201 protein-coding genes, 9 tRNA genes, 2 rRNA genes, 2 riboswitches and 1 other annotated feature are annotated in these 215,459 nt (G+C 30.5%); of the genes, 170 read left to right on the forward strand and 42 right to left on the reverse strand.

Annotation, left to right across the window (positions count from 1 at the left end):
• The 5 genes from KPL54_RS06780 to KPL54_RS06800 form a co-directional block, all read left to right on the forward strand.
• A 23S ribosomal RNA gene (locus KPL54_RS06780) occupies nucleotides 1-87 on the forward strand; the annotation flags it as partial.
• A gap of 58 nt (nucleotides 88-145) precedes the next feature.
• Nucleotides 146-262, forward strand: a 5S ribosomal RNA gene (rrf, locus tag KPL54_RS06785).
• Between the two features lie 5 nt (nucleotides 263-267).
• Nucleotides 268-343, forward strand: a tRNA-Phe gene (locus KPL54_RS06790).
• A 6-nt stretch (nucleotides 344-349) separates the two neighbouring features.
• Nucleotides 350-424 (forward strand) — tRNA-Cys (locus tag KPL54_RS06795).
• A 331-nt stretch (nucleotides 425-755) separates the two neighbouring features.
• Nucleotides 756-1,250: a hypothetical protein gene (locus KPL54_RS06800; RefSeq protein WP_216105858.1), complete on the forward strand. Its 495-nt coding sequence runs from the start codon at nucleotides 756-758 to the stop codon at nucleotides 1,248-1,250.
• 90 nt (nucleotides 1,251-1,340) lie between these two features.
• Here KPL54_RS06800 and KPL54_RS06805 read toward each other — a convergent pair whose 3' ends face one another.
• Nucleotides 1,341-2,465 (reverse strand): M20 family peptidase, encoded by a 1,125-nt coding sequence (locus KPL54_RS06805; protein ID WP_216105859.1) that lies wholly within the window; start codon nucleotides 2,463-2,465, stop codon nucleotides 1,341-1,343.
• A gap of 380 nt (nucleotides 2,466-2,845) precedes the next feature.
• Between KPL54_RS06805 and KPL54_RS06810 the strand changes: the two genes are divergently transcribed.
• The 9 genes from KPL54_RS06810 to KPL54_RS06850 all read left to right on the forward strand — a co-directional run bounded on the left by KPL54_RS06810 (nucleotide 2,846) and on the right by KPL54_RS06850 (nucleotide 9,076).
• A complete protein-coding gene (locus KPL54_RS06810) occupies nucleotides 2,846-3,058 on the forward strand; it encodes a sigma factor G inhibitor Gin (RefSeq protein WP_216105860.1) in 213 nt (70 codons plus the stop codon).
• On the forward strand, nucleotides 3,037-4,485 hold the full coding sequence (locus KPL54_RS06815) for an aminotransferase class I/II-fold pyridoxal phosphate-dependent enzyme (RefSeq protein WP_216105861.1): 1,449 nt from the start codon (nucleotides 3,037-3,039) through the stop codon (nucleotides 4,483-4,485). Before KPL54_RS06810 ends, KPL54_RS06815 begins: the two co-directional genes overlap by 22 nt.
• A 38-nt stretch (nucleotides 4,486-4,523) precedes the next feature.
• Nucleotides 4,524-5,144, forward strand: a complete 621-nt coding sequence (tmk, locus tag KPL54_RS06820) for a dTMP kinase (RefSeq protein WP_216105862.1) — start codon at nucleotides 4,524-4,526, stop codon at nucleotides 5,142-5,144.
• Between the two features lie 15 nt (nucleotides 5,145-5,159).
• Nucleotides 5,160-5,489 (forward strand): cyclic-di-AMP receptor, encoded by a 330-nt coding sequence (locus tag KPL54_RS06825; protein WP_071610971.1) that lies wholly within the window; start codon nucleotides 5,160-5,162, stop codon nucleotides 5,487-5,489.
• A 57-nt stretch (nucleotides 5,490-5,546) separates the two neighbouring features.
• A complete protein-coding gene (locus tag KPL54_RS06830; protein WP_216105863.1) occupies nucleotides 5,547-6,491 on the forward strand; it encodes a DNA polymerase III subunit delta' in 945 nt (314 codons plus the stop codon).
• 177 nt (nucleotides 6,492-6,668) lie between these two features.
• Nucleotides 6,669-7,580: a PSP1 domain-containing protein gene (locus KPL54_RS06835; protein WP_216105864.1), complete on the forward strand. Its 912-nt coding sequence runs from the start codon at nucleotides 6,669-6,671 to the stop codon at nucleotides 7,578-7,580.
• An 11-nt stretch (nucleotides 7,581-7,591) separates the two neighbouring features.
• Nucleotides 7,592-7,795 carry a heavy-metal-associated domain-containing protein gene (locus KPL54_RS06840; RefSeq protein ID WP_216105865.1) on the forward strand — a complete coding sequence of 68 codons (204 nt, stop codon included), beginning with the start codon at nucleotides 7,592-7,594 and terminating at the stop codon, nucleotides 7,793-7,795.
• A 135-nt stretch (nucleotides 7,796-7,930) separates the two neighbouring features.
• Nucleotides 7,931-8,191, forward strand: coding sequence for a YkuS family protein (locus tag KPL54_RS06845; RefSeq protein ID WP_216105866.1), 261 nt, complete (start codon nucleotides 7,931-7,933; stop codon nucleotides 8,189-8,191).
• Between the two features lie 219 nt (nucleotides 8,192-8,410).
• Nucleotides 8,411-9,076, forward strand: coding sequence for a LysM peptidoglycan-binding domain-containing protein (locus KPL54_RS06850; protein WP_216105867.1), 666 nt, complete (start codon nucleotides 8,411-8,413; stop codon nucleotides 9,074-9,076).
• Nucleotides 9,077-9,148: 72 nt separating this feature from the next.
• On the opposite strand, the gene KPL54_RS06855 is transcribed toward KPL54_RS06850, so the two are convergent.
• The gene (locus tag KPL54_RS06855) at nucleotides 9,149-9,805 is read right to left on the reverse strand and encodes a type II toxin-antitoxin system VapC family toxin (RefSeq protein ID WP_216105868.1); all 657 of its coding nucleotides are present in this window, start codon (nucleotides 9,803-9,805) and stop codon (nucleotides 9,149-9,151) included.
• A gap of 228 nt (nucleotides 9,806-10,033) precedes the next feature.
• On the opposite strand from KPL54_RS06855, the gene KPL54_RS06860 reads away from it, so the two are divergent.
• From KPL54_RS06860 to KPL54_RS06875, 4 genes are all read left to right on the forward strand, one after another.
• A complete protein-coding gene (locus KPL54_RS06860; protein ID WP_216105869.1) occupies nucleotides 10,034-10,777 on the forward strand; it encodes a tRNA1(Val) (adenine(37)-N6)-methyltransferase in 744 nt (247 codons plus the stop codon).
• A gap of 29 nt (nucleotides 10,778-10,806) precedes the next feature.
• Nucleotides 10,807-11,649: a 16S rRNA (cytidine(1402)-2'-O)-methyltransferase gene (rsmI, locus tag KPL54_RS06865; protein WP_216105870.1), complete on the forward strand. Its 843-nt coding sequence runs from the start codon at nucleotides 10,807-10,809 to the stop codon at nucleotides 11,647-11,649.
• 115 nt (nucleotides 11,650-11,764) lie between these two features.
• Nucleotides 11,765-12,868, forward strand: coding sequence for a C40 family peptidase (locus KPL54_RS06870; protein WP_216105871.1), 1,104 nt, complete (start codon nucleotides 11,765-11,767; stop codon nucleotides 12,866-12,868).
• Between the two features lie 581 nt (nucleotides 12,869-13,449).
• Entirely contained in the window at nucleotides 13,450-13,656 is a 207-nt protein-coding gene (locus tag KPL54_RS06875; RefSeq protein ID WP_216105872.1) for a hypothetical protein, read from the forward strand.
• A gap of 140 nt (nucleotides 13,657-13,796) precedes the next feature.
• Here the strand turns inward: KPL54_RS06875 and ispF are convergent, their stop codons facing one another.
• From ispF to KPL54_RS06890, 3 genes are all read right to left on the reverse strand, one after another.
• Nucleotides 13,797-14,264 (reverse strand): 2-C-methyl-D-erythritol 2,4-cyclodiphosphate synthase, encoded by a 468-nt coding sequence (gene ispF, locus KPL54_RS06880; RefSeq protein WP_216105873.1) that lies wholly within the window; start codon nucleotides 14,262-14,264, stop codon nucleotides 13,797-13,799.
• 1,024 nt (nucleotides 14,265-15,288) lie between these two features.
• On the reverse strand, nucleotides 15,289-16,074 hold the full coding sequence (rluF, locus tag KPL54_RS06885) for a 23S rRNA pseudouridine(2604) synthase RluF (protein WP_216105874.1): 786 nt from the start codon (nucleotides 16,072-16,074) through the stop codon (nucleotides 15,289-15,291).
• A gap of 58 nt (nucleotides 16,075-16,132) precedes the next feature.
• Nucleotides 16,133-16,705, reverse strand: a complete 573-nt coding sequence (locus KPL54_RS06890; protein WP_216105875.1) for an anti-sigma-I factor RsgI family protein — start codon at nucleotides 16,703-16,705, stop codon at nucleotides 16,133-16,135.
• Nucleotides 16,706-16,865: 160 nt separating this feature from the next.
• Here KPL54_RS06890 and KPL54_RS06895 point away from each other — a divergent pair, with 160 nt between their 5' ends.
• Complete coding sequence (locus tag KPL54_RS06895) at nucleotides 16,866-18,218, forward strand: GAF domain-containing sensor histidine kinase (RefSeq protein WP_216105876.1); 1,353 nt, start codon at nucleotides 16,866-16,868, stop codon at nucleotides 18,216-18,218.
• A 98-nt stretch (nucleotides 18,219-18,316) separates the two neighbouring features.
• Here the strand turns inward: KPL54_RS06895 and cls are convergent, their stop codons facing one another.
• Nucleotides 18,317-19,771 carry a cardiolipin synthase gene (cls, locus tag KPL54_RS06900; RefSeq protein WP_216105877.1) on the reverse strand — a complete coding sequence of 485 codons (1,455 nt, stop codon included), beginning with the start codon at nucleotides 19,769-19,771 and terminating at the stop codon, nucleotides 18,317-18,319.
• Between the two features lie 313 nt (nucleotides 19,772-20,084).
• On the opposite strand from cls, the gene KPL54_RS06905 reads away from it, so the two are divergent.
• Entirely contained in the window at nucleotides 20,085-21,623 is a 1,539-nt protein-coding gene (locus tag KPL54_RS06905; RefSeq protein WP_216105878.1) for a YiiX/YebB-like N1pC/P60 family cysteine hydrolase, read from the forward strand.
• A gap of 136 nt (nucleotides 21,624-21,759) precedes the next feature.
• Nucleotides 21,760-22,497, forward strand: a complete 738-nt coding sequence (gene truA, locus KPL54_RS06910; protein WP_216105879.1) for a tRNA pseudouridine(38-40) synthase TruA — start codon at nucleotides 21,760-21,762, stop codon at nucleotides 22,495-22,497.
• A 95-nt stretch (nucleotides 22,498-22,592) separates the two neighbouring features.
• Here truA and KPL54_RS06915 read toward each other — a convergent pair whose 3' ends face one another.
• The gene (locus KPL54_RS06915; RefSeq protein WP_216105880.1) at nucleotides 22,593-22,778 is read right to left on the reverse strand and encodes a hypothetical protein; all 186 of its coding nucleotides are present in this window, start codon (nucleotides 22,776-22,778) and stop codon (nucleotides 22,593-22,595) included.
• A gap of 110 nt (nucleotides 22,779-22,888) precedes the next feature.
• Complete coding sequence (locus tag KPL54_RS06920; RefSeq protein WP_216105881.1) at nucleotides 22,889-23,749, reverse strand: putative ABC transporter permease; 861 nt, start codon at nucleotides 23,747-23,749, stop codon at nucleotides 22,889-22,891.
• A gap of 170 nt (nucleotides 23,750-23,919) precedes the next feature.
• Here KPL54_RS06920 and KPL54_RS06925 point away from each other — a divergent pair, with 170 nt between their 5' ends.
• The 11 genes from KPL54_RS06925 (at nucleotide 23,920) to KPL54_RS06975 (ending at nucleotide 35,976) form a co-directional block, all read left to right on the forward strand.
• Nucleotides 23,920-24,495, forward strand: coding sequence for a nucleoside recognition domain-containing protein (locus tag KPL54_RS06925; RefSeq protein WP_216105882.1), 576 nt, complete (start codon nucleotides 23,920-23,922; stop codon nucleotides 24,493-24,495).
• A 71-nt stretch (nucleotides 24,496-24,566) separates the two neighbouring features.
• Nucleotides 24,567-25,085, forward strand: a complete 519-nt coding sequence (locus KPL54_RS06930; RefSeq protein ID WP_216106029.1) for a spore maturation protein — start codon at nucleotides 24,567-24,569, stop codon at nucleotides 25,083-25,085.
• A 500-nt stretch (nucleotides 25,086-25,585) separates the two neighbouring features.
• Complete coding sequence (gene metG, locus KPL54_RS06935) at nucleotides 25,586-27,526, forward strand: methionine--tRNA ligase (protein WP_216105883.1); 1,941 nt, start codon at nucleotides 25,586-25,588, stop codon at nucleotides 27,524-27,526.
• A gap of 47 nt (nucleotides 27,527-27,573) precedes the next feature.
• Nucleotides 27,574-29,091, forward strand: a complete 1,518-nt coding sequence (locus tag KPL54_RS06940) for a DUF445 family protein (protein WP_216105884.1) — start codon at nucleotides 27,574-27,576, stop codon at nucleotides 29,089-29,091.
• A 207-nt stretch (nucleotides 29,092-29,298) separates the two neighbouring features.
• Nucleotides 29,299-30,066 carry a TatD family hydrolase gene (locus KPL54_RS06945; protein ID WP_216105885.1) on the forward strand — a complete coding sequence of 256 codons (768 nt, stop codon included), beginning with the start codon at nucleotides 29,299-29,301 and terminating at the stop codon, nucleotides 30,064-30,066.
• Between the two features lie 281 nt (nucleotides 30,067-30,347).
• Nucleotides 30,348-31,388, forward strand: coding sequence for a 3D domain-containing protein (locus KPL54_RS06950; protein ID WP_216105886.1), 1,041 nt, complete (start codon nucleotides 30,348-30,350; stop codon nucleotides 31,386-31,388).
• A gap of 199 nt (nucleotides 31,389-31,587) precedes the next feature.
• The gene (rnmV, locus tag KPL54_RS06955) at nucleotides 31,588-32,151 is read left to right on the forward strand and encodes a ribonuclease M5 (protein WP_152749610.1); all 564 of its coding nucleotides are present in this window, start codon (nucleotides 31,588-31,590) and stop codon (nucleotides 32,149-32,151) included.
• Nucleotides 32,132-32,968: a 16S rRNA (adenine(1518)-N(6)/adenine(1519)-N(6))-dimethyltransferase RsmA gene (gene rsmA, locus KPL54_RS06960; RefSeq protein ID WP_216105887.1), complete on the forward strand. Its 837-nt coding sequence runs from the start codon at nucleotides 32,132-32,134 to the stop codon at nucleotides 32,966-32,968. The genes rnmV and rsmA overlap by 20 nt, the downstream gene beginning before the upstream one ends.
• 77 nt (nucleotides 32,969-33,045) lie before the next feature.
• A complete protein-coding gene (locus KPL54_RS06965; protein WP_216105888.1) occupies nucleotides 33,046-34,356 on the forward strand; it encodes a DUF7922 domain-containing protein in 1,311 nt (436 codons plus the stop codon).
• A 110-nt stretch (nucleotides 34,357-34,466) separates the two neighbouring features.
• The gene (locus tag KPL54_RS06970; protein ID WP_216105889.1) at nucleotides 34,467-35,051 is read left to right on the forward strand and encodes a hypothetical protein; all 585 of its coding nucleotides are present in this window, start codon (nucleotides 34,467-34,469) and stop codon (nucleotides 35,049-35,051) included.
• 166 nt (nucleotides 35,052-35,217) lie between these two features.
• Nucleotides 35,218-35,976, forward strand: coding sequence for a prolipoprotein diacylglyceryl transferase (locus tag KPL54_RS06975; protein ID WP_216105890.1), 759 nt, complete (start codon nucleotides 35,218-35,220; stop codon nucleotides 35,974-35,976).
• A gap of 52 nt (nucleotides 35,977-36,028) precedes the next feature.
• On the opposite strand, the gene KPL54_RS06980 is transcribed toward KPL54_RS06975, so the two are convergent.
• The 3 genes from KPL54_RS06980 to KPL54_RS06990 all read right to left on the reverse strand — a co-directional run bounded on the left by KPL54_RS06980 (nucleotide 36,029) and on the right by KPL54_RS06990 (nucleotide 37,567).
• Nucleotides 36,029-36,208 carry a hypothetical protein gene (locus KPL54_RS06980; protein ID WP_071611000.1) on the reverse strand — a complete coding sequence of 60 codons (180 nt, stop codon included), beginning with the start codon at nucleotides 36,206-36,208 and terminating at the stop codon, nucleotides 36,029-36,031.
• Between the two features lie 334 nt (nucleotides 36,209-36,542).
• A complete protein-coding gene (locus KPL54_RS06985; RefSeq protein ID WP_071611001.1) occupies nucleotides 36,543-36,743 on the reverse strand; it encodes a cold-shock protein in 201 nt (66 codons plus the stop codon).
• 188 nt (nucleotides 36,744-36,931) lie between these two features.
• On the reverse strand, nucleotides 36,932-37,567 hold the full coding sequence (locus KPL54_RS06990; RefSeq protein ID WP_216105891.1) for an MBL fold metallo-hydrolase: 636 nt from the start codon (nucleotides 37,565-37,567) through the stop codon (nucleotides 36,932-36,934).
• A gap of 244 nt (nucleotides 37,568-37,811) precedes the next feature.
• Here KPL54_RS06990 and KPL54_RS06995 point away from each other — a divergent pair, with 244 nt between their 5' ends.
• On the forward strand, nucleotides 37,812-39,623 hold the full coding sequence (locus KPL54_RS06995; RefSeq protein ID WP_216105892.1) for an N-acetylmuramoyl-L-alanine amidase: 1,812 nt from the start codon (nucleotides 37,812-37,814) through the stop codon (nucleotides 39,621-39,623).
• A 93-nt stretch (nucleotides 39,624-39,716) separates the two neighbouring features.
• Here KPL54_RS06995 and KPL54_RS07000 read toward each other — a convergent pair whose 3' ends face one another.
• Nucleotides 39,717-41,615, reverse strand: a complete 1,899-nt coding sequence (locus tag KPL54_RS07000) for a glutamine synthetase (protein WP_216106030.1) — start codon at nucleotides 41,613-41,615, stop codon at nucleotides 39,717-39,719.
• Nucleotides 41,616-42,163: 548 nt separating this feature from the next.
• Nucleotides 42,164-42,382, forward strand: a binding site (T-box leader).
• Nucleotides 42,383-42,513: 131 nt separating this feature from the next.
• Here KPL54_RS07000 and ileS point away from each other — a divergent pair.
• From ileS to KPL54_RS07065, 14 genes are all read left to right on the forward strand, one after another.
• Nucleotides 42,514-45,615, forward strand: coding sequence for an isoleucine--tRNA ligase (gene ileS, locus KPL54_RS07005; RefSeq protein ID WP_216105893.1), 3,102 nt, complete (start codon nucleotides 42,514-42,516; stop codon nucleotides 45,613-45,615).
• A gap of 268 nt (nucleotides 45,616-45,883) precedes the next feature.
• Complete coding sequence (locus tag KPL54_RS07010) at nucleotides 45,884-46,882, forward strand: LacI family DNA-binding transcriptional regulator (protein WP_216105894.1); 999 nt, start codon at nucleotides 45,884-45,886, stop codon at nucleotides 46,880-46,882.
• A 73-nt stretch (nucleotides 46,883-46,955) separates the two neighbouring features.
• On the forward strand, nucleotides 46,956-51,035 hold the full coding sequence (locus KPL54_RS07015) for an AAA domain-containing protein (protein ID WP_216105895.1): 4,080 nt from the start codon (nucleotides 46,956-46,958) through the stop codon (nucleotides 51,033-51,035).
• A 119-nt stretch (nucleotides 51,036-51,154) separates the two neighbouring features.
• A complete protein-coding gene (locus KPL54_RS07020) occupies nucleotides 51,155-51,589 on the forward strand; it encodes a HipA N-terminal domain-containing protein (RefSeq protein ID WP_216105896.1) in 435 nt (144 codons plus the stop codon).
• A 137-nt stretch (nucleotides 51,590-51,726) separates the two neighbouring features.
• Complete coding sequence (locus KPL54_RS07025; RefSeq protein ID WP_216105897.1) at nucleotides 51,727-52,794, forward strand: mannose-1-phosphate guanylyltransferase; 1,068 nt, start codon at nucleotides 51,727-51,729, stop codon at nucleotides 52,792-52,794.
• Nucleotides 52,795-53,178: 384 nt separating this feature from the next.
• Nucleotides 53,179-53,628 (forward strand): helix-turn-helix transcriptional regulator, encoded by a 450-nt coding sequence (locus KPL54_RS07030; protein WP_216105898.1) that lies wholly within the window; start codon nucleotides 53,179-53,181, stop codon nucleotides 53,626-53,628.
• A gap of 65 nt (nucleotides 53,629-53,693) precedes the next feature.
• On the forward strand, nucleotides 53,694-53,903 hold the full coding sequence (locus tag KPL54_RS07035; RefSeq protein WP_216105899.1) for a hypothetical protein: 210 nt from the start codon (nucleotides 53,694-53,696) through the stop codon (nucleotides 53,901-53,903).
• Nucleotides 53,904-53,936: 33 nt separating this feature from the next.
• A complete protein-coding gene (locus tag KPL54_RS07040) occupies nucleotides 53,937-54,359 on the forward strand; it encodes an OB-fold putative lipoprotein (protein WP_216105900.1) in 423 nt (140 codons plus the stop codon).
• A 249-nt stretch (nucleotides 54,360-54,608) separates the two neighbouring features.
• On the forward strand, nucleotides 54,609-54,731 hold the full coding sequence (locus tag KPL54_RS26000) for a DUF6054 family protein (RefSeq protein ID WP_253203376.1): 123 nt from the start codon (nucleotides 54,609-54,611) through the stop codon (nucleotides 54,729-54,731).
• A 66-nt stretch (nucleotides 54,732-54,797) separates the two neighbouring features.
• Nucleotides 54,798-55,523, forward strand: coding sequence for a YfjL-like protein (locus KPL54_RS07045; protein WP_216105901.1), 726 nt, complete (start codon nucleotides 54,798-54,800; stop codon nucleotides 55,521-55,523).
• 513 nt (nucleotides 55,524-56,036) lie between these two features.
• A complete protein-coding gene (locus KPL54_RS07050; RefSeq protein ID WP_171297762.1) occupies nucleotides 56,037-56,219 on the forward strand; it encodes a hypothetical protein in 183 nt (60 codons plus the stop codon).
• Between the two features lie 282 nt (nucleotides 56,220-56,501).
• Complete coding sequence (locus tag KPL54_RS07055) at nucleotides 56,502-58,454, forward strand: serine hydrolase domain-containing protein (protein ID WP_216105902.1); 1,953 nt, start codon at nucleotides 56,502-56,504, stop codon at nucleotides 58,452-58,454.
• A gap of 74 nt (nucleotides 58,455-58,528) precedes the next feature.
• Nucleotides 58,529-59,227, forward strand: coding sequence for a response regulator transcription factor (locus KPL54_RS07060; protein WP_216105903.1), 699 nt, complete (start codon nucleotides 58,529-58,531; stop codon nucleotides 59,225-59,227).
• Entirely contained in the window at nucleotides 59,214-60,308 is a 1,095-nt protein-coding gene (locus tag KPL54_RS07065; protein WP_253203377.1) for a HAMP domain-containing sensor histidine kinase, read from the forward strand. Before KPL54_RS07060 ends, KPL54_RS07065 begins: the two co-directional genes overlap by 14 nt.
• Before the next feature lie 5 nt (nucleotides 60,309-60,313).
• Here the strand turns inward: KPL54_RS07065 and KPL54_RS07070 are convergent, their stop codons facing one another.
• Nucleotides 60,314-62,152 carry a PAS domain-containing sensor histidine kinase gene (locus tag KPL54_RS07070; RefSeq protein ID WP_216105904.1) on the reverse strand — a complete coding sequence of 613 codons (1,839 nt, stop codon included), beginning with the start codon at nucleotides 62,150-62,152 and terminating at the stop codon, nucleotides 60,314-60,316.
• 293 nt (nucleotides 62,153-62,445) lie between these two features.
• Here KPL54_RS07070 and KPL54_RS07075 point away from each other — a divergent pair, with 293 nt between their 5' ends.
• From KPL54_RS07075 to KPL54_RS07095, 5 genes are all read left to right on the forward strand, one after another.
• The gene (locus KPL54_RS07075) at nucleotides 62,446-63,459 is read left to right on the forward strand and encodes a hypothetical protein (RefSeq protein WP_216105905.1); all 1,014 of its coding nucleotides are present in this window, start codon (nucleotides 62,446-62,448) and stop codon (nucleotides 63,457-63,459) included.
• Nucleotides 63,460-63,804: 345 nt separating this feature from the next.
• Nucleotides 63,805-65,121 carry a 2-isopropylmalate synthase gene (locus KPL54_RS07080; protein WP_216106032.1) on the forward strand — a complete coding sequence of 439 codons (1,317 nt, stop codon included), beginning with the start codon at nucleotides 63,805-63,807 and terminating at the stop codon, nucleotides 65,119-65,121.
• A 52-nt stretch (nucleotides 65,122-65,173) separates the two neighbouring features.
• The gene (locus KPL54_RS07085; RefSeq protein WP_216105906.1) at nucleotides 65,174-67,108 is read left to right on the forward strand and encodes an aconitate hydratase; all 1,935 of its coding nucleotides are present in this window, start codon (nucleotides 65,174-65,176) and stop codon (nucleotides 67,106-67,108) included.
• Nucleotides 67,109-67,112: 4 nt separating this feature from the next.
• On the forward strand, nucleotides 67,113-68,126 hold the full coding sequence (locus tag KPL54_RS07090; protein ID WP_216105907.1) for an isocitrate/isopropylmalate dehydrogenase family protein: 1,014 nt from the start codon (nucleotides 67,113-67,115) through the stop codon (nucleotides 68,124-68,126).
• 213 nt (nucleotides 68,127-68,339) lie between these two features.
• Nucleotides 68,340-69,020: a pseudouridine synthase gene (locus KPL54_RS07095; protein ID WP_216105908.1), complete on the forward strand. Its 681-nt coding sequence runs from the start codon at nucleotides 68,340-68,342 to the stop codon at nucleotides 69,018-69,020.
• A 56-nt stretch (nucleotides 69,021-69,076) separates the two neighbouring features.
• Here KPL54_RS07095 and KPL54_RS07100 read toward each other — a convergent pair whose 3' ends face one another.
• Entirely contained in the window at nucleotides 69,077-69,397 is a 321-nt protein-coding gene (locus tag KPL54_RS07100) for a DUF1540 domain-containing protein (RefSeq protein ID WP_216105909.1), read from the reverse strand.
• Between the two features lie 623 nt (nucleotides 69,398-70,020).
• Between KPL54_RS07100 and KPL54_RS07105 the strand changes: the two genes are divergently transcribed.
• Complete coding sequence (locus KPL54_RS07105; RefSeq protein ID WP_224616830.1) at nucleotides 70,021-70,473, forward strand: hypothetical protein; 453 nt, start codon at nucleotides 70,021-70,023, stop codon at nucleotides 70,471-70,473.
• A gap of 42 nt (nucleotides 70,474-70,515) precedes the next feature.
• Here the strand turns inward: KPL54_RS07105 and KPL54_RS07110 are convergent, their stop codons facing one another.
• Complete coding sequence (locus KPL54_RS07110) at nucleotides 70,516-71,295, reverse strand: 3'-5' exonuclease (RefSeq protein ID WP_216105910.1); 780 nt, start codon at nucleotides 71,293-71,295, stop codon at nucleotides 70,516-70,518.
• Between the two features lie 229 nt (nucleotides 71,296-71,524).
• On the opposite strand from KPL54_RS07110, the gene KPL54_RS07115 reads away from it, so the two are divergent.
• Nucleotides 71,525-73,693, forward strand: a complete 2,169-nt coding sequence (locus KPL54_RS07115; RefSeq protein WP_216105911.1) for a DNA topoisomerase III — start codon at nucleotides 71,525-71,527, stop codon at nucleotides 73,691-73,693.
• Between the two features lie 329 nt (nucleotides 73,694-74,022).
• Here the strand turns inward: KPL54_RS07115 and KPL54_RS07120 are convergent, their stop codons facing one another.
• Both KPL54_RS07120 and KPL54_RS07125 read right to left on the reverse strand, forming a co-directional pair.
• Nucleotides 74,023-75,054 carry an epoxyqueuosine reductase gene (locus KPL54_RS07120; RefSeq protein ID WP_216105912.1) on the reverse strand — a complete coding sequence of 344 codons (1,032 nt, stop codon included), beginning with the start codon at nucleotides 75,052-75,054 and terminating at the stop codon, nucleotides 74,023-74,025.
• A 101-nt stretch (nucleotides 75,055-75,155) separates the two neighbouring features.
• The gene (locus KPL54_RS07125; protein WP_216105913.1) at nucleotides 75,156-75,593 is read right to left on the reverse strand and encodes a MarR family winged helix-turn-helix transcriptional regulator; all 438 of its coding nucleotides are present in this window, start codon (nucleotides 75,591-75,593) and stop codon (nucleotides 75,156-75,158) included.
• 616 nt (nucleotides 75,594-76,209) lie between these two features.
• Here KPL54_RS07125 and KPL54_RS07130 point away from each other — a divergent pair.
• On the forward strand, nucleotides 76,210-76,989 hold the full coding sequence (locus KPL54_RS07130; protein ID WP_216105914.1) for a DNA topoisomerase: 780 nt from the start codon (nucleotides 76,210-76,212) through the stop codon (nucleotides 76,987-76,989).
• A 79-nt stretch (nucleotides 76,990-77,068) separates the two neighbouring features.
• On the opposite strand, the gene KPL54_RS07135 is transcribed toward KPL54_RS07130, so the two are convergent.
• From KPL54_RS07135 to KPL54_RS07150, 4 genes are all read right to left on the reverse strand, one after another.
• Nucleotides 77,069-77,794 carry a LytR/AlgR family response regulator transcription factor gene (locus tag KPL54_RS07135; RefSeq protein ID WP_216105915.1) on the reverse strand — a complete coding sequence of 242 codons (726 nt, stop codon included), beginning with the start codon at nucleotides 77,792-77,794 and terminating at the stop codon, nucleotides 77,069-77,071.
• A gap of 17 nt (nucleotides 77,795-77,811) precedes the next feature.
• Entirely contained in the window at nucleotides 77,812-78,348 is a 537-nt protein-coding gene (locus tag KPL54_RS07140) for a GHKL domain-containing protein (RefSeq protein WP_216105916.1), read from the reverse strand.
• 883 nt (nucleotides 78,349-79,231) lie between these two features.
• A complete protein-coding gene (locus KPL54_RS07145) occupies nucleotides 79,232-79,408 on the reverse strand; it encodes a cyclic lactone autoinducer peptide (protein ID WP_216105917.1) in 177 nt (58 codons plus the stop codon).
• The gene (locus tag KPL54_RS07150) at nucleotides 79,389-79,982 is read right to left on the reverse strand and encodes an accessory gene regulator B family protein (RefSeq protein ID WP_216105918.1); all 594 of its coding nucleotides are present in this window, start codon (nucleotides 79,980-79,982) and stop codon (nucleotides 79,389-79,391) included. The genes KPL54_RS07145 and KPL54_RS07150 overlap by 20 nt, the downstream gene beginning before the upstream one ends.
• Nucleotides 79,983-80,350: 368 nt before the next feature.
• Here KPL54_RS07150 and KPL54_RS07155 point away from each other — a divergent pair, with 368 nt between their 5' ends.
• The 3 genes from KPL54_RS07155 to KPL54_RS07165 all read left to right on the forward strand — a co-directional run bounded on the left by KPL54_RS07155 (nucleotide 80,351) and on the right by KPL54_RS07165 (nucleotide 83,327).
• A complete protein-coding gene (locus tag KPL54_RS07155) occupies nucleotides 80,351-81,142 on the forward strand; it encodes a right-handed parallel beta-helix repeat-containing protein (RefSeq protein WP_216105919.1) in 792 nt (263 codons plus the stop codon).
• Nucleotides 81,143-81,351: 209 nt separating this feature from the next.
• Nucleotides 81,352-82,080: a CAP domain-containing protein gene (locus KPL54_RS07160; RefSeq protein WP_253203378.1), complete on the forward strand. Its 729-nt coding sequence runs from the start codon at nucleotides 81,352-81,354 to the stop codon at nucleotides 82,078-82,080.
• 404 nt (nucleotides 82,081-82,484) lie between these two features.
• A complete protein-coding gene (locus KPL54_RS07165) occupies nucleotides 82,485-83,327 on the forward strand; it encodes a CPBP family intramembrane glutamic endopeptidase (RefSeq protein ID WP_216105921.1) in 843 nt (280 codons plus the stop codon).
• Between the two features lie 95 nt (nucleotides 83,328-83,422).
• Here KPL54_RS07165 and KPL54_RS07170 read toward each other — a convergent pair whose 3' ends face one another.
• Together KPL54_RS07170 and KPL54_RS07175 are read right to left on the reverse strand one after the other, a co-directional pair.
• Complete coding sequence (locus KPL54_RS07170; protein ID WP_216105922.1) at nucleotides 83,423-83,683, reverse strand: spore coat protein; 261 nt, start codon at nucleotides 83,681-83,683, stop codon at nucleotides 83,423-83,425.
• Between the two features lie 22 nt (nucleotides 83,684-83,705).
• Nucleotides 83,706-83,912 carry a hypothetical protein gene (locus KPL54_RS07175; RefSeq protein WP_216105923.1) on the reverse strand — a complete coding sequence of 69 codons (207 nt, stop codon included), beginning with the start codon at nucleotides 83,910-83,912 and terminating at the stop codon, nucleotides 83,706-83,708.
• Between the two features lie 221 nt (nucleotides 83,913-84,133).
• On the opposite strand from KPL54_RS07175, the gene KPL54_RS07180 reads away from it, so the two are divergent.
• From KPL54_RS07180 to KPL54_RS07200, 5 genes are all read left to right on the forward strand, one after another.
• Complete coding sequence (locus KPL54_RS07180; RefSeq protein WP_216105924.1) at nucleotides 84,134-85,165, forward strand: glycosyltransferase family 4 protein; 1,032 nt, start codon at nucleotides 84,134-84,136, stop codon at nucleotides 85,163-85,165.
• Nucleotides 85,166-85,356: 191 nt separating this feature from the next.
• Entirely contained in the window at nucleotides 85,357-86,541 is a 1,185-nt protein-coding gene (locus tag KPL54_RS07185) for a glycosyltransferase family 4 protein (protein WP_216105925.1), read from the forward strand.
• A gap of 129 nt (nucleotides 86,542-86,670) precedes the next feature.
• On the forward strand, nucleotides 86,671-87,993 hold the full coding sequence (larC, locus tag KPL54_RS07190; RefSeq protein ID WP_216105926.1) for a nickel pincer cofactor biosynthesis protein LarC: 1,323 nt from the start codon (nucleotides 86,671-86,673) through the stop codon (nucleotides 87,991-87,993).
• A 60-nt stretch (nucleotides 87,994-88,053) separates the two neighbouring features.
• Nucleotides 88,054-88,800 (forward strand): nickel pincer cofactor biosynthesis protein LarB, encoded by a 747-nt coding sequence (gene larB, locus KPL54_RS07195; protein ID WP_216105927.1) that lies wholly within the window; start codon nucleotides 88,054-88,056, stop codon nucleotides 88,798-88,800.
• Between the two features lie 228 nt (nucleotides 88,801-89,028).
• Nucleotides 89,029-90,660 (forward strand): NAD-dependent malic enzyme, encoded by a 1,632-nt coding sequence (locus tag KPL54_RS07200; protein ID WP_216105928.1) that lies wholly within the window; start codon nucleotides 89,029-89,031, stop codon nucleotides 90,658-90,660.
• A 117-nt stretch (nucleotides 90,661-90,777) separates the two neighbouring features.
• Here KPL54_RS07200 and KPL54_RS07205 read toward each other — a convergent pair whose 3' ends face one another.
• Nucleotides 90,778-91,647 carry a LysR family transcriptional regulator gene (locus KPL54_RS07205; protein ID WP_216105929.1) on the reverse strand — a complete coding sequence of 290 codons (870 nt, stop codon included), beginning with the start codon at nucleotides 91,645-91,647 and terminating at the stop codon, nucleotides 90,778-90,780.
• A gap of 414 nt (nucleotides 91,648-92,061) precedes the next feature.
• A complete protein-coding gene (locus tag KPL54_RS07210) occupies nucleotides 92,062-93,192 on the reverse strand; it encodes a glycosyltransferase family 4 protein (protein ID WP_216105930.1) in 1,131 nt (376 codons plus the stop codon).
• 180 nt (nucleotides 93,193-93,372) lie between these two features.
• Between KPL54_RS07210 and KPL54_RS07215 the strand changes: the two genes are divergently transcribed.
• From KPL54_RS07215 to KPL54_RS07230, 4 genes are all read left to right on the forward strand, one after another.
• On the forward strand, nucleotides 93,373-94,383 hold the full coding sequence (locus KPL54_RS07215) for a CotS family spore coat protein (RefSeq protein WP_216105931.1): 1,011 nt from the start codon (nucleotides 93,373-93,375) through the stop codon (nucleotides 94,381-94,383).
• Between the two features lie 4 nt (nucleotides 94,384-94,387).
• On the forward strand, nucleotides 94,388-94,612 hold the full coding sequence (locus KPL54_RS07220) for a hypothetical protein (RefSeq protein ID WP_216105932.1): 225 nt from the start codon (nucleotides 94,388-94,390) through the stop codon (nucleotides 94,610-94,612).
• 89 nt (nucleotides 94,613-94,701) lie between these two features.
• Complete coding sequence (locus KPL54_RS07225; RefSeq protein ID WP_216105933.1) at nucleotides 94,702-95,466, forward strand: hypothetical protein; 765 nt, start codon at nucleotides 94,702-94,704, stop codon at nucleotides 95,464-95,466.
• Between the two features lie 32 nt (nucleotides 95,467-95,498).
• A complete protein-coding gene (locus KPL54_RS07230; protein WP_216105934.1) occupies nucleotides 95,499-96,554 on the forward strand; it encodes a CotS family spore coat protein in 1,056 nt (351 codons plus the stop codon).
• Between the two features lie 53 nt (nucleotides 96,555-96,607).
• Here the strand turns inward: KPL54_RS07230 and KPL54_RS07235 are convergent, their stop codons facing one another.
• Nucleotides 96,608-97,741: a glycosyltransferase family 4 protein gene (locus KPL54_RS07235; protein ID WP_216105935.1), complete on the reverse strand. Its 1,134-nt coding sequence runs from the start codon at nucleotides 97,739-97,741 to the stop codon at nucleotides 96,608-96,610.
• Nucleotides 97,742-97,880: 139 nt separating this feature from the next.
• Between KPL54_RS07235 and KPL54_RS07240 the strand changes: the two genes are divergently transcribed.
• The 18 genes from KPL54_RS07240 (at nucleotide 97,881) to rho (ending at nucleotide 117,924) form a co-directional block, all read left to right on the forward strand.
• The gene (locus tag KPL54_RS07240) at nucleotides 97,881-98,885 is read left to right on the forward strand and encodes a CotS family spore coat protein (RefSeq protein ID WP_216105936.1); all 1,005 of its coding nucleotides are present in this window, start codon (nucleotides 97,881-97,883) and stop codon (nucleotides 98,883-98,885) included.
• 119 nt (nucleotides 98,886-99,004) lie between these two features.
• Entirely contained in the window at nucleotides 99,005-99,919 is a 915-nt protein-coding gene (gene yabG / locus KPL54_RS07245) for a sporulation peptidase YabG (RefSeq protein WP_216105937.1), read from the forward strand.
• Between the two features lie 246 nt (nucleotides 99,920-100,165).
• Nucleotides 100,166-100,402 (forward strand): Veg family protein, encoded by a 237-nt coding sequence (locus tag KPL54_RS07250; RefSeq protein ID WP_071611048.1) that lies wholly within the window; start codon nucleotides 100,166-100,168, stop codon nucleotides 100,400-100,402.
• Between the two features lie 282 nt (nucleotides 100,403-100,684).
• The gene (locus KPL54_RS07255; protein WP_216105938.1) at nucleotides 100,685-102,247 is read left to right on the forward strand and encodes a DUF3794 and LysM peptidoglycan-binding domain-containing protein; all 1,563 of its coding nucleotides are present in this window, start codon (nucleotides 100,685-100,687) and stop codon (nucleotides 102,245-102,247) included.
• Nucleotides 102,248-102,523: 276 nt separating this feature from the next.
• The gene (gene ispE / locus KPL54_RS07260; RefSeq protein ID WP_216105939.1) at nucleotides 102,524-103,366 is read left to right on the forward strand and encodes a 4-(cytidine 5'-diphospho)-2-C-methyl-D-erythritol kinase; all 843 of its coding nucleotides are present in this window, start codon (nucleotides 102,524-102,526) and stop codon (nucleotides 103,364-103,366) included.
• A gap of 206 nt (nucleotides 103,367-103,572) precedes the next feature.
• The gene (locus tag KPL54_RS07265; protein WP_216105940.1) at nucleotides 103,573-103,764 is read left to right on the forward strand and encodes a CLC_0170 family protein; all 192 of its coding nucleotides are present in this window, start codon (nucleotides 103,573-103,575) and stop codon (nucleotides 103,762-103,764) included.
• A 47-nt stretch (nucleotides 103,765-103,811) separates the two neighbouring features.
• On the forward strand, nucleotides 103,812-105,272 hold the full coding sequence (locus KPL54_RS07270; protein ID WP_216105941.1) for a spore germination protein: 1,461 nt from the start codon (nucleotides 103,812-103,814) through the stop codon (nucleotides 105,270-105,272).
• A 37-nt stretch (nucleotides 105,273-105,309) separates the two neighbouring features.
• Nucleotides 105,310-106,425, forward strand: a complete 1,116-nt coding sequence (locus KPL54_RS26005; RefSeq protein WP_253203379.1) for a GerAB/ArcD/ProY family transporter — start codon at nucleotides 105,310-105,312, stop codon at nucleotides 106,423-106,425.
• Nucleotides 106,415-107,590, forward strand: coding sequence for a Ger(x)C family spore germination protein (locus KPL54_RS26010; protein WP_253203380.1), 1,176 nt, complete (start codon nucleotides 106,415-106,417; stop codon nucleotides 107,588-107,590). The genes KPL54_RS26005 and KPL54_RS26010 overlap by 11 nt, the downstream gene beginning before the upstream one ends.
• A 63-nt stretch (nucleotides 107,591-107,653) precedes the next feature.
• Complete coding sequence (gene spoIIR / locus KPL54_RS07280; protein ID WP_216105942.1) at nucleotides 107,654-108,283, forward strand: stage II sporulation protein R; 630 nt, start codon at nucleotides 107,654-107,656, stop codon at nucleotides 108,281-108,283.
• An 82-nt stretch (nucleotides 108,284-108,365) separates the two neighbouring features.
• Complete coding sequence (ypeB, locus tag KPL54_RS07285; protein ID WP_216105943.1) at nucleotides 108,366-109,736, forward strand: germination protein YpeB; 1,371 nt, start codon at nucleotides 108,366-108,368, stop codon at nucleotides 109,734-109,736.
• Between the two features lie 223 nt (nucleotides 109,737-109,959).
• Nucleotides 109,960-110,991 (forward strand): D-alanine--D-alanine ligase family protein, encoded by a 1,032-nt coding sequence (locus KPL54_RS07290; protein ID WP_216105944.1) that lies wholly within the window; start codon nucleotides 109,960-109,962, stop codon nucleotides 110,989-110,991.
• 24 nt (nucleotides 110,992-111,015) lie between these two features.
• Nucleotides 111,016-111,999, forward strand: coding sequence for a tRNA 4-thiouridine(8) synthase ThiI (locus KPL54_RS07295; protein WP_216105945.1), 984 nt, complete (start codon nucleotides 111,016-111,018; stop codon nucleotides 111,997-111,999).
• Between the two features lie 14 nt (nucleotides 112,000-112,013).
• Nucleotides 112,014-112,436, forward strand: coding sequence for a DUF1934 domain-containing protein (locus KPL54_RS07300; protein WP_216105946.1), 423 nt, complete (start codon nucleotides 112,014-112,016; stop codon nucleotides 112,434-112,436).
• Nucleotides 112,437-112,562: 126 nt separating this feature from the next.
• A complete protein-coding gene (locus KPL54_RS07305; protein ID WP_216105947.1) occupies nucleotides 112,563-112,850 on the forward strand; it encodes a ribose-5-phosphate isomerase in 288 nt (95 codons plus the stop codon).
• 353 nt (nucleotides 112,851-113,203) lie between these two features.
• Nucleotides 113,204-114,811, forward strand: a complete 1,608-nt coding sequence (locus KPL54_RS07310; RefSeq protein WP_216105948.1) for a CTP synthase — start codon at nucleotides 113,204-113,206, stop codon at nucleotides 114,809-114,811.
• A gap of 187 nt (nucleotides 114,812-114,998) precedes the next feature.
• A complete protein-coding gene (locus KPL54_RS07315; protein WP_216105949.1) occupies nucleotides 114,999-116,237 on the forward strand; it encodes a serpin family protein in 1,239 nt (412 codons plus the stop codon).
• A 217-nt stretch (nucleotides 116,238-116,454) separates the two neighbouring features.
• Complete coding sequence (gene rho / locus KPL54_RS07320; protein ID WP_216105950.1) at nucleotides 116,455-117,924, forward strand: transcription termination factor Rho; 1,470 nt, start codon at nucleotides 116,455-116,457, stop codon at nucleotides 117,922-117,924.
• Nucleotides 117,925-118,081: 157 nt separating this feature from the next.
• On the opposite strand, the gene rpmE is transcribed toward rho, so the two are convergent.
• Nucleotides 118,082-118,300 (reverse strand): 50S ribosomal protein L31, encoded by a 219-nt coding sequence (rpmE, locus tag KPL54_RS07325; RefSeq protein WP_151553952.1) that lies wholly within the window; start codon nucleotides 118,298-118,300, stop codon nucleotides 118,082-118,084.
• Nucleotides 118,301-118,654: 354 nt separating this feature from the next.
• On the opposite strand from rpmE, the gene KPL54_RS07330 reads away from it, so the two are divergent.
• The 9 genes from KPL54_RS07330 (at nucleotide 118,655) to upp (ending at nucleotide 125,380) form a co-directional block, all read left to right on the forward strand.
• Nucleotides 118,655-119,239 (forward strand): thymidine kinase, encoded by a 585-nt coding sequence (locus KPL54_RS07330; RefSeq protein ID WP_071611063.1) that lies wholly within the window; start codon nucleotides 118,655-118,657, stop codon nucleotides 119,237-119,239.
• Nucleotides 119,240-119,241: 2 nt separating this feature from the next.
• Nucleotides 119,242-120,147, forward strand: coding sequence for a DUF1385 domain-containing protein (locus tag KPL54_RS07335; RefSeq protein WP_216105951.1), 906 nt, complete (start codon nucleotides 119,242-119,244; stop codon nucleotides 120,145-120,147).
• A 54-nt stretch (nucleotides 120,148-120,201) separates the two neighbouring features.
• A complete protein-coding gene (gene prmC / locus KPL54_RS07340) occupies nucleotides 120,202-121,080 on the forward strand; it encodes a peptide chain release factor N(5)-glutamine methyltransferase (RefSeq protein ID WP_268038529.1) in 879 nt (292 codons plus the stop codon).
• Nucleotides 121,081-121,198: 118 nt separating this feature from the next.
• On the forward strand, nucleotides 121,199-122,275 hold the full coding sequence (gene prfA, locus KPL54_RS07345; RefSeq protein ID WP_216105953.1) for a peptide chain release factor 1: 1,077 nt from the start codon (nucleotides 121,199-121,201) through the stop codon (nucleotides 122,273-122,275).
• A 28-nt stretch (nucleotides 122,276-122,303) separates the two neighbouring features.
• Nucleotides 122,304-122,879 (forward strand): hypothetical protein, encoded by a 576-nt coding sequence (locus KPL54_RS07350; protein WP_216105954.1) that lies wholly within the window; start codon nucleotides 122,304-122,306, stop codon nucleotides 122,877-122,879.
• A gap of 27 nt (nucleotides 122,880-122,906) precedes the next feature.
• Nucleotides 122,907-123,953 carry an L-threonylcarbamoyladenylate synthase gene (locus tag KPL54_RS07355; RefSeq protein ID WP_216105955.1) on the forward strand — a complete coding sequence of 349 codons (1,047 nt, stop codon included), beginning with the start codon at nucleotides 122,907-122,909 and terminating at the stop codon, nucleotides 123,951-123,953.
• Nucleotides 123,954-124,007: 54 nt separating this feature from the next.
• The gene (locus KPL54_RS07360) at nucleotides 124,008-124,205 is read left to right on the forward strand and encodes a hypothetical protein (protein ID WP_216105956.1); all 198 of its coding nucleotides are present in this window, start codon (nucleotides 124,008-124,010) and stop codon (nucleotides 124,203-124,205) included.
• A 75-nt stretch (nucleotides 124,206-124,280) separates the two neighbouring features.
• Nucleotides 124,281-124,730 carry a ribose 5-phosphate isomerase B gene (rpiB, locus tag KPL54_RS07365; RefSeq protein WP_216105957.1) on the forward strand — a complete coding sequence of 150 codons (450 nt, stop codon included), beginning with the start codon at nucleotides 124,281-124,283 and terminating at the stop codon, nucleotides 124,728-124,730.
• 20 nt (nucleotides 124,731-124,750) lie between these two features.
• Entirely contained in the window at nucleotides 124,751-125,380 is a 630-nt protein-coding gene (gene upp / locus KPL54_RS07370) for a uracil phosphoribosyltransferase (protein WP_216105958.1), read from the forward strand.
• 370 nt (nucleotides 125,381-125,750) lie between these two features.
• Here the strand turns inward: upp and KPL54_RS07375 are convergent, their stop codons facing one another.
• Together KPL54_RS07375 and KPL54_RS07380 are read right to left on the reverse strand one after the other, a co-directional pair.
• A complete protein-coding gene (locus KPL54_RS07375; protein ID WP_216105959.1) occupies nucleotides 125,751-126,296 on the reverse strand; it encodes an NADH peroxidase in 546 nt (181 codons plus the stop codon).
• Between the two features lie 202 nt (nucleotides 126,297-126,498).
• Nucleotides 126,499-127,194: a Crp/Fnr family transcriptional regulator gene (locus KPL54_RS07380; RefSeq protein WP_216105960.1), complete on the reverse strand. Its 696-nt coding sequence runs from the start codon at nucleotides 127,192-127,194 to the stop codon at nucleotides 126,499-126,501.
• A 138-nt stretch (nucleotides 127,195-127,332) separates the two neighbouring features.
• Here KPL54_RS07380 and KPL54_RS07385 point away from each other — a divergent pair, with 138 nt between their 5' ends.
• From KPL54_RS07385 to mreB, 19 genes are all read left to right on the forward strand, one after another.
• Entirely contained in the window at nucleotides 127,333-128,073 is a 741-nt protein-coding gene (locus KPL54_RS07385) for an ATP-binding protein (protein WP_216105961.1), read from the forward strand.
• A gap of 140 nt (nucleotides 128,074-128,213) precedes the next feature.
• The gene (locus KPL54_RS07390) at nucleotides 128,214-128,702 is read left to right on the forward strand and encodes a deoxycytidylate deaminase (RefSeq protein ID WP_216105962.1); all 489 of its coding nucleotides are present in this window, start codon (nucleotides 128,214-128,216) and stop codon (nucleotides 128,700-128,702) included.
• A 99-nt stretch (nucleotides 128,703-128,801) separates the two neighbouring features.
• Nucleotides 128,802-129,830, forward strand: a complete 1,029-nt coding sequence (locus KPL54_RS07395; RefSeq protein ID WP_216105963.1) for an MraY family glycosyltransferase — start codon at nucleotides 128,802-128,804, stop codon at nucleotides 129,828-129,830.
• 69 nt (nucleotides 129,831-129,899) lie between these two features.
• Complete coding sequence (gene wecB / locus KPL54_RS07400) at nucleotides 129,900-131,030, forward strand: non-hydrolyzing UDP-N-acetylglucosamine 2-epimerase (protein ID WP_309245366.1); 1,131 nt, start codon at nucleotides 129,900-129,902, stop codon at nucleotides 131,028-131,030.
• 661 nt (nucleotides 131,031-131,691) lie between these two features.
• Entirely contained in the window at nucleotides 131,692-132,066 is a 375-nt protein-coding gene (locus tag KPL54_RS07405) for an ATP synthase subunit I (RefSeq protein ID WP_216105964.1), read from the forward strand.
• 4 nt (nucleotides 132,067-132,070) lie between these two features.
• On the forward strand, nucleotides 132,071-132,751 hold the full coding sequence (locus tag KPL54_RS07410; protein ID WP_216105965.1) for a F0F1 ATP synthase subunit A: 681 nt from the start codon (nucleotides 132,071-132,073) through the stop codon (nucleotides 132,749-132,751).
• Between the two features lie 33 nt (nucleotides 132,752-132,784).
• Nucleotides 132,785-133,027 (forward strand): ATP synthase F0 subunit C, encoded by a 243-nt coding sequence (gene atpE / locus KPL54_RS07415; protein WP_071611079.1) that lies wholly within the window; start codon nucleotides 132,785-132,787, stop codon nucleotides 133,025-133,027.
• A gap of 60 nt (nucleotides 133,028-133,087) precedes the next feature.
• Nucleotides 133,088-133,573: a F0F1 ATP synthase subunit B gene (locus tag KPL54_RS07420; protein ID WP_216105966.1), complete on the forward strand. Its 486-nt coding sequence runs from the start codon at nucleotides 133,088-133,090 to the stop codon at nucleotides 133,571-133,573.
• A gap of 1 nt (nucleotide 133,574) precedes the next feature.
• Nucleotides 133,575-134,108, forward strand: a complete 534-nt coding sequence (locus KPL54_RS07425; RefSeq protein ID WP_216105967.1) for a F0F1 ATP synthase subunit delta — start codon at nucleotides 133,575-133,577, stop codon at nucleotides 134,106-134,108.
• Nucleotides 134,109-134,124: 16 nt separating this feature from the next.
• Nucleotides 134,125-135,642 carry a F0F1 ATP synthase subunit alpha gene (gene atpA, locus KPL54_RS07430; RefSeq protein WP_216105968.1) on the forward strand — a complete coding sequence of 506 codons (1,518 nt, stop codon included), beginning with the start codon at nucleotides 134,125-134,127 and terminating at the stop codon, nucleotides 135,640-135,642.
• Nucleotides 135,643-135,836: 194 nt separating this feature from the next.
• Nucleotides 135,837-136,691 (forward strand): ATP synthase F1 subunit gamma, encoded by an 855-nt coding sequence (gene atpG / locus KPL54_RS07435; RefSeq protein WP_152749745.1) that lies wholly within the window; start codon nucleotides 135,837-135,839, stop codon nucleotides 136,689-136,691.
• 15 nt (nucleotides 136,692-136,706) lie between these two features.
• Nucleotides 136,707-138,104 (forward strand): F0F1 ATP synthase subunit beta, encoded by a 1,398-nt coding sequence (atpD, locus tag KPL54_RS07440; RefSeq protein WP_216105969.1) that lies wholly within the window; start codon nucleotides 136,707-136,709, stop codon nucleotides 138,102-138,104.
• Between the two features lie 111 nt (nucleotides 138,105-138,215).
• Nucleotides 138,216-138,614 (forward strand): F0F1 ATP synthase subunit epsilon, encoded by a 399-nt coding sequence (locus tag KPL54_RS07445; RefSeq protein ID WP_216105970.1) that lies wholly within the window; start codon nucleotides 138,216-138,218, stop codon nucleotides 138,612-138,614.
• A gap of 345 nt (nucleotides 138,615-138,959) precedes the next feature.
• Nucleotides 138,960-139,679, forward strand: a complete 720-nt coding sequence (locus KPL54_RS07450) for a YwmB family TATA-box binding protein (protein ID WP_216105971.1) — start codon at nucleotides 138,960-138,962, stop codon at nucleotides 139,677-139,679.
• A gap of 37 nt (nucleotides 139,680-139,716) precedes the next feature.
• Entirely contained in the window at nucleotides 139,717-140,982 is a 1,266-nt protein-coding gene (murA, locus tag KPL54_RS07455) for a UDP-N-acetylglucosamine 1-carboxyvinyltransferase (RefSeq protein WP_216105972.1), read from the forward strand.
• 233 nt (nucleotides 140,983-141,215) lie between these two features.
• Nucleotides 141,216-142,304, forward strand: coding sequence for a stage II sporulation protein D (spoIID, locus tag KPL54_RS07460; RefSeq protein WP_216105973.1), 1,089 nt, complete (start codon nucleotides 141,216-141,218; stop codon nucleotides 142,302-142,304).
• A gap of 135 nt (nucleotides 142,305-142,439) precedes the next feature.
• Nucleotides 142,440-143,204 carry a M23 family metallopeptidase gene (locus KPL54_RS07465; protein WP_216105974.1) on the forward strand — a complete coding sequence of 255 codons (765 nt, stop codon included), beginning with the start codon at nucleotides 142,440-142,442 and terminating at the stop codon, nucleotides 143,202-143,204.
• 123 nt (nucleotides 143,205-143,327) lie between these two features.
• A complete protein-coding gene (spoIIID, locus tag KPL54_RS07470; RefSeq protein ID WP_216105975.1) occupies nucleotides 143,328-143,582 on the forward strand; it encodes a sporulation transcriptional regulator SpoIIID in 255 nt (84 codons plus the stop codon).
• Between the two features lie 125 nt (nucleotides 143,583-143,707).
• Complete coding sequence (mreB, locus tag KPL54_RS07475) at nucleotides 143,708-144,742, forward strand: rod shape-determining protein (RefSeq protein ID WP_216105976.1); 1,035 nt, start codon at nucleotides 143,708-143,710, stop codon at nucleotides 144,740-144,742.
• 115 nt (nucleotides 144,743-144,857) lie between these two features.
• Here mreB and yyaC read toward each other — a convergent pair whose 3' ends face one another.
• Nucleotides 144,858-145,421, reverse strand: a complete 564-nt coding sequence (gene yyaC, locus KPL54_RS07480) for a spore protease YyaC (RefSeq protein WP_216105977.1) — start codon at nucleotides 145,419-145,421, stop codon at nucleotides 144,858-144,860.
• A 164-nt stretch (nucleotides 145,422-145,585) separates the two neighbouring features.
• Here yyaC and KPL54_RS07485 point away from each other — a divergent pair, with 164 nt between their 5' ends.
• The 13 genes from KPL54_RS07485 to prfB all read left to right on the forward strand — a co-directional run bounded on the left by KPL54_RS07485 (nucleotide 145,586) and on the right by prfB (nucleotide 157,433).
• Entirely contained in the window at nucleotides 145,586-146,185 is a 600-nt protein-coding gene (locus tag KPL54_RS07485) for a hypothetical protein (protein ID WP_216105978.1), read from the forward strand.
• A gap of 196 nt (nucleotides 146,186-146,381) precedes the next feature.
• A tRNA-Thr gene (locus tag KPL54_RS07490) sits at nucleotides 146,382-146,456 on the forward strand.
• A 5-nt stretch (nucleotides 146,457-146,461) separates the two neighbouring features.
• A tRNA-Tyr gene (locus tag KPL54_RS07495) sits at nucleotides 146,462-146,546 on the forward strand.
• Between the two features lie 22 nt (nucleotides 146,547-146,568).
• Nucleotides 146,569-146,644 (forward strand) — tRNA-Val (locus tag KPL54_RS07500).
• 31 nt (nucleotides 146,645-146,675) lie between these two features.
• Nucleotides 146,676-146,750, forward strand: a tRNA-Thr gene (locus tag KPL54_RS07505).
• A 5-nt stretch (nucleotides 146,751-146,755) separates the two neighbouring features.
• Nucleotides 146,756-146,840 (forward strand) — tRNA-Tyr (locus KPL54_RS07510).
• Between the two features lie 108 nt (nucleotides 146,841-146,948).
• A riboswitch (SAM riboswitch) is annotated at nucleotides 146,949-147,051 on the forward strand.
• 85 nt (nucleotides 147,052-147,136) lie between these two features.
• Nucleotides 147,137-148,312 carry a methionine adenosyltransferase gene (gene metK, locus KPL54_RS07515; protein ID WP_216105979.1) on the forward strand — a complete coding sequence of 392 codons (1,176 nt, stop codon included), beginning with the start codon at nucleotides 147,137-147,139 and terminating at the stop codon, nucleotides 148,310-148,312.
• 224 nt (nucleotides 148,313-148,536) lie between these two features.
• Nucleotides 148,537-150,762, forward strand: a complete 2,226-nt coding sequence (gene recD2 / locus KPL54_RS07520) for an SF1B family DNA helicase RecD2 (RefSeq protein ID WP_216105980.1) — start codon at nucleotides 148,537-148,539, stop codon at nucleotides 150,760-150,762.
• A gap of 46 nt (nucleotides 150,763-150,808) precedes the next feature.
• Nucleotides 150,809-151,837: a hypothetical protein gene (locus KPL54_RS07525; protein WP_216105981.1), complete on the forward strand. Its 1,029-nt coding sequence runs from the start codon at nucleotides 150,809-150,811 to the stop codon at nucleotides 151,835-151,837.
• Nucleotides 151,810-152,490 (forward strand): ComF family protein, encoded by a 681-nt coding sequence (locus KPL54_RS07530; RefSeq protein ID WP_216105982.1) that lies wholly within the window; start codon nucleotides 151,810-151,812, stop codon nucleotides 152,488-152,490. The genes KPL54_RS07525 and KPL54_RS07530 overlap by 28 nt, the downstream gene beginning before the upstream one ends.
• 495 nt (nucleotides 152,491-152,985) lie before the next feature.
• Nucleotides 152,986-153,537, forward strand: coding sequence for a ribosome hibernation-promoting factor, HPF/YfiA family (hpf, locus tag KPL54_RS07535; protein WP_216105983.1), 552 nt, complete (start codon nucleotides 152,986-152,988; stop codon nucleotides 153,535-153,537).
• A 195-nt stretch (nucleotides 153,538-153,732) separates the two neighbouring features.
• A complete protein-coding gene (gene secA, locus KPL54_RS07540; RefSeq protein ID WP_216105984.1) occupies nucleotides 153,733-156,231 on the forward strand; it encodes a preprotein translocase subunit SecA in 2,499 nt (832 codons plus the stop codon).
• A gap of 94 nt (nucleotides 156,232-156,325) precedes the next feature.
• Nucleotides 156,326-157,433 (forward strand): peptide chain release factor 2 gene (prfB, locus tag KPL54_RS07545; protein WP_216105985.1). Its coding sequence is split into 2 segments (ribosomal slippage): nucleotides 156,326-156,403 and nucleotides 156,405-157,433, totalling 1,107 coding nucleotides; the frame shifts between segments, so codons are not numbered across the junction.
• Between the two features lie 167 nt (nucleotides 157,434-157,600).
• Here the strand turns inward: prfB and dhaS are convergent.
• Nucleotides 157,601-158,170, reverse strand: a complete 570-nt coding sequence (gene dhaS, locus KPL54_RS07550) for a dihydroxyacetone kinase transcriptional activator DhaS (protein WP_216105986.1) — start codon at nucleotides 158,168-158,170, stop codon at nucleotides 157,601-157,603.
• Between the two features lie 347 nt (nucleotides 158,171-158,517).
• On the opposite strand from dhaS, the gene KPL54_RS07555 reads away from it, so the two are divergent.
• Nucleotides 158,518-159,711: a hypothetical protein gene (locus tag KPL54_RS07555; protein WP_216105987.1), complete on the forward strand. Its 1,194-nt coding sequence runs from the start codon at nucleotides 158,518-158,520 to the stop codon at nucleotides 159,709-159,711.
• A 100-nt stretch (nucleotides 159,712-159,811) separates the two neighbouring features.
• Here KPL54_RS07555 and proS read toward each other — a convergent pair whose 3' ends face one another.
• Together proS and KPL54_RS07565 are read right to left on the reverse strand one after the other, a co-directional pair.
• The gene (gene proS / locus KPL54_RS07560; RefSeq protein ID WP_216105988.1) at nucleotides 159,812-161,248 is read right to left on the reverse strand and encodes a proline--tRNA ligase; all 1,437 of its coding nucleotides are present in this window, start codon (nucleotides 161,246-161,248) and stop codon (nucleotides 159,812-159,814) included.
• A gap of 253 nt (nucleotides 161,249-161,501) precedes the next feature.
• Complete coding sequence (locus KPL54_RS07565) at nucleotides 161,502-162,845, reverse strand: M28 family metallopeptidase (protein WP_216105989.1); 1,344 nt, start codon at nucleotides 162,843-162,845, stop codon at nucleotides 161,502-161,504.
• 203 nt (nucleotides 162,846-163,048) lie between these two features.
• On the opposite strand from KPL54_RS07565, the gene KPL54_RS07570 reads away from it, so the two are divergent.
• The gene (locus KPL54_RS07570) at nucleotides 163,049-165,211 is read left to right on the forward strand and encodes a Tex family protein (RefSeq protein ID WP_216105990.1); all 2,163 of its coding nucleotides are present in this window, start codon (nucleotides 163,049-163,051) and stop codon (nucleotides 165,209-165,211) included.
• A 57-nt stretch (nucleotides 165,212-165,268) separates the two neighbouring features.
• A riboswitch (FMN riboswitch) is annotated at nucleotides 165,269-165,448 on the forward strand.
• Nucleotides 165,449-165,536: 88 nt separating this feature from the next.
• On the forward strand, nucleotides 165,537-166,166 hold the full coding sequence (locus tag KPL54_RS07575) for an ECF transporter S component (protein ID WP_216105991.1): 630 nt from the start codon (nucleotides 165,537-165,539) through the stop codon (nucleotides 166,164-166,166).
• A gap of 305 nt (nucleotides 166,167-166,471) precedes the next feature.
• On the opposite strand, the gene rimI is transcribed toward KPL54_RS07575, so the two are convergent.
• The 3 genes from rimI to tsaE are packed head-to-tail and all read right to left on the reverse strand — an operon-like array spanning nucleotide 166,472 to nucleotide 168,082.
• A complete protein-coding gene (gene rimI, locus KPL54_RS07580) occupies nucleotides 166,472-166,921 on the reverse strand; it encodes a ribosomal protein S18-alanine N-acetyltransferase (RefSeq protein ID WP_216105992.1) in 450 nt (149 codons plus the stop codon).
• Complete coding sequence (gene tsaB / locus KPL54_RS07585) at nucleotides 166,914-167,627, reverse strand: tRNA (adenosine(37)-N6)-threonylcarbamoyltransferase complex dimerization subunit type 1 TsaB (RefSeq protein ID WP_216105993.1); 714 nt, start codon at nucleotides 167,625-167,627, stop codon at nucleotides 166,914-166,916. The genes rimI and tsaB overlap by 8 nt, the downstream gene beginning before the upstream one ends.
• Nucleotides 167,624-168,082, reverse strand: a complete 459-nt coding sequence (tsaE, locus tag KPL54_RS07590) for a tRNA (adenosine(37)-N6)-threonylcarbamoyltransferase complex ATPase subunit type 1 TsaE (RefSeq protein WP_216105994.1) — start codon at nucleotides 168,080-168,082, stop codon at nucleotides 167,624-167,626. The genes tsaB and tsaE overlap by 4 nt, the downstream gene beginning before the upstream one ends.
• Before the next feature lie 208 nt (nucleotides 168,083-168,290).
• Here tsaE and KPL54_RS07595 point away from each other — a divergent pair.
• The 12 genes from KPL54_RS07595 (at nucleotide 168,291) to KPL54_RS07650 (ending at nucleotide 178,247) form a co-directional block, all read left to right on the forward strand.
• Nucleotides 168,291-168,366: transfer RNA gene (locus KPL54_RS07595), tRNA-Trp, on the forward strand.
• 45 nt (nucleotides 168,367-168,411) lie between these two features.
• Nucleotides 168,412-168,487: transfer RNA gene (locus KPL54_RS07600), tRNA-Trp, on the forward strand.
• 122 nt (nucleotides 168,488-168,609) lie between these two features.
• Complete coding sequence (locus tag KPL54_RS07605) at nucleotides 168,610-169,590, forward strand: NAD(P)/FAD-dependent oxidoreductase (RefSeq protein WP_216105995.1); 981 nt, start codon at nucleotides 168,610-168,612, stop codon at nucleotides 169,588-169,590.
• 545 nt (nucleotides 169,591-170,135) lie between these two features.
• Nucleotides 170,136-171,047 carry a cysteine synthase A gene (cysK, locus tag KPL54_RS07610; protein WP_216105996.1) on the forward strand — a complete coding sequence of 304 codons (912 nt, stop codon included), beginning with the start codon at nucleotides 170,136-170,138 and terminating at the stop codon, nucleotides 171,045-171,047.
• Nucleotides 171,048-171,197: 150 nt separating this feature from the next.
• Nucleotides 171,198-171,782 (forward strand): serine O-acetyltransferase EpsC, encoded by a 585-nt coding sequence (gene epsC, locus KPL54_RS07615; protein WP_216105997.1) that lies wholly within the window; start codon nucleotides 171,198-171,200, stop codon nucleotides 171,780-171,782.
• Between the two features lie 13 nt (nucleotides 171,783-171,795).
• Nucleotides 171,796-172,788: a tRNA epoxyqueuosine(34) reductase QueG gene (gene queG, locus KPL54_RS07620; RefSeq protein ID WP_216105998.1), complete on the forward strand. Its 993-nt coding sequence runs from the start codon at nucleotides 171,796-171,798 to the stop codon at nucleotides 172,786-172,788.
• 38 nt (nucleotides 172,789-172,826) lie between these two features.
• Nucleotides 172,827-173,534 carry a lysophospholipid acyltransferase family protein gene (locus tag KPL54_RS07625; RefSeq protein ID WP_216105999.1) on the forward strand — a complete coding sequence of 236 codons (708 nt, stop codon included), beginning with the start codon at nucleotides 172,827-172,829 and terminating at the stop codon, nucleotides 173,532-173,534.
• Nucleotides 173,535-173,557: 23 nt separating this feature from the next.
• Entirely contained in the window at nucleotides 173,558-174,193 is a 636-nt protein-coding gene (nth, locus tag KPL54_RS07630) for an endonuclease III (RefSeq protein ID WP_216106034.1), read from the forward strand.
• A gap of 352 nt (nucleotides 174,194-174,545) precedes the next feature.
• On the forward strand, nucleotides 174,546-175,136 hold the full coding sequence (locus tag KPL54_RS07635; protein WP_216106000.1) for a DUF1836 domain-containing protein: 591 nt from the start codon (nucleotides 174,546-174,548) through the stop codon (nucleotides 175,134-175,136).
• A 30-nt stretch (nucleotides 175,137-175,166) separates the two neighbouring features.
• A complete protein-coding gene (pepT, locus tag KPL54_RS07640; protein WP_216106001.1) occupies nucleotides 175,167-176,393 on the forward strand; it encodes a peptidase T in 1,227 nt (408 codons plus the stop codon).
• Nucleotides 176,394-176,583: 190 nt separating this feature from the next.
• Nucleotides 176,584-177,924 (forward strand): S1C family serine protease, encoded by a 1,341-nt coding sequence (locus KPL54_RS07645; RefSeq protein WP_216106002.1) that lies wholly within the window; start codon nucleotides 176,584-176,586, stop codon nucleotides 177,922-177,924.
• A 131-nt stretch (nucleotides 177,925-178,055) separates the two neighbouring features.
• Entirely contained in the window at nucleotides 178,056-178,247 is a 192-nt protein-coding gene (locus tag KPL54_RS07650; protein WP_071611118.1) for a hypothetical protein, read from the forward strand.
• Between the two features lie 117 nt (nucleotides 178,248-178,364).
• Here KPL54_RS07650 and KPL54_RS07655 read toward each other — a convergent pair whose 3' ends face one another.
• The gene (locus tag KPL54_RS07655; RefSeq protein WP_216106003.1) at nucleotides 178,365-180,356 is read right to left on the reverse strand and encodes a fructose-1,6-bisphosphatase; all 1,992 of its coding nucleotides are present in this window, start codon (nucleotides 180,354-180,356) and stop codon (nucleotides 178,365-178,367) included.
• 308 nt (nucleotides 180,357-180,664) lie between these two features.
• Between KPL54_RS07655 and KPL54_RS07660 the strand changes: the two genes are divergently transcribed.
• The 10 genes from KPL54_RS07660 (at nucleotide 180,665) to glgP (ending at nucleotide 192,568) form a co-directional block, all read left to right on the forward strand.
• Nucleotides 180,665-181,681 (forward strand): MarR family winged helix-turn-helix transcriptional regulator, encoded by a 1,017-nt coding sequence (locus KPL54_RS07660; protein ID WP_216106004.1) that lies wholly within the window; start codon nucleotides 180,665-180,667, stop codon nucleotides 181,679-181,681.
• Nucleotides 181,682-181,943: 262 nt separating this feature from the next.
• Nucleotides 181,944-182,513: a LemA family protein gene (locus KPL54_RS07665; RefSeq protein WP_216102742.1), complete on the forward strand. Its 570-nt coding sequence runs from the start codon at nucleotides 181,944-181,946 to the stop codon at nucleotides 182,511-182,513.
• A gap of 88 nt (nucleotides 182,514-182,601) precedes the next feature.
• Nucleotides 182,602-183,399, forward strand: coding sequence for a TPM domain-containing protein (locus KPL54_RS07670; RefSeq protein ID WP_375372980.1), 798 nt, complete (start codon nucleotides 182,602-182,604; stop codon nucleotides 183,397-183,399).
• A gap of 296 nt (nucleotides 183,400-183,695) precedes the next feature.
• Nucleotides 183,696-185,471, forward strand: a complete 1,776-nt coding sequence (locus tag KPL54_RS07675; RefSeq protein ID WP_268038511.1) for a proton-conducting transporter transmembrane domain-containing protein — start codon at nucleotides 183,696-183,698, stop codon at nucleotides 185,469-185,471.
• 12 nt (nucleotides 185,472-185,483) lie between these two features.
• Nucleotides 185,484-186,413: a respiratory chain complex I subunit 1 family protein gene (locus KPL54_RS07680; protein WP_216106005.1), complete on the forward strand. Its 930-nt coding sequence runs from the start codon at nucleotides 185,484-185,486 to the stop codon at nucleotides 186,411-186,413.
• A 12-nt stretch (nucleotides 186,414-186,425) separates the two neighbouring features.
• Nucleotides 186,426-187,037, forward strand: coding sequence for a hydrogenase (locus KPL54_RS07685; RefSeq protein ID WP_216106006.1), 612 nt, complete (start codon nucleotides 186,426-186,428; stop codon nucleotides 187,035-187,037).
• An 11-nt stretch (nucleotides 187,038-187,048) separates the two neighbouring features.
• Complete coding sequence (locus tag KPL54_RS07690) at nucleotides 187,049-188,506, forward strand: proton-conducting transporter transmembrane domain-containing protein (protein ID WP_216106007.1); 1,458 nt, start codon at nucleotides 187,049-187,051, stop codon at nucleotides 188,504-188,506.
• Between the two features lie 11 nt (nucleotides 188,507-188,517).
• Nucleotides 188,518-189,954 carry a hydrogenase large subunit gene (locus KPL54_RS07695; RefSeq protein WP_216106008.1) on the forward strand — a complete coding sequence of 479 codons (1,437 nt, stop codon included), beginning with the start codon at nucleotides 188,518-188,520 and terminating at the stop codon, nucleotides 189,952-189,954.
• Between the two features lie 11 nt (nucleotides 189,955-189,965).
• A complete protein-coding gene (nuoB, locus tag KPL54_RS07700) occupies nucleotides 189,966-190,700 on the forward strand; it encodes an NADH-quinone oxidoreductase subunit NuoB (RefSeq protein WP_216106009.1) in 735 nt (244 codons plus the stop codon).
• A gap of 248 nt (nucleotides 190,701-190,948) precedes the next feature.
• Complete coding sequence (gene glgP, locus KPL54_RS07705) at nucleotides 190,949-192,568, forward strand: alpha-glucan family phosphorylase (protein WP_290444327.1); 1,620 nt, start codon at nucleotides 190,949-190,951, stop codon at nucleotides 192,566-192,568.
• Nucleotides 192,569-192,657: 89 nt separating this feature from the next.
• On the opposite strand, the gene KPL54_RS07710 is transcribed toward glgP, so the two are convergent.
• The 3 genes from KPL54_RS07710 to KPL54_RS07715 all read right to left on the reverse strand — a co-directional run bounded on the left by KPL54_RS07710 (nucleotide 192,658) and on the right by KPL54_RS07715 (nucleotide 194,849).
• Complete coding sequence (locus KPL54_RS07710; RefSeq protein ID WP_171297668.1) at nucleotides 192,658-193,686, reverse strand: branched-chain amino acid aminotransferase; 1,029 nt, start codon at nucleotides 193,684-193,686, stop codon at nucleotides 192,658-192,660.
• 271 nt (nucleotides 193,687-193,957) lie between these two features.
• Complete coding sequence (locus KPL54_RS26470) at nucleotides 193,958-194,083, reverse strand: hypothetical protein (protein WP_268038504.1); 126 nt, start codon at nucleotides 194,081-194,083, stop codon at nucleotides 193,958-193,960.
• A 127-nt stretch (nucleotides 194,084-194,210) separates the two neighbouring features.
• Complete coding sequence (locus KPL54_RS07715; protein WP_216106010.1) at nucleotides 194,211-194,849, reverse strand: RusA family crossover junction endodeoxyribonuclease; 639 nt, start codon at nucleotides 194,847-194,849, stop codon at nucleotides 194,211-194,213.
• A 287-nt stretch (nucleotides 194,850-195,136) separates the two neighbouring features.
• On the opposite strand from KPL54_RS07715, the gene KPL54_RS07720 reads away from it, so the two are divergent.
• The 11 genes from KPL54_RS07720 (at nucleotide 195,137) to KPL54_RS07770 (ending at nucleotide 205,610) form a co-directional block, all read left to right on the forward strand.
• Entirely contained in the window at nucleotides 195,137-195,955 is an 819-nt protein-coding gene (locus KPL54_RS07720) for a sorbitol-6-phosphate dehydrogenase subunit (RefSeq protein WP_216106011.1), read from the forward strand.
• Nucleotides 195,956-195,971: 16 nt separating this feature from the next.
• A complete protein-coding gene (locus KPL54_RS07725) occupies nucleotides 195,972-197,669 on the forward strand; it encodes a BglG family transcription antiterminator (protein WP_216106012.1) in 1,698 nt (565 codons plus the stop codon).
• A 33-nt stretch (nucleotides 197,670-197,702) separates the two neighbouring features.
• On the forward strand, nucleotides 197,703-198,149 hold the full coding sequence (locus tag KPL54_RS07730; RefSeq protein WP_216106013.1) for a transcriptional regulator GutM: 447 nt from the start codon (nucleotides 197,703-197,705) through the stop codon (nucleotides 198,147-198,149).
• A 49-nt stretch (nucleotides 198,150-198,198) separates the two neighbouring features.
• Nucleotides 198,199-199,245, forward strand: coding sequence for a glycerol-3-phosphate dehydrogenase (locus KPL54_RS07735; RefSeq protein ID WP_216106014.1), 1,047 nt, complete (start codon nucleotides 198,199-198,201; stop codon nucleotides 199,243-199,245).
• 67 nt (nucleotides 199,246-199,312) lie between these two features.
• Nucleotides 199,313-199,858 (forward strand): PTS glucitol/sorbitol transporter subunit IIC, encoded by a 546-nt coding sequence (srlA, locus tag KPL54_RS07740; protein WP_216106015.1) that lies wholly within the window; start codon nucleotides 199,313-199,315, stop codon nucleotides 199,856-199,858.
• Nucleotides 199,859-199,872: 14 nt separating this feature from the next.
• Entirely contained in the window at nucleotides 199,873-200,877 is a 1,005-nt protein-coding gene (gene srlE / locus KPL54_RS07745; protein ID WP_216106016.1) for a PTS glucitol/sorbitol transporter subunit IIB, read from the forward strand.
• A 19-nt stretch (nucleotides 200,878-200,896) separates the two neighbouring features.
• Nucleotides 200,897-201,262 carry a PTS glucitol/sorbitol transporter subunit IIA gene (locus KPL54_RS07750; protein WP_216106017.1) on the forward strand — a complete coding sequence of 122 codons (366 nt, stop codon included), beginning with the start codon at nucleotides 200,897-200,899 and terminating at the stop codon, nucleotides 201,260-201,262.
• A 15-nt stretch (nucleotides 201,263-201,277) separates the two neighbouring features.
• Nucleotides 201,278-201,937, forward strand: a complete 660-nt coding sequence (locus tag KPL54_RS07755; RefSeq protein ID WP_216106018.1) for a transaldolase family protein — start codon at nucleotides 201,278-201,280, stop codon at nucleotides 201,935-201,937.
• Between the two features lie 325 nt (nucleotides 201,938-202,262).
• Nucleotides 202,263-203,615 (forward strand): glucose-6-phosphate isomerase, encoded by a 1,353-nt coding sequence (locus KPL54_RS07760; protein ID WP_216106019.1) that lies wholly within the window; start codon nucleotides 202,263-202,265, stop codon nucleotides 203,613-203,615.
• Nucleotides 203,616-203,860: 245 nt separating this feature from the next.
• Nucleotides 203,861-204,883 (forward strand): tRNA (adenosine(37)-N6)-threonylcarbamoyltransferase complex transferase subunit TsaD, encoded by a 1,023-nt coding sequence (tsaD, locus tag KPL54_RS07765; RefSeq protein WP_216106020.1) that lies wholly within the window; start codon nucleotides 203,861-203,863, stop codon nucleotides 204,881-204,883.
• A 19-nt stretch (nucleotides 204,884-204,902) separates the two neighbouring features.
• On the forward strand, nucleotides 204,903-205,610 hold the full coding sequence (locus tag KPL54_RS07770) for a YoaK family protein (protein WP_253203382.1): 708 nt from the start codon (nucleotides 204,903-204,905) through the stop codon (nucleotides 205,608-205,610).
• Between the two features lie 39 nt (nucleotides 205,611-205,649).
• Here the strand turns inward: KPL54_RS07770 and KPL54_RS07775 are convergent, their stop codons facing one another.
• The gene (locus KPL54_RS07775) at nucleotides 205,650-205,943 is read right to left on the reverse strand and encodes a hypothetical protein (RefSeq protein WP_216106021.1); all 294 of its coding nucleotides are present in this window, start codon (nucleotides 205,941-205,943) and stop codon (nucleotides 205,650-205,652) included.
• A gap of 279 nt (nucleotides 205,944-206,222) precedes the next feature.
• On the opposite strand from KPL54_RS07775, the gene KPL54_RS07780 reads away from it, so the two are divergent.
• The 5 genes from KPL54_RS07780 (at nucleotide 206,223) to KPL54_RS07800 (ending at nucleotide 211,113) form a co-directional block, all read left to right on the forward strand.
• Nucleotides 206,223-207,323, forward strand: coding sequence for a hypothetical protein (locus KPL54_RS07780; RefSeq protein WP_216106022.1), 1,101 nt, complete (start codon nucleotides 206,223-206,225; stop codon nucleotides 207,321-207,323).
• Between the two features lie 133 nt (nucleotides 207,324-207,456).
• On the forward strand, nucleotides 207,457-207,864 hold the full coding sequence (locus KPL54_RS07785) for a hypothetical protein (RefSeq protein ID WP_216106023.1): 408 nt from the start codon (nucleotides 207,457-207,459) through the stop codon (nucleotides 207,862-207,864).
• A 12-nt stretch (nucleotides 207,865-207,876) separates the two neighbouring features.
• Nucleotides 207,877-208,128, forward strand: a complete 252-nt coding sequence (locus tag KPL54_RS07790) for a cysteine-rich small domain-containing protein (RefSeq protein WP_216106024.1) — start codon at nucleotides 207,877-207,879, stop codon at nucleotides 208,126-208,128.
• Nucleotides 208,129-208,450: 322 nt separating this feature from the next.
• On the forward strand, nucleotides 208,451-209,701 hold the full coding sequence (gene kamA, locus KPL54_RS07795; protein WP_216106025.1) for a lysine 2,3-aminomutase: 1,251 nt from the start codon (nucleotides 208,451-208,453) through the stop codon (nucleotides 209,699-209,701).
• Between the two features lie 140 nt (nucleotides 209,702-209,841).
• Nucleotides 209,842-211,113, forward strand: a complete 1,272-nt coding sequence (locus tag KPL54_RS07800) for a M14 family metallopeptidase (RefSeq protein WP_216106026.1) — start codon at nucleotides 209,842-209,844, stop codon at nucleotides 211,111-211,113.
• A gap of 359 nt (nucleotides 211,114-211,472) precedes the next feature.
• Here the strand turns inward: KPL54_RS07800 and KPL54_RS07805 are convergent, their stop codons facing one another.
• Nucleotides 211,473-213,398, reverse strand: a complete 1,926-nt coding sequence (locus tag KPL54_RS07805; protein WP_216106039.1) for an ABC-F family ATP-binding cassette domain-containing protein — start codon at nucleotides 213,396-213,398, stop codon at nucleotides 211,473-211,475.
• A gap of 265 nt (nucleotides 213,399-213,663) precedes the next feature.
• Between KPL54_RS07805 and KPL54_RS07810 the strand changes: the two genes are divergently transcribed.
• The 3 genes from KPL54_RS07810 to KPL54_RS07820 form a co-directional block, all read left to right on the forward strand.
• Entirely contained in the window at nucleotides 213,664-214,299 is a 636-nt protein-coding gene (locus tag KPL54_RS07810) for a redox-sensing transcriptional repressor Rex (protein WP_216106027.1), read from the forward strand.
• A 146-nt stretch (nucleotides 214,300-214,445) separates the two neighbouring features.
• Nucleotides 214,446-215,225: a short-chain-enoyl-CoA hydratase gene (locus KPL54_RS07815; protein ID WP_216106028.1), complete on the forward strand. Its 780-nt coding sequence runs from the start codon at nucleotides 214,446-214,448 to the stop codon at nucleotides 215,223-215,225.
• Between the two features lie 64 nt (nucleotides 215,226-215,289).
• Nucleotides 215,290-215,459 (forward strand): acyl-CoA dehydrogenase family protein (locus KPL54_RS07820; RefSeq protein ID WP_216106040.1); only part of this gene is annotated, 170 nt, incomplete at its 3' end.

The raw sequence follows: 215,459 nt of genomic DNA on the forward strand, positions 1-215,459 counted from the left end.
TGGAAGACCACCAGGTTGATAGGTTAGAGGTGTAAGCATGGTAACATGTTCAGCTGACTAATACTAATAAGTCGAGGGCTTGACCAAGATATAATAATAAAATGCGAAAACACTGTGCAATTTTCAGAGAATATTTATATTCTCATCTGGTGATTATGGCCTGAAGGTAACACCCGTTCCCATACCGAACACGAAGGTTAAGCTTCAATGCGCCGATGGTACTGCAGGGGTGACCTTGTGGAAGAGTAGGTTGTCGCCAGGTTACATGGCTAAATAGCTCAGTCGGTAGAGCAGAGGACTGAAAATCCTCGTGTCCCTGGTTCGATTCCGGGTTTAGCCACCAAGTTAGGGCGCTATAGCCAAGCGGTAAGGTCAAGGTCTGCAAAACCTTTATTCCCCGGTTCAAATCCGGGTGGCGCCTCCAAAACACTTTGTATATAATACAAAGTGTTTTATTTATTTGTAACAATAAATGAAAGAGTCCTGTTTATTGTTTTAAGTATGGGTCACGTAGTTTATTAAACATAAATAATTAAAATATACATTTTAATTACTAAAAGCTAGTAATTAAGAGTAAAACTTAAAAATACCTATGTTGATGTGTATAAATTGTATAAATGCCTTAATATTGCGGTATATACAGTATAGCGAACTTAGTACAAGTAGATTATTATATGAAATGCTAGTATAATCACATATGTTGGGAAGGAAACTATATATGCTTGATTTTTTTAATAAATCTAGGGGGTCTGGGTTTGATGTATAAAGAAATGGTTCAGAGAAAGAAGTTGCCAGCGTTAATATCGCTGTTTATTACATTAATTATATTTATATGCTTATCAGACTTATTACCTAAGGTGAGCATAGGAAGCATAAATATAAAAACATTGGTAAATTTGTTTTTTAATATGATAATGATCGCTCTTTGTTATATGGAGTTTTTAAAGTGTAAGGTTAGATATAAGTATTTAATTGTAGCAGATCAGCTTATTATTCATAGAATAATAGGTCAAGAGGTCACAATACGAGAAGATATTAAGTTAAAAGATATAGAGTACATTGGTAAGTATAGTAACTATAGTTCAGACAACCATATAAGTAGTAGCAAAAAGTATATATGTTCTACATTTATTGGAAGTAAATTTTGTTGTGTATATAAAGCCGGAAACAAGTTCAAAAAGTTTTATTTTGAACCTAGTGATGGTCTTACGAAAAAAATAAGATTACTAAAAGAAAAAGCAGTATTTTAATAATAAATATAACATACATAAAAAAGAAGTATAATTTGAAATTAATTATACTTCTTTTTTATCGTGAAATATTTATAAAAAGGTTTTATATTATTTCAATTCAATAGTGATTTCCTTTAACAAATCTTGTTTTTCAATAATATCAAGCCCTGTAATGGCAAGAGCGTTAGCTGCTTTTATGATATTATTTTTACAAAAGTCTGTTTGTGTTTCTAAAGCAAAGGCAAGGGATGGGCAATTTATTAGTTTATTCTCTGTAATAGATATTGAGGGGTATATACAGGGAGTTAAATGGCTTATAGCACCTATACCTAATCCATAGGAACTATTTTTACAACAATCAATATTAATAATGCCAGATTCTTTTAGGTTGTGGGCAAGTAATCTTGATAAAGACTTATTAGTTAAAAGTTCCTGCGAAGGCAATTCAAATAGACTTATTTCTTCTGGCATACTCATTATTTGAGATAATGAATGAATAAGTTCTACAATTTTTTTCTCGAAAATTTCAGCTTCATTTATGGTAGTAGCTTTAAGATAGAACTGGGCCTCAGATTGTAAAAAAGAATTATTACTGGGGGAGACGTTGTTTATAGATATATTGTCAATAAAACAGTTAGTAGTTAATCCTTTTAGCAAGTGGGTTAATGAATTAAATATAAATAAATAAGAGTCTAAGGATGAAAATATATTATTATTATTATTATATTTGAGCTTAATTGGAATTATAGCCATAGATGTACCACTTTCTGCATTGGTTATATCACAATGAGGTGCAATTATAATATCTATATCTTCAAAACAATTTTCTTTTGTTATAGTTAATTCGGCCCCATTAGAATATTCACCAGGGCATCCTAGTACAATTACACTCCCACCACTTTTAGAAACCACTTTTGATAAACCTAGTGCTGATGCTATGGAGATACTAGCATTAACGTTATTACCAAAAACATGGCCTGATTTCTCAGTGGCTGTGTATTTGCATATATAGCATATTTTAGGATGACCAATGCCGCATTGCGCATAAAAAGCAGTAGGTATATTACAGTAGTTTTCTTTCACATTAAAACCATGAGTTTTTAACATGTTTATTATGTAAGCAGAACCTTTATATTCTTTATAATTTGTTTCTGGATTATTATAAAGGTAGTTTGACAAATTGTATATATCATCTTTTATACTATCTATATAACTTATAATTTCTTGTTTCATAGACTGTTCTCCTCCCAAAATATTATGATTATTAATATAATTAGTATAACCGAAGTTATATAAATATATTGATAATAATAAATAAAATTATTAAGGTAAATTAAAATAAGTATTAAATTAATTATGTAAAACAGACAAGTATACGGATTTATTATTCATTTTAAGGAACTTAAGGTCAGATAGCTATTTTAAATAGCTGGTTATGGCATAAAATGTAGATAAATATATTTTAAATAATTATGTGGACAAAATAAGAAACTGTACCTAGTTGAATAAAATATATTATAGAGGCCATACTTTAGGTAGTTTTAACGTCATTTAATAATGGTTTATATAATTTATAGAGAATGATTTATGGTAGAGAGGTTAAGGAGGGAATTATGCAAAAAGAAAAGTGTATTATATGTAGAAAGCCTCTAAATGGTGGTATAATAATAAATGGAAGAGGAATTTGCAACAATTGCGAAGAAAGAATTATAAAAGCAAAGGCTAATACCGATTTCTATGAATATTATAAGAACTGTATAAGAAAGACTTTAGTACGGTTTATACCAAGAGGAGTGACTAAGGATTGTCAAGATTACCACTTGTAGATGGAGTGTTAACATATATAAAAGAAAAAAATGTTCCCTTTTGTATGCCAGGCCACAAAGGAGGTCTTGGTTTTTTAAAAACTGCTAAAGGTAGAGAACTTTATGAAAATTTTATTAAAGGAGATATTACTGAAGTTGATGGATTAGATAACCTTCATCATGCAGAAGGAATAATAAAAGAATCTCAACAATTATTGAGTAGTTATTATGGTAGTATAAAATCTTATTTTTTAGTTAATGGTAGTACTAGTGGAAATTTTACTATGATTTTTTCGACATTCAATGAGGGTGATAAAATTATTGTAGAGAGAAATTGTCATAGATCAATTTTTAACGCAATAATTATGAGAAAGTTAAAACCAATATATATTAAAAATAAAATTAATTCAAAATATGATGTTCCTTTTCCTTTTGACAAGGAATCTTTTCTTTGTTTAATCCACGAAAACAAAGACGCCAAAGGAATCATCATCACATATCCAAATTATTACGGCATATGTCTTGATTTGCCATATATTATTGCTACAGCTAAAAAATACGATATTAAAGTATTGGTAGACGCTGCTCATGGTGCACATTTTGGTGCTAATAAGTTATTACCTGAAAATCCTTTGAAGATGGGAGCTAATATGGTAGTTATGAGTGCACATAAAACTCTACCTAGTTTAACGCAAACAGCTTTTTTACATGTAGGTGCGGATATAGATATAAGTAAGGTCAATTTTTATGTAAGTGCATTTTTAAGTACAAGTCCATCTTATATGTTTTTATGTTCTATGGATTATGCAAGGTTTTATATTGAGGAGTATGGTGAAAATGATTATGAAGAGTTAATTAAAATATGCAAGTTGAATAGAGTTAAAATTAATAAATTGGATAAATTCCACATACTAGGTCAGGAAGATTTAGAGGATGTATCAGGAAATTCAATTAAATATATTAATAAGTATACACTGGATTTAACTAGATATATATTAAATGTGCCTAAAGGTTATAGTGGTCATAAATTGTTAGAATATTTAAGGATAAACAAAATACAAGCTGAAATGAGTGACAGCAGGAATGTAGTTTTAATATTTTCACCTTTTACTAAGCAGCAAGATTTTGAAAAACTTTACTTAGCTCTTAAAGATTGTGATATGGAATCTCTAAAGGAGCAATATGTGCAGATAATAGATTATGATTTCCCATCACAAAGCATGTTTCCCTATGAAGTAATGTGTAGGGAGAAAACTATGGTAGAGTTAAAAAATTCAGAGGGCGAAATATGTGCAGAGGCAATAGTTCCATATCCACCAGGTATACCAATCGTAATGCCTGGGGAAAGACTAGACGAGTACAATATAGCGATGATAATATATTATTTGAAGTATAATGTAACGGTACTTGGAGTTAATGATGGTAAAGTTGCAATAGTAGTAAAATAAACTTTATTGTTATATATACATATGATGGAGGAGATCAAATGGAAAGAGGGCGTATGATAGTACTAGAAGGCCCAGATGGTTCAGGAAAAACTACACAGATAGAGTTATTAGAAAAACATTTACAAGAATCTGGATATGAAGTAGTAAGAGTCAGGGAACCTGGAGGCACAGAAATTAGTGAAAAAATAAGAGAAATAATATTAGATAATGATAATTGCAAAATGAGTTATATGTGTGAAGCATTACTTTATGCCGCGTCTCGCGCACAATTAGTAAGTGAGGTTATAAAGCCAGCATTAAGTGATGGCAAAATAGTCATATGTGATCGTTTTGTTTATTCTTCAATGGTATATCAAGGTATTGGTCGAGGCCTTGGCATGGATAGAATAAAGGGTATAAATGAGGTAGCGCTAGATGGTCTTAAGCCTGATTTAACATTTATGATTACAATTCCTTACGAGGAAGGATTAAATAGGAAAAAAAAGCAAGGAAGCTTAGATCGCTTAGAGAATAGTGGAAATGAATTCCATAAAAAAGTTTTTGAAGGTTACATGGATATTTGTATAAAATATGATAAAATAGAAGTACTAGATGGTAATAGAAGTGTAGAAGAAATACAAAAGGATATAATAAATACAATTAAAACAATAAAATTATAAAAGGGGTGGGATTATATGAAATTAGTTATTGCAATTGTACAAGATGATGATGCGAATGATTTAATTGAGGAAATAACAGATAAGGGTTTTAGAGTTACAAAACTCGCGACTACTGGAGGATTTCTAAAATCAGGAAATACAACATTGTTAATAGGTGTTGAAAAAGAAAAAGTAGATGAAGTTTTAGCTATTATCGAGGAAGTATGTAAGGAAAGAAAGCAAATAATATCATCACCATCACCTGTAGCTGGATCAACAGGAGTCTATATGCCGTTTCCTATTGAAGTAGACGTAGGTGGAGCAAATGTATTTGTAGTTGATGTAGATAAGTATATAAAGGTATAACTAATTGGAAGCAAGTATATATAAATTTATACTTGCTTCTATGCATGGAGGACTAAAATGAGTTTTATGGATATAATAGGACATAGTAATATAAAAAATCAAATAACTAAGGCGATACAATTGGATAAATTATCGCATGCTCATATTTTAGTTGGAGAAGATGGTATAGGCAAAAGTATACTCGCAAAAAATATAGGGCTTATGATTTTAGGTGAAAATGAAGATAGGCAGTATGTTGATTTGGTGGAATGGCAAATTGATAAAAACAAAAGCACAATAGGTGTTAGTTCCATAAGAACCTTGATTGAAGAGATTAATAAAAAACCTTTTGAAGGAGATAAAAAAGTTATCATTATCTATCATGCTCACAAAATGACGGTGCAAGCGCAAAATGCTTTTTTAAAAACAATTGAAGAACCGCCTATTAATGTGACTATACTCTTATTGTGTGAAAATATTGAAGTCATATTGGATACAATAAAATCAAGGTGTCAGATACATAAGCTAAAGAATTTGAATATAGATGAGATGAAAGAGTTTTTAAGTAAAAATTATTCTGATTTATCATTAGATCAAATAAAAGTGATTTTAGCTTTTAGTGATGGAATACCAGGGAAGGCTGAAAAATTTATTAAAGATAAAAATTTCAAGGATATAAGAGATATTACCTTGGAAATATTACTTAAGTTAAATAGCGCTAAAACTGAGGAATTGATTAAATATGAAAAGAAATTATCTAATCAAAAAGACAATTTTTACGAAATATTAACTGCATTTCTTTCGTATATTAGGGATACTATAATATATAAGGAAGTTGAAGAAGAAAATTTAATTATTAATATAGATAAACTATTAAATATAAAAGAGTTAGCTAGCATATTTTCATTTAACAAATTAAATGGTATTATAAATATAATCAATGATACTAGAGAGAACTTAGATAGAAACGTTAACCCGGCGTTAGCGTTTGAAGTAATGTTACTTAAAATGCAGGAGGTTTAACGAAATTTCAGAAGGAAAGTCTACCACTTATATAGGTGGGAGGATAACAATTGAGAATTGTTATCTACCTAAGAGGCATACCCAGGGGATACCTACCTTAGCAAAAATGAAACTTAAGTGGTAGTTAAATCTCATTTTGAAGTCGTTAATATGCAGCTGCGAAGGAGATGATTTAACATGGTTACAGTAATAGGAGTACGATTTAAAAAAGCTGGTAAAATATATTATTTTAGTCCAAATGATATAGATATTAAAAAGGAAGATAGAGTTATTGTAGAAACTGTAAGAGGAATAGAATTTGGCGAATGTGTTATTGGCATAAAAGAGATCAAGGAAGAGGATATAGTATCTCCTCTTAAATGCGTCATTAGAAAAGCCACAGATGCAGATGCAGAGAAAGATTTGGATAATAAAAGAAAAGAAAAGGAAGCATACGAAATATGCTTAGAGAAGATACATAAACATGAACTTGATATGAAACTTATAGATGTAGAGTATACTTTTGATAATAATAAAGTTATATTTTACTTTACGGCAGATGGACGTGTAGATTTTCGTGAACTCGTAAAGGATTTAGCTGCAGTGTTTAGAACAAGGATAGAACTTAGACAAATAGGAGTTAGGGATGAAGCAAAAATGGTTGGTGGTCTTGGACCATGTGGTAGACCTATGTGTTGTTCGACTTTTCTTGGTGAATTTGCACCAGTATCAATAAAAATGGCTAAAGAACAAAATTTATCATTAAATCCTACAAAAATTTCAGGTATTTGTGGCAGGCTTATGTGTTGTTTAAATTATGAGCAGGATACTTATGAAAAAATTAGAAAAACTTTACCTACAGTAGGGTCTGTAGTGGATACGCCTTTTGGAAGAGCAGATGTTATTGGCAATAGTGTTGTAAAAGAATCGGTCAAAATCAAGATAAAACTTAATGGCAGTGATGAAGAAATTGTCGAGGTTAAAATTGAAGATTTAACATTAGTTACTGGGAGATATGAAGATACTGTAAATGATGAAGATATTAAATTAGAACTTGCTAAAAGTGGAGAAGATTCATATATAATAAAGGAATTAATTAAAGATAACTAGGGGGAGGGAAGATGAAGTCAGTTATAAAAGTTTGTAATATGAATACTTCAGAAGATATTAGTAATATTAATTTAGCAATATCAAATAATCAAGGTGTAATTGCTTGTCAAATAAATATCGAAAGTAAACAAGTAGAAATAATATATGATGATTATTTTATAACAGCTGATAATTTAATTGAATCAATTGAAGAAGCTGGTTATGCGGTTGTATAAAAAAGCAGAGATAGAAATTTTCTCTGCTTTTTTATTATTTTTTGATCGTTAAAATATAAGTAAGGACATTTGAATATGCTTTTCAAAATTGGAGATAATAATTTAAGAAAAGAATTTCAAAGGGAGGCATAAAACATGAAGAAAATAGCAGTACAAGAGGGATTGAAACCAATTAAAGAGTATTTAAGTACTGAAGGTTATGTTGTCAAAGAATTTGATAATAGTAAAAAGAATGCAGGTCATTTCTTAGATAGATATGATGTTGTTATTGTAACAGGTGAGAATCAAGGGATAATGGGAGACCAGGAAACTATAACATCTACTCCAATTATTAATGCAAGTGGTATGACAGGGGAAGAAGTTAGGGATCAAATAGAGAAAAATAGTAGAAAATAGAATTTAAAGTTGTAATATATAAAGGCTGTTAACTAAAAAAGTTAACAGCCTAAAGTTTTGTACTATATCGTATTTATAATATATGAGCAAATTTCAAAATAGTAATATTTTAATAATTATCAATAATAATAAGAGTTATAACATGTATGAAACCTTTAAATTATGTCAATGATTATAAATATAGTTAATTAACAAATAAATAGTAAAGGGGTTTTAAATATGAGAATGAAAAAAGGAATAATTAGTATATCTACCGTTGCTGTATTAATTTTAGTAGTATTTCTTGCAGTAAGATATGTAGGAGGGCGACAACACGTTGCGAAGGTAAATGAAGCAGATGCTACTATAGTGCAAAATGATAACTCAACTTCTGTAGCCAATACCGATAAAACGACAAATGAAAATACTTTAGAAACAGATACTAATAAAATGGATGTTGCTTATATAAATGATAAAACTAATGTTGGAATTTATACTGTTAAAAAGAATGATACAGTGTTTAGTATTGCTAAAACGTATATGCCTAGTCAGGATAAAAGTAAAATCGTTGAATTTATTAGAAATAGAAATAGTATGGGTGAATCTTATAAAATTTCAGAGGGTCAGAAGATAGTAATCCCATATGAAATAAAGGCAGATTCATCAAAAGCAGACGCATCAAAATCAGATGTATCAAAATCAAAACCTAATACATCAAAAGCAGTAGTTTCAGAAGGGAATACTACTGAATATGTTGTTAAAAAGCAGGATACATTAACTTCAATTGCTAAAAATAATATGCCTTCTTATAGTGTGAAAAAAGCGATTGGAATGCTAAAGGAAACAAATAAAATTGTTGATGAGAATGCAATAAAAGATGGCACACATATTTATATTCCTAAATAACAAGAATAAAGAAAGAAGTGTATTTTGAGATAATCAAATTTACACTTCTTTTTTTATAATAGTGTCAATTTATTAAATCTTAAGTACTTTCATTTCGCTACTTTCGGCAAAAATAAAATCACCATCCAAAGTAAGGAAGAAATCTATATTGTTGTGCTCCGCAGTGGCTATGTGAAAAGCATCATTTACTGACAATAAGCTATCACACATAAATCTTTTAACTAAAAAAATACATTCTTCAGAAATATTAAGATATTTTATATTTATAATTTTTTCTAATTCTGAAATTATTTCTACAGATTTACTGTAATAGATATTAAGTAAATTTCTTTTCATAGAATTTTTAGAAATATTATCAAAATACCTTTTATATGGAATATGAATAAGTCTGTCCTTTTTCTTTTCTTTTAATATTTTTGTATCATGGCGGCTGAAGCTACTTGTAATAGATCTAATATTATCCATTGAGTTATACGGTCTAACATTATTTATTTTGCACTGAATGTCACTAATAAACAATTTATAAAGTATTTTATTCATGACCTCAGCTGTTATAATACTAGTAGTGTAAAAAACAGACCCCCCCTCTGAAAGTTGTTTTAAGCATGATAAACAATCGCTATGCTTAATATCGTCATCATAAATTAAGCTGATCAAGAAAGATGCATCTAATAACACAGAGTTTTTATTGAAAACTATATTTTTAAATGGATATAATATTAATTGCATTTTTAACCTCATTAAAATCGATTATTCTATACTGATATGTATATTCAACAATGATTACTAATAGTAGTTTAATAATTAATTACATATTTATTAAATGAAAATATACATTTAATAATCAAAAAAAATAATAAAGTGTGTATTCTCTTGATTTAGCAATAAAAAGTGAGGTATACTTCTTTTGTTGTGATGTATAAAATAAACGCAAATTTTATAGAAAGGAGATACATAATGGAGTTTTTAAGAACGGATGAAACTTTAGATGATCTTCAACTAAAAGGCATTCACGTTATTCAAAAAAAACACGCTTTTCGATTTGGAGTGGATGCAGTACTGCTTGCCAATTTTGTGAAAGTAAGAAAAAATGCTAAAGTTGTTGATTTATGCACTGGTACGGGCATAATACCTTTTATATTAGCAGGTAAAACAACTGCAAGTAATATAATTGGGGTGGAAATTCAAGAAGAGTTTGTTGATATGGCAAATAGGTCCATAGAATATAACAATTTAAAGGATAAAATTAAATTTATAAATGGAGACTTAAAAGATATAGAACTTATTAAAACTATTGATAAGGTAGACATTGTTACAGTTAATCCACCTTATAAACTTCAAAACTCGGGCTTAATAAGTTTAAATGATAAGGACGCTATAGCAAGACATGAAATTTGTTGTACATTAGAAGATGTAATTATTGCATGTAGAATTATTCTAAAGGATAATGGAAGAATGTATATGGTGCATAGACCAGATAGATTAGCTGATATCTTGTGCACTATGAGGAAGCATAGGATTGAGCCTAAACGTATAAGAATGGTGCACCCAAGCGTAAATAAGGCACCTAACATTGTCCTTATCGAGGGGCAGAGGGATGGGGGGGCATTTTTAAAATGGGACCCTCCTCTTTATGTTCATATAGAAGATGGCGGTTATACCGAGGAAATTAAAAATATGTATAATTCAGATAGAAATTAAGGTAAATACTACAGAGAAGGGTGATAAGAATGGCAGGAAAATTATATTTAGTTCCAACTCCGATAGGGAATTTAAAGGATATTACGCTTAGAGCATTAGAAGTGCTTCAAAGTGTGGATATAATAGCAGCAGAAGACACAAGGCAAAGTTTAAAACTTTTAAATCATTTTAATATAAAAAAAATACTTATAAGTTATCATAAGTTTAATGAGCAAGGGAAAAGCGAGGATATAATTAGGCAAGTAAGAGAAGGTAAAAATATAGCTATTATTAGTGATGCAGGAACGCCCGGAATATCAGATCCTGGAAGTGTTATAGTTTCAAAGTGTATAGAGCAAAACATAGAATTTGTGGTATTACCTGGAGCTACTGCAATTACTACTGCACTTGTATATTCTGGTCTTGACACTACAAAATTTATTTTTAGAGGATTCCTACCTAGGGAGAATAAAGAAAGAAAACCTATTATTGATGATTTAATAAATAGGAGTGAGACTTTAATTTTTTATGAGGCTCCTCACAGACTTTTAAGTACTTTAGAATTCCTATATGAGAATATTGGAAATAGAAAGATATCAATGTGTAGGGAGCTTACAAAACTGTATGAAGAGATAATAAGGCTAACGCTAGAACAAGCAATAGAATATTATAAACAGAATTCTCCAAGAGGAGAATATGTATTAGTAGTTGAAGGTAAGAGTAAGGAAGCTATAGATAAAGATGAAAGGGCTAAATGGGATTCGCTAACTATAGAAGAGCATATACAAAAATATATGGATGACGGAATAAATAAAAAAGATGCAATGAAGTTAGTAGCAAAGGATAGAAACCTGCCTAAATCTGAAATATATAAACATTCTTTAAAATTATGAAAATTATGATAATTATGATAAAATAATGGTATAATGTAATCGTTGATTTAAAAAAATCAATTTAAAAACCAATAAATTGTAAAAACATATAATATTACATATGAGGGGGATTAAGTTGCGTAAAAGAATAATATCATTGATAATAACAATTGGCCTTGCAGCTACAATAAGCATGCAGGTAATGGCAAATCCATTATCAGATAAACTTAGTAATCAAAAAAGTCAGTTAGAAAGTCAAAAAAACGCATACAAGAAAGCTCAAAGTAACATTCAAAGCATAGAAGTATCAATTGAAAAATTAGATTCAGATATAGAAAAGATGTATACACAAGTTGATAAAACAAAGGTTAAAGTAGGGGAAACCCAGAAACAAATAGTGAAGACAACAAAGGATATACAAGTTGCACAGGCTAATATTAAAAAAGAACAAGATTTATTTAATGAGAGAATGCGAAGCATGTATATGAATGGTGCGGGTAGCTATGTGGAAGTTTTATTAGAATCTGATGGAATAGGGGATTTTATTTCAAGAGCTGAAACTGTTAAAAAAATTGTTGAGTATGATAATAATATTGTAGCAGAGTTAACAGCTAAAAAGAGTAAGGTTGAAAACCAAAAGCGAGCACTTGAAACTCAGAAAACAAAGCTATTAGTGTTAAAAGCTGATAATGAAGCAAAACTCGCAAAGCTTAAAGATACAAAAAAAGATCAAAGCGTATTAATCTTGGAAGCTACAAAACAAGAAAAATTGTATTCTGGCAAGGTTAATGATGGACAAGCTACAGTAGATGCTACTATGAAACAAATACAACAAATGAAAGATAACCTTCCTAATTACACTGCATCTAGAGGAGGATCATCATCATTTAGTTCAAATGCTGTAGTTGCATATGCAAGTAATTTTTTAGGTACGCCGTATGTTTGGGGCGCTAGTGGTCCTAAGTTTTTTGATTGTTCTGGATTTATGCAATATGTATATGGTCATTTCGGTGTTTCACTTAGTAGAACTACTTATACACAAATAAATGAAGGTTCATATGTAGCTAGAGGAGATTTGCAACCGGGAGATTTAATTTTCTTTGGTACAGCATCAGATCCACATCATGTAGGAATGTATGTAGGTAATAACTCATATATTGAGGCACCACGTACTGGTGATGTAATCAAAATAACAGAATTGACAAGAGGAGATTATGTTACTGCGAGAAGAGTTAAGTAAAGCTTTATTTAGACAGGCTATTTAAATAGCCTGTTTTTTTGTTAGTAATAAAATTTGATAAAGATTTAAAACAAGGAATTTTATCATGTTAAATTGAATTTGGTTAAAAATTCATTGAAATAATATAGAAGGCAAATAGCAGAAAAAGATAAATATTGAATGAAAAAAGAAGAAGTGACACTACTTACTACACATAAAAAGTAACAGATTATGAACAGGCATTGGGAGACAATGTGGATAAAAATATGTCAGAATAACTTTTAATATGTATAAGCACTGAAATAAGGCTTTCGCATATAAATATAATTGTCCACAGCTTCTGTTGATTAAATGTTAAAAACTGTGGATAACTTATCCTAAATATTAAAAATATAGCTATTTGCAATATTATATTTAAAAAAAATCATATTCTATAATGAAAATCTTGTAATAAGATAGGTTATAATGTTTTATGTTTTTACATAGGAAAGATTTAGTATAAATATAAAAATAATTTGAAAACTAAATAAAAAATTAAGCATAAACGTCTGTATATTATAATATTTATTTATAGTTGATAAATATTAAGGGGGTAGATGTTTATGCTAAATAATATACCAAAATTTATTTATGACCTATGTGGGGAAAAAGTTGAGGTTATGGATTATTCAAAGGTTTTTTTTGAAAATAAGAATGAAGAGGGTTATGTACTACACGTAGAACAACATGATAGAGTTACATCTATAAATGAATTTGAATTAGAAAGGAGAGAAGATAAGTATTATTGCACGAGAAAATTGTTTAGGTAATTAAATTTTTATAACATAGATTAAATAGGACTAACACATATAGCTATGAAAGATAATAAAAATAAGGACAATTCTCATAAGAATTGTCCTTATTTTTATTTAACGACCCAGGAGATGATTTAACACAAGATTATAAATAGCTATTTTAAAAGACATATAGCATTAGATGATATTCCTGCGCATTGACCAGTGAAACCGAGGCCTTCCTCGGTAGTAGCTTTAATATTAACCTTATCTATAGGTAAATCAAGTGCGGTCGCAATATTTCTTACCATATAGGGTATATGTGGTGCCATTTTAGGTTCTTGTGCTATTATTGTAGCATCAATATTTTCAATTATATAATTTTTATTTTTTATTAGTTTACAAACATATGTAAGTAAAGAAATACTTGATATGCCTTTATATTTAGTGTCAGTGTCAGGAAAATGTTTTCCAATATCACCAAGTGCAGCAGCACCTAAGAGTGCATCCATAATTGCATGAACTAGAACATCTGCATCTGAATGACCAAGTAAACCAGTTGTGTGTGGTATAGTCACTCCCCCGAGTATTAATTTTCTATCAGTAACCAATCTATGAACATCATATCCCATTCCTATTCTCAAGCGAATTACCTCTTTTCAATTTAATTTATAAAGATTTCAAATATATACTTATGTGCCTAATATACCATTTCACGAGATGGTAATCAAGAAATTTTATTAAGGAGATATATTGAAGCGACCCAGGAGGTGATTTAACAGTTTAGACGTAGTAAATGCAAGTGATATTATAGATAATAAGTTATCAACATGTTATCAACAAAACTGTGGATAATGTGCATAACTTAATAATTAAACTTTGAATTATTTTATTTAATTCACATATATTTATATATTATTTTCCAATATATACATAATAACGACAAATAACGAATCGTTAACATCAACTCCACAAGTTATACACAGAAAGGCTGTTGATAATGTGCATAACTATTAAATAGTTCGTAACTATTGACATATAATTACACATATTAAAAGCGATTGTGGATTAGTAAAACTTAATGTGTACAATCTGTGAGTCTAACTAAAAAAAATAATAAATTTAAAATAATTATCAAAATAAAAGAAAATAATGTAAATTAAATATAACATCATAATTAAAAGAGATTATAATTAGATTGGTATAATATATAAAATATAAGATAAAATGTATTTATAAATTTTATGGTAAAACGTGGCTATAACTAAAATACAATGTGTATAATATAAATTTAAAAAGGATTATAGCTGCGAAATAAGCACTATAGGCCTGAAATATGAAAATGATTACATATAGCCTATATTACAATTGAGATCATTAAAGCAGTAGGTGGTAAGTGGTAGCGATTTGAGATAAAGTTAAGTGATTTTACATGAATTTAAGGAGAATAAACAAATAGTTATTTATAAGTTAAAAGCATAATTTTAAACTAATTTACAACTTAAATATAATAGTTATTATTAACTAAGAGTAACAAGTTATCCACAAAATCTGTGTGCACAATGTTGATAACTTTAAAATAAAGCAAAAAACACACAAATTTGTGTGTTTTTCAAGTGCTTTTTAACATTAGAAGTGGTGATTTAATACAAAAACATATGTTGGGTTTTATTTAGAAGCATTTTCAGTTTTTATGGAGTCTGAAATTAGATCATTAATACCCATTAGTTCATTTTTAGATAAATATCTCCATCTCCCGGTAGGTAAATTATTTATAGAAACATTCATAATTCTAAGCCTCTCAAGTCTCATAACGCAGTACCCTAAATACTCACACATTCTTCGTATTTGACGGTTAAGTCCCTGCGTTAAAATTATTTTAAAAACATATTTGCTTTCTTTTTTTACCAAACATTTTTTAGTAGTAGTTTTGAGTATGGGGATACCATTTGCCATATTTTTTATGAAATCTGGAGATATTGGTTTATCTACAGTGACAATATACTCCTTTTCATGACTATTACCAGAACGTAAAATTTTATTTACAATGTCACCATCGTTAGTTAAAAAGATAAGACCTTGAGAAGCTTTGTCGAGACGACCGATTGGAAAGATCCTTTTTGGATAATTTATAAAATCTATGATATTTCCATTAATTTTATGCTCTGTAGTGCATGTTATTCCAACAGGTTTATTGAAAGCTAAATAAATGTGATCTTCTTTGTTTTTTAGTGGGCTACCATTTATTTTAATTTCATCAGTGTTACACACTTGGGTGCCCATTTCAGGTATTTTGCCATTTACTGTGACTTTACCTTTATCAATTAGCTTATCTGCTTCACGCCTAGAACAAAAACCTGTTTCACTTATGAATTTATTTAATCTAGTTTTTGAATCATTAGTTTCATAGTGATTAATAATAGTTTTCTCTTTAACGCCTTTTATGATTTTCATTTTGCACCGCCCTTAGAAGTTATAATGTAAATATAAGATAAGTATCTTTAATGTCCATCTAATTAATTATAGGTTGTCCATTATCATTTATTAGAACTTTGAAATTATGAGTCTCTGCATATTTTACAAACTCAGTTAAGTTTATTGGAGCTTTGTTTTTATTGCCAGTAATAAATATAGAAATTTTAAAACCGTCATCTGCATGTGCTTTAGTTAAATATTTTTGTTTAATAGATTCATCTAAAATTAAATGTAAGGACTGGTTAAGTGATGTATCTTTGAGATTTACAAGTTGTTTTATTTTATACCCACCAGAGCTAACGCCCTCAACATTTGTAATATTATTTGAAGAATTTACATCCATTTTTAGAGAACAATTCATGTCGACGATAACGGAGTAATTATATCTATTATTCATATATAATTGCCTTATTACAAATACTATTAATAAAGAACAAATAAGTGATAAGATGTATTTCCAAAGGGCAAAGGGTTTAACTATTTCACCTACATATATTTCGCCTAGTACAGGCTCAATTACATTTTTTTTGAGAGTTACAAATTCATTATTTTTGGTAACGACATACACCTTATTTTTTTCAATATTAATTATTTTACCTGATTTTTGCATAGAGGCACCTCTTTCATAAGATAGTAAGTAGTTGTATTAAATATTTGATAATGCTTGACATAAAGAGAGAAAGTTGTTACGTTCATTGTAGTTATGTATTAAATCAAGTCATAAATATTGTAAACCCATAGCTATAACAAATAATAAATAGAGGTATATTATGATGGAAATATTATCAAACAAATTTTACTTATATATAGGAGTCATAATAATAATAAATATTATAATTATGCATATAGTAATAAAAATAATAATGTTTAAAAAATCAAAGGAATTTGACAAGAAAATCATTTCAAATATTGATATATTTAAATCTACAACAAATATTAATGATATATTTAATAAATTATTAAATAATTTATATGAAAATTCAGCTTATGATGCTGCTATAAGTATATTAAAAAATGATACTGAATATAAAATTATGGCTATTCATGGTACTTGCGTGAAACTAAACACAAGTAGCTACATTCAGGATGAGACTTTTATTAATCTAATTAATAGAGTTACAGAGTCTGGCACAATGTATTATATTCAGGATTTAAATAAAGTAGATTATGAATTGTATAGTGCCAAATTACAATTATTATTATATCACATGAGAAGCCTATTAATGATTCCAATAATTTATAAAGATGAAATATATGGAGTTGTAATAATGGTTAATTATAAGAAGGCAGCATACAATGAAAGTTATAGAGGTAATGCTTATTCAATAGTTAGTCAAGTAGCTGTAGCAATAGAAAATGCTAAGCTTTTCAAAAAGCTAAAAGATATAGACAAGACGAAAACAGATTTCTTGTCCACAGTTTCTCATGAACTTCGAACTCCATTAACATCAATAATTGGTTTTACAGAAATGGTTAAGAGAAAATTTGATGGGACTATAGTACCAGAATTAGATCTTTCAATTGAAAAAAATAAAAGTGCAGTAGTCAAAATAAAGAGAAATGTAAATATAATCTTATCAGAAGGGGAGAGATTATCGAGTCTTATAAATGATTTGTTAGATATATCAAGAATGGAAGCAGGAAAAGTTTTATTAAATATGAGAAAAATTGATATAGAAGAAATTATAACACAAGTAATAACATTAACGAATCCTATTATTAGAGATAAATCTCTTCAGGTTATACAAAGCATAAGTGAAACACTTCCTGAAATTATGGCAGATAAAGATAAATTGATGCAAGTAGTAATCAACCTTATTTCTAATGCTATAAAATTTACGGAAAAAGGATGTATAGTATGTAGCGCAAGAGTAGTTGCGCAGAATATAATAGTAAGTATTAGTGACACAGGGGTAGGTATTAGAGAGGAAGATAAAAAATATATATTTGAAAAATTCAGTCAAGTAGGTGATACACTTACAGATAAACCTACAGGTACGGGGCTTGGGTTATCTATATGTAAGCATATTATTGAAGAACATGGTGGAGAAATATGGGTCGAAAGTGAAATAGGAAAAGGAACTGATTTTTCATTTAGTATACCTATAATAAAAACTAACTGATTAATTAATATATGTAAATAAATATATATATATATATAAATAAACATATGTAAATAAACAACACCCCACAAACATTAAAAAGTTTGTGGGGTTAATTATTATAGTATTGGAGAAAGTAATCGAGAAATAGATTCCTTAAATTTAACAATAGAACTTCTGTTAGTATATTTTTTTAGAGTTAGTTCATCACAAGATTTTAAATCATCAATAAAAAAACGATCTAAGTCAGAAGTGATCTCTTTATCATAAATAAAAGCATTAATTTCGAAGTTTAAAGTGAAGCTTCGAATATCTAGATTTGCTGTACCTACAGAGCTTATAGATCCATCAATAGAGAGGAATTTACTATGAAGAAAGCCTTTGGTATAGGTATAACATTTGACACCAGAATCGAGAAGATCTCCCATATAAGATGTAGAGGCCCAATATACAAAGGGATGATCTGGTTTACTCGGTATAATTATACGGACATCTACCCCAGACAAGGATGCTATCCTTAAAGCTTCAAGTATACTGTCATCTGGAATAAAGTAAGGAGTTTCTATATAAATATTTTTTTCAGCTTTACTTATCATTTTTAAATAGCCATTTTTAATAGAATTCCAAGTGGAGTCAGGACCACTTGAAACTATCTGAAGACCTGTTTTCCCAAGGTGAGGTCTGTGGGGAAAATATTTGTCATCAAAAACAGAATTTTCTTTTGAAGCAAATCTCCAATCCATTAGGAAGTGCAATTGCAGTGCATCAAGTGCATCTCCTTGTATGAATAAATGTGTATCTCGCCAAAATCCAAATTTTTTAGAAAGTCCTAAATATTCATCTCCAATATTAAAACCACCGATATAACCATACTTACCATCAATAGTACATATCTTACGATGGTTTCTAAAATTTACACGAAGATTTATATACGGAAGAAAGGGTGGGAAAAAACATGAAACTTTTCCACCAGCTTCTATTAAAGGAGCAAAAAAGTTCTTATGCACCTTAAGGCAGCCCATACCATCATAGAGCAATTTTACCTCTACTCCTTCCTTGGCTTTTCTACATAGAATTTCTAGAATAGTTCTTCCTAAATTATCATTTTGAAATATATAATACTCCATATGAATAAATATTTTTGCGTCTTCAAGATTTTTTTTAAGCTGATCAAATTTTGATTTACCATCAGTAAATATAGTTACATTATTATTATTAGTGTAGAAGGAATTATCACTACATAGATTGAGTTTCATTACATCAGAATATTTACTTAAAAAATGATTAGTTTTAATTAGAGCATCGTTACTCAAAAACTCCTTTTGTTTATTTATAATTGAGGCGAGATTTTCCTTTTCTTCTTTCTTTAGTGAAAATAATTTCTTTTTTTTTAAATTTTGACCAAGAAATAAGTATAGAATAAATCCTATGCTAGGTAAAAAAAGTAATACCATAAGCCAAGTCCAAGTGCTTGCAGGGTTTTTTCGCTCAAGAAATACAACTGCAAAAGCGAAAAGGATATTAATAATAAATAATAAATTTAAAAAATGTAATAATAGTTCACTTGTAAACATATGAGCCTCCAGAAATTCATTTTATCTTACAATTTGTCGTACAGTGATAGTATACATATAAATGAGTAAAAAGAAACATTGAAAATTCGAAAAAGGTAAAAAAAATAGAAATATTTCAATTATATAATTTATATATTAAAGGAATAGTGAGTTCTATGGTATAATAATATTTAATTGACAAATTCAATTTATGGGCGGGGTATATACTTAATTGAAAATTAGAGATATTAACAATATATTTCATTTTTTATTTGTGCATAGAGATTTAAATAAAATGTTGCTTTAAAATGAAAATAGAATCGAGGATAATGATATGGGCTTAGTTCATGGAACAGTTGATGAGGAAATAAAAAAATCCTTAGAACTTATAAAAGAATTAGAACATGTGATGAGTGAGATTCAAAGTAAGGAAAGCCTATTTATTTCAAATATTCAAAATATGTCATTAGTAGATAAACAAAACATATTAGATAAATGGATTAGTTATGTAAGATGTTATAATGAATTAAATGATATTAGAGAAAAATATAAAAATAAGCTTTTATTTAAGAATACTTCAGATTCTTATAATAAGTATAAAAATATATTATTAATTTATGCGTCAACCATAGCAATACGTAAAAACTCTGTTTTGCTCGTAGGTATCATAGATAAAAACAAGTATTTGGAGTCAATGCTAAATGAACCTAGAGCTGAATACAACATTAATAAAAAACAATATTATTATATTACACAAGAAATTACGGAAATATCTTATATGATATCTTTGTATAGAAATAAGCATTATTTTGATTTTAAGGTTAATTACTATAAGGTTTATGAAGTTGAAAGAGATGAGAATGAAACACAATTATTAGATTACGCAAGTTATAATTATTTGAATGTTATTAAACTTGTAAGGAACCATAGAAACATTGTTAAAAACAATATGATCGATTTTTTTGGGAAAAATGTTTTTGATTTTTGGTTTCCATTTCAAAAATGGGTTGCTATAAGTATCACTGGGGTTGATTATTCTAGTAGAAAAGAAAAATATATTAGTAATGAAGATATCAATATTTTTAAAGAGGAATTGGTACCAGGGGATGTTCTTTTAAAAAGGAACAATCACCAGCTAACGAATATAGGACTTCCAGGATTTTGGACTCATACAGGTATTTATATAGGTTGTTTGGAAAAATTGGATGAGTATTTTGGCGATATGTTATTGGGAGATTGCTTGTGTGTGTCAGAGTATGTAAAAGTAATATATCCTAAAGTATATGATAGTTTGTGGAGCGAAGAGGTAAATGATAGAGAATATATTATCGAAGTTATTGCCCCAGGTGTTGTAATAAGTCCTTTAGATGCAATTGCGAAGGTAGATTACTTTTCTGCTCTGCGCCCTAGACTATCAAAAGAAGATAAACTAAAGGCATTATTTACGGCTTTTGAATCTTTAGGAAAGGCATATGATTACAATTTTGACATCATGACAGATAATGCTTTGTTTTGTAGTGAACTAATTTATAAATCATATTTAAGTTCAAGTAATAAAAAAGGAATTACATTTGATCTTCAGCCTAAAGTTGGTAGATTATTACTTTCACCTAATAGTATTATTGAAAAATTTGATTCAGAATTTAATACTGAAAATGCTGAATTCGATTTTGTAGTGTTTTATGATGGTAATGCAAGGGAAAGAAAGGCTATAAGGAGAAATGCGACTGATTTGAAAAAAACTTGGAAGCTATCTAGGTGGAAGAGGGTAAAGAGTAGGGTTGTTTTAGATGCAGAAACAAGTTATCCTATAGTAAAATTAAGTTCAGTATTGTCAAAACTTAAAATTATATTGTATGGTATGTTTTATTAATAAAGATATATGTCTATAATAATAAGAAGTGAATTAAAAGGGAATCAGAGATGGTGTAACATTAATGACTTAAGAGGGAAGTCTCCTTTTTAAATGTCATTAAATTCTAAAATAGAAAGTAGGATAAATAATAAATATGAGAAATATAAAAATTGTAATTGAATATGATGGTACTAGGTATAAAGGATGGCAGAGACTTGGAGACAGTGATAATACAATTCAGCACAAAATAGAAGCAGTTTTAAGTAAGATGGCAGAAGAAAACATTGAAATAACTGCTTCTGGAAGAACTGATGCAGGAGTACATGCATCAAACCAAGTTGCTAATTTTAGAACAGACGCTGCAATGCCTACACATAAAATGCGAAGTTATTGTTATGAATTTTTACCAGAAGATATTGTAATAAAAAGCGTTGAGGAAGTAGATCTTAATTTCCATGCGAGATATAATGCAAAGGTTAAAAAGTACATATATAATATATGCAATAATAAAGTACATGATGTATTTACCAGGAAATATGATTACCATGTACCATTACCATTAAATATTGAAAAAATGAGAAAAGCAGCAGAAATTTTAGTAGGGGAACATGATTTCCAAAGTTTTACTACACTTAAAACTAAGAAAAAATCTACTATAAGAACTATTTATACAATAAATATTATAAATGAAGATGGAAATATAGAAATTAGTGTTCAAGGAAATGGATTTATGAAGAATATGGTAAGAATAATAGTTGGGACACTTGTTGAAGTGGGACTTGGTGAGCGAGATGCAAACGAGATTAGTGATATATTAGATAAAAAAGAAAGAAAATATGCGGGACATATCGCACCAGCTAAAGGGTTGTTTTTAGAAGAAGTAGATTATTAAAAATTAATTTAACTTAATAAATATATAAAACAAAAACGACACATAAGTTAATACTTATGTGTCGTTTTTGTTTTATATTATAAAGGCAACATTAACTAAAGGATACCTTCATTTTTTAAGATGTTTTCAATTTCATCAACTTTTTTAGAAAGCGTATAAAAACTTTCTTTTAATATGTTTTTTGAAATAGGAGTATCTTTTATGCTTTTTTCTAGCGACTCTATAGTGTCGAGTGCATCATCAATGCCCTTTTGCGCAAGTTCAAGATTGTTTTCTTTCATTTTCAGGTCTCCTTAACATAGCTTATTTTAATATATACTATTAAATCCTAACATTAGTAATTGTTAATTTCAAGCTGAAAATGATTTTTGACTTTTGTAATTTGATGAAATTAACCTTTTTTATCCTTATGAATTATGTGTTTAACATCTTTTAAAATAGCATCTAAAGCTTTGAATTTAAGGTCGGGGAATGCTTTTATAAGTCGTGAATAATCAGGATATTTTTTTATAAACAAAGAATCATATTTTATTTTAACTTCTTTTACAATATTCTCAATGTTGGATTTCTTCCTACTCATTTTAGTTTCAGCAAGATCTATTAACTGATCCAATTTAATTCTTAACTCAGGTATACTTTTAGTATTACCTAAATTTAATTTAAAATCTAAAAACTTATCAGTTAATTCTGAATATGCAGTAATTAATTGGGTTAAAAGAGACTTTAGTTTGATTATAGTAATTATAGTAATTATAAAATCTAAAATGAAATATACTAAAGTAATATAAAAAAGGAATACACCGGGATTTAGTGGTATTAAATTCACTGTGTATTCAATATAGGGATGGATTACTTTAAGTATTAAAATTGAAATGAACCCCCATATTATAGAGAATTTTAAGCATATTCTTCCATGGAGATTGTATGGCTCATCGCTATAATCCCACCAAGTACTATCGAATGTAGTTTCTAAAATATAACCTGTTATATATTCAATGAGTGAGGTTAAAAATATTGAACCTAGAAGGAGAAAAATATAATTATTTTCAATAGGTTTTAGCAAAACAATTATAGATAAGATGGCAAAACCATAAATAGGACAAAATGGTCCATGTAGGAAGCCTCTATTAACAAATTCTTTTTTGCGAATTGTGGTATATACTGTTTCAAGGCACCAGCCCATGAAGGAATAAACAATAAAATAACAAAATAGTGCAAAGACATTAAAATTTAGTAAAGTTATATCAATCATAAATTAACTCCTTCTGTAATGTCGTTAAACAAGAAAATGATAACATAAAATATGTTTTTTTTATAGTGTATAAAATGAACAAAATATTAATATATGCAATTTTATAGAATTAGCTACATATATATTAATAAAACAATGATAAATCAATTTAATATGTAGGAGGAAAATACATGATAAATATCATATGGTTTTTAATTTTATCATTAGGAATAGTTATTGGAATGCTTACTGGAAAAGGAGAAATTGTGTCAAAGGCCCTTGTTTCATCTACAACTAGTTCTGTGGAACTAGTTATGGGTCTTGTTGGAATGATGTGTCTTTGGTGTGGGATAATGGAAATTGCGCAAAAAAGTGGACTAACTGATAAATTAGCAAAGGTACTTAGGCCAATTTTAAAAATGATTTTTAAGGAAACCTCCAAAAATAATAAGGTTATGTCTAGTATTACTATGAATTTAACAGCGAATATGATGGGGCTTTCTAATGCAGCCACGCCATTTGGGATAAAAGCCATGGAAGAGATGCAGAAAATGAATATAGAAAAAGACACAGCTAGTAATGACATGGCTTTATTCTTAGTTTTAAATGCCGCATGCATTCAGTTTTTACCTACTACGGTAATATCTATAAGAGCAGCATATAATTCACAAAATCCAGCAATTATTATAATACCAGCAATTATTACAACAGGTGTTGCTTCAGTCTTAGGTGTAGTTTATTGCAGGATATTACAAAAATATTTTTAGAAAGATCACCTTTTTATAGGTATATGAATCTAAATGGAGAGTGAATAAATGTGGTAATTATAGAAAATTTAATGTCATATATATTGAAAGGAATAATTCCGATTATTATTGCGTTGGTGGTAACTTATGGAGTTATTAAAGGAGTGAAGGTTTATGAGTGTTTTGTAGAAGGTGCAAAGGATGGAATAACTATTTGCCTGAAAATTTTTCCTTATCTTTTGGCTATGATTATAGCTGTTAATGTTTTTAGAGCTTCAGGGGCTTTAGATTTTTTTATTTCTTTAGTAACACCGGTTGTTAAGTTCATTGGGTTACCGCCGGAAGTTGTTCCTTTAGTTTTAATAAAACCTCTCTCAGGTAGTGGAGCTCTGGGAGTATTTACTGACATTATAAGGCAGTATGGAGCGGATAGTTACATAGGACGTGTGTCATCTATAATAATGGGGTCAACGGAAACTATTTTTTACACACTTACAGTGTATTTTGGAGCTGTAAATATAAAAAAAATTAGGCATACGTTACTAGCAGCAATACTCGCAGATATAACAGCAGTTATAATGGCTGTTAACTTAGCTAAGTTTTTCTTCTAAAGAGATTTCCAGAGCTACTTGCTTATTATAGTATAATTTTATATTTTTAGGATAAAATTATTGACATAGTGAATTATTTGCAATACAATTATTATTGAATAAATGCAATGATGAGAAGAGTAATAAGCTGAAATGTTAAAAGAGAACTGCAGCTGGTGAAAAGCAGTAGCAAGGTAGTTTATGAATATGGACTCTAAGCAGATTATCCAAATAAAAAGTATAAAAGATTATTGTGATGATAGGCTTTTCTATTTATTTATTAAGGTAATACGGTAGCAACCGTTATATTGACAGGTGATGATAGTCACCCATTGAGATCTTTATAGTGATATAGGGATGAATTAGAGTGGTAAAACGTTAAATACGTCTCTAAACAGAAGCTTTTTTTCTGTTTAGAGATTTTTTTTATTTACCGGGAAATTAATATTGTAGCTTCAAAGAGGATGAACAGCTTCGAAGTTAATTATAACTAATTTAAATATGAGAGGTAGGAGAAATTTATGAATAAAAAAACTTTTTACATTACTACACCAATTTATTATCCATCAGCAAAGTTACATATCGGTAATACATATACAACGGTAGCTGCAGATGCAATTGCTAGATTTAAAAGGCTTACAGGCTATGATGTAATGTTTTTAACAGGAACAGATGAGCATGGTCAAAAAATCCAAAGGATAGCTGAGGAAGAAGGAGTTACACCAAAACAGTATGTAGATAAAGTAGTAGCCGGAATACAAGAATTGTGGAGTATGATGGATATAAGTTACGATAAATTTATAAGAACTACTGACGAATATCATAAAAAGGCTGTTCAAAAACTATTTAAGCAATTATATGATCAAGGTGATATATATAAGGGCGCATATGAAGGCTGGTACTGTACTCCTTGCGAATCTTTCTGGACAGAAACCCAAGCAGTAGATGGAAAATGCCCCGATTGCGGAAGACCCGTAGAGAAAGCTAAGGAAGAGGCATATTTCTTTAAAATGTCTAAATATGCAGATAAACTTATAGAATACATTGAAACTCATCCGGATTTTATACAACCAGAATCAAGAAAAAATGAAATGATAAATAACTTTTTAAAACCTGGTCTTCAAGATTTATGTGTCTCAAGAACAACATTTAACTGGGGTATACCTGTAGAATTTGATCCAGGGCATGTTATATATGTATGGGTAGACGCTTTATCTAACTATATAACTGCGCTTGGCTATAATGGTGAGGATACAACTTTATATGATAAATACTGGCCTTGCGATATACATTTAATAGGTAAAGATATATTAAGATTTCATACAATTTATTGGCCAATAATGCTTATGGCACTAGGCTTACCTCTCCCAAAACAAGTATTTGGTCATGGATGGCTTCTTTTTGATGGTGGAGTAAAAATGTCGAAATCTAAAGGAAACGTAGTAGATCCTGTAATATTAGTTGATCATTTTGGAGTGGACGCTGTAAGATATTATTTGCTTCATGAAATACCATTTGGTTCTGATGGAATATTTACTAATGAAATATTTATAAAGAAAACAAATTCAGACCTAGCTAATGATTTAGGTAACTTATTATCTAGAACAGTAACAATGATAGAAAAATATTTTGATGGAGTTGTACCAAAACCAGATGAAAAAGCTGATGTGGATAATGAACTTATAGAACTTGCTCTTTCGATTCCAAGTAAGGTAGAAAGTGCTATAGATGACCTTAAAATTCCTGAAGCACTCGATCATGTTTGGACACTCATTAGGCGTACTAACAAGTATATAGATGAAACAACTCCATGGATCCTTGGAAAAGATGAAGCGCAAAAGGGAAGACTAGGCACAGTACTTTACAATTTAGTAGAATCATTAAGAATGACATCAGTATTGATATCAGCATTTTTGCCTACTACAAGCAAGAAAATAAATGCTCAAATAAATACTGATGTAATTACATGGGATAGTTTATCATCATTTGATGGAACTATAGCTGGAACAAAAGTTAATAAAGGTGACGTAATGTTTCCAAGAATAGATGTAGAAGCTAAAATAGAGGAGCTTAATGTACTTGTAGAAGAAGAAAGAAAACTAGCGAGGAAACCTACAATGCTGCCAATAAAAGAAGAAATTACTATAGAAGATTTTGATAAAATAGATATGAGAGTTGTTAAAGTATTAGAATGCGAACAAATGAAAAAAACAAAAAAACTTCTAAAGTTAAAAGTTGATTTAGGTGGGGAAGTAAGACAAGTAATTTCGGGAATAGCTCAGAATTATAAACCAGAAGACCTTATTGGAAAGTATGTTGTATTAGTAGCTAATTTAAAGCCTGTTAATTTAAGAGGCGAATTATCACAGGGAATGATAATTGCAGCTTCAACAGATGACGATAGTAAACTATTTGCAATATCTATACCTGGTGAGTTACCAACTGGAAGCACAGTAAGGTAGATTTATAATTGCTTATATATTACTGGAAATTATGAGGAGGAAATAACATGAAGTTTATTATAGGTTCCTTAATTGGAGCCATCATCGGGTATATAACTAACTGGTTAGCTATAAAGATGCTGTTTAGACCACATGAAGAAATTAGAATTTTTAATATTAAAGTACCATTTACGCCAGGGCTTATTCCAAAGGAAAAGTCTAGAATTGCAAGGAGCGTAGGTGAATCTATAGGTCAGCATCTTTTAACAAAGGAAACAATTTTGAAATCTTTATGTAGTGAAGAGATGGATCATCAATTGAATACTTGGGTGCAAGGTAAAGTTAGCACTATGAAAAATAGCAATGCTACAGTAGAAAGTGAGCTAAAGGACATATTAGGTGATGAGTATTGTAATATTACCCAAAGTACTATAAGTAACGTTTCAAAATCACTTATAAATTATATAAACGACGTGGAAGTTAGAGGTGGCATTGCTAAGTATGTATATGCACAGATAATGTCAGAACTAAAGGCAAAACCACAAGATATTTGCGAGAGTGAATTATATAATTCAATAAAAAACAAAGTATTAAATTTAGTTATAGAGTATAAGGATTCACAAGATTTCTACAAAGGTATTCAAAATATGTTAAAAGCTAAGGTAGCTGAACTAGTGGTTTTAGACAAAAAAATTGAAGATGTTATACCTGATGAGATAACAAATAGCCTAAAAGTATATGTTTATGGTAAAAGATATAATATTGCTATGGAAATAAAAAAAATGATTAAAGAAGAAAAAAATAGTAAAAAATTAAGACAAATTGTTGATGAAACAATATCGACTAAACTAAGCCCAATGATAGCAATGTTTATCAGTAAGGATAGCGTTTTTGAAAAAGTTGTAATTGGTATAGATGAATACTTAGATAATGTAGAAAATCATAATGACATTGCTCTAATTATTAATGATATAATAGACAAATTGCTTAAAAATTCAATATCTAGTGTTGTTTTTGATTTACCCAAAGAGGGAATTGATAATGTTATTGAACCATTAATTAATTTGTTTACAACAAAAATTGTAGATAAAGAACTTATTCTAAGCACTTTTGAAAAACTTGAGAGTAAGTTCAATAGCTACATATCTGTTACAGAATTGCTCGAAAAGACAGGGATAGAATACAAAAGTGTAATAGAGGGAGTTATAAAGAGTCGAATAAATAGTATTATTGAAAATGAGTCTACTAAATCAAAGATTAATGAAATAGTAGGTGTAATGATTAATAGATTGTTACATACAGAGATGAACTCAATATTTAAAGGAGAGGGAGATAAGGTTACCAAATCTGTTTCTAAAGTGGTTAAAACAGTATATAATAAATTCATAGAGAATAAGGCACCAGAAGTAATTGAAGTGTTAGATATAGCCAAAATAGTCGAAGAGAAAATCAATGAATTCGATGTAGCTTTTTCAGAGAGAATTATACTCGAAATAGCGAGTAAAGAGCTTAATGCTATAACTTGGCTTGGAGCATTACTAGGTGCAATTATGGGGTTATTATCTCCTATACTAGGTTCAATGTAGTATATTATTTATTATTAATCAAAAGTCACTTCCGCTAGGAAGTGGCTTTTACTTATTTCAATGTTAGTGATATAATATCTAACATATATTTCGAGTATATTTTAAATCTATAAGCAAATAGAAGGGATGGTGAAAACTGTTATTAAATTACACTCTAAAGTAGCTTATATTAAAGAGTTAAATTAGTAATTTAATGCAGTAGATATTATGATATTTGATTCACATGCACATTATGATGATGAAACTTTTAATGAAGATAGAGAAAAGGTAATAATGGGGTTAAATGATAAAGGGGTAATAGGAGTATTAAACTGTGGTGCATCACTTGAGGGCGCAAGAATGTCAGTACAATTATCCAATAAATATGATTTTATATATTCAGCAGTTGGGATACATCCTGAATATGCAAATATTGTTAATGATGAAGTTATTTGCGAATTAAGAGATTTAACGCATCAGCCAAAAGTTAGAGCTATTGGGGAAATAGGACTCGATTATCATACTGAAGAAAATCCGGATAGAGAAATACAAAAGAGAGCATTTAAACTTCAAATGGAACTTGCAAAAGAACTTAAATTACCGGTGGTTATACATGATAGGGATGCTCATAAAGATACTTTGGATATACTAAAAGAATTTCCAGAAGTGACAGGTGTAATTCATTGTTTCTCTGGAAGTGTTGAATTCGCGAGGGAGTGTTTGAAACTCGGTTATTATATAGGATTTACTGGAGTTATAACTTTCAAAAATGCAAAGAAAACAGCAGAGGTTGCAAGAGAGGTACCAATGAATAGAATACTCGTAGAAACAGATTGTCCATACATGGCACCGGTTCCCCTTAGAGGGAAAAGGAATGAATCTGATTATATTAAATATATAATAGAAAAAATAGCAGAAGTTAAGGAGAAAACTATCAAAGAAATTGAAGATGCAACAATTTACAATATAAAATATTTGCTAAAAATATTAAAATGAGGTAGAATAAGTAATACCTAATAAATGGAATATTTTTACACTGAAATATTTGTAATTAAAATTAAATTTAAAACATATAATTTTAATGGCAAATATTGTTTTGCCGGTTTACCCTCAGGACTGGGTTAATTAATTTATTCTGTAATTATAATTAAATATTATAATTGTATGCATAATGATGCATTATCAGTCAAAACTTAGAACAATGGGTCGGAAATTTGACATACTTGTTGCTTCAAGGTATAATACCCAAGTGCTCTTGACTAAGGGAGGGAATTTTTATGATGAAAAACGTGAAGAACAACATTAAGAACTATTTTTCGAACGGACCCAAGACAGTTTTTGTAGTAATGCTATTAGTAATGTGCGTTACGGTGACTATATTTAACATGAAAAAAGCTATATCTGTTATTGTTGATGGTAAGGCTATACAAGTTATTACTCTAAAAAGTAATGTTACACAAATACTAAAAAGTAATAATATAGCATTAGGGGCAAAGGATCAAATAACAGTTAGTTTAGACAGTAAAGTAAAAGACGGAGATAAAATATATATAAAAAAGGCTGTAAATGTTAAAGTAGAAGTTGATGGAAAAAAATACAATATTCTAACTGCTGAAAATACAGTAGCAGATATGCTTAAAGCAGAAAAAATTGTATTGAGCGGAGCAGACAAAGTTAGTCCATCAAAAAGCAAGGATTTAACATCTGGGTTACAAGTAGTAATAACAAGAGTAAACACCAAGACACTTCAAGAGACAAAAGCAGTAAACTTTGCAACCGAAATCAAAAATAGTGATGAACTAGATAAGGGTGTAAAGAAAGTTATTCAAAAGGGTAAAGCAGGGCAGAAGGTTATAACTTCATCTGTTGTCTATGAAAATGGCAAAGAGATATCAAGAAATTTAATTAGTGAAAAACTTAAATCAGAGCCTGTTAAACAAATAATTGCATTAGGGACTACTAACGTTTATACTGCATCTCGTGGAGGAAACGTTCGTTACTCGAGGAAACTAAGTGTAAGGGCAACAGCATATACTGCTGATTATAGTTGTACGGGCAAAGGTCCGGATGACCCTGCATTAGGTATAACATCCACTGGGGCACGAGCAAAAAGAAACGCTGATGGATATAGTACTATAGCTGTTGACCCTACTGTTATACCTCTAGGTTCTAAAGTTTATGTAGATGGATATGGATATGCCATTGCAGAAGACATAGGCGGAGCTATAAAGGGTAATCACATAGATTTGTATTTCGATTCCAGTGATGAGATGTGGGGTTGGGGAGCACGAAATGTTAGTATCTATATTATGGAATAGGAGCATAAGCTCCTTTTTTTTTGTCTTATAGTTTATTATTAATAAGTAAAATGGTATTATAGATACAGTATTAGAAGGAAATACTAAGAGAGTTCTTTATTATAATTATATAATAGTGGATATGGTCTTAGTTTGGAATAGCACTTGAGATGACAGTTATTATTTGGAATCTCTCGCGTTAAATAGCAAGGGGGATAATATGATTAAAGAAGTGATAGTAGTTGAAGGAAGAGATGATGTTACAGCGGTTAAAAGAGCAGTAGAGGCTGAACTCATTTCCGTAGGCGGATTTGGAATTAACGAAAAGGTGATTAACAAAATAAGAGAAGCTCAAAAGAGAAAAGGTGTAATAATTTTTACTGATCCAGACTTTGCTGGAGAAAAAATAAGAAGAATTATTACTAAAAGGGTAGCGAATGTAAAGCATGCATACATATCTCAAAAAGAAGGAACTAAGGATGGAGATATAGGCGTTGAAAATGCATCACCTGAAACAATATTAAGAGCACTTGAAGCTGCTAAATTTGAAGTGCAAGAAAAAAGAAAAGAATTTGATGTGCATGATATGATATTTTTTAAGTTAACAGCGGATAGCAAGGCAAGGGAAAGACGAGATGCTCTAGGAAATGAATTAGGTATAGGGTATGGAAATGCGTCACAATTTTTGACTAGGTTAAATAACTACGGAATTATAAAAGAAGAATTTATAGAGGCTTTAGAAAAAATAAACAAGGAGATGAATTATGGCGGATTTGACGATTAGTGAAGTTAGTAAAAAATATGAATTTAGATTTAAAAAAGGGTTAGGTCAGAATTTCTTAATAGATGATTCTGTGCTCGATGATGTTGTAGATGGTGCAGAAGTTAATGAAGATGATTTCGTTATAGAAATAGGACCAGGATTTGGTACATTAACTAGAGCTCTTTTAAGGAGAGCGAAAAGAGTTTGTGCTATAGAACTAGATGATAAACTTTTGCCGATACTAGAAGATGAGCTTAAAGAGTTCGATAATTTTGAGCTTATACATGATGATGCTTTAAAAGTAGATTTTGATGAATTAATTGGGGATGAAAAGTCCGTAAAATTAGTTGCTAATTTACCATATTATTTAACGACTCCAATAATTGTTAAATTACTTACTGGAGGTTATAATTTTAAATCTCTAACTATAATGATACAAAAGGAAGTTGCGCAGAGGATAGATTCAGAGCCTAATTGCAAAGCTTACGGAGCCTTTTCAATATTAGTTCAGTACTATTGTGATACGAAAATACTTCGGCTTGTGCCACCAACAGCATTTTTGCCTGAACCTAAGGTGGAATCTATGGTTATAAGATTAGATAGATTAAAAGAGCCTAAAGTTAAGGTTAATGATGAAGCTTTATTTTTTTCTATAGTAAGAAAATCTTTTAATATGAGAAGAAAAATTTTATGGAATTCTGTTAAGGATATAGGGATTCCTAAAGAAGAGTTACTAAAATGTTTTGAAAAAGCAAATATTGATCCTAAAAGAAGAGGAGAGACTTTATCACTTGCGGAATTCGCATTGCTTTCTGATGAAATAGGATTTATAAAATAAATTTCAATATGTTGTTCATTTTTTATTATATACTTCATATATTATAATGAATAAGTTTTATATGGAGGTAAAAGAAGGTGACACCTAAAAAAAATTATAGTAGGTATTTCATTATATTACAAGAAGATGAAAAAGGCTATTCATTAGAGTCTGATAAAATTCCTTCTGGTTATGCAAAGCTTGAAATGAAAAACAATAAATGTAAGATTTCATACTATGTACAAAACTTAAGGAAAGAAAAACAACCTTACTACATGATTTTAATATGTGGTAAAAAAGATGTAAACAAGATTATAAAAGTTGGTAAATTGAACATAGACGATCATGGTAGGGTAGACATTTTTCATGAATATGATATGGATAATATAGCGGACACAGGTATTAACGCTGAAAAAATTATTGGAGCAGCAATTGTAAAATTTCTTGATAATAATGTGATTTCAATAATGAGTGGTTTTTCAACAACTGAAAAACCAAATGAATGGAAAAGTTATAAACTAGCTGATTCTAATAAGGAAACTAAAGAAACTAGAACAGATGAAGTGAAAAATGAATTTGATGAATATGAAGAAAGTATCGAAATAATTAAGGTTAAGAGCGATGAAGCACTCAAACATCTAGAGGTTCAAGAGAAAATCGATAAAAAAGTAGAAGAAAAGAAAGTAGATGTTGTTGAAGAACCAAAAGTGGATACTAAGCAAAGGATTAAATTTAACGATGGTTTACCTTTAGAAGAGCAGAATAATATAGAAGTAGAAGAGGTAGAAGAGAAAGTAGAGATTAATCAAATAGATAATATTTGTGATTGTGAAATTTCAGAAAAACTAGAAGAAAAAAATGAAATTGATAATTTAGAAGATATTGTTGATTTAAATAGAGATAAAGATAAAATGCAATGTAAAGAAGATAAAAAACAAAAGGACTGTGGGTGTAATAATAAGGAGAATAATTCTTATAAAGGTGAATATCCTAAAGGTGACATGGGTAATTTCTTCAAGGCAGCGGTTCAAGATTTCACCCAAGTACCTGATTTTACTAAGGAAATAAAGTGGTGCAAATGGTATAAGGTACCAGTTCATAATTTAGAGAATATGTATGATTTGAGTGACTATAATAAATATACCATAGCATATTACCCTATGATTTGTTATTATCCATATATTAGGAACTACAAATCCTTTATGCTAGGATACAAATGTGATTCAAGTGGAAAAATGAAATATATAGTTTATGGTATACCTGGAAGTAAAAATAAAGCCCATCAGCCCTATGGAGGCAGAACTGGTTTTGTGACTTGGATCGCAGATAAGGGAAATGATGAAATGGGACATTGGTTAATGTTTTATGATTTCAAAAATTCTACAGTTGTTGTCCCTATAAAAAAGTAATATAGAAAGAATAAAATGTGTGACTATGATTTAGTTACACATTTTATTTTTTAATATTCTTATACTATTTATCATATAGTATATTAATATTAACATTTGGGGGGGAACCATTGAAGATTATATTTATAAACAGAAAAAAAGTTGGCATTATAGTAATAGTGCTTGGGCTTATGATTACACTACTTGGGATATCAAAACAATTTGATCAAAAGCTAAAAATGACTATTCTTGTAAAAAACAATATTAAGTTATCGGATGATTATGTGGTTATAAATGGGAAAGCAAGTTATAAATTGCCTAAGGGATGGACAACAAATGAAAAGAAATTTTCAGGGGATGAGATTCTATACCACAATGATTTTCAATCATCCGATGCTGTAATTCATGGATTTGCAGAAGTATGGAAAGGGAGAAAGGACTTAAGAGCATTTTTAGATAATAGTAAAAACATATCAGAGGTACAAAATAAAATTAAAAGTTATAAAATAGATGACACTACTATTAATGGCAAAAAAACATATGTAGTACAATACTTAATTAATGTATCGGATAATAATTGGTATAAGTCCTATGAATATTTTATTGATGATGGCGAAGAGTTTTATAGATTTTCATTTTTCATAAGAAATGTTAATTTTAAAGAAACCTACGGAGCTATTTTTGAAAGCATAGTTGAAACATTAAAAATTCGATAAGATTAATTATATTTGCTTTAAATTTTTTAGTGTATTATAATTTATCTAATAAGAATTAAGAAATAAAATTATAAGAGAAGCATATGCTTCTCTTAGTGTTTTGTTGTTACAAGTATATGGGGTGGATCGAATAAAAGCATAAGTTTAATTAGTAAGGGGGATACAAATGAAACCGATATTATTTGAGTTTTCTTTTGTGAAAATTTATGGATATGGATTAATGATAATGATAGGAATTCTTTCAGCACTTTTCTTATTATCTTGCAGAAGTAAGAAAGAACAATATAATGAGGACAATGTTTGGGATATGGCTATACTCACAATAATTTGTGGAGTAATAGGCGGAAAGGTAATGTATATAATTACAGATATTAAGGAAGTATTACAAAATCCTTCAGTATTAAAAGATGTTGGAAATGGTTTTGTTATTTATGGGGCTATTTTGGGAGGCATATTAGGGATTTATATCTATAGCAAAAAAAAGGCTTGGAATACACTTAGTGTGCTTGATTTATTAGTTCCAAGTTTACCGCTGGCACAGGGATTTGGTAGGATAGGATGTTTTCTAGCTGGATGTTGCTATGGCAAGGTCACTTCACTACCGATAGGAGTAGAGTTTAACAATTCACCATTTGCACCTGCAAATGTGTTTTTAATACCAACGCAAATTTTTTCTTCAATATTTGATTTTATGTTAGCGTTATTTTTACTTTGGTATGATAGACGTGAAAGAAAAAAAGGAAGAGTATTTTCTCTTTATCTTATTATATATAGTGTAGGAAGATTTTTAATTGAGTTTTTAAGAGGTGACCCTAGAGGAAGTGTATCTATACTTTCTACATCTCAATTTATTAGTTTGTTTGTCTTAATTATTGGAATTTTATTATTTAATTTTGAAAGAATAAAAAAAAACGTGTCTAAATAATACAAGAACTGTATTTATAAAAATAAGTACAGTTCGTTTTATTGAAATTCTATTAAAAAAGATTAAACATATCATTTTTAAATATATTAGTGAAATTGGAATTATCTAAATCGATAGTATCTCCTATTTTTGAATTTCTAGGTAACCGAGTTATGCTAACATCTATAGTAGTTCCATCTTGAAAATTTATAAAAGCATCTGTACTGTTCATATCTATTATTTTTCCAAACATTATAAAAACATCCTTTCATAAATAGTTTTACTATAGTTTTAGCAAAAGACACTATTATATTCAAGAAAGTGATAATCTTATTTTCATGTCCCTTATATACAGAGATGCCATAAATTATTAATAAGTATGTGTAGGGGCTTATTTGACAGTGTGGTTAGATTTAAATACAATAAGGTATAATCCCAAATAGAATTCAATCTGATGCATGGGATGCGATATTGCTTCATATAAGCCTTGATGCTTGTTTTTGCAACTAAATTAAAAAACACCTATCACAAGATGATAGGTGTTTTTTCTATAATTAATTTGTATTATAGATTAATTAGATCTTGAATTATAATCTAGTAACGTTTGAAGCTTGAGGGCCTCTAGCGCCAGTAGTTATTTCAAATTGGACTTGTTGTCCTTCTTCTAAAGATTTGTATCCGTCTCCTTGAATAGCTGAGAAATGTACGAATACATCCTCTTCTCCTTCTACTGATAAAAATCCAAACCCTTTTTCTGAATTAAACCATTTAACTGTACCTGTTTTCATATAACTTTCCTCCTGAATAAAAAAATTTGTAACATTTATAATATAATTATAATGATACTACACTTTAGTATATTTTTAAATAGATTTTAGAAAAAAATAAATATATTTATCATATTTATACTATTTTATATTAAATATGTATTTATTGGAACTAATTAATATAAATGTTAATATAAAGTATTTATCTACTAAACAAAATTCAATATTTTAACGGCTAAAGAGTCGGTCATTTCATCATCAATTACTAAGGTATTACTACCTGTTTTTGTGGCATTTTTCATATACATAAGAAATTTCTCGATACCATCTAAAGGGAGCGACACCTGTGATGTTTTGTAGTGCATAGGTATAACTATTTTAGGATTTATTTTCTTAGTAACTTGTGAGGCCTCTTTTCCGTCTAGTGTGTAGTTACCGCCTACAGGAACAAATAGTATATCTATAGAACCTATAGCGCGAAGATCATCATTAGAAAGGGTGTGACCTAAATCACCTAAATGACACACTGAGTAACCATCCATTGTAAAGGTGAATATTATGTTTTCACCACGTTTTGCACCCTTGTTTTTGTCATGATAAGAAGGAATACCTTTTATAGGTATATCATAAATAGTGGATATACCAATCCTATTTACAATTTTATAATTACTAGTAAGCTCTTTAGTGTAATTATGATCGAAATGCTGGTGGCTTATAGTTACAATATCGGGGCTACCTTTATAAATTTCATAACCTAAAGTAGCATCAAATGGGTCTGTTAAAATCTTATTACCTTTTGAATCTTCTAAAAGAAAACATGAATGACCTAGCCAAGTGATTTTCATGTAATTCCTCCCTTCTTTAAAAAAAATGTATTTATTTACATAAACTGAAACCATTATTTAAATGGAACGTATCTTATAGTGAATGAATATTTTATAATACTATTTATAATTAAATTATGCCACTATTTATAGAGTAATAAACTATAAAAATTTAAAGAAGCAGATTTTTAATGAATAGTTAAAATATATTGTGAATTATTGTAAGGATTTTGTTTAGCAATTATGAAGATTTAGGAGGGATTATATGAAAAAGATTTTTAAAACATTTGTAATTATGATTTTAGCCTTAATTGTGTGTATACCTATGCAAACAATAGCAAAGGCTAGTACAGTAACAAATATGGATTCTAAAAAAGATGTAGTAGTTAGTAAGCCTTGGACAGTAAGTTTTAACAAGGTACTTAGTACAACTACGGTGAACACCACAAATATTAAGGTGCTTTCCCAAGATGGTAATTACATAGATATTAAAGTTAGTTTAGGAAATAGTAATAAAAATGTAGTGGTCCAACCAGTGAAAGATTATGAATATAATAAGACATATACTTTAATAGTTACAGATCAGGTTAAGTCTTCTGATGGAAAATTTCTTCCAAGTGAAGTTAGGATGAATTTTACTACTAAAAGTGAACCTGCTAAAAGCGAACCTACAAAACCAAGTGAATTTACTGTATGTATTGATCCTGGTCAATACTATAGCGTAATTAAAGGCTCAAGTGGAATTAAGGCTAAGGATATAAATTTAAGTATAGCTTTAAAATTAGGTAATATACTAAAAGCAAGAGGATTTAATGTAGCATATACAAGAAGTAGTGATGCAGTATCTTGGACTCAGAGTGGTGAAGAGGATGCAAAAACGTTGATAGCTAAGAATGCTAATGCGGACGTGTTTTTAAGTATAAACACCAATGATTCAGATGTAAATACTGCCAATGGAATTGAAACATATTATACAACAGATGCAAGTAAGAATAAGACGCTTGCGACCTTCGTGCAAGCCGAATTAATAAAAGCAACACAGGCTAAAGATAGAGGTATACAAGTAGCAAGTAGTGGAGGAAATTTTACAATATTAAATAAGACAGGCTGTCCTTCAATAGTTACATATTTGGGTTTCTTATCCAATCCAGCTGAAGAGACATTGCTAATAAGTGCACAGTATCAAAATAATGCTGCAAAAGCTATAGCTAATGGATTAATGAATTATGCTGGCTTTGCAAATACTGATACTACTTATGACAATACTTTAAGAATATCTTCAATACCAGATATAACAGGTAGTGTAGTAGTTGGAGGTACATATTCATTGCCGGGAACTGTAACGGCAATTATGAGTAATGGTTCAAAGCAAACGGTTAGTGTAAAATGGCTTAAGGCAGTTGCTACAAGCATAGCAGGCGTTACTACCTACTATGGAACTGTGAATGGAGCAGTTACTAATGCAAAAGCTATAATTACTGTAAAAGCGGCACCTGTAGCATCTAAGTACAAAGTAGTTTTAGATCCAGGTCATGGAGGATATGATTCTGGAGCAGTAGGACCAACAGGAGTTATGGAAAAAACCGTAAATCTTGCCATTGCATTAAAAGTGGGAGCGGTATTAACGAAAAATGATGTTGAGACAATATACACTAGAAGAAGTGACACAGTAAGCTGGACAAGCAATGTAACACAGAACCTTCAAGCAATATGTGATATTTCTAATAATGCTAAACCAGATTATTTTGTAAGTATTCATGCGAATAGTGCAGATGCTGTATCAGCTAGCGGCACTGAAACTTATACTTATGTTGGGGGCGCAGCTGCAGTGAAACTTGCACAGGCAATTCAGACTAATATAGTAAATGCAACTGGATCAATAAATAGAGGGATTAGAACTGCAAATTATTATGTTATAAAAAATACGGATGCTACAGCTGTACTTGTAGAAACTGGATTTATAAGTAACCCAACACAAGAAAAACTATTAAATAACGCAGCATACCAAACTAAAGTGGCTAATGCAATTGCAAAAGGTATTCTTAATACTTTAGGAATAACTAGTATAACTTATTAATTATTTAAAGGCTTAAAGGTAAAATAACAAAAAACAACCTCAATAGTAAAATACTATTGAGGTTGTTTTTTTATGACTCATGTTGTATAAACTTTAAATATCTAATAAATTCTTTTTATAGTTAGAATAACAGAATCTAAGTTCTTCAATTTGTGCATCTAATTGTATTTGTAATCTAGAAAGTTCTTTGTAATTTTCAACTCTTGAAGCTTCGTTTATCTCAGTAAATAGGCTAGTTTTAGAATAAGTATCTTTCATAAGAGAATGTCTTAGATCATTAACTTTTTGCCAATTTGCTAAATCTAAATCTAAAGCTTTTTCAGCAGTGTGAATCATTTTACACTTTCTAATTTCTTCTGCATAATTGTTTAACAATCTATTGTTTATTTCAGTAACCCATCTAGATGTTATTGCCATTCTAAAACTATTTATTATGCTAGTAGTAAATACATCGCCAGTTTTAAGAATTTCAAGTTTAGTTGGGAATTCGTCTAGGGAACTAACATTTTCATAAACAGTTTTAGGTGCTCTACCAAAGTAATCTGCACGCTGCTCTTCAGTATAGTATTCAAATACATCTTCTTCACTTCTGTAAGCTCTATCTTTCTCTAAATAATCTGCGTCGTCTCCTGGTGCTTTAGATAATTCTTTCAAAAGATCATCTTCTGATTTATTATTTTTGATTGCGTATACTATACCATCAAGCATTCCCATGTATAAAGTAGATAAAGCGAGGTAAGTATTAGTATGTGGGCATGGAGCTCTAAGTTCAAATCTTGTAGCAAGTGGATTATCAAGATCTCTTATTAATGCGAGTAATATAGATCTATTTCTAGATGGAACATCAACACTGTGACCAAGTGATGTTACTATACATATAGGAGCCTCAAAACCAACTTTTAATCTTCTTAAAGAATCATTTGTTGAAGAAACGAATGGGTTTATTACTTCATAATTTTTAAGGACACCCATTACTGAAGCATACCCTAAGGTACTTAGGAAATGGTTGTTATCTGAATTGAATAAATTAATTCTCTTTCCACTCTTTAATTTTACAGCGATTCCAATATGAGTATGTTCACCACTTCCGGCTACATCATGAACAGGTTTTGCTAAAAAGTTAACATCTAAACCGTTAAGTCTAAAGGTTTCTTTTACTAAATTTCTAATAAATAACTCATTATCTGCACATTGAAGAGCATCAGAGTATTTCCAATCTATTTCAAGTTGTTCCATAATATGTGTAAGAGAACCAGCTTCACCTATTTGAGCTTTTACTCCACCAACTTCTTTATGTCCCATCTCAGGTTCGAACCCATATTCTTGCATTAATAGAAGGGTTTGTTCAAGAGCTGTTCTAACATTTCCTTTAGTTTTACTCCAATATTGTTCTTTTAGTACTTGAGATGTAGAAAGTTCTTCTATATCTGCCTTATCATTAGGAGTTTTTACCCAAAATTCTAACTCAGTAGCAGATGTGAGCATTAAATTATCAATATCTTTATATTCAAAATCAAAAGAACTTAAAGCAGATGGATTTTCTTTAAGTAAATCAAGAAGAGTTGTTTTGAAAGTTTCAACAGATCTCTTTAGGATTGATCTTGAATCTACTGGAATTTTATCATGTAATAATGTACATGGAATTTTCAAGGTACCTATTGGTAGTTGTGTTTCAGCGTCAATGTTTTCATAATTATAATCAATGTACCAATTACAGTCAGCATCTGCAAGCATATCTAATTTAGCATTGTTTAGAGTTGCAATACCTGGCAATACTACAGATGAACCATCAGTTTGAACAACACCATTTGAGAAACCACTGATATCATCTAAAAATATTTTCATTGGAATTCTCTCATCAGTGTCATTACCTGATAAGTCAATACCAACAAGGGAGACGAATTTCACCTCAGAGTGTGCAAGTAGGATGTCTTTAATGTCTTTTTCAGAATGTTTTTCTTTAGGGATTACATAAATTAATTTTTTCAAAATAATAGTCCTCCTTTAAATATATATTTAATTGACATTTTAATAAATAGAATTTTTAATAAAAATGTTTAAATTGTTTGTGATAATTTGAATACATATAGGTATGTAAAATTCATATTAATACATAACTAAATTATAGTAGTAAATAAAATGATTTTATTACAAAAATGAATTTGTGTCAATACAAAACATCAAGAATTTTAATTAATTACGAAATAATGATAGTATTTTGCAAGTTGATGAAAACGCAAATTCATTAAATAAACAAATTTTAAAAGCATTTATATTTTTGTATTATAATAATGTTCATTTTTAACTAATATTATATCACATATATCTAGGAAAATGTGCTAAATGAATAATCATAGCAGTTATTGCAAGCATTGTATAATAATACTTAACAGTATAGAGAGGCTTTATTTTTTAATATGGATCAAAAGCTTTAAATAAATAGTTTTTGATCCATATTAATTGTAAGAAAATTCAAAAACAAATTGACAACAAAAATTCATTATAATATAATGATAAGAAGTTATATTAATTATGACTAATTAAAAGCTTTGATTAGGAAAAGTATTTAAGCAAGTAACTTAAAGAGAGTGGGGAAAGGTGAAAACCCATAGTGAAGGTTTAAAGAAAATCACCTATGAGCTGAGAGCCGAAAGTTTAGTAAGCTTATCCGTATTTCTGCGTTAAAGAATAAAGTATAATTGTACTTGATTTTATATTTATATTATAGGTGGTTTAGCGAATTTAACTTCGCCCTATTAAATAGGGCGGAGTTTTTATATTTAAAAATGTAGTTTCAATTAATATCTAATAAAGGTAAAAACAATTAAGATAAGAAGTTCTACATGTCTAATTGGTTATTATCAAATAAAATTGAAAAAGGAGTCTTATTATGTATAAAAAAATTGATCCTTCTAAAAACTTTATGGACATAGAAAATGATGTACTTAAGTTTTGGAAAGAAAAAGATATCATTCAAAAGAATTTTGACTTAAATAAAGAGGGAAAGACCTTTACTTTCTATGATGGTCCACCAACGGCAAATGGTAAACCACATATAGGTCACGTTTTAACTAGAGTTATGAAGGATTTAATACCAAGATATAAGGTAATGAAGGGATATAATGTTCCAAGAAAAGCTGGATGGGATACTCATGGATTACCAGTAGAACTTGAAATAGAAAAGAAACTTGGAATCAATGGCAAGCCAGGCATAGAAGCATACGGAGTAGAAAAATTCGTTGAAGAATGTAAGGCTAGTGTTTTTAGTTACGTTAATATGTGGAGAGAAATGTCTGAGAGAGTAGGATACTGGGTTGATATGGATAACCCTTATGTAACTTATCATAATGATTATATTGAATCAGTTTGGTGGGCATTAAAACAAATGTGGGATAAAGATCTATTATACAAAGGTCATAAGGTAATGCCTTATTGCCCAAGATGTGGAACTTCTTTATCTTCTCATGAAGTAGCTCAAGGATATAAAGATGTAAAAGAAATGTCAGCATATGTAAAATTTAAAGTAAAAAATGAAGATAAATACATACTTGTATGGACTACGACTCCTTGGACACTTCCAAGTAATGTAGCACTTGCAGTTAATAAAAAATATGATTATGTTGAAGCTGTCCAAGAAGGTGAAACTTTAATACTCTCAAGAGATTTATTAAGTAAACTCGAGGGTGAGTATGAAGTAGTACGTGAATTTAAAGGAGAAGCTCTACTGGGACTTGAATATGAGCAAATGTTTGATTTTTATACTCCAAAAGAAAAAGCTTTCTATGTAGTTCATGGAGATTTTGTAACTCTTTCTGATGGTACAGGGATAGTTCATATTGCCCCAGCATATGGTGAAGATGATAACTTGCTTGGTAAGAAATATGACTTGCCACTTATTAACTTAGTTGACGTAGAAGGTAAGTTTGTTGACTGCGTTACTCCGTGGAAAGGTATTTTTGTTAAAGATGCAGATGCTAAGATACTAGAATACTTAAAAGAAAATAATGTTTTATACAAAGCAGAGAAATTTGAACATTCATATCCACATTGCTGGAGATGTGATACACCACTTTTATATTATCCAAGAGAAAGCTGGTTTGTAAGAATGTCTTCTATGAGAGACAAACTTATAGAAAATAACAATAAGGTCAATTGGATGCCAGACAATGTGCGAACAGGCAGAATGGGTAAATTCCTTGAAGGCGTTATAGATTGGAGTATAAGTAGAACAAGGTATTGGGGAACTCCACTTCCAATATGGGAATGCGAATGTGGACATAGAGAACTTATAGGAAGTATAGCAGAACTTAATGAAAAAGGAATAGATGTACCGGATGGAATAGAACTTCATAAACCATATATAGATAATGTACACTTAAAGTGTCCTAAATGCGGAAAAACTATGACTAGGGTAGAAGAAGTTATAGATTGTTGGTTTGATTCAGGATCAATGCCATTTGCGCAACATCACTATCCATTTGAAAACAAAGAAGTATTTGAGGCTAATTTCCCAGCTCAATTTATTTCAGAGGCAGTGGATCAAACAAGAGGATGGTTCTATACATTACTTGCAATATCTACTACTGTATTTGATACAAACCCATTTGAAAACTGTATAGTACTTGGTCATGTATTAGATAAAAATGGACTTAAAATGTCTAAACATAAGGGTAATGTGTTAAGTCCATTTACGATTCTCGAAAATCAAGGAGCAGATGCTCTTAGATGGTATTTTTATACAGCTAGTGCACCATGGTTACCATCAAGATTTTATGAGGGTGCAGTTATAGATGCACAAAGAAAGTTCATAGGAACACTTTGGAATGTATACTCATTCTACGTTTTATATGCTGATATTGATAATTTTGACCCAACTAAATATGAAAGCTTTAAACCTGTTAATATTATGGACAAATGGATGATGTCAAAATTAAATTCATTAGTAAAAGATATAGATGAGCATCTAACTAATTATAGAATAACTCAAGGAGCACTTGAACTAGAAGACTTTATTGAGGAACTTTCTAACTGGTATGTAAGACGTAATAGATCAAGATACTGGGTAGAGTCACTTACAGAGGATAAGATAGGCGCTTATATGACGCTATATAGAGTTATCACAACTTTTGCAAAAATATCTGCACCATTTATACCGTTTGTAACAGAAGAACTATATCAGAATTTAGTAGTTGCTTTTGACAAAAAGGCGCCAGAGAGTATCCATTTATGTGCTTGGCCTGAATATAGAGAAGATCAAGTAGATATGGCATTAGAAGAAGAAATGGATGTGGCTTATAGAACTGTTAAATTAGGAAGAAGTGCACGAAATGCTGCCAATATAAAAAATAGACAGCCGCTTTCTAAGATGCTTGTTAGTTCTAAATCTCTTCCGGAATATTATGGACAGATAGTTAAAGAAGAACTTAATATTAAAGAAGTAGAGCTAGGAGCTGATATTTCTAAATATGTTAAATTTGAAATTAAACCTAATTTGCCAGTACTTGGAAAACCATATGGCAGATTAATACCTGGTATAAAAAAAGCTATTGGCGCTATGAACCAAATGGAACTTGCTCAAACTATAAATAAGGGTAATGTAGTTACTATCAATGTAAATGGAACTGAAATAGAATTAGATAGTAAAAAATTACTTGTTACAATGCAAGGACTTGAAGGGTACGCTTTTGCTGGCGAAGGCGAAATGGGAGTAGTATTAATAACTCACATAACTGATGAGCTTAAAGAAGAAGGAAACGTACGTGAAATCTTAAGTAAAATTCAAAATATGAGAAAAGAAAGTGGTTTTGAAGTTGCTGATAAGATTACAACTTACGTATCTGGAAATGAAATGCTTCAAAATGTAATAGCTAAATTTGAAGATCAAATTAAAAAAGATACTTTATCTGTGGAAATTGTATATAATAAAGATAGAGAATACAAGACGGTAAAGATAAATGGTGAGGACTTACAATTAGATTTAGTTAAGTTATAATATAATTTAAAAAGTAATTTTAGAAAGTATGTGATATTCGTCACATACTTTCTTTTTAATAGCGATAAGATTTGGATATAATCTATAAAATTAGGAAATAAATAAGATAAGGTTACGATTAAGGAATATATTAACTGGCAATAATAAAAAGTATAGGTTAAGATTACTGTATTGGGACATACTTTAGTGTAAGTTAGTATTATAGCTTGAAATGAAAGGTTTTTATAAGTATAATGGTAAGATAAGAAAATAGTAGGAGTTGACGAATATGGCTGCTTCAATAAAAGATGTTGCAAGAGAGGCTGGAGTTTCTATTGCAACAGTATCAAGAGTATTAAATGACATAGATGTTGTAAATGAAGACACCAAGAAAAAGGTAAAAGACGCTATAAAAAAATTATCATATAGGCCGAACATAGTTGCAAGAAGCTTGAAAACACAAAAATCTAGTACAATAGGGATAATTATACCGGATATATCCAATCAGTTTTACCCTGAAATAGTTAGGGGTTGCGAGGATGTAGCTAATATTTATAATTATAATATTATGCTTTGTAATGCAGATTTAGACGTAGAAAAAGAAATGGAATCTTTAAGAATACTTAAAGAGAAAATGATAGATGGAGTTATATATATGAGTAATTCCATAGAAAATAATGTTATAAATTTAATAAAAGAATTAGAAATGCCAGTGGTTCTTGTAGAGACTACTGATGCCCAGGGTATATTCCCTAGTGTTGCTATTGATAATGTAATGGCAGCAGCGGATGCAGTAAAATACTTAATAAACAAAGGTAACAAAAATGTTGCATATGTAGGGACTTCTATAGAAAAAGTCAATGCATTATCTCAAAGATATACAGGCTATACAAAAGGACTTTCGGATATGGGAATAACTCTTAATAAAGATTTAGTTTATCATGGTGGAGTTAAGGCTAGAGACGGGTATACAGGAATTAATGTTATATTAGATACAGGTGTCCAGGTGGATGCTGTATTCTGTGCTAGTGATGAAATAGCTATGGGAGTAGTAAATGCATTAAGAGATAAATCTATTAATGTCCCAGAACAGATAGATGTCATGGGTTTTGATGATATTTATTCAGCTTCAACATTTTATCCAAAGCTTACCACGGTATCTCAACCAATGTATGATATGGGTTCTGTTGGTATGAGAATGCTTATAAAATCTATAAACAATTTAGTAGTTGAGGAAAAACATTTTATATTACCTTATAGAATAGTGGAGAGAGATTCTTGTAAATAAATATAAGTCTTATTAAAACTACTTAAGTTTTAGTAAGACTTTTTACATTTTTAATAAATTGGAGGTATAAGCTTTGAATATTAATGATAAAGTAGAAAAAATATTCTCATATCTACTCAGCATTAAAAATATGAATCAAAAAACTATAAGAAATATAAATGAATATGAAAAAGTATATTGGGAAAAAGAACTCCAAGATATTAGTGGATGTACTTTTAATATTGATGATAATAAAGATTATTGGTTAAGCATAGATGAGAGGGCAGAAAAATTATATAATCAGTTTCAAAAAACATATTTACAATTAGAAAAAAACAGTGAAGACCTAGAGATAATTTGGTCAAATGGATTGCTAAGTTGGGAAAAAGAGGATAAAGAAATAATTCATCCTATCTTTACTACTAAAATGGAGATAAAATTCGATTCAAAGAAAAATAGATTCACTTTAAAACCATATAATAATCAAACAAATGTGGAACTTGAATTTTTAAATGAGTATTTGGAGGTAAACCTAGATAGTTTACTGAAAATTAGAAACAAAGCAAAAGATATGGCAATGGACGTAAGAAATATTAAAATGGCTTCAAAAATATTTGAAGAGTTAGCCATGCTTTTAAATTCTTATACGAAGGACGTATATATTGATGAGCTAAGCAGTGATTCTGATATATTAACTAAAACTAATATACAATTTTATAATGCACCTTGCATAATACTTCGAAAAGTTGACACAAGACTTTGGAATATGGAATTAAATGACGTGTTATCACAAGTAAGAGCAGGATTCCATATTCCTAAAACTGTAGAGGCTCTTGTCTCGGAAGAAGAAATAAAGCAAGACGATCAAACTTTTAATGAATGGAAGGAAGTAGGGGAAGACGTATTGTTCCCACTACCTGCAAATGAAGAGCAAATGGAAATAACTAAAAAACTTTCTGAAAACTTTGGCGTAGTTATACAGGGGCCACCAGGTACTGGTAAAAGCCATTCTATTGCTAATTTAATATGTCATCTTTTGGCTCATGGCAAAAGGGTATTAGTGACAAGTCAAACAGATAGGGCACTAAGGGTTTTGTCTAATAAAATACCAGAAGAGGTTAGAGCGTTATGCATTAGCATACTAGGAAATGATACTAAGTCTCTGGAAGAATTGGATGAGTCAGTTAGAAAAATAACAGAAAGTTTATCTATGGACACTAAAGAATTGCGTAAGGAAATAAAACTTTTAAAATATAAACACAATAATTGTGTTGATACACAGAAAAGGTTATATAAAGAGCTAAAATGTATTGATGACAGAGAGAATGAAAAGATAGAATACGAGGGTCAAAAGTATACACTAATGTATATGGCTAAATGGGTTAAAGATAATGAAGTTAATCATTCGTGGATAGTCGATAAGCTTGATTTTAATAAAGAAAATCTATTAACTTCTGAAGAATTTAAAAGGTTGGTTGCATTGTCATCTGTGATTACAAAACAGCAAATAGATGAAATAGATAACATAGATAAATACATAGCGATACTTCCAAGGGAAGAAGAGTTATGTGATGATATCGAGGAACTAATTAAACTAGGGCAGCAAAAACATATTTATGAAGATGATATTAAGGACTTAAGTAGTGCAAGTTCTATAGATTATGGAAATAGAAGATTACTTAAACTGGTAGATGATGCAATAGAAAAATTTGAAGGTTTTGATAATAGCTGGTTAGGCAATGTTATGAAATGTTATTACTCTAATAGTGAGCAGCAAGGTTTGTGGCAACAATTAGCACATAAAGGCAATGAATATATAAAAGAGATAAGTAAATTAAAACAAGAATTAAATAATCATAAATTGGAGTTACCATCAGGCATTGATATAAACACATTTAAAAATGATTTTGGTATTATAGCAAAAACAATTAACGAAAAAGGTAAACTAGGAGGTCTCTTTAAAATACTTCATGGGAATCTTAAATATATATTCGAGGGCTGCAAGGTAGATTATGAGTGTATAAATACAAGCGAGCAAATAATTGTGGTTGATTTATATATAAAACTGCAGCTAGTAGAGAGAGAACTTAAAAATATTTGGAATAACACAGTAAAAGAATATGGTGGAAAACTTATCGATGATACAAATTTAAATTATGTAAGTGAAATAGTAGATGATATTAAGAAGATTTACGAAATTATTAATTGGGACAAAACCTTTAAAAATAACATAATTAATTTTTTACCTGATAAAAACTTGAATGGAAAAAATCTGCCAAGTGATTCGTATTGGTATGATAAAGAAACGTATATTCATCTCAAAAATGGATTTGAGAGTTTAAAGCACATAAATAGATATAATAAATTAAACCTAAAAATGGAACAAATAAGGACAACCTTTAATAAGGATGGTTGCTTAGGAAGATTACAAGATGCTATAAATATAAGAAGTTTAAAGGGTGTACAAGCTATTTATATAGAGATCAGAGAACTAATGCAGATAGCCCATAATGCGTTAGAGTTAAAAAAATTATGTTATAAATTGAAAATGTGTTGCCCCCTATTACTTGAAAATATTATAAATGATGAAGATAAAACCATAGAAGATTTAGAGAGTTTAAGTTTTGAAAAGGCATGGACATGGAGAAAATGGAATGACTATTTACAAAAATTAGAAGAGGTTGATATAGAAGCCCTAGAGAAAGATATTGCCCGGGAAAAAAGTAAAGAAAAGCAAATTATAAGAGAGCTTGTTTCTAAAAGAAGTTGGTTTAATCAAATAGAAAGGACTACAGAGGCACAGAAACGAAGTCTATTTACATGGATGGAAGCTATAAAAAGGATAGGGAAAGGTACGGGTACTCAGGCAGTAAAGTATAGAAAAATTGCACAAAAGGAAATGGATAATTGTAAGGATGTAATTCCTGTATGGATAATGCCAATAAATAGAGTTATGGAGAATTTGAAGCTAACAGATAATTTGTTTGACGTGGTAATCGTAGATGAGAGCAGTCAAAGTGACATATCGGCTATAACTGTTTTAATGAGAGCTAAAAAGGCGATTATTGTAGGGGATGAAAAGCAAATAAGTCCTGAAGCAATTGGAAAAGATCATGCAATTGTTGAAACACTTATAAGTACTTATTTAGAGGATATTCCACATGCAGAGTGGTTTGATTTAAAGACAAGTTTGTATAATACTGCCCTAAGAGTATTTCCGAGCAGGTTATTATTAAAGGAACATTTTAGATGCGTACCAGAGATAATTGGATTTAGTAATGAATTGTGCTACTCCAATGAAATAATACCTTTAAGGCGAATAGAAGAAAAAGAAAAAGTCGGACCATTTATAGTAACGTCTAAAGTGATAGGCGGATATAAGGACAAAACCAAGGCTTTAAATGTATTAGAGGCAGAGAGCATAGTAGCACAGATATTAGAGTGCTGTAGCAATGAAAGGTATAAAGACATGAGCATGGGAGTAATATCTCTTCTAGGAGACGTCCAAGCTGAATTAATACTAAGTATGTTAGTGGATAAACTCGGTATGGAGGAAATCTTGAAGCGAAGGCTTATATGTGGAGATGCATATTCATTCCAAGGTGATGAGAGAGATGTAATGTTCTTATCTATGGTTATTGCAAACAATGCCAAATTTGCAGCTCTAACTAAAGACTCTGATATAAGAAGGTTTAATGTAGCGGCTAGCCGTGCTAGAAATCAAATGTGGTTATTTCACTCAGTAGATTTAGAGGATCTTAATGATAAGTGTGTTAGATATGCTTTATTAAAATATTGTATAGATGAGAATGAACCAAAGAAAGAAAATAAATCTGAAAAACATTTATTATTAAATGATTTTGAAGAAAATATAGGAAGACATATAAAAGAAAATGGGTATAAGATTACGCCAAAGGTTAAAGTAGGAAAATATATTATAGATTTTGTTGTAGAAACAGACTTGTCTATACCTTCTAGCGATGATTTTTATAAAAAAATAGCGGTGAAATGTATTGGAATGACTGGCGACGAAGATTATGACTGGCAAAAACAGTATGAAATGCAGATGTGCCTCGAGAGAGTTGGATGGGAGTTTTATAAAATACGTGCTAGTGAATTTTATAGAAATCCTACATTAGTTATGGAGAAGTTGATCGAAAAATTAAAAAATTAAAAAATTAAAGTAGATAAGAAACTTAGCATTGCTTTGATTTTTATACTAATATTTGTTATATAGTTATCATCATAACAATATAATAATACTATAATTTTTTTAATAAGAGGGTGAGAGGAATGGCTTGCAAAGTGGATAGCATAATATATATGATGTGGAAAAACAAAGAAGGTCAATCATTTAAAGTAGGGGACTTAAGTAAAAAAACTGGAAAGTATTATTTTAAATATGACATTAATGGTCTGGAAAATGCTAAAGAGTATGGATTTTGTCCATTGCCGTATTTCCCTAAAGTAGATGCAAAGTATTTTAGAGAAGAATTATTTAGAACATTTTCTAAGTATATACCAGGTCATGGTAAAAAGGATAAAACATCTATTTTAAAAGAATATGGTCTTGAAAGGTATGATGACTTCGAATTGTTAAAAAAAATCGGAGACAAAATGCTAAACGACAACATTGAATTTATTTCGCCTTTTGGTGAAGAAAAAACTGTTTTGGATGGTGAATACAACATTCAGGAGGAAGAACATAGTGCTTTGGATGAAAAATAAGTAAAAGCTTTAAAAGCGTGTAAAATGAAAATATACTTTTTATTTTACATGCTTTTATTTTTTTGACATAAAAATTGTTCTCACAACATAGACATATAATTCATAAAATAAAATGAGTAATAATTTGGGGTGGTATTTTGTTATACGTACTAATCTTAGCAGGTGGAAAAGGAACAAGACTTTACCCTCTATCTCGTGCCCAAAACCCAAAGCAGTTTTTAAATATTATTGATAATAAGAGCTTTTTAAGAAGCACTGTGGATAGAATAAAATGTTTGGTTAGAAATGAAAATATCTATGTAGTTACTAATGAAGAGTACTTTGATAAAATTTGTGAGGAACTTCCAGAGATTAAAAAAGAAAATATATTTGTAGAACCAAGTAATAAAGAGACCGCTACGTGTATTGGTCTATCTGCCGCAAAACTATTAAAACTAGACAAGGAAGCAACCATGATAGTGCTACCCTCAGATCACTATATAGAAAATGAAAGGAAGTTTAAAGAAACAGTATTACAAGGAGTTGAAATTGCAAATAAAAAAAGAGGTCTAGTAACCATAGGGGTACAGCCCACAAGAGCAGAGACTGGGTACGGTTATATAGAAATGGGCGACAGGGTAAATGCAGATATGCCTACATTTAGGGTAGAGCGATTTTTAGAAAAACCTAATTCAGAAGTAGCAAAAGATTTGCTCATAAAAGGTAATTTTCTTTGGAATAGTGGTATGTTCGTATGGAGAGCAGATGTGTATTTACGTGAAATGGAAAAGTATTTACCTAAGATGTATAAAAGATTAATGACAATATATCAATCTTTAGAGACTGATGAAGAAAGTAATGTAATAAAAGAACAATATAATGATATAGATGGGATATCAGTTGATTTTGGCATAATGCAGAAAACCAGAAAGGCATTTGTTATAAAATGTGATTTTGTATGGGATGATATAGGGACGTTTGCAGCACTTTCAAGATTCCTAAGCAATTTACGTGGTAACAATGTTTTGGGTAATACATTTATGGAAGAGAGTGAAAACTGCTCAGTATTTGGTAAAGATAGATTGATAATTGGTTTTGGTATAAAGGACCTTATAATTGTTGATGCAGGAGATGTAATACTCGTAATGGACAAAAATAAGGATCAGGAGATTAAGCATTTAGTTAATGAACTTAAAGAGAGTAAAGAAACGGAGAAATATATATAAAACATTTTAATAAGATCCACTTGGGTGTTTTGACCTAGGTGGATCTTTTTAAGGTAGATATAAATGATTGTTGAGAAAAGGTAAGAGAAATAATTGAAGAGGTAAAAGTATTTAGAGGTAAATTTGAAAATATAAAATCTGCAAGAATTGAATTAGCGAGAGGTGTTTAATAATTAATAGAGAATTGACTTCACTTGATTTAGTTGTTATCTATCCTTTTATATATAGAAGATTTAAATTTAAACCTAATTGTTTAATTTAGTATATTTAAGAAGGTAGTTGATAATATGCCCTTATAGTGTATAATTACACTATAAGGGCATATTCTTACTGGACATATAAAATACAGTCAATATTAAAAACTAATTGAAAGGTGATGCATTTATGACAAGGATTGAATTTATAAAAAAAGTAGATGAGAAAGTAAAGCTTATAAGAACTGAAAAAGGATATACACAAGATAAAATGGCAGAAATACTCGGAATTTCTAAAAAAACACTAGTGCAAGCGGAAAAAGAAAGAAGTAGTTTAGGTTGGGCAGTTGCGATTGCAGTATGTGTTATTTTTAGAGATAGCGAGATATTGGAATTAACTTTTGGAGGAGATGTTGAAGACATTATTCATTCATTATCATTTCCAAATAACGATAAAAAATACATTCCAACACTTGGTGGGAGAATATGGTGGAAAAATATAGACACTAAAAATGGTTTCACAGTTCAACAAAATATGATATCAAAGCATTACAGAATTTTGGATAACAATCATAGAAGAATATGTTTTTCTTTTGAACTTGAATATATAAATAAAAGGCTTAAGGAGATTACCGACTAATATTAATAAGACTACTAAATTATTTAATTGAATTTTATAAATATAAAAGATTGAAGGAGTAAAAGATGAAAAAGCAAAGTTTATTTAAAAAAGCAATTTATACTTCGTTTGTATTAGTAGCGTTAATAGCAATAACTACTTCTTATACTTTAGTATCTAATCATATGAAATTAAAAAATGAAGAGAATAGTGGTTATAACAAAGAATATAATGATGCGCAATGGGCTAAAGCAAGAATAAAACCTGTAGTACCAGATAAAATCAAGGGTAATTAGACTAATAATAAACAATTATAGGAGGGCTATTAAATGAGTAAAGTTAATAATTTCTTTATGAAATACAAGACACTTGTTTTTACTTTAGTAATTGTAATATTAGCTGGCGTCGGTTGTACAAAGGCTGATGATAAGGATATTACACCAATTAAAATATCAGTAGCTGATTTAGCAAAAGCTTACAAAGAAAATAAGGGAAAGGCAGATAAAGATTATGAAAACAAAACTGTTGAAATAGTTGGGACATTTGAGTATGGAGCGACGGAATTTTCACAAAGCTATATTATACTTTCGTCAGAAAAAGCAGTGCCAAATGTTCGAATAGTTCTAAAAGAAAGGTCGGAAATTGTTAAAATAGTTAACTTTAAAAAAGGGGATACGGTTACTGCGCAAGGGGTTTTTACTGGGAAATTAAAATCAAAGAATGTTATTGTTACTAATTGCATATTAAAATAGCTAAAAACCTCAGAGTTCTAAGTAATATTTTAAGATAGGTATAAAGAACGCATGTCGGTATGTCAACTTACATTAAATGTCTAAGCAAAGTTTATTTAAGAGGGAGCAAAAATGGAAAACAAAAAAATCTTAATAACTATTAAGAATGAACTAATATTAGGGAGGATGTAGCATGGCAAAGTATGAATAGACCATTAGTGGATGAAAGCAACTACACTTATGGAGACACCAATATAGCAGTTAGGGTATATGAAATATTTTATGAGAAACGGCAATAGAGCAAGTTTAAACCTTACTGTAGTAGGTAAAGGTAGTGAAATTTTATTTCTGCAATCGGTGCTGGTGGAGGGAATGGATAGTAAACTATTTTAATATATTGAAGCACTTTATAATATGGTATATTTGTATTGAGGTTAAAAGGACGTATGGGGGGTATTTATGATGGATAAGGATTCAGAGTACAACAATATTATAACAATTATATTAGTTATTATATCTGCATTTGTAGTAATATTTGGTTATTCAATTTTCAATGGAATACCTTTTGGAAAATATATTGCTAAAGCAAAAATAGAAAATTATGTGAAGCAAGTGTATAACATAACGGATGTCTCAATGCCAAAATATAATATTGAAAATTCCGACTATTACGCAATAATACAAAAAAATAGTAACTTTGAGATAACATACAATCTTAGAAATAATACGATTAATGATGAGAGAGTACAAAATGCATATAGTAAACAGCTTGTAAAGGAATACGATAAACTTAAAAAGTCATACAATGTAAAAATCAGATTGCCATTTACAGTTGAAATTTATACTACAATTATAGCAAATGGGAATTATTCACGTAATTTTTTAAAAATCCCATGCTATCAAAAGATGGATTTTATGGAACTTGCAAATTACCAGAAGATTTCATCTGCTAATAGCATTAAAATACCTGCTGTAATAACCAAAGATGTATTGAATAAGTTAAGTAACGTATTTAAAATTACATCAACTCAAGTTAGGTATACAGATTTAAATGGGGTTTATGAGATTAATGTAACTGGCAAGGATAAACTTACTGTAGATGAAATGCAAAAACATACAACTAAGATGGCTAGAACAAGTGAGAGTGAGAGGGATAGAAAATTAATACATGAGTTGAATAAGTAGAATAAAAATAATTTCGATATTGGAACGAACTTTAGTAATCGTAAGAGGTGATGGGAGAAGGCATATATATGCAAACCATAATTCTAAATACGCACAGCAGGTAACAACAAAGTTTAACTTCTATATTGAGTTCCAGCTCAAATAATTTGGTGCTAAACTGAGATAACTATACAGCTTTTTCGAAGTTGAATTATTATAGACAATTTGATATAACATCTCATACATAAATATATGTATTTTATGGGATTGAAAGGGAAATATTATGGGGCATGTAAAGCCTGAAAACATCAAAGCAAAAAGAGATATATTCTACTATTTATAAAAAATTATAATGAAAGGGGAGTACTTGCTTTTAACAGAAAAAAATTAAAATCACTTGTTGAACAAGCTTAAATTAAACTTAAACATGAGGCCTCACTAATAATGTTCATATTCGAGTTTGGCGATTAATTGAACATTAAATGTCAATAAGGTATAATGAAATATGTAATATAGTGGTGAGGAGTGGAAAAAATGACAGATAAACAAAAATTAATAATTTTATTAGATGATTTTGAATTAGGATATACCGATGAAGATAATAACATTGTACTTAAGGAAGGCAATGAAAATGTAATAGGTCGAGGTGGTTACGGGGCTACATTTATATTTGAAAAAGACAATTCTTTTGATGCATTAAAGATTCATAAAGAATAAATAAGGTTATGACTAAAACATTACTTATCTAGTGTAGCTTAGTTATTATACTATTATCAATTAGAAGCTGAAAGGCTTCTTTTTTGTTTCGTATATTTTTAATAACACTACAGAATTTTAACAATAGAACAAAGATTGCTAAGGATACTACTACAATATCATTGATTAATATGGTGTTATGTTTATATATATAAACTTTAATTTTTCGTAAGAAAAAAGTTAAAACTAAAAATTTATTTTGATATAAAATCTAACTATAGAATAATTAGGGAGTTGGAATTTATGAAGATGAAAGTAGAAAGATTTATGGTGATATTATTAAGTACTATATTGATAAGCTCAGGGTTGCATAGTAATAGTTTTGGAAAGGAAATAGGTAAGAGACAGGAAGCCAATAAGAAAGATATAGAGGTGAATAATAGCAAGGATTTACAAAAATTCTCAGATGATTTTTTTGAGAAGAATATGAAGAAATATTCAGTTCCAGGAGTGGCTATATCTGTTGTTAAGGATGGCAAAGAAGTATTTAAAAAGGGGTATGGATACAGTAATATAGAAGGAAAAGTATTAGTAAATCCAGATAAAACTGTTTTCCCGGCAGCATCGATAAGCAAATTATTTACTGCAACTGCTATAATGCAACTATATGAAGATGGGAAATTAGATTTAAATAAAAATATTGATAATTATATAAATCCTTATAAGGTTATTAATAATTATAAGGAGCCGGTAACTTGTAGTAATTTATTAACTCATTCTAGCGGAGTTGATGAAGCCAGTGAACTTAACGGTAGTACGAGAGATGAAAAGTTAATAAAACCACAGGAATATTATATGGATACACATATTCCAAAGGTAGTAAGAGAGCCTAACATTGTTAGCAGGTATTGTAACGAGGGGTATAACCTTCTAGGATATATTGTAGAAAAAGTATCTGGTATTACTTATGAAAAATATGTAAAGAAAAATATATTAGAAACTTTAAAAATGGATAGTAGCGTAACTCGGTTAAAGAATAGTAATACAGCTAAGGGCTATGAACTTATAAAGGGAACTTATAATGAAATACCATTAGCTTATCAATATACATCAGGCTCTTCAGGAATTAATGTAACAGTTAAAGATATGGAAAACTTTATGATAGCCCACTTAAATAATGGACAATTTAAAGAAAACAGAATTTTAAAGGAAGAAACATCAATAAAAATGAAAGATAAGCAATTTTCTAATAGTGATTTTCTACCTGGAATGGGTTATGGGTTTATAAGGAGTAACAGAAATGGGCAGGAAATAATAAAGCATGAAGGTGCATTGCCAGGATATACGAGCACATTATTTTTAATTCCAAAGGAGAAATTAGGAATATACGTGGCAACTAACTCTTTAAATCCACTGCCTTTTAACTTTGAAGAAGAATTTTTTAATTATTTTTACCCTATTACCAATAATACATTTAATAAAATAAAAAAAAATAAAACTAAAGATTTTAGTAAATATGAAGGCATATATAGAAACTATGATGGAATATCAAAAAGTAACATTATGAAAATCGGGTTCTTATTTGATTCTTCTATGGATATGAGAATTACAGATAATAAGGACGGTACATTAACTCTTAAGGAATATACTCTTGCTAAGGAGGAAATTACCACAACTATTATTGAAAAGAAAGATGGAGTATTTGCAAGGAAAGATGGACGAGGAGATTTTGCATTTAAGATAAATGACAATGGTAAAGTAACCTATGCATTTAATGATGTAAGCCATAATTCCTTTGAAAAGATAAGCTTTTTCCAAACAAGAACTTTTAATATAACTATATTTATTATAGCCATGGTTGTATTCATTATAAATATAATTGGGACAATGGTTTTGTTTATAAAGAGGAAGTTTAAACAAATAGGTCGCAAAAGTTGTAGGAGTATTAAATTAATTAGGACAGTAAACTTAATCATTGGGGTGCTTAATATAGTTGGAATGGTGGGAGCAACTATAATAGCAATGGTTATGGTTAGTATTAATGATTTTAAATTTGCATATTTACTTTACATTTTTTTAGGAACTCTAATAGCATCAACGGTTTTAAGTATTTGCGGATTATTTATTCTAATATATAACTGGGTTAAAAAAATAGGAGGAAAATTAGAAAAAAAATATTTTACTTTCTTAACAATAGTTAATTTTATCTTTATATGGTTTATATACTACTTTAACTTTTTAGGATTTAAGATATAGTCAGGGATATTAATTATTTGAGAATATGATATAATTTTATCAAAAATAGTTATTTAATGGGAGAGGTAAAGGGTATGTTTAACATATTGATTGTGGATGATGAAGTAGAAATAATTGAACTTATGGAAGTATACCTACTAAATGATGGGTATAAAGTATTTAAAGCTACAAACGGTATAGATGCACTTAATATAATTAATAAGGAAAAGATTCATCTTGTAATTTTAGACATAATGATGCCAGAAATAGATGGATTACAGGTTTGTATAAAGATTAGAAAAGAGTATAATATTCCAATTATAATGGTTAGTGCAAAGGGACAAGACATAGATAAAATACAGGGATTATCTACAGGGGCAGATGATTATATGGTAAAACCATTTAACACAATGGAACTCCTTGCTAGAGTGAAAGCTCAAATAAGAAGGTATGTATATTTTAATGGAAATCACAAATTATTTGATAATGAAAATATTATTGAAATAAAAGGGATTAGTATAAATAAAAGGAATCATAAAGTTAATTTATTTGGTGAAGAGTTAAAATTAACTCCAACAGAATACGAGATATTGTTACTACTAGCGAGTAATGCGGGCAAAATATTTAATGCAGAGGAGATATTTAAAGAGATTTGGAAGGAAAAATATTTAGAAGGCAATAACACTGTCATGGTTCATATATGGAGATTAAGAGAGAAATTAGAGGATAATCCGAAGGAACCTAAAATTGTAGAAACAGTCTGGGGAGTTGGATATAAAATTGAAGAACAGTAGCATTAAATACAATATACTTATAAATTTTTTTATAGCTATAGTAATGTCTATAATATTAACACTAGTAGGCGTTTTTTTAGTAATTATGTGGTTACATATTTTCTGCCGAGGACTCTATATGAAATTTATTAGTGCTTATAATACAAATAGTTTAGTTATGATAGGGTTTATTATAGGGATTTTTGTAGTTTTTATAGTGCTAATGTGCTTAATATTTATTAAAAGAATGAATAAAATTACTAATTATATAGAAGAAATATCACATAATTTAAATATAATATCTAATGGTAATATGGATATAAATATACCTATTATAACAAAAAATGAACTAGGGAATTTAGCTTCAAATGTTAATAAAATGGCATGTAGTATAAAAGAACTTATGAAGAAAGAAAGAGTGTGGGAAAAGCAGAAGAATAACTTGATAACAAATTTATCTCATGATTTAAGGACTCCACTTACATCTGTTATTGGATTTTTAGAGTTAATTGAAAAGGGTAATTATAAAAATAATGATGAGTTACATCATTATTGTGAAGTTTCATTAAGTAAAGCAAAGGAATTAAAGAGTTCTGTAGAACAACTTTTTGAGTTTACAAGGATAAGTAATGGAGATATAAATTTAAATAAATCCAATATATACCTGCAACAATTGATAGAACAAGCTACCATTGGATTTATACCATCTTTTGAACAAGCTGGTATGGAATATAAAATATCTTCAAAAGATGTAGGATTAACAATAAATGGAGATGCTATTTTGCTAGTTAGAGCCTTTGAAAATATAATATCTAATGCAATTAAGTATGGTAGTGAGGGGAAATATCTAGATGTAAATATAGAAAAGGAAAATAATATGGTTGTAGTTAGATTTGTAAATTATGGCGATATAATAGAAGAAGAAAATTTTAAGAATTTGTTTCAAAGATTATATAGGGTAGAAAAACATTGTAATAAAAAAGAAGGAACTGGACTTGGGCTCGCAATTGTAAAGACAATAGTAGAATTACATAATGGCAATATAGAGGTTGCAAGCTCTAAGGAAAGAACAGAATTTAAAATAAAACTACCATTTAATTAACAGTTTCAATCGTATATGTCTGAAAACTCTATCTGTAGCCTCTCTCTATCACTTACTTTAGCTATATTTGCATCTAAAATAAACGGTTTATTCTCTGGTAAACCTGTCTCAGGAAGGTCTATTATAAATTCACTGCCATTACCATATTGGCTCTCAACCCTAATTGTTCCACCATGCATCTCAACAAGAGATTTTACAAGAGAAAGACCGATGCCACTCCCCTCTCTGTCTCTTGAAAGAGATTTATCTACCTGTACAAACCTTTCAAAAATAGACGATTTCATATCAGTGGGAATTCCAACACCTGTGTCCTTTACAGATACCGATATACCCCAATCTTTCTCTGCAATGCTCACAAATATGGTTCCTCCTAGCGGAGTGAATTTTATTGCATTGGAAAGAATATTTAATATTATTCTTTCAATTTTATCTGCATCACAAACCATTAGTTTATCTTCAATGTCAGTATCAAAAACAAGCTCCAAACCTTTATGTTCAGCGTAAGTTGTTACGGACATCGTTATGTCTTCAATAATAGCTACAATATTTTCATTTTTTAATCTAAGATTGAAATATCTTGCATCAATTTTGGTAATATCGATTAAATTGTTTACTAACCTTAACAATCTATAACTATTTTGCTTCATTATTTCATAATATTTCTTTACTTTTATTTTATTATCAACGGTAGGGTGATTCATTTCATCCAAATTTAGTAATTGCAATGCGCTAAGAAGTACATTTATTGGTGTCCTAAGTTCATGTGATATATTGCAAAAAAAATTATTCCGTAACTTGTCATATTCCACTGCATCATCTATCAGCTTATTTTGATCAGCAATTTTCAACTTAAGATTCTCAGAGTTTTTACGTTCTGAAATATTTCTTACTACACTAAGTATGCACCAATTGCCTTCATATTTAATAGCACCAGAATATATTTCAACATCTATAATACAGCCATCGTATTTTATAAATTTTTCTTCAATTAAAGGTGCTGATACTTTATTATCTAGTATATTTTTAAATCTTTTAAGTACAATTTGACGATATTCATTGGGGACAACATCAAATACGCTTTTACCTATAATATCTCTAAAATCATTAAGACTCAACAAGTTCTCTACAGCTTTATTTACAAATATTGCTTTATAATTTGAATTTATAATATATACTCCCTCATGAATGCTATTTAGAATGTATGAAAGTTGTTGTTTGGCTGACGTATGATCAGCAAACTGTATATTTGTGTTTGCAAGTAGCAAAGTTGATTTCCTTCTTTCACATTCCAAACGCCATTCGATTATGCTTTTTTCTATAAACATACTAAAAAAGTCTAATCCTACAAAAATGCAATCATAAGGAATATTTACATATTCTGAAAATTTATGAAGTCTTTCTAAACTATTATCACAAACTCCTGTATCTAGGAATTTAATTTTCACTTGTTCTTTATCAAAGCCTAAAATTTCAATGTTTTTTTTCCAATCTCTAAGCCAACCTGGTGTAACAAGATATGATTTTTCACTTATAAAATGAGCAATTATATCTCTATTAGTAAATAATTCAAAACAGTATTCAAGTCTATGTATTTTACACTTTTTACTATCAATAACCATCTTATTTAAGCTTGTACAGCATTTGCCACCAATAATAATTACTTTATTACAGGTTACTTGACAACTTTTAATTGCTTCTAACTGCTCATTCTGACCGACATTTCCATGGATACATGCTGGGGTAAATTCTAAAATTTCTATATTTTTAATATTATTATTCTTTATTATAAATTTAAGTTCTTCAGAAAAAAATTTACAAATAATTACGCCTAATTTTTCATTCATTATTTCACCCATTCTAAAATATATTTACTTTTTTTATTACGTTTCTTTATTATACCTTAAAAGCCATATAATGTATTGAAAATTGCTATATTTATTTTTGGCAAATATATAAAATATAAAATGAAAATGTTCACACCAACGCATGAAAGGAATTATGATTGATAAGTAATATTCATATTATAGTTACAAAATACACGAAAGTAACATGTTGTTGACACATTGTTGACATAACAGGTGCCTATAATAAAAGTATAGACATTAACAAAAAAATAAATTAGTGAGGAGCAAATAACATGAAAAGTGTAGCTTTAAGAACTAAAATAATAACTGGAATAATAACTGGAGGCATGCTTTTATCCTCTGTTAGTATAGCTTTTGCAACAGGAATTAAATCAACAAAGACTGATGTGAAGACACCTTCAAAAATTGAGGTTAAACAACATAAAACTGATGCACTAAAAGCTAGTGAGCAGGTTCAAAGGGATGATGCAAGACAAAAGAATTTAGATACTAAATTAGCAAAGCTCGTAACTGATAAAACTATAACTCAGGATCAATCAGACAAAATTAAAGCAGCTATAGGTTCCGAGGAAGCTGCAAACAAAGTAGAAAAAGAGAAGACTAAAACTATGACTCAGGCAGAACGCAAGGCATATATGGATAGCAACAAGACTACTCATATAAGTGCTTTAAAAGCTCTTGTTGATGCAGGTACTATAACGCAGGCTCAAGCTGACAAAGTAGGACCTGTTGGTGCAATAGGTGGGCCAGGTAAACACGGAAAAGATATGAAAGGTGGAGTTAAGCTAGAATCAATACTTAAATTAGGTGTTAGTTCAAATATTATTACGCAGAGCGAAAGTGATAAAGTTTTGGCATATGAAAAAACTAAAACCACAGATAATAAAATAAAAACTAATGTATATAAAGACTTAGTTGATAACAACATATTGACTCAGGCAAAGGTTGAGGCTCTAAAAGCTAATGAGAAGGCTCAAATGGATACTCAAAGGCAAGCGAAAATGGATACCAAATTAGCAAAGCTTGTAACTGATAAAACTATAACTCAGGATCAATCAGATAAAATTAAAGCAGCTATAGCTTCCAAGGAAGCTGCAAACACAGCAGAAATTGAAAAGACTAAAACTATGACTGTTGCAGAGCGCAAATCATACATGGATAGTAAAAAGGGTACTCATATAAGTGCTTTGAAAGCTCTTGTAAATGCAGGAACTATAACACAGGCTCAAGCTGATAAAGTAGGCCTTGGTGCCAACAATCATATGGCAGGTCTAAAGATTAAATAGTTAAATTTGAAAATTAAATTATAAGTAAAATGAGCATACGACGGGAAACCTGAGTATGCTCTTTTCTTTAATTACCATAAGAATTACTATTTCGATAAATGATGGGTATGCTCTATAATGTTGCAAAATATCTTTACAAAACTGTTCATAAGCTATATAATTAACATTAAATGAAATTTAGATACATATAACATTCATATATTCTAGAATTATATGCAGTGGCTAAAAATGCAAATAAGGAAGGACTAAGAAGGGGGAGAATAAGTGAATAAGTTTAAATTAACAAATAATAATGAGTCTAAGATTGCAACAAATGATTTTAAGTTAGTGAATGAAAAGCAGCCTATGTTGTTTAAAGATATATTCCCATACTCAGAAATTCCTAAGGTTGTTTTTGGAGGTCAGCAGATTCCAATTTCTATACCTGATGATATTTGGATTACGGATACTACATTCAGAGATGGTCAACAGTCTATGGATACTTATACTGAAAAGCAAATAGTTAAAATATTTGATTATTTACACAAACTTGATAATAATTCGGGTATAATTAGACAAACAGAGTTCTTTTTATATACGCAGAAAGATAGAAATGCTGCTAGGAAATGTTTAGAAAGAGGATATGAATTTCCAGAGGTAACATCATGGATAAGAGCTAATAAAGAAGATTTTAAGCTTGTTAAAGATATGGGACTTAAGGAAACGGGAATGCTTATGTCTTGTTCGGATTATCATATATTCAAAAAGCTTAATAAAACAAGGCAAGAGGCAATGGATTTATATGTTTCATTGGTAGAAGAAGCACTAGAAAATGGAATAATTCCAAGATGCCATCTTGAAGATATAACTAGAGCTGATTTCTTTGGGTTTGTTATACCGCTAGTACAAAGACTTATGGAACTATCTAAGAAATCGGGTATTAAGATAAAAATTAGGGCATGTGATACATTGGGACTTGGATTGCCATACTCTGGTACAGAATTACCAAGGAGTGTACCACAGATCATTAATGGATTAATAAAGTATGGTGGAGTGCCCTCGGAATATCTTGAATGGCATGGACATAATGATTTTTATAATGTAGTTTCTAATGCTACTACAGCATGGCTTCACGGATGCTCTGCAATAAATACCTCACTTTTTGGTATTGGTGAGAGAACGGGTAATTGTCCACTTGAAGCAATGATTGTAGAATATGGTCAAATAAGAGGAAATGTAAAAAATATGAATCTTAAGCTTATAAGTGAAATTGGACAATATTTTGAAGGTGAGTTTAAATATAGTATTCCACCTAGGACACCTTATGTGGGTAGTGAATTTAATGTTACAAGAGCGGGTATACATGCAGATGGAATATTAAAGGATGAAGAAATATACAATATTTTTGATACTGAAAAAATATTAGGTAGGCCAATTATTGTGGCAGTTAACGAACACTCGGGGCATGCAGGTATTGCAGCTTGGGTTAATACTTATTATAGATTAAAAGATTTAGATAAAATTGATAAAAAAGATGAAAGAATTAATGTTATAAAAGATTGGGTAGATAAGCAATATGAGACTGGAAGAAGCACTGTAATGAAAAGTGATGAATTAGAATTAATTACAAAAAAAATTATTCCACAATTAAGTACAAAAAAACATAACACTGAAGAATTTTGATATATGTTAAAGATTATAGTCTATATTTATATTTAAAAAATGGAGGGATATTATGGCATATACTGCTGCGCAAAAAATAATTAAAGCTCATTTGGTTAAGGGCGAAATGATTACAGATACTGAGATTGCAATTAAGATAGATCAAACCTTAACTCAAGATTCTACAGGTACAATGGCTTATCTTCAATTTGAAGCTATGGGAATTGATAAAGTTCAAACTAAAAAATCTGTTGCTTATATAGACCATAACATTTTACAAACTGGTCCTGAGAATGCAGATGATCACTTATATATACAGACTGTTGCAAAAAAACATGGCATATATTTTTCTAAACCAGGCAATGGTATTTGTCATCAAGTCCACTTAGAAAGATTTGGAGTTCCAGGAGAAACTTTACTTGGTTCAGATAGTCATACTCCAACTGGCGGCGGAATAGGAATGCTAGCTATTGGAGCAGGAGGATTAGATGTAGCTGTTGCAATGGGTGGAGGAGAATATTATATAACAATGCCTAAAATTGTAAAAGTTAATTTATCAGGAAAACTTAGCCCTTGGGTTGCAGCTAAAGATATTATACTTGAAGTATTAAGACGTTTGACAGTTAAGGGTGGAGTTAACAAAATATTTGAATATGCAGGAGATGGATTAAAAACTCTAAGCGTACCAGATAGAGCAACTATTACAAACATGGGTGCAGAGCTAGGAGCTACGACTTCAATTTTCCCTAGTGATGATATAACATATAAATTTTTAAAAGCACAACATAGAGAAAAAGATTTTGTAGAGCTGAAAGCAGATGATGAAGCTGTATATGATGAGACAGTTGAAATAGACTTAAGTAAAATAGAACCTCTTGTAGCCTGTCCTCATAGTCCAGATAAGGTAGTTCTAGTGTCATCACTAAAGGATATAAAGGTTGATCAAGTGTTAATAGGAAGTTGTACTAATTCATCTTATGTTGATATGATGAAAGTGTCAAAAATACTTTTAGGTAAAACAATACCTGAAGAGATGTCTCTTGCTATTGCGCCAGGATCAAAACAAGTTTTAAATATGTTATCTAAAAACGGTGGACTTGGAGATATGATTGACGCTGGTGCTAGAATACTCGAAAGTGCATGTGGTCCATGTATAGGAATGGGTCAGGCGCCTTCAACTGGTGCAGTGTCCCTTAGAACATTTAATAGAAACTTCAAGGGCAGATCTGGTACAACATCTGCTAATGTTTATATTGTAAGCCCAGAAGTTGCAGTTGCGTCTGCACTTAAAGGGTATATTACAGATCCTAGAGAACTTGGAGAAGCTGTTAAAGTGGATATGCCAGAAGAATTTGTTATTAATGATAATTTAATAATAAGCCCTGCGGAAGATGGAAAAGATATAATAGTTAAAAGAGGTCCAAATATAAAGCCATTCCCTAAAGCAAAAGAGTTAATAGGAAGCGTTACAGGTAAAGTTCTAACTAAATTAGGGGATAATATTACAACGGATGATATAATGCCATCTAATGCAAAATTACTTCCATTTAGATCTAATATTCCATACCTTGCAGAGTTTTGTTTAACACCTAGCGATGCAGAGTTTCCAGCAAAAGCTAAAAAATATGATGGTGGAATAATAGTTGCAGGATCAAACTATGGTCAAGGATCAAGCCGTGAACATGCAGCACTTGCACCACTTTATTTAGGAGTTAAGGTTGTTCTTACAAAATCTTTTGCAAGAATTCATAAAGCTAATTTAATTAATAATGCTATAATACCACTGGTATTTAATGACGTTAAAGATTATGAGAATATAGATATGATGGATGAATTAGTCATTGAAGATGCTGCAAATCAGATAAAAAAAGGTATAGTTATTGTAAAAAACATAACAAAAGGATCGGAGTATAAAACTCTTCCTGAAGTAACTCAGAGAGAAAAAGAGATGCTTATACACGGTGGATTAATAAATCTTATGAAAAACAAGAAAAAGGTAGGTGCCTAGAAGAATGGAACATAATATTACACTTATACCAGGAGACGGAATTGGACCAGAAGTAACCACAGCTACTGTTAAAATACTAGAAAAAAGTGGAGTTAACATTAATTGGGAAATAGTACGTATGGGCGCAGAAGTTATAGAAGAGTTTGGCACTCCTATGCCACCTTACGTTTTAGAGAGCATTAAAAAGAATAAGGTTGCACTTAAAGGACCAGTTACTACACCTGTAGGTAAGGGATTTAAAAGTGTTAATGTCACATTAAGACAGGAATTAAACCTTTATGCGAACATTAGGCCTATAAGAACGTTTGAAGGGGTTCCTTCAAGATTTGAGAATGTAGACCTAATAATAGTAAGAGAAAACAGTGAGGATTTATATGCAGGTATAGAGCATATGATTACAGAGGATATTGCTGAGAGTATAAAGATAATAAGTAAAAAAGCTAGCGATAGAATTGTAGAGTATGCTTTTAAAATAGCAAAAGAACAAAATAGAAAAGAAGTCATAGCTGTTCATAAAGCAAATATTATGAAGCTTTCTGATGGATTATTCTTAAGATGTGCAAGAAACATTGCAGGTACTCACAAAGAGATAGCCTTTGGAGATGTTATAGTTGATGCAATGAGCATGAAACTTGTTATGAATCCAGAGAAATATGATGTACTTGTAATGCCTAATTTATATGGAGATATACTCTCTGATATGGCAGCAGGACTAGTTGGTGGATTAGGACTAGTACCAGGAGCTAATATTGGTGAAGAAGGCGCAGTATTTGAACCAGCTCATGGATCAGCTCCAGATATAGCCGGGCAGAACATAGCAAACCCAACTGCTTGTATTCTATCATCAGTTATGATGCTAAGACATATAGGAGAAGCAAAGGCTGCGAATAAAATAGAACAAGCGGTAGAAGCTGTTCTTAAAGAAGGAAAACATTTAACTTGCGATTTAGGTGGGACCACTGGAACAATTGAGTTTACACAAGTTGTAATTGATAAAATGCTAGAACAAACTAATTAATAGTTGTGAATTTTAATATGTAAAAATAACTCATAAGCAGATTGCTTATGAGTTATTTGTTTGGAAAAACTATAGGGTGTTATGATGTATAATGACTATAAGAAAGTTTAAAATGTAAATATATATTTGTAAATATATATACATATATAGATAGATATATAGATAAATATAAACATATATCTACATTTTATAATGGAAGGATAAAGAGTTATTATGAGAATAAATAAACTTCTTAGTAATTATGGCATTTGTTCAAGAACCGGAGCAAATAAACTTATTGAGGAAAATAGAATAATTGTAAATGGGAAGTTTTGTACTCCCGGGCAGTGGGTAGAGGAAGAGGATAACATTCTTCTTGATAATGAGAATGTTTTAATGAGAGATAAAATTTATATTGCACTTAATAAACCGGTGGGAATTACATGTACTGCAGAAAAAACAGTAGCTAGCAATATAGTTGATTTCATGAACTATCCAGGGTACATATTTCCAGTTGGTAGATTAGATAAGTCATCCCAGGGTTTAATACTTATGACTAATGATGGTGAACTTGCAAATAATATTTTAGAATCTAAAAATGAACATGAGAAAGAATATATAGTAACTGTGAATAAGACATATGACAATAACTTCATTGAAGGTATGTCAAAAGGAGTTGAGATTTGCGGTGTTAACACAAGAATCTGCAAAGTTAGTAGAATATCGGAGAATACTTTTCGAATTATTCTAACGCAAGGATTAAATAAACAAATTCGCAGAATGAGTAAAACTTTTGGATATACTGTTATAAGACTAGAGCGTATTCGAATTGTTGATATAAAAGTTGATGGGATAGAGACAGGCAAGTGGCGTTACCTCACAGAGAAAGAGGTAATAGAGTTAAGGAATAGTTAAAAGGATACCTTAGCTGCAATACTAAGGCATCCTTATTTTTTATGAAAGTTATATAATTATTTAGTTTTAAAAGTTAAGCAGTCAGTCTCAGAGTACAGATTAACATTTTCACCATTAACTTCTATAGATTTAGCACTACATAGTTCATTAGAGTTATATATGCAAGTGCCTACATTACAAGAAACTACATCGCACCCATTACTATTAGAATGTACGATATTTGTAAGATCGCTATAGACGATACTATCTAAAAAAGTAGCACAACAAGTGTCAGAGTCTTTTCTAGCATTTTTCCCACCAACGTTTATGATATTAGCGTAACATATGTTTTCGTCATTATGGGAGCAATTTAAAACACCACAGCTAATTTTTGACATGAAATCTCCTCCTTAATATATCTACTAGGAAGTTTAACCTAAAAGGCAATAAAATATTTATAATAAAAAATATTATTTTATTTTAAAATAATATTTAATTTTTTATTGTAAATTCAGTAATTTAGTCAGTGAGTGTGTTATAATTAAAATAATGTAGTAAAATAAACATGTGTGTTATCGAGAAAAATGAGTTGTTATTAAAAAAACTAGGGAAATATTAAGATTATATATAATTTTAAATCCCTTACAAGGCATATTAAAAAAATAGGCTAGCATGCTGACTGGTTATTTTTTGATGATGCCTAAAATGAAGAAAGAGGTGTCTTATCATAAAAAACGAAAATGAAATTAAAAAAGAAACCATTAAAGTTGAAAATAAAAAAGAAACTCCTAAAGTAGAAGTTAAATTAAACAAATACCAAACTCTAGAAGATATAACATTTTTAAAAATACTTAAAAAAGATGGCACAACCATTGATTGCAAAATAGATACTGAAGATTTACAAAGAGTATTAGAAAAAGGTCGTTGGTTCGCAGAGTGGAATAAAGATTTTAATAATTTCTTAGCACAAAATCTAGGTACTTATTATATCGAAGAAAAGAAATATAGAAGAAAGCAAAGTTTGCAATCATTTATATTAGAAGTTCATCCAAAAGCACCTGTAAGACATATTAATGGAGATACTCTAGATAATAGAAAATCCAACTTAGAAGTATATGATCAAAACACAATGAATAGTTATGAAGGAATAGATGAAGAGTCTGTTGCTGTAATATTAAGAGACAGATATGGTAAAGAGAAAGCAAGAACAATAATTGATAAAGAAGATTTAAATAGAGTAATTAACAATGGTTATACATGGGTTCTATTTAAAAAAGACACAGAGCCTTATGCTGTAGCAAATACTCCAGAGGGAAAAATATATTTGAATAGATTTATAATGAGTACAACAGAAGATATGATTACTCATCCTATAAACCTTAATACATTGGATAATAGAAAAGCTAATTTAGAAAATAAAAATCCAAATATAGAAAATGTTGAAAATGCAGTAAGTGAAGAAACAGAAAACTAATAATTATAAAAAATCAGTATAGAAGATAATTCTATACTGATTTCATTTTTTTTGATTTATTTCTGGATCGATTTTAATCTGAAACTGATTTGTTTTACCCATAATATAAGCTAGTTTAATAATAGACTTTTCATCAATGCTCATTTCTCTCTTGAACATTTTCTCAAATTGATCCGTTAAACTAGGAAGGTCGATTTTGTAATTTTGGACACTTAATCTATTTAATCCTTTAACTTTAGGTATGTATATGTTAGGTTTTATTTCTTTGTTATAAATTTTCTTAAAAACTTCAGTAGTATAGAAAGCGTCATTAAAAGCATCATGGAATTGACTTTCTATAGGTACACTAAGTAGTTTAGCTGCATTACCTAGCCCAATATTAATTCCTTTTTTGCAATCAAGAGCAGTAGATGCATAGGATTGTATGTCGATGTATTCTGTAGGCGATGGCAATGGCTCTAACTCATAAAACTCTATATTACGAAATAATTCCTTTATATCGGCAATTCCCCATACGCATAATACACTTCTATCACTTTTAATAAAATTCGAAAAATCTTCATACATTTTTTCGAAAGATATGCCTTTATTAAGTTCCTCCATTGTTATGCCAGTAAGTTCCCTTACAAATGGATTGAGCGTAGTATAAATTTCTGGTTTTACTATTACATCAAGAGTTCCAATAGTCTCAAAATGATCATTTAGTTTTATGGCGCCTATTTGAATTATTTCAAAGGGACATTTAGGATTATTTAAACTTTTAGTTCCTTTTGCAAAGTTGTAGCCTTGGTTAAATTCTAAATCAAATACAATATAATTCATTCAATTACCTCTAAACTTATTTAATAGTATATATTATAGCCTTTAATAGTGGATGTTATGATATTAATTATTATATCATCTATGACAATAAAAAACACCTTGATGGTTTGGCCTTAGGTAATAAAAAATTTAACAATGTGTATAAAGTAGTTTATAATAAATAGAGTGGCTACATTTGATATTAGGAAAAACAACTAAATTATTTGAAATACGAGAGGAAGTTTTATATATGGGAAAGACATTGGTCTTGGCGGAAAAACCATCAGTTGGTAAAGAACTTGCAAAGTTTTTAAATTGTACTCAAGGTGGAAATGGATATTTAATGGGATCAAAATATATTGTAACATGGGCACTAGGACATCTTGTTACTCTAGCAGATCCAGAGGCATACGATGAAAAATATAAAAGCTGGAGAATAGAGGATCTTCCTATGCTACCAAAGGATCTAAAACTGGTAGTTATTAAGGAAACATCTAAGCAATATAAGGTTGTACACGAGCTTCTTAAAAGAGCAGATGTAGATGAACTTGTTATTGCAACGGATTCTGGGCGTGAAGGTGAGCTTGTAGCGCGTTGGATCATTCAAAAGGCAGGGTTTAGAAAACCTATAAAGAGGCTATGGATATCATCTCAAACAGAAAAAGCAATAAGAGATGGATTTAATAATCTTAAACCAGGAAAAGAGTATGAGAACTTATTTTGGGCAGCGCAATCAAGAGCGCAAGCGGATTGGCTTATTGGGCTTAATGTAACAAGGGCTTTAACTTGTAAATACAATGCTCAATTATCAGCTGGAAGAGTTCAAACACCAACCTTAGCGCTTATTGTGGAAAGAGAAAATGAAATAAAGAAATTTATTCCGAAGGATTACTGGACAGTAAATGGAAAGGTAAATGACTTTACAGTTCATTGGTCAAGTAAAAATGGAGACTCACGTACATTTGATAAGCAAAAGGCAGAGGATGTTGCAGCTAAGGTAAATAATCAAATGGGAAAAGTAGTTGAACTAAATAAATCATCTAAAAAAGAACTTCCTCCACTTGCATATGATTTAACAGAGCTTCAAAGAGATGCAAATAGAAAATTTGGATACTCTGCAAAACAAACTCTTAATTTAATGCAGAGATTATATGAAAACCATAAGATATTATCTTATCCAAGAACAGATTCAAGGCATCTTACTACAGATATAGTACCTACATTACTTGACAGGTTAAAGAGCATAGCGATAGGACCATATGAGAAATTCGCAAGAAGTATAATAAAAGGTAGGATACATACCACAAGTAGACTTGTAGATAATAGCAAGGTATCAGATCATCATGCTATAATTCCTACAGAGCAGCATGTAGATTTATCAAGCTTAAATAGAGAAGAAAAAAATATATATGACTTAGTTGTAAAAAGGTTCTTAGAAGTATTAAGTTTACCTTTCGAGTATGAGCAAACCACTCTAGTTATAAATGTTAAGGGTGAAAGCTTTTCTGCAAAAGGTAAAATAGTTAAATCAAAGGGATGGAAAGAAGTAAGTAGTTCAGGCGCTAACGAAGATAAGGATCAATCACTTCCACCAATTAATAAGGGGGAAGATGTTAAACTTACTTCAGTTAGGTCTGTTAACGAGAAGACTAAGCCACCTGCTAGATATAATGAAGCAACACTACTTACAGCTATGGAGCATCCAGGCAAGAATATAGAGGATGATAGTTTAAGGGAAGCTTTAGATAATACATCAGGACTTGGAACTCCAGCAACTCGTGCAGATGTAATTGAAAAACTTTTTAACACATTCTATATGGAGAGAAAGGGTAAAGATATTCACCCAACTTCAAAGGGAATACAGTTAATAGGGTTAGTTCCAAAGGATTTAAAATCACCAGAGCTAACAGCTAAGTGGGAGAAACAACTACAACTTATTGGTAAAGGAAAAGCTAATTCTATGAGTTTCGTAAAAGAAATGAGAGAATATGCATCAAAACTTGTAGGTAACGTTGTAGCCTCTACAGAGGCATATAAGCATGATAACGCAACAAGGGTGAAATGCCCTGACTGTGGAAAGAATCTTCTTGAGGTTAGTGGTAAGAGAGGTAAAATGCTAGTTTGCCCAGATAGAGACTGTGGATATCGTAAGGGAGTTTCACAAATGTCAAATGCTCGTTGTCCTACTTGCCATAAGAAAATGGAAATTAGAGGCGATGGAGACAATAAAATATTTGTTTGTGGCTGTGGATATAGAGAAAAACTATCAGCATTTAACAAACGTCGAGAATCAGAGAAAAGTGCTTTAAATAAAAAGGATGTTAGCAGATTCTTAAATCAACAGAATAAGAAAGACGAACCTGTCAATTCTGGAAATTCTGCAATGGCTGAGGCTTTTGCGAAACTTAATTTAAAATAATAAATCAAAGCAAAACACAAGGTATATGTTTTATACCTTGTGTTTTTTAAATTATTAAGAAAAAATGAATAGTAATGCTGCAAATGTCGTGAATTTTTTTCATCCAATAAAAAAATCCATAGTGGATTAATTCTGTGTTATGCTTTAATCGTCTAAACTAAAACACACAGGAGAATAATCACTATGGAATACCCAATATCTCTTTCATTGAGGAATGGATGAATACTCTTCATAGACGTATACTCCAATACAAAACCCCTGAAGATCTATTCGAAGCAGCTAATTCCAGAATTCATCATGTATTACAGAGGCATTGCATTGTCAATAAATTATTGTAAACAAAGTTCATTGCAAATTGAGTTCGCCATTTCACATATTTTTTCATTTTTGTTTTTACATGCATTTATAATAAGTGGCTTATAACTTTCCGTATAGTTATTACGCATATAATTTAATACATCTACTTTCCATTTCCAAAGTTCCTCTGGTGATAAATAGAAAAATTTTGGCTGAACTTTCTCACGATAAAAATCTTCCTCCATATTTAAAATATTTTCAGGAGTTAATTCAGGAGCCAATTCTGCAAGACCTGGAAATTCATCCCCCCCCTTTAACTTTCCCGCGTTCATAGGACACGCATCTTGACAAATATCGCATCCATAAATGCAGTCTCCGAAGGTTTTACTTAATGGTTCTTGATGCAGATTACGTCCGCCAAATGTTGTGAGGAAAGAAATGCAGGTATTTGGCAGCATGGTATATGGATCAGAAAGAGATTTTGTTGGACAGGATGCCATGCAACGATTGCATCCTTTTGGACACTGAGAAATATTATTTGTTTCTTTTAACTCCATTTCTCGGTCAGTGACCCAGGCTTCAAGATGAACCCATGAACCAGACTCTGTGTATAAGAAATTATTTCTGCGAATTATCCCGATTCTAGCCTGCATAGCTGCCCAACGCATTCCCACTACTCCAAATTGCTGATTGGTTCCTACCTTTAAACCAAGTTCCTGCAGGTACTTTTCTAATGCACGATTATTTTGATATTCTTTTGTATTTGTATCTACACGTACATCAAATAAATACGACTTAGCAATGTGTCCATTTACCTCTTCTGGAATTCTGTATTTTCCGTACGATGATGTAAATACTACCACAGATTTTGCCCATGGATATACCTCCAGCGGATTAACTAGGCGCTGCTGACTTTGATAAAATGGCCTGGATTCCGGAACTTTTTGCATGCGCTCCTCAAATTTTTCAGCATAACCTTCCATCAAATTAATTGGAATAATACCACATTTTTCATAGCCCAATTCGTAAGCTTTTTTTTGAATGATTTGTTCAATTGTTTCCATACCTAATTACTCCCCCTTAATTTATATTTATATAATACTCATGTTTTAATTACTATATATTTTCAAAACTATGTATTTACATACACATTTATTGTAAAAAATTAAGGCACTAATGCTTCAATCTTAGAAAGTAATGCTACAAAAGTATTTCTTTCTTCTATGCCTAAATATTGTTCAATAAAATTTTGAGCTTCTAACCAAAGTGGCGCCGCCGTTTCCAAGATTTCAAGGCCCTTATTTGTAAGCTTTAGTTGCCGATTTCGAGAACCCTTTGTTGAAATATCTATAATGAATCCTCCAACCTCTAACGGCTTGAGATTTCGTACAATGGTAGTTCTATCTAGTCTAATCTCCGAAGCCAAATTACTCACATTTACGGGGCCTAGACATTTTATATTTTTAAGTAATAAATATTGGCTTATTTTTAGACCGCTTGATTCAAGCATCTCATCATAAAATTCTGTAATTGCTTGTGAAGACCTTCGTAAATTAATACAAATACATTCTGCTGATTGTTTATCATAAATTTTTCTATTCATATTATCACCTTTTTCTAATTTTGATTATAATGTCTCATATGCTACTATTTCTTCAAACCAATTATTTTTGGAGCTACTCATACTGATGCATAAGATTTAATTATAAACAGCGGTTTAAGTCCTAATTAATCTGCCTTAGCTCTTGAGATTGTATCCTTAACATATTTATATACAAATAATTATCATGAACCTCATTCAAACTACGTGTACATACACGCTAATATTGTTTGTAGTAAGAATATCATTTTTATATAACACTGTCAAGTACCAGAAGATCGCCGATTATTCTTAAAAAGATAATATATTCAAATATAATTAAACCCAATATATTAAGTTCTTTTTTTTTAATCAAGTCAAATTAAAATTAAGATTATGGTAATTACTTATTTTAGGGTGACTTTTAGCCGTATCTTTTTCTCTCCCATCTAATTTTATTTTGCTTTAATTAATTATTAAATCATTTGTTTACAGTCCATATATTACATGAACAGTTTATATGTATATTCGCAACCATATAATTACATTAAAATTTATAGTACAAATTAGTTGATTTTTTATGGTATAGTTACCATTACTGTTAATTATGATATTAATCTAAGAATAAAAAGAGCTCTTTATGATTTTTATTTTCCTGTTTTTTTGCATATTAAACTTGATTTTAACGTCTACTCTAGTTATAAATGTTAAGGGCGAAAGCTTTTCTGCAAAAGGTAAAATAGTTAAATCAAAGGGATGGAAAGAAATAAGTAGTTTAGGTGATGGAGAAGAAAAAAATCAATCACTTCCACCAATAAATAAGGGGGAAGATGTTAAACTTACTTCAGTTAGGTCTGTTAATGAGAAAACTAAGCCACCTGCTAGATATAATGAAGCGACGTTACTTACAGCTAAGTGGGAAAAACAACTTCAACTTATTGGTAAAGGAAAAGCTAATTCTATGAGTTTCGTAAAGGAAATGAGAGAATATGCATCAAAACTTGTAGGTAACGTTGTAGCATCTACAGAGGCATATAAGCATGATAACGCAACAAGGGTGAAATGCCCCGACTGTGGTAAGAATCTCCTTGAGGTTAGTGGCAAGAGAGGCAAAATGCTAGTTTGCCCAGATAGAGACTGTGGATATCGTAAGGGAGTTTCACAAATGTCAAATGCTCGTTGTCCTACTTGTCACAAGAAAATGGAGATTAGAGGCGATGGAGACAATAAGATATTTGTTTGTGGTTGTGGATATAGAGAAAAACTCTCAGCCTTCAACAAACGTCGAGAATCAGAAAAAAGTGCATTAAATAAAAAGGATGTTAGTAGATTCTTAAATCAGCAGAATAAGAAAGATGAGCCTGTTAATTCTGGAAATTCTGCCATGGCTGAGGCTTTTGCGAAGTTAAATTTAAAATAATGAAAAATAACACAACGTATAAGTTTTCTATTTATACGTTGTGTTATTTTTATTAGATGTAAAGATATAAATGTAATTATTAGCTTAATAATAATTTTATTTTACGCGCAGATATTAAGCATTCTTGATTATTAATCATACGAAGCATACTGATTTTTTTATCAATTTCTTTTATATTATCTTTATTTACAATAAAAGATTTATGGCACCTGAAAAATCTTTTATCAACAATCTTTTCGATGTCCTTCATCTGGGCATAAAATTCAATGCGTCTATCTATAGTATTGATTACTATTTTATGGATTGTACTAGATGTTTCAAAAAATAATATTTCACTTAATTTAATATTAATTATTTTGTCTCCACTCTTAATGGTGAAGAGCTTTTGTTTTTCATTAGAATTTAAGGTGTATTTTTTATTAGCGTTTAATATACACTGCTGCACTCTATTTTTAATATCCTTGAAATTATCCTTTATTATATAATCCATTGCTTCAACTTTATAGATAAAAGTTAGATAACTCATTTCTGAATGGGTAGTTATAAAGATTATAAATCCCTCAGGGTCATATTCTCTAATCTCTTCTGCTAATTGTATGCCATTAATGCGAGTGTTTAAATCTACATCTAAGAAATATATACCAGTGTATTTATTAGATTTAACATATTCTAATATATCATCTGGATTTCCTGTAACTACAGCAGTTTCCATATCTAAATTTTCAATCATAATTATATCATCAATAATATTAGATATTTTATCTCTATGATTTTTAATATCTTCACAAATAAATACCTTTATCATATCTATAACACTATCCTTTATTTTAAGACTTCTATATTTTGAATGAATTCGTTATCTTTAATTGAAGTATCTAAAGAAACATTATTGTAGGAATTAATAATTTCTTTTAAATTGTTAAGGCCTAAACCTCTATTTTTACCTTTAGTTGAAAATTCCTTTTCAAAAAGCTTATATATTGGTGGAGTATTTTCAAGGCATTGATTAATTACGATTATGATCACGGATCTTTTTTTATTTATAATGGCGAATTTTATAAGAGGATTTTCACAATCTCCAGAAGCCTCTATTGCATTATCTAGAATTATTCCAAGTATTTTGCAAATATCTATTATATCTATATTTATATCTTCTATGGGCTCAATTATATCGATAAAAACATTTATCTCTTTGTGCTGAGCAGTTATTAATTTTGAGGAAACAACCCCTTTTATTTCTGGTATTTTTATATTTTGCAGTAATCCTAGTTTAAAATTCTTTTTTTCAAAGCTTGTACCAATAGGAATTATTTTATTATCAAAATAACGTCGAAGGCCCTGCATATCGTTTTTGTCCATATATCCTACCATGGATGTTAGTACATTTATGTAATCATGTCTAAACTTTCTGGTTTCATTATATAAAATTTCTAGTGTTTCGGTATATTCTTTTAAATTAGCTAGTTGTCTTTTTTTGTTACCAATTTGTAGTTCTTTTTTTGCGTTAGTTATAAATGAATAACCTATTAAACCAAAAATAATAAAATATGAAAAAAACAGAAAACCAATTATCATTATTTTTGGTTTAGATAAAACATTTGTTTTGATTAATAATATGGTTAAATAAAATATAATGAAAAGTAAAAGCAAACACAATATAGAAAATATTGAAAATGTACTTTTGAAACTAAAACTTTTTAAGGTGGTTTTTCTTTTTACTATATGTTTTATTATAATAGTTACAAAATAAGATACGATAAATATTAAAATATGATATAAGAAATAGGGTATGGGATTTTCACTAATATCTTTTAAATTTAAATTTAACACCCATATGCAGATATTTATACCTATACCATCGCTTACCCAATATGTCAATATAGATACAATGGATGATATTAAACTTAAATATAAATTTTTAGTTTTTATATAAATTAAAATTATTAAATATGTAAGTATAAAAGGTATTATCACAGGAGTAAAGTGCATTATTGGTAAAGTCATTAAAAACATTATTAATATGAATTTTATTAAATCGTAAACAGTTAATAGTATTAATTTTAAATTATACAACGAAAATGTAATAATGAAAATAATGGTAAATAAATATAGAGCAATCATTAAAAATCCTCCAACAACTCAAAAAATAATAAGTATAATATTTAGCATATCATACTTATTATTATAAACATAGAAAAAAGCACTGCATTTTACATATTGCTACAGTGCTTTTAGAAAAATATTATTTATTTTTGTTAGCTTCTTCTTTTAATAACTCTATTGGAAATTTTGGTTCATAAAATGCAATTGCAGAACATTTACCCATTGAATGATCTGTAATTTTTATTGCAAGAGAGCCTATTGATTTGGAAATTTTTTCTTCGAAATTATTAAAAAAACTAGTTTTCATATTTTTCATAATTTTTATACCTCCTACCACAAATTTTATAAATTAAAGGATGTATACTTATACATTCCATTAACGTTCCTAAAGTAATTAACGTTTTTATACTTCCGTTATCTATAACCAAAGCTAATATCAATAATGTACAGCCTGATAAGAGCGAATCTCTCCTAAGCTTCCTTCTAAGTTTTTCACCTAAAATAGGTCTTGCTTCTGTATCCGATGGTGCATATTTATATAAAATAAGTATAGATATAGTAAAAAATAGTAATACCATATAATTGTTTACCATAATATATTTACTTATGTAAGGGGTGCCTACGAAAGCGGCAATAGTAATTACTGTACAAACAATACTGTTCATAGCATGTAATCCAAACGCAGTTCTTCTTATAAAACAAAAACTAAAAATTATTATCAATGTAAAAAGAAATAAATTAAGAATATAAGATATAGAAATTACTATTAACAGCTTGGAGATATTTATTAGAAAGATTTCAATACCTAATCTCATTTTTTCGAATTCTAAACCATTCTTTTTTGCATATTTATTTATTTTGTTGGCATATTTTATTGATAAATTTTCCATTTAATCACCTGCTTACATTATATCAAAAAAATGTTTGTATTTTTAATATTGTAGTAAACAACACCATAAAGGTAATTAACGTATTCTAGATAAAATTTTATATAAAAAATATTAGGTATTAAGTAATTAATGTAAAATTATTAAGTTTTAATTATTCTGAAAATATATTACGAATGGATTATATATATCGTATGTTATCGAAATCTGTTATTTTATTATTACAATGGAATTCATAACATTTATGGAGGTATAATCAAGTTGTAAACGAGTCCATATGAATCAATGATTTAAGTATGGTTTTTTTAATGGAATTTTTTATAAAGCCGCACTTAGTCTTGAAATAATTAAATTTAAGGAGTGTGTATTAAATGAAGAACAGAGTAATAGCAATTCTTTCCGTTTTGGCATTAACGGCATCGATATCTATAGGAGGTGTACCATTAAAAGCAAATGCGGCTACTGATATTGCAACACTGTTAGAAAAAGGTGGAACAATACCAGCTGGTAATTACAAACTTACTAGAGGCGTCAAGGTCACAAAGGATATAATTGCTAATAAAGTTGTAATTGATGCTTCTGGTTGTCCAAATGATACTATAGCTATAGTAGCTAACGCTAGTATTACAGGAATAACTATTAATAGCCCTCAAAGACAAGGAATTAGCATACAAGATTGTTCAGGTAAAACTTTAAAAAACTGCACAGTAACTAAAGCTGAATTTGCTGGTATTGAAGCTAAAAATAATGTATCAAACATACTTATAGAGGGATGCGTATCAAACAACAATTATGATGCTGCAAACTCAGGTGAAAGTGCTGATGGTTTTGGAATAAAAAATGGAGCAAAAAATATCACTTTGAAAAATTGTTCAGCTTCAGGTAATAGTGATGACGGCTATGATACATATACGGCTGGTGCAAATATAACTTTTATTGGCTGTAAAGCAATTAATAGTGGATCGGGTGGTAGTGGAGATGGAAATGGTTTTAAATTAGGACCTAATGGTTCAAATGGTGGATTAATTACAGTTACAAACTGCACAGCTACTAACAATAAAGGCTGGGGATTTCTTAGAAATCATAACAAAGTAACTCCAAAACAATCTGGCAATATAGCAACTGGTAATCTTAAAGGTTCATTTAGCTGGAGCCTAAACTAATAATTATAAAAAAATAACACAATATATAAGAATTTTTATATGTTGTGTTATTTTTTTACTCCTTTTTAACTGAAATTATATGAAATTACGACATAATATTACAAAATTTCCACCAATAAATAAACCGCAAACCTCATTTAGATGTTAGTATAGGTATACAAAGAAAAAACATGCTTTGTATAATAAAATTAGAGGGTGAGGTACAAAAGATGAAGAAATCTTTAAGAGCATTAATATTAACTTTAGGCATTTTAGCAACAACAGGAATAGGTTCAACGGTGTACGCACAAGATTGTGGTACAGTAAAACAAGCTAACTCAGTAGAAAGTATACAAGCTATATGCGCTAAGTACGGGATTGCAGTTCCAAAGGGGGCGGCAGTTAAGGGTCAGGTAGCGGCGCCTTGCAAGGCAACACCTACAAAAACTGCTCCTGTCAAAGCAGCGACTACAAAGGCAACTCCTGCAAAGGCAGTGCCTACGAAGACGACACCTGCAAAGACGACCGCTACAAAGGCAACAACAACCCCAGTAGCATCAACTTCAACAGCAAATAACAAATTAGAAAAAGAAGTAGTAACATTAGTTAATAAGGAAAGATCAAAACAAGGACTAGCTCCTTTAACTGATAATGTTAAGCTTTCAAATGTAGCTAGAACTAAGTCAGAGGATATGGTAGCTAAAAACTATTTCGATCATACATCACCAACATATGGTTCACCTTTTGACATGATGAAACAATTCGGTATTACATATAAAGCAGCTGGTGAAAACATTGCAATGGGTCAACAAACAGCATCTTCAGTAATGACTTCTTGGATGAATTCGCCAGGACACAAAGCTAATATTTTAGGTAAGAATTTTACTGATATTGGAGTTGGAGTAGCAAAAGATAAAAGTGGAGCTATTTATTGGACTCAAGAATTTATAGGTAAATAAATAATTTAATATCAATCTGTGTTTTTATATATTGTAAATCACAATATATAGAAACATAGATTTTTTTTGTTTTGTAGAAAAAACAAATAGATAATAGTAGTATGTATAGTAAAATTTTTATTGAGTTAACATCATTTTATAAAATATATGGTACACTTTAGATTGTAATAGGAGAAAGGATGGTGAGGTCTACATTAGTTTAGGAGACCATAGTATCGAATTTATAGAACAAGGTAAATTATATATAGATAAAAAATATATTAATTAAAATAAAGATATATAGTATTATCATAAAGCATAGAGTATAAAGAATATTGTTGTATATGTAATAATATTAATGGAAGTGATATAGTAAAATCTATTAAAGAGGTTGAAGATTACAAAAAAATAGAGAGTGTGATTAAATGAAATTTTTAGAAAACATAGAAGATGGAACAATCAATATTAAAAAAATGGGAATTATTAAAGCTCTATTTGTAATGTTTCTATCAATTTTACTAGAGGTATTTGGACAGGTTCCTATAGAGATTACGAATTTATTCTCTGGGAGATTTGAAAAAACGTTGCCCTATGTAATTTTTGTTTTTGGTGTGTTGGTAAAATATTATGTTATTATTGTTTTACTTAAATGGCTTAGTAATAGAGCAAATGAGGAAAAGCATAAACCACATTTGAATTGGAAAAATTTTGTTTATGCAACACTTATGATTATATCGTTTCGACTTATATTTGATAACAGTTTGATATTTTTGGTAAGCGGTATATCTACGCCGAGTTTTATAAATCAGGCGGTGGATGAACTTGCTGTATCACCTATTATATTAATAATTAGTGTTATAATCGTAGCACCTATATATGAAGAAATTATTTTTAGAGGGATTTTATTAAAAGGAATGTCTAAAAAAACAAATCCAGCTGTGGCAATTGTGGTATCTGCATTATTATTTGCAGTTGTTCATATGAACATTCCCCAAGGAATAAATGCTTTTTTATTAGGATTAGTTCTTGGATTTATATATTTAAATAAGAAGTCAATTTATTTAAGCATATTTGCACATTTTATAAATAATTTTCTTGCTCTTTCATTGTCTTCATTCTTTTCATCAATAGGTGGAGAGTATGCAATAGAGATTCATTGTATATTCACATTTGTAGGGATAATACTTTTAATTATCGCTTGCGATGGATATAAACAAAATAGAATAAAGAATAAGCCTACGATATACAAGCAATTTATAGAAGTATAGGTGTGGTAATTGTGAAAATAGTGAAAAACCCTCTAACATATTATTATAGTTAGAGGGTTTTTGGAGCTAATAAAGAATTATTATATTATAGGTAATTATTTTAATTCACTCAACATTTGGTTGGCTTCATCTTTTAATTGTTGAACTTCATTATCGGCAGCATCCTTTGTAGGATACCATCCCTTTTGTTTCATAGCATCAAATATCATATATTGAATGTTTTGATCATTTTTAAAATTACCAATTAGTGTATTCCTTAAATTTGCACAAGAAGATTCAGTTATTCCTGTACTATAAGCTGTAATAGTTTGTTTTTCAGAAGCAAGTAAGTCTTGCATTAATTCTTTTTCAGTCATTTAATATCCCTCCATTTATATATTATTGATGAGAATCAAGGTATGTCTTTAATGTATTAAAATTTTGTTTGTGTGTACTACTAGCTTCAGTACAAAGATTTTTTAAATTCTGATCAGTGCATTGTGTACCATATTCATTAAATTTTTTATTAAGCAATGATTCATATCCTAACTGATCTTTAATTACTTTTAAGTTGTTACTTTCAAGTTGCTTATTTTCAGTATTCATAATATTTATTACCTCCACTTTTTTATTTAAATTGCTACCAAAATATTATCTGCATTTTATATTTAAATATAAGTGGTAAATTAATGAAAATATTTATTTTGCTGGATATTTATAGTATGTTTAAAAAATTTAAGGAATTTTTAAGGTAATATTAATCAATATTTAATAAAAATAGAGTACAATAATATAATAACAAGGTTAATTAGATTGGAGTGACTATTATGCCTACTATAAATATGCTGTCATCAGCAGACAAAGTAAAAGGTCAAGGAGTAGGGTCAGCTTACTTAGAACAAGTAGATTTAGTCAGGAATGGATTAGATAAAGAATATAAAGTTGTGGTAAATAAAAAAGAAAGAACCGATATAATGCATTATCATACTATCGACCTTAAGCATTATTTAAGTATATATTTTGCTAAAAGAAAAGGCGTAACAGTGGGTTATGTGCATTTTTTGCCAGAAACTATTGAAGGAAGTATTAAATTACCTAATATAATAAAAAAGATTTTTTATAAATATATTATAAGTTTTTATAAAAAAATGGATTATTTAGTTACAGTAAATCCTAATTTTATACCAAGACTTGAGGCTTACAATATCGATAGAAAAAAGATTACGTATATTCCTAACTTTGTTTCAACTGAAAAATTTTATAATCTTTCAGTTGAAAAGAAATATATAGCGAAGGAAAAGCTGAAAATTGATAGAGATGCGTTTGTTGTGCTTGGAGTTGGTCAAATACAAACCAGAAAAGGTGTTATTGATTTTATTGACATCGCAAAAAAAATGCCGGATGTACAATTTATCTGGGCAGGTGGATTTTCTTTTGGAGGTATTACCGATGGATATAAGGAATTAAAAAGTCAAATGGAGACTGCACCTAAAAACATTTTATTCACAGGAATAGTTGATAGAGATTTGATGAATGATATATATAATGTATCGGATGTTCTTTTTATGCCATCATATAATGAGCTTTTTCCTATGTCAATACTTGAAGCGATGAATACATCTACTCCAGTGCTTTTAAGAGATCTAGAACTTTATGAAGATATATTATTTGACTATTACTTAAAAGAGCACGATAATGAAGGTTTCATGAAGGCTATACAAAAATTAAAAAATGATTCCAATTATTACGAGCAGGCTAAAAAAAGGGCGATTTGTGGGCACGATTTTTATTCTAGAGAGAGCGTACTTGGTATGTGGAAAAGTTTTTATAAAAAAGCATGGCTAAAAAAGGATAGGTAAATTAATAAAATGTGTTTTTATTCTTCACATGTATTAATATAATTATTACTATACTATTATGGAAATTAACTACCTTTTACTCCTGTTAATTTTTGATTTTTCTGCGTTTATGAATGAATAAGCAAGAGTATTAATGCTTATTAAATGAAGAATTTTCATAAGGAAATTATAGTAATTAAAGGGGACTGATTATGAATATTGGAATTTTTACTGATGCTTATTATCCACAAGTAAGTGGAGTGGTTACTTCTACTATGATACTAAGAAATGAATTAATTAGGCTTGGACATAGCGTAACTATTGTTACAGTTACACACCCGGATGTAGAGGAGAAGGAAGGTATAATAAGACTACCTAGTTTGCCATTCTTCCTTTTACCTTCTCAAAGGGTGGGGATAATATATTCACATAAAAGCATGAATAAGATAAAAAAACTAGACTTAGATATAATACATACACAAACAGAATTTAGTATAGGTATCTTTGGGAGAATAGTTGCTAGAAGATTAGGTATTCCTGTAGTTCATACTTATCATACAATGTATGAAGATTATATCCATTATGTGTCTAGTGGTATAATGCTTAAGCCTGCATCACAATTAGCGAAAAAGGTAAGTAAGCTATACTGTAGGGATTGCAGTGCTATAATAGTACCTACCAAAAAGGTGAAAGATGCATTGCAGCAGTATGGCTTAAGAAGACATATAGATGTAATACCTACAGGAGTTAATATAGAACCCTTCAGAAAAAGTAACTTTGATGAAGAACTTATTAACGATGAAAAAAAATCTTTTGGAATAAATGAAACCCAACCAGTTGTATTGTATATTGGACGTATAGCTAAGGAAAAAAGTATAGATGTAATTATAAATAGTATGAATGAACTAATCCGAAAAATACCAAATTGTAAATTGCTTCTTGTTGGTGATGGACCAGAGCGTGAAAATTTAGAAACGTTAGCTAAACATTTAGGTATTGAGAAATCTGTAGTATTTGCTGGTGAAAAACCTTGGTCAGAAATTGGGAAGTATTATCAGATGGGTGATGTGTTTGTAGGTGCATCTCTTACAGAGACACAAGGATTAACTTTTGCAGAAGCAATGGCGGCACAAATTCCTGTTGTAGCTAAGTATGATAAGAACTTGGATGGTATAATCAAAGATAGAATTAATGGAAGAGTATTTTATAAAGATGAAGACTTAGCCAAAATATTATCTGAAGTTTTAATTAATAAAGAGGAACATGATTTAATGGTGAAAAATGCTTATGATGGAATAGAACCATTATCTTCTAAGTGTTTTGGTGAAAATGTTGAGAAAATTTATATGGAAGTTGAAAAACAAAGCTGTATGTTACAAAATCAAAAAGTGACATAATTAATTTATGAGGAGAAAATTGTAATAGACAATTTTCTTCTTTTATTTTATTTTAAAGAAAAATTTATCCTATATTATTTATTTATTTGGTACAATGTAATAAATACAAAAGAAATGGAGTGGGTTAGAATGAAAATACTTTATTATGATTGTTTTTCGGGTATTAGTGGGGATATGAATTTAGGGGCATTACTAGATTTAGGTATAGATGGGAAATATTTAGTGGATGAATTGAGTAAGCTCAATTTAAATGGATATGAAATAAAGGTATCAAGGGATATTAGAAAAGGCATAGAGGGAACCAAGGTAGATGTGCTTTTGCAAGAGCATAACCATGAACATTCTCATGAGGAAGTTAGTGAGTTACATCTTCATGATCACCATCACGAGGATTCTCATGGTGAACATAATCATGAACATATCCACAATGACAATGAAGGCGCTCATACACATGTACATACAGGTATTGAGCATATTCATAAGGAACAAAGAAATCTTAATGATATAGAGAAAATTATAAATTTAAGTGAGTTAAGTTCTAAAGTTAAAGAATTAAGTATGAAAATATTTATGAAGGTTGCACTAGCTGAGGCAAAGGTTCATGGAAAACCATTATATGAAATCCATTTTCATGAGGTAGGAGCGGTAGATTCTATCGTGGATATAGTGGGAGCTGCTATTTGTTTAAATTATTTAAATGTTGATAAAATAATGAGTTCTTCTGTAGAACTTGGTGGTGGGTTCGTTAAGTGTGCACATGGTCTTATACCAGTACCAGCACCTGCTACTGTTGAGATTTTGAAGGGGATTCCAGTAAAACTTGGAGCAGTACCATTTGAAACTACAACCCCTACTGGTGCTGCTATTCTTGCAGCTAACGTCTGTGAATTTAAAGATGATAATAATTTTATTATAAATAAAATTGGTTATGGTATAGGTAACAGAGATACTGAAATACCTAATGTGTTAAGAGTAATGTTAGTAGAGCAAGCAGATAAAGTAAGTAACGAGGAATATGATGATGAAACAGTAGAGCAAATCATTGAATGTAATATAGATGATATGAATCCTGAGTTATATGAGTATATTATTGATATGGTTTTTAACGAGGGCGCTTTGGATGCATATATAACTCCAATTATAATGAAAAAAGGGAGACCAAGCGTAAAAATAAGTATTTTATGTGAGGAAGATAAAACTACCAGGATGAAGGAAATACTGTTTAGAGAAACTACTACCCTTGGAGTAAGAAGTTTTAAAGTAGATAAAACAAAACTTAAAAGGGAGTTTATTAAAATAAATACTAGTTATGGCGAAGTTACCGTAAAAGAATCTTATTATAAAGGCGAAAAAATAAAAAGCAAGTTTGAGTACGAAGAATGCAAGAGAATAGCTAAAAGTACCGGGGTACCTATAAGTGAAGTATACGAGAAATTAAGAAATGAAATATAATATTATATTATATTAAAGGATAAAATAAGGGGACTTTAAATTTAAAAAGGTGGGTAACATATGAATTCAAAAGAGATGGAGAACTTTCTTAAAAATATAAAAAATGGTGACATATCTATTGAAGATGGTATGGATAAGTTAAAAGATCTGTCTTATTCAGATTTAGGGTTTGCAAAAATAGATAATCATAGAGAACTTAGAGTTGGGTATCCAGAGGTTATATATTGTGAAGGTAAAACTGTGGAGCAGATAAAAGGAATAGTAAGTCTAATGCTTACTAAGGATGTTAACATTCTTGGCACAAGGGCTACCAGGGTTATGTATGAGGGTGTTAAAGAAATATGTGGTGATGCCCAGTATAATGAACTTGCAAGAACGATTGTAATTAAAAGAAAGGATGATGAACCCTCGAGCACATACATTGCACTAGTAACAGGAGGAACGTCTGATATACCTGTTGCGGAAGAAGCCGCTGTTACTGCTGAAATTTTTGGAAATAGAGTTGAGAGAATTTATGATGTAGGTGTAGCGGGTATTCATAGGCTTTTTGACAATTTAGACGTTATAAGGCGCGCTAAGGTAATTATAACTGTGGCAGGAATGGAAGGTGCACTAACAAGTGTTGTTGGAGGATTAGTTGATAAACCAGTTATAGCTGTTCCAACAAGTGTAGGGTACGGAGCTAGCTTTAAAGGGCTTGCTGCACTACTTAGTATGTTAAATAGCTGCTCTAGTGGAGTAAGTGTTGTTAATATAGACAATGGGTTTGGAGCAGGATATTTAGCAAGTATTATAAATAAGTTATAAACTAGATTTATCTAAGTATAAAGATAAGTTACTTACTTAACCGATGGTTATTATAGCCTTCGGTTAAGTGAGTAACTATTTTTTTTGTTAGGGATAATTTATCATCATATTTGCCATGTTATAAATTTTTTTTATAACGTAATAAATAATCTATATTTGTTATAAAAAAAAATAAAAGTATAATAGAGTTAAATGTAAAAGAAAGAAAATTTAAAGGAGTGGTATTAAATGACAAATTTAAAAGGCCAAGACTTATTAAGAAATCCTTATTTAAACAAAGGAACTGCGTTTACAAAGGAAGAAAGAAAAAGGTATGAACTTACAGGATTATTACCAAACGATGTAAGAACTATTGAGCAGCAAGAACAGATGATTTATCAAAGAACTAAAGATTTTGAAGACAAATTAGAAAAACGTAATTACCTTATGAATTTATATGACACTAACAAAACGCTTTTCAGCTATGTTATAGGTAAACATATTACTGAATTTCTTCCTATAATATATACTCCAACTATAGGTGATGCAGTAATAAACTATTCAAAAATCTATGATACTCCAAAGGAGGCTGTTTTCCTTTCAATAGATCACCCTGAAGATATTAAAAAATCTATTGAAAACTCTTTAAAAGATCTTGATGAAATAAAATTGATTGTTGTTACTGATGGTGAAGGAGTTCTTGGAATAGGGGATTGGGGTGTTCAAGGAGTTGATATATCTATAGGAAAGCTTGCCGTATATACGGTAGCTGCAGGTGTTAATCCTAAAAATGCTCTTCCTATAGTAATAGATTCCGGAACAAACAACGAGGCACTTTTAAATGATCCGCTTTATCTTGGAAATAAACACAAAAGAATCACTGGAGAAAAATACTATGACTTTATTGATAAATTTGTAAAGATTGTTCTTGAGTTATTTCCTGAAGTACTTCTTCATTGGGAAGACCTTGGGCGTGGCAACGCAAGTGCCATTCTTGAAAATTACAGATCAAAGATTTGTACGTTTAATGACGATATACAGGGGACTGGGGTTATGATGGTATCAGCAATGAGTGCTATTGCCGAGGTTACTGGTATACCAATTAAAGATCACAAAATATTAGTTTTTGGTGGTGGTACTGCAGGGATAGGCGTATCAGATCAGATATTACTTGAAAAAATGCAAAGTGGATTATCAGAAGAAAACGCAATAAAGCAATTCTATCTTGTTGATCGCTTTGGTCTTATTACGCAAGATATGGATAATCTTACTGAGGGTCAGAAAAAATATGCAAGAGCCAGAGGTGAATTTAAAAAACCACTTACTAATCTTGCTGAGATAGTAGAGGCTACTAAGCCTACAGTACTTATTGGAACTTCTGGAGTAACCGGTGCATTCACAGAAGAAGCCGTAAGAAAAATGGCAGAGTTAAATGAAAAACCTGCTATTATGCCTATTTCAAATCCTACTAAACTTGCAGAAGCAAAAGCTATAGACTTAATAAAATGGACAGATGGACGTGCATTAGTTGTAACTGGAAGCCCATCTGAACCAATTGAGCATAAGGGGGTAACATACACTATTGGCCAGGCTAACAATGCGTTATTATATCCAGGATTAGGACTTGGTATAATAGTTGCAAAAGCTAAGACTGTATCCGATGGAATGTTATCTGCAGCCGCTCATGGAATAGCATCTCTTCAAGATTTTTCAAAGACGGGAGCTGCAATTTTACCTTCAGTTGAAAAAGTTAGAGAAGCATCAAAACTTGTAGCAATTGCTGTGGTGAAGCAAGCAATTAAAGAAGGGTTAAATCGAATTGAAATTGTAGATGTTAAAAAGGCAGTGGAAGATAGTATTTGGGAACCAATTTACAAATAAAATAGATTAAATCATCTCCTGCGGAGCTGCAATATTAACGACTTCAGAAGGATATTTATACTCCAACTTATAGAAGAGGGAGACTTTCCTTCTAAAATGTCGTTAAAGGGGCTGTTTTTACTTTTCAAGCAGTATCCCCATTATTTCTTTTTCAATAGAAGTCATATAATGTTCTTTTTTTACAGCAATAGATATATAAAAATTTATAGCTGGAACTAGAGAGACTGTTTTTATTGATGCCATATTTTCTACTGCCATATTGATCATTATTCCTATACCAACTCCAGAAGCTATTAGGGATTTTGCTGTTTGTATTTCAGTTGTGTAATAGAAATCTTTCATGTCAATACCATTTTTCAAACAAAGATCTTTTATTACTTTATTATGAATATATGAATCACCTAGGACCGTAAAACGCTCATCTTTAAGTTGATTAAAGTTAATTTCATGTTTACTTAAAAGTGGATGACTATTACTTGTACAAACCATGAATTGATCTGTTTTTAAAATAGTGGTATTAAGGTCATTATCTTTTAAAGGCTCAATGGAACCTATTAATGCAATATCAACTTCACCAGAATCTAGTAATTTTTTCATCGCTGTGGAACCTGTTTCAACAAGTTCAATATGGTTCACAAGACCATTTATATCTAACACCTTCATAAAAGACGGAAAAAAATAAGCACCAATCATCGGTGGAACTCCTAATTTTATTTTTGCTCCACTTATTCTTGATATTTCAAGTTTTGCTGCTTTTATTTCATGTAGAACATTGTATGCTCGTTTCTCAAGGATTTTTCCAGCTTCAGTTAAGGAAAGTTGTGCTTTAGAATGATCTCTAATTATAAGTCTTTCTCCTAGTTCTTTTTCAATTTTATGTAGTGCCATTGTTATTGAAGGCTGGGAAACAAAAAGCATTTCTGCAGTTTTTGTGAAATTTTTATTTTGGCATAAATAATAAAAATATTCTAAATCTCTTATATTCATATATCACAACTCCTTAACAAATCAGCATACACTATTAATTTACAATAAGCAAATAATATTATAAGTTAATAGTGTATGATTTGTATACTTTAACCGATATTACCATATAACTATAGGTTGTATGGTACAATTGGGTTAAACTTGTAGTTATATATGAGGTGAGGAGGTATTCCAATGGAAGATAGAGCGGGAATAGTAGCTATCCTTTTAGGCGCAGTAATAACAGCGTGGACAGTGGGCAAGACCTGGTTTGGTAAAAAAAATAAATAAATTTAGTAAGTATGTTTCTTGAATTATAAAACATATTCAAGATAGTATATTGAATCAAAAGGAAAAAGTCATCTGGAATTCAGGTGACTTTTTTCTGTGATGGAAATATTACAAGTCACTTAGGGGAAATTCATACTTTTTTAACTATGAGGTAGAAGCACCTTTGTAAACACTCTCATAGACTTTAAGGGTACGACCAGCAGTGTTTTGCCATGAAAATTGTTTAGCTCTTAGTAATGCCTTAGCACTAAGTTCAGATCTCAAATTTTCACTACTTAAAAGGTTCCCTATGGCAAGAGAGATACCTTCAATATCATAGGGATTTATTAAAATACCAGTATCGCCTACAACTTCTGGAATGGAGGTAAGATTAGAGGCTATAACAGGAGTTCCACAATTCATTGCTTCAAGTGGGGGAAGTCCAAATCCTTCATAAAAAGATGGATAGATAATGGCATCACAGCTGTTGTAAAAAAGAGGTAAATGTTCTTCAGGTACAAAACCTGCGAAAATAACATGAGACAACATGTTTAGTTCATTTGTAAGTTTCATTAATTTTTGACCAGAGTCTCTATAATCACCTACAATAACTAAATTGTAATTTTCACTTAAATCTTTATATACCTTAGAAAAAGCAGTTATTGCAGAGGCTACATTTTTTCTCTCGCTAAAACCACCGACATAGAGTATAAATGGATTATTTAAATTATATGCTTTTTCTAAAAAATTTTTACAGTGAAGTTTATCCAGGGGTTTATATTTTGCGTCCGCAGCCAATGGAGTTACAAAGATTTTAGATTCATCTATTGGGAAATATTTAAGAATATCTCGTTTTGAAAATTCAGATACCGTTATTATTCCATCAGAGTTACCTATAATTATTGGCATCTCTTTTAAAAATTTCAGTAAATAGCCTCGTCCGACTGTTTCAGGCATAACATATGGAATCAAATCATGTATAGTTACTACTTTCTTGCAAGATATGGCCTGTGAAAAACCTATGCCGTTTTGTGGCATATGATATATATCTATGTTTTCTTTTGAAATATTTTCTGGGAAATAATAATCCTCAAAGAATCTTTGATGTTTTTTTGATGTCATTATTATTTTGCAGTTCTCTTTTTTTATACTTTCAAAATTATTACCTGACCAAAAAACGTGGTAATTATTAACAGAATCTATGTTAATTAAATTTTTAAGTACATTTTCTGTATAAGTCCCAATACCAGTTCCATTATATAAATTGATGCCTCTAGCATCAATTGCAATCTTCATAGGATTCACTCCTTAAAATTATTAAAAAAGCCTTATGTTTAAAAGAATTTATTAAAAATATTATATATATTAATATACTATTTTAACTTAAAAAGTGTGTCATTTGAGCAAATATAATTGTGCACAAATCATTCTAAAGGTTCATATATTGCAATAGAACAATAATTCGGAGGCATTGATTTGGAAATACAAGAGGTAAAGGAGATAGTAAAGAATAATTATTCTCTTAACATTAATAATATAGAAAAAATAAAAAACGTTTATAGGATAGAAACTAGAGATAATGTGTATTGTTTGAAAATAGTTAATTATGAACTTGGACATTTTTTATTTATTATTGGCGCTATAAAACATTTGCAGAATAATGGATTTCAAAGTATACCTGAAATTATTGAGACTAACGATCAAAAGGAGTATATAACACTCCAAAATAAATATGCTTATTTAACACTATGGGTAGATGCAAGAGAATGCGATTACGATAACTTAGCAGAAATAAAATTATGTACATCAAAACTTGCAGAACTTCATAAAAAAAGTCTGAATTTTAAAGTTACACCTGATATGAAACCTAGAATAGCATGGCTTAAGTGGATAGAAACTTTTAAAACTCGCGGAAATGAAATATTAGATTTTAAGAGAAGGATAAGTGAAAAAAAATGTTTTACAGAATTTGATAGTAACTATTTGAAAATTATGCAAGGTGAGCTAGAAAGGGGTAATAAAGCAGTAAATAACCTGTATAAAAGCGAATACGTAAGTAAGATGAAGGAAGAAATTAAACATAGGGGGTTCTGTCATCATGATTACGCGCATCATAATGTGTTACTTGAGAAAAGTGGGGGCGTGAGTGTAATTGATTTTGATTATTGCATCTTAGACACTCATTTGCATGATTTAAGTAGTCTTCTAATAAGGAGAATGAAAAACGGTAAATGGAACCTTGAAAATGCACTTTTCATAATGTATGAGTATGATGAGACATTTCCAATATACAAAAGTGACATAGAGGTAATGGCAGCATTTATGGAATTTCCTCAAGAGTATTGGCAAATAGGAATTCAATATTATTGGGAAAAAAAGAATTGGGGAGAAGAGTTTTTCTTAAAGAAACTTGAAAAGATGAATGAGGACAAAGATGAGAAACAAATTCTTATTGATAAGTTTAGAAAAATAAAATATGGGAGGTAATATTATGGGGAAAAGCAAAAAAGAGATGTGTATGGATGAGCCTGAATTTGACATAAGTGAAGTACAAGAATCAACTGTTGAGGAATATGATATGAAGCTTGATAATATGAAGGATGAAGTTAAAAAACTTAAAAAAATAAGGAGAAGACAAAAAAAACTTAATGAGTTAGAGTTTCAGCATAAGGAAATTTTAAGAAAAATGGATAAAAGTTGTAAAAAAAATAAATAGCGCGACGCTATAGTAAATAGCGCGACGCTATAGTATATAGCACGAGGCTATAGTATAGCAATTAATAGATTGAATTTGAGGTGATGCAAGTGGCAATAAGCATCTATAATGATTTTTCTGACTATATGATGTTTAAGGATATTAAAAAGGCAAATGTTATTGAGTTTAAGTATAAAAATGCAGAGATAGACATACCAGAAGAATTAGTAATAAAGCAGTTCGTTGCTATTTATACAGTACATGAAAAATGTATGGGATTTAATGGTTATCTTAGAAATAGATTAAATAACAACACGGGTAAGACAGTAGAAGAGTATAAAAAATCTATCAAAAAGCTTACGGTAGATATAAATAACATTAAAAAAGATGGACCTCAAAATTCATTTGAAGAAATAATTATTAAATATGGGGAAAAAGTTATTGATAGAGGAGAAGAGTGTATAAGGAAAGTGAAGGATTCAAATTATTTAGAAATTATAACAAGAAGTATGAGGAGATCCGAAATATGCTTAGGGAATACAGATTTTCAAAACCTTAGGAGGAGTGATTTTATTTACGTGGTTGATTTTAATAATTGTAGTTACAACATGGTGGAGATGGATTGTCTCCCTTTACTTAGCAGGTTAAAAAGAAAAGGAGCAAAGCTTAATTTTGGTAAGCTCACTAAAGAATTTTGTTATATCGAAGGACTAGATGCTGATAGTGAAAAATTTTTAATAGCATTAATCTCATATCCTCATGAGTTCATGAAATGTTGTAATAGATATAGATCAGGTAAAAGAGTGTGGCATGAGGATAAGTTTTCACAGAGGCTTAAAAAAGCTTTAGTTCAAGATGGAGATCCTTTATTTTAAATTAGTAAAATGGAAACTAGAGAGGTGACAATATGTTAGACGTTAGATACAAGGATAAGGCGTATTTAAGCAAATATGATCTAGATGTAAATTTATTTAGCAAATTTGATCTTGTGGTTTATGATGTTATTCCAGTAAGAAAGGTTTTTATACTTGATACAAATAAAGGTAATAAAGTTTTAAAAAAGGTAAGCTACAGTATAGAGTTACTTGAATTTATTAATTATGGTATTGAGTACATTAGAAATAATAATTTTGATAGAATTATTCAATTTGAAAAGACGAAATCTGAATTAATATATGTTCCATGGAAAAGTGATATATATTGCATTATGAATCTAGTAGAAGGGAGAGAGTGTGAGTATAGTAATCCAGTTGATGTAAATCTTGCGTCTAGAGCAATAGCTGAGCTTCATAAAGCATCACAAGGCCTTATGCATAAGGAAGAATTTGAAAGGCTACTTGCAAAGAATGAGAAGCGGTACTTAGGTGGTAAGATTATACAGAATTATAAGAATAAATTAGATGAACTTATGTTTTTTAAAAGCATAGCAACCCTAAATGAAAATAAAAATGAATTCGATGATATATTTTTAGAGCATGTACAATATTACGCTGAAAATATAAAAGAAAGTATAGATATTATTAAGGGATCAAATTATTACGAATTATGCGCTGAAAAAGAAAAAATCGTATTTTGTCATCATGATTTGGCTCATCATAATATATTAATTAATAAGGGAGAAGTGTACTTTTTAGATTTTGATTATGCTATTGTAGATTTAAGAGTTCATGACGTTTGTAATTTTATTAATAAAGTAATAAAAAATTTTTGTTATGATAAAGATAAATGTAGCAGTATTTTACAAGAATATACAGGGGTAAACCCATTAGATGATAGGGAACTCAAGGTGCTTTATGGTATGCTTAGTTTTCCTGAGGATTTCTATAGTATATCGAAAGACTATTATACAAGAAAAAAACAATGGAGTGAAGAGGTATTTTTAAATAGATTAAAGAAGAAAGTAGAGTATAAAGAGGATAGAGAAAAGTTTTTAGAAGACTTTAAAAATCATTATAAATGCTAGAAAAACCCCCACTTAGTGATAAAAGCACTATGTGGGGGTTTAACGTAGTGAAATTATATTTTGTTTGTTTCTAGTATGTTTTGATAAGCAATTAGAGTGCTTGCAGCTGTATTATCCCAAGTTAAGGTAGAAGCTCTTTTTAATCCTTTAGTTATAAGGGATTGCCTTAAGAGATCATCATGAAGCACATTGTACATTTTTTCACTTAACTCATTAATGTCATAAGGATTTACAAGAAGTGTTGAATCTTTAACTATTTCAGGTATAGATGTGACATTTGAGGTTATTACAGGTATTCCACAGGCCATTGCTTCAATTGGTGGTAGACCAAAACCTTCATAAAATGAAGGATATACAAAGAGCTCACAAGCATTGTACATGAAGGGTATATGGTTCATAGATATAAAGCCTGGAAAGACTACTTTATCATCAATGTGAAGAGCTTGTGCTCTTTTTTTATATATGTCATAGGATTTACCTTTGCTACCTGCAATGACTAATTTTATGTCTTTTTTTAATCTCGGAAGAAGCATGCTAAATGAATCAAGTAACCCAAGAATATTTTTTCTAGGACTGAACCCTCCAATATATAAAATATAGTCCCCTGTAATAGAATAGTTTTTTTCAACTATAGATTTACTAAAAGTTTTATCATAGGGTTTATAAATATCCTCACTAGCTAAATAGGTAACGTATATTTTTTCCCTCGGAAAGTTAAAAGCTTTAATAATATCTTCTTTTGAATACTCCGACACAGTAATTATTCCATCACACATAGGAATGATGTTTGGTAATTTTTCATTAAAAATTTTAAGATATTGATCACCTACGGTATCTGGCATTTTATATGGAATAATATCATGTAGCGTAATAACAAAGGGGCAATCTTTGCTAACAGGTAAACCAATACCATTTTGAGGGACATGGTATATATCTATAGACTTGTCTAGTAATGGGTTAGAGACATTTACTTCATTCCAGAAGTTATCTTGTTTTTCCTGCTTAATAGGTTTTATATGGAAATTATTTTTAAATGGTATACCTAGATTACAGTCGTTTGGCACAAAAAGCGAATAATCATTGTAATTATCAATTTTATTTAAAGAGTTAATTAGTTGGTAAGAATAAGTTCCTATACCAGTTCCTCTATACCACTTTGCAGCTCTAGCATCAATTCCAATTTTCATTTTAAGACTCCTTAAACAACGATTTAATATATCTATATATTTTATTATATTAAAAGAAAGCATAAATGTTATTAAAATATTCAAGAATTTATTCTAAAATAAAATATTAGTAATATAAATGATATAGGGGGTGAGTAATATGATGAGGGAATTTGAAATTGAAAGACAGTATGGCATTAAAATAGAAAGTATACGTCCTAACAAGGGAGTGTATTTACTAAAGACAGATGATGGAGCTAAGTGTCTAAAAAAAATAAGTTATGGTACACAAAAACTTTTGTTTGTATACGGAGCTAAAGAACATCTTGCAAATAATGGCTTTGACAAGGTGGATAGATATTTTTTGAATACTGAAGGAAATCCTTATGCATTAGTTAATGAAGATATTTACACACTTTCAAAGTGGATAGATGGTCGCGAGTGTGATTTTCGAAATGAAGAGGATTTGGTTTTAGCTGCAAAAAACTTAGCTTTCATGCATATTGCATCAAAGGGGTATGATCCACCAGAAAACAGTAAGTTAAAAACAGATCTTGGAAGATGGCCTAATTTAATGGAAAAAAGAATAAAGTCATTTGATAAAATGCAGGGAATGATTAGAAAAAAGAAGAATTTTAAAACGGATTTTGATATGAACTATATTAGGAGTGTAGAGGATCAAAAGATACTCGGAAAAAGAGCTATGGCGATACTCGAGGACTCAAGGTATTTTGACATATGTAGGCAAACAGAAGAAGAAAAAGGGTTTTGCCATCATGATTATACTTATCATAATATTATTGTTGATAAAAATAATGATGTAAACATAATTGATTTTGATTATTGCAAAAGAGAAGTAAAAGCATATGATTTATCTAATTTTTTAATCAAAATGCTTAAAAAGCAGGATTGGGACATAAAGTATGCTGAAATAGTATTAGAGGCATACAGTAGTGTAAATCCTCTGTCATTAGAAGAGTACAGACTTGTATATGCATTTCTAGTGTTCCCACAACGTTACTGGAGACTTTGCAATAGATACTACTATAATGAAGTTACGTGGATTCAAAACACTTTTAACAAGAAGATGGAGGAGTTAATTTCTGAAAAAGAAAAGTTTATGGTATTTATTGAAGATTATAAAAGAGTATACAATCAGAAATAATATGAAGCACACTATTCATTAAAGTTATGTAGATGAAATATTTACATAACTTTTTCATGCTCACCTATTAGCTATAATTTCATAATATATAATATGAGATTAAATGTGGAGGTGGATTTGTGAAAATAGGAGATATTGTAGTAAGAAAATCTTACGGTGGAGACATTACTTTTAAAATAATGGATGTTGTGATTAGAGATAATAAAGATGTGTTTTTACTTAAGGGAATAAATTTAAGAATAGAAGCGGATTCAACAAGCGACGATTTACAATTAGTGTCAGAAGATGTTATTTATGAAATTGATAGGGTTTTTAATAAAAAAGTAAATGAATCTATTAAAAAAATATTAATTAATAGGGTTAAAGGTACTAGGGGAGATAAATCAGAAGCAATTGATTTTAAAGGAAAAATTAAAGAATTACAATCAAAAAAAGAAAAATACAAAGATTACAAAAACAAAAATATGACTTTCGGAAGACCAGGAAAAATATTGCATGTGGATGGTGACTCTGAATACTTAGAAGTTTGTCTAAAGACTTATAAACAGTTATCTTTGGATGCTGTAGGTAGAGTAATATCTGAAAAAGACCAAGCAAATGAGATAGTAAATCTTGTTAAAGAAGTTAAGCCTGATATAGTAGTGATTACGGGGCATGATGGCATGGTGAAGGGAATAAATGATTATATGAATTTAGATAATTATAGAAATTCAAAATATTTTGTAGAGACGGTTATTGCTCTTAGATCTTATAATAGTAACTATGATGATTTAGTTATCTTTGCAGGTGCATGTCAATCGTGTTATGAGGCAATTTTAGATGCTGGTGCTAATTTCGCTAGTGCCCCAAATCGTGTTCTAATCCATTGTTTAGATCCTGTTTTAGTTTCAGAGAAGATAGCCTATACAAATATAGAAACCGTTGTAGCTATAGAAGACGTTATAGAAAATACTATAACAGGACTTGCAGGTATAGGTGGATTGCAAACTAGAGGTAAGTATAGAGAGGGGTTTCCTAAATCAAAGTATATATAGAGGGATGTAGTAAAGGAATTTATATATAAAATATAATACAATTAACGTTAAACTGGAGTTTTAGGGGGTAATGGTTCATAAAATAGATGAAAATTAATTATATGACTAATAATCCATGAAAATGAATTTTGTTAACACAAAATCAACATTGACAAAATTGTTATAGTAGTGATAAAATGTTATGCCTACTTGACAAAAACAAAAATATAATATATAATATAAAATGTGGAAAGAGGGTGTTTTGCAGTGGAAAAAATTAATGTATTGACCTCAATAAAAGATGAAATTGAAAGTCATGTTGGCGAGAGAGTAACACTTAAAGCTAATGGTGGAAGAAGAAAAATTCTTGTGGATAATGGAGTTATTGAAAAGACATATCCAAATATTTTTGTTATTAGATTAGAAAAAGACACCCACAGGACTGTGACGTATAGTTATTCAGATGTTTTGACAAAGACGGTTCAAATAGTTTTTGCAGGATAAGCGATACTGTATCATAGTATCGTTTTTTATATTTATAAATTAATCTTATGAATTTAGGATTAACAAGGCATATATTAGGTGAAATGCATTTAGTTAGCAATAACAATGTGTTTTACATGATATATGTTTTTTTATTTAAAAAATATGATGAATTATGTTATACGATTATAAAAAATAAATATCATATTTTGATCACTGTTTATATATATATTATATAGTAGGTATTTTAGGAGGGTAGCCATGTGTAAATGTTACCCCAATAGAAATACAAGGAGGTATAATATGGAGATAAATTTAATTAGGGAAAATATTGAATATGAACAATTACTAGGAGAAAACACTGTTGATACAGTGGTCAAAGAGGAATACGTGATACCGGATACTCATCCAGATGTAAAAGAAATTCTTATGTTAGATGTTAAAGTTTCTATAAACTCTAAAGAAATAATTCAAGATAAAGTATTTTTAGAAGGTGAAATTCAATATAATGTGCTTTATATTACAAAAGATCAAGAGCGTAGCGATGTTGAGAATGTCGTATATAATTCTAAATTTTCAAATACAGTAGATATAGTGGGTGCGATGCCTGAAATGCTTTGCGATGCTGAGTGTTTTGTAGAACATATGGAGTGTAGAATAGTTAATGAGAGAAAAATATGCCTAGAGGGTATTTTAAAATCAAAATCTGAAATATATAAAAATTATAATTTCCAAATAGTTAAGGATATTGAAGCAGTTAAGGATATACAATATTTAAAAAATCCTACTAGTATAGATAAGGTAACAAAAAAATTTGAAGGTGAACTTATTGGGAAAGCTAATATAAAAGTTCCAATGGAGAAACCAGAAATTGCTAAAATTATAAAGTGTGATGTTAGTATTCATAAAAAAGAAGTGAAATTATACGAAGGAAAAATTCAACTTAATGCATATGCGCTTATTAATATGATATATAAGGGTAAAGATAGTAGGGAACTAATTTATGTTGAACACGAAGTTATGGTAAATAAGGAATTAGATTTTGAAGAAGTAAAGCCTTATATGGATAATTATACAGATTTTAAGGTAGATGCTATGGAGTATGATGTTAAGGAAGATGACTTAGGAGAAAAAAGAATTATTGATGTAGAATTTATAATAAAAACTAATACACGAGGTATGTATAAAGAAGAAGTGGATATGATTGAAGATGTGTATTCACCAACTACGATGCTAGAGATGGATAAAAAAGATTACGGTCTTAATGTAATGCAAGGACAATTATTAACGGAGACATTAGTTAAGGGTGATATAGAATTAGATAGTAGCAGAAGCACTCCAAGTAAGATAATTATGACTAATGCGACTGTTTGTATAACGGATAAAAAGGTAATAGAGGATAAGGTTATAGTTGACGGTATAATGAATGTAACGGTGTTATATAGAAGTGATGATGAAGAAAAATATTTATCTGCTGTGTCTGAGGAGATTCCTTTCACATGTGGAGCTGATATATTAGGATCTAAGATAAATATGAGCAGCATGTGTAGAGTATCAATGGAGAATATAAATGTAGATATTGAGGCAGGAAATATAGCGGTTAGGGCTGTTGTAAAAGTGTATGTACGTGTAAATTATATGGTACAAAAGAAATTCTTAGTTGATGTTTATCCAATAGAGGGTGAAGCACCTTCGAAAAGAGCTAGTGTTACAATTTATGTAGTTCAAGTTGCGGATACATTGTGGAAAATAGCTAAAAAATATAATACTACAATTCAAGCCATTGCAAGAGTTAATCAAATAGAAGATCCTAATGTTATAAAAGTTTCGCAAAAACTTATAATACCAGGTAGAATAATTATCTAATTAAATAACCTTTGGTGTATTTAAAAATTGATATTTATTTTAGACGGAATTAGCCCCAATGTGTTGTAAATAACACATTGGGGCTTTAATTATGGTATCCTATTTTTAATTATGTGTAGCAATATTAATTAGGTTGTAATATACTAATTTTAATGACAAAATTATATGAGAAAAGAACCATAGTGTAAATCTCCCTCTGAAGTCGTTAATACAGAGACCCAGGAGATGATTTAAGCGGTAGTTTGAGAAACTGTTAATAAGAGTTGGAGGAAAATCATGTTAGTAAAAGCTTATGGAAAAATAAACATATCTTTAGATGTAGTAGGTAAAAGAGAAGATGGGTATCATCTACTAAAAATGATTATGCAAAATGTAGATTTATATGATTCTTTGTCCTTTCAAAAATGTAATAAGGGTATTAATATAAGCTGTAATAAACCTTACATACCTACAGATGAGAAAAATTTAGTATATAAAGCTGCACAACTTTTTATGGATACTTATGATATTCATGAAGGCATAAACATATATCTTAAAAAAAATATCCCGGTTGCCGCAGGTATGGCGGGTGGTAGTGCAGATGCAGCAGCTGTTTTAAAGGCGCTTCCGCAGATTTTTAAAATAGATGTGGATGTTAATGAACTTATGAAGCTCGGTGTAAAAATAGGGGCAGATGTTCCCTATTGCATAATGGGAGGAACTGCATTGTGTGAAGGGATAGGAGAGATTATTACGCCCCTTAAGCCTTTTAAAAATCAAATTTTAGTACTGGTAAAACCTAGTTTCGGAGTATCAACAAAGGAAGTTTTTAAAAATTTAGATATTGCCAAAATTTTTAAGCATCCAGATACTGATGCAATAATTAAGGCTATGGAACAAGAAAAGGTAGAGGCTGTATGTAACGGTATGAAAAACTTGCTTGAAAATGTTACTTTAAGAAAATATCCCGTGCTTAAAAGGATAAAAGAAGATATGATTAAAATGGGTGCAATGGGTTCTATGATGAGTGGAAGCGGACCTACGATATTTGCTTTCTTCGATGATATGTTAAAAGCCCAAAGATGTTATGATAAATTTAAAATTCAATATAAAGAAATATATTTAACAAGAACAATTTAGATATAATTTTTTAGGAGAATATAAGAACGTGTAAAAATCATTTGTGATTTTTGCACGTTTTTTATATTTATTACCATGTATATAAGTGAATATTTTTCGCAAGTGTCGTAAAAACTAGCTGTATAAAATAAAAATAAAAATATTCAAGTATAGGTTTTTCATAACTTGAATTAATTTGTTAATTATACTAAAACAAGGAGTGGCAAATGAGAATATTAGGTTTGTTTGATATATATTTTTTAGCAATGATGTTGATTGAAGGCGCAGTTGTACTTAGTGTAGATGTTAGATTTTTTAAGGAGTCTGGTAGTGTGATTCTTAGTAGAAAAGCGCACACCATAGGCTGGATTTCAATAATTATAGCTATCATTCTATTTATACTAAGGTGGATATTTTGATAGGCGCGAATATTTAAACAATACATATATGTAAGGAAGTGAAGCTTATGAAGGAAAAAATAAACGATAAAATTGAATTAAAAGCAGAAAAAAACATTAAATACCTAAAAGAGCTTTTACAAGATAACTCGGATATGATTTTTAGAACCTTTAATGTAGGAAAGTGGGAGGCATCATTAGTCTATATAGATGGAATGGCAGATAAACTGCTACTTGATCATTATGTGTTAGAGCCACTAATGCTTGCCGCAAATGGAATAGAGAATGTAGAACAAATAAAAGACAATGTGCTTGTAGTCACTGATATGCGAGAAGTGAAAAAAATGAGTGAAGGAGTTAATGCTGCACTTTCTGGTGACACATTAATGTTTATAGATGGGTTAGACTGCGCCTACGTTATTGCTTCGCGTTCTTGGCCTGCTAGAGGGGTAGGCGATCCATCTGGTGAAACCGTAATTCGTGGAGCTAGGGAAGGGTTTACAGAAACTATAAGATTTAATACCGCGTTAATTAGAAGACGGATTAGAGATACTAGGCTACGAATTAAACGTAAAACCTTAGGAACTAGATCTAAAACAGATGTGGTTATTATGTATATTGATGATATAGCAAATAAAGGAGTACTTGATGAGCTTGAGCACCGAATAGATAAAATAAACATTGATGCAGTTTTTGATAGTGCATACATTGAGCAGTTAATAGAGGATAATAAATATTCTCCTTTTCCTCAAATACAAAGTACAGAGAGGCCGGATGTAGTCGCTGCAGCTTTATATGAGGGAAGAGTAGCACTTCTTGTGGACAATTCTCCGTTTGCAATTATTGTTCCAGCTACATTACCTAATTTATTTCAATCACCTGATGATTATTATCAGAGATGGATGCATGGTTCTATGGTTAGATTTATAAGGATGATTTCTATTTTTATTTCTCTTACTGCACCAGCACTTTATGTAGCAATCACATCCTATCATGCAGATATTATACCTACTAAATTAGCCTACGCTATAGCAGCATCAAGGGAAGGTGTTCCATTCCCAGCATTTATAGAGGCTATAATCATGGAAATATTTTTTGCGCTACTTATGGAGGCTGTGGTTAGGTTACCAAGGCCCATTGGAGCGACTATTGGTATAGTTGGAGGACTTGTTATAGGACAGTCGGCAGTAAGTGCAGGAATAGTTAGTCCAATAATGATAATTATCGTGGCAATCACTGCAATTACTACATTTGTAACCCCGAGCTTTGAGGTCTCTATGGCTTTTAGATTTGTTAGATTTTTCCTTATTATAGCTTCGGCAATTATAGGTTTCTATGGGATAATGATTGGGCTTATTGTGCTTCTCATTCATCTAGTCAGAATGAAAAGCTTTGGAGTACCTTATTTAGCTCCAGCAGTTAATACCAATATTAAAGATTTGAAAGATATGTATATTAGAGAGCCAATATCTGAACTAAAAGAGAGGCCTAAATATATGGAAACGGGAGATAAAATAAGACAGAAATAGATTGAATCGCTTTTTATTTGGAGGTGAACATTATATTATGGCAGATAGAGAAAAAGTTGAAGATTTTGGACTATTTACAACCATTGTGGTAGCGATAGTTGGGGTAGGAATTTTTTCTGCTCCAAGGGAAGTCATAAATAAAGTAGGCAGTGATGCGTGGATAGTTACTATAATTTGTGGCATAGTAATTTCTTTATTATTGTATCTTATATACAAGGTAATGAAGAAAAATAACTTTGAGGATCTCACAAGTATATTACAAAATAATTTTGGTAAGTTCTTCGGAGGGATGGTTGCTATTACTTTTTCAATTTATAGCATATTCATTGTGTCCCTTGGGATGAGAGAATTTGTCGAAGTAATTAAACTATATTTATTAAGGCGAACTCCTACAGAATTTATTTTAATGATCACTATTTTGACCGCGACATATTTAGTAAGAGGCGAAATAGGTGATTTAATTAAGTTTAATGAAATATCATTCTGGGTTATGTTTATTCCGGCATGTGCAGTTCTAATACTTACTTTAATAAATGCGGACTTCACAAACTTATTACCAGTACTTCACAATAAGCCATCTGAATACTTTAAGGCTTCTAAATATATTCTGTTTTGTTTTGGTGGAATAGAAATAACATACCTTGTTCTTCCATATGTTAAAAATAAAAAAGATTGTTTAGGTGTGTTAAAAAAGAGTGTAACATTTGTAACAATCTTTTATTTGATAATAATGATTTTTGTTTTAGCCGTGTTTTCTAAAGCACAGAGTAAAGTGTTATTATGGCCAACTATTACTATGATAAAGTCATTAGATATACCAGACACGTTTATAGAACACTGGGAAGGGGTAGTTATGGCATTTTGGATATTCTTTTATTTCACAACATTTGTTAATACTTATTTCTTTTCATGTGAAATTGTAAAAAATGTAGTTAAGTTAAAGGATACTAAGTTATCTTCGCTTTTAATTATGCCTATTATTTATGTCATAGCGTTATATCCAAAGAATATAGCTGAAATTTATAATTTGCAATTTAAAACTACTCCCGTTTTATTAACAGCGATATTTCTTTTTGTAGTGTTACCGATCCTCATTTTAATTATAGGTAAAGGTAAAGATCGCGGAAGGGGGGAAAGCAAAGATGAAATTTAAAAAAATTTTACCGATCATCCTAAGTTGTATTTTATTAAGTGGATGCTGGGATAAGGTGGAAATTGATAGGCGAAACTTTATATCCACTATAGCTGTTGATCCTGGAGAAGATATTGGTAAAGAGAAAATGTTAAAGGATATTAAATCTGATGATCCATTTCCTGAGAGGCAAATTAAAAAAATCAATGTAACTTATGGATTTCCAGACATGAGTATGCTAGTAACAGGAAAAAGTGAAGGTGCTTTGGACAAATATATTAATACTGATGCATCTTCCATGGAAGATGCGTATTCTGAAGCTACAGCTAAGAGCAGTAAAGATATATTCATGGGACATACAAAGCTTTTAATATTAAGTAGCAATTTATTGAAACATAAGGATACGGTTAAAGAAATAATAGATTATTTGCAGCGAGACCCTAGCATAAATAGGATGATGCAGGTAGTTGTTTCAGACGGTTTAGCGCAGGATTATGTAAAATTTAAACCTATGACAGAAAATAGTACGCAATATTATATTTCAGGACTTATGGATAACAGCAAGAAAAATTCTAGGATTATGAGCACTACTTTAAATGAATTCCTTATATTATTAAGTGAAAATGGCAATGCGTTATTACCTAGAATAACGATAGATAAGCAAAAAAATGAATTGATGTTAACAGGTGCTGCCATAATTCGAGATTATGAACTAAAAGGATATTTTACGCCACTTGAATTACTAGATATTCAAATGTTAAATGGTAAGTTTAAAGTTGGTAAAAAAGTTATTTATGTAGATGGTCATCCTGTTGATTATGTTATAGATGGATATAGAAGAAAAATGAAAGTCACTCAGGAAGGCAGTAAGTTAACTATTAATGTAAATATCAACCTTGAGGGGCAGATAAATGAATATTATGTAGGGAAAAAAATACTTGATAAAGGAGAGCTGCAAAGGTTACAAAATAATTTTAATAAGTCTATTAGTAAAGAATGTGAAAAAATCATGGAAATTGCTATAAAAGAATTTGGGATAGATCCCTTTGGTACCAGAGAATATATAGAAAAGTTTAAACCGGATTTATGGAGCAAAATAGAGAAAGATTGGAATGAGGAGTATAAAAAAATATCAGTAAAGGTAATTGTTAATACTGAAATTAGAAGAATTGGAGCAGTTCAGTGAATATAATTACATAATATGGTAATAGTATTAATATAGATTTATTATATCCGGGGGGGGATAAACATGAAAAAGTTTATATTAACAAGTTTTGCCGTAATAATTATAATTTTAATAGCTCTAAATTCAACGAGTTTAAGTGGAAAAGCAAGTCAAAGTGATATTGCGAGTAAACTTATAAGATTTCATGTAATAGCTAATAGTGATGATAAAATAGATCAAAATTTAAAATTAAAAGTAAGAGATTCTGTTTTAAAATATATATCACCAAAAATTGTGGATTGCAAAAGTATAAAAGAGTCAAGAAAGATTATAAATAATGAAAATAAAAATATAAAAAAAATTGCGGAAAGGATTATAAAAGAAAATGGTTTTAAATACTCAGTGGCTACAGAGTTATCAGAGGAATATTTTCCGGTTAAAACCTATGGAAATATAACTTTGCCTCAAGGCAAATATGAGGCTTATAGAATAATTATTGGAACGGGCAAAGGACAAAACTGGTGGTGTGTAATGTTTCCTCCACTATGTTTTGTAGATATTACAAAAGGTAACGTGTCTTATGAAAAAACTGAAAAAGAAATGAAAACAGTATTATCCGATGATGAGTATAAAATGGTAGACAATACTGTTAGTAGCAAAAAAATAATTGTTAAATTTAAACTAGGAGAAATTTTCACTAAATTATTTAGCTAAGGATAAATTAAATAGCGAATAGGGTATATAAAAATCAATATGTTTTATATATCACCTTGGTAGAATATCAGGAGGAAAACATATGAAAATGTCAAAGAAAAGGATTTTGTATACAAGTATTGCAACTATGATTGTTGTGTTTTCAACTACGTTTGCTATATTAATGTTTTTGGAAAGATTAGATTATAGAAATTATCTTCAGGCAGAATATAGTAAAAACATGTATGAACTTGTCGACTCTGTACAAAATATAAGAGTAAATCTAGGTAAATCCGCTATTGTTGGTTCCCCTGAACAAAGTATAATAGTGTTCGAAGAGGTTTTTAGATATTCTGCCACTGCAAATGATAAATTACATTCGTTGCCAATTGATCAAGCAGTTGTTGGAGATACTAGTAAGTTTTTAACTCAAGTAGGGGATTTTTGTTATACTTTAGCCCAGGTATCATCAGAAGGAAAGGAACTTACTGATAAGCAGTATGCGGTAATTGATAAATTAGAAATGCAATCATATACACTTCAAGAACAATTAAATGGTGTGCTTTCTGAAATAAATGAAGGTAAAGTTAAATGGGGAGAAATTAGGAAAAAAAGTAGTGGGGTAATTGCAAAAACAGGTGAAAATCTCGTGACTCAAAGATTTACAGGTATACAAAAACAAATAGTCCAATATCCAGCATTAATTTATGATGGGCCTTTTTCTGATAATATCGTCGAAATAAAGCCTAAAGTATTGTCTGAAAAGGAAGTTAGCGAGAAGAAGGCAGTCGAGGTAATAAATAATATGTTTGGCAAAGATAAAATTGAAAAGGTCGAGTATAAGCAACAAGTGGGAAAGACAAATATACCAACATATACATTTTATATATCATTTAAGGGAAGAGATAAAGGTGATGCTAAAACAGTAATAGAAATAAGTAAAAATGGAGGCAAGGTAGTTTATTTGTTGGATAATAGAACTATAGGTAAGGCAACATTAAATATCCAAAAGGCAATAGAAGGCGGAAGTAAGTTTCTTAGCAAAACAGGATATAAAAATATGGAGTCTACATACACTTTAAACTATGGGAATACAGTGGTAGTAGCTTATGTGTATAAGCAAGGCAATGTAGCGATTTATCCAGATCAAGTAAAACTTAAGATTGCTTTAGATGATGGTAGCATTATAGGAATTGAATCTGAAAAATTTTTAGTTTCCCATGTAGAAAGGAGAGAAATGGTTGCTCCGAAAATAACCGAAGCTAAAGCACGAGAAAAGGTTGGTAAAAGGCTAAAAATAAACAAAATTAGTTTAGCGATTATACCTACCGAGACTAATAAAGAAGTTTTATGTTATGAATTCTTGGGATCATATAAGGGAAAAGATTTTATAGTATACATTAATGCTAGTACTGGTTATGAACAAAGAATAATAGAAATAATTGATACACCTAATGGAAAACTAACAATCTAGTAAATATAGAGGGCTAAATAATAGTAAAAATATAATATAGTGATTTTAATAAAGGATATTTGTGCATAAAATGCAGATATATCCTTTATTCTGTTGAATTATTTTTTAATTAGCATTATAATTTTAAATTGTGTTATCATGTACGGTGAAGTTTAAAAATTAAAATACAAAATAACAGGTGCAATGATATAATAGTAATTATGGTTATAAGGAGAGAATGTTTATGAAAAAGAAAGTAGCGATATTATTTGGTGGACAGTCTACAGAACATGAAGTCTCGAGAGCGTCAGCAACATCAGTATTGAAAAACATTGATCAAACAAAATATGACATATACCCTATAGGAATAACTAAGGACGGGTTATGGTTTCAATATACTGGAAAAGTAGAAAATATAGAAAATGGAGAATGGGAAACAGACGAGTATTTTAAAATGCCAGAGGGTCAAAAGGTTTTATTTAATAAAGAAGTAGATGTAGTATTCCCAGTATTACATGGTTCTTTTGGAGAAGATGGAACTATTCAAGGTATGTGTAAATTGTACAATATCCCTTGTGTGGGTCCTGGAGTAATGTCTTCTGCTATTTGCATGGATAAAATATATACAAAATATTTGCTCGAAAAATTTAATGTAAAGCAAGCTGATTATGTGGTAATAAATGCGAGTGAATATGTAAAAGATAAAGATAATCTGATATCGAGGATAGAAAATGAATTAGGATATCCAGTATTTATTAAACCGGCTAATGGGGGGTCTTCCGTAGGTATAACAAAGGCACACGACCAAAAAGAATTAATAGTTGGAGTCATCGATGCCCTAAAATATGATAGAAAAATTTTAGTTGAGCAGGCTATTAATGCAAGGGAAATTGAAGTAGGAGTGCTTGGAAATGATGATCCAAAGGCTGCTATTCCAGGAGAGGTAATCCCAGCAAAAGAGTTTTATGATTATGAGGCTAAATATAAAAACGAGGAATCTAAACTTTTAATACCAGCAGCACTAAATGAAGCAAAACTACAGAGTGTTAAAGATGAAGCTATAAAAATTTATAAAATATTAGATTGTGCTGGAATGGCAAGAGTGGATTTCCTTGTAGATAAAGAAACAGAAGATATTTATTTAAATGAGGTTAATACTATACCGGGGTTTACTAAAATAAGTATGTACCCTAAAATGTGGCAAGCTACAGGTAAAGCTTATGTGGAACTTATTGATGAGCTTATTGAACTAGCTATTGAAAGAAATAATAAATAGTAACTTAAGAGAGGCGAAATACTTATGACAACAGCTTTGGCTATGATTTCCGGAGGCCTTGATAGTACTCTCGCAGCAAAACTTGTAAAAGATCAAGGAATAGAAGTTATTGGTATATGCTTTAAATCAAACTTTTTTGGAGAAAAAAATGCATTGAAAATGGTTAAACAAATAGATATACCACTAGAAGTTATAGATTTTTCAGATGAACATTTTGAAATGATGAAAAATCCAAAACATGGTTATGGTAAAAATATGAATCCTTGTATTGACTGTCATGCCATGATGATGAGGTATTGTGGAGCATTACTCGAAAAATTCCATGCTGATTTTATTATTACAGGAGAAGTTTTGAACCAAAGACCTATGTCTCAAAACAGATCATCTTTAGACATAGTAAAAAATGAATCCGGAGTAGGACATAAAATATTAAGACCATTATGTGCAAAAAATCTTAATCCAACTCAAATGGAGATTGATGGTCTAATAGATAGAGAAGCGCTTATGGATATAAAAGGAAGAAATAGAAAGGTTCAAATGGAACTTGCGAAGTCGTGGGGTATTTTAGATTATCCATCACCTGCTGGTGGGTGTAAACTTACTGAACCTAATTATTCTATGAGACTTAAGGATCTTTTAGATCATAAAGAAAACCCAACAAAAACAGATTTAGAATTACTGAAAATAGGAAGGCAGTTTAGATTGTCTAAAGATTCAAAAATTATATCTACAAGAACGGAGAAAGAGGGAGACATTTTAGAACAATGTTTAACTGGAGAGGATTTGATGTTTTTAGCTAAGGACTATAACGGTTCTACAGTTGCTATAATAGGTATTGCTACAAATGAAGACATTGAATTCGCAGCAAGAATAACGGGCAGGTATTGTAAGGGACGGGGCGAGAAAGTTGTATCTATTAGTTATGGAAAAGATGACCAGACTCTAGATAGGTCTATAGATGCAATGCCTGCAACAGATGAGCAAATAAATAACTATATTATAAATTAGTGAGGGGCAAGTTTATGGAGAAGAACGCAGTAATTTCAGTAGTTAGCAGACAGTCTGATAGTGAAGAGGATGGAGATTCAATTGAAGTGGTAACACCTGGTAAGTTTTACAAAGAAGACAATTGCTATTATGCAGTATACGAGGAAACAGAGATTTCAGGAATGGAAGGAACTACTACTACATTTAAAATTGATGAAGAAAAATTTACACTTATAAGAACTGGAACTACTAACACTGAGATGAACTTTAAAAAATATTCAAGAGACTTAACTTTATATAATACACCTCATGGAGCATTAGATCTTACGGTTGATACTAGAGAACTAAAAATGAACGTAGATAATAGAGGCGGAAATGTATTTATAGATTATGATATGATAATAGGAAATCAACAAGTTTTGAGTACGATTTTGGAAATTAAGATTAAAGCACAATAAAAATTAAGGCTATGTTCTATTTAGAATATAGCTTTAATTTTTTAATTTCATTTTATGGATAGTTTTTATGAATATATGTCAATAATTTAATTGATGAAATAATTCAAAAAACTTGGGAGTGGTTTAATGTTGAAAAATATTGATTATGAAAAGATAATAGAAGCTATCTGTTATGTGAAAGGTATAAAGAGACATGAATCATTAAAAATATTAAAAGATAGAGAATGTAAGTATATATTATTCTTAGTATTACAAAAGCATAAATGTGATGATGTTGAAATTGCTTATAAGAATTTTTTGATTTCTGGCAAAAGAGCTGCTAATTATGGATTAAAAAAAGCAGAGGAACGATTTTTCATTAATAAAGAATTTAGAGAGATGTATTTTGAAATAGAGAATATATTAGGGATATAAATATAGATATTTGATGAAATTAAGAAGTATAAGGCCGATTGCAAGGTAAATCTAAATTATGTTTATGTAAAGTTTAAACACTGAAAATAAAATTAAAAGTAAAAAAAACAAAAAAACAAAAAAAAGACTGGTGAATGATAAAAAAATGTGATAAGATATTAATATTGTTTTTAAAAAAACCTATACCATTATATTTAATGGGTAATTTCTATTATAAAATTGTAAACAACATTTGTCAAGCTATTTTAAAAATAATTAGTATAAACTTTCAAAAATCTTAAAGTAATACATAAGCAGTATTTAAAGAATAAATAGCAATTAAGAAAAAGTTATAAAACACAGGAGGAGTTATTATGAGTAGTACTAAGTACATATTTGTTACAGGTGGAGTAGTGTCATCTCTAGGTAAGGGAATAACAGCAGCTTCATTAGGTAGGCTTTTAAAAAATAGAGGTCTTAAGGTTTCTATTCAAAAATTTGATCCATATTTAAATGTAGATCCAGGTACCATGAGTCCATATCAGCATGGGGAAGTTTTTGTTACGGATGATGGTGCGGAAACAGATTTAGATTTAGGACATTATGAGAGATTTATTGATGAGAATCTAAGCAAGAGTAGTAATGTTACTACAGGAAAAGTATATTGGTCTGTTATATCAAAAGAAAGAAGAGGCGATTTCTTAGGCGGTACAGTACAAGTAATACCACATATAACTAATGAGATAAAAGAAAGAGTTTATAGAGTAGCTAAAGAAAAAGATGTGGATGTTGTTATAACTGAAATTGGTGGAACTATTGGAGATATTGAATCTTTACCTTTTTTAGAAGCTATAAGGCAGGCCCAATATGAAGTGGGAAAAGAGAATGTTTGTTTTATCCATGTTACGTTAGTACCATATTTAAGAAAAGCTGGAGAACTTAAAACAAAACCTACTCAACATTCTGTAAAAGAACTAAGAAGTATAGGTATTCAGCCAGACATCATAGTATGTAGATCTGAAAAGGAAATATCTGAAGATATGAAGGCTAAAATTGCAATGTTCTGTAATTTAGAAGCGGACTCTGTAATTCAAAATTTGGACGCTGAAAATTTATATGAAGTACCACTTATGCTTCATAATGAAGGATTAGATACTTTAGTATGTAAAAAATTAAAACTAGACTGTCATGAAATAGATAATACTGCATGGATAGATATGGTTGATAGATTAAAAAATTTATCTGGAAATGTTAAAATAGCATTAGTTGGAAAATATGTTGAGCTTCATGATGCATATATTTCTGTTGTTGAGGCACTTAGTCATGGAGGCCTCGCAAATGATTGTAATGTAGAAATTAAGTGGATAAATGCTTGTGATGTAACATCTGAAAATGTAAGCGAAATATTAGGTGATGTTCACGGAATATTGGTTCCAGGTGGATTTGGTGATAGAGGAATAGAAGGTAAAATTGAGGCAACGAAATATGCAAGAGAAAACAAAGTGCCATTTTTAGGAATATGTCTTGGTATGCAGTGTGCTGTTATAGAATATGCAAGAAATGTAGCAGGACTAAGCGGAGCTAATAGTTCTGAAATTGATCCAGAGACTAAGTATCCAGTGATAGATTTAATGCCAGATCAAAAAGATTTGGATGAAAAAGGTGGCACTATGAGACTTGGTTTATATGCATGTAAGTTAGCAAAAGATTCAAACGCTCATGAAGCTTATGCAGATGAAGTAATATATGAAAGACACAGACATAGATATGAATTTAATAATGAATATAGAAAAGCAGTAGTTGCGCAGGGACTTTCACTTACGGGAACAAGTCCTGATGGAAAATTAGTAGAAATAGTTGAAATTAAAGATCACCCTTGGTTTGTTGGAGTTCAGTTTCATCCAGAACTTAAATCTAGACCCAATAACCCTCATGTACTATTTAGTGATTTTATTAAAGCAGCGATAGAAAACGATAAATAATATTAAATTACATCCTATAGAGTGGACAAATGAAAAAAGTCTACCCTGTGGGATTTTTTTTTGCAATGATTTTATGATAAGTGAAACTTTAAATGGACTTGGTTCGTATATGAATTATAAATACATATTTACCATTTAGAAACAATTATGGCGTAGTGAAATAATCATAAGGTGAGGCGAAAACAAAATGAAGTATAAAAGAATATTATTAGTAGGTATGTCTCTTGCAATGACTTTAAGTATTGCTTGCAGTCAAAAGGGACCAGATAAAGTTATAAGCGATTATAATATAAAAGCAAAAGAGCTTAGTCAACCAGTGAAGAAAGTTAGTGATGCCAATAATATAATGGCATTTAGAATGCTAAAGTCAACTCTAGGTGTAAATAAAAATATAAACACTATTATATCACCAATGAGTTTAAGTACTGTTTTGTCTATTACACAAAATGGAGCTGGTGGTAGTACTAAGGAAGAAATGAAGAAGGCTATTGAATTGTCAGGAATTGATGATAAAACTATTAATGACGAATACAAAAATATCATAGCAAATTTTAACAGTATAGAAGGACTGAAAGTTAAAATGGCAAACTCCATATGGATTGATAAAGGTACAGAAATTAAAGAAACATTTAAAAACATGGGTAAAAAATATTATGAATCAGAAATTAGGGACGTAGATTTTTCTAAAAGTAAAACTACAGACACTATAAATACGTGGATAGCTAAGCATACTGCAGGGAAAATCAAAAAAATCGTAGACAAATTTGATTATGATACCGCAATGGTTTTAGTTAATACTCTGTATTTTAAAGGAGACTGGGCGGTACCTTTTAAAAAGGAGAACACTCAGAAGAAGGACTTTAATTTGTCAAATGGTAGTAGTAAAAAGATTGATATGATGAATGGCGATATTAATGTAGAATATTTAAAAGAGAATAATTTTGAAGCAATAAGGATACCTTATAAAGACAAAAAATTTGGTATGTATGTTTTACTACCAAATGCAAACAGTAGTGTTGAATCATTAATGAAGGAAATGAGTTATGAAAACTGGAATAAGTGGAAAAAACAATTTAAAGCTGAAGAACGTATTGTTGAAATGCCAAAACTTCACATAGAATATGAGCAAGAGCTAAATAAAATGTTAATGGGCTATGGAATGAAAAGAGCGTTTAAACCTGGGGCAGATTTTTCAAAGATGAGCAAGGATAATGATTTATACATATCTCTTGTTAAACAAAAGTGTTATATAGATGTAGATGAGAAGGGAACTGAGGCCGCAGCGTCCACTGCTGTAATTATGAAGGAAACATCAGTTAAACCTCTTGAGTTAAATAAATTTATTGCAAATAGACCGTTCATATATGTCATTACGGACAATAAAACAGATTCTATTTTATTCATGGGAAATGTTGAAAAACCTTAAAAATGTACATTAATAAATAATTAACAAAATTTTAGATAAAACTCAGAATCTACAAAAACTGAGAATCTTAAATAGAGTGGATTAAAATTATGAAATAGGATATAATTAACACAATATATCATTTCAAAAAATTCAGTGGATAGTATACACGTTTTAAATTTCCATGATATTTATAAAATAGATATTACATATGAAATACCCTTCGGAGGTGCAGATTTTGATAAATAAAGATTTCGAGAATATTACAGTTGTCGAGCTAAGGCAGCGATGTAAAGAACTTGGTATTAAAAATATTTCTAAACTTAAAAAAAGTGAGTTAATTGTAGAAATCAACAAGGCATCACAAGTTTCTATGCAAAAAGATGGAGTAATTTTAAGAGAAAAGATAAGCCCCAAAAGCTCTTCTACAGTTGAAGAAAATGTTATAGATAATTCAGAAAAACATATCGAAACAAATTCAGCTCCAATTACTAAACCTACTTCTAATGAAAATATTGATACAGGTTTTAAAAATCAAAATGAAAATAAAAAAGAACAATTGCAAGAAATGATAAATGAATCAGGGTCGGCAAGAGGCGTGCTCGAAATAATTGAAAATAATAGCTATGGTTTTCTAAGAGGACACAATTATCTATCGGGTTCTGATGATATTTATGTTTCACCATCTCAAATTAGAAGATTTAATTTAAAGACAGGTGATGAAGTAGAAGGTAAAGTTAGAACACCTAAGGAAGGCGAAAAATTCAAAGCTTTACTATACGTACTGAAGGTAAATGGAGAAAATCCAGAGAGAGCAGTAGGTAGAAAACCTTTTGAAAAGCTAACCCCTATTTATCCAACACAAAGGCTTATACTTGAAACTAATGCAGCCGATTTATCTTCAAGAATGATGGATATTATTTCCCCTATAGGTAAAGGACAAAGAGGCATAATTGTAGCACAGCCAAAAGCAGGAAAAACGACACTTCTTAAAAAAATCGCTAATAGTATCTCGATAAATCATCCAAAAGTAAAATTAATAGTTGTTTTAATAGATGAAAGACCAGAAGAAGTAACTGACATGCAGAGATCTATTAAAGGCGAAGTTATATATTCAACATTTGATGAAGAACCAGATCATCATACAAAAGTAGCTTCTATGGTGCTTGAAAGAGCTAAAAGAATGGTTGAACAAGGTCAAGATGTAGTTATCTTACTAGATAGTTTAACTAGGCTTGCTAGGGCTTACAATTTAACTATAACACCTTCTGGAAGAACTTTATCTGGAGGACTTGATCCTAGCGCGCTTTTGATGCCAAAAAAATTCTTTGGAGCAGCTAGAAATATTGAAGAGGGCGGAAGTTTAACTATACTTGCGACAGCTCTCGTAGAAACAGGAAGCAGAATGGATGATATGATTTTTGAAGAATTTAAGGGAACTGGTAATATGGAAGTTCACTTGGATAGAAAACTTCAAGAAAGAAGAATATTCCCAGCTGTTGATATCTACAAATCAGGGACAAGAAGAGAAGATTTATTGCTTACAAAGATTGAGATGGAGACTATATATAATTTAAGAAAAATAATGTATAGAGAAGGCAATGCTTTGGGCGTAACGGAAAAACTTCTTAATTTATTATCTACGACTAAGAGCAATAAGGAATTTTTAGAAATGATAAATAAGAATTTTGAATTATTAGCTAGATAATATGCAGCTCTGCAGGAGCTGATTAAAGTAAGTAGTATAAACTATTTAAACGGCATATAAAAAGATAGTATAATTATTTTCTATCTTAATTATATGCCGCTTATTATTTTATAAATGAAAAAATGGAAAAGATAATTAAATCTTTTCCATTACTATATTATTCTACATCTTCATTTTTTATGTTAAATTTCTTCATGAATCTATCAACTCTTCCGCCGGCATCAATATTCTTTTGCTTACCAGTATAGAATGGATGGCAATTAGAACATACGTCTACTTTAAGTTCTTGTTTAGTAGATCCTGTAGTAAAAGTGTTTCCACATGCGCATTTAACGATTGTATCGTGATGATATTCTGGTTGTATTTCTTTTTGCATATTTTTCACCTCTTTTTAAAATAAATATATACCCGTATTGTCAACTATTCAATTTTATCATATAATTAATAATTAAGTCAATAAGAATAAAATTATTTTTTTACTTTATTATATAGTATATATTTGATAAAATATATATGGTTAAAATTTTTATTTGATTTAATGACATTTTAGAAGGAAAGTCTCCCACTTCTATAAGTGGCAGTTAATTACATTAGCAGAAATAAAACTTTAGTGGGAATATAAATTTCCTTCTGAAGTCGTCAATGCATCTTCTAGGTCATTGTTTCAGCGACCCAGGAGATGATTTAACTGTAATTTTAAGAGGCGGTTGAATAAACTGGAGGTATAAATATGTACGGACCAAAAAATCATGGCTGGGTGGAAGTTATTATAGGACCTATGTACAGTGGAAAATCTGAGGAACTTATACGTAGAATAAGAAGAACTAAAATTGCAAAGCAGAAAGTGCAGGTTTTTAAACCGGAAATTGACGATAGATATAGTAAAGACGATGTGGTATCTCACTGTGGAGAAAAGGAAGAAGCAGTTAGGGTTAAGAATAGCTTGCAAATATTAGATCTTTTAGATGCTGATACACAAGTTATTGCCATCGATGAGGTACAGTTTTTTGACAAGGGCATTATAGATATAATTACATCACTTGCCGATAATAACAAAAGAGTTATATGTGCGGGACTAGATATGGATTTTAGAGGTGAACCATTCGGACCTATACCAGCACTACTCGCAATAGCGGAATTTGTTGATAAAATTCAAGCGATTTGTGTAGTGTGTGGTAATCCTGCTACTAGAACTCAACGTCTAATTAATGGGAAGCCGGCTAAATATGAAGATAAAATTGTATTGATTGGGGCTACGGAGTCATATGAAGCAAGATGTAGAAAGTGTCACATTGTACCTAAAGAGGGGGTTTAACTATGGCTAGAAATACAAGTGTTGGAGGCCAAGCAGTAATTGAAGGGGTTATGATGAGGGGGCTTGCAGGAATTGCAACCGCTGTGAGAACTGAGCAAGGAGAAATCGTAGTTGAGAAAAAAAGTTACACATCATATACTAAGAAGAATAAATTGGTAGGCCTACCAATAATAAGAGGATTCATTTCTTTAATTGAATCATTAATTATAGGCGTAAAGACATTAAATTATTCAGCTTCTTTTTTTGAGGAGGAAGGTGAACCTTCAAAATTAGATAAATGCATACAAAAATTGTTCAAAGAGAAAAGTAATGATGTAGTTATGGCGATATCTCTTGTAATTTCTTTGGCTCTATCTGTAGGATTGTTTTTTATTGTGCCAACCTTTGTGGCTAATTTGTTTAGTAAATTGGGTACAAGTACAATGGGTATGAATATTGTAGAGGGAATTATTAGAGTTTTAATATTTTTGTTATATGTGTATCTAATAGGGAAAATGGAAGATATTAAGAGGGTGTATGAGTATCACGGTGCAGAACATAAAACTATATTTTGTTATGAGAACGAAGTTGAATTAACTCCAGAAAATGCGGCTAAATTCGGAAGGCTACATCCAAGATGTGGAACAAATTTTTTGTTTCTAGTTATGATAGTTAGCATTATAGTGTTCTCTTTAACTGGTTGGAACTCAATTGGAGAAAGAATAATGTATAGAATTATATTACTTCCTTTCATTTCAGGCATAAGTTATGAAATTATTAAATGGATGGGGAAAAGCAAAAGTAACTTATCTAAAATTCTTTCTTATCCAGGACTTAAATTACAAAACTTAACTACAAGAGAACCGGATTTATCTCAATTAGAAGTGGCAATAAGAGCACTTAAAGTTGCAGAAGGAATTGTAGATTAATTAGTATAAAACATAGAAATTATGAATAATATTTACACGAAATGAATGGAGGTTGTGAAAATTAATATAGAAAAAGAAAATACTATACAGGAAGTACTTTTAGAGTCATATGAAATTTTAAAAAAGGTCAATATTGAAAGTTATTTGTTAGATTCACAACTTTTGCTTGGTAAAGTTTTAAAAAAGGATAAATTGTTCATAATGATTAATAGAGACATTAAAATTAGTATAGAACAAGAAAATGAGTTTTTTAGGTTGATTAAGATTAGAAAAAATAAAATGCCTATAAAATACATTCTTGGCGAGTGCGAATTTATGGGAATGGATTTCATAGTAAGGCCAGGAGTTTTAATACCAAGACCCGATACTGAAATTTTGGTTGAGGAAGTAATTAAATATATAAAGGAAAAAGGTCTCACGCAAATATGTGATGTTTGTACTGGAAGTGGAGCTATTGGTATATCAATAGCTGAGTTTATTAAAGAAACCCTGGTAACGCTTTATGATATATCAGAAGATGCTTTAGCTGTGGCAAAGCTAAATATAGAAAGATTTAAATTGTCTAAAAGAATTAATATAGATCGGAGTGATTTGCTACAAGTAGCAATAAATCAACATATAAAATTTGAAGTAATAGTTTCTAATCCGCCCTATATAAGAAAAGAGGTTATACCTACTCTAATGGATGATGTAAAAGGTTATGAACCATTTATAGCACTATGCGGTGGGGAAGATGGTCTTGATTTTTATAGGAGAATTACAAAAGAAAGCATATTAGTTTTAGAAAAAGGTGGACTTTTAGCTTTTGAAATAGGATATGATCAAAAAGAAGCAGTTACAGATATCTTGCTTAAATCAGGATTTAATAATATAGAATGTATTAAAGATTTATCGGGAAATGATAGGGTTATTAAAGCTACATTAGTGGATTAATTATCTAACGGAATAGTTGTTATAAGAGAGAAATGATTGGATAGAAGCAATTTGTATATTGCATCTGATTATGATATAATTAACTAATGTGAAAATATATATACGGAGTGATAAAAAAATGTTAGATAGACTTGATTTTACGGAAAATAAATATGATGAACTTTCAATAAAAATTAGTGATCCGTTGGTTATTGCTAATCAAAAAGAATGGCAAAAACTATGTAAAGAACATGCGGGACTTGAAATAATTGTTACAAAATATAGAATATATAAAAATGCAAAACAAGATTTAGAAACAAATAAAGAAATGCTTAAAGAAGAATCAGATAAAGAAATGAAAGATATGATTCAAGAGGAAATTAAAGAATTAAATGAAATTAAGGAAACGATGCAGGAAGAATTAAGAATTTTACTTTTGCCTAAGGACCCAAATGATGAGAGAAACGTATTTGTGGAAATTAGAGCAGGAGCTGGTGGAGATGAAGCCGCACTGTTTGCAGCAAATCTATTTAGAATGTATACAAGATATGCAGAACGTAATAGATGGAAAGTTGAAGTTATGAGTGCTAATGAAACTGATATTGGTGGATTCAAAGAAATAGTATTTATGATAAAAGGTGAATCTACATATAGTAAATTCAAATACGAAAGTGGAGTGCATAGAGTTCAAAGAGTACCAGACACAGAGTCGAGTGGAAGGATTCATACGTCTACAGCAACTGTAGCAGTTTTACCTGAAGTTGATGATGTAGATATTGAAGTTAGTGCAAATGATTTAAGAATAGATGTGTTTAGAGCATCTGGTAATGGAGGACAATGCGTTAATACAACAGATTCAGCAGTAAGAATGACGCATATTCCAACAGGGCTTGTAGTTTCTTGCCAGGATGAAAAATCCCAATTAAAAAATAAAGAAAAAGCTCTAAAGATACTGAAATCTAGATTATTTGACAGAGCTGAAGCTGAGAGATCAGCAGGAATAGCTGAAGAGAGAAAGAGTCAAGTAGGTACTGGAGATAGAAGTGAGAGGATAAGAACATATAATTATGCTCAAGGCAGGATAACAGATCATAGAATCGGGTTAACTTTGTATAAATTAGATGCTTTTCTTGATGGAGACATAGATGAAATGCTGAATAGCTTAATAACTGCTGATCAAGCAGAAAAGATGAAAGCAATGGGAAATAATAACTAAAGTATTATTATGAGTGAAAGGTGAAATTATGAATATAAATAAAGCCATTAGAAAGCAAAAAAAAACTTATAAAAGGTTTATGCTATCAATGTGCTTTATTTTTGTTTTATTACCAATTGCACTAATGATATCAAATATTATGAGTATGTTTTTTATAATTTATTTGATTTGCATAGAGGTAATGATTACTTTTGTGTTACTTCTTAGAATTAATGAAGAATATATTGATTTCAAACAGAATGGTTATAAAATCAGTATATGGTGTGGAATAACAAGAGTTAAATTTATAATTATATGTAAAAAAGTTGATTTAGTGCATACAGAGGGTCATGGTAGGAATTTGAAAATTATTATAATAACAAAATCGGGGTTTAGAAACAAAAGAATTCGTCCTGTGGATATAAATTTTTTTATGAAATACCCTTATGTAGCTAAAATGTATATTGAAATTAAGACTCAAAATCCGGAAAAAACATATTACTATTTTGTAATTAATAATGGTGGATTTAGAAAATATAGTTTATTAAATGATTTATATAAAACTTGTAACCAAGCAGTGTTTTCGGATGATGCTATAGAAAATATAAAAGAATATAGAGAATAGGTGTTTATAAAATTAAGAGGTGTAAGGATGGATACAAAGATTGTGATTTTAGATGTAAATAATATAGCACAAGATACAATTAATGAAGCGGGCATAGTTATAAAAGAGGGTGGATTAGTTGCTTTTCCTACAGAAACGGTTTATGGCCTTGGAGCAAATGCCTTAGATAAGACTGCTGTAGAAAAGATTTTTAAGGCGAAAGGTAGACCTCAGGATAATCCACTTATTGTGCATGTAGCTAATCGTAATATAGAGACGCTAGTTAAGGAAGTACCAGATATAGCTAAGGAAATAATGAGTAAATACTGGCCAGGGCCAATAACATTAATTTTCGATAAGTCTGATTTGATTCCAAATACTACGAGTGCAGGTCTTGATACTGTAGGTATACGTATGCCATCAAGTGTTATTGCGAGAAAACTTATTGAAGCAGCTGGAACGCCTATTGCGGCTCCATCAGCTAATATATCTGGCAGACCTAGCCCTACAGAGGTGGAAAGTTGTATTGAAGATTTAAGTGGGAAGATAGAATATATTTTAGGCGGAGAGAAAAGCCAAATAGGCATTGAGTCAACAATAGTTGATTGTACATGTACTCCACTTTGCATACTTAGACCAGGAGCTATAACTATTGAGATGCTAAGAGAGATAGATGATGAAATATATATTGATAAGAATGTAATGTCTAAACCAAAAAAAGATTTTAAGCCTAAGGCGCCTGGTATGAAGTATAGGCATTATGCACCAAAAGCCCCAGTAAAAATTATATGTGGAGACATAGAAAAAACTATTGCAAAAATCAATGAAATAGTGCAAACTAATATGGGCAACAAAAAAATAGGGATTATTGCAACTGATGAAACTAAAGATAAATATCCTTTTGGCACTGTTGTTTCTTTAGGAAATAGAAAACAGTTAGAGACTGTGGGTAGAAACCTATTTGAAGTTTTAAGAAGTTTTGATGCTATAGATGTAGATTTAATATTATCAGAAGCCTTTGAGGAAAAGGGCCTTGGATATGCTATAATGAATAGGCTTAAGAAATCCGCAGGTTTTGATATAACTTACGTATAGGTAGATAAAACTTATAATTTGTATATGTTTTAGGAAAATATAAGGAGGCTGACTATGGATATATTATATGTTTGTAATGAAAAAATGGAAAGAAGCTATATTTTGAAAGCTGTTTTCGATAAAATATGTATTATAAACAAAATAGTCCCCCAGGTTAGGAATATTTTATTTTCTTTAAAACAAATTAATAGTTCAAAAAATAATGTGTATTTATTATTTGATAAGATATGGAAGATAGTAGCATTTGAATAATTTATTTAAATGATGATATCTTCTTTTTTTGTAATATTATATATTATAGCAAAAATATTTTGGAGGTGCTTTACAATGAGGATAGCATTGGGTAGTGATCATGGTGGTTTAAGCTTAAAAAAAGAAATAATTAAACATTTGAAGAGTAAAAATGTTGAGGTAACAGACTTTGGTACTCATACTGAAGATTCTTGTGATTATCCGGATTATGCACTAAAGGTTGCACGAGAAGTAGTAGCAGGAAACTTTGAATTAGGAATACTCGTATGTGGTACAGGGATTGGAGTAAGCATTTGTGCTAATAAAGTACCTGGAATACGGGCTGCGCTGTGCGCTGATACTTTTAGTGCCCACGCAACGCGCGAGCATAATAATGCTAACATACTTACGCTTGGAGAACGAACTACCGGAATAGGATTAGCTTTAGACATAGTAGATACTTTTATTAATGCTAAATTCTTAGGCGAAAGACATCAAAGAAGAATTGATAAAATTACTGAAATTGAAAAAAAATACTGTAAATAAAATATTAGGAGGAAACACATATGAGTAAAGTAACACAAATTACACACCCACTTATACAACATAAATTGGCATATATAAGGGACAAAAACACAGGTTCGAAGTATTTTAGAGAGCTAGTTGAAGAGGTTGCTATGCTTATGGCTTATGAAGTTACACGTGATATACAATTAGAAGAAGTAGAAATCCAAACTCCTATTTGTACTACTAAATGTAAAGTTCTATCTGGAAAGAAAATGGCTATAGTACCTATACTTAGAGCAGGCCTTGGAATGGTTGATGGTGTTCTTAAACTTATACCAGCAGCTAAGGTTGGACATATTGGAATGTATAGGAATGAGGAAACGCTTCAACCAGTTGAGTATTTCTGTAAATTGCCTCAGGACATTAGTGAAAGAGATGTAATTATTACGGACCCTATGATTGCGACCGGTGGATCTGCAATGGATGCAATTTCAGCTCTTAAGAAAAGAGGAGCAAAGAACATAAGACTTATGTGTCTTATAGCAGCACCAGAAGGAATTAAAGCTATTAGTGACGCACATCCAGATGTAGATATATATGCAGCTTCAATTGATGAAAAATTAAATGAACAAGGATATATAGTGCCAGGTCTTGGAGATGCTGGAGACAGATTATTTGGAACTAAATAAAAAGTTTTAGGCAAATAAACAAAAGGTAAAAATAAAAAGCAACTTACAGAAATTATTCTGTAAGTTGCTTTTTACTGTGGTATACATTATTTCTGTTAGATATATCTTGTTATATCTATAATAGTATGACTTTTTCCGGAAGTGATTCCAAATAAGAAGAGCAGAAACATTGAAAGTTGATTTAGAAATTCTTGTTTGGCAAATATAAAATTCTCGTGAGACTTCCTGGAAGGAAGTCTAGCGAACCGGCGCAAGCCGAATGTGAGTGCTAGATAATTTTATATTTGCCAAACATTAGAATTACTTAATCAACTTTCACGTTTCAAACTCTTATTTGGAGTTCTGAAGGGAAAAGTCATAGGATACTCTCTTATTTGAAATATCTAGTAAGTAATCCTTGGAATGCACGACCATGACGAGCTTCATCTTTACACATTTCATGTACTGTATCATGTATAGCATCATAGTTAAGTTTTTTAGCTAAAGTAGCTAAATCTTTTTTACCTTGACAAGCGCCATGTTCTGCATCAACTCTCATTTCAAGATTTTTCTTAGTATCAGCTGTTACTACTTCTCCAAGCATTTCTGCGAATTTTGAAGCATGATCAGCTTCCTCAAAGGCAATTCTTTTATAAGCTTCTGCGATTTCTGGGAAACCTTCTCTATCAGCTTGACGACTCATTGCTAAGTACATACCAACTTCAGTACACTCTCCAACAAAGTTAGCTCTTAATCCTTCAACAACGTCAGCGTCTACTCCTTTGGCAACTCCAACTTTATGCTCATCTGCCCATTCCATGTCACCTTCAGTTTTCTCTATAAATTTATCACTTTTAGCTCCACAAACAGGACAGACATCAGGTGCAGATTCCCCTTCATAGATATATCCACATACTGTACAAACAAATTTTTTCATATATAATTCCTCCTCGTATTCTTTTGAGTAAGATTACAATTATAAATTGTATCCTCTCATATATTAGTTATATTATTTAATAAGTAGAATCAAAATTAGTGTTTATCTTTGCTACAATTACAACTATACATCAATGGATAACAATTATCAAGTAAAATTTAATATCTTTTAAGAAACAGTTCGGGAATATTCGACAATTGGATCAAATCAGAATATCTTCAATGCCACTTAAATCTTTTATTTGAAATAGATTTTTATTAAAATCTATTAATCCATCACTTTTCATATTAACAAGTTCTCTTGAGAGAGATGGCCGTTGTACACCAAGATGCTCAGCAAGATTTTTCCTTGACATTGGAAGTACTAGTTCTAAATTTTTTTGAATTTCATATTGAGATAATAAATAGTTAGATATTTTTTGTCTTAAAGTTTCAAAAGATAGTTCTTTAATTTTTCTATTTAATAGAAGAATTTTGCTAGATAATAATTGCATGAAATTATTCAATACTATAGGATAGGAGCTACACATAGATATAACATCTTTTTTTGAAATATATAGTATTATTGAACCAATAGATGAGATTATAGTAGCGGGATATATATTTGTCTCTGAGAAAGCTATTGCTTCACCAAAAATCTTTCCTTTATTTAATTTTGCTAGGGTAACAATTTTTCCGCTAGCATAATGTTTTTGAACCTCTAGTTCACCTTCGATGACAATTCCTAGTGAGTCACAGATATCTCCCTCAAGGGCTACTATAGATGTGTGATAATCATCACTATTTTTAGAGCTATTGGAAATTGAATAGTTTATACTTGTAATTAAATTTTGAAGCTCTAGAGAAGTTAAACCTTTAAATAAAATACAGTGTTTTAAATTATTTACTAAATTATCCAACGAATCACCCTTAAATTTTTATTTTGGTAACATGAGTTACATATTATTATAAGTAATTTTAATATAATTAGACTATACAGTCAATCGAAAAGTTAATTAGTAAGCAAATATATATTTAAAAATTTGGGAGGTTATAAAATGAAAAGAAATATCATTAATATAGATGAGAGTAAATGTAATGGTTGTGGATTATGTATAAATGCCTGTCATGAAGGAGCAATAGAGCTCGTTAGTGGTAAGGCTAAATTAATAAGTGATGAGTATTGTGATGGATTAGGTGATTGTCTGCCGGAATGTCCAGTTGATGCTATTAAAATAATTCAGAGAGACGCTATGAGTTATGATGTTAAGGCTGTTTTAATTAAAAAGGAACAAAGTGATAATAAAGAAGGTAAGAAGAGTGATTTACCTTGTGGATGTCCTGGTACAATGGAAAAGTCTATAAAAAGAAATATAAAATCTAATTTAGTACAATCAAAAATTAGAGTAAACACGAATGTAGAAGAATCAGCAGCATCAATGTTAAATCAATGGCCAGTTCAGCTAAAGTTAGTTAACTCAAAGGCAGGATTTCTAAAAGGAGCAGATATATTAATTGCTGCAGATTGTACTGCATATGCTTATGGAAATTTCCATAAGGAGTTTATTAAAGGGAGAATAACTTTAATAGGTTGCCCGAAGCTTGATGATGATGACTATTATAGAGATAAAATTGCTGAAATATTAGAAAACAATGAAATTAAGAGTATTACGGTTATTAGGATGGAAGTACCCTGTTGTGCTGGTATTGTTTTTTCTGTAAAGGAAGCTATGCTTAAAGCTAGAGTAATAGTTCCATACAAAGAGATAACTATCGGCATAAACGGAGTAATAATATAGTAAATTAACATATATAGTTTATCAAACACTTTAAATTTTTATTGTTTTAGTGTAAAATAATAGTGATTGATTATTAGATTAAAATTTTATATTTGATTTTTATCTAAATAATTAAAATATATTTTATATGAGGTATAATTATGAAAAGAATTGACAAGCATAATTATTATTTGGATATATGCGAAACAATATCTGAGCGAGGAACTTGTTTACGCAGGAATTTTGCAGCTATTATAGTGAAAAATGATGAAATTATGTCTACCGGATATTCGGGAGCACCTAGAGGAAGAAAAAATTGTTGTGATTTAGGCGTATGTAGGAGAGAAGAGCTAAAAGTTCCAAGAGGGACAAGATATGAACTTTGCAGATCAGTACATGCAGAGCAAAATGCAATTATATCATCAAGACGAAGCGATATGTTAGGAGCAACGCTTTATTTGGTAGGTAAAGAGGTAAGCAGCGGTGAATTAGTTGAAAATGCATCCCCATGCTCTTTATGTAAAAGATTTATAATTAATGCAGGTATAGAGAAAGTAATAATTAGAGACGATAAAATACAATATAAGATAGTATTTGTACAGGAATGGATAGAAAACGATGACTCAATTCAAGGTGATGGTGGATATTAATTATGAAATCTTGTAAAGCAAAGTTAACTATTAATTTCATGGATTTTAGTCTATATTTATCAAATAAAAACACCGTTTTTGTGAAAGAAAGGTCTTTTTATGAGTGATAGATATGTTTTAGCAATTGTTACAGCTTTAATTTCTGCTGTATTTACACCTTTAGTTAAGAAATTAGCAATAAGGGTTAATGCCATTGATGTTCCTAAAGATACAAGAAGAGTTCATACAAAACCGGTACCAGTTATGGGTGGACTCGCCATATATATAGCTTTTGTTTTAGGAGTAATTTTATATAATGGAATTTTAACGACCTCTCAAACGGGTATAATCATTGGCGCGACTGTAATTGTTATTGGTGGAATTATTGATGATATTAAAGATTTAAGACCTAGATATAAACTCCTTATACAAATTATAGCGGCTATATGCTTATTGATGTCAGGTGTGAAAATATCTATGATAACCAATCCTTTTAGGGATTTTTATCCCTTTATAAGCATGGGATGGATTAACATACCAGTGACTATAATATGGATTGTGGGTGTTACTAATGCATTTAACTTAATTGATGGATTAGATGGACTAGCGGCAGGCATAGCGTTCATATCATGTGTTACTCTAATGATAGTTTCTATACTTAGTGGAAGACTAGAAGCTGCATTTTTAACAGCGGTCTTAAGTGGTGCGATTTTAGGCTTTTTGCCATATAATTTTAATCCAGCATCTATATTTATGGGGGATACTGGCTCTCAATTATTAGGGTTTCTCTTAGCTGCTATTTCAATTGAGGGGGCTATTAAATCTGCGACGGCTTTTGTAATTGCAGTGCCAATTTTGGCGTTTGCATTACCTATTTATGACACACTTTTTGCTATGATAAGACGAAAAGTTCATGGAAAACCTATAATGCAAGCCGATAAAGGACACTTGCATCACAGGCTATTGGCTATGGGCCTTAGCCAAAAACAAGCAGTTATTATCATGTATTTTATAAGTGCTATTCTAGGTGGTATTGCTATCATAGCTATGCAAATTAGTACACAAAGGGCATATTTTTTATTAGCAACGGTAGGAGTAATTACTGTTTTAGTAGCATGGAAATATGGTATATTTGATCAAAAGGATTAGGTTATATATTATTTTATAGTTTCCTAGCTTATATGTGATAATAAATTGAATTTATATAGGAGGTATCTGGTGGAAAATATTAAAATTATGGTTATATTTGGTACGAGGCCTGAGGCCATAAAAATGGCACCTCTAATTAAGGAACTTGAAAAAGTTCCTCAAATAAAATGTAAGGTATGTGTTACCGCACAACATAGAGAAATATTGGACCAAGTTCTTGAAATTTTTAACATAAAACCTGAGTATGATTTAAACATAATGAAAACAAAACAAAGTTTAACAGGGATAACATGTTCTGTGATTTCTGGACTTGAGGAAATTTTTGATAAAGAAAAGCCGGATATGGTTTTAGTACATGGAGATACTACTACTACTTTTGCGGCAGCACTTGCAGCGTTTTATAGAAAGATACCTGTAGGGCATGTAGAAGCAGGTCTTAGAAGTCATAATAAATATTCACCTTATCCTGAAGAGATTAATAGAAAATTGACTGGTGCCTTAACAGAGCTACATTTTGCACCTACAACTATCTCTAGAGAAAATTTATTACGAGAGGGAATAGATGAAAAGAATATTTTTGTTACAGGAAATACAGTTATAGATGCTATGAAATATACAATAAAAGAAAATTATGTTTTTGAAAATCATGAGTTAAATTTAATTGATTTTAAAAACAAAAAAATTATAATGGTTACGGCTCATAGAAGAGAAAATTGGGGAATTGGAATTGAAAATATATGCAAAGCTTTAAAAACAATTGTTGAAGAAAATCTAGATGTAGAAGTATTGTATCTTGTTCATCCAAATCCAGTAGTTAAAGATGTGGTTTATAATATTTTAAAGGATGTTTCTAGAATACACCTGCTTAGACCTATAGATACTAGGGAAATTCATAATTTAATGAAAAAATGTTATCTTGTAATGACCGATTCAGGAGGAATTCAAGAAGAGGCACCTCATTTGGGAAAACCAGTTTTAGTGCTTAGAGATGTTACGGAGAGGGTAGAAGCCCTGAGTGCTGGCACAGTGAGGCTGGTTGGAATAGATAGAGATAAAATAATACTCGAGGCTAATAAGCTAATTAGAAATGTAGAAGAGTATAATAATATGAGTAAATCAATTAACCCTTATGGTGATGGGAATGCTTCGGTTAAGATAGTGGATGCACTGGTAAACTACTTTAACGACATTTCAATTTGAAGTTGCGTGGATAAATTTAAGAATTAAATTCTTAAATTTATTTTTTTAAAATTCTAATAAATAAAGCAGTCTAAAATAACAGCAGTGAAGATTATAAAATTCATAATCATGAGTAACAAGAAATTAGGTCTGAGTATATTAAATATCAAGGTATAAGGTATATAAGAGCCTATATACTTAAAAACATCATTAAGTAGAGGTATATTGGCGAGTATAACTGGTGATAATAACATGAAATGACAATGATTAAAAGAAAAAGTGAAATATTGAAAACTATAACTTGCAATTGTTTCTAAGAAACAATATACTTAACTGGTAATATTTAAAAATATAAATCATTTGTAACTGTTTACTCAAATAAAATGCACATACTAAAGTTAATAAAACCCATTGACAGTGGAAGATACAATGTAATATTATGAATGTTAAGAAAGTTCATAATATTATTAAAATGTAGTTTAATTGAATAATATAGATTTATAATTAGTTATTTAGACGTATTAAACCATAATAAGGAGTTATATAGAGGAATAATGGTATTTAGATGAAAAAAAAGATGAATTTGGCTTTAAAACTTGAGATATCAAGGAATTTGGAGTTTTATTTATGAAAATTAGTAGACTATAATTACAATATTGTTAGAAAGTAAGGAGAAGTAAAAGTGAATAGTGATTTTAGGAACATGTTTAAAAAAATTGCTATATATGATTTCTTTATTTCATTGATTTTTATTACAATAATTTATTTTACAGCTAAATCATATACATTATTTTTTTTATTAGGGATAATAATAGCACTAATGAATCTTTATGTTAATGGTATTACAGTAGAGTATTCTCTTGAGAGTAAAAATTTAAAAGGTAAAGGTATGATTGTAGTAGGGTCTTTTATAAGAGTTTTATTAGTGAGTGTTATTGGGTTTGCTATTGGCAGACACAATATGTTCAATATAATTGCATATATCTTCGGATATAGTGTGCAGTTCATAGCTTTAGTGTATTACGGAATAAACAACAAGAATAGTGAAAGGAAGTGATTTAATGGATAAAATAGCGCCGTTATTTCATATTAAATTCTTTGGGTACAGTATTGGGATTGCAGGAAGCATATTTGTTCAGTGGTGCATGATAGCCGTAATAGCTATATTATGTGCAATCTTTACAAGAAACTTGAAAATAATCCCCGATAAGAAGCAGAATATAATAGAAATGATTATGGACTTTATTAACAATCTTGTCAAAGACAATATGGGAGAAGAATATATGGGGTTTGTACCTTATGTAGCAACAATAGTTGTCTTCCTTAGTATTGTAAATATCTCAGGAATGGTAGGTATTACACCTGCAACATCAGATTATAGTGTATCGTTGGCGTTAGCATTAATAACATTTGTTGTTGTTCAATGGTTTGCTATAAAGAAGATAGGTATAGGGCACTATTTTAAAGGGTATGTTGAACCATACGCATTTATATTACCTATCAATCTAATGGAAAGAGTTATGTTACCAGTATCATTAAGTTTTCGATTATTTGGAAATATAACTGCAGGGGTTGTAATAATAGATTTGGCATATACAGGCTTAGCTAGTTTGAGTGGATTTGCCCAATTTTTAATACCTATACCCTTGCATTTTTATTTTGATTTGTTCGATGGACTTATTCAAATGGTTATTTTTGTTATGTTAACTATGATTAACATAAAAGTAATAGCAGAGCATTAAATTTAGTTTTTAAAAATTAAGGAGGAATATATTATGGCTATAGATTCAGCAACAATAATCACAGGAGCATCTGCAATAGGCGCAGGTCTTGCAGCAATAGGATGTATTGGCGGAGGAATAGGAACAGGTAATGCTGCAGCTAAAGCTGTAGAGGGAGTAGCAAGACAACCAGAAGCTAGAGGATCTATAATTAGTACATTAGTAATAGGTGCAGCATTCTCAGAAGCTACAGCTATTTATGCATTCTTAATAGCACTAATTTTAGCATTTAAGTAAAATGGTACATATCAAAATGAAAAATTTTGAAATTAGGCCTAAAGGGGGCTTTAATAGATTATGAATTTGACTATAAATTGGAATACAATTATATGGACTATAATAAATTTTATTGTATTGGGATTAATATTAAGGTACTTTTTTAGTAAGCCAGTAAATAAGATAATGGATGATAGAAAAAATGGAATAAATACATCTATTAAAAATGCTAAAGATAATGAACAAAAAGCAGAAAATTCAAGAATAGAAAAAGATAAATTATTACATGATTCAAAGACAAAAGGAAGAGAAATAGTAGAAGAGTATAAATTGAAAGCTCAAAACATTTCTCAGGAAATCATTGATGATGCGAAAAAAGAGTCAGTTACACTAATGGACAGATCAAGAGTCGAAATAGAAAGAGAAAAAGAAAAAGCAGCAAGTGAAATTCAAAAACAAGTTATAGATTTATCTTTAATATTATCTGAAAGAGCTCTTGAAAAACATATTGATGAAAAAGAGCATAGAAAATTAATAGAAGATTTTATTGTTAAGGTAGGTAGCTAAAATGTATGAATACTTATATAAGAGATACGCATTAGCACTATATGAAGTTGCCGATGGAAAAGGGAAAGTAGAAGAATATTTAGATGACTTGCGGGAAATTGTTTCGCTTATTAAAAACGATGTTGATTTCCTAAAAGTTATTAAACATCCCAAAATCGGTACATCTAAAAAAAAGGAACTTTTTACTGAACTTTTCAAAGGTAAAATAGATGATGGATTGTTATCATTTTTGCTTATACTTATAGAAAAAGATAGAATATTGTTTCTCGAAGCAAACCTTAAAGAAATGGAGAAAATACATCTAGAGCGTACCAATACACTATTAGCAGAAGTTAAGACAGTAATTCCCCTTGTAGAAACTGAAAGGGAGAATCTCAGGCTTAAATTAGCAAAGATGTATGATAAAAAGATTATTTTTGATGAAAAATTAGATAATAAAATTATTGGTGGAGTATATATAAGAATCGGTGATGATGTTATCGATGGTACAATACAAAGCAAATTAGATGAAATGAAAAAATTAATGTTTAAATAGGAAAAGAGGTGAGTTTATGAATATAAAACCAGAAGAAATAACATCTATAATAAAAAAAGAAATCGAAGGTTATAAAAAAACAATTGAAACTGTCGACTCTGGAACAATAATTCAGATAGGTGATGGAATTGCAAGGGTTTATGGATTAGATGAATGTATGGAAAATGAGCTTTTAGAGTTCCCTAATGGCATATTTGGTATGGCATTAAATTTAGAACAAGATAACGTAGGATGTGTGCTTTTAGGATCAGAAGAGGGAATCAAAGAAGGCGACATAGTAAAAAGAACTGGTAAGGTTGTAGAAGTTCCTGTAGGAGAAGCTTTAATAGGAAGAGTTGTTGATGCATTAGGTGTACCAATAGACGGTAAAGGACCAATTAAAACTACAGAGACAAGACCAGTTGAGGTAATAGCACCTGGAGTTATTTCAAGACAATCAGTTAAGGAACCGCTTCAAACTGGAATTAAAGCAATAGACTCTATGGTGCCAATTGGAAGAGGACAAAGAGAACTTATAATTGGAGATAGACAAACAGGTAAAACTGCTTTAACTACAGATACTATTATAAATCAAAAGGGCAAAGATGTTATATGTATATATGTTGCCATTGGTCAAAAACAATCTACTGTTGCGCATATTGTTAATACACTATCTGAAATGGGAGCTATGGATTATACAATAGTTGTAGCATCTACAGCTTCGCATTCAGCACCACTTCAATATTTGGCGCCTTATGCTGGATGCACAATGGGTGAATTCTTTATGCATAATGGTAAGAATGTATTAATAGTTTATGATGATTTATCTAAACATGCTGTAGCTTATAGAGCTATGTCATTATTACTTCGTAGACCACCAGGTAGAGAAGCATATCCAGGAGACGTATTCTATATTCATTCAAGATTGTTAGAAAGAGCAGCAAAACTTTCAGATAAATTGGGTGGAGGGTCATTAACCGCACTTCCTATAATAGAAACTCTTGCAGGAGATGTTACGGCATATATACCAACTAATGTTATTTCTATAACAGATGGACAAATATTCCTTGAAGCTGAATTGTTCCATTCTGGACAAAGACCAGCAATTAATGCTGGAATATCTGTATCAAGAGTTGGTGGAAATGCACAAATTAAAGCTATGAAACAAGTTACAGGAACTTTAAGACTTGAACTTGCCCAATATAGAGAACTTGCTTCTTTTGCTCAATTTGGAACAGATCTTGATAATGATGCTAAAATGAGGCTGGAAAAGGGTAAAAGATTAATGGAGATATTGAGGCAAGATCAATATTCACCAGTATCAGTAGAAAAACAAGTTATGATTTTCTTTGCTGGGGCTGGTAACCGTCTTGCAGATATTCCAGTATCTGAAATAACACGATTTGAAAAAGAATTTTTTGAGTTTATGGATACACATCATGGAGAAATAGGTAAAACAATAATTACAAACAAAGTGTTAGATGATAAATTAAAACAACAACTTACTGAGGCTATAGATGAATTTAAAGAAATATTCGCTATTGATGATAAGTAAGAGAAGAGTTTAATTTAAAGATAAGTAAGAGAAGAGTTTAATTTAAAGATAAGTAAAGAGAAGAATTAATTTAATTAAATATAAGGAATCAATTAATATAGCACCTTTAAGCTATAATTAATTTGTGTTGACTATATATTATCAGAGCTAAATGGCATTGATAATATATAGTCAAGACTAAAGAGAGGTGAAACATGGCAGGTGCAGGGCTTGTTGCAATTAAACGAAGAATAAGATCTATAACAAATACTACGAAAATTACAAAAGCAATGGGATTAGTTTCGACATCTAAATACCAAAAGATAAGAAAAAAATTGGATACTAATAATAATTATGTAGATAAGCTTGAGGAAGTTATTAAACAAGTTAAAGATAATTATGACGAGGATAGTATTTATATAAAAGGGAACAAAAGTAGTAAGAAAATGTATGTTGTTTTGACTTCGGATACAGGTCTTTGTGGCGGCTTTAATTGGGCAATAGTAAATGAATTGATAAGTAAACTTAAAGACAATAAAGAAGAATACGATATAATTATAGTAGGCCATAAAGGAAGAGTTATATTCAAAAAGCTCAATATTGAAACTGTGGCTGAATATGTCGATATTTCGGATGTTCCTACTCAAAAAGAAGCCACTACTATTATTAATCATGCTTTCAACATGTATAATAATGATGAAATAGGTGAGGTTTATATTGTTTATAAAAAACTTATTTCAGCACTGAAAAATGAAGTTAAAATTGAAAAGTTACTTCCTCTAAATTTTGAAGATGAAGAAAATAGGAATAAAGAGTATGTAAATATTGAAGCAATAGATGAAAAAGCATTAGGTGAAATAACAACCTTATTTTTAGGTGGTAAAACACTAAATTCAATGTTACATTCAAAAGCAAGTGAGCATAAATCTAGAATGGAATCTATGGGATCAGCCACTGAAAATGCTAATGACATACTTGATAAACTTAATTTGAAATATAATAGAAGTAGACAATATTCAATTACACAAGAAATTTCAGAAATAGTCGGAGGAGCGGAGGCTCTAAAGTAGAAAGGAGAGAGATTAATGGCAGGACATATAGGCAAAGTCGTTCAAGTAATAGGACCGGTTATAGATATAAAGTTTGACTCAGACAGTCTTCCTAACATTTATAATAGTATTGAAATTCAAATGAAAGATAGAGTAATTGTAGCTGAGGTTGAACAACATATCGGTGATGATATTGTAAGAGCGATAGCTATGGAAGGTACAGAAGGTTTAAGAAGAGGACTAGATGCTATTGATACAGAGCACCCAATAATGGTGCCAGTTGGAGATGTGGTTCTTGGAAGGTTATTTAATGTTCTTGGAAAACCTGTGGATGAAATGGGTGAAGTTAAGGTAGATAAATATATGCCTATTCATAGGTCAGCTCCAACATTTGCAGAACAATCTGTTGAACCAGAAGTGTTTGAAACAGGAATTAAGGTAATAGATCTTATAGCACCATATCAAAAGGGTGGAAAAATTGGCCTTTTGGGTGGTGCAGGAGTTGGTAAAACTGTTCTTATACAAGAACTTATGAATAATATTGCAAAAGAGCATAATGGTCTTTCAGTATTTACTGGTGTTGGTGAGAGAACAAGAGAAGGAAACGATCTTTACAATGAAATGAAGGAGTCAGGAGTTATTTCTAAAACTGCTTTGGTTTTTGGACAAATGAATGAGCCGCCTGGTGCTAGGATGAGAGTTGCGTTAACTGGTCTTACTATGTGCGAAAATTTTAGAGATCAAGGTAAGGATGTACTATTGTTTATAGATAACATTTTTAGATTTACGCAAGCTGGTTCTGAGGTTTCTGCACTACTTGGAAGAATACCAAGTGCGGTTGGTTACCAACCAACACTTGCTACAGAAATGGGACAATTACAAGAGAGAATCACATCTACAAAGCAAGGTTCAATTACATCTGTTCAGGCAGTGTATGTACCAGCAGATGATTTTACAGATCCTGCTCCGGCAACTACATTTACACATCTTGATGCTACTACAGTACTCTCAAGAGGAATAGTTGAACTTGGTATATATCCGGCAGTAGATCCATTAGAATCGACATCAACAATGCTTGATCCTAGAATAGTTGGTAGGGAACATTATGATGTTACAATAGAGGTTAAACATATACTTGAAAGATATAAAGAACTTCAAGATATTATTGCAATACTTGGTATGGATGAATTATCTGAAGAAGATAAATTAGTAGTAACAAGAGCAAGAAAAGTACAAAGATTCTTATCTCAACCATTTACGGTAGCTGAGCAGTTTACTGGAATGAAAGGTAAATTTGTACCAGTAAAAGAAACCGTTAGAGGTTTTAAAGAAATTCTTGAAGGAAAACATGATGAATTACCTGAAGCTGCATTTATGTTTGTTGGTTCTATAGAAGAAGCAGTAGAGAAAGCGAAGACTTTGGCTAATCAATAATGTTTTTTAGATAGCAGTTAGCCATTATGTTACTTATTTTATTTAAGATAACTAGTAAAAATTATTAATTATTCTTTAAGGATATGTACATAGAAAGGTCGGTGTTATTTTATGAAAAATCATATAAAGCTTACTATGATTACTCCTGAGAAGCAGTTTTATAGTGGTGATATTCTGAGCCTTAACACACAGAGTGATGAAGGTGTATTTGGTATTCTTGCGAATCATGTTCCTATGATATCTCAATTAAAACCAACAGTTACAACATTTATACAAGTTGATGGGAAAGAGTTAAAAGCTTTTACATCAACGGGTGTCTTAAGAGTTCTTAAAGGTGAAGTAGAAATGTTATGTAGCGCCTGTGAATGGCCAGAAGATATAGATGTTGAAAGAGCAAACGAGGCTAAAAAAAGAGCAGAAAAAAGATTAAATACTGATGATGAGGTCAGTTTGAAACGAGCTGAGAGTGCTGTTTTAAGGTCGGTTATGAGACTTAAGACAAAAGGGTAGAAACTAAAAAAAATGAAGATATTAATTTATCTTCATTTTTTTATGCTCAAAAATAAACTAAAGTTGATTTAATAATCTAAGTGAGCAGTATTAAATTGTTTTAAGCACATTTTAATTGGAATTTTATATATTAGTAGTATAAAGAAAAGATATATATAAAGTTTGATTAATCCTATATACCCTACCTATATTTTAAATAAAATAGCCCTCTTCACACTTGTGCTGGGGGATAATTTTATTAACAGGATAAAAAAATAAAAACTGATAGTTATAGAATAAAAAGGTAAATTGTTGTCAAGAATTTAATTGTTGCCAGCAATTTAACCAAAGGGTAGGGGGATTAAAATGAGAAAAAAAGGCATAACGCTTTTATGTATAGTATTAAGTATTGCTATTATGCAAATTAATATTAGATTCACTAGTGCACATGAAAATCTTAATTTATTTGATGAAATATTAATCCAAACTAAAAGCAAAACAGTAGAATATGGATTAAAGACATGCTTCGAAACTCAAGAGGAATCGAAAGAGATTTGTAACTATTTAATTTTAGCATTAGATCTTGATAATAAAAAAACAATATTAACTAGAACTGAAAATAAAGATTCCTATAACGTAGATTTTTCAAGTGAGAATGCAAAGGGATATGTAGAGGCTCTGAAATACAAAAATAAGAGTCTTATAACTATAAATATAAGTAACGTAAGTAATGAAGATGGATTAGCATCTCTTAAAAATAAGGTTAATGCTAGCATTGGCTGTAGAGGCAAAAATGTTAAGTATTTTCTATATTTAAAGGCAAAAGTTAAAGAAACTAGTAAAAATGGTGGAGCAAATAATATTAATGTTATTAATCAAAAAATAATAAAAATATTAAAATCTTATGGAACTGAAAATATTGAGACGGTGAATTTAAATAATGGATTAAGTACTATGGCATATACCAGAAAATTTGATGAGAAGGTAATTAATAACAAGTTAATTGATTTTAATTATGCTGTATGTAGTTATTTATCAGGAAAGTACATTATCATAGGTACACCTGAAATAATTACAACTTATTAAAAATTATTAAAAATTATCAATAATATGGAGGAAATGGATGGATAGATTTATTATAAAGGGTGGGAAAAAATTAGAGGGTGAAGTGAATATAAGTGCAGCTAAAAATTCGGTCCTTCCTATACTTGCAGCAACTATATTAAATGGTAATAATTGTACTATTGAAAATACTCCGATGCTTGAAGATGTATTTGTAATTTGTGATGTATTAAAATCTCTTAGAGCTGATATTAGTATAGATAAAATTAATAAAAGGGTTAAAATAAATACTGCTAATATATTTGCTAATGGAGCTAACGATGAATTAGTAAGGAAGATGAGAGCATCTTTCTTAATAATGGGGCCAATGCTTGGAAGATTCGGAAGTTTTAAGATATCTCTACCTGGTGGATGTAATATTGGAACTAGGCCAATTGATCTTCATTTAAAGGGATTATCAGCATTAGGTGCAGAGGTGTCGGTAGGTCATGGATATGTGGAAGCAAAAGCAAGAAAATTAATAGGAAGCAACATATATTTAGATTACCCGTCGGTTGGTGCTACGGAAAATATAATGATGGCGGCAACTCTTGCGCAGGGTGAAACCATAATAGGAAATGCAGCAGAGGAACCAGAAATTGTTGATTTAGCAATATTTTTAAGAGCGATGGGAGCAAAAGTTGATGGAGAAGGAACAGATACTATAAGGATACTAGGAGTAAAAGATTTTAAAGAAGTTGTTCATAAGCCGATATATGACAGGATAGAGGCAGGTACATTTATGATAACTGCTGCAATAACAAAAAGCTTAATTAAAATTAATGGAGTTGACGAGATTCATTCAAAGCCAATAATAGCAAAACTTACAGAAATGGGGGTAGCAATAGAAATCAATAAAAATAGTGTAATAGTGGATGGTAGGCAAAAGTTAAATCCGATAGATTTAAAAACAATGCCGTATCCAGGGTTTCCCACTGATATGCAAGCACAGATGATGAGTTTATTATGTACAGTAAAAGGGACAAGTATAATAACGGAAACCATTTTTGAAAATAGGTTTATGCACGCTGTAGAACTTAAGAGAATGGGAGCAAATATAAAAATAGACGGTAGAAGTGCAGTAATTGAAGGTATAGATACATTTACAGGCTCAGAGGTCACAGCTACAGATTTAAGAGCGGGGGCAGCACTAATACTCGCAGGGCTTACAGCGGAGGGCACAACTACAATAAAGGACATATATCATATTGATAGAGGGTATGTGTCAATTGAAAAGAAATTAAGAGGCTTAGGAGCAGATATAGAAAGAGTGCATTATGATAAGTAATATAAGTTTTGGTGAATTTAAATAAACAACAAGAAATAAAAAAATATAGCATAAAAATTAAAGAATTGGAATATATTAAATAACAATATATTCCGATTTTTTTTATAATGTTATTTAAAAGTGTACAAGTTTTATTACCTAACATAGGCTCAATAGTCCTAAAAAAGTAATAATTTTTATGTTTAATTAATATGTATAGAGTAAAACTTGTTTATAACGAGGGGGAGGAAAAAATGAGAAGAGGTTTTAGTGCAATACATTTAAAGAACATTATTCTATTAATCATTGCGTTTGTTGCGTTTGTAGTTATTACGTCTGTGTTAATAGTGGGGGTTGGAAATAATAAATATATAAATATACAGAGAGATAAAAATAAAAGCACTGTAGTTAAATCAGGAGATAATAAAAGCAATGTGGCTAAATCAGGAGACAATAAAAGTGATATCAAATATGATTTAATGCCAAAAGTTACTAAAATCAGGGTGTTTATGACAAAGGAAAATACTATAAAAGAACTTAATTTAGAAGATTATGTTACTGGAGTCGTAGCATCAGAAATGCCTGTTGAATTTGAGATAGAAGCTATAAAAGCTCAAGCAGTAGCTGCTAGGACGTATGCTTTAGCCCATGTTACTTTATTAGGTGGAGTTGGATGTAAAAATGGAAAAGGAGCTAATGTATGTGATACAGTTCACTGCCAAGTTTATATGACTAAAGATGAACGTGTAAAAGTATGGGGTAGAGTTAGAGGTGAGGAATACTGGAATAAGATTAAGAATGCAGTTGAAGCAACAGCGGGTAAAGTTTTAACATATAATGACAAATTAGTAATGGAGCCATACTATTTTTCTACAAGTAGTGGGGAAACAGAAAATTCTGAGGATGTATTTAGTACGAGTATACCCTATTTAAGGAGTGTAGCAAGCCCGGGTGAGGAAAAATTAAAAAATAGTAAAAGTAGTAAAACTTTTAATTATAAAGAGTTAAGTCAAATTATAAATAAAAATTACGATAATGCTAGGGTATCCTCTTCTAACATTAGAAACCAAATAACAATAATTGATAGAACCCAGGCTGGAAGTGTTAAGAACATTAAGGTAGGAAGCATAACTATGACAGGAAGTAAATTTAGAACAATGCTCGGTTTAAAATCAGCTAATTTTAAAATAAAATTTAATTCAAGTAGTGTAGAAGTGGATTCTAGTGGATATGGTCATGATGTTGGAATGAGTCAATATGGAGCAGAGGTTATGGCTAAAAACGGAAAAAAATATGTTGATATTTTAACTCATTATTATCAAGGCACCTCCGTATCTAAATAAAAAGTCATATAAATTAGGCTGGTTATCCTATATAGAGGTATAACTAGCCTAAAATTTTGAAAAAAAGTAAAATAATTTAATGAAAAATGTATGTTTTATTAAATTATGGACAAAAATACAAATGGAGGTGTTTGTATGAATAAAAACGCAAACAATAAGGCATTAAACTTTTTCAAGAAGGAGGGCTTCTACGTAATTTTATTTGTTTGTTTATGTATAGTAGCTGCAGTGGCATCTATAACAGCAAATAATAAAAGTAAAATTGCAAGCAATCAGGAAGCAGTACAAAAGGAACAAGCGAATGCAGGTAATGTAAATAAAGGGAATCAAAAGGAATACGATGGTGCTCTTCAAGTGAAAAAAGAAAATATAGCTAAGACTAAAGAACTTAAACCAGTGCCTAACATAAAAAGTGTAGCAACTGCTGCAGTTTCTAGCTCAGTTAATGCTCAATTTGCAAATCCAGTGGCTAATGGGCTACTCGCAAGAGCATATTCAAAAGAAATTGATTCAGTAGTCTTCAAGACTGATGGAAGCTATAGAACAAATTTAGGAGTTGATATTCAAGCTAAAACAGGCGAGCCGGTGGTTGCGGCAATGGATGGAATAGTTAAAGAAGTTGGTACTGATGTTGTAGGTCAAAATGGAAATATGGTTGTAATAGATCATCAAAATGGCCTTGTTACTAAATATACTAGCTTAAGTGAAAAAATATTAGTAAAAAAGGGTGATAAAGTAAGTAAAAAACATCAAATTGGTACAGTGGGAAACTCTAGTTTAAATTCATATAAAGAAGTATATGGTTCTCATTTGCATTTTGAAGTTTTGCAAAATAATACGAATATTGATCCTGCTAAATATATAAAATATGATAAATACCAACCCGCAAAAACAAAATAAAAAATAATGACCATCTCAATTAGTTGTTTTTCCGAAATATATGGTCAGATGACTAATTGGAATGGAATTTAAAAGCAAGGTATTGCATATTTATTAATATAGAAGGGTTTAGGAGGTAACACTTTGAAAGACTATATTGAAGACAGAGTATTAGAAGTTGCTAAGTATATTATTGAGTCGAAATCCACAATAAGAAGAACCGCCAAGGTGTTTGGAGTTAGCAAGAGTACTATACACAAGGATATGACGGAGAGATTGCCAACATTAAATCCTAAAATTGCTAGTCAGGCAAAAACAATTTTGGATTTAAATAAAGCTGAAAGACATATTAGAGGTGGAGATGCAACTAGGCTTAAATATAAGGCAATTGAAGGATAAAACATTTCAAACTAAAAACTATAAAAAATATTATTGGAAAAAAAGGATATTTTTATGGCTTTATGTAATAGAGTTTAGTATAATTTAATTATCTAATATACTAAAGAGCAGGAGTGAGTTTTGAGATGTTTTTTTTAAAAATGGGCACGGACATGGGAATTGATTTAGGAACAGCAACAGTACTTGTATATATCAAAGGAAAAGGCGTTATTTTAAAAGAACCTTCTGTTGTTGCCATAGATAGAAATAATAATAGGGTACTAGCAGTTGGAGAAGAAGCTAGGCAAATGATAGGAAGAACGCCAGGAAATATTGTGGCAATACGTCCTATGAGGGACGGTGTTATTTCAGATTATGATATAACTGAAAAAATGTTAAAGCACTTTATAAAGAAGGCTTGTGGTAAAAGAAGATTATCCGCCCCAAGGGTTGTGATTTGTGTCCCTTGTGAGTCAACTGAAGTGGAAAGAAGAGCAGTCGAAGATGCAGCTAGAAATGCAGGAGCTAAAAAAGTTCAACTTATAGAAGAACCTTTAGCGGCAGCGATAGGAGCTGGACTCGACATTAGTAAAGCAAGTGGTAATATGGTTATTGATATTGGTGGAGGGACTACTGATATTGCAGTTATTTCTTTAGGAGGCATGGTCGTACGTGAATCTATTAAAGTAGCTGGAGATAGGTTTGATGAAAATATCATAAAATATATTAGGAAAAAGCACAAATTAATGATTGGAGAGAGAACTGCAGAGGATTTAAAAATCAACATAGGTTGTGCTTATAGACAAGATGAAGAGGAAAGTATGGAGATAAGAGGAAGGGACTTAGTTACAGGTCTTCCGAAAAATCTGGCAGTAACATCCGAGGAAATGAGAGAAGCTTTAAAAGAGGCAGTATCGCAAATAGCGGGATGTGCACATTCAGTGTTAGAAAAAACACCGCCTGAGTTATCGGCGGATATAGCTGATAAAGGTATAATTATGACTGGTGGAGGTTCATTGTTAAAGGGACTCGACAAATTAATACAAGAGGTTACCAAGGTTCCGGTATATTTGGCTGAGGACCCGATATCATGTGTAGCACTCGGAACAGGTAAAGTATTGGATTATGTGGATAAGTTAGGTAATTCATTTGGTGGATATAACAATTATTTATCAAAGTAAAAAGTGTAAACAAGCTATAAAAATAAGCAATACAATTATTTTAATAATTGTATTGCTTATTTTTATATATTTTGAAAAAAAATTAAAAAACTATTAATTATTATAGATAAAGTAATTAGAGCATGTTAATAGGAATTAAATTATTTTGATCAGTGGTAAGTGAATATAAATAATATGAATGTATAAGGGATCTACTTAAAACATTAGCAATTTCCATTACTAAACTAAGTCTTATGTTTCTATTAGTGAATAATTCACTATCATTACTTGAATCTACTATACCAACTAATGAGACATTTCCTACTTTAGGAAGGTTTTTGCCTACACCTTTACCAGGATGAATTGGATAATTCCTAGCTTGGATTTCGCCAATATTTGCAATATCGCCAAGACATGCATCAACACCTATGATAGTACAGTTTGGGTGTTTTGCGTTTATTTCAGATAACTTACTATCTATGTTTAAGGCATGAATCGGATTATCTATAGTGCCATAAACGGGTAATGGAAAGGAGCTATTCTTTAAAAAGGTACCGACTAAAGGTCCAAGGCAATCACCTATACATCTATCGGTACCGATGCAAACGACTAGAGTATTTTTGTCAATATAGTCTTTTAGAAAATTAGAAATTGTATAGTATGCTAAAGGGTCTTTATAATTGGTTTTAGCTTTGCTCAAGAAATATACCTCCTTGCATTTCTGCCTTTGAAAAACAATTCTTATTTATTTTCCTATGAATCATTTATATGAATAAACTCCGAGCATTATTATGATAAAGAATAAAAAAATCATTAATTGGCAAATAATCTATATATATAATAATTATTTGGGGTGATATTGTTATGAAAAGAATTAATTCGTTATTCATTATTATATTCTCTACTTTAATAAGTGTGCTTAGCATGGTTTCATATCATTACTATGTTAATAATTTGCATAAACCTGAAGTGGCTGAGTATACAAAAAAATCTAATTCAAGAACAGTTAATAATGATGTGGCTAAAGTGCTTATAAAGCACGACATGCAGGATAAAAAATTGAGTAGTAATTATAAAAACGAAGAAGAAAAGGTGAGCGGTAGTAGCTCAAATATGATTTCACCAGATAAAGATACTAAAAAAAATGAGGAGGAGAAGGATAGTCTAGAAAATTATTATAATTATATAGAAAAAAATGAAAAAGCAGTCTTTAAAGTATCCGCATCAAAAATAAAAGAAAATTTAACTGCTTCTGATAAAATCAAGTTATTATATGTAAGCATGAAGTTAGATAAAGAGGAGTATAAGAAAGTGCAGGAATATTTATATTCTAAAGATGCTGAGGGGGGTGTTCTTAAAGCACTTAAATTATTGAAAAAGGATTTATCAGAAAAAGAGTATGACAAAGTTCGAAAAGTAGCTGGAAGGTTTATAGATATGAACTTGGCAGAAGAACTGGATTAACTATATTTAGGAAAAATATATAAGAAAACTCTTAAATAATAAAAAGTTGTATTAGCGTTTAATACTGAGTAAATATGAGAATGATATAGTAATGTAGAGAAGAAGTCGTTTATTTAAGAAAAATAAATTTGAAATTTGTTATTTTAAGTTGTATAATAATCCTTGTCGACACGGTAAAGCGATATATTCATAATGTGCTGGCATGGCTCAACGGTAGAGCAGCTGACTTGTAATCAGCAGGTTGTAGGTTCAATTCCTATTGCCAGCTCCACATATGGAGGAGTTCCCGAGTGGCCAAAGGGGGCAGACTGTAAATCTGTTACGTAATGTTTCGATGGTTCGAATCCATCCTCCTCCACCATTTATCGTGTTTATTTAATTCTGGGAGCATAGCTCAGCTGGGAGAGCATCTGCCTTACAAGCAGAGGGTCACAGGTTCGAACCCTGTTGTTCCCACCATAACAATTTTTTTATAATCGAATAACTATATGCTAGCATGGCTCAACGGTAGAGCAGCTGACTTGTAATCAGCAGGTTGTAGGTTCAATTCCTATTGCTAGCTCCATATATGGAGGAGTTCCCGAGTGGCCAAAGGGGGCAGACTGTAAATCTGTTACGTAATGTTTCGATGGTTCGAATCCATCCTCCTCCACCAAAAGACATCAATAGATGTCTTTTTTTACTTATTTAATTTAAAAACCATTAAGCTATGTTGACACTGATGATTGCATGTGGTAGTATAGTGAAAACTTAATATTGATAACTCTTATCAAGAGAGGTGGAGGGAAAAAGGCCCTATGAAACCCGGCAACCGGTGCTATGCACCATGGTGCCAATTCCTGCAGTTATAATCTGCAAGATAAGAAAGATGGATAAAACACCTCTTCTTATTTTTGGAAGGGGTTTTATTTTTATAAAAATTATTATTTAGCATTAGAAAGGAGAATTAATATGAAAAGATTATTCACATCAGAATCAGTTACAGAAGGACATCCAGATAAAATTTGTGACCAAATTTCAGATGCTGTACTTGATGCTATATTAGAACAAGATCCTTACGCTAGAGTTGCTTGTGAAACTGCAGTTACTACTGGAATGGTATTGGTTATGGGAGAGATAACAACTAATTGTTATGTAGATGTTCCTAAAGTTGTTAGAAATACTATTGAAGGTATAGGGTATACTAGAGCAAAATATGGTTTCGATGCTAGTACATGCGCAGTAATTACATCTATTAATGAACAATCATCAGATATAGCTATGGGTGTCGATGAAGATTTAGAGTCTAAGGAAGGCCGTACATCAAAAGTTGATTCAATAGGTGCTGGAGATCAAGGTATGATGTTTGGGTTTGCAACTAATGAGACACCAGAGTATATGCCTCTTCCAATTTCTATGGCACATAGATTAGCAAGAAGACTAAGTGAAGCAAGGAAAGATGGTACATTAAAATACTTGAGACCAGATGGAAAAACTCAAGTTACTGTAGAGTATGAAGACAATAAACCAGTGAGAATAGATACTATTGTTATTTCAACTCAACATGGAAAAGAAGCAACTCATGATCAAATTGAAAAAGATTTAATAGAAAACGTAATAAAACCAATAGTTCCAAGTGAATTATTAGATGAAAATACGAAATATTATATAAATCCTACAGGTAGATTTGTAATCGGAGGACCTCAAGGTGATTCTGGTTTAACAGGAAGAAAAATAATAGTTGATACTTATGGAGGGTCTGGTAGACATGGTGGTGGATGTTTCTCAGGAAAAGATCCAACGAAAGTTGATAGATCAGCTGCATATGCTGCAAGATGGGTTGCTAAAAATTTAGTAGCTGCAGGGGTTTCAGATAAATTAGAAATTCAATTAGCTTACGCTATAGGCGTAGCTAAGCCAGTATCTATAGGCGCAGAAACTTTTGGAACAGGAAAAATTTCTGACGATAAAATAGTTGCAATAATTGAAAAAGTATTTGATTTAAGACCAGCTGTTATTATAAGAGAATTAGATCTTAGAAAACCTATTTATAAACAAGTAGCAGCTTATGGACATTTTGGAAGAAATGATCTGGATTTAAGTTGGGAAAAATTAAATAAGGTTGATGAAATAAAAAAATATTTATAATATAAGTAAAAAAGGATGACAATTAATAATTGTTATCCTTTTTTACTTATATTATTATTAATTTTAAAGTGAAATAATTATAAAATCATATTTATTATACAGTTTATGGATTATTAATTAGAATTTTGATAAAACTTAAGATAGAGGTATACTATTGATAAAAGTTGTATAACACATATGATATAATAATATTATTATATAAATTTATAAATAGGGGAGATTTTATGTCAGAAATACAAGGAACAATCGAAGATATAGTATTTCATAATGAAGACAATGGATATATAATTGCTCATTTAAATGATAATAAAAAACAAATAACCGTGGTTGGCGTTGTGCCATATATAAGTGAAGGGCAAAATCTGAAGTTAACTGGAGAGTGGGTTAATCATCCTCAATTTGGGAAACAATTTAAGATAGTCCAGTGTGAGGAAATTATACCTAGTTCACTTATGGGTATAGAAAAATATTTATCTTCAGGAGTTATTCAGGGAATTGGACCTGTAACTGCTAAAAAAATTGTACAGCGCTTTGGCGAAGATACTATGAATATATTAGATAATGAGATAGAGAAATTAAAAGAAATTGATGGTATAGGACAAAAAAAGATTCAATTAATATTTGAATCTTACGCAAAGCAACGGGAAGTAAAAAATATTATGATATTTCTTCAAACATATGGAGTAACACCTAGCCAATGTGTAAAAATATATAAAAAGTATGGAGCAGAATCGATAAAAGTAGTTCAAGATAATCCTTATGTACTAACTGAAACTATTTCTGGTGTAGGATTTAAAATTGCAGATAAGATAGCGCGAAGTTTAGGGATTGATAAAGAATCACCTTTTAGAATACAAAGTGGGATTAATTATGTGGTTAATGAATTTTGTGCTATGGGAAACACCTATATGCCACTTTTAAAATTGTATAAGCAATCTAAAAACATTCTTGGGGTTACTGATGAAGAAATTGAGAAAAATATTTATGATAATGTATTGAATGGGAAACTTAAAATCGAGAATATAGATGAAGAAGACTGCGTTTTTACTATGCCTTTTTATTATTGTGAATTAAGTATAACTAAAAAAATAATAACCTTATCTATAGAAGAGTATGAAGAATTAGAAATAGATATAGAAGAGAAAATTAATGATTTTGAGAAAGAAAAAAGCATACAATTTGCGACTTCTCAAAGGAGTGCAATCTGCGGGGCTATGGAAAATAGTATTGAAATTATAACAGGAGGGCCAGGTACAGGTAAAACAACTATAATCAATTGCATTATAGAAATGTTTGAAAAAGCGGGACTTAAAGTGTATATGGCTGCACCTACAGGACGCGCTGCGAAAAGGATGACTGAAGCTACTGGACGGGTCGCGAAAACAATACATAGACTGCTAGAACTTGGGATAGGTGGAGATGACAGTTCGCAGTTTACTAAAAGCGAGGAATCTCCACTTGAGTGTGATGTATTAATTGTTGATGAAGCATCTATGATAGACATAATGCTTATGAATAGTTTGTTAAATGCGATTACAATAGGGACGAGACTTATAATAGTTGGTGATGTTGATCAGTTACCATCAGTTGGACCGGGTAATGTTCTCAGAGACCTTATTGATAGCAAAAGTGTTAAGGTGGTTAAACTTAAGGAGATTTTTAGGCAAGCGCAGGAAAGTATGATTATTGTGAATGCCCATAAGATTAATAATGGTGAAATGCCTATTCTAAATAAAAGGGGTAAAGATTTTTATTTTATTGAAAACAATGAACCAGAGAAAATTTTAAATAACATAATAGCCTTAATAAATACAAGACTTCCTAATTTCAACAAAGAATGGGATAAAATGAAGAACATTCAAATATTATCACCCATGAGGAAAGGCATACTGGGCATAGAAAATTTAAATATCGAGCTTCAGAAAATATTAAATCCTAAAATTAAAGGTAAAAAAGAAAAAGAATTTAGAAACACCATATTTAGGGTTGGTGACAAGGTTATGCAAATAAAAAATAATTACTCTATGAAGTGGCATAAAATGAATGCAAAAGCAGAAGATGGCACTGGAATATTTAATGGGGATGTAGGGTATGTAGAAGATATTAATGAGGATAATGAGAATGTTGTTGTCATTTTCGATGACGATAAGCGTGTAGAGTATGAGGGCGTAAATTTAGATGAACTAATGCTTGCTTATGCTATAACGATACATAAGAGTCAAGGAAGTGAGTTTGAAGTTGTAATTATGCCTATGTTCATGGGACCACCACTTTTAATGAATAGAAATTTGCTCTATACAGGTATAACTAGAGCTAAAAACATGGTTGTTTTAGTGGGAGAGAGAAAAGCTATTAGTTTCATGAAAGACAATAACAGAAGTTTCGAGAGATATTCTGCGCTAGGCTTTAGAATAAAACAAATAGTAGATGCAAATCTGAGTCTAGATTAATATTACGACGCCCCAGGTGATTATTTAATTATAAAGGAGATTTTACATGGTTTACTACGCAAAATTAAACCTTAGTAAGGAAAAAGATGAAATTAGTAATGGGATTTTTAAAGCTTATATAAATGGTGAAAATAATATTGATATTGTATCTGTATTTTACAATTCCTCTGATATATTCTTAAAAACGATAGTAACATATGCAAACGAAAACAAAAACATATTATATATAACTAATGAAGATGAACGTAACATTGATATTCTTTATTATATTAATAAATTTAGCAATCTAGGTCAATATGTGTATTCATCTACAACAAATTATAGGAGTGAAGGTGGGTATTTATACATATGCAGTCATGAGAATGCATTAAAACTACAAGAAAAATTTGATTTGGTTATTTATAATGATATTAGGAGTTTCCCAAAGTTTAATAAAGAGCAAATAAAAAATATATTACTGAAAATGCGAATCATAGGCGGTTTAGCTATAGCATACTGTGTAGAAAATGTTTTAAGTGAGGATAATACAATTATGTTTCCGATAAAAAATGCTAATATCCCAATTATTGAGCCTAGGATTATAACTACTAGAATTAATCTTAGTCTGGATATACCTTTAGTAGTTTATGAATATTTAAATTGGTCAATAATATCTAACAGAAAGGTAATAATATTTGTGCCGGACTCACAAAAGGCTATGTCAGTATTCGCGTATCTTAGTAATTTTAAAAAAAAGTTAAGTGAAAATATAGTCTTATTTATTAAAAGTAGAAGCGATGATAATACTAAAGTAAACTTTATGAATAAAGATAAGGGAATACTCGTAACAAATGACTTTGAAGAAAACTATTTAGAATTCCATTCGATTGATGTTATAGTTTACTTTGCTGATAACGTGAAATTTGACTATAAACAATTGTTTTTTTTATCAAGCAAAGTTGGAAGATTTGAGAATATACAAAGGGGCGAAGCTATATTTTTAGCTAATGCCCAAACTGTTCAAATGGATAAAGCTAAAAGTATGGCTAGTAAATTTAATGAGAAAGCGTGGGAAAGAGGATTATTAAATATATAAAAAAGATACTTTACTGTTTAGTTCAAGTTATATATTCTGGCGATGAATCATGCGTAATATGTAGCGGATATAGTGAAGAAAGTGAAGCGTTGTGCACTGTATGTAGAAAAAAACTAAGACGCTCCGAGGAAAGCTTTTATATAGGCAGTAGTGAAGAAGAATACATTGCAAGGTCAGTGTTTTATTATTCGAGTATTGTTAAAGAACTAATTATTAGACTCAAATATAAAAATGATTTTATATGTGGAGAAATTTTGGCTAAATATATGCTGGAATCTGTTAAAAATAATTATTTGGAGTTTGATTTAATATCTTATGTACCTATGACTAAAAAAGCTCTAAAAAATAGAGGATATAATCAAAGTGAGTTTTTGGCAAAATACTTATCGCAATTTTTAAGTATACCAGTTATATGCGATTTGGTTAAAACGGAAGATACTAAAGATCAAATAGGTCTAAGTGGAGATCAAAGGTGGGACAATATGAAAAAATGCTTTGAAATTAAAGAGAGCGAGTTTATAAAAAATAAAAATATTTTACTTGTAGATGATGTTATAACCACTGGAGCTACAGCATTTCATTGCGCACATATGCTAAAAGAGAACGGAGCGAATAATATTTTTATATTGACTATAGCCAAAAGTAATGTATAATACTGATTGTAGTAAGTTAGGTTTGTGGTTGAAAGTCGAGGCCAGTCGCAGGCAAAACGATCCACGTAAGTTAAACAAAGTTTAGTGAGCATGGTGCGGCTTAGAGGTTAGTCCTGCCGTTTTAACGAGCGAGAGTGTTAGTAGTGAGAAGGTAATTCTGGGTAGCAAAAGCTCCAGCAGGCGAGTGTGGGGGCAAAGACCAGGTCAACTAACTTACTATATAAAAACTCCTAATATTATATTAGGAGTTTTTATATTTTTGTTCGTGTAAACGATTGAAGCACAAAAAACAATTATAGTAAATTAACAATTAACATAAAGAAATAGGGTAATAATTAGGAATATTAAGGGATTGTCACTTAAATTGCTTTAATATTACGTAAATTCTGAATTTATGGTTGCTATTTAGCATTAAGTGTAATAGAATTGAGATACAAAACATATAGCATGATTAAATATAAAACGTTATGTGGATATTAGAAAGGGGTTGTACGTATGAAAATTAAAGTGATAGGAAAAAACATGGAAGTAACAGAAGCATTAAGAAATATGATAGACAAGAAAGTATCTAGATTAGATAAGTATTTTAATCCGGATGTGGAAGCTCAGACAACCATGAGTGTCCATAAGAACAGACATACTATAGAAATTACAATACCTTTTAATGGAGTTGTTTTGAGATCAGAAGAAGTAAATGATGATATGTATACGTCATTAGATCTTGTTGTTGACAAATTAGAGAGACAAATTAGAAAAAATAAAACGAAATTAGAAAAAAGAAACAAAGGAACATCCCTTAAATTTCAGGGTATACCTCAATATGATAATAGTGAAGATAATGGTCTAGAACCTAAAATAGTAAAAACAAAGAAATTTGCATTTAAACCAATGTCTGCAGAAGAAGCAGTGCTTCAAATGGAGTTAGTTGGACATAGTTTCTTTGTATATATGAGTGATGGTAGTACAGAAGTAAATGGTAATTCAGAAGTGAATGTAGTATATAAAAGAAAAGATGGAAATTATGGGTTGATAGAACCACAGTTTTAAAATTTAAAGGATTAAAGTAATCATGTTTACTTTAATCCTTTTTTAGCTTTAACTTTAAAAGTTAAAATTAAAATTAAAAATAAAAAATTAATAGAAAGTATACAATTGTATAAGTTGAATAGAATTAAATTAAGTGTTATACTTTACAAGTGTATATTTTGGAAGTATTAAAAAGAATAGTGAGGATGAAAAAATATGAGTTTAATTAAAAAATTATTTGGTAGTTATAGTGATAGAGAAATAAAAAGAATAACTTCAACAGTAGATAAAATAGAAGCATTAGATTCAATGATGACTAACTTAAGTGATGAAGAACTTAAAGCGAAAACAGAAGAATTTAAGACTAGTTTAAGTAATGGAAAGACATTAGAAGATATTTTGCCTGAAGCATTTGCAGTAGTTAGGGAAGCTTCATGGAGAGTTCTTAAAATGAAGCATTTTAGAGTGCAACTAATTGGTGGAATAATACTTCACCAAGGAAGAATAACAGAAATGAAAACTGGTGAAGGAAAGACTCTTGTGGCTACGCTTCCATCATATTTGAATGCCCTAGAAGGAAAAGGTGTTCACGTAATTACAGTTAATGATTATCTTGCAAAAAGAGATAAAGAAGAGATGGGTAGAATACATGAGTTTTTGGGTCTTACAGTGGGCGTAATTATTCATGATATAGATCAAAATCAAAGGCAAGCGGCTTATAATGCAGATATAACATATGGCACAAATAATGAATTCGGATTTGATTATCTAAGAGATAATATGGTTGTTTATAAAGAAGAAAGAGTTCAAAGGAAATTAAACTTTGTAATAGTGGATGAGGTTGACTCTATATTAATAGATGAAGCTAGAACACCACTTATAATATCTGGAGAAGGAGAAAAATCTACAGACTTTTATAAAGTGGCAGATCATTTTGTAAAGACATTAGTAAAAGAAGAAGATTACACTATAGATGAAAAAGCCAGTGCTGTTATAATGTCTGATGAAGGTATAGATAAGGCTGAAAAGTTTTTCAGTTTAGATAACTATGCTGACGCAGCAAACATGAATATACAGCATCACGTAGTTCAAGCTTTGAAAGCAAACTATATTATGAGAAAAGATAAAGATTATATGGAAAAAGATGGAGAAGTAGTTATTGTAGATGAATTTACTGGAAGACTTATGGAAGGTAGAAGATATAGTGATGGACTTCACCAAGCGATTGAAGCAAAAGAGGGCGTAAAAATCGAGAAAGAGTCAAAAACTCTTGCAACAATTACTTTTCAAAACTATTTTAGAATGTATTCTAAAATAGCAGGTATGACTGGTACTGCGCTTACAGAAGAAAATGAGTTTAGAGAAATATATGGACTTGATGTACTAGTAATACCTACAAATAAGCCTTTAGCAAGAATCGATAATGCAGATTTAGTTTTTAAGACTGTAAGAGGAAAGTATAAGGCTATAATAGATGAAATAGTTGAAACTCATAAGATAAATCAACCTGTACTTGTAGGTACTGTAAGTATAGAAAAATCAGAATTATTATCTGAGATGCTTAAGAGAAAAGGGGTTCCTCATCAAGTACTTAATGCTAAATACCATGAAAAAGAAGCGGAAATAATAGCTCATGCAGGGTCACTTGGTATGGTTACTATAGCAACTAATATGGCAGGGCGTGGTACGGACATTAAACTTTTCGATGGCGTTATTGAAGTTGGTGGACTTAAGATAATTGGAACTGAAAGACATGAATCTAGGCGTATTGATAATCAACTTAGAGGTCGTGCTGGTCGTCAAGGAGATCCAGGAAGTACAAGATTTTACATATCACTAGAAGATGACTTGATGAGAATATTTGGTTCAGAAAGACTTCAGGGTGTTGTAGGAAAATTAGGATTAACTGATGAAGATGCTATTGAAAGCAAAATGGTAAGTGGGGCTATAGAAAGCGCTCAAAAGAAGGTTGAAGGAAATAACTTTGATATAAGAAAAAATGTTGTTCAATATGATGATGTAATGAACCAACAGAGAGAAATAATTTATAAACAAAGAACGGAAGTTCTTCAAGGTGAAGATACTAAAGAGCAAATTGAAGATATGATAAAAGATATTATTTTTACCACAGTTGATTCGCATATTACTGATGTTGAAGAAGAACTTGATGAAGAACTTGCAAAATTAATTAGCTATTTTGAGGAAATATTTCTTCCAAAAGATATGGTTACAGTAGATGAACTTGGTAAATTAACTAATGAAGAAATCAAGGAAAAACTCTTAGAAATTGCTCAGAGAATTTATACTCAAAGGGGAGAAGATTTTGCTGATGAACAAATAAGAGAAGTTGAAAGAGTTATTCTTTTAAGAGTAGTAGATAGTAAATGGATGGATCATATTGATGATATGGAACATTTAAAGCAAGGTATTGGACTTAGAGCTTATAAGCAGCAAGATCCAACACAAGCGTACCAAATGGAAGGTAGCGACATGTTTGCTGAAATGATATATAACATAAAGACAGAAACTATTAAATACTTATTCCATGTTCAAATAGAAAGAGCACCAGAGAGAGAAATGGTTGCACAAATAACATCAACTAATCATGATGATTCTGTTAAACAAGAACCAACTATAAAAGAATCTAAAACAGGAAGAAATGATGAATGTCCTTGTGGTTCAGGAAAAAAATATAAAAACTGTTGTGGCAGATAATAGTTATAACACGATGATTTAATTAGAAGTTAAAAAAGAGGCATACAATTTACGTTGCATGCCTCTTTTTAATATAATAAAAGAGGTGTTAATATTGGTAATATTAGTTGAAGAAATATTAGGTGATTTAAACATATTAAAGGGCAATGTCGAAGAAATAAGGGTGTCTCTTTGACGTAACATCTATGGAAAAAGAGCTAAAAGAATACGAATTTAAAATGCAGGAACCCAGTTTTTGGGAAGATATTACAAAAGCTCAACAAATTACTAAGTTAGCTAAGGGAATTAAGGATAGAATTGATAGATTTAATCTATTGATTAGTAAGATAGAAGACTTAGAAATGTTAACGCAGTTAAGCTCTGATGAAGAAGATGATTCCTCTTTAGAAGAAATAAAAGTTGAACTTAAAGATTTAGCCCATATTGCTGATCAGTTTAGGTTAGAAATTTTATTGTCTGGAAAATATGATAAAAATAATGCTATTTTAACACTTCATACCGGTGCAGGCGGAAGTGATGCTCAAGATTGGACAGAAATGCTTTATAGAATGTACTCAAGATGGTGCGAAAAAAAAGGATATAAAGTTGAAGTTTTAGATTATCAAGCATCGGATGAGGCAGGCATTAAAGCAGTCACATTAAAAATAACGGGAGAGTATGCCTACGGATATTTAATGGCTGAAAAGGGCGTGCACAGACTAGTAAGAATTTCGCCTTTTAATGCAAATGGCAAGAGGCAAACTTCATTTGCATCTTGTGAAGTGCTTCCTGAACTTACTGAGGATCAAGATATTGATATAAAGCCTGATGACCTTAGAATAGACACATATAGGTCCGGAGGTGCAGGAGGTCAACATGTAAACAAAACTGACTCAGCTATAAGGATTACGCATATTCCTACGGGTATTGTAGTGCAATGTCAGAATGAGCGAAGCCAGCATAGCAATAGACAAACTGCAATGAAGATGCTTATGGCAAAACTCTTGATTTTAAAGGAAAGAGAGAAAAAGGATAGGATAGAAGACTTAGCCGGAGACTTGAAAGAGAATGGTTGGGGAAGTCAAATTAGATCATATGTTTTTCATCCATATAGTATGGTTAAGGATCATAGAACTAATATAGAAGTAGGAAATGTAGATGCAGTTATGGATGGCGATATTGATGTTTTTATTGAAGAGTATTTAAGACAAAGTAATAAATAACATATTTTCGATGGATAATAGAAAAAGATAGTTATAAAAGAAAAGCAGTAGAATATTTAAAATATTCTACTGCTTTTCTTTTATATAGGAAACTATATTTTTGTATTATAAAAGGTTGTGTCAAAATAATTTGATTCAACCTTTTTTTATCTATAAAGTGTTTATGTTTATAGGCATGAAATAGTATATCTAGTTAGAGCGCCTAACATACTTCCTTCGACTACCTCGTTTAATTTATTTACCATTACCTTTGGAGGTTCCTTCATACTATTTTTTATCCACTGTACTGTTATACCTACAAAAGCATGAGTGTAAAAATCTGCAATAAAACTTTTATCAGTAGTTGAAACTTTTATGCCAGAGGAAACATCGTTTACTACTCCCATAATAAGATCATAGGTTTCTTTAAAAAGATACCCATCAAATGCATTTTGACCAGGAGTATTAAGAGCATTAGTATAAAAGGATTTATTGTTCATTAAATATGTTAAAGTTTTATACATGGCATCAGTCCAATGTTCATAGTTTGTGCCACCGGCTAAGTTTTCTATGGCTTCAGTATAATAAATCCAGTTTACAAGATCGAATTTATCTTTGAAATGATAATAAAAGGTTTGTCTGTTAACGCCACAATTATCTGCAATTTGACGAATTGAAATTTTTGCGAGTGGTATTGTCTCCATTAATTTCTTAATTGATAGAGCAAGAGCTTTTTTAGTTATTTGGGATCCCGACATTAGTATCACCTACAAACATATGAATTAATAAAAGCAAATAATAATATTAACTTTTACTAACTTTATTATAACAAAAGGAATACGTGCATTCAAGAAAAAAGATAAGTACATGTTTTTAGACTATTGATATGCTATTTTGATATCATTTACATAATAAACAATAATTTATTTTTCGACAAAAATTGTTTTAAATTAAATTTGTAAAAATAAAATTAGATAACAATGTAAAAAATAAATGAAAATATTTACTTTTAACATTAATATAAGAAAAAATGAATAAAATGTTGAAATATATATAAATGTGGTATATAGTGAAATTATTAAAAAAATTTAGGGAGGTACAATACATGACAAAATTAAAATCAAGGGTTTATTCCTTTATAGTGAGCATATCTATGTTAGTTTTTATATTACCAACTTCTGCGGTGAGCGCTCAAACACTACAAGCAAAAACACTTTCAGATGCATTAACAAAGACAAGTATGGCAACATCATCGGAAAGTAATGGAAAACTAAGTCTTAAATTAAATGGTGAAGGACTTTCAAAAAGTGAACAACAACAATTTACACAAGTAAGTAAAATGTTGAATAATTTACAAGTAGTTTTCAATTCGAAAACAGCTGCAAGCAAAGATGGTAAAGTCTCGAAACAATATATTAAAACAATAGCAAATGTAGGAGGAACTCCTTACAACGGTGAGGTATGGAGTGACATGAACGTAAATGGTAAAAATGTCGTAGCCAAGGAAATTGTAAAATCACCACAATTATTTAAAATGATTTCTCAATCTAAAAACATAAATAAATACATGATTATGGATTTCCCTCAAGGAGAAAATGGTAGTATTGATTTTAAGAAAATGATGAGTGGAAACAAGGAATTACAAAAATTGATTTTAACTATTACTCAAAAGTATTCATCACAATTAAATTTAAAAGGTGTTGTAACTAAGGATGGTAATGTATATAAAGTTAAAATTGATGATGCTAAGTTCAAAGAAATTATAAGAAAAGTAGTTAACATAACTGCAGAAAATAAAGAAATACAGGGTCTTATAAAAAATTATGTGGTTACATCAATGAAGAATAGTGGAGCGTCAACTAAAGATATTAACAATACAAAAATTCAAATGGAACAGATGTTTACTAAACTTCAATCACAAAAGTTCTTAGATGCATTTAATAAAAACATGGACAAACTTGATAATATTAAGATACTTGGAAATAAAGGAATTGAAATTGCATATACAATAGATAAAAATGGATATGTAATAGGTACAAAAGGTAACATAGAAATTGTTATAGATGCAGCGAAGTTAGAGAAAGCCTTTGGTAAATCAACAGGTCAAAGTGCATTGAAGGGTATATATACAGCAGATATAAAATTTGAAGTAAATAACAAAAATATTAATAAAAAGGTTAATGTTAAGTTACCAAAAATCACTGCGAAAAATTCATTTAATTATACTGAACTAATTAATGGTACACAACAAACACAAAAAGTAGAAGCACCTAATGAAGTTATAAAAAGTTCTAAATAGTTGTAATGAAACCAAGTTTAAAAGGAAATGCAAATAAAAATCGTCTCACTTTTTAAAAGTGAGACGATTTTTATTTGCATTTTAAATTTAAGCATTGGATTTAATAAGCTCTTCCCCAGATAACATTCGCTTTAGCTGGTTTACCACAACATAAGCAAACACCTGCATCCTCTGGTTGATCAAATGGCATACATCTAGATGATGCGCCAGCAACTTCTTTTACTTTTTCCTCGCAAGCGAGGTCTCCACACCAAGGGGCATTAACAAAACCTAAGGTCTTATCAAGAATTTCTTTTAATTCTTCAACAGTTTTTGCACTAAAGGTTCTAATATTTTGTGCATCGCTAGCTTTTTCAAAGAGAGATTTTTGAATATCAATTAGAAGTTCTGGAATTTTTGATTCTAGTTCATCCATAGGAACAAATAATTTTTCACGGGTATCTCGCCTTACTAGGACTACTTGATTTTTTTCTATATCTTTTGGTCCAACTTCAAGCCTAAGTGGAACACCTTTCATTTCATATTCACTGAATTTCCATCCAGGCATTTTATCGCTAATATCTATTTTTACTCTGGCAACTTTTGATAACATATTCTTAAGTTCTGTTGCTTTTTCAATTACGCCTTCTTTATGTTGTGCAACTGGCACGATCATAAGTTGAATTGGAGCTATAGCTGGTGGAAGTATTAGACCATTATCGTCACCATGAACCATAATTAAAGCACCTATAAGTCTTGTAGACATTCCCCAAGAAGTTTGGTGAACATAAGCAAGTTTACCAGTTTTATCTGAATACTGGATGCTAAAAGCTTTTGCAAAACCATCGCCAAAATTATGAGAGGTTCCACATTGTAGTGCTTTACCATCATGCATTAAACTTTCAATTGTGTAAGTTTCATTTGCTCCAGCAAATTTTTCTTTTTCTGTTTTTTTACCTTTTATAACTGGAATAGCAAGGGTTTCTTCGCAAAATTTAGCGTATATATTAAGCATTTTAAGAGTTTCTTCTTTTGCTTCTTCCTCAGTTGCATGTGCGGTATGGCCTTCTTGCCATAAAAATTCTGAACTCCTAAGGAAAGGTCTTGTGGTTTTTTCCCATCGTACTACAGAACACCATTGATTATATAATTTAGGAAGATCGTTGTACGATTGAATTATTTTTGAATAGTGATCACAAAATAATGTTTCGGAAGTAGGTCTTACGCAAAGCCTTTCTGCGAGTAGTTCATCACCTCCGTGTGTTACCCAAGCAACCTCTGGAGCAAAGCCCTTAACGTGGTCTTTTTCCTTTTCAAGTAAGCTCTCAGGAATGAACATTGGCATATATACATTTTCATGTCCTGTATCTTTAAACATTTGATCCAATATTTTTTGAATGTTTTCCCATATTGCATAACCATAAGGTCTGATTACCATGCAACCTCTAACGCTAGCATAATCAGCAAGTTCTGCTTTTTTTACAATGTCGGTATACCATTTTGCAAAATCTTCTTCCATAGAGGTAATCGATTCTACGAATTTCTTTCCTTTTGCCATAATTATTTTCCTCCTGTTTAATAAAAAATTTAAAATAAATACAAAAAAACTCGCATCCCGAAAAGGGACCGAGTATTACCTGCGGCACCACCCTAGTTGATATAAAAAAATAGCTACGAAAAGATCTAATTTCTATTAATACTTTTCGTTCTATTGGGCATATTTACTTCTAATAATAGGGCACTTTAAAATTAATCATAGAATAAAAATAATCATATGTCAAGAAACAATTCGTGATTATTCTTAATATCTATTAAGTGTTTTTAGTGCTCCTATTATAAAGCAAAGAGAATATTATAATCCCAATTATAGAAATAAGAAAACATTCTTTATAATATAAGATAATGAAGTCTCCATTAAAGGTACATTTAACTATAGCATTAGATGCTACATTATAACATCTTTCTATGGCAGTTAAACTTATATGAGCATAAGTATCTTTTGGTGTGTGTATACGCGTCATATCATTGTCACAAAATGTTATAGCGTCAATATTTTGCTTCCTAAAGCTCTCGTGGTCACTTGCATCTTCAAAAAGATAATTGAAAAAGATTTTTTCGCTTTCACATGTCTTTGAAATTGATTTTATAAAAGGCGTTTTAGTTGTATCATTTTTTGACCCCATGATGCATAGAGGTATAGGATTATTACTTCCAATCATGTCGAAATTAAAAACTTTACTATTTTTTATATAAGCTTTATATTTTGTGATAAATTGAGATGAACCTAAGCAACCGAATTCTTCTGCATTAAAGCCTATGAAAAGAATGCTACGATTTGGTTTGCCAAGTGAAGTTAAGTACTTGCTCATTTCTAGCATAAAAGAAAGTCCGGATGCATTATCTAGAGCTCCATTATATATAGTACCATTTAAATCTGTGCCTATATGATCAAAGTGCGCGGAAATGATTATTGGAGGACTAGATGTGTCCGTGCCTTCTAAATAGCCCATAACATTACTTACAGTGGTTTCAGAGACCTCATATGGAACAAAGCAATCGACTATATTATCTTTGCCTATTAAATCTTTAAGTCTTGTAAGGGATTGCTTAGTGACCATAATATACATGTTGTACTTTGATCCACTAATAAAAGAACTTCTAAAAGATAAATCATTGTTAGGGGGAACAAACAATATGAACGGGCCGTCCGCTGTACTTACTTTTATGTAGTTATTATTTATTTCGGTAACATTAGCTTTGTTAAAGGTTAAATGATTTGTTCGAAAGTTTACCATATCTTCTTTGAAATCCTTGCTATAAACAAAATCTTTTATTAAAATTCCGTCTTTACCGGATACTTTTAAATATGGACTACCTTTAATTGTTTTAGGATACTTTACCTTGAAGTTTTGAAGTTCATTACCTTTATAAGGTTTTAATCCGCTCTTTTTCAATTCGGTGTTAATGTATGTAGCGATTTCTTGATTTTCTAAAGTGCCAGGCAATCTACCTTTAAATTGGTCGGATGAAATATACTTTATATTTTGGTCTACATTTGTAGGATTGAACCTGTATAAGGTATAATACATATGCGCACTATAAAATAATAATAAAAGACAAAATATTAAAAAAAACAAACTAATTAGTTTTTTCATAAATTTCTCCTAAAAATTTCTATATTCTATATAGATATGCGGGTAGAAATCGTGGTATGATTAAATAAGTTAATTTTAGCTGTTTAAGCTTAAAAATATAAATTATGTGAGGAGGATTGGCTATTAGTCATAAGATAATAAATAAACTAACATACAGATTGATATTTATTTTGTTTATGATGATTTGTAGGTAGCCAAAAAATATGGAGAATATAAATAGTAGATTAATTAAAGAGTTTGCAATAACTATGGAGCAGGCGGAAAGTGTAATTCAATTATTAGATGAGGGGAATACAGTTCCTTTTATAGCTAGATATAGAAAAGAGAGAACTGGTGGACTTGATGATATAATACTTAGAAATTTCACAGAGAGACTAATATATCTTAGAAATTTAGAGGAAAGAAAAGCGGATGTAATACGTCTTATAGGTGAACAAGAAAAACTGACTGAAGAAATTGAAAAATCAATAAATAAATCTGAGACGCTTACAGAAATAGAGGATATATATAGACCATATAAGCCTAAAAAAAGAACAAGAGCTATAATTGCAATAGAAAAGGGTCTTAAGCCACTGGCAGAAACTATTTTTAGTGGTGAATTTAAAGGTGATATAAATGAGTATGCAGAGGGGTTTGCAAACGAAGATAAATTAGTGAGTAATGCTTTAGATGCACTTGCGGGTGCTGGCGACATAATAAGTGAAATGATTTCAGATGAAGCTGATTATAGAAAGTGGATTAGGGGCCAAGTACATAACTTTGGAAGCGTAGAAACTAAGGGAAGTTCTGAGGAAACTACTCCATTTGAAATGTATTATGAGTATAAAGAAGGAATTAAAACTATACCGCCACATAGAATTCTTGCTATTAATAGAGGGGAGAAAAGTAAGATACTTTCTGTGAAAATTAAGGCTGATAATGATAAAATTATTGATTATTTAAGAAATAAATGCTTAAAGGGTAATAGTGAAACAGATAAATTTATAGAACTAAGTATAATTGATTCTGTAAAAAGACTTATATTCCCATCAATTGAGAGAGAAATAAGATCTGAATTAACAGAAAAGGGTGAAATAGGAGCAATAGATATATTTAAAGCTAATTTGAAGGCTTTATTAATGCAGTCACCTATAAAAGGGAAAGTGGTGCTAGGTTTTGATCCTGGATTTAGAACTGGGTGTAAAATAGCAGTGCTTGATGAGACAGGTAAGGTTTTAGATATTGCTACGGTATATGCGACTGCTGGTAGTCAGGATGGCGTTAAAAAATCTATAGCTATTATTAAAGATTTAGTAATTAAAGATAATGTAGAAGTAGTGTCACTTGGTAATGGAACGGCTAGTCGTGAATCAGAAGAAATATTAGCCCAAATTATTACAGAACTTAAGCAGGAATGTTCAAGAGATTTGTACTATGTTATAGTATCAGAAGCAGGAGCATCAGTGTATTCAGCGTCAGAGCTTGCATCTAAAGAATATCCAGACATAGATGTATCAATTAGAGGAGCTATTTCCATTGGCAGAAGGCTTCAAGATCCATTAGTAGAACTTGTAAAAATCGATCCTAAAGCTATTGGGGTTGGTCAATATCAACATGATGTAGCACCTAAGAAACTTGATGAATCCTTAAAAGGAGTTGTTGAGGATTGTGTTAATGCTGTTGGTGTAGATCTTAATATTGCAACGCCTGCACTTCTTGCATACATATCGGGAATAAATGCTGCTATTGCTCAAAATATTGTAGCATATAGAGAAGAAAATGGTAAGTTCAAGGCTAGGAAAGAATTGTTAAAGGTTAAAAGACTCGGGGCAAAGGCATATGAACAATGCGCAGGCTTTCTAAGAGTTATGGAGAGTAATGAATTTTTAGATAACACTTCAATTCATCCCGAGTCTTATAATGCTACTAAAAAATTATTGGATTTTTTAAACTATACAAAAGAAGATCTTAAATCTTTAAATTTCAAGGATATGGATGAGAGGATAAAAGACATTAATTTTAATGAACTTGCATTAAAATTAGAAACAGGTGCTCCAACTCTTAGAGATATTATTAAAGAAATTAAAAAGCCAGGTAGAGATCCAAGAGAGGAATTACCAAAACCAATATTAAAGACAGGTGTAGTTCAAATGAAGGATCTTAAACCAGGCATGAAACTTATGGGGACAGTTAGGAATGTATCTGATTTTGGCGCATTCGTTGATATTGGAGTTCATCAAGACGGATTAGTGCATATAAGTCAACTATCAGATAAATTTGTAAAACATCCATTAGATGTGGTTAGTGTTGGAGATATAGTAGAAGTTAGCGTAATTGAAGTTGATGAGAAAAGAAAAAGAATATCATTATCAATGAAAAATCAGTAATGAATATCTTGCTTTTTTTGTAAAACGTGTATATAATCAAATTATAAAATAAAATTTAATAATCTTCAGGGCGGGGCGAAGTTCCCCACCGGCGGTAAAGCCCGCGAGCCGTAAAGGCAGATTCGGTTTAATGACATTTTGGAAGGCGTTTTTCCTTCCAAAGTCATTAACACAGCACCTTTAGGTGCTGATCAGATCCCGAAGCCGACAGTAAAGTCTGGATAAAAGAAGATGTGATATATGTGAATTCGCCCTGATATAGTTATATATCAGGGCTTTTATTATATCCATCCCTTAAAGATATATTTAAATAGGGGGTATAAAAATGAGAGACGAAAAACTTATTAAAATGATCAAAATTTCACTTTTAGCTGTTATAGCTTTTCTTTTAATGTACATTGAATTACCAATACCTATATTTCCTACATTCCTAAAAATAGATATTAGTGACTTACCAGCGCTTTTAGGGGCATTTGCATTAGGGCCAATAGCAGGAGTTATTATTGAACTTGTTAAAAATATATTACATGGAGTGTTTGCAAGTAGTACTGCGCTAGTAGGAGAATTCGCAAATTTCCTAGTAGGTTCATGTTTAGTATTAGTTTCTGGGTATATATATAAGATTCGTAAAAGTAAGGGTGGAGCCATTGTTGGATTGCTAATAGGAACAATTGTTATGTCAATTTTTGCATCGATATTAAACTATTTTGTTATATTACCTTTATATGAGTCGGTATTAAAATTCCCAATAACTGGCATTATAGCGGCGGGATCAAAAATAAACCATAACATTACAAATTTAAATTCTTTTGTTGTTTGGATGATTCTTCCTTTTAATATTCTTAAAGGAATAGTATTATCTGGAATGACTTTAGCCTTATATAAGAGTGTTTCTCCTATGCTTCATAAAGAACACATAGAAAGTAAATACAGAAGTAAACAACAGAATTATTAATAGAAATACAAAAGACTAGCATTTATTTGCTAGTCTTTTGTATTTCTACCTACTATATAGATATGCATAGCAGTATGAACTTTCTCCGAAAGTGACTCCAAATAAGAAGAGCAGAAACAATTGGAATTCCATTTAAAATTCTTCTTTTGTAGGTAAAAATTCTCGTGAGACTTCCTGAAAGGAAGGCTAGCGAACCGGCTGCAAGCCGAATGTGAGCGTTAGAGAATTTTTACTTACAAAAGATTAGAATTTCTTAATGAAATTTCATGTTTCAAGCTCTTATTTGGAGTCGCGCAGGAGAAACTTCATAGGTTACGATTCCACATGATTACAGCATCTTCGCCGTTGTCTTCGTAATAATTACGCCTTAAACCTTCTTGCTGAAAACCATATTTTTCATATAAGTTTATAGCAATAAAATTTGAACTTCTAACTTCTAAGGTTATTGCAGTAACTTTATGTTTCCTACAAATCCTAAATAAAGCCTCAACAATAATATTGCCAGCTCCATTGCCACGAGCCTGGGGGTGAACTGCAATATTAGTTACATGAGCCTCATCTATAATTACCCACATTCCGCCATAACCTACTATTGTATTACCTTTTTTTAATACAACATATTTAGCAAACTTATTATCTAGTTCACTTTGGAGTGAGTCTAAGCTCCAGGAAATAGGAAAGCTTAACTCACTAATATTGAGTATGGCTTTAATAGATGATTCATCCATTGGGTAAATTTTAAAGTCGTTATTCATTTTTATTTTGCCTCATCTTTTCTTCATACTCACGCTCAGCTTGAGGTTTGCGTAGGTAAATAGGGACGGATGCATATATGTCATCAAAAGTTCCATTAGATAAAAGCTTAAGACCTAATTCTCCAAGAGAGGTTGCCTTAGCTAGATTTAGATGATCCGGTGCAAAAATTACCTTAGGTAAATTTGTTATAAGTTTTTCTTTGAATTTTAAGGTCCCATCTCCTACAAAGGATATGTTACAATCCTTATCTTTAAGCATAGTTATTAATTCGTCTATTGATATATTAATGTAGTCACTGATACGATTAAGTTTTTTATCCTCAAAGGTATAAAGAGCGGTATAAACATTATCTCTTAAGGCATCTAGTATAGGACAAATAATTCCATCCGTATAAGCTAAGTTATATGCTAAAGAATCCAAGGTAGATACGGTCACAAAGGGCTTATTTGTGCCTTGGCTTAGTCCTTTTATGGTAGCCATACCTATTCTAAGGCCTGTGAAGGAACCGGGTCCCTTTGAGGCTACAAACGCGTCAATATCATCTATGCTCATTTGCGTATTTTTGAATAATTCATCAATTATAGGCATGAGTATTTGGGAATGTTGTTTTTTATAATTAAAGGTTATTTCACCAAGGACTTTGTTATCGTCGAGGATTGCACAAGTTGCAGATTGCGTGGCAGAATCTAGACTTAAAATTTTCATAGTATTATCTCCTTTACATAATCGTATCTTTTATCAGAATACTCAATACTGATCTTTCTATAATTATCGCAAAGCTCAGGTAGCTTTTCTATAGTTATGGTTAATTTGTTTGGTGGAATTATTTCTTCAATGTAATTAGCCCATTCAATAACACTAACTCCATCACTAAATATATATTCATCAAAGCCTATAGCTTCTATTTCATCGGGGTCATTTACTCTGTAGACATCAAAATGATATAATTTTAATCTTCCAGTATATTCATTTACAATAGTAAAAGTAGGACTTGTAATATTGTCTTTAATATCTAAGCCTTTAGCAATTCCCTTAGTTAAATGAGTTTTCCCGGTGCCTAAGTCACCAATTAAGCAAATTATGTCACCTGAATTCACAAGTGAGCCTATTAACTCTCCTATTTTATAAGTTTCGTCAACTGTAGTTACTATGTATTCCATAAGTTTCACCTCATTAAATATTTTATCCTAAAACATAAAAAAAGAAAAGGGCTAAATCATCTCCTGCGGAGCTACATTATTAACGACTTCACAAGGAGATTTATACTCCCACCTATAGAAGCGGGAGACTAACCTTGTGAAATGTCGTTAAAGATATAAAAAACTCTTGCATTTTATTATAAAACGTGATAAGATTTAAATGTATTTTAGGGGTATAGCTCAGTTGGTAGAGTAGTGGTCTCCAAAACCATTGGTTGTAGGTTCGAGCCCTACTACCCCTGCCATTTTTATGTTTTAGGTTTTATGTTTTTCGTCTTAAAAGTTAATAAAGGGGTATGGCTCAATTGGTAGAGTAGTGGTCTCCAAAACCATTGGTTGTAGGTTCGAGTCCTACTACCCCTGCCAGATAAAACCTGTGAAATTATTTTCACGGGTTTTTACGTTTTATTATAATAAAGTGTTAAATTTAATATTAATTATTTCAAAAATAAGAAACAGGTTAAGATGCCTGCAACTGGAGGTATATAATGCAACAATATGACATAGTAGTAATTGGAGGCGGTCCAGCAGGCCTTGCAGCTGCTATTTCAGCTAAAGAACATTATGAAGGTAAAGTTTTGATTTTAGAAAGAGAAAAACAATTAGGTGGAATCTTAAATCAGTGTATTCATAATGGATTTGGTAAAAATATTTTTAGTGAGGATTTGACGGGACCAGAATTTGTACAGAAGTTTATAGATAAAATTAAGGAACTAAATATTTCATATAAATTAAACACTACTGCTTTAAATTTAAGTGATACTAAAGAGATCAATGTTGTGAACTCTGAGATTGGAACTTTCAAAATTTGTGCGAAAACTATAATAATTGCTACAGGATGCAGAGAGAGGCCAAGAGGATTTTCAAATCTGCCAGGTAGCAGATGTGCAGGTATTTACACTGTAGGGTGTGCACAGAAATTTGTAAATATTGAAGGCTATATGCCAGGAAAAGAAATAGTTATATTAGGCACAGGAGACATTGCATTAACAGTAGCGAGAAGGCTAACAATTGAAGGTGCAAATGTTAAGGCAGTAATTGAGAGCAAAAACGTTATTGATGCAGTTGATAAAAAATTATGTGATTCACTAGAGGATTTCAATATACCATTAAAAATGATGCATAAGGTTGTTGATATTCAAGGGAAAAGTAGAATCGAAGGTATTACTTTAGTAAAGATTGATAGTAATAATGAAGTTATAAATGGCAGTGAGGAACGTATTTCTTGTGATGCATTACTTTTATCAGTAGATTTATATCCTGATAATGAACTGGCAAAGCAAGCTAGGATAGTAGTTAATTCATCAACAGGACGAATTAAATTGAATGAAAATTCACAAACAAACATAGGTGGTATTTTTGCGTGTGGAGGGGTAGTTCAGGGGTATAATTTTCATGAAAGTGTGGTAAAACAAAGCTATGCTATAGGCAAAAGTGCATCACTATATGCAAACAACTCTGAGATTTAATAAAACAACAGAAATACTATTGACATATTTTAATGTTAAGAATATAATAAAGAAAAGTAATTCATACTGAAATACTAGGAAATACTAGAAAATACTAAGAAGAAGGAAAGTAATATAGGAAGAATTTACAGAGAGAGAGTCCAAAGTTGAGAAGACTCTTATAGGAAAATTATATGAAGTGCCCTTTGGAGTTATGCACCGAACAAGTCATGCAATAGTTTATAACAAGTAAAAGATGTTGTTATTTATTATTGTTTGCCTCTGGTAGGCTGCATCGGGACTCACCCGTTATAGTGATAGAGCATACCGTTGTGCTTGAAAAAGTGGCGTTATAATCATTTTGGTGGTTGTAACTTAGAGTGGGACCACGAAGTAAAACTTCGTCTCTAATAATAGAGGAAGTTTTTTTTGTACCCAAAAACATATGAAATATTACAAAAATAAACAAATATGTGTCACTTTTTCATATTATGAGATTATACAAATGCAAAAGTATGGATAGCTTTTAAAGGAAAATTATTTATTTTAAATTGGGGGGTATTATTATGATGTATAACAATGTTTTAGATATGATAGGTGGAACACCGGTTTTAAAGTTGAATAAACTAGTGAGTGGTGACATAGCTGATGTATATGTGAAATTAGAAAAATATAATCCAGCTGGAAGTATAAAAGATAGGGCAGCTCTTGGTATGATAGAAAAAGCTGAAAAATTAGGATTACTAAAGGAAGGTTTTACGATAGTTGAACCAACTAGTGGAAATATGGGAATAGCTTTAGCGATGATTGGTAGAATTAAGGGATATGATGTAATTATTGTAATGCCAGATAGCATGAGTGTTGAAAGACGTAGTTTAATAAAAGCATATGGCGCACAACTTGTCCTTACAGATGGTTCAAAGGGAATGAAGGGTGCTATAAATAAAGCAAAAGAAATATCAGACGGAGATTCTAAATTCTTTTTACCACAACAATTTGTTAATATAGCAAATCCAGAAAAACATTATGAAACTACTGCAGAAGAAATTTTTAGTGATATAGCAGATGTAGATGTTTTTGTAGCAGGAGTCGGAACTGGTGGAACAATTACTGGAGTAGGCAGAAGATTAAAAGAATTTAATAAGGAAATTAAAGTTGTTGCAGTTGAACCAGCAAAATCGCCAGTATTATCTGGTGGCGAACCAGGACCACATAAAATCCAAGGTATAGGAGCAGGTTTTACACCAGATATTTATGATAGTAGTGTAATTGATGAAATAATGCAAATAACTGATGAAGAGGCTTTCGATATAGCAAAAAGGCTTGCTAAAGAGGAAGGTATATTAGTAGGAATTTCAACAGGAGCTAATGTTGCAGCAGCAATTAAACTTGCTAAAAAATTAGGTAAAGGCAAAAAAGTTGTTACAGTTGCTCCAGACGGTGGAGAAAAGTATATTTCAATGGGTATTTATGACTAATTAGGGTAAGATATAAACATTTATTTCTACTCTATAGATAAAAAGCACATAGAAATAGACTAATGTGAGGGTTTAAGAACATATAAATTCATATTTAAAAATATGAATTTGTATGTTTACAAACTATAATTCTATAGGAGGAATTAATGTATGTTTAAAACGTTACGATATGATATAAATAATATATTAGAAAAGGATCCAGCAGCTAAAAATTGGGTTGAAGTAATATTATTATATCCATGTATTCATGCTGTAATAGTATATAGAATAGCCCATATGTTATATAATCATAAAATATTTTTCTTAGCTAGAGCTATATCTCAAATAGCTAGATTTTTTACTGGAATAGAAATTCATCCAGGGGCTAAGATTGGAAAAGGATTTTTTATAGATCATGGAACGGGAGTAGTCATTGGAGAAACTACGGAAATTGGAAACAATGTAACTTTGTACCAAGGAGTTACTTTAGGGGGAACAGGCAAGGACACTGGTAAAAGACATCCTACTTTAGGAAATGATGTTATAGTTGGCGCCGGTGCAAAGATTCTTGGTCCCATTAAAATAGGTACAGGTAGCAAAGTTGGTGCAAATGCTGTAGTTTTAAAAGATGTATTACCAAAGGCCACTGCTGTAGGGATACCTGCTAGAGTTATTTTTGTAAATGAATTAACAATAATTGAGATTAAAGACTACGCAGGCAATACTAAAAGAATGTACAATGATATGGTGATATAAAGGGAATGAAAATATGAGTGTTAAAGATGATATAATTAAGTTTTGCAGCATAAATGGTTTAGATGTTATAGGGTTTAGCGAATGTAGGATTTTTCATGAGCTAAATCCTTATTTTGATAAGAGAAAAAAACTAGGTCTAGAAAATGAGTTTGAAGAGAAAGAGTTAGATAAAAAGATAAATCCATTTATATATATGGAAGATGGGAAAACTATAATTTCTATTGCATTTCCATATTTATATGATAACAATATAAGTGGAAAGGTATATTTTTCAAGTTATACTATGGGAAGAGACTATCACCTTGTATTAATCGAATACATGAAAAAGATTTGTACATATATTGAGTCTCTGGGTGCAAAAGCTATGTATTTTGTAGACAGTAATGCGCTGCCTGAGAGGTATATCGCAAGCCTTTGTGGATTAGGATTCATAGGAAAAAATAATATGTTAATAACGAAGAGGTATGGATCATATGTTTTTTTAGGAGAAATTATAACGGATTTAGTGATAGAGCCAGATGAAAGCGTTACGCAAAAATGTGGTGATTGTGAAATATGTCTGTCATCATGTCCTACAAGTGCTATAGTTAAAGGGAAAGTTGGAATAAATAATAACTCTAATATATGTTTGTCCTATATAACTCAGAAAAAAGATATAGAGGACTTATGGTTTGAAAAACTAGATGGAAGGCTATTTGGTTGTGATACTTGCCAGAAAGTTTGCCCATACAATAAAAAGGTTGAATTAAGTCTTATTAAAGAATTTAAACCTTATGAACATATGAAAACACCTGAGCTTAAGGTATTGATGAATATTGATAATAAATTATTTAAAGATATGTACAAAACAACTTCTTGTGGATGGAGAGGTAAAAATATTATTAAAAGGAATGCAATTATTAATGCGTTTATTATTGAAAAAGTTGAAATTATAGCCCTGCAGAAGGATACATCACCTTATATAAGAGATTATTATTATAGACTTTTAAAGTTTTTCAAATTATAATATTTCTATAGTCATTATTTATGAAAGGTGGAATTTAGATGCTTTCGAAATCTATGTTAGGAATAATAAATATTTTGCCAGATAGGGTTGTATCATTTATAGCAAAATATTTATTAGATTCATATATTAACAAATATGCAAATATTAAAACTCACGGAATGGAGAAAATTAAGGATATAAAGGCGCCCATAATTTTCATATGCAATCATTTAAGTAATGCAGATGGCATAATTATGAACAGGCTATTAAAGGATAATAATGTAACTTTTGTTGCAGGGGTAAAGCTAACGGATAATAGGCTTACTAAGTTAGGTTTTTTTGTAGCGAAAACTATACAAGTACATCCTAATTCACCAGATAAAGACGCTATATCTAAGATAGTAAGTACGCTAAAACAAGGTAATAATATTATGATGTTTCCAGAAGGAACTAGAAGTAGAAGTGGAAAGATGATAGAGGGTAAGAGAGGTCTTATATTAATGGCTAAATTATCAAAGGCGACAATTCTTCCAATGGGTATTTGGGGAACAGAAAAGTTATTACCAATTGATGAAAGTGATATGGCGTTAGAAAAATTTCATCATGCTGATGTAAATATTAGTATTGGTGATTCTATTATGATTCCAAGTAAAGATAAAGATGAAGCTCGCGATGAATACTATGATAGAGTTATGAATGAAATAATGTCGGGTATAGCAGTGCTTCTTCCTGAGCAGTATAGGGGAGTATATTCTCAAAATAAATAGATAAAAATAAGTAGGTGATTTATATAAATAAAAAAACTATTAAAGTAGTTCTTGAAATTCTTAATGAAACATATGCAGGTGTAAAGTGTGGACTTGATTTTACAAATCATTATGAACTTTTAGTATCAACAATATTATCAGCACAATGTACAGATGTAAGGGTTAATGTTGTTGCAAAGAAGCTATATGCAAAATATAATACTCCAGAGGCTATGATTACATTATCAAAAGAAGAACTAGGAGAAAAAATTAAGAGCTGTGGGTTTTATAACAATAAGAGCAAAAACATTTTGGGTGCTACAAAACTTTTATTAGAAAAATATGGAGCCGTAGTGCCTAGTACTATGGAAGAACTAATACAGCTTCCAGGAGTTGGGAGAAAAACTGCCAATGTAGTCCTATCAAATGCATTCGGAATCCCAGCTATTGCTGTAGACACTCATGTTTTTAGAGTTTCGAAAAGAATTGGACTTGCCTCGGGGAAAACTGTTGAAATTGTAGAACAAGAGCTTATGAAAAATATTCCAAGAAAAATGTGGAGTGATGCTCATCATTTTATTATATGGCATGGGCGAGAAATATGTAAGGCTAGGAAACCTAATTGTGAGGTATGTCCTATAGCACCTTATTGCGAATTTTTAAATGGGAAATCTAAGTGATTATTATAATTACAGATAATAATAAGGAGCTTTCTTAATGACATTTCAGAAGGAAAGTCTCCCACTTCTATAAGTGGGAGTTATATACCCTAACAAATAGAAAACTTTAGTGGGAATATAAATCTCCTTCTGAAGTCGTTAATATTTCAGCGACCCAGGAGATGATTTGATATCAGTGAAAGAAGAATAGTTAAGGATACATAAAGAAAGTGTATATTGGTTAAAATGTTTTAAAATCTTTTATCAAAGATTTATGCATTTATGCTAATATGTGCTTTCTTTTTATATAATTATACTGGTAATTATAGATTCAGTGTAATTAATGCTATATAATGAAGGTGAGGTGGAGTGAATGAATTATAATGAGGAAACTTTAAGTAAACTGGTTGAAGAAATTATAGGTGCAAAAGATATTAGTTTAGTAGAAATACCATGTGTGGACTTATATATGGATCAGGTTACAACCTTTTTTAATGAAAAGCTTGGAAGTCTTAAAAGAAATGAAGAGGATAAAATCCTTACAAAAACAATGATTAACAACTACACTAAAGGTAAAGTTTTGATGCCAGCGAAAAATAAAAAATATACTAATGAGCATATTATTTTACTTACACTTATTTATAATTTGAAGCAAACTATATCAATTAGTGATATTAATACTTTATTTGATCCTATTATTGATATAAAAGCCCCACAAAGCATAAGTGTACCATTAGGTGATTTATATAATGATTTTTTAGATATTAAAGAGGTACAAAATAAAGAGTTTGCACGAGATATAGATAAAGATGCTAAATTTATAAAAGAAAAAATTAAAGAAATGGGAAAAGAAGGCGGAGAGTTATTAGAATTAATATTAATGATCCTGTTGCTTACCAATAAAGCAAATATGCAAAAGAGAATGGCAGAAAAATTGATTGATAATTTTTTAAAAAAAGAATAATAAATCATTAAAAAATAGGGAGATGGCAATATGTCAAAAGTTGTAGAAAATTTTCTGAAATATATAAGTTATGATACTAAATCTGATGAGGAATCAATAACTGTTCCAAGTACAATTGGACAAATGGTACTTGCTAAAGAATTAGTTATGCAGTTAAAAGAAATGGGACTAAAGGAAGCAAGCGTAGATGATAATGGTTACGTAATGGCAACTATTGAATCTAATGTAGAAAAAATAGTACCGACTATAGGATTTATAGCTCATATGGATACTGCACCAGATATCTCTGGTAAAGACGTTAAGCCTAAATTTGTTTACAATTATGATGGAGAAGATATTATATTAAATAAAGAAAAGAATATAGTATTATCTCCAAAGGATTTCCCGGAATTAAAGAATTACATAGGGAAAACTATTATTACAACAGATGGAACAACACTTCTAGGGGCTGATGATAAAGCGGGAATTGCAGAGATAATGGCAGCAACAGAGTATTTAATGCAGAATCCTAATATTAAGCATGGTAAAATTCGTATTGGATTTACACCAGATGAAGAAGTTGGTCGTGGTGCGGATATTTTTGATGTGAAAAAATTTGGTGCAGACTTTGCATATACAATGGACGGTGGACTTATTGGTGAGCTAGAGTACGAAAACTTTAATGCTGCAGGAGTAAAAATTTCTATTCACGGAAGAAACGTTCATCCAGGCAGCGCAAAGGGAAAAATGATTCATTCATCGCTTATTGCAAATGAGTTTATAAACTCAATGCCACAAAACGAGACTCCAGCAACTACAGAAGGGTATGAGGGATTCTATCACTTGATTAGTATTAATGGTGAGGTTGAGGAAACAAAACTTCAATATATCATAAGAGATTTTGATAGTGAAAATTTTGAAAATAGGAAGATATTTATTAAAAATATAGCTGATAAATTAAATGACAAATACAGTAGCGCATCAGTTGAATTAGAAATTAAGGATCAATATTTTAACATGAAGGAAAAAATAGAGCCAGTTAAGCATATAGTAGATACAGCGTTTTTGGCCTTGAAGGAAGTGGGGGTAAATCCTATAATGCAACCTATTAGAGGTGGAACAGATGGCGCCAGGCTTTCATTTATGGGACTACCTACACCTAATATATTTGCTGGTGGACATAATTTTCATGGCAAATATGAATTTATACCTACATTTGCTATGGAAAAGGCTGTTGATGTAATATTAAAAATAGTTGAGTTGTATGCTAGCAAATAATATGAGTGAATATCGATTAGTTAAAAGTTTGTTCACAAGTTTGTCACCAAATTGCAATATAGATGTTTTAAAATATAATTAAAGATAAAACATGATCTGGTCTATAAAAAGATATAAATAAGTCATATTTTATATGATAATAATAGTTAATAGCTGATTTACCCTGGAAAATAAATAAGGAGGGAAAAGTATGAATGATGATTTAAATAATAATGAAATAAGTAAAACAAATGAAGCAAATGAAACAAATGAAATAAGTAAAACAAATGATAATATAATCGATAGTGAAAGTAATAATAAAGATCTTACAATGGAAATGCAAGTGCCTAGTGAAGATTATAAAGAAAAAGAAAGCAAAGAGACTTCACCTATACTAGAAAATAGTAATTACAGTTCTATAAATGATAACAAAGTTAAAAAAAACAAAGGTGGTATGAGAAAAAGAATAGTGGCCTACATAATAGTAGGTGTAATATGTTCTACACTTGGAGGCGTCGGATCAGCCATTGTAACAATGAATATAATGAAAGACACAAATATTGCGGCTACACCTAAAGCATCTGATACAAAAGTTGCTAGCACCGCAAAAGCAAAACTTATAGCTAGTACTAGTACAGATATTTTAACTGTACCTCAAATTGTGAAAAAAGTTAGCTCTTCTGTAGTTGCAATTTCTACCAAGACCACTGCTGTAAGTAGCGATCTAAGCGGGCAGACTGCCCAGCAAGAAGGTGTAGGTACTGGGGTAATTTTCAATAAAGATGGATATATTTTGACTAATTATCATGTTGTAAGTGGAGCGCAAAATGTAAAAGTTACACTTAGTGATGGAAAAGAAGTTTCTGCAAAAGTAATAAATTATGATGCTGCATCTGACGTGGCCGTAATTAAGTTAGCTGATAATACAAAAGTACCTGGTGTAGCTGAATTTGGAGATTCAGATAAGATTGAAGTAGGAGAATCAGTAGTTGCAATAGGAAACCCTTTAGGAAAAGAATTTTTGGGATCTGTAACTACAGGCGTCGTAAGTGCACTTAATAGGCAAGTAAGTATTGAAAATAAAAACCTTAAATTTATTCAAACAGATGCTGCTATTAATGCGGGCAATAGCGGTGGACCACTTGTAAATTCTAAGGGCCAAGTTATAGGGATAAATACTGCAAAAATAGGTGAAACAGGGGTAGAAGGATTAGGGTTTTCAATACCTATCAATGCAATAACTCCTAAAATAGAGAATTTAATTAAACCAATTCTTAACATAGGAATTTCTTGTAGAGATGTTACTTCAGCAATGGCAAAAGAATATAATTCATCAGTAGGAGTATTAATTTTACAAGTTAAGGAGTTCAGTGCAGCAGAAAAAGGTGGAATAACACCTGGAGATGTAATCGTGAAATTTGATGGTAAAAACATTAAAACTGTTGCAGAAATAAATAAGATTAAAGCTACACATAAAGCAGGTGATGTAGTTAAAACAGAAATAGTTAGAGACGGAAAGACAATAAAAGTAAATATAACACTTTCTGTATAAATTAAATGTATGTAATAAAGGAGGGTAAGAATTCTATAATTCTTACTCTCCTTTATTTATTAATATATTTCGAATTTAAAATACATAAAAAATATCTTTAGTGGGAAAATACTTCTGAAGGAGTGATGAAAATGGAAATGAATACTAGAGACACTATTATGAAAAAGTTATTAGATGCACAAGAAGATACTAGGGATTATCAATCATTTGCAAGAGAAGTATCTGAAGAGACAGTTAGTAATACATTTAAGGAATTTGCAGAGCAATCTGCAATGCAGGCTCATAAACTACAAGAATTGTTAAGTGTATATGATGAGAAGTAGATATAGGTTAATCATAACCAATATTATGTAACATAGTCTTGTATATTAAAGGATTTAAGGTCACTGGTATGTTGGTGCCAAGTGAACTTAAATCCTTTTAAAACAGTTTTTATAAGATTAGCGTTGTTCTTTAATAAACCCCTTTCTATAGGCTGTAAGAAGCGACTCTAAATTTTTAATTTGATCTTTAATATCAAGTCCTATATCAGTATCTACCACACGTATACGATTTGTAGATTTTTCTAGAACAATAGTAGAGGATAGAATATCCTTTCCTTCGTCAATTGCTTTTTGGGTAGATTCAAATGGTGCATGGGAGGCTAAGAGCAGTCCATAGGAGTTATAAATAAGAGTATATCCAGCTATTCCTGTTTCTGGCTGATATGCTTTAGAAAAACCACCGTCAATAACTAATAATTTGCCATTGGCTTTTATAGGACTCTCACCTTGTTTAGTCTTTACCGGAACATGGCCATTTATAATGTGTGAATCGTTAGTGTTTAATCCAAATTCAGATAATATGTTATTGCAAGTGGTTTCGTCATCCCTATATTTATAATATGAATTCTTAACTTCTTTATGAGTACTCTTATCATCTATAAAATATCGTTCAAAAGTAGTCATTTTATCTTTACCGAAAAGTGGAGAATTTGAACCGCACCACAAATACCATATGGTATCTAGTGCATAAAGTTTAGATTCCAAACTTTCTTTACCAAAATAGGCTTCTCTTGCTAAACGCTCAGTTCTATCTATATAGGACTTTCCACTGTAAATAGTGTCATCTATTTTCATTTTTTTAAAACTACCATCCTCGCTTAGTGAAATGCATCCATGATAAAGCAAATTTGAGTTGTACTTTAAGTACATACTACCTTTAGAGTATAAAAAACGTATATGCTGTTGGAGTTTCTCACTATTTAAGAAAGAAGATCTAAGTTTATCAATAAGTTGTCTTTCATCCTCGTTTAATTTATAAGGATCACTCGGGTCTATAGTTGGGAAATTAAGATCATTTAGGACATATTCTTTTCCATCGATATTGATGGTACCCTTTTCATAATCTATCTTATCAAGAAGTAATCTGGAATTCATTTCATAATGAGGATGCCTCTTTATTATCGCAGCTTCAAGTTTAAATTGAATTATAGTTATAGCTTTATGCATTTTTGATATTAAATTAAGGTCTTTATCTGCATAATTATTTTCTGGAAAAACTTTGGGTTTAAATGCTGTGCATGGGTCATCATTATAAAAATCTTGAGCGAAAGTTGCTAGTGGTAATAAGTTAATACCATAACCTTCTTCAATTGTATCTAAATTTGCATATCTTGTTGAAATCCTAAGAACAGTAGCAATAGAACTTTCACAGCCAGATGCAGCTCCCATCCAAAGTATGTCATGGTTACCCCATTGTATATCAATAGAGTGGTAGTTTATTAGTGTATCTAAGATTATATGTGCTCCGGGACCTCTATCATAAATATCTCCTAGAATATGAAGCCTGTCTATAGTAAGCCTTTGAATTAAATTTGAAATGGCAACTATAAATTCCTTAGCTCTCCCAATTTTAATTATGGTTTGAATGATACCATTGTAATATTCTTGTTTATTAAATGTACTTTGTTGTTCATGAAGTAATTCTTCAATAATATATGAAAAATCTGGCGGTAGTGCTTTCCGGACTTTAGATATAGTATATTTAGATGAGATGGTTCTACAAATCTTAATTAGTTTATGAAAAGTTATTTTGTACCAATCGTCTATATCATCCTCTTCTCTAAGTGCTATATCTAACTTTTGTTCTGGATAATATATAATGGTAGCGAGTTCTTTTTTTTCGCTATCTCTAAGTGAGTTACCAAAAATGTCGTTAATCTTTCTTTTGATTACGCCGGAAGCATTCCTAAGAACATGAGAAAATGATTCGTATTCACCATGAATATCTGTAAGAAAATGCTCAGTTCCTTTAGGTAGATTTAAGATAGCTTGTAGATTTATGATTTCGGTGCAAGCATCTGGAATTGTAGGATACTTGCTAGCTAGTAGCTTAAGATATCTCAAATCTTCTTCTATAGTTTCAATTGGTGTCTCACTAGAAAATATCATTTTTGAATCTCCTTTATAATTGCATAAATTTTATTGATGTAGCTATTTAATATAAGACTACAATTAATAGTATAATACATTATTATGAGGCATTGTATTATAAAAACAAAATATTATTTACTATGTTATATTTTATGCGTAGATTAGTTTGAATATAAATATATTTTATAACTAATTAATACATCTAGAATTAGGCGAAAATCATTTTGTTGATTTGATATAATATTTTTGATACAATGTTTTATGGTGCTAAGGTACATGTAAATTATAATTTATATAAATGCAAGCAGCATATAAGGGGAAATTCTATGAAGCAAAATGATTATTTGCTAAGCATACATTCGTTATATAATCTAGCAAGATATGCTTTCTTAAAAATTGAATCTAATTACGCAAGGACTGTTGAGATTTCAGGTATAACTTTGCCACAGCTTCGAGTTTTATGGATTGTTAAAGTGTTTCCAGGAATCTCGCTTAGTAACATTGCAAGGATTGGTTGTTGGAGTACACCTACAGTTAGCAATATTATTAAAATTCTAATGAATAAAAAGTTAATATTTAAAGAAGAGACAATTAACAGAAAGCTATATAAACTCCAATTAACGGATTTGGGTAATTGGTATATTAATGTGAATAAACAAGGTAAGGAGAACAAGATTTACCTTTTTGATTTAATAGGTTTATTTTCAGGTGAAGAATTAGATTTTATTATAGATATTTTTACGAAAATTATAATAAAAGAAAAAAAAGAATTTATTTTTGATTATATTGATAAGATAAATGAACTCAATTTAAAAATTGATGCATCGGATTTTGATATTAAAACAATTGGTATTATAAGAAAAACAATTGCTTTATATAATTTGCTAAGGATATTTATTCTAACAATCAAAAGCAATCATAGTGAACCACTAAAGGAGTTTAATGTAACATATGCCCAACTTAGAGCTTTGTGGATAATTGCAGCATTCCCAGGTGTTACATCGCGTGAATTAAGTGAAATTAGCTTTTGGTCGCCATCTACTGTTCATGTAATAGTAAAAAATTTATATAGTAAATCCTTCATTCGTAAAGAAAAAGCTTTAATTAAAAATGCCCATTATTTAGATATATCAAAAAAAGGTGGGGATTTGATAATAGATGATTATAATAAAAATCAAAAGACCTTATTAATATTTAAAGAGTTGGAAGGAATAAGTTACGGAGATATTTTAAAATTAAATGTTCTTTTACTACGGATGAATAATAAACTATGTAATTATAAAACAGAAGAATATATAAAAAAAACTATTGTTATAATTAAAAGTAGATCGTTTGAAGAGTAGCGATATAACTCATACTTTGTACAATATAGTCTAGAATCCTTATATTTAATTATAGGGATTTTTTTACGTGATGATTTAATATGATAATAAAATATTTTTTTATATAATACATAATTTCAGATAATAAACAGCAAATTAGTATAGTAGTATGATTAAATTCATAGAATATGATATAAGAATAAGTTTGATTTAACAGTTATATGGTTAATGATTATTATATTAAAAAATTCAGTACAATACAAAATAAAAAGGTGGTAGAGAAATGAGTAAAAAAGTAAGAACAATTGCAATTGTTGTGGCGATATTTCTTGTAATAATAATGCCTATTATTGGAGGTTACAATAAGATAGTAAGCTTAGAACAAAGGGTAACTGTAACAGAGGGAAATATAGATACACAACTACAAAGAAGATCTGATTTAATTCCTAATTTAGTAGAAACAGTTAAAGGTTATGCTTCTCAGGAAAAAGATATTTTTATCAAAGTTGCTGAGGCTAGGGCAAAACTTGCAGGTGCTACAAATGTAACAGATAAAGCTAAGGCAGATAGTGAACTTGGGAGTGCAGTTTCAAGGCTTTTAGTAATAGTTGAGAAATACCCAGATTTAAAATCTAGTGCTAATTTTAAGGATTTAACAGTAGCGCTCGAAGGCAGCGAAAATAGAATAGGTACTGCAAGGCAGGACTATAACACAAGTGTTGGAGAGTACAACACCACAATAAAACATTTCCCTAACAATATCATTTCAGGGATATTTGGGTTTGATAAAAAGCCACTTTATAAAGCTAGTGAATCGGCTAAAGTGGTACCTAAAGTTAATTTTACTAAATAGGAGCTAAAATATGAAAGATTATATAATAAAATTTATTAGAAAAAGTTGTGATTTTTCATGGGGTATATCAACAAAAACAAAGATGAAAATGAGGATTTTATTTGTAGGTATTCTTTTTCTAAGTCAAATAATGGCTATGAATATAGTAAATGCACAAACCAAAAAAATATACCCAGTTGCATCACAGTTAAAATATGTTAATGATTATGCTAAAGTGTTAGATAGTGAATCAACACAATATATTTTATCAGTTGGCAAGGAACTAGAAGGTAAAACAGGAGCTCAGGCTACTGTTGTGGTTATAGATTCACTAAAAGATGTACCTATAGAAACTTATGCTACAGGTATTTTTAGAGAATGGGGTATTGGTCAAAAGGGTAAAAATAATGGACTGCTAATTTTATTATCAGTAAAAGAAAAGCAGTGGAGAGTAGAGGTAGGTACAGGACTAGAAGGTGCTGTTACTGATATATACTCCTCAAGGGTTATGAATGACTATGCGGTTCCAAAATTTAAACAAGGTTTATATGGAGAGGGACTTCGTGCATCATATTCGCTTATTTGTGATAGTGTAGCTAAAGAATACAATGTAAAACTAGATAAGAATATTAATGTTCCAAAACAAGTTCAAACACAAAATATTCCTAGAAAGGGTAATGGTATAGTGTTAATAGGATTTATTGTGTTAATTTTTCTCGACTTTATTCTTAATCGAGGAAGAGTAACAAGGTTTATGGTAACACTGCTATTTTGGAGCTCTATTGGTAGGCGTGGAGGAGGAAATGGTGGTGGATTTGGAGGCTCTGGAGGCGGTGGTTTCGGGGGTGGCTCTGGAGGTTTTGGAGGTGGTTCATCAAGTGGTGGAGGTTCCTCGGGCGGATATTAATATTGTAGCGACCCAGGAGATGATTTAATCGTGTAAGTATAATAAAAAATCGCACTTTAAGATTATTAAAGCTATAAGTTTAAAGTGTGATTTTCCTTTTCTTAATTAATAGGCTAGAAAAGTCACATTTGAAATGATATTTTGAAAAGAAAATAGAAAAATTTAGGAGTATTAACCAATACATAACACGAACAATCAATTAAATATAGTTGTTAACATTCGAAAAATAAGGTATAATTAAGTGTCACATTCCAACATTCGAATGTTAACTAAATTTAGCTAGGAGTTGATAACAAGTGTTACCATTAATTAATTTTCAAAAGGACTGGCTTTCAACATACTTTGTATTTATTATAATATTAATATTTATACCAGTAGCAATTTATACTAAGGGCTACATAATGGAATATAAAAAACATTACTCGGTAAACTATATGCTATTTTTAATAATATTATTCGTAGCATCAATGATAGGCGTTGTAGTTTCTAATAATGCTATAAGTTTTCTTGTTTTTTGGGAAATGATGTCTATATCGTCGTTTTTCTTAGTAGTTTATGAGTATATGCATAAGGAAAATCTGAAAGCAGGAATATTTTATTTTGTTATGACACACATAAGTGGATTATTCTTAATGATAATGTTTGCTTTCTTGTATAAATACAGTGGTAGTTTTGATTTTAATGAGATTCTTAAGGTTTCTGCGAATTTTCAGGCGAAACAAAAGTACATTATATTCATACTTGCATTATTGGGATTCGGAGCAAAAATGGGTATAGTTCCACTTCATGCATGGCTTCCAAAGGCCCATCCAACAGCGCCATCTAATGTTTCAGCCTTGATGTCAGGGGTAATGCTTAAAGTTGCTTTATATGGTTTTATAAGGGTAATATTTATTTTCCTTAGAGTGACGCCCTTAAAGTGTGGAGTGATAGTACTTATAATTGGAACTATTACCGCTATCTTTTCAATTTTAAATGCTTTATTGCAAAGTAACATAAAAAAATTATTAGCATATTCTAGTGCAGAAAATGTGGGACTAATTTTTGCTGCCCTTGGGATGTCTATGATACTTATAAATTATAATTTAAAAGTATTAGCTTCACTAGCACTGACTGCAGCTTTACTTCACTGCTTAAACCATGCAATTTTTAAAAGCCTTTTGTTCCTAAATGCAGGAAGTGTTTTGTACGCAACTGGTACTAAAAATATGAATGAACTTGGTGGACTACACCGTGAAATGAAGTTTACAGCAATCTGTACATTTATCGCAACCTGTGCAATCTCAGCAGTACCACCTTTTAATGGCTTTGCAAGTGAGATACTTATTCTTAGAAGTTTCATTGAATCGATAACTAAGGTAAGCAATATATGGGTTATAATATTGATTTTTTGTTGCGGTGTTATCATAGCAATAACAAGCGGAGCGGCTTTTTATGCTACTGCAAAATCTTTTGGAATCACTTTTCTTGGAAAACCAAGAACTAAAAAAGCGCAGCATGTTAAAAACATTCCGATATCAATGAATATTGGGCAAGGGTTACTTGCTTTGCTTACTATAGTTACGGGTATATTTTCACCATATATAATAAATGAAATATCGTATTTTACTAACGATTTACTAGATATTAAGGTAAAAGGACCTGGATTTAAAAATGAAACAGAGATAATAGTATTTACTTTAATATTAATTAGTATCACATTTATTGTATATATGTTTAATAAAATAAATTCATTAAACAAAAAGCAAGAAATTAATGATACCTGGGCATGTGGTTACACAAGTGATAAACCTTATATACAGTACACCGGTAGCGGATTTGTTCAGCCTGCCGCAAAAACATTTGGACCTATTGCAAATTATAACAAAAAAGTTAGTTATAAACAAAAGATTCATATAAGTCAAACTACTAGTGATGTAGTAGAGAATTATTTTTACAAAACAAGTTTAAAAGCAGTCAATTACTTAACAACAAAAATATTAAAGATTAATTATGGAAAAATTCAATTGCATATTTTATATATATTCATATCAGTAATAATTGCACTTGTTTTAGTCTTAAAATTTGTGTAAGGAGGTTTTCATTTGAAATACAATTTGATTTATTTTATTCAGAGTTTATTGATTATAGTTTTATCACCATTATTTATAGGAATTTTGAAAAAGATGAAGGCACATCTTCGGGGGTATATTGGTTCATCTATAATTCAACCTTATTATGATTTATATAAGTTATTAAAAAAAGGAAGAGTAGTATCAAATAGAAGTTCATTTATAACAACTATTGGGCCAATAGTTATACTTGCAGCGACTATAACAACAGCATTTTTTGTACCAGTTTTTTACACGAGTATGCAGAAAAGTATCGGAAATTTATTTATTCTTATGTTTTCATTTGGAATAGTAAAAATGTTTACAGTGCTAATTGGACTTGATAGTTCAAGTACATTTGGTGGAATGGGATCAAGTCGTGAGTCGTTTATTTCAATGATGGCAGAACCACTAATATTGTTTCTGATGATATTTTTATATATAGAAACAAATGATTTTAATATATTTCATATTTCATTTATCAATAGCAAAAGCGTAAATTATGATACTGCGCACCTTATAACAATGGTAACTTTTATTGTTGCAATACTTGCTGAAAATGCTCGAATACCTTTTGATAATCCAGAAACACATTTAGAACTTACGATGATGCATGAAGCAATGATCTTAGACTTATCAGGTAGTGATTTAGCGTATGTTGAACTATCGTCTTATATTAAACTAATTGTATACTTGATTGTTTTGATTAATTGTTTTATACCTATTGGAATTGCAACAACGCTGACCGTTTCAGTTATTCTTATAGGACTCGTAACATTTATATTTAAACTTTTAATTTGTTTACTAGGAATCGCTATAATAGAAACAACTTTCGCTAAATCTAGGTTATTTAAAGGGGCAGAATTGTTTCCAGCTATGATATCTTTAGGAATAGTCGCAATTACATTGATTTACATTTTATAAAGGAGTGAAATTATGATAGAAGCTTTACTTACAATTATATTAATATCTAGTATATTTATGTCTGGAGTAAGAAGAATAAAACTTATTACAGCAGGATTTATATTTCAGTCAGCGGCTATTGGACTTATAGTTTTAAAGCTTGGTTACCAGACAGGAAAAGTTGATTATTATATTTTAGGAATTTTAACAATAGTTACTAAAGTTATTATAATACCAATAATAATAAATAGATCTTTAGAGAAATTAAAGATAAAAAGAGAAATGGAGTTAATAGTAAATGCTTTTGTTTCTTATCTTATAACTGGACTTGGTATAATGATAGTTTTTGGCCTTTTAAACAGGAGCCAAGATAATTTTTTAAAAACTGGAATTGCTCTATTCATTATAGGTGGTTTACTTATGGTAGCAAGAAAAAAAGCTATTACACAAATGATAGGATTTCTAATATTTGAAAATGGCATTGTGCTTTTTGAAACATCTTTATCAAAAATGTCTCTAGTAATTGAGGCAGGAATAGTTTTTGAAACACTAATGCTTGCACTTATTATGGGAATAATGATTTTCCGTATTAATAAAACTTTTGATTCAATAAATACAGACTTTTTTGAAAATCTAAAAGAATAGTTGGTGAAATAATGTATATTACAGTACTTGGTATTTTGTTCTTATTTTTAATAGTTACACCCTTACTTTTTAAAAACATAAAAACAACTGGGATTTTTACAATATTTGGAGCTGTATTAGTTTTAGGTATTGTACTAAAAATTATTACGATGGTTTCAGTAGGTTATTCCCTTAGTTATTTTAATGAGTTTTTTTATATTGATAGTTTGAGTACTGTACAAATTTTGATTATAGCTAGCATAAATATAATCATTAGTATTTACTCATATAGGTATATCTCAGATGAGATAAAAGAGAAAATAATTACTCTTAAAATGGGTAAAATTTATTATTTTTTATTTAATTTCTTTGTGTTTTTTATGATGTTTATTGCACTAACTAATAATATTGTAGCAATGTGGATTGGACTTGAAGGGACAACGCTCACAACTACATTTCTGTTTGGTTTTAACATTAATAAAAATTCATTAGAATCCGCTTGGAAGTATGTAATTATTTGTTCGATTGGAATAGGTATTGGTTTAATCGGAATATTAATCTTTGTTAATGCTTATAGTAATCAAGATGCAGGCGAAATACTAAAATGGTCTCATCTTGTATCCAATCCAAATCCACAAAGCACATATGCTATTAAAATAGCTTTCACATTAATATTTGTAGGACTTGGTACAAAGGTAGGACTCGCACCTATGCATACATGGCTGCCAGATGCCTATAGTGACTCGCCAGCTCCAGTTAGTGCTATGTCTGGGGTTCTTTTGAATCTTGCGCTGTATGTTATTTTAAGGTTTTATATTATAACGAAACATATACCGGGACTCGAAAATACCAAGTGGTTGTTTATAGTTTTTGGTTGTGTATCTCTTATAATTTCATCTTTTAGTATTTTAAGACAACTTAATTATAAAAGAGTGCTTGCATTCTCATCAGTTGAAAATATGGGAATTATAGCACTCGGATTTGGAGTTGGAAGTAAAATTGCAGTTTTCGGTGCAATACTTCACTCTTTAGTGCATGCCTTTGGAAAGTCTATGTTGTTTTTAACTGCAGGAAATTTATTAAATGCATACAAAACAAAACGTATAGACAAGATTGATGCTTTAATAAAGACTATGCCAATAAATGCAGTATTTCTTATTATAGGTATGCTTGTTATTACAGGAGCACCACCATTCCCTGCTTTTTTTAGTGAATACTATATAATTGTAGGAACTGTCGAGAGTGGAAATTACATTGTTACTGCAATCTATACCTTTTGTCTCCTGTTAGTTTTTGCAGGATTCCTGCGAGTATTCATTAAGATAGTTTTCAACACTGAACCTGGCGTAAAATATGTTAGAATGAAAGAAGATAAAAAAAATATATTGCCACTTGCTTTATGTTTTATTTCAATTATTATTATTAGTTTAACTATGAATGGTTATTTGTCAAATATGATAAATAATGCAGTTTTAATTATATGTGATTAGGAAGTGAAGATATGAAAATAACAGATATTATAAATAGTCTACAAGAATTAAATTTTGATTTAAAATATGAAGTTAAAAATGATAATGAGTTATACGTTAGAATAAAAGCAGACCAAATAAGAAAAATTGTGCTTATTTGCGTTGATTTATATAAATTCAATTATATTTGTGAGTTTACTGTAGTTGAAAAAGAAACTACAGTAAATTGTGTGTTTTCAAATAGTAAGCAAGGTTATTATGCAATATGTAGTTATGTTACTGATAAGGAACCAATTGATCTTAGCAATATAATTTATCAAAGCAGATTATTTCATAGAGAAATTAACAAAGATTATGATTACAAGATTAAAGAGGTATCGGGGACAGGGGCATATCAAGTTGCAGTAGGACCCGTACATGCAGGAATTATTGAACCGGGTCATTTTAGGTTTAGTGTTATGGGAGAACCAATAGAAAATCTTGAAATAAAACTTATGTACAAATATAGGGGAATAGAAAAATTATGTAAGGATATAAATGCAAATACATTGAATCTTTTGTTTGAGCGTGTGTCTGGAGAATCGAGCGTAGCTTATGGGGAAGCTTATGCTATGCTTATAGAAAAACTTTTAGGATCTGATATTAGCATCGAGGTTAAGGCTTTTAGAGTTGTTCTTTTAGAACTTGAACGAATGTATAATTATATGGATGATCTAGGTGGAGTAGGTAATGATATTGGTTATAGTTATGTAGCTAAAAAATTTGGCTATTTTTCAGAAGTAGTGCATCAGTTATGTGAGAGGATAAGTGGAAGTAGGTATATGAGAAATGCCATTGTTCCTCTTGGAATAAATATAGATTTTGATGAAAAGAAAAAGAAAGATGTTTTAGATACCTTAAAAAGTCTTAAAGCACGGGTACTTAGCATAATAAAAATGAGTGTAAATTCAGTTTCATTTTTAGATAGGGTAGAAGATACAGGAGTGGTTAGTCGCTCTATGGCTAAAAAATTATGTATGACAGGTGTTGTAGCAAGGGCATGCAATTTGAAATATGATGTTAGAATCTCATTTCCATATGAGTTATATAAGGAAATAAAAAGAGATATAAATATAGAAACAAAGGGCGGAGTTTTTGAAAGGTATAAATTAAAAGCTTGCGAGCTTAAAGATGCTTTTGATTTTATAGAGAAAGCACTCTCATATATAAATGTTGATATAAGGAGAGAAAAAAAAGAATTTTATTTAAAAGAGGGGTTAGAGGCAATAACTTCAGTTGAAACAGTAAAGGGAGAGCTTGTAGTTTATGGTTTAACAGGAAAAGATAATAAGTTTGACCGAATCTACTTTAAAACTCCTTCTTTTACTAATTGGACAGGTATGAGTGAAGCGGTTCTTGAGGAAATTATTCCTGATTTTCCTCTTATTAATAAAAGCTTTAATATGTCTTATTCTGAGAATGACAAGTAGGGAGTATTAAAATGAATAATATAATTGATAGAATAAAATATGGAACAGAAACAATAAAAGATCCAATTAAAAATAATGAAGTCTCTTATGGAAAAATAGTTGCAAAGCGAAATGTATGTGATAATTGCGAAAAATGCATGAATGTATGCCCAGTGAATGCCATTAAGATAAATACTATTACAAATGCAGAGCATCTAGTAAGTGTAGATGATAAAAAATGTATTTATTGTAGGAATTGCGTTGATATTTGTCCCAAATCCGTTTTGAAAATGACATCCGATTATAAAATGGCGCAGTTAGAACTTGCAGGTGATAAACTTAGAGAAAAAATATATAAGACTTTCAGGAGATCACTTGTACTAAGAGTAGTAGATACTGGTTCTTGTAATGCCTGTATGTCAGAACTTAATGCACTTTCAAACACTTTTTACGATATTTCAAGATTTGGAATTAATGTATCCCCATCTCCAAGGCATGCAGATGGACTAGTGGTAACAGGTCCCATTACTATAAATATGAAAGAAGCTTTAGAGAAGACTTACCAGGCGATGGCTGAACCTAAAATAGTCATAGCTGTTGGTAGTTGCGCTTATAACGGTGGAGTATTTAAAGAGGGTGATGGGGTGTATGGTACACTTAAAGATATACTGCCAGTAGATCTTGTAATTCCAGGTTGTCCTCCATCTCCGCAGGCAATTATTTTTGGGCTTCTTAAAATAATGGATAAAATTAAAAAAATAGACTAAAATCAATAGGCAAAAGTTAGGTATCTGTAGGAAGTGATAGTTTGAGTGCAAACACTTCTTACAGGTACTTTTGTTATTTAATAGTGCAGCGACCCAGGAGATGAGTTAACAAAATAGGTTTAGAAAAAATATCTTTGTGCAAACGCTTGCATTGAATTAGATAATTATGTATAATAAACATAAAAGGTAGAGGTATAATATAATTGTAAATTATTTTATATTAACAAGAAATATAGGAGGGGAATCTATTGGATACTAATAATCTTCCAAGAGTTGCTTATTTTTGTATGGAGTATGGACTAAGATCAGATTTTAAAACTTATGCAGGGGGACTAGGGATACTTGCAGGTGATCATTTGAAAGGTGCTAAAGATCTAAATTTACCACTTGTTGGAATAGGACTTAAATGGAAACAGGGGTATACGGAACAGATTATAGATGAAAATGGTGAAGTATATGATACATATCATAACTATCATTATGAGTTTTTAAAAGACACGGGAGTAAAAGTAACTGTTAATATCAGAAATTTAAAAGTAGTATGTAAGGTTTGGAAATTAGAAGAGTTTGGAAATAACCCAATATATCTTTTAGATACTGATATACCTGAAAATGGTGATAGGTGGATAACAGGACAATTGTATGGTTGGTTTGGAGAAGAAAGAATAGCTCAAGAAATGGTGTTAGGTATTGGTGGTGTAAAAGCTTTAAGAGCTTTAAATATACCAATCGACGTATATCATTTCAATGAAGGCCATGCTGTACTTGCGGCAACGGAGCTTATAAAAGAAAAAATGCAATCAGGATATAGTTTTGAAGATTCTTGGTCGAAAACTCGTGATGAAGTAGTATTTACAACTCATACTCCAATAGTTGAAGGTAATGAATCTCATCCTATTGATAAATTAGAGTATATGGGAGCATTTAATGAATTGACTAAACAGCAAATGATTAGACTTGGGGGAGAACCATTTAACATGACTGTAGCAGGACTTAGACTCTCAAGGAAAGCTAACGCAGTAGCAAAACTTCACAGGGAAACCGCAAATGAAATGTGGAAAACTGTTGCGAAAAGGCCTGAAATTATTGGCATAACTAATGGAATTCATAAACCAACTTGGGTAGACGAGCGAATGACCAAGGCGTGCAATAATAATGGAGATCTTTGGGGAACTCATATAACTATTAAAAAAGAACTAATAGAATTTATTAAAGAAAGAACTGGGACCACACTTTGCGTCGATAAGTTACTTATTGGATTTTCAAGAAGGGCTGCACCATATAAGAGAAGTGACTTAATATTTACTAGTGAGGAGATTATTTCTCCTTTACTTAAAAGTGGAAAAGTTCAAATTGTATTCTCAGGGAAAGCTCATCCTCTTGATGACATAGGAAAAGAAATAGTAGCGAAACTCATAAGAATGATGAAAAAGTATCCTAGTAGTGTAGTATTCCTTGAAAATTATGATATGAATATAGGGAAAATGTTAACTAGAGGTTCAGATATTTGGCTAAATAATCCTAGAAGACCTCTTGAGGCTAGTGGAACATCAGGAATGAAAGCTGCGATGAATGGTGTACTGAACTGTTCTATTTTAGATGGATGGTGGCCAGAGGCTTGTATTGATGGTGTAAATGGATGGCAGTTCGGAGACGGGATAGGTCTTGATGATTTAACAGAAGTAGAATTAGATAAACATGATACGATTGCTCTTTATGATACTTTAATTAATAGAGTTATGGCTACTTATTATGGAAATAGAGAAAAGTGGGTAGAAATGATGAGAGAAAGTATTAGAACTACAAGTTATGAGTTTTCAGTTGAGAGAATGCTTGATGAATACTATAACAAAATGTATATAAAATAATTCTAGATTATATAATAATTATAAACATAAGAAAAACAAAAACAACTTCAAAATATAAATTTTGAAGTTGCTTTTATTATATATAATGTTTATTTAACTTTTACAATCCAACCTTCTGGTGCTAATACATCACCAAATTGAATCCCGTAAAGAGTATCATAAAGTTTTCTAGTAACTGGGCCAACTTCTGTTTCGCTGTGGAAAACATGAAGTTTACCTTTATGTTCAATGCCACCAATAGGTGTAATTACAGCAGCAGTTCCACATGCACCTGTTTCTTTAAAATCAGAAAGACTATCTATTGGAACATCTCTTTCTTGTACATCCATTTTTAAATACTCTTTCGCAATATAAATTAATGATTTTTTAGTTATACTAGGAAGTATTGATGGTGATTTTGGAGTTACAAATACATTATCTTTTGTAATACCAAAAAAGTTTGCAGCACCAACTTCCTCAATTTTAGTGTGAGTTGCAGGATCAAGGTATATACAGTCTGCAAAACCTTTTGATGCAGCGTGTTCATGAGCAAGAAGACTTGCGGCATAGTTTCCTCCAACCTTTACGTCGCCAGTACCAAATGGTGCAGCTCTATCATATTCATCTGATGTCATAAAGTTTACTGGAGACAGACCAGCTTTAAAATAAGCACCTACTGGGCAACAGAATAGACCAAATAAAAATTCTGGTGCGGGACCTACTCCGAGGTTGTCCCCAATACCTATTACATAAGGTCTGAGATAAAGTGTTGCCCCAGTTCCGTATGGTGCAACGAAAGCTTCATTTGCTTTAACTACTTGCAAACATGCATCAAGAAATTTTTCATCTGAAATTTCAGGTATTAAAACACGTGAACAACTGTTTCTTAAACGTTTTGCATTCTCCAAAGGTCTAAATAATTGAATGCTTCCGTCCTTTGTGCGATAAGCTTTTAACCCCTCAAAACACTGCTGTCCATAATGAAGAGATGTTGAGGCTTCACTTATAGAAAGATTGTTATCTTTAACTAGTTTCCCATCATCCCATTTACCGTTTTTCCATATTGAAATATACCTAAGATCTGTCTTGCTATAAGCAAAACCTAATTTGCTCCAATCGATGTTAACATTTGTGCTCATATTTATCCCTCCTATTATTTTTAAAACTGAATTATAATTAAAATATATTTTGTACATCATTAGAAAGATGACATTATATTCTAAATGTTGTAAAAATTCGTACAATACAAGATATAAGTTCTATTATAACATATAATATGTATAACAATGGTATTATCAGTATTTTAATAAATTGAATTCAAATTAATTTTATAACGAATAAAAAAATTGCATTAATAAGGTAGGAATACCCTTAATGCAATTTTCTATTCATTTTCATGTATTTAACTTATTACTTTAACCCTTCATGATTATTTTTTTTATCTTTATTTTTTAAAGATTCAAAACTTGTACTATTTCCCATGTTATTTATAGCGTCATTAACCTTTTTAATTTTAGTCTTTTTATTTTTATTCATGAGTTATATCTCCTTTCATATTTTAATATTTATATTAATATCATAGCCAGATTTATTTGTAATATGTATACATAAAAAGTAACAGTCAAATCATTTTGTGTTTTATAAAATGGTTTGACTGTTACAATTAAAATAATTTTTTAAAACAATGTTTGCAAAGGGAGGTTTTACCCTTATTAGCCGAAATGCACTCATCCTTTGGTACTACTTTCCCGCATATTTCACAAATTGAATTTGAAGTAGAATTCTTAATGATTCCGGATTTAGCTTTATTTAGTTTAGATCCAATGGTATTTTTTTTATTTGATGGTGGATCATAATTTATAGGAGGATTTTTTTCTTCCCTTTCAACTATTGAATATTTCATAGCATATATACTTTCACCAAAAAGTTCTAGTTCAAATCGAGGATTTTCGGCATCATAAAATTCCTCAATAATAAGTCTTGTAACTTGAGCATCGTTAACTATAAGACCGCTTTTTTCTATGCCATCAAAAATACTTTTGGTTATGTTGTTTGTATCAGGATGTCTTTTGATACTTTTATAATATACCTTTAAAACGGCGATAAGAGATTCTGTTAAAAAAATGCTGGGATTCTGGCTTCTACATTGATAAGCGATTTCTTCTTCATATAAAGCATACCTATCGTGGTATTTTCCAGAATTATAAGGTAAAATGGCTCTTCCATTTGTATTAAAAAGTTTGAAATTAGATTTTGAAATGGGTGAGCCCTTTATAATGATTTTTGCATAAGTGTTATTCATATGTTCCCCCTAGGATCTATCTTTTTAATAAACCTGCGTATATCAGTATAGCATAGAAATATAGGTATATAAGTGAGATGTTTTAAAGTGATTGTCTTATTTATTATTTAGATATAATTTCTTATTTTTTAATTTTGTGTTAGTATAAGGTAGTTGATTTGTCAATATATTCCTATATTTAGGTTTGATTAGTACAAAGAATTTATGAATTTATGAATTTATTCTTGTATTAATTCTACTCACTTTATGAGATATAATAAAAATAAGATATAGAGGGAGGTTTTTATATGAATAACAAGTTGAGTGAATCTAAAAATTGGTTAAATATTGACGGAAAGACTATTATAGTAACTGGTGGAAACTCTGGTATTGGATTACATATAGTAAATGAACTTAAAGAAAACGGTGCCAACGTTGTTGTTGCTGATATGAATGTGGAAACTGGAAAAAAAGATGGTGTATACAATATTAAGACTAATGTTACATCAATTGATAGTATAAATGCCATGGTCTTAGAAACGGTGAAGGAGTATGGTAAGATTGACGTGTTAGTTAACAATGCTGGAATTAATCTACCAAGATTGCTTGTTGATGTATATAGTGATGAAAAAAAATATGAAATTAACGAAGATTCATTTAACAAGATGACTGCAGTAAACCAAAAGGGGATTGTGTTTGTCACCCAGGCTGTAGTTAGAGACATGTTAGCAAAAAAAATACAGGGAGTTATTATAAATATTTCTTCTGAGTCAGGTATGGAAGGTTCTGTAGGACAAAGTTTATATTCTGCAACAAAGGGTGCTGTAAATTCATATACTAGATCTTGGGCAAAGGAACTTGGAAAATTTGGTATAAAAGTAGTTGCTATAGCCCCTGGAATTAATGAGAAGACTGGACTTACAACACCTGCATATAACGAAGCATTAGCTTATACGAGAAATATAAATGTAGATCAGTTAGACACAGGGTACGAAAAGAGTATTCCACTTGGACGTGTTGGAAAACTAGATGAAATAGCTTATTTAGTAACTTTCCTTGCATCTGGAAAGTCTGGCTATATTACTGGAACAGTAATCAACATTTCAGGAGGAAAATCAAGAGGTTAAACAGGAGGAGTTTAGTGTGATAGATAAGAAAAATGAAGTCTTGGAGTGTAATAGAGTAATTAATAATTTTGACCAAGATAACAGCTATAGACATCTAAGTAACCCTACAACTCCCACTGATTTTAATGATTTTCATTGTAGGATTTCGTATTTATTAGATCAATTAATAAATACGGAAAATTACCTAAATATCATGGATCTTTCAGAGAAAATGAATGTTAGTAGAGGTACAGTAAATAATGACCTAAGAAAAACAAAAGAGCTTTTAAGAAAATATGATGCTGAAATTTTGGGAGTTACAAACAAGGGTATTAAGTTAAAATGCAATGAATTTAGTAAACGCTTAATTCTTATTTATGAGGTGTTTGATTACTTTAAATGCGATGTCGATATAGACAATAAAACCATCGACCTTTTAGAATTATTAGCTCAGCATTATAAGTTTAATGACCAAATGGAGCTACTTTTTTATAAGTCAACATTAGTAACTATTGATAGAATAAAAAAAGGAAGGAATCTAAAAACGTCTATTCCTATGTACAAAAATTTTGAAATTAACAGTAAAACACTTAATGACTTTATTATGGAGATTGAAAATATCTATAAAATAAAATTTAATTATGAAGATATTGATTTTATATCATTCCCTATTAATACAAGAAATTCTGCACATACTGGAAATATAGAAAATACTGTAAATCAAGAAATATTACTGCAGATTGTTAAACAAATGCTTGTTAGCATAAGGGAACGTTTCATGATTGAAATTAACGAGAAAACTTTTTATAATAAGGTAAGGCATCATTTATTATTTTTAATTAACCGATTAATATTTAGAATTCCTGTAAACGATATTTTTTCTGATCAAATCAAAATTAGATTTCCATTAGCTTTCGAATTGGCGAAAATATCAATGAGTGTTCTTCAAAAACAATATCATCTGATGGGTACAGAAATTGACATAAGTTATCTCGCAGTATATTTTGCTCTAATATTGGATGACAGGAAGGTTTATTATAAAAGTAAAAATAGTGACGGAAATATTGCCGTTGTGACTAATAATGGCAGAGGCACTTTTGAACTGATACGAAAGCAGTTGCAAGAAATAGTTGGATTAAACTCTAACATTGATTTATTGACTGTTTCAGAGTTGAAAATTAAGGATGTATCCAATTATGGAATGATTTTTAGCACAGAAAATATTATAAGTGATAGGCACTTGCCTATTATAAAAATAGATGGAATTATCGATCAAGATTCTATTACCCAAAAGCTCAAAGAGCTTAAAAAGAAAAATCTAGAACCTATTGCAAACATAATGAAACTAGAAAATCTTAAAATATTATATCTAGATGGCTCTGTAAGCTACAGAGATAATGTAAAAATAATTACGAGTAAGCTTATTGATGAAGAGTATGTTTCTAGTGATATTTACAGTATATTTGAGAAAAAAGACAACTTGAGTTCGATGATTTATGAAAATGGAGTGGCATTTCCTCATTTAATAGATAAAAAAATAAATAACTTTAGTCTAACTATAGGTATCATAAAACCTAACACTGACAAATTAAAAATTATATTATTTTTGTTAATACCAGAAAATATGGATAATCAGCAAGAAGGGGCATTGCTGAAGATTTATGATGAAATATTCACCATAATAAGTGACAAAGAACTTGTTATCAAACTTCAAGATATAGAAGATATTTATTGATTTACAATTATTTAATGAAAGGAAGTTGATAAGATGACGTTTAAATATATGCTTATACTCGGTGTGGTTGTAATGTTATCCTTTGCCTTGCAATATTTTTTAGGATTCAAGCAAATTAAACATTTTAATGATGAATATATAAGACTAAGAAAGGAGGGCAGAGTATCTATAGGAAGGCTTGCTGGTAAAATTCAATCAGGTACTATAATACTTTTTGCACTTGATAAAAATGATAGAATAAGGTATGGAAGAAAAATACAGGGAACTACAATATTAGCTAAGTTTAAGGATTTCAACACATTTAATGGTAGAGAAATTGGCAAAATCACATTGAAAGATGAAGAAATGAAGAAAGAGATAAAAATAACTCGTAAAGCAGTATTAGATGCTGTCAACAGCTATAACATTGTAAAAAATGGAGAAATTATTCCTGAAAAGAAATCACCATTCGGAAAAGTATATGAAAAATTGGTTCATTGATATTCCAATTTTTAATTAATTTCATAAATATTTTAATAGGAGGCGCATTATGAAAATTATAACAGTTATTGGAGCCGGTCAGATGGCCTCTGCTTTATCTTTCCCTGCAATTGAAAATGGTAATAAGGTACGATTAGTTGGTACGCCACTGGATAGAAGTGTTATCGATTCTGTAAAGAATATAGGGTTTCATCCTACATTAAAACGTCAATTGCCTAAAACAGGAATTGAGTGTTATCAAATCGAAGAAGTAAATAAAGCATTAGATGGAGCTGATGTCGTTATATGTGGGGTTAGTAGCTTTGGTGTTGATTGGTTTGCGGAAAATATATTGCCTATCATACCTGAAAACATTCCTATTCTTTCAATAACAAAAGGGATGATTGACTTAGAGGATGGAAGTATGATTACTTATCCACAATACTTTGAAAGTAAGCTTCCAGCTAATAAGAAACTTTCTATTAATGCTATAGGTGGTCCATGTACTAGTTATGAACTTGCTGATAAAGATCATTCTGTCGTTGCATTTTGTGGACATGATATTGAAACCCTTAGAATGCTTAAGAGCTTGTTTGAATCTCCATACTATCATATAAGTCTTTCTACAGATGTTGTAGGTGTTGAATGTGCAGTAGCACTAAAAAATGCCTATGCATTGGGTGTATCACTCGCTATTGGACTGGCTATTGGACCTGACGGCTTAGGCCATGAGCATTATAATTCTCAGGCTGGGCTTTTCGGACAAAGCGTAAAGGAAATGAAACATCTTCTTGAAATAGTTGGTGGTGGTGACGAAAATATTATATTATCTGCTGGTGACCTTTATGTAACTGTTTTTGGTGGACGTACTCGTAAAGTCGGAACCCTACTTGGGCAAGGTTTCTCAATTGAAGAATCTATTAAACGATTAGAAGGAGTAACACTTGAATCAATAGTTATTGCCACTCGTACTGCACGAGGGGTGCGTGCTCTTGCCAAAAGAGGGGTTGTGAAGCTCAGTGATTTTCCACTGCTAATACATGTTGATAATATAATAAATGCTGGTGCTACTGCAGTTGATATTCCATGGTCATCTTTTGAATCAGAAAAAATATAATGGTGAAAAATTAATCACCTTATAAATAATACTTATATAAAATACAATAAAAAAAGGGGTGCATAAAATGGATTTAACTATTAAGATTGCAGAAGGATTTATAGGATTGTTTCAAATAGGATCAAAAACCTTTCTAAGCTGGATGACAGGTATTGTACCATTAGTATTGTTGTTACTCGTATTTATGAATACTGTAATTAATTTAATTGGTCAAGAGAAAGTTAATAGGTTTGCACAATGGGCTTCAAAATACTCTTTAATGAGAAATATGGTGTTACCTTTTGTTGCATCGTTTACGTTATGTAATCCAGCAGCATTTACTTTAGGAAAATTTTTACCTGAATTTTATAAACCTAGTTATTATGCAGCTGTTGGACAATATTGTCATACAAGCAGCGGTATATTCCCACATATTAATCCAGGTGAGTTATTTCTTTATCTAGGAGTTTCAGCTGGTATTACAACTCTTGGTTTAAGTGTTACTCCACTAGCAATACGATATCTTCTTGTTGGATTTGTAATGAATGCTGTAGGTGCTTATGTTACTGATTTTACAACAGCATATGTTTGTAAGAAATCTGGTATTAAATTAAGTAAAATAGCTAAAGTATAATGGGGGGTAAAATAATGAGTAAATATAATAGTATAAGAATTGAAAAAGGTCAAGGCGGATGGGGTGGTCCTTTTGTAGTGACACCTACCGACCAAAAAAATAAATTTGTCTATATTGTTGGTGGAGGAGAAAAACCAGCAATTGTAGATAAAATAGTTGAATTAACAGGAATGGAAGCAGTAAATGGATTTAAAACCTCGATTCCTGATAATGAGACAGCTTTAGTAGTCATTGACTGTGGTGGGACATTAAGATGTGGAGTTTATCCACAAAAGGGCATCCCTACTATAAACATTATTCCAACAGGAAAATCAGGTCCTTTGGCAAAATATATTACTGAAGAGCTTTATGTATCTAATGTTGGACTAGACCAAATTACATTAACAGATGAAACAGCAAAAGCAACCACTTCTTCTGCTAGTGAACATGAAGCACCTAAGACAGCAGGATACTCAACAGACAAGAAACTAACTGCACAAAACGCTGAAAAGGGAAGTATTGTTGCTAAGTTCGGTATGGGAGCTGGTAAAGCAATTGCTATAATGTTACAAGCTTCAAGGGAAGCTGTTCAAACAATGATTAACACAATTATACCTTTCATGGCATTTGTTGCAATGTTGATTGGTATCATACAAGGAAGCGGAATTGGTAATCTTTTTGCAAAGATTATGTCACCACTCGCTGGTAATGTATGGGGTTTAATGCTTATTGGATTCATATGTTCATTGCCTGTTCTTTCACCATTACTAGGACCGGGTGCTGTTATTGCTCAGGTAATAGGAACTCTAATTGGTGTTGAAATAGGAAAAGGAAATATAAATCCAAACTTAGCATTACCTGCACTGTTCGCTATTAATACCCAGAATGCTTGTGACTTTATACCAGTTGGATTAGGGCTAGAGGAAGCAGATCCTGAGACAGTCGAAGTAGGAGTTCCGTCGGTATTATACTCAAGATTTTTAAATGGAGTACCACGTGTATTTGTAGCTTGGTTAGCAAGTTTCGGTTTATATCGATAAATTAAAAAAGGAGGATTAAATGATGATTTATGCTACAGAAATTCAAGAAATTGGTTTAAATGCAAAAGAATTTTTAAATGAAGAAATTATGGTGTTATTCGGATTTAATGCTCCACCTGACTTAAGACCATATTGCTTTCTTATTGATCAAAATAAGTTAGACGATTTCATAGAAGTTGACGATACACTTCTTATAAATGATGATAGTTATAAAATTATAGCGGTTGGCGACCAGGTCAACAAAAACTTGAAGGATTTGGGACATATTACAATAAATTTTAAAGGCGATACAAGTAATTTGATGGCAGGTTCCTTATATGTTGAAAAGAAAGCAATAAGTAATATTGAGGTAGGAACAAAAATTATTATTGAAAAAAACAACTAGAGAGGAATGGTTACTATGTTTTTAGATACAGCTAATATCAATGAGATAAATGAATGTATGAAGACAGGAGTATTAAAAGGGATAACTACAAATCCTACAATTCTTCTTAAAGAAAATATAAACAGGTTTAAGCAGATAGAAAATATTCTTGGAACTAATACAGAACTACTATTTGTTCAACTCATTGGTGATACACTAGAAGAACTGTATGATGATTATGAAAAGCTTAAGAATATCAAGGGATGTAAAAAAATTGCTTACAAGGTACCTATAAATCTTATAGGATTAGAAGTTGTAAATAAAATTAAATCTAATAATCCTAAAACTATTGTATTAGGTACAGCCATTTACTCAGCTGATCAAGGAATTTTAGCTGCGTTAGCTGGGTGTGATTATGTAGCACCTTATGTTAATAGAATGTCAAATAATAATATAAACCCATTTGATGCTATTTCAAAAATGAGGTTGTTCTATGATGATAGAGAACTTGAATGTAAAATTTTGGCGGCAAGCTTCAAGAACACTAACCAAATACTAGATGCATTAGAGGCTGGAGCGCATACATGTACTATTCCAACTGACCTCTTTAAGCAGATGGTTAACAAGGATTTAGCATTAAATGCTATTAAAGTATTTAATCATGATGGACAAAAGCTTGATGAAATGACGAAATAAGTATAAACATTTATGTTTTCTCCTTAGTTATAATAGGAGATTGCATAGGTGTTTTCTTTTCCTTGATATACTAAAATCAATAAAATTATTTTCGTTAATGTATAGAGTTTAGGAATAACAACGAGTTTTGTTGAAACAATTAATAGAGTATTGTATAATTAACTAAAGAAAACTTATTTTGATATATTTGTATGAGTATAATTTTATTGAAATATTTTTTGTAGAATTGAGTAAAATACTTAGTAGTAACTACTATAACATTTATAATACGGACAGTTGATAGAATTATAAAAACACTATTTAATTTTTTTAGGGAGGTATATTTATGACAAAAGGCTTATCTTTAAATTTAACTAAGGTGGCTTCTTTTTTAGAAGAACATGAAATTAAGTATCTACAACCGATGGTAACAGCAGCACACGATATGTTACATAATAAAACAGGACAGGGAAATGATTTTTTAGGTTGGATTGATCTTCCCGTGGATTATAACAAAGAGGAATTTGCAAGAATAAAAAAAGCATCAGAAAAGATAAGAAATAATTCAGATGTGCTTATAGTAATTGGAATTGGTGGTTCTTACTTAGGATCTAGAGCTGCAATAGAAATGTTATCTCATACATTTCATTCTAGTCTTTCAAAAGATAAAAGAAAATCGCCAATCATATACTATGTTGGTAATAACTTAAGTTCAACATATATGGCTGATTTACTTGAAGCTATTGAAGGAAAAGACATTTCAGTTAATGTTATATCAAAATCTGGAACTACAACTGAACCAGCTGTAGCTTTTAGAATTTTCAAAGCTTATTTGGAAAAGAAATATGGAAAAGATGGAGCAAAAGAAAGAATATATGCAACTACTGATAAAGCAAAAGGTGCTTTGAAAACTCTTGCAGATGCAGAAGGATATGAAACTTTTGTTATTCCAGATGATGTTGGAGGAAGATTTACGGTCTTAACACCTGTTGGATTACTACCTATTGCAACAGCAGGCATCGACATAGAAGAAATGATGAAAGGCGCTGCAGCTGCAAGACAGGCATACAGTATGCCAGAATTAGAAAAAAATGATGCCTATAAATATGCAGTGACTAGAAATATTCTTTACCGAAAGGGTAAAACTACAGAAATATTAGTGAATTATGAACCATGTATGCACTATTTTGGTGAGTGGTGGAAGCAATTATATGGTGAGAGTGAAGGTAAAGATGGTAAGGGAATATTCCCAGCAGCAGTTGATTTTTCAACAGATTTGCATTCTATGGGACAATATATCCAAGAGGGATTAAGAAATATATCTGAGACAGTAATTAATGTTGAAAAACCTAGAAAGAATATTGTAATTGAAGAAAATGCTGAAAACATAGATGGATTAAATTTCTTAGCAGGAAATACATTGGATTATGTAAATAAGAAAGCATTTGAAGGTACTATCTTAGCACATAATGATGGTGGGGTACCTAATATAGTAGTTGATGTACCAGAATTAACTGCTTATTATTTCGGATATTTAGTTTACTTCTTTGAAAAGGCTTGTGGAATTAGCGGTTACTTATCAGGAATAAATCCTTTCAATCAACCAGGAGTTGAAGCATACAAGAAAAATATGTTTGCGCTTCTTGGAAAGACTGGATATGAGTCTCTGAAAGCGGAATTAGAAAAAAGATTAGATTAATTATCAGCAAATAGCAACAAATGTACAGAAAGAGTGATTGAATAGATCACTCTTTCTGTTTTTTTTTAACTCTAACTATGAAAACTCGATATATATATAAATTTGATATGACAAAGCTAATAAAGTATAATTATTAGATGTAAACTTTTTTAGAATAGAAAATTTATAGAACATTAAATTATTATAATATTTTTATGAATATAAAGAAAAAATCATATAAATTACATTAAAGGTGGGTAAAAACAATGGAAAAGGATATTAAAATACTTGCAATAGAATCAAGTTGTGATGAAACGGCGGCTGCAGTAGTAGTAAATGGTAGGGATGTTTTATCTAACATAATTGCATCGCAAATAGATATACATGAAAAGTTTGGAGGCGTTGTTCCAGAAGTAGCATCTAGAAAGCACATAGAAGCAATAAGTGCTGTGGTTCAAGAAGCACTAGATGAAGCTAACGTTACATTAGATGATATAGATGCAATAGGAGTAACTTATGGACCTGGACTAGTGGGGGCACTACTTGTAGGTGTTCAATATGCTAAGGGACTAGCATATGCAACCCATAAACCATTAATTGGAGTTAATCATATAGAAGGTCATATAAGCGCTAACTTTATTCAATATAAGGAGCTTGAACCACCATTTATGTGTTTGGTAGTTTCAGGTGGACATACATTTATTGTATACATGAAGGATCACGGTGACTTTGAAGTTATGGCTGAAACTAGAGATGATGCAGCGGGAGAAGCATTTGATAAGGTAGCTCGTGCAATAGGCCTTGGGTATCCAGGTGGACCTAAAATAGATAAAATAGCAAAAGAGGGAAATGCAGATGCTATAAAATTTCCAAAAGCTAAATTTCATGATGTTACTTTAGATTTTTCATTTAGTGGAGTCAAATCTTCTGTATTAAATTATTTGAATAAAATAAATATGAAAAATGAGACAATTAATATACCCGACGTGGCTGCATCTTTCCAAAAGGCAGTGGTTAATGTTTTGGTAGAGAATGCATTTGAGGCATGTAAAATTAAAGGGGTAGATAAGATAACAATAGCAGGTGGCGTGGCTTCAAACTCTTGTCTTAGGGAGACAATGATAAAAGAAGGGCAAAAGAAAAATATAAAAGTTATGTTCCCCGAGATGATTTTTTGCACTGATAATGCAGCTATGATTGGAAGTGCAGCTTATTTTGAATTAATAAAGGGAAGAGTTTCACCATTAACACTAAATGCAATACCAAACCTAAAGCTTGGAGAAAGATAATAAAAGGAGTCTTTAAATTTTGATAAAAATTAATTTGAATTTAATGCAAAGAAGAATTAGAAAATTACATTCACAACATGTTGTACATGAGTCCTTTAGATTTGGCATACTTCTTGCAATCGCGGGCGGTTTTTTGGATTCTTACACATTTATAGGAAGGGGAGGTGTTTTCGCTAATGCTCAAACTGGAAATATTGTACTACTTGCCATATATGCTTCAAAAGGAGAATGGATGCATGCATTTGCTAATATTCCAGCTATAGTAGCTTTCGTAATTGGAGTAATTGTTGTTCAAACAATAAAAAATGACTCATCACGTTTCTTTATAATTGATTGGCCACGGGTAGTTTTAATTTTTGAAATCATAGTCCTTTTTGTAATAGGACTTATACCTAGTACCGTTCCCAATATTATTGTAAATGTTACAATTTCACTTGTTGCTTCCATTCAAGTATGCTCATTTTGTAAAATTGCGGATGCTCCATATAGCTCAACAATGTCCACAGGTAACTTACGATCAGCTGCAAGGGAGGCATATATTGCTTTCACCCAAAAGGATCATGAGGCAGCTATTCGTACTATTCGTCTTTTTACAATTGTTTCTTCATTTTTATTAGGTTCATTTTTAGGAGGTATATTAACATTAAATATTGGTGTTAAAGCAATATGGGGAGCTACGCTTATAATAATCGGTGCTTTGGTGTTATATAACATTAATAACTCATAAATACAGTTTATGTTTAATTGGGGTAATTTAGTACATTTGTTAACAAATATTATTATCTCCGAATTTCTTTATAAGACTCTTAAGTTCATCTATCTGTTTTTGCAAATCCTTATTCGTATTACTTGAATTAGTATTACTTGCATTTTGGGCTTCTTCTTTTGCGTTAAGATTAGAAATTTGAGCTGAAATTATAAAAATGGTCTGAGCTATACTGAATAAAAAATTAGCTACTACATTTTGTTGATCAACATCGAACTTAGAAGCAATAATAATTCCTAGTATTGTTGCGAGTGTTGCCAATTCGGTAGGACTGTACTCTTCTAGTTTTTTCATATAATGCCTCATTCTAATATTGTTATATTATAGTATATTCATTTAATTAACATTGTGTGGAGTATATTTTGAAAATCATTGTTTATACCATGTGAAATATTTAAATAAATAATTTTAAGTGATTATGTATACCCGAAAAATGAAGGAATATAATAATAAAAAACAAGTTAAAAAACAAAATTCCCAGTTGATACAATAATATAAGTAGAGTATAATTATCTGAGTTTCGATTATTTAAAATAATGATTATTCTTACGAATTTAAACGAGGAGCAATATTATGACAAACCACCCCAAAACAACAAAAACTTTGTTTAAGCTACTAATTATATCAATTTGTTTATTTATAAGCATATTTGCAGTGGTGTCATTTTCAAATATAATTAAAAAAAACAATGAAAATAAAGATAGTACATCTAATAAAAGCACGAATAATAATGGTAAAGATCAAAACATAAAGAATATTAAGTTAACGAAAATAGCATTTGAAAAAGGTAATAATATATATCTTTATGATGAAATAAGTAAACAAATTAAGTCTCTCGGAGATAATACAAAATCCAAAGATTTGTTACAACTTTCTCCGGATAAAACAAAAATTGTATTTAGGTATTTTAATGAAGGGGAACCTATATATCCACCGCATGTAATTATTTATGATATTGAAGCTGGAAAACTAACAGATATTGTTATTAACAATAAAAATGTACAACAAATTGTTGAAATCAAATGGATAGATAATGAAGATATTTTGGTTACAGGGCATATTAATCCATCAGTTTCAGGTTATAGCGTATATAATATAAAAAGCAAAACGGAGTTAATATCCTGTGTTGGTACTATGCGCGATGTTAATTTAGGTAAAAAAAATATTCTTTATAGCAATACGCCTCACATATTTCCTCAGCCAAAAGCTAATTTATATATTAATGGGAAGCAAATTTTTGAAATTAACAATGAAAAGGAACAAATACTTGATGGTGTAATATCTAATGATGGCAAAGTAATTGCATTTAGAAGTTCGGTGACAGGTGAAAAGAATTTAAATGGTAAAGCAGTTGCATATATTAACTTAGGCCAAATTAGTAGTAACGGAAATGCTATAAACGATCTAACGAGGATAGCGATAAGCGGTGATATCGCTGGGAAATTGAAATTTGATGATGAAAATAATTTAAGTATTGTTGAGGATAAATTCATATATAAGTTAAATGATGAAAAGCTTATTAAGGTAGAAAATTCGTTGCCAAAGCAAAAAGAACTTACGGCAGTTCAGCTTAAAGAATTTAGGCAAACTTTAGCTAAACAATTTCCTAAAGAGATTATTTCAGATCAAACAGTATTAGAAGATATAGATATATATAATATGGTAGCCTTTTAGGATTTAAAACGAATATAGGAATTAGTAAAATATAGTCAATATTTATGAGATTTATTAAAATTATGTTAACAAACATTTGAAAATTTGGTATAATGACCTTATGTTTATAAAAAATTATGGAAGAAGGGTTATTATGAAAAAGGAAAATTCTTATAGGCCTCAGAAAGCAAAAATCCATGTAAAGACAATACCAGAATTAATAGTTAGCAAATTAGTTATGTTACTATGTTTTATTATACCAATATCTATATTTATAGCCTATTCTATGAAGTTGAACTTTTTCTCTATTACAAGAATTCTATCAATATTTATTTTAATTATAAGCATAGCTGCATATTTAAAAAGTGAAATTATGTATCCTCATCCTAAAGTACTACATAAAGGTGAAACTTTAGGTAGTAAAAAAAATGTGGTTTACAAAAAACATAAAATAAATTTTTCTTTTTCTCTAAAGAAAGGTCCGCTTCAAGTGGTGTTATCAATGTTAATAATTATATTATTAACTTATTTAGGACAAGGTATTTATAGATTAATTGGGTAAGGAGTATTAAATATGGATAATAATTATAAGTTTTTTAGAAATAAAGAATGTGAATATTTTCCGTGCCATGAGGTTAAAAATGATGAAAAATTTAATTGCCTATTTTGTTATTGTCCCCTATATTTTCTTGAGCACTGCGGTGGAAATGGAAAATTTGTAAAGGGCATTAAAGATTGCTCATCTTGTTTGATACCACACTCTGAAAATGGTTATGAATATATTGTTGGTAAAATAAAGGAAGTAAATAAAACAAAAAGAAAATAACAATTACCATAATAAGCTATAATTATCTATGAAAACCAATAATTCGCTGAGGATAATGTTGTATTTAAAGTAATTATGGGTTATAATTAGAGCATTAATTAAAAAAATGAATAACTTAATATAAAAAAATACGTTTATTAAAAAGGCACTGTCAATTCAGCGCCTTTTTTTTACCCCAAATTATGTTGATATACGTTATTTAAAAAAACGAAGAAAAAAATTTAGGAATATGTGTTGGTAAGAACATTATTATATTAGTAGTAAGTGGATACACTAAAGAGCATAAAGAAATTAAAAAATATTATAAGCCGGAGGTACAAATGTGAAAGTAAATAGAAGATTAGAGTTATTTAAAAATGTAACAGATAAAGAATGGAATGATTGGGAATGGCAAGTTCAAAACAGAATCGAAACTGTAGAAGAACTTAAAAAGTATATACCATTAACGCTTGAGGAAGAAGAGGGAGCAAAAAAATGTCTTCAAACATTGAGGATGGCTATTACTCCATATTACTTATCATTAATAGATCCAAGTGACCCATATGATCCAATAAGGAAACAAGCTATACCAACGGCTCTAGAATTACACAAAGCGGATGCTGATCTATTGGATCCATTACATGAAGATACGGATTCTCCAGTGCCGGGGCTCACTCATAGATACCCAGATAGAGTATTGTTACTAATAACTGATATGTGCTCAATGTACTGTAGGCATTGCACAAGAAGAAGATTTGCGGGCCAAAATGATAATTCTATGCCAATTGATAAAATAGATAAAGCAATTGAGTATATAAGAAACACAGTGCAAGTTAGGGACGTACTATTATCAGGCGGTGATGCGTTACTTGTAACAGACGATAAATTAGAATATATAATAAAAAAATTAAGGGAAATTCCGCACGTTGAAATAATAAGAATAGGTTCAAGAGTGCCTGTAGTTCTTCCACAAAGAATTACTCCAAAACTAGTTGACATGTTAAAGAAGTATCACCCTATTTGGTTAAATACACATTTTAATCATCCAAATGAAATTACGCAGGAAGCAAAGATTGCATGTGAAAGGCTTGCAAATGTAGGAGTACCCTTAGGGAATCAATCTGTTCTCCTAAGAGGAGTTAATGACTGTACCCATATAATGAAGGAGCTGGTGCAGGAACTTGTTAAAATTAGAGTAAGACCATATTATATATATCAATGTGACCTTTCAATGGGTCTTGAACACTTTAGGACACCTGTATCTAAAGGCATAGAAATAATTGAAGGCTTAAGAGGCCATACTTCAGGATTTTGTGTGCCCACGTTCGTTGTTGATGCACCAGGTGGTGGTGGGAAAATCCCAGTAATGCCAGGATATATTATATCTCAAAGCCCTGAGAAAGTAGTACTTAGAAACTTTGAAGGAGTTATAACTACATATCAGCAACCAACTAGTTACAATTCTATTTGTCATTGTGATGCTTGTACAGGAAAGAAAAAGGTTCACAGAGTAGGAGTTGCTGGTTTATTAAATAATGAGAAAATGTCTATGGAACCAGTTGGACTAGAGAGAAGTTTAAGAGGGCAAGAATAGTAAAACTAGAAATATATTAATAATAAGCTTAGAGAGTAAATCTTTAGGCTTATTATTTTTTTATATTGAATGTCTGAAGTTGTAACAGTTTTCGGAAAAACGAATAAGATGGTATCATAAGTAATTTTAGGAGGGTAAATTTGCAAATCCTAAAAATAGGTTCAAAAGGAACAGTGGTATCAGAAATACAAGCATTACTTAATAAGTTAGGTTATGTTGTTGGGGAAGTAGATGGAATATATGGACCTAAAACTGCAGGTGCGGTAAAGAAGTTTCAAAAATATTTTGGATTATTACCTACAGGCGAAGTGGATGATGATACTTATAAACTTATGAACAGATTTTTATTAGGTTATGATACTTATAGAATTAAATCAGGTGACACTCTATACCTTATAGCAAAACGTTATTACACGCCACTTGAAAGTATAATTACAGCTAACCCTCAAATTAATGCAAATAGATTGAGGGTTGGTGATGTAATTATAGTTCCTTACTCGTTAGATGTGGTTTATACAAATATTGATTACACTTATGAGATTATGAAAAAAAATTTAGATGGATTAAAAGCTAGATATCCATTTATTGAAGTTGAGAGTGCTGGCAGGAGTGAACTTGGGAAAGAACTTTATTATGTAAAATTGGGTAATGGACCCAATAAAGTATTTTACAATGGCGCGCATCATGCTATTGAATGGATAACTTCTGTACTTTTAATGAAGTTTATTGAAAACTTTGCTAAAGCCTATGCAATGGGTCAGGATATAGAAGGTTATGATGTTCGTGATATATTCCGCACAAGCACTATATATGTTATGCCCATGGTTAATCCAGATGGAGTGGACTTAGTTCTTAATGGTCTAGAAAAAAGTAACCCGTATTACAATGATTTAATTAAGTGGAATAATGGAAGTTTAGATTTTTCTAAAAATTGGAGTGCTAATATTCGAGGAGTAGATCTTAATCATAACTATGATGCTATGTGGCAAGAATCAAAGAATGCAGAGGCGAGTTATGGAATATATGGACCAGGACCTACAAGATATTCAGGTACCTCGCCAGAATCAGAATCAGAGTCTAAAGCTGTAGCAAATTTAACAAGAAGTAATAATTTTAGATTAGTAATAGCATATCATACCCAAGGTGAACTAATATACTGGAATTTTGAAAATTTAGCAAGTCACGAAGCTAAAGCAATAGCAATAATATTTTCACAATTAAGTGGTTATGATCTAGGTGAAACAACTGGAATTACAAGCTATGCAGGATATAAAGACTGGTTCATTGAGAAATTTAGAAGGCCAGGATACACCATTGAAGTCGGACTTGGAGAAAATCCTCTTCCCATAAGTCAATTTAATAAGATTTATAGCGACAACATTAAAGTGTTATTAGAGGGGGCAATGATTTAGTCACATATAATAATTGATTTTTTATCAAATAAACGCCTATATCTTATTTTGCATAGCAATTAAAGATATAGGCATTATATTATTGGTCATAAATATGATCTGTCTCCGGAGTGACTTGCAACAAGAAACGAACAAATTATTGAACTTTGATTTAGAAATTCTTCTTTTATGAATATGAAATTCTCGTAAGCATGACAGGAGGTCATGCTAGCGAACCTGAGGCAGGACGCCGAATGTGAGCGTTAGAGAATTTTATATAAATAAAAGATTAGAATTTGTTAATTAAATTTCATATTTGGAGTTCGGTTGCAAGGGCCGCAGGAGAAATAGTATGCTTTTCATTAAAACGGTAATCACATTTATTCTTCTTCGGAGACTGTCAATTCCCATGCTGCGTAAAGTTCTTCAAGTTCTTTTTTCACACTTAAAAGTTGAGTGTTTGTTTCAACACTTCTACTTGGACTTGAATAAACCTCTTCAAGGCAAAGATCATTGTTTAATTTCTCTAATTCTTTTTCTAATGATGCAATTTTATCTTCTAGTTCTTTAAAATCTAGTTTCTTTTGTTTCTCAAGTTTATCTTCTTCACGCTTCTTTTTTTTATCAAAATTAATTTGAGTTTTTGACATTCCTTCTTGCTCTTCTTCTAACTTAAATCTTAGAGGATTTTTCTTTTTTTCTATATAATAACTATAATTTCCTAAATACTCTTTGAGCCCATCTTGATTTAATTCGAGTATTCTAGTAATTACCTTGTTTAAGAAATATCTATCATGGGATATTACGACAACGGTGCCGTCATATCCGAGTATTGAATCTTCTAAGGCCTCACGTGACATAATATCTAAGTGGTTTGTTGGTTCATCTAGCAATAAGAAGTTAGCCTTAGATAACATGATTTTTAGAAGATTAATCCTACATCGTTCTCCACCGCTTAAAGTGGATATAATCTTGAATACATCTTCTCCTATGAATAGAAATGCAGCCAGGGCAGTACGAACCTCTGTGGTAGTAAGTTTTGGGAATTCATCCCAAACTTCATCTATTATAGTTTTTTCTGGATTTAAATTTGATTGTTCTTGGTCATAATATCCAACGAAAATATTTTTACCCAATATTTTTATGCCTGTATCACTTGGAATCTGATCCATTATAATTTTAAAAAGGGTGGTTTTACCTCTTCCATTTTCACCAATAAGAGCAAATTTTTCTGACCTTTTTATGTCTAAATTTAGATTCTCAAACAAAAGGTTATCTCCAAATCGTTTTGATAGGTTCTCTATATGAAGAACATCATTTCCGCTTTTAATTTCTGTTTCAAATTTCATTTTAGTGTCGCGCGGATCTCGATCTGGAGAGTGAATTCGTTCAACTTTGTCCAGGGATTTTTGTCTGCTATCTGCGGCTCTTACACTTTTTTCTCTATTAAAGGATCTGTATTTAGTTATAATATCCTCTTGTCTTTTTATTTCTGACTGTTGCACATGGTATGCTTTTAATTGAATTTCAAAATTTATTTTTTTTAATTCAATAAAACTTGTGTAACTTCCATTATAACAATCTACATGTCCATTAATAAGTTCAAAAGTTTTATTGGTAATAGTATCTAAAAAGAATCTATCATGAGAAATAATAAACATAGTTCCTTTATAAGATTTAAGATAGTCTTCGAGCCACTCTATAGCATCTAAGTCTAAGTGGTTAGTGGGCTCATCGAGTAGCAGTATATCAGGGTTCTTAAGTAATAATTTGCAAAGCGCAACTCTGGTTTTTTGACCTCCACTTAATATGTTTATTGGTTTATCATAATCATCTTCTAAAAAGCCAAGGCCTTTAAGAACCCTACTTATCTTAGCTTTGTAGGTGTAGCCGCCTCTGTTATTGTAAAGCTCAGAAGTTAATGTATATTCTTTAATTATTTTATTTTGATAGTCTTCTTTGTTAGCGTCATAAGGTAAACTCATTTTTATTTCCAGAGCTTTAAGATTTTTTTCTAAATTTAATAAATTGTCGAATACTAAAAGTGTTTCTTCATATATGGTATTAGTTATATCTAATGATAAATTTTGGGATAAATAACCTAGCTTTTTGTTTTTATCTATAAATAATTCACCAGCATCATGTTCCAATTGTGAAGTGAGTATTTTGAAAAGTGTAGACTTGCCAGCACCATTAGCACCAATAAAACCAATTCTTTCACCTTCATTTATACTTAAAGTTATTTTGTCTAAAATAACATCTATACCATAACTTTTGTGAATATCTTTGCAACTTAGAACTATCATCATTTTCACCTTCCCTGTAGCGTAGTCTTAAAATTAATAAATATTAATTAAAGACCTTCATATATTATTGTACTATTTATATTAAAGTTATTGTAGTAAAAAGCAAATATATATAACATTAATTTTTAATAATAGTATAAAAAGGGTATAAATGGTGAATAGTGCTTAATATCTATTAAATTTGAAACAAAATGTGATATTGACCTATAATGTGTGTTAAGATTGATAGTATGAAATTTATGATATTCACAGAGGAGTGTAAGTCGTGGAAAGAAAAAAAAATATATCGATGGCAGTTATTCGAAGATTGCCTAAATACAATAGATATTTAAAAGAACTTTTAAGAACTGATGTAGATAGAATATCCTCAAAAGAGTTAGGCGAGAGAATTGGCTTTACAGCATCTCAAATTAGACAAGATTTGAACTGCTTCGGTGATTTTGGACAACAGGGATACGGTTATAATGTTAAAGAATTATTAAATGAAATTAATGGCATATTGGGATTAGCCAAAGAATATAAAATGATAATAATAGGTGCTGGTAATATTGGGCAAGCAATTGCCAATTATACCAATTTTGAAAGGTTAGCTTTTAATTTGGCAGGTATTTTTGATGTTAATCCAAAGCTAATAGGACTTAAAATTAGAGATGTTGAAGTAAAAGACATAGATGAATTAGTAGGATTTCTTAAAACTATGCCGATAGATATAGGGGTAATCTGTGTTTCGGAAAATAGTGCTCAAACAGTTTGCGACATGATGGTGGCAAATGGAGTTAAGGGCATATGGAATTTTGCACCTGTGGATTTAGAAGTACCTAAAGAAATAATTGTTGAAAATGTACATTTGAGTGAAAGTCTCTTAACGCTTAGCTGTTTAATGAATGATACGACATATTAATAAAAAATAATTATTTCTAGTTGATATAATTATCACAAAGATATATAATGTATTTGAGGCAAATGGCCTCATATTCATTTAGGTTTATTTGTTATATTATTAACAAATAGTTAATGAATAGATTAATTCGTAAGGAGTGGATTGTTGTGGAATACAAAAATATTGTTCTTCAAAAGGAAGATAAAGTTGCAGTACTTACAATTAGTAGACCAAAGGCTCTAAATGCATTAAACTCAGAAACATTGAAAGAGCTAGATTTAGCAATAGATGAAATTGCTAATGATGATAAGATTTACGCAGTAATTATAACTGGAGCTGGAAAAGCATTTGTTGCAGGTGCTGATATCACCGAAATGAAAGATCTTGATGTAATGGGTGGTAGAAGATTTGGAAATTTAGGAAATAAAGTGTTTAGAAAATTAGAAACACTAGAAAAACCAGTAATCGCAGCAGTAAATGGTTTTGCTTTAGGTGGAGGATGCGAACTTTCTATGGCTTGTGATATTAGAATAGCATCTGTAAAGGCAAAATTTGGTCAACCTGAAGTAGGACTTGGAATAACACCTGGTTTTGGAGGAACTCAAAGACTTTCTAGACTTGTAGGACTTGGAATGGCTAAAGAATTAATATACACAGCTAAGATTATTAATGCGGAAGAAGCATTAAGAATTGGACTTGTTAATAAAGTGGTTGCGCTTGAAGATCTATTAGTAGAAGCTAAAGCACTTGCAAATACAATTGCAGGACAAGCACCTATTGCTGTAAGTCTTTGTAAAGCAGCAATTAATAAGGGAATGCAATTAGACATAGACTCAGCGCTTTCATATGAATCAGAAATATTCGGAGAATGTTTCTCGACTGAGGACCAAAGTAGTGGAATGACAGCATTTATCGAGAAAACTGAAAAATGCTTTAAAAATAAGTAATTTAAGTATTCTGTTAAAATACAGGTAGCTTAGCTGCCTCAGAGAATAGCGAGGAGGAAGGTTCATGAATTTTACATTGACAAAAGAACAAGAATTTGTAAAACAGATGGTAAGTGAATTTGCATTAAACGAAGTTAAACCTTTAGCTGCGGAAATAGATGTTACAGAAAGATTTCCTAGCGAAACTGTAGAAAAAATGGCTAGATACCATATGATGGGTATTCCAATAGCAAC

Source organism: Clostridium estertheticum (genome assembly GCF_018861295.1).
GTDB classification, from domain to species: Bacteria; Bacillota; Clostridia; order Clostridiales; family Clostridiaceae; genus Clostridium_AD; species Clostridium_AD estertheticum_D.

What these genes read in the sequence shown, in the direction of transcription:
- KPL54_RS06805 (WP_216105859.1), bottom strand. Translation starts at nt 2,465, where the DNA reads ATGAAACAAGAAATTATAAGTTATATAGATAGTATAAAAGATGATATA.
- KPL54_RS06810 (WP_216105860.1), top strand. Translation starts at nt 2,846, where the DNA reads ATGCAAAAAGAAAAGTGTATTATATGTAGAAAGCCTCTAAATGGTGGT.
- tmk (WP_216105862.1), top strand. Translation starts at nt 4,524, where the DNA reads ATGGAAAGAGGGCGTATGATAGTACTAGAAGGCCCAGATGGTTCAGGA.
- KPL54_RS06825 (WP_071610971.1), top strand. Translation starts at nt 5,160, where the DNA reads ATGAAATTAGTTATTGCAATTGTACAAGATGATGATGCGAATGATTTA.
- KPL54_RS06830 (WP_216105863.1), top strand. Translation starts at nt 5,547, where the DNA reads ATGAGTTTTATGGATATAATAGGACATAGTAATATAAAAAATCAAATA.
- KPL54_RS06835 (WP_216105864.1), top strand. Translation starts at nt 6,669, where the DNA reads ATGGTTACAGTAATAGGAGTACGATTTAAAAAAGCTGGTAAAATATAT.
- KPL54_RS06840 (WP_216105865.1), top strand. Translation starts at nt 7,592, where the DNA reads ATGAAGTCAGTTATAAAAGTTTGTAATATGAATACTTCAGAAGATATT.
- KPL54_RS06845 (WP_216105866.1), top strand. Translation starts at nt 7,931, where the DNA reads ATGAAGAAAATAGCAGTACAAGAGGGATTGAAACCAATTAAAGAGTAT.
- KPL54_RS06850 (WP_216105867.1), top strand. Translation starts at nt 8,411, where the DNA reads ATGAGAATGAAAAAAGGAATAATTAGTATATCTACCGTTGCTGTATTA.
- KPL54_RS06855 (WP_216105868.1), bottom strand. Translation starts at nt 9,805, where the DNA reads ATGCAATTAATATTATATCCATTTAAAAATATAGTTTTCAATAAAAAC.
- KPL54_RS06860 (WP_216105869.1), top strand. Translation starts at nt 10,034, where the DNA reads ATGGAGTTTTTAAGAACGGATGAAACTTTAGATGATCTTCAACTAAAA.
- rsmI (WP_216105870.1), top strand. Translation starts at nt 10,807, where the DNA reads ATGGCAGGAAAATTATATTTAGTTCCAACTCCGATAGGGAATTTAAAG.
- KPL54_RS06875 (WP_216105872.1), top strand. Translation starts at nt 13,450, where the DNA reads ATGCTAAATAATATACCAAAATTTATTTATGACCTATGTGGGGAAAAA.
- rluF (WP_216105874.1), bottom strand. Translation starts at nt 16,074, where the DNA reads ATGAAAATCATAAAAGGCGTTAAAGAGAAAACTATTATTAATCACTAT.
- KPL54_RS06890 (WP_216105875.1), bottom strand. Translation starts at nt 16,705, where the DNA reads ATGCAAAAATCAGGTAAAATAATTAATATTGAAAAAAATAAGGTGTAT.
- KPL54_RS06895 (WP_216105876.1), top strand. Translation starts at nt 16,866, where the DNA reads ATGATGGAAATATTATCAAACAAATTTTACTTATATATAGGAGTCATA.
- cls (WP_216105877.1), bottom strand. Translation starts at nt 19,771, where the DNA reads ATGTTTACAAGTGAACTATTATTACATTTTTTAAATTTATTATTTATT.
- KPL54_RS06905 (WP_216105878.1), top strand. Translation starts at nt 20,085, where the DNA reads ATGGGCTTAGTTCATGGAACAGTTGATGAGGAAATAAAAAAATCCTTA.
- truA (WP_216105879.1), top strand. Translation starts at nt 21,760, where the DNA reads ATGAGAAATATAAAAATTGTAATTGAATATGATGGTACTAGGTATAAA.
- KPL54_RS06915 (WP_216105880.1), bottom strand. Translation starts at nt 22,778, where the DNA reads ATGAAAGAAAACAATCTTGAACTTGCGCAAAAGGGCATTGATGATGCA.
- KPL54_RS06920 (WP_216105881.1), bottom strand. Translation starts at nt 23,749, where the DNA reads ATGATTGATATAACTTTACTAAATTTTAATGTCTTTGCACTATTTTGT.
- KPL54_RS06925 (WP_216105882.1), top strand. Translation starts at nt 23,920, where the DNA reads ATGATAAATATCATATGGTTTTTAATTTTATCATTAGGAATAGTTATT.
- KPL54_RS06930 (WP_216106029.1), top strand. Translation starts at nt 24,567, where the DNA reads ATGTCATATATATTGAAAGGAATAATTCCGATTATTATTGCGTTGGTG.
- metG (WP_216105883.1), top strand. Translation starts at nt 25,586, where the DNA reads ATGAATAAAAAAACTTTTTACATTACTACACCAATTTATTATCCATCA.
- KPL54_RS06940 (WP_216105884.1), top strand. Translation starts at nt 27,574, where the DNA reads ATGAAGTTTATTATAGGTTCCTTAATTGGAGCCATCATCGGGTATATA.
- KPL54_RS06945 (WP_216105885.1), top strand. Translation starts at nt 29,299, where the DNA reads ATGATATTTGATTCACATGCACATTATGATGATGAAACTTTTAATGAA.
- KPL54_RS06950 (WP_216105886.1), top strand. Translation starts at nt 30,348, where the DNA reads ATGATGAAAAACGTGAAGAACAACATTAAGAACTATTTTTCGAACGGA.
- rnmV (WP_152749610.1), top strand. Translation starts at nt 31,588, where the DNA reads ATGATTAAAGAAGTGATAGTAGTTGAAGGAAGAGATGATGTTACAGCG.
- rsmA (WP_216105887.1), top strand. Translation starts at nt 32,132, where the DNA reads ATGGCGGATTTGACGATTAGTGAAGTTAGTAAAAAATATGAATTTAGA.
- KPL54_RS06975 (WP_216105890.1), top strand. Translation starts at nt 35,218, where the DNA reads ATGAAACCGATATTATTTGAGTTTTCTTTTGTGAAAATTTATGGATAT.
- KPL54_RS06980 (WP_071611000.1), bottom strand. Translation starts at nt 36,208, where the DNA reads ATGTTTGGAAAAATAATAGATATGAACAGTACAGATGCTTTTATAAAT.
- KPL54_RS06985 (WP_071611001.1), bottom strand. Translation starts at nt 36,743, where the DNA reads ATGAAAACAGGTACAGTTAAATGGTTTAATTCAGAAAAAGGGTTTGGA.
- KPL54_RS06990 (WP_216105891.1), bottom strand. Translation starts at nt 37,567, where the DNA reads ATGAAAATCACTTGGCTAGGTCATTCATGTTTTCTTTTAGAAGATTCA.
- KPL54_RS06995 (WP_216105892.1), top strand. Translation starts at nt 37,812, where the DNA reads ATGAAAAAGATTTTTAAAACATTTGTAATTATGATTTTAGCCTTAATT.
- ileS (WP_216105893.1), top strand. Translation starts at nt 42,514, where the DNA reads ATGTATAAAAAAATTGATCCTTCTAAAAACTTTATGGACATAGAAAAT.
- KPL54_RS07010 (WP_216105894.1), top strand. Translation starts at nt 45,884, where the DNA reads ATGGCTGCTTCAATAAAAGATGTTGCAAGAGAGGCTGGAGTTTCTATT.
- KPL54_RS07020 (WP_216105896.1), top strand. Translation starts at nt 51,155, where the DNA reads ATGGCTTGCAAAGTGGATAGCATAATATATATGATGTGGAAAAACAAA.
- KPL54_RS07030 (WP_216105898.1), top strand. Translation starts at nt 53,179, where the DNA reads ATGACAAGGATTGAATTTATAAAAAAAGTAGATGAGAAAGTAAAGCTT.
- KPL54_RS07035 (WP_216105899.1), top strand. Translation starts at nt 53,694, where the DNA reads ATGAAAAAGCAAAGTTTATTTAAAAAAGCAATTTATACTTCGTTTGTA.
- KPL54_RS07040 (WP_216105900.1), top strand. Translation starts at nt 53,937, where the DNA reads ATGAGTAAAGTTAATAATTTCTTTATGAAATACAAGACACTTGTTTTT.
- KPL54_RS26000 (WP_253203376.1), top strand. Translation starts at nt 54,609, where the DNA reads ATGAAATATTTTATGAGAAACGGCAATAGAGCAAGTTTAAACCTTACT.
- KPL54_RS07045 (WP_216105901.1), top strand. Translation starts at nt 54,798, where the DNA reads ATGATGGATAAGGATTCAGAGTACAACAATATTATAACAATTATATTA.
- KPL54_RS07050 (WP_171297762.1), top strand. Translation starts at nt 56,037, where the DNA reads ATGACAGATAAACAAAAATTAATAATTTTATTAGATGATTTTGAATTA.
- KPL54_RS07055 (WP_216105902.1), top strand. Translation starts at nt 56,502, where the DNA reads ATGAAGATGAAAGTAGAAAGATTTATGGTGATATTATTAAGTACTATA.
- KPL54_RS07060 (WP_216105903.1), top strand. Translation starts at nt 58,529, where the DNA reads ATGTTTAACATATTGATTGTGGATGATGAAGTAGAAATAATTGAACTT.
- KPL54_RS07070 (WP_216105904.1), bottom strand. Translation starts at nt 62,152, where the DNA reads ATGAATGAAAAATTAGGCGTAATTATTTGTAAATTTTTTTCTGAAGAA.
- KPL54_RS07075 (WP_216105905.1), top strand. Translation starts at nt 62,446, where the DNA reads ATGAAAAGTGTAGCTTTAAGAACTAAAATAATAACTGGAATAATAACT.
- KPL54_RS07080 (WP_216106032.1), top strand. Translation starts at nt 63,805, where the DNA reads ATGTTGTTTAAAGATATATTCCCATACTCAGAAATTCCTAAGGTTGTT.
- KPL54_RS07085 (WP_216105906.1), top strand. Translation starts at nt 65,174, where the DNA reads ATGGCATATACTGCTGCGCAAAAAATAATTAAAGCTCATTTGGTTAAG.
- KPL54_RS07090 (WP_216105907.1), top strand. Translation starts at nt 67,113, where the DNA reads ATGGAACATAATATTACACTTATACCAGGAGACGGAATTGGACCAGAA.
- KPL54_RS07095 (WP_216105908.1), top strand. Translation starts at nt 68,340, where the DNA reads ATGAGAATAAATAAACTTCTTAGTAATTATGGCATTTGTTCAAGAACC.
- KPL54_RS07100 (WP_216105909.1), bottom strand. Translation starts at nt 69,397, where the DNA reads ATGTCAAAAATTAGCTGTGGTGTTTTAAATTGCTCCCATAATGACGAA.
- KPL54_RS07110 (WP_216105910.1), bottom strand. Translation starts at nt 71,295, where the DNA reads ATGAATTATATTGTATTTGATTTAGAATTTAACCAAGGCTACAACTTT.
- KPL54_RS07115 (WP_216105911.1), top strand. Translation starts at nt 71,525, where the DNA reads ATGGGAAAGACATTGGTCTTGGCGGAAAAACCATCAGTTGGTAAAGAA.
- KPL54_RS07120 (WP_216105912.1), bottom strand. Translation starts at nt 75,054, where the DNA reads ATGGAAACAATTGAACAAATCATTCAAAAAAAAGCTTACGAATTGGGC.
- KPL54_RS07125 (WP_216105913.1), bottom strand. Translation starts at nt 75,593, where the DNA reads ATGAATAGAAAAATTTATGATAAACAATCAGCAGAATGTATTTGTATT.
- KPL54_RS07130 (WP_216105914.1), top strand. Translation starts at nt 76,210, where the DNA reads ATGATTTTTATTTTCCTGTTTTTTTGCATATTAAACTTGATTTTAACG.
- KPL54_RS07135 (WP_216105915.1), bottom strand. Translation starts at nt 77,794, where the DNA reads ATGATAAAGGTATTTATTTGTGAAGATATTAAAAATCATAGAGATAAA.
- KPL54_RS07140 (WP_216105916.1), bottom strand. Translation starts at nt 78,348, where the DNA reads ATGGACAAAAACGATATGCAGGGCCTTCGACGTTATTTTGATAATAAA.
- KPL54_RS07145 (WP_216105917.1), bottom strand. Translation starts at nt 79,408, where the DNA reads ATGAAAAATATGAAAACTAGTTTTTTTAATAATTTCGAAGAAAAAATT.
- KPL54_RS07150 (WP_216105918.1), bottom strand. Translation starts at nt 79,982, where the DNA reads ATGGAAAATTTATCAATAAAATATGCCAACAAAATAAATAAATATGCA.
- KPL54_RS07155 (WP_216105919.1), top strand. Translation starts at nt 80,351, where the DNA reads ATGAAGAACAGAGTAATAGCAATTCTTTCCGTTTTGGCATTAACGGCA.
- KPL54_RS07160 (WP_253203378.1), top strand. Translation starts at nt 81,352, where the DNA reads ATGAAGAAATCTTTAAGAGCATTAATATTAACTTTAGGCATTTTAGCA.
- KPL54_RS07165 (WP_216105921.1), top strand. Translation starts at nt 82,485, where the DNA reads ATGAAATTTTTAGAAAACATAGAAGATGGAACAATCAATATTAAAAAA.
- KPL54_RS07170 (WP_216105922.1), bottom strand. Translation starts at nt 83,683, where the DNA reads ATGACTGAAAAAGAATTAATGCAAGACTTACTTGCTTCTGAAAAACAA.
- KPL54_RS07175 (WP_216105923.1), bottom strand. Translation starts at nt 83,912, where the DNA reads ATGAATACTGAAAATAAGCAACTTGAAAGTAACAACTTAAAAGTAATT.
- KPL54_RS07180 (WP_216105924.1), top strand. Translation starts at nt 84,134, where the DNA reads ATGCCTACTATAAATATGCTGTCATCAGCAGACAAAGTAAAAGGTCAA.
- KPL54_RS07185 (WP_216105925.1), top strand. Translation starts at nt 85,357, where the DNA reads ATGAATATTGGAATTTTTACTGATGCTTATTATCCACAAGTAAGTGGA.
- larC (WP_216105926.1), top strand. Translation starts at nt 86,671, where the DNA reads ATGAAAATACTTTATTATGATTGTTTTTCGGGTATTAGTGGGGATATG.
- larB (WP_216105927.1), top strand. Translation starts at nt 88,054, where the DNA reads ATGAATTCAAAAGAGATGGAGAACTTTCTTAAAAATATAAAAAATGGT.
- KPL54_RS07200 (WP_216105928.1), top strand. Translation starts at nt 89,029, where the DNA reads ATGACAAATTTAAAAGGCCAAGACTTATTAAGAAATCCTTATTTAAAC.
- KPL54_RS07205 (WP_216105929.1), bottom strand. Translation starts at nt 91,647, where the DNA reads ATGAATATAAGAGATTTAGAATATTTTTATTATTTATGCCAAAATAAA.
- KPL54_RS07210 (WP_216105930.1), bottom strand. Translation starts at nt 93,192, where the DNA reads ATGAAGATTGCAATTGATGCTAGAGGCATCAATTTATATAATGGAACT.
- KPL54_RS07220 (WP_216105932.1), top strand. Translation starts at nt 94,388, where the DNA reads ATGGGGAAAAGCAAAAAAGAGATGTGTATGGATGAGCCTGAATTTGAC.
- KPL54_RS07230 (WP_216105934.1), top strand. Translation starts at nt 95,499, where the DNA reads ATGTTAGACGTTAGATACAAGGATAAGGCGTATTTAAGCAAATATGAT.
- KPL54_RS07235 (WP_216105935.1), bottom strand. Translation starts at nt 97,741, where the DNA reads ATGAAAATTGGAATTGATGCTAGAGCTGCAAAGTGGTATAGAGGAACT.
- KPL54_RS07240 (WP_216105936.1), top strand. Translation starts at nt 97,881, where the DNA reads ATGATGAGGGAATTTGAAATTGAAAGACAGTATGGCATTAAAATAGAA.
- KPL54_RS07255 (WP_216105938.1), top strand. Translation starts at nt 100,685, where the DNA reads ATGGAGATAAATTTAATTAGGGAAAATATTGAATATGAACAATTACTA.
- ispE (WP_216105939.1), top strand. Translation starts at nt 102,524, where the DNA reads ATGTTAGTAAAAGCTTATGGAAAAATAAACATATCTTTAGATGTAGTA.
- KPL54_RS07265 (WP_216105940.1), top strand. Translation starts at nt 103,573, where the DNA reads ATGAGAATATTAGGTTTGTTTGATATATATTTTTTAGCAATGATGTTG.
- KPL54_RS07270 (WP_216105941.1), top strand. Translation starts at nt 103,812, where the DNA reads ATGAAGGAAAAAATAAACGATAAAATTGAATTAAAAGCAGAAAAAAAC.
- KPL54_RS26005 (WP_253203379.1), top strand. Translation starts at nt 105,310, where the DNA reads ATGGCAGATAGAGAAAAAGTTGAAGATTTTGGACTATTTACAACCATT.
- KPL54_RS26010 (WP_253203380.1), top strand. Translation starts at nt 106,415, where the DNA reads ATGAAATTTAAAAAAATTTTACCGATCATCCTAAGTTGTATTTTATTA.
- spoIIR (WP_216105942.1), top strand. Translation starts at nt 107,654, where the DNA reads ATGAAAAAGTTTATATTAACAAGTTTTGCCGTAATAATTATAATTTTA.
- ypeB (WP_216105943.1), top strand. Translation starts at nt 108,366, where the DNA reads ATGAAAATGTCAAAGAAAAGGATTTTGTATACAAGTATTGCAACTATG.
- KPL54_RS07290 (WP_216105944.1), top strand. Translation starts at nt 109,960, where the DNA reads ATGAAAAAGAAAGTAGCGATATTATTTGGTGGACAGTCTACAGAACAT.
- KPL54_RS07295 (WP_216105945.1), top strand. Translation starts at nt 111,016, where the DNA reads ATGACAACAGCTTTGGCTATGATTTCCGGAGGCCTTGATAGTACTCTC.
- KPL54_RS07300 (WP_216105946.1), top strand. Translation starts at nt 112,014, where the DNA reads ATGGAGAAGAACGCAGTAATTTCAGTAGTTAGCAGACAGTCTGATAGT.
- KPL54_RS07305 (WP_216105947.1), top strand. Translation starts at nt 112,563, where the DNA reads ATGTTGAAAAATATTGATTATGAAAAGATAATAGAAGCTATCTGTTAT.
- KPL54_RS07310 (WP_216105948.1), top strand. Translation starts at nt 113,204, where the DNA reads ATGAGTAGTACTAAGTACATATTTGTTACAGGTGGAGTAGTGTCATCT.
- KPL54_RS07315 (WP_216105949.1), top strand. Translation starts at nt 114,999, where the DNA reads ATGAAGTATAAAAGAATATTATTAGTAGGTATGTCTCTTGCAATGACT.
- rpmE (WP_151553952.1), bottom strand. Translation starts at nt 118,300, where the DNA reads ATGCAAAAAGAAATACAACCAGAATATCATCACGATACAATCGTTAAA.
- KPL54_RS07330 (WP_071611063.1), top strand. Translation starts at nt 118,655, where the DNA reads ATGTACGGACCAAAAAATCATGGCTGGGTGGAAGTTATTATAGGACCT.
- KPL54_RS07335 (WP_216105951.1), top strand. Translation starts at nt 119,242, where the DNA reads ATGGCTAGAAATACAAGTGTTGGAGGCCAAGCAGTAATTGAAGGGGTT.
- prfA (WP_216105953.1), top strand. Translation starts at nt 121,199, where the DNA reads ATGTTAGATAGACTTGATTTTACGGAAAATAAATATGATGAACTTTCA.
- KPL54_RS07350 (WP_216105954.1), top strand. Translation starts at nt 122,304, where the DNA reads ATGAATATAAATAAAGCCATTAGAAAGCAAAAAAAAACTTATAAAAGG.
- KPL54_RS07355 (WP_216105955.1), top strand. Translation starts at nt 122,907, where the DNA reads ATGGATACAAAGATTGTGATTTTAGATGTAAATAATATAGCACAAGAT.
- KPL54_RS07360 (WP_216105956.1), top strand. Translation starts at nt 124,008, where the DNA reads ATGGATATATTATATGTTTGTAATGAAAAAATGGAAAGAAGCTATATT.
- rpiB (WP_216105957.1), top strand. Translation starts at nt 124,281, where the DNA reads ATGAGGATAGCATTGGGTAGTGATCATGGTGGTTTAAGCTTAAAAAAA.
- upp (WP_216105958.1), top strand. Translation starts at nt 124,751, where the DNA reads ATGAGTAAAGTAACACAAATTACACACCCACTTATACAACATAAATTG.
- KPL54_RS07375 (WP_216105959.1), bottom strand. Translation starts at nt 126,296, where the DNA reads ATGAAAAAATTTGTTTGTACAGTATGTGGATATATCTATGAAGGGGAA.
- KPL54_RS07385 (WP_216105961.1), top strand. Translation starts at nt 127,333, where the DNA reads ATGAAAAGAAATATCATTAATATAGATGAGAGTAAATGTAATGGTTGT.
- KPL54_RS07390 (WP_216105962.1), top strand. Translation starts at nt 128,214, where the DNA reads ATGAAAAGAATTGACAAGCATAATTATTATTTGGATATATGCGAAACA.
- KPL54_RS07395 (WP_216105963.1), top strand. Translation starts at nt 128,802, where the DNA reads ATGAGTGATAGATATGTTTTAGCAATTGTTACAGCTTTAATTTCTGCT.
- KPL54_RS07410 (WP_216105965.1), top strand. Translation starts at nt 132,071, where the DNA reads ATGGATAAAATAGCGCCGTTATTTCATATTAAATTCTTTGGGTACAGT.
- atpE (WP_071611079.1), top strand. Translation starts at nt 132,785, where the DNA reads ATGGCTATAGATTCAGCAACAATAATCACAGGAGCATCTGCAATAGGC.
- KPL54_RS07420 (WP_216105966.1), top strand. Translation starts at nt 133,088, where the DNA reads ATGAATTTGACTATAAATTGGAATACAATTATATGGACTATAATAAAT.
- KPL54_RS07425 (WP_216105967.1), top strand. Translation starts at nt 133,575, where the DNA reads ATGTATGAATACTTATATAAGAGATACGCATTAGCACTATATGAAGTT.
- atpA (WP_216105968.1), top strand. Translation starts at nt 134,125, where the DNA reads ATGAATATAAAACCAGAAGAAATAACATCTATAATAAAAAAAGAAATC.
- atpG (WP_152749745.1), top strand. Translation starts at nt 135,837, where the DNA reads ATGGCAGGTGCAGGGCTTGTTGCAATTAAACGAAGAATAAGATCTATA.
- atpD (WP_216105969.1), top strand. Translation starts at nt 136,707, where the DNA reads ATGGCAGGACATATAGGCAAAGTCGTTCAAGTAATAGGACCGGTTATA.
- KPL54_RS07445 (WP_216105970.1), top strand. Translation starts at nt 138,216, where the DNA reads ATGAAAAATCATATAAAGCTTACTATGATTACTCCTGAGAAGCAGTTT.
- KPL54_RS07450 (WP_216105971.1), top strand. Translation starts at nt 138,960, where the DNA reads ATGAGAAAAAAAGGCATAACGCTTTTATGTATAGTATTAAGTATTGCT.
- murA (WP_216105972.1), top strand. Translation starts at nt 139,717, where the DNA reads ATGGATAGATTTATTATAAAGGGTGGGAAAAAATTAGAGGGTGAAGTG.
- spoIID (WP_216105973.1), top strand. Translation starts at nt 141,216, where the DNA reads ATGAGAAGAGGTTTTAGTGCAATACATTTAAAGAACATTATTCTATTA.
- KPL54_RS07465 (WP_216105974.1), top strand. Translation starts at nt 142,440, where the DNA reads ATGAATAAAAACGCAAACAATAAGGCATTAAACTTTTTCAAGAAGGAG.
- mreB (WP_216105976.1), top strand. Translation starts at nt 143,708, where the DNA reads ATGTTTTTTTTAAAAATGGGCACGGACATGGGAATTGATTTAGGAACA.
- KPL54_RS07485 (WP_216105978.1), top strand. Translation starts at nt 145,586, where the DNA reads ATGAAAAGAATTAATTCGTTATTCATTATTATATTCTCTACTTTAATA.
- metK (WP_216105979.1), top strand. Translation starts at nt 147,137, where the DNA reads ATGAAAAGATTATTCACATCAGAATCAGTTACAGAAGGACATCCAGAT.
- recD2 (WP_216105980.1), top strand. Translation starts at nt 148,537, where the DNA reads ATGTCAGAAATACAAGGAACAATCGAAGATATAGTATTTCATAATGAA.
- KPL54_RS07525 (WP_216105981.1), top strand. Translation starts at nt 150,809, where the DNA reads ATGGTTTACTACGCAAAATTAAACCTTAGTAAGGAAAAAGATGAAATT.
- hpf (WP_216105983.1), top strand. Translation starts at nt 152,986, where the DNA reads ATGAAAATTAAAGTGATAGGAAAAAACATGGAAGTAACAGAAGCATTA.
- secA (WP_216105984.1), top strand. Translation starts at nt 153,733, where the DNA reads ATGAGTTTAATTAAAAAATTATTTGGTAGTTATAGTGATAGAGAAATA.
- dhaS (WP_216105986.1), bottom strand. Translation starts at nt 158,170, where the DNA reads ATGTCGGGATCCCAAATAACTAAAAAAGCTCTTGCTCTATCAATTAAG.
- KPL54_RS07555 (WP_216105987.1), top strand. Translation starts at nt 158,518, where the DNA reads ATGACAAAATTAAAATCAAGGGTTTATTCCTTTATAGTGAGCATATCT.
- proS (WP_216105988.1), bottom strand. Translation starts at nt 161,248, where the DNA reads ATGGCAAAAGGAAAGAAATTCGTAGAATCGATTACCTCTATGGAAGAA.
- KPL54_RS07565 (WP_216105989.1), bottom strand. Translation starts at nt 162,845, where the DNA reads ATGAAAAAACTAATTAGTTTGTTTTTTTTAATATTTTGTCTTTTATTA.
- KPL54_RS07570 (WP_216105990.1), top strand. Translation starts at nt 163,049, where the DNA reads ATGGAGAATATAAATAGTAGATTAATTAAAGAGTTTGCAATAACTATG.
- KPL54_RS07575 (WP_216105991.1), top strand. Translation starts at nt 165,537, where the DNA reads ATGAGAGACGAAAAACTTATTAAAATGATCAAAATTTCACTTTTAGCT.
- rimI (WP_216105992.1), bottom strand. Translation starts at nt 166,921, where the DNA reads ATGAATAACGACTTTAAAATTTACCCAATGGATGAATCATCTATTAAA.
- tsaB (WP_216105993.1), bottom strand. Translation starts at nt 167,627, where the DNA reads ATGAAAATTTTAAGTCTAGATTCTGCCACGCAATCTGCAACTTGTGCA.
- tsaE (WP_216105994.1), bottom strand. Translation starts at nt 168,082, where the DNA reads ATGGAATACATAGTAACTACAGTTGACGAAACTTATAAAATAGGAGAG.
- KPL54_RS07605 (WP_216105995.1), top strand. Translation starts at nt 168,610, where the DNA reads ATGCAACAATATGACATAGTAGTAATTGGAGGCGGTCCAGCAGGCCTT.
- cysK (WP_216105996.1), top strand. Translation starts at nt 170,136, where the DNA reads ATGATGTATAACAATGTTTTAGATATGATAGGTGGAACACCGGTTTTA.
- epsC (WP_216105997.1), top strand. Translation starts at nt 171,198, where the DNA reads ATGTTTAAAACGTTACGATATGATATAAATAATATATTAGAAAAGGAT.
- queG (WP_216105998.1), top strand. Translation starts at nt 171,796, where the DNA reads ATGAGTGTTAAAGATGATATAATTAAGTTTTGCAGCATAAATGGTTTA.
- KPL54_RS07625 (WP_216105999.1), top strand. Translation starts at nt 172,827, where the DNA reads ATGCTTTCGAAATCTATGTTAGGAATAATAAATATTTTGCCAGATAGG.
- KPL54_RS07635 (WP_216106000.1), top strand. Translation starts at nt 174,546, where the DNA reads ATGAATTATAATGAGGAAACTTTAAGTAAACTGGTTGAAGAAATTATA.
- pepT (WP_216106001.1), top strand. Translation starts at nt 175,167, where the DNA reads ATGTCAAAAGTTGTAGAAAATTTTCTGAAATATATAAGTTATGATACT.
- KPL54_RS07645 (WP_216106002.1), top strand. Translation starts at nt 176,584, where the DNA reads ATGAATGATGATTTAAATAATAATGAAATAAGTAAAACAAATGAAGCA.
- KPL54_RS07650 (WP_071611118.1), top strand. Translation starts at nt 178,056, where the DNA reads ATGGAAATGAATACTAGAGACACTATTATGAAAAAGTTATTAGATGCA.
- KPL54_RS07655 (WP_216106003.1), bottom strand. Translation starts at nt 180,356, where the DNA reads ATGATATTTTCTAGTGAGACACCAATTGAAACTATAGAAGAAGATTTG.
- KPL54_RS07660 (WP_216106004.1), top strand. Translation starts at nt 180,665, where the DNA reads ATGAAGCAAAATGATTATTTGCTAAGCATACATTCGTTATATAATCTA.
- KPL54_RS07665 (WP_216102742.1), top strand. Translation starts at nt 181,944, where the DNA reads ATGAGTAAAAAAGTAAGAACAATTGCAATTGTTGTGGCGATATTTCTT.
- KPL54_RS07670 (WP_375372980.1), top strand. Translation starts at nt 182,602, where the DNA reads ATGAGGATTTTATTTGTAGGTATTCTTTTTCTAAGTCAAATAATGGCT.
- KPL54_RS07685 (WP_216106006.1), top strand. Translation starts at nt 186,426, where the DNA reads ATGATAGAAGCTTTACTTACAATTATATTAATATCTAGTATATTTATG.
- KPL54_RS07690 (WP_216106007.1), top strand. Translation starts at nt 187,049, where the DNA reads ATGTATATTACAGTACTTGGTATTTTGTTCTTATTTTTAATAGTTACA.
- KPL54_RS07695 (WP_216106008.1), top strand. Translation starts at nt 188,518, where the DNA reads ATGAAAATAACAGATATTATAAATAGTCTACAAGAATTAAATTTTGAT.
- nuoB (WP_216106009.1), top strand. Translation starts at nt 189,966, where the DNA reads ATGAATAATATAATTGATAGAATAAAATATGGAACAGAAACAATAAAA.
- KPL54_RS07710 (WP_171297668.1), bottom strand. Translation starts at nt 193,686, where the DNA reads ATGAGCACAAATGTTAACATCGATTGGAGCAAATTAGGTTTTGCTTAT.
- KPL54_RS26470 (WP_268038504.1), bottom strand. Translation starts at nt 194,083, where the DNA reads ATGAATAAAAATAAAAAGACTAAAATTAAAAAGGTTAATGACGCTATA.
- KPL54_RS07715 (WP_216106010.1), bottom strand. Translation starts at nt 194,849, where the DNA reads ATGAATAACACTTATGCAAAAATCATTATAAAGGGCTCACCCATTTCA.
- KPL54_RS07720 (WP_216106011.1), top strand. Translation starts at nt 195,137, where the DNA reads ATGAATAACAAGTTGAGTGAATCTAAAAATTGGTTAAATATTGACGGA.
- KPL54_RS07730 (WP_216106013.1), top strand. Translation starts at nt 197,703, where the DNA reads ATGACGTTTAAATATATGCTTATACTCGGTGTGGTTGTAATGTTATCC.
- KPL54_RS07735 (WP_216106014.1), top strand. Translation starts at nt 198,199, where the DNA reads ATGAAAATTATAACAGTTATTGGAGCCGGTCAGATGGCCTCTGCTTTA.
- srlA (WP_216106015.1), top strand. Translation starts at nt 199,313, where the DNA reads ATGGATTTAACTATTAAGATTGCAGAAGGATTTATAGGATTGTTTCAA.
- srlE (WP_216106016.1), top strand. Translation starts at nt 199,873, where the DNA reads ATGAGTAAATATAATAGTATAAGAATTGAAAAAGGTCAAGGCGGATGG.
- KPL54_RS07750 (WP_216106017.1), top strand. Translation starts at nt 200,897, where the DNA reads ATGATGATTTATGCTACAGAAATTCAAGAAATTGGTTTAAATGCAAAA.
- KPL54_RS07755 (WP_216106018.1), top strand. Translation starts at nt 201,278, where the DNA reads ATGTTTTTAGATACAGCTAATATCAATGAGATAAATGAATGTATGAAG.
- KPL54_RS07760 (WP_216106019.1), top strand. Translation starts at nt 202,263, where the DNA reads ATGACAAAAGGCTTATCTTTAAATTTAACTAAGGTGGCTTCTTTTTTA.
- tsaD (WP_216106020.1), top strand. Translation starts at nt 203,861, where the DNA reads ATGGAAAAGGATATTAAAATACTTGCAATAGAATCAAGTTGTGATGAA.
- KPL54_RS07775 (WP_216106021.1), bottom strand. Translation starts at nt 205,943, where the DNA reads ATGAAAAAACTAGAAGAGTACAGTCCTACCGAATTGGCAACACTCGCA.
- KPL54_RS07780 (WP_216106022.1), top strand. Translation starts at nt 206,223, where the DNA reads ATGACAAACCACCCCAAAACAACAAAAACTTTGTTTAAGCTACTAATT.
- KPL54_RS07785 (WP_216106023.1), top strand. Translation starts at nt 207,457, where the DNA reads ATGAAAAAGGAAAATTCTTATAGGCCTCAGAAAGCAAAAATCCATGTA.
- KPL54_RS07790 (WP_216106024.1), top strand. Translation starts at nt 207,877, where the DNA reads ATGGATAATAATTATAAGTTTTTTAGAAATAAAGAATGTGAATATTTT.
- KPL54_RS07805 (WP_216106039.1), bottom strand. Translation starts at nt 213,398, where the DNA reads ATGATAGTTCTAAGTTGCAAAGATATTCACAAAAGTTATGGTATAGAT.